This is a genomic window from Bacillus sp. FSL K6-2839 (assembly GCF_038003365.1).
In the GTDB taxonomy this organism is placed as follows: Bacteria; Bacillota; Bacilli; order Bacillales; family Bacillaceae; genus Bacillus.
The window spans coordinates 2,068,702-2,299,387 of sequence record NZ_JBBOOZ010000001.1 but is presented as its reverse complement, the minus strand read 5'-3'; the positions used below and the strand labels follow the sequence as shown (position 1 = coordinate 2,299,387).

General features: G+C 42.3%; 222 protein-coding genes, 1 tRNA gene, 1 other RNA gene, 5 pseudogenes, 2 riboswitches and 7 other annotated features (2 of these 238 running past the window's edge). Of the genes and pseudogenes, 197 read left to right on the top strand and 32 right to left on the bottom strand.

All coding sequences use genetic code 11. From position 1 onward, the window contains the following. From MHH26_RS11765 to MHH26_RS11735, 7 genes are all read left to right on the top strand, one after another. Positions 1–763, top strand: the 3' portion of a protein-coding gene (locus tag MHH26_RS11765) for an acetate kinase (RefSeq protein ID WP_034661872.1). 422 nt of this gene lie to the left of the window's left edge; 763 of the gene's 1,185 nt are visible here — the last part of the coding sequence; the start codon falls outside the window, past its left edge; the stop codon is at positions 761–763. A gap of 105 nt (positions 764–868) precedes the next feature. After that, entirely contained in the window at positions 869–1,384 is a 516-nt protein-coding gene (locus MHH26_RS11760; protein ID WP_340973524.1) for a MogA/MoaB family molybdenum cofactor biosynthesis protein, read from the top strand. Between the two features lie 173 nt (positions 1,385–1,557). After that, positions 1,558–2,769, top strand: coding sequence for an argininosuccinate synthase (locus MHH26_RS11755; RefSeq protein WP_095285567.1), 1,212 nt, complete (start codon positions 1,558–1,560; stop codon positions 2,767–2,769). After that, positions 2,766–4,139: an argininosuccinate lyase gene (gene argH / locus MHH26_RS11750; protein WP_106031185.1), complete on the top strand. Its 1,374-nt coding sequence runs from the start codon at positions 2,766–2,768 to the stop codon at positions 4,137–4,139. The genes MHH26_RS11755 and argH overlap by 4 nt, the downstream gene beginning before the upstream one ends. Before the next feature lie 177 nt (positions 4,140–4,316). Then, entirely contained in the window at positions 4,317–5,072 is a 756-nt protein-coding gene (locus MHH26_RS11745; protein WP_008343153.1) for an SDR family oxidoreductase, read from the top strand. A gap of 66 nt (positions 5,073–5,138) precedes the next feature. Beyond that, entirely contained in the window at positions 5,139–5,822 is a 684-nt protein-coding gene (locus MHH26_RS11740) for a metal-dependent hydrolase (RefSeq protein WP_060596988.1), read from the top strand. Positions 5,823–5,967: 145 nt separating this feature from the next. Then, the gene (locus MHH26_RS11735) at positions 5,968–7,290 is read left to right on the top strand and encodes a CBS domain-containing protein (RefSeq protein WP_106031188.1); all 1,323 of its coding nucleotides are present in this window, start codon (positions 5,968–5,970) and stop codon (positions 7,288–7,290) included. 67 nt (positions 7,291–7,357) lie between these two features. Here MHH26_RS11735 and MHH26_RS11730 read toward each other — a convergent pair whose 3' ends face one another. After that, the gene (locus MHH26_RS11730) at positions 7,358–7,660 is read right to left on the bottom strand and encodes a YtpI family protein (RefSeq protein WP_003216665.1); all 303 of its coding nucleotides are present in this window, start codon (positions 7,658–7,660) and stop codon (positions 7,358–7,360) included. 147 nt (positions 7,661–7,807) lie between these two features. Here MHH26_RS11730 and MHH26_RS11725 point away from each other — a divergent pair, with 147 nt between their 5' ends. Beyond that, complete coding sequence (locus MHH26_RS11725; protein ID WP_034661858.1) at positions 7,808–8,749, top strand: DHH family phosphoesterase; 942 nt, start codon at positions 7,808–7,810, stop codon at positions 8,747–8,749. 51 nt (positions 8,750–8,800) lie between these two features. Here the strand turns inward: MHH26_RS11725 and MHH26_RS11720 are convergent, their stop codons facing one another. The 3 genes from MHH26_RS11720 to MHH26_RS11710 form a co-directional block, all read right to left on the bottom strand. Further along, entirely contained in the window at positions 8,801–8,986 is a 186-nt protein-coding gene (locus MHH26_RS11720) for a hypothetical protein (RefSeq protein WP_003216400.1), read from the bottom strand. Positions 8,987–9,095: 109 nt separating this feature from the next. Continuing rightward, positions 9,096–9,599 (bottom strand): sporulation membrane protein YtrI, encoded by a 504-nt coding sequence (gene ytrI / locus MHH26_RS11715; RefSeq protein WP_034661857.1) that lies wholly within the window; start codon positions 9,597–9,599, stop codon positions 9,096–9,098. Next, positions 9,596–9,937, bottom strand: a complete 342-nt coding sequence (locus MHH26_RS11710; protein WP_034661856.1) for a YtrH family sporulation protein — start codon at positions 9,935–9,937, stop codon at positions 9,596–9,598. The genes ytrI and MHH26_RS11710 overlap by 4 nt, the downstream gene beginning before the upstream one ends. Before the next feature lie 137 nt (positions 9,938–10,074). Between MHH26_RS11710 and dnaE the strand changes: the two genes are divergently transcribed. The 7 genes from dnaE (at position 10,075) to MHH26_RS11675 (ending at position 20,507) form a co-directional block, all read left to right on the top strand. Next, positions 10,075–13,410 (top strand): DNA polymerase III subunit alpha, encoded by a 3,336-nt coding sequence (gene dnaE / locus MHH26_RS11705; RefSeq protein WP_340973520.1) that lies wholly within the window; start codon positions 10,075–10,077, stop codon positions 13,408–13,410. 141 nt (positions 13,411–13,551) lie between these two features. Beyond that, positions 13,552–14,784: an NAD(P)-dependent malic enzyme gene (locus tag MHH26_RS11700; protein ID WP_034661854.1), complete on the top strand. Its 1,233-nt coding sequence runs from the start codon at positions 13,552–13,554 to the stop codon at positions 14,782–14,784. A 304-nt stretch (positions 14,785–15,088) separates the two neighbouring features. Further along, on the top strand, positions 15,089–15,964 hold the full coding sequence (gene accD, locus MHH26_RS11695; protein ID WP_034661853.1) for an acetyl-CoA carboxylase, carboxyltransferase subunit beta: 876 nt from the start codon (positions 15,089–15,091) through the stop codon (positions 15,962–15,964). Next, the gene (gene accA, locus MHH26_RS11690; RefSeq protein WP_106031190.1) at positions 15,949–16,926 is read left to right on the top strand and encodes an acetyl-CoA carboxylase carboxyl transferase subunit alpha; all 978 of its coding nucleotides are present in this window, start codon (positions 15,949–15,951) and stop codon (positions 16,924–16,926) included. The genes accD and accA overlap by 16 nt, the downstream gene beginning before the upstream one ends. A gap of 341 nt (positions 16,927–17,267) precedes the next feature. Continuing rightward, entirely contained in the window at positions 17,268–18,227 is a 960-nt protein-coding gene (pfkA, locus tag MHH26_RS11685; protein WP_106031191.1) for a 6-phosphofructokinase, read from the top strand. A 27-nt stretch (positions 18,228–18,254) separates the two neighbouring features. Continuing rightward, positions 18,255–20,015 (top strand): pyruvate kinase, encoded by a 1,761-nt coding sequence (gene pyk / locus MHH26_RS11680; RefSeq protein ID WP_034661851.1) that lies wholly within the window; start codon positions 18,255–18,257, stop codon positions 20,013–20,015. 102 nt (positions 20,016–20,117) lie between these two features. Beyond that, positions 20,118–20,507 carry an FxsA family protein gene (locus MHH26_RS11675; protein ID WP_106042632.1) on the top strand — a complete coding sequence of 130 codons (390 nt, stop codon included), beginning with the start codon at positions 20,118–20,120 and terminating at the stop codon, positions 20,505–20,507. A 25-nt stretch (positions 20,508–20,532) separates the two neighbouring features. Here MHH26_RS11675 and ytvI read toward each other — a convergent pair whose 3' ends face one another. Next, positions 20,533–21,651, bottom strand: a complete 1,119-nt coding sequence (ytvI, locus tag MHH26_RS11670) for a sporulation integral membrane protein YtvI (RefSeq protein ID WP_106042630.1) — start codon at positions 21,649–21,651, stop codon at positions 20,533–20,535. A gap of 100 nt (positions 21,652–21,751) precedes the next feature. Between ytvI and MHH26_RS11665 the strand changes: the two genes are divergently transcribed. The 20 genes and pseudogenes from MHH26_RS11665 to MHH26_RS11570 all read left to right on the top strand — a co-directional run. Then, a complete protein-coding gene (locus MHH26_RS11665) occupies positions 21,752–22,216 on the top strand; it encodes a DUF441 domain-containing protein (RefSeq protein WP_007501699.1) in 465 nt (154 codons plus the stop codon). Positions 22,217–22,591: 375 nt separating this feature from the next. Next, positions 22,592–23,710: a citrate synthase gene (gene citZ, locus MHH26_RS11660; protein WP_034661848.1), complete on the top strand. Its 1,119-nt coding sequence runs from the start codon at positions 22,592–22,594 to the stop codon at positions 23,708–23,710. Between the two features lie 149 nt (positions 23,711–23,859). Continuing rightward, positions 23,860–25,131, top strand: coding sequence for an NADP-dependent isocitrate dehydrogenase (icd, locus tag MHH26_RS11655; RefSeq protein WP_008346060.1), 1,272 nt, complete (start codon positions 23,860–23,862; stop codon positions 25,129–25,131). A gap of 34 nt (positions 25,132–25,165) precedes the next feature. After that, positions 25,166–26,104, top strand: a complete 939-nt coding sequence (gene mdh / locus MHH26_RS11650; protein ID WP_034661844.1) for a malate dehydrogenase — start codon at positions 25,166–25,168, stop codon at positions 26,102–26,104. A 186-nt stretch (positions 26,105–26,290) separates the two neighbouring features. After that, positions 26,291–27,019 (top strand): response regulator transcription factor, encoded by a 729-nt coding sequence (locus MHH26_RS11645; protein WP_066030564.1) that lies wholly within the window; start codon positions 26,291–26,293, stop codon positions 27,017–27,019. Then, positions 27,012–28,754 (top strand): two-component system histidine kinase PnpS, encoded by a 1,743-nt coding sequence (pnpS, locus tag MHH26_RS11640; protein WP_340973516.1) that lies wholly within the window; start codon positions 27,012–27,014, stop codon positions 28,752–28,754. Before MHH26_RS11645 ends, pnpS begins: the two co-directional genes overlap by 8 nt. 254 nt (positions 28,755–29,008) lie before the next feature. Further along, the gene (gene polA / locus MHH26_RS11635) at positions 29,009–31,648 is read left to right on the top strand and encodes a DNA polymerase I (RefSeq protein ID WP_340973514.1); all 2,640 of its coding nucleotides are present in this window, start codon (positions 29,009–29,011) and stop codon (positions 31,646–31,648) included. Between the two features lie 28 nt (positions 31,649–31,676). After that, a complete protein-coding gene (mutM, locus tag MHH26_RS11630) occupies positions 31,677–32,510 on the top strand; it encodes a DNA-formamidopyrimidine glycosylase (RefSeq protein ID WP_268453050.1) in 834 nt (277 codons plus the stop codon). 174 nt (positions 32,511–32,684) lie between these two features. Further along, positions 32,685–33,317 (top strand): sporulation membrane protein YtaF, encoded by a 633-nt coding sequence (gene ytaF / locus MHH26_RS11625; protein ID WP_034661833.1) that lies wholly within the window; start codon positions 32,685–32,687, stop codon positions 33,315–33,317. Positions 33,318–33,331: 14 nt separating this feature from the next. Next, entirely contained in the window at positions 33,332–33,937 is a 606-nt protein-coding gene (gene coaE / locus MHH26_RS11620; protein ID WP_034661832.1) for a dephospho-CoA kinase, read from the top strand. A 172-nt stretch (positions 33,938–34,109) separates the two neighbouring features. Further along, complete coding sequence (locus MHH26_RS11615) at positions 34,110–35,132, top strand: glyceraldehyde-3-phosphate dehydrogenase (protein ID WP_060596977.1); 1,023 nt, start codon at positions 34,110–34,112, stop codon at positions 35,130–35,132. Positions 35,133–35,366: 234 nt separating this feature from the next. Continuing rightward, positions 35,367–35,747 (top strand): adenosylmethionine decarboxylase, encoded by a 381-nt coding sequence (speD, locus tag MHH26_RS11610; protein ID WP_003216492.1) that lies wholly within the window; start codon positions 35,367–35,369, stop codon positions 35,745–35,747. 185 nt (positions 35,748–35,932) lie between these two features. Then, entirely contained in the window at positions 35,933–36,319 is a 387-nt protein-coding gene (locus MHH26_RS11605) for a hypothetical protein (protein ID WP_034661829.1), read from the top strand. A 4-nt stretch (positions 36,320–36,323) separates the two neighbouring features. Beyond that, positions 36,324–36,782, top strand: a complete 459-nt coding sequence (gene nrdR / locus MHH26_RS11600; RefSeq protein ID WP_003216720.1) for a transcriptional regulator NrdR — start codon at positions 36,324–36,326, stop codon at positions 36,780–36,782. Positions 36,783–36,884: 102 nt separating this feature from the next. After that, entirely contained in the window at positions 36,885–38,306 is a 1,422-nt protein-coding gene (locus MHH26_RS11595; RefSeq protein WP_106031196.1) for a replication initiation and membrane attachment family protein, read from the top strand. Positions 38,307–38,323: 17 nt separating this feature from the next. Beyond that, positions 38,324–39,253, top strand: coding sequence for a primosomal protein DnaI (gene dnaI / locus MHH26_RS11590; protein WP_034662053.1), 930 nt, complete (start codon positions 38,324–38,326; stop codon positions 39,251–39,253). 33 nt (positions 39,254–39,286) lie between these two features. Then, positions 39,287–39,925 carry a TVP38/TMEM64 family protein gene (locus MHH26_RS11585; RefSeq protein WP_340973511.1) on the top strand — a complete coding sequence of 213 codons (639 nt, stop codon included), beginning with the start codon at positions 39,287–39,289 and terminating at the stop codon, positions 39,923–39,925. Between the two features lie 60 nt (positions 39,926–39,985). Further along, positions 39,986–40,855 (top strand): putative sporulation protein YtxC, encoded by an 870-nt coding sequence (ytxC, locus tag MHH26_RS11580; protein WP_034661819.1) that lies wholly within the window; start codon positions 39,986–39,988, stop codon positions 40,853–40,855. A gap of 43 nt (positions 40,856–40,898) precedes the next feature. Further along, positions 40,899–41,146 (top strand) — a binding site (T-box leader). A gap of 45 nt (positions 41,147–41,191) precedes the next feature. Further along, the gene (gene thrS / locus MHH26_RS11575) at positions 41,192–43,132 is read left to right on the top strand and encodes a threonine--tRNA ligase (protein WP_034661816.1); all 1,941 of its coding nucleotides are present in this window, start codon (positions 41,192–41,194) and stop codon (positions 43,130–43,132) included. A 121-nt stretch (positions 43,133–43,253) separates the two neighbouring features. After that, positions 43,254–43,401, top strand: a pseudogene (locus MHH26_RS11570) (methyl-accepting chemotaxis protein); the annotation flags it as partial. 56 nt (positions 43,402–43,457) lie between these two features. Here MHH26_RS11570 and MHH26_RS11565 read toward each other — a convergent pair. Beyond that, on the bottom strand, positions 43,458–44,237 hold the full coding sequence (locus tag MHH26_RS11565) for an HAD family hydrolase (RefSeq protein WP_060596971.1): 780 nt from the start codon (positions 44,235–44,237) through the stop codon (positions 43,458–43,460). Positions 44,238–44,412: 175 nt separating this feature from the next. Between MHH26_RS11565 and MHH26_RS11560 the strand changes: the two genes are divergently transcribed. From MHH26_RS11560 to MHH26_RS11525, 8 genes are all read left to right on the top strand, one after another. Further along, entirely contained in the window at positions 44,413–46,170 is a 1,758-nt protein-coding gene (locus tag MHH26_RS11560; RefSeq protein WP_060596970.1) for a sensor histidine kinase, read from the top strand. Further along, positions 46,167–46,904, top strand: coding sequence for a LytR/AlgR family response regulator transcription factor (locus MHH26_RS11555; protein WP_034661809.1), 738 nt, complete (start codon positions 46,167–46,169; stop codon positions 46,902–46,904). Before MHH26_RS11560 ends, MHH26_RS11555 begins: the two co-directional genes overlap by 4 nt. Before the next feature lie 137 nt (positions 46,905–47,041). Further along, a complete protein-coding gene (lrgA, locus tag MHH26_RS11550) occupies positions 47,042–47,485 on the top strand; it encodes an antiholin-like murein hydrolase modulator LrgA (RefSeq protein WP_060596969.1) in 444 nt (147 codons plus the stop codon). Between the two features lie 14 nt (positions 47,486–47,499). Beyond that, complete coding sequence (gene lrgB, locus MHH26_RS11545; protein ID WP_170966027.1) at positions 47,500–48,195, top strand: antiholin-like protein LrgB; 696 nt, start codon at positions 47,500–47,502, stop codon at positions 48,193–48,195. Positions 48,196–48,324: 129 nt separating this feature from the next. Beyond that, positions 48,325–48,456: a sequence feature (ribosomal protein L20 leader region), on the top strand. A gap of 71 nt (positions 48,457–48,527) precedes the next feature. Next, positions 48,528–49,043 (top strand): translation initiation factor IF-3, encoded by a 516-nt coding sequence (gene infC, locus MHH26_RS11540; RefSeq protein ID WP_024718649.1) that lies wholly within the window; start codon positions 48,528–48,530, stop codon positions 49,041–49,043. Between the two features lie 24 nt (positions 49,044–49,067). After that, on the top strand, positions 49,068–49,268 hold the full coding sequence (rpmI, locus tag MHH26_RS11535; protein ID WP_003216324.1) for a 50S ribosomal protein L35: 201 nt from the start codon (positions 49,068–49,070) through the stop codon (positions 49,266–49,268). A 31-nt stretch (positions 49,269–49,299) separates the two neighbouring features. Then, positions 49,300–49,659 (top strand): 50S ribosomal protein L20, encoded by a 360-nt coding sequence (gene rplT / locus MHH26_RS11530; protein ID WP_003216409.1) that lies wholly within the window; start codon positions 49,300–49,302, stop codon positions 49,657–49,659. A 63-nt stretch (positions 49,660–49,722) separates the two neighbouring features. Then, a complete protein-coding gene (locus MHH26_RS11525; protein WP_106036950.1) occupies positions 49,723–49,989 on the top strand; it encodes a DUF1294 domain-containing protein in 267 nt (88 codons plus the stop codon). Positions 49,990–50,006: 17 nt separating this feature from the next. On the opposite strand, the gene MHH26_RS11520 is transcribed toward MHH26_RS11525, so the two are convergent. Next, on the bottom strand, positions 50,007–50,411 hold the full coding sequence (locus MHH26_RS11520) for a hypothetical protein (protein WP_003216690.1): 405 nt from the start codon (positions 50,409–50,411) through the stop codon (positions 50,007–50,009). A gap of 181 nt (positions 50,412–50,592) precedes the next feature. On the opposite strand from MHH26_RS11520, the gene MHH26_RS11515 reads away from it, so the two are divergent. Both MHH26_RS11515 and cstA read left to right on the top strand, forming a co-directional pair. Next, positions 50,593–51,681 carry a M42 family metallopeptidase gene (locus tag MHH26_RS11515; protein ID WP_060596968.1) on the top strand — a complete coding sequence of 363 codons (1,089 nt, stop codon included), beginning with the start codon at positions 50,593–50,595 and terminating at the stop codon, positions 51,679–51,681. Between the two features lie 351 nt (positions 51,682–52,032). Continuing rightward, positions 52,033–53,829: a carbon starvation protein CstA gene (gene cstA, locus MHH26_RS11510; RefSeq protein ID WP_334750061.1), complete on the top strand. Its 1,797-nt coding sequence runs from the start codon at positions 52,033–52,035 to the stop codon at positions 53,827–53,829. A 41-nt stretch (positions 53,830–53,870) separates the two neighbouring features. Here the strand turns inward: cstA and sspI are convergent, their stop codons facing one another. Continuing rightward, positions 53,871–54,092: a small acid-soluble spore protein SspI gene (gene sspI / locus MHH26_RS11505; RefSeq protein WP_003216243.1), complete on the bottom strand. Its 222-nt coding sequence runs from the start codon at positions 54,090–54,092 to the stop codon at positions 53,871–53,873. A gap of 113 nt (positions 54,093–54,205) precedes the next feature. Here sspI and MHH26_RS11500 point away from each other — a divergent pair, with 113 nt between their 5' ends. From MHH26_RS11500 to pheT, 3 genes are all read left to right on the top strand, one after another. After that, entirely contained in the window at positions 54,206–54,949 is a 744-nt protein-coding gene (locus MHH26_RS11500) for a TrmH family RNA methyltransferase (protein WP_066030572.1), read from the top strand. A gap of 376 nt (positions 54,950–55,325) precedes the next feature. Beyond that, positions 55,326–56,360, top strand: a complete 1,035-nt coding sequence (gene pheS / locus MHH26_RS11495; RefSeq protein WP_340973510.1) for a phenylalanine--tRNA ligase subunit alpha — start codon at positions 55,326–55,328, stop codon at positions 56,358–56,360. 15 nt (positions 56,361–56,375) lie between these two features. Further along, positions 56,376–58,790, top strand: a complete 2,415-nt coding sequence (pheT, locus tag MHH26_RS11490) for a phenylalanine--tRNA ligase subunit beta (RefSeq protein WP_340973508.1) — start codon at positions 56,376–56,378, stop codon at positions 58,788–58,790. Between the two features lie 40 nt (positions 58,791–58,830). Here pheT and rnhC read toward each other — a convergent pair whose 3' ends face one another. Beyond that, complete coding sequence (rnhC, locus tag MHH26_RS11485; protein ID WP_045210067.1) at positions 58,831–59,709, bottom strand: ribonuclease HIII; 879 nt, start codon at positions 59,707–59,709, stop codon at positions 58,831–58,833. Between the two features lie 179 nt (positions 59,710–59,888). On the opposite strand from rnhC, the gene zapA reads away from it, so the two are divergent. The 15 genes from zapA (at position 59,889) to MHH26_RS11410 (ending at position 76,780) form a co-directional block, all read left to right on the top strand. After that, entirely contained in the window at positions 59,889–60,146 is a 258-nt protein-coding gene (gene zapA / locus MHH26_RS11480) for a cell division protein ZapA (RefSeq protein WP_012010831.1), read from the top strand. Between the two features lie 7 nt (positions 60,147–60,153). Further along, the gene (locus tag MHH26_RS11475; RefSeq protein ID WP_034661786.1) at positions 60,154–60,687 is read left to right on the top strand and encodes a CvpA family protein; all 534 of its coding nucleotides are present in this window, start codon (positions 60,154–60,156) and stop codon (positions 60,685–60,687) included. A 114-nt stretch (positions 60,688–60,801) separates the two neighbouring features. After that, positions 60,802–62,514, top strand: coding sequence for a DNA polymerase/3'-5' exonuclease PolX (polX, locus tag MHH26_RS11470; RefSeq protein ID WP_066030574.1), 1,713 nt, complete (start codon positions 60,802–60,804; stop codon positions 62,512–62,514). 21 nt (positions 62,515–62,535) lie between these two features. After that, positions 62,536–64,893, top strand: a complete 2,358-nt coding sequence (locus MHH26_RS11465; protein ID WP_340973820.1) for an endonuclease MutS2 — start codon at positions 62,536–62,538, stop codon at positions 64,891–64,893. 14 nt (positions 64,894–64,907) lie between these two features. Beyond that, positions 64,908–65,312, top strand: coding sequence for a DUF350 domain-containing protein (locus MHH26_RS11460; RefSeq protein ID WP_007501637.1), 405 nt, complete (start codon positions 64,908–64,910; stop codon positions 65,310–65,312). 162 nt (positions 65,313–65,474) lie between these two features. Next, positions 65,475–65,930, top strand: coding sequence for an immunity 63 family protein (locus MHH26_RS11455; protein WP_060596964.1), 456 nt, complete (start codon positions 65,475–65,477; stop codon positions 65,928–65,930). A 101-nt stretch (positions 65,931–66,031) separates the two neighbouring features. After that, the gene (locus tag MHH26_RS11450) at positions 66,032–67,753 is read left to right on the top strand and encodes an AMP-binding protein (protein WP_340973504.1); all 1,722 of its coding nucleotides are present in this window, start codon (positions 66,032–66,034) and stop codon (positions 67,751–67,753) included. Positions 67,754–67,920: 167 nt separating this feature from the next. Continuing rightward, positions 67,921–68,505: a TetR/AcrR family transcriptional regulator gene (locus tag MHH26_RS11445; protein ID WP_003216590.1), complete on the top strand. Its 585-nt coding sequence runs from the start codon at positions 67,921–67,923 to the stop codon at positions 68,503–68,505. A 26-nt stretch (positions 68,506–68,531) separates the two neighbouring features. Next, the gene (locus MHH26_RS11440) at positions 68,532–69,311 is read left to right on the top strand and encodes an enoyl-CoA hydratase (RefSeq protein WP_334750050.1); all 780 of its coding nucleotides are present in this window, start codon (positions 68,532–68,534) and stop codon (positions 69,309–69,311) included. A 31-nt stretch (positions 69,312–69,342) separates the two neighbouring features. Continuing rightward, complete coding sequence (locus MHH26_RS11435; RefSeq protein ID WP_334750048.1) at positions 69,343–70,116, top strand: electron transfer flavoprotein subunit beta/FixA family protein; 774 nt, start codon at positions 69,343–69,345, stop codon at positions 70,114–70,116. A gap of 44 nt (positions 70,117–70,160) precedes the next feature. Further along, positions 70,161–71,138: an electron transfer flavoprotein subunit alpha/FixB family protein gene (locus tag MHH26_RS11430; protein ID WP_340973502.1), complete on the top strand. Its 978-nt coding sequence runs from the start codon at positions 70,161–70,163 to the stop codon at positions 71,136–71,138. 75 nt (positions 71,139–71,213) lie between these two features. Further along, on the top strand, positions 71,214–72,692 hold the full coding sequence (locus tag MHH26_RS11425) for an alpha-N-arabinofuranosidase (RefSeq protein WP_340973500.1): 1,479 nt from the start codon (positions 71,214–71,216) through the stop codon (positions 72,690–72,692). 245 nt (positions 72,693–72,937) lie between these two features. After that, on the top strand, positions 72,938–73,252 hold the full coding sequence (gene trxA, locus MHH26_RS11420) for a thioredoxin (RefSeq protein ID WP_007501629.1): 315 nt from the start codon (positions 72,938–72,940) through the stop codon (positions 73,250–73,252). Positions 73,253–73,391: 139 nt separating this feature from the next. Continuing rightward, the gene (uvrC, locus tag MHH26_RS11415; RefSeq protein ID WP_034661768.1) at positions 73,392–75,164 is read left to right on the top strand and encodes an excinuclease ABC subunit UvrC; all 1,773 of its coding nucleotides are present in this window, start codon (positions 73,392–73,394) and stop codon (positions 75,162–75,164) included. A 63-nt stretch (positions 75,165–75,227) separates the two neighbouring features. Further along, a riboswitch (Lysine riboswitch) is annotated at positions 75,228–75,404 on the top strand. A gap of 140 nt (positions 75,405–75,544) precedes the next feature. Beyond that, a complete protein-coding gene (locus MHH26_RS11410) occupies positions 75,545–76,780 on the top strand; it encodes an aspartate kinase (RefSeq protein WP_334750037.1) in 1,236 nt (411 codons plus the stop codon). Positions 76,781–76,943: 163 nt separating this feature from the next. Here the strand turns inward: MHH26_RS11410 and MHH26_RS11405 are convergent, their stop codons facing one another. Continuing rightward, positions 76,944–77,387, bottom strand: coding sequence for a YslB family protein (locus MHH26_RS11405; protein WP_034661763.1), 444 nt, complete (start codon positions 77,385–77,387; stop codon positions 76,944–76,946). Between the two features lie 280 nt (positions 77,388–77,667). Between MHH26_RS11405 and MHH26_RS11400 the strand changes: the two genes are divergently transcribed. The 5 genes from MHH26_RS11400 to MHH26_RS11380 all read left to right on the top strand — a co-directional run bounded on the left by MHH26_RS11400 (position 77,668) and on the right by MHH26_RS11380 (position 82,221). Continuing rightward, entirely contained in the window at positions 77,668–78,276 is a 609-nt protein-coding gene (locus tag MHH26_RS11400) for a succinate dehydrogenase cytochrome b558 subunit (RefSeq protein WP_047945318.1), read from the top strand. A 37-nt stretch (positions 78,277–78,313) separates the two neighbouring features. Continuing rightward, complete coding sequence (sdhA, locus tag MHH26_RS11395) at positions 78,314–80,074, top strand: succinate dehydrogenase flavoprotein subunit (RefSeq protein WP_282068170.1); 1,761 nt, start codon at positions 78,314–78,316, stop codon at positions 80,072–80,074. 1 nt (position 80,075) lies between these two features. Further along, positions 80,076–80,840: a succinate dehydrogenase iron-sulfur subunit gene (gene sdhB, locus MHH26_RS11390; protein WP_024427169.1), complete on the top strand. Its 765-nt coding sequence runs from the start codon at positions 80,076–80,078 to the stop codon at positions 80,838–80,840. Positions 80,841–80,961: 121 nt separating this feature from the next. After that, positions 80,962–81,423 carry an acyl-CoA thioesterase gene (locus MHH26_RS11385; RefSeq protein ID WP_340973495.1) on the top strand — a complete coding sequence of 154 codons (462 nt, stop codon included), beginning with the start codon at positions 80,962–80,964 and terminating at the stop codon, positions 81,421–81,423. 78 nt (positions 81,424–81,501) lie between these two features. After that, complete coding sequence (locus MHH26_RS11380; RefSeq protein WP_340973494.1) at positions 81,502–82,221, top strand: biotin--[acetyl-CoA-carboxylase] ligase; 720 nt, start codon at positions 81,502–81,504, stop codon at positions 82,219–82,221. A 27-nt stretch (positions 82,222–82,248) separates the two neighbouring features. On the opposite strand, the gene MHH26_RS11375 is transcribed toward MHH26_RS11380, so the two are convergent. After that, the gene (locus tag MHH26_RS11375; RefSeq protein ID WP_340973492.1) at positions 82,249–83,379 is read right to left on the bottom strand and encodes a 2-methylaconitate cis-trans isomerase PrpF family protein; all 1,131 of its coding nucleotides are present in this window, start codon (positions 83,377–83,379) and stop codon (positions 82,249–82,251) included. Positions 83,380–83,515: 136 nt separating this feature from the next. On the opposite strand from MHH26_RS11375, the gene MHH26_RS11370 reads away from it, so the two are divergent. From MHH26_RS11370 to MHH26_RS11300, 15 genes are all read left to right on the top strand, one after another. Further along, positions 83,516–84,376, top strand: a complete 861-nt coding sequence (locus tag MHH26_RS11370) for a LysR family transcriptional regulator (protein WP_334750030.1) — start codon at positions 83,516–83,518, stop codon at positions 84,374–84,376. Positions 84,377–84,529: 153 nt separating this feature from the next. After that, the gene (locus MHH26_RS11365) at positions 84,530–85,846 is read left to right on the top strand and encodes a CitMHS family transporter (protein ID WP_334750029.1); all 1,317 of its coding nucleotides are present in this window, start codon (positions 84,530–84,532) and stop codon (positions 85,844–85,846) included. A gap of 205 nt (positions 85,847–86,051) precedes the next feature. Continuing rightward, positions 86,052–86,276: a spore germination transcription factor GerE gene (gene gerE, locus MHH26_RS11360; protein ID WP_003184172.1), complete on the top strand. Its 225-nt coding sequence runs from the start codon at positions 86,052–86,054 to the stop codon at positions 86,274–86,276. 149 nt (positions 86,277–86,425) lie between these two features. Further along, complete coding sequence (locus MHH26_RS11355) at positions 86,426–86,866, top strand: MarR family winged helix-turn-helix transcriptional regulator (RefSeq protein WP_003216546.1); 441 nt, start codon at positions 86,426–86,428, stop codon at positions 86,864–86,866. 7 nt (positions 86,867–86,873) lie between these two features. Then, positions 86,874–87,692, top strand: a complete 819-nt coding sequence (gene racE, locus MHH26_RS11350; protein ID WP_334749947.1) for a glutamate racemase — start codon at positions 86,874–86,876, stop codon at positions 87,690–87,692. Between the two features lie 101 nt (positions 87,693–87,793). After that, positions 87,794–88,855, top strand: coding sequence for a GerMN domain-containing protein (locus MHH26_RS11345; RefSeq protein ID WP_340973490.1), 1,062 nt, complete (start codon positions 87,794–87,796; stop codon positions 88,853–88,855). A gap of 151 nt (positions 88,856–89,006) precedes the next feature. Next, positions 89,007–89,735, top strand: coding sequence for a ribonuclease PH (gene rph / locus MHH26_RS11340; RefSeq protein ID WP_340973489.1), 729 nt, complete (start codon positions 89,007–89,009; stop codon positions 89,733–89,735). 10 nt (positions 89,736–89,745) lie between these two features. Further along, a complete protein-coding gene (locus MHH26_RS11335; protein WP_181185471.1) occupies positions 89,746–90,348 on the top strand; it encodes an XTP/dITP diphosphatase in 603 nt (200 codons plus the stop codon). A 14-nt stretch (positions 90,349–90,362) separates the two neighbouring features. After that, a complete protein-coding gene (locus MHH26_RS11330; RefSeq protein ID WP_340973488.1) occupies positions 90,363–90,887 on the top strand; it encodes a metallophosphoesterase in 525 nt (174 codons plus the stop codon). A 121-nt stretch (positions 90,888–91,008) separates the two neighbouring features. Beyond that, positions 91,009–91,082, top strand: a tRNA-Arg gene (locus tag MHH26_RS11325). Between the two features lie 220 nt (positions 91,083–91,302). Beyond that, a complete protein-coding gene (locus MHH26_RS11320) occupies positions 91,303–92,106 on the top strand; it encodes a hypothetical protein (protein ID WP_340973486.1) in 804 nt (267 codons plus the stop codon). Positions 92,107–92,182: 76 nt separating this feature from the next. After that, positions 92,183–92,287: a DUF4241 domain-containing protein gene (locus tag MHH26_RS11315; RefSeq protein ID WP_106072408.1), complete on the top strand. Its 105-nt coding sequence runs from the start codon at positions 92,183–92,185 to the stop codon at positions 92,285–92,287. A gap of 314 nt (positions 92,288–92,601) precedes the next feature. Then, complete coding sequence (gene hsdR, locus MHH26_RS11310; RefSeq protein WP_340973484.1) at positions 92,602–95,643, top strand: type I restriction-modification system endonuclease; 3,042 nt, start codon at positions 92,602–92,604, stop codon at positions 95,641–95,643. Beyond that, positions 95,607–96,980, top strand: coding sequence for a class I SAM-dependent DNA methyltransferase (locus MHH26_RS11305; RefSeq protein ID WP_340973483.1), 1,374 nt, complete (start codon positions 95,607–95,609; stop codon positions 96,978–96,980). The genes hsdR and MHH26_RS11305 overlap by 37 nt, the downstream gene beginning before the upstream one ends. Continuing rightward, a complete protein-coding gene (locus MHH26_RS11300) occupies positions 96,977–98,431 on the top strand; it encodes a restriction endonuclease subunit S (RefSeq protein WP_340973481.1) in 1,455 nt (484 codons plus the stop codon). The genes MHH26_RS11305 and MHH26_RS11300 overlap by 4 nt, the downstream gene beginning before the upstream one ends. Positions 98,432–98,640: 209 nt before the next feature. On the opposite strand, the gene MHH26_RS11295 is transcribed toward MHH26_RS11300, so the two are convergent. From MHH26_RS11295 to MHH26_RS11285, 3 genes are all read right to left on the bottom strand, one after another. Continuing rightward, positions 98,641–99,030, bottom strand: a complete 390-nt coding sequence (locus MHH26_RS11295; RefSeq protein WP_340973480.1) for an immunity 50 family protein — start codon at positions 99,028–99,030, stop codon at positions 98,641–98,643. Positions 99,031–99,322: 292 nt separating this feature from the next. After that, positions 99,323–99,760, bottom strand: coding sequence for a hypothetical protein (locus MHH26_RS11290; RefSeq protein ID WP_340973478.1), 438 nt, complete (start codon positions 99,758–99,760; stop codon positions 99,323–99,325). A gap of 16 nt (positions 99,761–99,776) precedes the next feature. Beyond that, positions 99,777–101,261: a ribonuclease YeeF family protein gene (locus MHH26_RS11285; RefSeq protein ID WP_445661636.1), complete on the bottom strand. Its 1,485-nt coding sequence runs from the start codon at positions 101,259–101,261 to the stop codon at positions 99,777–99,779. A 172-nt stretch (positions 101,262–101,433) separates the two neighbouring features. Between MHH26_RS11285 and MHH26_RS11280 the strand changes: the two are divergent. The 7 genes and pseudogenes from MHH26_RS11280 to MHH26_RS11250 form a co-directional block, all read left to right on the top strand. Further along, positions 101,434–101,589 (top strand): annotated as a pseudogene (locus MHH26_RS11280) (Kelch repeat-containing protein); the annotation flags it as partial. Between the two features lie 254 nt (positions 101,590–101,843). Continuing rightward, positions 101,844–101,993 (top strand): teichoic acid D-Ala incorporation-associated protein DltX, encoded by a 150-nt coding sequence (locus tag MHH26_RS11275; RefSeq protein WP_024427820.1) that lies wholly within the window; start codon positions 101,844–101,846, stop codon positions 101,991–101,993. A gap of 14 nt (positions 101,994–102,007) precedes the next feature. Continuing rightward, positions 102,008–103,513, top strand: coding sequence for a D-alanine--poly(phosphoribitol) ligase subunit DltA (gene dltA / locus MHH26_RS11270; protein ID WP_340973477.1), 1,506 nt, complete (start codon positions 102,008–102,010; stop codon positions 103,511–103,513). Further along, a complete protein-coding gene (dltB, locus tag MHH26_RS11265) occupies positions 103,510–104,694 on the top strand; it encodes a D-alanyl-lipoteichoic acid biosynthesis protein DltB (RefSeq protein ID WP_340973475.1) in 1,185 nt (394 codons plus the stop codon). Before dltA ends, dltB begins: the two co-directional genes overlap by 4 nt. Positions 104,695–104,715: 21 nt before the next feature. After that, complete coding sequence (gene dltC / locus MHH26_RS11260) at positions 104,716–104,952, top strand: D-alanine--poly(phosphoribitol) ligase subunit 2 (protein ID WP_024423191.1); 237 nt, start codon at positions 104,716–104,718, stop codon at positions 104,950–104,952. Then, a complete protein-coding gene (gene dltD / locus MHH26_RS11255) occupies positions 104,952–106,118 on the top strand; it encodes a D-alanyl-lipoteichoic acid biosynthesis protein DltD (RefSeq protein ID WP_106031220.1) in 1,167 nt (388 codons plus the stop codon). The genes dltC and dltD overlap by 1 nt, the downstream gene beginning before the upstream one ends. A gap of 95 nt (positions 106,119–106,213) precedes the next feature. Beyond that, positions 106,214–106,636 carry a YkvA family protein gene (locus MHH26_RS11250; protein WP_034661711.1) on the top strand — a complete coding sequence of 141 codons (423 nt, stop codon included), beginning with the start codon at positions 106,214–106,216 and terminating at the stop codon, positions 106,634–106,636. Between the two features lie 80 nt (positions 106,637–106,716). Here the strand turns inward: MHH26_RS11250 and MHH26_RS11245 are convergent, their stop codons facing one another. Further along, positions 106,717–107,760, bottom strand: a complete 1,044-nt coding sequence (locus MHH26_RS11245; protein ID WP_340973473.1) for a lactonase family protein — start codon at positions 107,758–107,760, stop codon at positions 106,717–106,719. 432 nt (positions 107,761–108,192) lie between these two features. On the opposite strand from MHH26_RS11245, the gene ilvE reads away from it, so the two are divergent. The 14 genes from ilvE to yihA all read left to right on the top strand — a co-directional run bounded on the left by ilvE (position 108,193) and on the right by yihA (position 126,538). After that, positions 108,193–109,107: a branched-chain-amino-acid transaminase gene (ilvE, locus tag MHH26_RS11240; protein WP_307500022.1), complete on the top strand. Its 915-nt coding sequence runs from the start codon at positions 108,193–108,195 to the stop codon at positions 109,105–109,107. An 8-nt stretch (positions 109,108–109,115) separates the two neighbouring features. Continuing rightward, positions 109,116–109,362: a binding site (T-box leader), on the top strand. A gap of 122 nt (positions 109,363–109,484) precedes the next feature. Next, positions 109,485–111,209, top strand: coding sequence for an acetolactate synthase large subunit (ilvB, locus tag MHH26_RS11235; RefSeq protein WP_307500021.1), 1,725 nt, complete (start codon positions 109,485–109,487; stop codon positions 111,207–111,209). Further along, positions 111,206–111,724, top strand: coding sequence for an acetolactate synthase small subunit (gene ilvN / locus MHH26_RS11230; protein WP_034661705.1), 519 nt, complete (start codon positions 111,206–111,208; stop codon positions 111,722–111,724). Before ilvB ends, ilvN begins: the two co-directional genes overlap by 4 nt. Positions 111,725–111,742: 18 nt before the next feature. Beyond that, positions 111,743–112,771, top strand: coding sequence for a ketol-acid reductoisomerase (gene ilvC, locus MHH26_RS11225; RefSeq protein ID WP_034661704.1), 1,029 nt, complete (start codon positions 111,743–111,745; stop codon positions 112,769–112,771). Then, positions 112,758–114,311, top strand: coding sequence for a 2-isopropylmalate synthase (locus MHH26_RS11220; protein WP_034661703.1), 1,554 nt, complete (start codon positions 112,758–112,760; stop codon positions 114,309–114,311). Before ilvC ends, MHH26_RS11220 begins: the two co-directional genes overlap by 14 nt. An 18-nt stretch (positions 114,312–114,329) precedes the next feature. Further along, positions 114,330–115,427, top strand: a complete 1,098-nt coding sequence (gene leuB / locus MHH26_RS11215; protein WP_106039620.1) for a 3-isopropylmalate dehydrogenase — start codon at positions 114,330–114,332, stop codon at positions 115,425–115,427. Positions 115,428–115,467: 40 nt separating this feature from the next. Continuing rightward, entirely contained in the window at positions 115,468–116,883 is a 1,416-nt protein-coding gene (gene leuC / locus MHH26_RS11210; RefSeq protein ID WP_034661700.1) for a 3-isopropylmalate dehydratase large subunit, read from the top strand. Between the two features lie 13 nt (positions 116,884–116,896). Next, a complete protein-coding gene (gene leuD / locus MHH26_RS11205) occupies positions 116,897–117,496 on the top strand; it encodes a 3-isopropylmalate dehydratase small subunit (protein WP_060596899.1) in 600 nt (199 codons plus the stop codon). 125 nt (positions 117,497–117,621) lie between these two features. Then, entirely contained in the window at positions 117,622–118,629 is a 1,008-nt protein-coding gene (gene ddcA / locus MHH26_RS11200) for a DNA damage checkpoint antagonist DdcA (protein ID WP_340973469.1), read from the top strand. Between the two features lie 239 nt (positions 118,630–118,868). Beyond that, positions 118,869–120,143 carry a trigger factor gene (gene tig, locus MHH26_RS11195; RefSeq protein WP_340973466.1) on the top strand — a complete coding sequence of 425 codons (1,275 nt, stop codon included), beginning with the start codon at positions 118,869–118,871 and terminating at the stop codon, positions 120,141–120,143. 251 nt (positions 120,144–120,394) lie between these two features. Next, positions 120,395–121,660, top strand: coding sequence for an ATP-dependent protease ATP-binding subunit ClpX (clpX, locus tag MHH26_RS11190; protein ID WP_012010785.1), 1,266 nt, complete (start codon positions 120,395–120,397; stop codon positions 121,658–121,660). 136 nt (positions 121,661–121,796) lie between these two features. Then, positions 121,797–123,458 carry an ATP-dependent protease LonB gene (gene lonB, locus MHH26_RS11185; RefSeq protein ID WP_012010784.1) on the top strand — a complete coding sequence of 554 codons (1,662 nt, stop codon included), beginning with the start codon at positions 121,797–121,799 and terminating at the stop codon, positions 123,456–123,458. Between the two features lie 171 nt (positions 123,459–123,629). Then, positions 123,630–125,954, top strand: a complete 2,325-nt coding sequence (gene lon / locus MHH26_RS11180; RefSeq protein WP_095285529.1) for an endopeptidase La — start codon at positions 123,630–123,632, stop codon at positions 125,952–125,954. Continuing rightward, the gene (gene yihA, locus MHH26_RS11175; RefSeq protein WP_034661689.1) at positions 125,951–126,538 is read left to right on the top strand and encodes a ribosome biogenesis GTP-binding protein YihA/YsxC; all 588 of its coding nucleotides are present in this window, start codon (positions 125,951–125,953) and stop codon (positions 126,536–126,538) included. The genes lon and yihA overlap by 4 nt, the downstream gene beginning before the upstream one ends. A gap of 45 nt (positions 126,539–126,583) precedes the next feature. Here the strand turns inward: yihA and MHH26_RS11170 are convergent, their stop codons facing one another. Beyond that, positions 126,584–127,069, bottom strand: coding sequence for a hypothetical protein (locus tag MHH26_RS11170; RefSeq protein WP_034661687.1), 486 nt, complete (start codon positions 127,067–127,069; stop codon positions 126,584–126,586). Positions 127,070–127,311: 242 nt separating this feature from the next. On the opposite strand from MHH26_RS11170, the gene hemA reads away from it, so the two are divergent. From hemA to ysxE, 8 genes are all read left to right on the top strand, one after another. Then, positions 127,312–128,679 (top strand): glutamyl-tRNA reductase, encoded by a 1,368-nt coding sequence (hemA, locus tag MHH26_RS11165; protein WP_012010780.1) that lies wholly within the window; start codon positions 127,312–127,314, stop codon positions 128,677–128,679. A 7-nt stretch (positions 128,680–128,686) separates the two neighbouring features. Then, positions 128,687–129,517 (top strand): cytochrome c biogenesis protein, encoded by an 831-nt coding sequence (locus MHH26_RS11160; protein WP_034661681.1) that lies wholly within the window; start codon positions 128,687–128,689, stop codon positions 129,515–129,517. Positions 129,518–129,558: 41 nt separating this feature from the next. Beyond that, positions 129,559–130,494 (top strand): hydroxymethylbilane synthase, encoded by a 936-nt coding sequence (gene hemC / locus MHH26_RS11155; RefSeq protein WP_066030588.1) that lies wholly within the window; start codon positions 129,559–129,561, stop codon positions 130,492–130,494. Continuing rightward, complete coding sequence (locus tag MHH26_RS11150; RefSeq protein WP_034661676.1) at positions 130,491–131,282, top strand: uroporphyrinogen-III synthase; 792 nt, start codon at positions 130,491–130,493, stop codon at positions 131,280–131,282. The genes hemC and MHH26_RS11150 overlap by 4 nt, the downstream gene beginning before the upstream one ends. Then, a complete protein-coding gene (hemB, locus tag MHH26_RS11145; protein ID WP_340973465.1) occupies positions 131,279–132,250 on the top strand; it encodes a porphobilinogen synthase in 972 nt (323 codons plus the stop codon). Before MHH26_RS11150 ends, hemB begins: the two co-directional genes overlap by 4 nt. A gap of 27 nt (positions 132,251–132,277) precedes the next feature. Further along, positions 132,278–133,570, top strand: coding sequence for a glutamate-1-semialdehyde 2,1-aminomutase (gene hemL / locus MHH26_RS11140; RefSeq protein WP_034661671.1), 1,293 nt, complete (start codon positions 132,278–132,280; stop codon positions 133,568–133,570). Between the two features lie 133 nt (positions 133,571–133,703). After that, a complete protein-coding gene (locus MHH26_RS11135) occupies positions 133,704–135,161 on the top strand; it encodes a LysM peptidoglycan-binding domain-containing protein (protein WP_340876336.1) in 1,458 nt (485 codons plus the stop codon). A gap of 37 nt (positions 135,162–135,198) precedes the next feature. Continuing rightward, positions 135,199–136,230: a spore coat protein YsxE gene (ysxE, locus tag MHH26_RS11130; protein ID WP_340973462.1), complete on the top strand. Its 1,032-nt coding sequence runs from the start codon at positions 135,199–135,201 to the stop codon at positions 136,228–136,230. A gap of 44 nt (positions 136,231–136,274) precedes the next feature. Here the strand turns inward: ysxE and MHH26_RS11125 are convergent, their stop codons facing one another. Beyond that, positions 136,275–136,463, bottom strand: coding sequence for a hypothetical protein (locus MHH26_RS11125; RefSeq protein ID WP_003216497.1), 189 nt, complete (start codon positions 136,461–136,463; stop codon positions 136,275–136,277). Positions 136,464–136,631: 168 nt separating this feature from the next. After that, positions 136,632–136,861: a binding site (T-box leader), on the top strand. A 59-nt stretch (positions 136,862–136,920) separates the two neighbouring features. On the opposite strand from MHH26_RS11125, the gene MHH26_RS11120 reads away from it, so the two are divergent. The 20 genes from MHH26_RS11120 (at position 136,921) to pheA (ending at position 154,975) form a co-directional block, all read left to right on the top strand. Continuing rightward, a complete protein-coding gene (locus tag MHH26_RS11120; RefSeq protein WP_340973461.1) occupies positions 136,921–139,563 on the top strand; it encodes a valine--tRNA ligase in 2,643 nt (880 codons plus the stop codon). 71 nt (positions 139,564–139,634) lie between these two features. Then, positions 139,635–140,933 carry a bifunctional folylpolyglutamate synthase/dihydrofolate synthase gene (locus MHH26_RS11115; protein ID WP_302621046.1) on the top strand — a complete coding sequence of 433 codons (1,299 nt, stop codon included), beginning with the start codon at positions 139,635–139,637 and terminating at the stop codon, positions 140,931–140,933. Between the two features lie 147 nt (positions 140,934–141,080). After that, on the top strand, positions 141,081–141,800 hold the full coding sequence (locus MHH26_RS11110; RefSeq protein ID WP_340973459.1) for a prepilin peptidase: 720 nt from the start codon (positions 141,081–141,083) through the stop codon (positions 141,798–141,800). Between the two features lie 168 nt (positions 141,801–141,968). Further along, on the top strand, positions 141,969–142,982 hold the full coding sequence (locus MHH26_RS11105; protein WP_307500012.1) for an SPOR domain-containing protein: 1,014 nt from the start codon (positions 141,969–141,971) through the stop codon (positions 142,980–142,982). Between the two features lie 177 nt (positions 142,983–143,159). Continuing rightward, positions 143,160–143,729, top strand: a complete 570-nt coding sequence (locus MHH26_RS11100) for a Maf family protein (protein WP_034661651.1) — start codon at positions 143,160–143,162, stop codon at positions 143,727–143,729. 48 nt (positions 143,730–143,777) lie between these two features. Next, positions 143,778–144,452: a RadC family protein gene (gene radC, locus MHH26_RS11095; RefSeq protein WP_340973817.1), complete on the top strand. Its 675-nt coding sequence runs from the start codon at positions 143,778–143,780 to the stop codon at positions 144,450–144,452. Positions 144,453–144,542: 90 nt separating this feature from the next. Beyond that, positions 144,543–145,562: a rod shape-determining protein gene (locus tag MHH26_RS11090; protein ID WP_012010766.1), complete on the top strand. Its 1,020-nt coding sequence runs from the start codon at positions 144,543–144,545 to the stop codon at positions 145,560–145,562. A gap of 27 nt (positions 145,563–145,589) precedes the next feature. Further along, positions 145,590–146,489 carry a rod shape-determining protein MreC gene (mreC, locus tag MHH26_RS11085; RefSeq protein ID WP_003216396.1) on the top strand — a complete coding sequence of 300 codons (900 nt, stop codon included), beginning with the start codon at positions 145,590–145,592 and terminating at the stop codon, positions 146,487–146,489. Further along, positions 146,486–147,004 (top strand): rod shape-determining protein MreD, encoded by a 519-nt coding sequence (gene mreD / locus MHH26_RS11080; RefSeq protein ID WP_034661648.1) that lies wholly within the window; start codon positions 146,486–146,488, stop codon positions 147,002–147,004. The genes mreC and mreD overlap by 4 nt, the downstream gene beginning before the upstream one ends. A gap of 54 nt (positions 147,005–147,058) precedes the next feature. After that, positions 147,059–147,742 (top strand): septum site-determining protein MinC, encoded by a 684-nt coding sequence (gene minC / locus MHH26_RS11075; protein WP_106039612.1) that lies wholly within the window; start codon positions 147,059–147,061, stop codon positions 147,740–147,742. Positions 147,743–147,744: 2 nt separating this feature from the next. Beyond that, a complete protein-coding gene (gene minD / locus MHH26_RS11070) occupies positions 147,745–148,548 on the top strand; it encodes a septum site-determining protein MinD (protein ID WP_003216504.1) in 804 nt (267 codons plus the stop codon). Between the two features lie 109 nt (positions 148,549–148,657). Beyond that, positions 148,658–149,449 carry a M23 family metallopeptidase gene (locus MHH26_RS11065; RefSeq protein ID WP_340973457.1) on the top strand — a complete coding sequence of 264 codons (792 nt, stop codon included), beginning with the start codon at positions 148,658–148,660 and terminating at the stop codon, positions 149,447–149,449. Continuing rightward, the gene (locus MHH26_RS11060) at positions 149,442–150,311 is read left to right on the top strand and encodes a M50 family metallopeptidase (protein WP_106042551.1); all 870 of its coding nucleotides are present in this window, start codon (positions 149,442–149,444) and stop codon (positions 150,309–150,311) included. The genes MHH26_RS11065 and MHH26_RS11060 overlap by 8 nt, the downstream gene beginning before the upstream one ends. Before the next feature lie 66 nt (positions 150,312–150,377). Continuing rightward, positions 150,378–150,450, top strand: a sequence feature (ribosomal protein L21 leader region). Positions 150,451–150,462: 12 nt separating this feature from the next. Then, a complete protein-coding gene (gene rplU, locus MHH26_RS11055; RefSeq protein ID WP_003216781.1) occupies positions 150,463–150,771 on the top strand; it encodes a 50S ribosomal protein L21 in 309 nt (102 codons plus the stop codon). A 14-nt stretch (positions 150,772–150,785) separates the two neighbouring features. Continuing rightward, positions 150,786–151,124, top strand: coding sequence for a ribosomal-processing cysteine protease Prp (locus MHH26_RS11050; RefSeq protein WP_340973455.1), 339 nt, complete (start codon positions 150,786–150,788; stop codon positions 151,122–151,124). A gap of 12 nt (positions 151,125–151,136) precedes the next feature. Beyond that, positions 151,137–151,421 carry a 50S ribosomal protein L27 gene (gene rpmA, locus MHH26_RS11045; protein ID WP_003216586.1) on the top strand — a complete coding sequence of 95 codons (285 nt, stop codon included), beginning with the start codon at positions 151,137–151,139 and terminating at the stop codon, positions 151,419–151,421. A gap of 256 nt (positions 151,422–151,677) precedes the next feature. Next, the gene (locus tag MHH26_RS11040; protein ID WP_034661629.1) at positions 151,678–152,271 is read left to right on the top strand and encodes a sporulation initiation phosphotransferase B; all 594 of its coding nucleotides are present in this window, start codon (positions 151,678–151,680) and stop codon (positions 152,269–152,271) included. A 21-nt stretch (positions 152,272–152,292) separates the two neighbouring features. Further along, a complete protein-coding gene (gene obgE / locus MHH26_RS11035) occupies positions 152,293–153,579 on the top strand; it encodes a GTPase ObgE (RefSeq protein ID WP_066030594.1) in 1,287 nt (428 codons plus the stop codon). A gap of 55 nt (positions 153,580–153,634) precedes the next feature. Continuing rightward, positions 153,635–154,078, top strand: coding sequence for an ACT domain-containing protein (locus MHH26_RS11030; protein ID WP_003216269.1), 444 nt, complete (start codon positions 153,635–153,637; stop codon positions 154,076–154,078). Between the two features lie 18 nt (positions 154,079–154,096). Continuing rightward, positions 154,097–154,975 (top strand): prephenate dehydratase, encoded by an 879-nt coding sequence (gene pheA / locus MHH26_RS11025; RefSeq protein WP_340973453.1) that lies wholly within the window; start codon positions 154,097–154,099, stop codon positions 154,973–154,975. A 22-nt stretch (positions 154,976–154,997) separates the two neighbouring features. On the opposite strand, the gene MHH26_RS11020 is transcribed toward pheA, so the two are convergent. Further along, positions 154,998–155,540 (bottom strand): transcription repressor NadR, encoded by a 543-nt coding sequence (locus tag MHH26_RS11020; RefSeq protein WP_307500008.1) that lies wholly within the window; start codon positions 155,538–155,540, stop codon positions 154,998–155,000. 3 nt (positions 155,541–155,543) lie between these two features. Then, positions 155,544–156,686: an IscS subfamily cysteine desulfurase gene (locus MHH26_RS11015; protein ID WP_445661635.1), complete on the bottom strand. Its 1,143-nt coding sequence runs from the start codon at positions 156,684–156,686 to the stop codon at positions 155,544–155,546. Positions 156,687–156,783: 97 nt separating this feature from the next. On the opposite strand from MHH26_RS11015, the gene nadB reads away from it, so the two are divergent. From nadB to MHH26_RS10990, 5 genes are all read left to right on the top strand, one after another. Further along, entirely contained in the window at positions 156,784–158,355 is a 1,572-nt protein-coding gene (gene nadB / locus MHH26_RS11010) for an L-aspartate oxidase (protein ID WP_340973448.1), read from the top strand. Further along, positions 158,337–159,200 carry a carboxylating nicotinate-nucleotide diphosphorylase gene (nadC, locus tag MHH26_RS11005; protein ID WP_340973446.1) on the top strand — a complete coding sequence of 288 codons (864 nt, stop codon included), beginning with the start codon at positions 158,337–158,339 and terminating at the stop codon, positions 159,198–159,200. The genes nadB and nadC overlap by 19 nt, the downstream gene beginning before the upstream one ends. Further along, positions 159,187–160,296, top strand: coding sequence for a quinolinate synthase NadA (gene nadA, locus MHH26_RS11000; RefSeq protein ID WP_340973445.1), 1,110 nt, complete (start codon positions 159,187–159,189; stop codon positions 160,294–160,296). Before nadC ends, nadA begins: the two co-directional genes overlap by 14 nt. Before the next feature lie 131 nt (positions 160,297–160,427). Continuing rightward, complete coding sequence (gene safA / locus MHH26_RS10995; RefSeq protein WP_340973443.1) at positions 160,428–161,744, top strand: SafA/ExsA family spore coat assembly protein; 1,317 nt, start codon at positions 160,428–160,430, stop codon at positions 161,742–161,744. 323 nt (positions 161,745–162,067) lie between these two features. Further along, on the top strand, positions 162,068–162,685 hold the full coding sequence (locus MHH26_RS10990; protein WP_340973442.1) for a YhcN/YlaJ family sporulation lipoprotein: 618 nt from the start codon (positions 162,068–162,070) through the stop codon (positions 162,683–162,685). A 48-nt stretch (positions 162,686–162,733) separates the two neighbouring features. Here the strand turns inward: MHH26_RS10990 and MHH26_RS10985 are convergent. Further along, positions 162,734–163,266 (bottom strand): annotated as a pseudogene (locus MHH26_RS10985) (LysE family transporter). Positions 163,267–163,506: 240 nt separating this feature from the next. Further along, a riboswitch (TPP riboswitch) is annotated at positions 163,507–163,615 on the top strand. A gap of 126 nt (positions 163,616–163,741) precedes the next feature. On the opposite strand from MHH26_RS10985, the pseudogene thiC reads away from it, so the two are divergent. Further along, positions 163,742–165,502, top strand: a pseudogene (gene thiC / locus MHH26_RS10980) (phosphomethylpyrimidine synthase ThiC). Positions 165,503–165,537: 35 nt separating this feature from the next. Here thiC and MHH26_RS10975 read toward each other — a convergent pair. Continuing rightward, positions 165,538–165,684 (bottom strand): hypothetical protein, encoded by a 147-nt coding sequence (locus tag MHH26_RS10975; protein ID WP_189313012.1) that lies wholly within the window; start codon positions 165,682–165,684, stop codon positions 165,538–165,540. A gap of 191 nt (positions 165,685–165,875) precedes the next feature. Here MHH26_RS10975 and MHH26_RS10970 point away from each other — a divergent pair, with 191 nt between their 5' ends. Next, positions 165,876–166,058, top strand: a complete 183-nt coding sequence (locus MHH26_RS10970; protein ID WP_003216799.1) for a hypothetical protein — start codon at positions 165,876–165,878, stop codon at positions 166,056–166,058. A 32-nt stretch (positions 166,059–166,090) separates the two neighbouring features. Here MHH26_RS10970 and MHH26_RS10965 read toward each other — a convergent pair whose 3' ends face one another. Continuing rightward, on the bottom strand, positions 166,091–166,735 hold the full coding sequence (locus MHH26_RS10965) for a serine/threonine protein kinase (protein ID WP_034661587.1): 645 nt from the start codon (positions 166,733–166,735) through the stop codon (positions 166,091–166,093). Between the two features lie 239 nt (positions 166,736–166,974). On the opposite strand from MHH26_RS10965, the gene MHH26_RS10960 reads away from it, so the two are divergent. The 7 genes from MHH26_RS10960 to yajC all read left to right on the top strand — a co-directional run bounded on the left by MHH26_RS10960 (position 166,975) and on the right by yajC (position 171,992). Next, positions 166,975–167,475 (top strand): intercompartmental signaling factor BofC, encoded by a 501-nt coding sequence (locus tag MHH26_RS10960; protein ID WP_170938406.1) that lies wholly within the window; start codon positions 166,975–166,977, stop codon positions 167,473–167,475. A 148-nt stretch (positions 167,476–167,623) separates the two neighbouring features. After that, positions 167,624–168,229, top strand: a complete 606-nt coding sequence (gene ruvA / locus MHH26_RS10955) for a Holliday junction branch migration protein RuvA (protein ID WP_034661580.1) — start codon at positions 167,624–167,626, stop codon at positions 168,227–168,229. A gap of 11 nt (positions 168,230–168,240) precedes the next feature. Then, positions 168,241–169,245 (top strand): Holliday junction branch migration DNA helicase RuvB, encoded by a 1,005-nt coding sequence (gene ruvB / locus MHH26_RS10950; protein ID WP_060596875.1) that lies wholly within the window; start codon positions 168,241–168,243, stop codon positions 169,243–169,245. Then, positions 169,238–169,438: a DUF2905 domain-containing protein gene (locus tag MHH26_RS10945; protein ID WP_034661574.1), complete on the top strand. Its 201-nt coding sequence runs from the start codon at positions 169,238–169,240 to the stop codon at positions 169,436–169,438. The genes ruvB and MHH26_RS10945 overlap by 8 nt, the downstream gene beginning before the upstream one ends. A gap of 34 nt (positions 169,439–169,472) precedes the next feature. Continuing rightward, a complete protein-coding gene (gene queA / locus MHH26_RS10940) occupies positions 169,473–170,501 on the top strand; it encodes a tRNA preQ1(34) S-adenosylmethionine ribosyltransferase-isomerase QueA (RefSeq protein ID WP_034661572.1) in 1,029 nt (342 codons plus the stop codon). Positions 170,502–170,532: 31 nt separating this feature from the next. Next, entirely contained in the window at positions 170,533–171,678 is a 1,146-nt protein-coding gene (gene tgt, locus MHH26_RS10935) for a tRNA guanosine(34) transglycosylase Tgt (protein ID WP_034661568.1), read from the top strand. Between the two features lie 47 nt (positions 171,679–171,725). Beyond that, positions 171,726–171,992 (top strand): preprotein translocase subunit YajC, encoded by a 267-nt coding sequence (gene yajC / locus MHH26_RS10930; RefSeq protein ID WP_003216659.1) that lies wholly within the window; start codon positions 171,726–171,728, stop codon positions 171,990–171,992. A 49-nt stretch (positions 171,993–172,041) separates the two neighbouring features. Here the strand turns inward: yajC and MHH26_RS10925 are convergent, their stop codons facing one another. Then, complete coding sequence (locus MHH26_RS10925) at positions 172,042–172,419, bottom strand: TIGR04086 family membrane protein (protein WP_034661565.1); 378 nt, start codon at positions 172,417–172,419, stop codon at positions 172,042–172,044. Between the two features lie 165 nt (positions 172,420–172,584). Between MHH26_RS10925 and MHH26_RS10920 the strand changes: the two genes are divergently transcribed. Then, positions 172,585–173,247 (top strand): DUF421 domain-containing protein, encoded by a 663-nt coding sequence (locus tag MHH26_RS10920; protein ID WP_034661562.1) that lies wholly within the window; start codon positions 172,585–172,587, stop codon positions 173,245–173,247. Between the two features lies 1 nt (position 173,248). On the opposite strand, the gene spoVB is transcribed toward MHH26_RS10920, so the two are convergent. Then, positions 173,249–174,799, bottom strand: coding sequence for a stage V sporulation protein B (gene spoVB, locus MHH26_RS10915; protein ID WP_034661559.1), 1,551 nt, complete (start codon positions 174,797–174,799; stop codon positions 173,249–173,251). Positions 174,800–174,914: 115 nt separating this feature from the next. Here spoVB and MHH26_RS10910 point away from each other — a divergent pair, with 115 nt between their 5' ends. The 8 genes from MHH26_RS10910 to dtd all read left to right on the top strand — a co-directional run bounded on the left by MHH26_RS10910 (position 174,915) and on the right by dtd (position 184,369). After that, positions 174,915–175,211, top strand: coding sequence for a post-transcriptional regulator (locus MHH26_RS10910; protein WP_340973438.1), 297 nt, complete (start codon positions 174,915–174,917; stop codon positions 175,209–175,211). Between the two features lie 41 nt (positions 175,212–175,252). Further along, a complete protein-coding gene (gene secDF / locus MHH26_RS10905) occupies positions 175,253–177,481 on the top strand; it encodes a protein translocase subunit SecDF (RefSeq protein ID WP_034661556.1) in 2,229 nt (742 codons plus the stop codon). Positions 177,482–177,668: 187 nt separating this feature from the next. After that, complete coding sequence (locus MHH26_RS10900; protein WP_106039602.1) at positions 177,669–178,157, top strand: cation:proton antiporter regulatory subunit; 489 nt, start codon at positions 177,669–177,671, stop codon at positions 178,155–178,157. Between the two features lie 101 nt (positions 178,158–178,258). After that, the gene (locus MHH26_RS10895; RefSeq protein WP_334749904.1) at positions 178,259–178,612 is read left to right on the top strand and encodes a LapA family protein; all 354 of its coding nucleotides are present in this window, start codon (positions 178,259–178,261) and stop codon (positions 178,610–178,612) included. A gap of 81 nt (positions 178,613–178,693) precedes the next feature. After that, a complete protein-coding gene (recJ, locus tag MHH26_RS10890) occupies positions 178,694–181,018 on the top strand; it encodes a single-stranded-DNA-specific exonuclease RecJ (RefSeq protein ID WP_340973436.1) in 2,325 nt (774 codons plus the stop codon). Between the two features lie 23 nt (positions 181,019–181,041). After that, positions 181,042–181,554, top strand: coding sequence for an adenine phosphoribosyltransferase (locus MHH26_RS10885; RefSeq protein ID WP_034661543.1), 513 nt, complete (start codon positions 181,042–181,044; stop codon positions 181,552–181,554). A gap of 142 nt (positions 181,555–181,696) precedes the next feature. Continuing rightward, positions 181,697–183,907, top strand: coding sequence for a RelA/SpoT family protein (locus MHH26_RS10880; protein WP_307499997.1), 2,211 nt, complete (start codon positions 181,697–181,699; stop codon positions 183,905–183,907). 18 nt (positions 183,908–183,925) lie between these two features. Next, positions 183,926–184,369, top strand: coding sequence for a D-aminoacyl-tRNA deacylase (gene dtd / locus MHH26_RS10875; RefSeq protein WP_060596866.1), 444 nt, complete (start codon positions 183,926–183,928; stop codon positions 184,367–184,369). Between the two features lie 97 nt (positions 184,370–184,466). On the opposite strand, the gene MHH26_RS10870 is transcribed toward dtd, so the two are convergent. Beyond that, complete coding sequence (locus tag MHH26_RS10870; RefSeq protein WP_370876316.1) at positions 184,467–186,023, bottom strand: SH3 domain-containing protein; 1,557 nt, start codon at positions 186,021–186,023, stop codon at positions 184,467–184,469. Between the two features lie 161 nt (positions 186,024–186,184). On the opposite strand from MHH26_RS10870, the gene MHH26_RS10865 reads away from it, so the two are divergent. From MHH26_RS10865 to MHH26_RS10845, 5 genes are all read left to right on the top strand, one after another. Further along, a complete protein-coding gene (locus MHH26_RS10865; protein ID WP_003216250.1) occupies positions 186,185–186,355 on the top strand; it encodes a YrzK family protein in 171 nt (56 codons plus the stop codon). 58 nt (positions 186,356–186,413) lie between these two features. After that, positions 186,414–186,653 (top strand) — a binding site (T-box leader). A 73-nt stretch (positions 186,654–186,726) separates the two neighbouring features. Beyond that, positions 186,727–188,001, top strand: a complete 1,275-nt coding sequence (gene hisS, locus MHH26_RS10860; protein WP_034661532.1) for a histidine--tRNA ligase — start codon at positions 186,727–186,729, stop codon at positions 187,999–188,001. Positions 188,002–188,019: 18 nt separating this feature from the next. Beyond that, on the top strand, positions 188,020–189,798 hold the full coding sequence (gene aspS / locus MHH26_RS10855; RefSeq protein WP_106037007.1) for an aspartate--tRNA ligase: 1,779 nt from the start codon (positions 188,020–188,022) through the stop codon (positions 189,796–189,798). Positions 189,799–189,875: 77 nt separating this feature from the next. Continuing rightward, a non-coding RNA gene (ssrS, locus tag MHH26_RS10850) (6S RNA) lies at positions 189,876–190,056 on the top strand. A 92-nt stretch (positions 190,057–190,148) separates the two neighbouring features. Further along, on the top strand, positions 190,149–190,913 hold the full coding sequence (locus MHH26_RS10845; RefSeq protein ID WP_044140034.1) for a tRNA threonylcarbamoyladenosine dehydratase: 765 nt from the start codon (positions 190,149–190,151) through the stop codon (positions 190,911–190,913). Between the two features lie 33 nt (positions 190,914–190,946). Here MHH26_RS10845 and MHH26_RS10840 read toward each other — a convergent pair whose 3' ends face one another. Next, positions 190,947–192,212, bottom strand: coding sequence for a replication-associated recombination protein A (locus tag MHH26_RS10840; RefSeq protein ID WP_307499995.1), 1,266 nt, complete (start codon positions 192,210–192,212; stop codon positions 190,947–190,949). A 208-nt stretch (positions 192,213–192,420) separates the two neighbouring features. Here MHH26_RS10840 and cymR point away from each other — a divergent pair, with 208 nt between their 5' ends. The 8 genes from cymR (at position 192,421) to MHH26_RS10800 (ending at position 199,283) form a co-directional block, all read left to right on the top strand. Beyond that, entirely contained in the window at positions 192,421–192,840 is a 420-nt protein-coding gene (gene cymR / locus MHH26_RS10835; RefSeq protein WP_012010726.1) for a cysteine metabolism transcriptional regulator CymR, read from the top strand. Positions 192,841–192,858: 18 nt separating this feature from the next. Beyond that, positions 192,859–194,001, top strand: a complete 1,143-nt coding sequence (locus MHH26_RS10830) for a cysteine desulfurase family protein (protein WP_307499994.1) — start codon at positions 192,859–192,861, stop codon at positions 193,999–194,001. Positions 194,002–194,096: 95 nt separating this feature from the next. Beyond that, positions 194,097–195,215 (top strand): tRNA 2-thiouridine(34) synthase MnmA, encoded by a 1,119-nt coding sequence (gene mnmA / locus MHH26_RS10825; RefSeq protein ID WP_003216305.1) that lies wholly within the window; start codon positions 194,097–194,099, stop codon positions 195,213–195,215. Positions 195,216–195,275: 60 nt separating this feature from the next. Continuing rightward, the gene (locus tag MHH26_RS10820; protein WP_307499993.1) at positions 195,276–195,929 is read left to right on the top strand and encodes a tetratricopeptide repeat protein; all 654 of its coding nucleotides are present in this window, start codon (positions 195,276–195,278) and stop codon (positions 195,927–195,929) included. A 19-nt stretch (positions 195,930–195,948) separates the two neighbouring features. Continuing rightward, complete coding sequence (gene recD2, locus MHH26_RS10815; protein WP_340973429.1) at positions 195,949–198,333, top strand: SF1B family DNA helicase RecD2; 2,385 nt, start codon at positions 195,949–195,951, stop codon at positions 198,331–198,333. 134 nt (positions 198,334–198,467) lie between these two features. Then, positions 198,468–198,926 carry a PRC-barrel domain-containing protein gene (locus tag MHH26_RS10810; protein WP_034662034.1) on the top strand — a complete coding sequence of 153 codons (459 nt, stop codon included), beginning with the start codon at positions 198,468–198,470 and terminating at the stop codon, positions 198,924–198,926. A 13-nt stretch (positions 198,927–198,939) separates the two neighbouring features. Continuing rightward, positions 198,940–199,131 (top strand): hypothetical protein, encoded by a 192-nt coding sequence (locus tag MHH26_RS10805; RefSeq protein ID WP_003216308.1) that lies wholly within the window; start codon positions 198,940–198,942, stop codon positions 199,129–199,131. A gap of 20 nt (positions 199,132–199,151) precedes the next feature. Then, entirely contained in the window at positions 199,152–199,283 is a 132-nt protein-coding gene (locus MHH26_RS10800; protein ID WP_003216198.1) for a YrzQ family protein, read from the top strand. A 35-nt stretch (positions 199,284–199,318) separates the two neighbouring features. Here MHH26_RS10800 and MHH26_RS10795 read toward each other — a convergent pair whose 3' ends face one another. From MHH26_RS10795 to MHH26_RS10780, 4 genes are all read right to left on the bottom strand, one after another. Continuing rightward, complete coding sequence (locus tag MHH26_RS10795; RefSeq protein ID WP_060596860.1) at positions 199,319–199,969, bottom strand: amino acid ABC transporter permease; 651 nt, start codon at positions 199,967–199,969, stop codon at positions 199,319–199,321. Positions 199,970–199,984: 15 nt separating this feature from the next. After that, complete coding sequence (locus tag MHH26_RS10790; RefSeq protein WP_060596859.1) at positions 199,985–200,638, bottom strand: amino acid ABC transporter permease; 654 nt, start codon at positions 200,636–200,638, stop codon at positions 199,985–199,987. Positions 200,639–200,718: 80 nt separating this feature from the next. Further along, the gene (locus MHH26_RS10785) at positions 200,719–201,528 is read right to left on the bottom strand and encodes a transporter substrate-binding domain-containing protein (protein WP_334749883.1); all 810 of its coding nucleotides are present in this window, start codon (positions 201,526–201,528) and stop codon (positions 200,719–200,721) included. Positions 201,529–201,541: 13 nt separating this feature from the next. Further along, positions 201,542–202,270 (bottom strand): amino acid ABC transporter ATP-binding protein, encoded by a 729-nt coding sequence (locus tag MHH26_RS10780; RefSeq protein ID WP_334749882.1) that lies wholly within the window; start codon positions 202,268–202,270, stop codon positions 201,542–201,544. A gap of 167 nt (positions 202,271–202,437) precedes the next feature. Between MHH26_RS10780 and MHH26_RS10775 the strand changes: the two genes are divergently transcribed. From MHH26_RS10775 to MHH26_RS10700, 16 genes are all read left to right on the top strand, one after another. Continuing rightward, positions 202,438–203,502 carry an AI-2E family transporter gene (locus MHH26_RS10775; RefSeq protein WP_060596856.1) on the top strand — a complete coding sequence of 355 codons (1,065 nt, stop codon included), beginning with the start codon at positions 202,438–202,440 and terminating at the stop codon, positions 203,500–203,502. A gap of 43 nt (positions 203,503–203,545) precedes the next feature. Continuing rightward, positions 203,546–203,754 (top strand) — a binding site (T-box leader). An 80-nt stretch (positions 203,755–203,834) separates the two neighbouring features. Next, positions 203,835–206,471, top strand: coding sequence for an alanine--tRNA ligase (alaS, locus tag MHH26_RS10770; protein ID WP_340973426.1), 2,637 nt, complete (start codon positions 203,835–203,837; stop codon positions 206,469–206,471). 89 nt (positions 206,472–206,560) lie between these two features. Then, on the top strand, positions 206,561–206,827 hold the full coding sequence (locus MHH26_RS10765; protein ID WP_024718370.1) for an IreB family regulatory phosphoprotein: 267 nt from the start codon (positions 206,561–206,563) through the stop codon (positions 206,825–206,827). 3 nt (positions 206,828–206,830) lie between these two features. After that, positions 206,831–207,247: a Holliday junction resolvase RuvX gene (gene ruvX, locus MHH26_RS10760; RefSeq protein ID WP_034661502.1), complete on the top strand. Its 417-nt coding sequence runs from the start codon at positions 206,831–206,833 to the stop codon at positions 207,245–207,247. Between the two features lie 15 nt (positions 207,248–207,262). Next, a complete protein-coding gene (locus MHH26_RS10755) occupies positions 207,263–207,547 on the top strand; it encodes a DUF1292 domain-containing protein (RefSeq protein ID WP_034321391.1) in 285 nt (94 codons plus the stop codon). A gap of 151 nt (positions 207,548–207,698) precedes the next feature. Next, positions 207,699–208,268, top strand: a complete 570-nt coding sequence (locus tag MHH26_RS10750; RefSeq protein WP_338712124.1) for a biotin transporter BioY — start codon at positions 207,699–207,701, stop codon at positions 208,266–208,268. After that, positions 208,265–209,728, top strand: a complete 1,464-nt coding sequence (locus tag MHH26_RS10745) for an acyl-CoA synthetase (RefSeq protein ID WP_340973423.1) — start codon at positions 208,265–208,267, stop codon at positions 209,726–209,728. Before MHH26_RS10750 ends, MHH26_RS10745 begins: the two co-directional genes overlap by 4 nt. Continuing rightward, on the top strand, positions 209,716–210,804 hold the full coding sequence (locus MHH26_RS10740) for an acetyl-CoA C-acyltransferase (RefSeq protein WP_340973422.1): 1,089 nt from the start codon (positions 209,716–209,718) through the stop codon (positions 210,802–210,804). Before MHH26_RS10745 ends, MHH26_RS10740 begins: the two co-directional genes overlap by 13 nt. A gap of 73 nt (positions 210,805–210,877) precedes the next feature. Continuing rightward, positions 210,878–211,960, top strand: a complete 1,083-nt coding sequence (gene mltG, locus MHH26_RS10735; protein WP_340973420.1) for an endolytic transglycosylase MltG — start codon at positions 210,878–210,880, stop codon at positions 211,958–211,960. Between the two features lie 211 nt (positions 211,961–212,171). Then, on the top strand, positions 212,172–212,837 hold the full coding sequence (locus tag MHH26_RS10730) for an O-methyltransferase (RefSeq protein WP_307499982.1): 666 nt from the start codon (positions 212,172–212,174) through the stop codon (positions 212,835–212,837). Next, positions 212,834–213,763, top strand: coding sequence for a peptidase U32 family protein (locus tag MHH26_RS10725; RefSeq protein WP_307499981.1), 930 nt, complete (start codon positions 212,834–212,836; stop codon positions 213,761–213,763). The genes MHH26_RS10730 and MHH26_RS10725 overlap by 4 nt, the downstream gene beginning before the upstream one ends. Positions 213,764–213,783: 20 nt before the next feature. Next, positions 213,784–215,052 (top strand): peptidase U32 family protein, encoded by a 1,269-nt coding sequence (locus MHH26_RS10720; protein ID WP_334749872.1) that lies wholly within the window; start codon positions 213,784–213,786, stop codon positions 215,050–215,052. Positions 215,053–215,059: 7 nt separating this feature from the next. Beyond that, on the top strand, positions 215,060–215,692 hold the full coding sequence (gene udk, locus MHH26_RS10715) for a uridine kinase (RefSeq protein ID WP_024423106.1): 633 nt from the start codon (positions 215,060–215,062) through the stop codon (positions 215,690–215,692). A 652-nt stretch (positions 215,693–216,344) separates the two neighbouring features. Next, positions 216,345–216,818: a transcription elongation factor GreA gene (gene greA / locus MHH26_RS10710; RefSeq protein WP_007501433.1), complete on the top strand. Its 474-nt coding sequence runs from the start codon at positions 216,345–216,347 to the stop codon at positions 216,816–216,818. Positions 216,819–216,868: 50 nt separating this feature from the next. Beyond that, positions 216,869–218,611: a peptidoglycan D,D-transpeptidase FtsI family protein gene (locus MHH26_RS10705; protein ID WP_340973417.1), complete on the top strand. Its 1,743-nt coding sequence runs from the start codon at positions 216,869–216,871 to the stop codon at positions 218,609–218,611. A gap of 66 nt (positions 218,612–218,677) precedes the next feature. Further along, the gene (locus MHH26_RS10700; protein ID WP_034661482.1) at positions 218,678–219,343 is read left to right on the top strand and encodes a YrrS family protein; all 666 of its coding nucleotides are present in this window, start codon (positions 218,678–218,680) and stop codon (positions 219,341–219,343) included. Between the two features lie 38 nt (positions 219,344–219,381). Here MHH26_RS10700 and MHH26_RS10695 read toward each other — a convergent pair whose 3' ends face one another. Next, entirely contained in the window at positions 219,382–219,585 is a 204-nt protein-coding gene (locus tag MHH26_RS10695) for a YrzA family protein (RefSeq protein ID WP_034620637.1), read from the bottom strand. A gap of 186 nt (positions 219,586–219,771) precedes the next feature. On the opposite strand from MHH26_RS10695, the gene MHH26_RS10690 reads away from it, so the two are divergent. From MHH26_RS10690 to MHH26_RS10660, 7 genes are all read left to right on the top strand, one after another. Continuing rightward, a complete protein-coding gene (locus MHH26_RS10690) occupies positions 219,772–220,413 on the top strand; it encodes a class I SAM-dependent DNA methyltransferase (RefSeq protein WP_106031258.1) in 642 nt (213 codons plus the stop codon). Between the two features lie 15 nt (positions 220,414–220,428). Then, the gene (gene mtnN, locus MHH26_RS10685) at positions 220,429–221,124 is read left to right on the top strand and encodes a 5'-methylthioadenosine/S-adenosylhomocysteine nucleosidase (RefSeq protein WP_034661478.1); all 696 of its coding nucleotides are present in this window, start codon (positions 220,429–220,431) and stop codon (positions 221,122–221,124) included. A 46-nt stretch (positions 221,125–221,170) separates the two neighbouring features. Beyond that, the gene (locus tag MHH26_RS10680; protein WP_340973414.1) at positions 221,171–222,094 is read left to right on the top strand and encodes a PLP-dependent cysteine synthase family protein; all 924 of its coding nucleotides are present in this window, start codon (positions 221,171–221,173) and stop codon (positions 222,092–222,094) included. A 1-nt stretch (position 222,095) separates the two neighbouring features. Continuing rightward, complete coding sequence (locus MHH26_RS10675) at positions 222,096–223,244, top strand: bifunctional cystathionine gamma-lyase/homocysteine desulfhydrase (RefSeq protein WP_106031260.1); 1,149 nt, start codon at positions 222,096–222,098, stop codon at positions 223,242–223,244. A 72-nt stretch (positions 223,245–223,316) separates the two neighbouring features. Beyond that, a complete protein-coding gene (locus MHH26_RS10670; protein WP_041815772.1) occupies positions 223,317–223,547 on the top strand; it encodes a YrhC family protein in 231 nt (76 codons plus the stop codon). 445 nt (positions 223,548–223,992) lie between these two features. Then, positions 223,993–224,127, top strand: a complete 135-nt coding sequence (locus tag MHH26_RS10665) for a YrzI family small protein (RefSeq protein WP_008342648.1) — start codon at positions 223,993–223,995, stop codon at positions 224,125–224,127. Positions 224,128–224,293: 166 nt separating this feature from the next. Then, positions 224,294–224,455 carry a hypothetical protein gene (locus tag MHH26_RS10660; protein WP_212040727.1) on the top strand — a complete coding sequence of 54 codons (162 nt, stop codon included), beginning with the start codon at positions 224,294–224,296 and terminating at the stop codon, positions 224,453–224,455. A gap of 42 nt (positions 224,456–224,497) precedes the next feature. On the opposite strand, the pseudogene MHH26_RS10655 reads toward MHH26_RS10660, so the two are convergent. Continuing rightward, positions 224,498–224,581: pseudogene (locus MHH26_RS10655) on the bottom strand (YjcZ family sporulation protein); the annotation flags it as partial. 309 nt (positions 224,582–224,890) lie between these two features. Here MHH26_RS10655 and MHH26_RS10650 point away from each other — a divergent pair. The 6 genes from MHH26_RS10650 to MHH26_RS10625 all read left to right on the top strand — a co-directional run. Further along, positions 224,891–225,493: a class I SAM-dependent methyltransferase gene (locus tag MHH26_RS10650; RefSeq protein WP_307500681.1), complete on the top strand. Its 603-nt coding sequence runs from the start codon at positions 224,891–224,893 to the stop codon at positions 225,491–225,493. A gap of 428 nt (positions 225,494–225,921) precedes the next feature. Continuing rightward, on the top strand, positions 225,922–227,136 hold the full coding sequence (fdhA, locus tag MHH26_RS10645) for a formaldehyde dehydrogenase, glutathione-independent (protein WP_340973412.1): 1,215 nt from the start codon (positions 225,922–225,924) through the stop codon (positions 227,134–227,136). 98 nt (positions 227,137–227,234) lie between these two features. Then, complete coding sequence (locus MHH26_RS10640; RefSeq protein WP_034661467.1) at positions 227,235–228,008, top strand: class I SAM-dependent methyltransferase; 774 nt, start codon at positions 227,235–227,237, stop codon at positions 228,006–228,008. A 42-nt stretch (positions 228,009–228,050) separates the two neighbouring features. Beyond that, entirely contained in the window at positions 228,051–228,800 is a 750-nt protein-coding gene (locus tag MHH26_RS10635) for an SDR family oxidoreductase (protein ID WP_307500679.1), read from the top strand. A 371-nt stretch (positions 228,801–229,171) separates the two neighbouring features. Continuing rightward, positions 229,172–230,392, top strand: a complete 1,221-nt coding sequence (locus MHH26_RS10630) for an MFS transporter (RefSeq protein ID WP_340973410.1) — start codon at positions 229,172–229,174, stop codon at positions 230,390–230,392. A 70-nt stretch (positions 230,393–230,462) separates the two neighbouring features. Further along, positions 230,463–230,686, top strand: the beginning of a protein-coding gene (locus tag MHH26_RS10625; protein ID WP_034661461.1) for a 2,3-butanediol dehydrogenase. It continues 817 nt past the right edge of the window; only the first 224 of its 1,041 coding nucleotides appear in the window; its start codon is at positions 230,463–230,465; its stop codon lies beyond the right edge, outside the window.

Genomic DNA, 230,686 nt, shown 5'->3' with positions numbered 1-230,686 from the left:
GATTGCTGTGTTCGATACAGCCTTCCACCAAACAATGCCAGAGCAGTCTTACCTATACAGCCTTCCGTACGACTACTACAAAAACTTTGGTATTCGTAAATACGGATTCCACGGGACAAGCCATAAGTTCGTAACAGAGCGTGCAGCAGAGCTATTAGGCCGTCCTCTTGAAGAGCTTCGTTTGATCTCTTGCCACCTTGGAAATGGTGCAAGTATCGCAGCAGTTGAAGGCGGAAAATCAATCGATACTTCAATGGGCTTCACACCGCTTGCAGGTGTTGCAATGGGTACACGTTCAGGTAACATTGACCCTGCCCTTATTCCATTTATTATGGAGAAAACAGGACATACAGCTGAAGAAGTACTTTCTACTTTGAATAAGAAGAGTGGTCTTTTAGGTGTGTCTGGTCTATCAAGTGACCTTCGTGATATCGAAGAAGCAACAGAAGAAGGAAACGACCGTGCAGAAGTAGCTCTTGATATTTTTGCAAGCCGTATTCATAAATATATCGGTTCTTATGCAGCGAGAATGAATGGTGTAGATGCGATCATCTTCACAGCTGGAATCGGTGAAAACAGTTCAGAAGTAAGAGCTCGTGTCCTTCGTGGTCTAGAATTCATGGGCGTTTACTGGGATCCTTCTCTTAACAACATGAGAGGCGAAGAAGCATTCATCAGCTACCCGCACTCTCCTGTAAAAGTGATCGTCATCCCAACGAACGAAGAAGTAATGATTGCAAGAGACGTTATGCGCTTAGCATAATCAAAAATGAAGAAGCTCTTTTCCAATAAGGAAAAGAGCTTTTTTCTGTTAAAAGCAGCATGCTATAATGTTGTCCAATACGAAGCAAAAGGGAGCGGTGAGAAAATGAGCGTGACAGAACATAAACGTGAGGCGAAAGAGAGGCTTTATTTAAAAGTTATTACGGTCAGTGATACAAGAACGAATGAAACAGATAAAAGCGGCCGCCTGATGATTGATTTGCTTAAAGAACAGGGACATCTCATTCTTGCATACGATATTGTAAAAGATGACATTGGAGCGATCCAAGACGCTGTGTTAGAGGGAACAAGCGAACCGAAAATAGATGCCGTCTTGTTAAACGGGGGCACAGGAATTGCCGCAAGGGATGTCACCATTGAAGCGATCACCCCGCTTTTCTCCAAGGAGCTGCCAGGCTTTGGCGAAATCTTCCGCATGCTGAGCTATACAGAAGACATTGGTTCAGCCGCTATCTTGTCCCGGGCAACGGCTGGGGTCGTCAATCAAAAAGCGGTTTTTGCCACACCAGGCTCTACTGGAGCTGTTCGTTTAGCCATGACAAAACTCATCATTCCAGAGCTTCCTCACGTCTTACGAGAGCTTGAAAAGGATCAAAAATAGCCCAAAATGACTCGGCCAAGAAAATTTGGCGGAGTTTTTTTCATAAAGGGGTTGAAAAAACAATTTTTCCTTGTTACAGTGTATACATACTAAATGCATGTTTATAAATTAAAACTTATTTTTATGCAAAAAACATTCACAGAATCAAAACAAGCGAGAGGAGCTTTTCAATCATGTCACAAAATAAAAAAGTCGTATTAGCATATTCCGGAGGTCTTGATACCTCTGTTGCAGTTAAATGGTTACAAGAGCAAGGATACGAAGTCGTTGCTTGCTGCCTGGATGTAGGTGAAGGAAAAGACTTAGCATTCGTTCAACAAAAAGCACTTCAAGTCGGAGCGGTTCAGTCTTACATGATTGACGCAAAAGAAGAGTTTGCTGAAGAATTTGCACTGACTGCATTACAAGCACACACCATGTATGAGGGAAAATATCCGCTTGTATCTGCACTATCTCGTCCACTTATTGCAAAAAAATTGGTGGAAGTCGCAGAGAAAGAAAATGCAGTAGCGGTTGCTCACGGATGTACTGGAAAAGGAAACGACCAAGTCCGTTTTGAAGTATCCATTAAAGCACTGAATCCAGACCTAGAAGTTCTTGCACCAGTACGTGAATGGAAATGGTCCCGTGATGAAGAAATCGATTATGCTCAAAAGCACGGTATTCCAATTCCGATTAACTTAGACAGCCCATATTCAATCGACCAAAACCTTTGGGGCAGAAGTAACGAGTGCGGCATTTTAGAAGATCCTTGGGCTGCACCGCCAGAAGGAGCATATGATCTAACGACTCCACTTGAAAAAACACCTGACACACCTAAGACCATCGAAATCACGTTTGAAAAAGGAAAACCAACAGCCATTGATGGTATTCAGTATTCATTATCTGATCTCATCCTTCATTTAAATGAAATCGCTGGTCAGCATGGGGTTGGCAGAATCGATCACGTTGAAAACCGTCTTGTTGGCATCAAATCTCGTGAAGTATACGAGTGCCCAGGTGCTGTCACACTTCTAAAAGCGCATAAAGAGCTTGAAGATTTAACACTAGTGAAAGAAGTCGCACACTTTAAGCCAATCATTGAACAAAAAATGGCTGAATTAATATACAACGGATTATGGTTCTCACCGCTTAAAGAAGCATTAGATGCTTTCTTACAAGAAACACAACAGAACGTAACAGGTGTTGTACGTGTGAAACTATTTAAAGGCCATGCCATTGTAGAAGGACGTAAATCACCATATTCACTTTATGATGAAAATCTAGCAACATACACAAAAGCAGATGAATTCGATCATGATGCTGCGGTAGGATTTATTAATCTTTGGGGCTTACCGACAAAAGTAAACAGCATCGTGAATAAAAAGGAGCAGGTTAAAGCATGAAAAAGCTTTGGGGAGGCCGATTTCAAAAAACACCAGAAAAATGGGTCGATGAGTTTGGCGCGTCCATTCATTTCGACAAACAATTAGTCAAAGAAGATCTGACCGGCTCCCTTGCTCATGCAAGTATGCTGAATACATGCGGTATCCTAGACGATGAGGAGGCCGCTGCCATCAAAGATGGACTGAATACGCTCATGAAAAAGGCAGAGGCAGATGAATTGGAATTCTCAGTAGATTATGAGGACATCCATTTAAACCTTGAAAAAATGCTCATTGATGAGATTGGTCCGCTTGGCGGCAAATTGCACACAGCGAGAAGCCGGAATGATCAGGTCGCAACCGATATGCATTTATATTTGAATAATCAAGTAGAGCATATCATTGAACTGATCTCTTCTTTTCAAACAGTGCTTGTGGAAAAAGCAGAACAGCACGTTGAAACGATTTTTCCAGGATATACGCACTTGCAGCGTGCACAGCCTATTTCCTTTGCTCATCATATGCTCGCCTATTTCTGGATGCTTGAGCGTGACAAAGCGCGTTTTCAAGATTCGTTGAAGCGAATTAACGTGTCTCCACTTGGATGCGGAGCGTTAGCAGGAACGACATTTCCAATTGATCGTGAATATACAGCAGAGCTGCTTGGCTTTGATCATATTTACGAAAACAGCCTTGATGGCGTGAGTGATCGGGATTTCATTTTAGAGTTTTTGTCTAATAGCAGCCTTGTGATGATGCATCTCTCACGTCTTTGTGAGGAAATCATTTTATGGTGCTCTCAAGAATTCAAATTCATTGAACTTGATGACACATATGCAACAGGCAGCAGCATGATGCCGCAAAAGAAAAACCCGGATATGGCAGAATTGATCCGCGGAAAAACGGGCCGTGTATATGGCAACCTAATGGGGCTTCTCACCATTATGAAAGGTTTGCCGCTTACGTATAACAAAGACCTGCAAGAAGACAAGGAAGGCATGTTTGATACAGTAAAAACCCTTGCTGGCAGCCTGCAAATCTTCACAGGCATGATTCAAACCATGACGGTGAACGAGGATGTCATGAAAAAGGCAACAAAAGAAGATTTCTCAAATGCGACCGAAGTGGCAGACTACCTAGCGAAAAAAGGCATGCCATTCCGTGAAGCACACGAAATCGTTGGCAAGCTTGTGTATACGTGCATTCAAAAAGGCATCTACTTAAGTGATCTTCCGTTTGAAACATTCACAGAAGCGAGCGATCTTTTTGAAGAAGACATTTACACCGTTCTTGATCCGTATGTTGCTGTTGAAAAAAGAACAAGTGCAGGTGGAACTGGATTTAAACAAATTCAGCTCGCTTTAGAAAAAGCAAAAGCCTGCCTAGCGTAACACGTCAAAAAACCATTCGTATGATGCGGGTGGTTTTTTTGCTGTCAGAAAGGAGAATCCTCTTCCTTAGAGAACAAGATAGCAGAAAGGGTTCATAAGTGCGCCAGATGCTGGTTTATAGTAAAGTAAAGATAAGAAACATGTGAACTTGCAACCTTTGCTTTAGGAGGAGATTGTGTGCGACACGCATTAATAACAGCGGGTTCTAAAGGACTTGGCAGGAAAGTAACCGAGTCTTTACTGAATATGGGGTATTCTGTGACAGTGAATTATCGAAGTGATGATGAAGCTGTCCGGCAGATGAAAGAAGAATTGCAGGAATACGAAGAAAAGCTTCAATTTGTCCAAGGAGATGTGACAAACAAAGAAGATTTAAAAAACATGGTAGAGCTGGCAGCAGAGCGATTTGGGCGGATCGATGCCTTGATTAACAATGCTGGACCTTATATTTTTGAACGTAAGAAACTAGCGGATTACTCTGAAGATGAATGGTATCAAATGATGGAAGGCAACCTATCCGCAGTGTTCCATTTGTTCCGAATGGTCATCCCCATGATGAGAAAACAAGGCTTTGGCCGCATTATCACGTATGGCTTCCAAGGAGCAGACCATGCACCAGGCTGGATGCACAGATCAGCCTTCGGAGCGGCAAAAGTGGGGCTTGCGTCATTGACGAAAACCATTGCGATTGAAGAAGCCGAAAACGGCATCACAGCCAATATGGTTTGCCCAGGCAAAATCGTTGGAGACATGAAAGAATCCACAATAGAAGAAGCACGGCAGATCAAAGACGATGAAACGCCTATTGGCAGGTCTGGTACTGGAGAGGATATAGGGCGCATCATTTCATTTTTATGCGATGACCGCTCAGACCTGATTACAGGGACCGTTATTGAAGCAACAGGTGGTCTTAACGTCATTCACAGACATTAAGTTTTTCAGCTTTTTATACAGGGAATAGATGAAATGAGATCAAATTCGAAAGGTGGATATACTCACATGAAAGCTACATATCACGGACATTCAGTCGTACACATTGAAACAAACGGATACCATATTTGGATTGATCCATTTTTAAAAGGAAATAAACACACAGATATCAAGCCGCAAGATGTCAAAGCGGATGTCATTTTACTGACACATGGGCATGGAGATCACCTCGGTGACACCATTGAAATCGCTAAAAACAATGACGCGCTCGTTGTCGCGCCAAACGAACTTGCCGTTTATTTAAGCTGGCAAGGGGTGAAAACGCACCCGCTTCATATCGGCGGCGGACGTGAGTTTGAATTTGGTAAAGTCAAGCTCACGCAAGCGTTCCATGGTTCAGCTGTCATTGATGAAGATGCAAAAACGATTACGTATACAGGCATGCCATCAGGTATTTTATTTACTGCAGAGGGCAAAACGATTTATCATGCTGGAGACACTGCGCTCTTTTCAGATATGAAGCTGATCGGTGAGCTGAATCATATTGAGCTTGCATTCCTTCCGATCGGTGATAATTTCACGATGGGGCCGGACGATGCAAGAATCGCAGCCGAATGGCTTCGGGCGAAGCAGGTCGTGCCGATTCACTACAGCACATTCCCGCCGATTGAACAGGACCCGCATGCATTTGCAGACAGCCTGCATGGCGGCGTTGGTCATGTGTTAAACAGCGGAGAATCGATTGAGATTTAATCAACATAGCAAAAAGCCGGCATTCCAATGCCGGCTTTTTTTGTTTACGTGTATCGTGCTGAAAAAGACAAATTGCTATTAAAAGCCTCCTGCCCTTATAATGAAACATAGATGAAAACGCTGAAAACAAAAAGGGTGAACGGGATTGGCGACAAAGCATGAACAAATTTTATCGTATATTGATTCATTAGATGTCGGAGAGAAAATCTCTGTCCGGCGTATTGCGAAAGAAATGAAAGTGAGTGAAGGGACCGCTTACCGGGCCATCAAGGATGCTGAAAATAAAGGATTCGTCAGTACGATTGAACGAGTTGGTACCATTCGGATTGAACAGAAGAAAAAAGAAAATATTGAAAAGCTGACATATGCAGAAGTGGTCAATGTTATTGATGGACAGGTGCTTGGAGGACGAACGGGCTTACATAAAACATTAAACAAATTTGTCATCGGTGCGATGGAGCTTGATGCGATGATGCGCTACACGGCAGCTGGAAACCTGCTGATTGTCGGAAACCGGATCAATGCACACAGACAAGCATTAGAGGCAGGAGCAGCTGTGCTGGTCACGGGCGGCTTCTCAACAGATGATGAAATCATTCAGCTCGCAGATGAGCTTGAGCTGCCGATCTTATCGACAAGCTACGATACATTTACCGTAGCAGCTCTCATAAACCGAGCCATTTATGACCAACTAATAAAAAAAGAGATTGTGCTTGTGGAAGATATTTTAACGCCGATCGAACGGACGGTGTATTTATCACCAGAGGATAAGCTTGAAAAATGGTATGAAAAGAATTATGAAACTGGCCATGGCCGTTTTCCGGTCGCAGACGACCAAATGAAAATTCACGGAATTCTCACCTCAAAGGATATCGCGGGGCATGACCGCTCTACACCGATTGAAAAGGTGATGACGAAAAATCCACTGACAGTCATTGGAAAAACCTCTGTCGCCTCTGCTGCTCAAATGATGGTATGGGAAGGCATTGAGGTGCTGCCAGTCGTAGATGATTATGCGAAACTAATTGGGATGATCAGTCGTCAGGATGTGCTGAAGGCGCTTCAAATGATTCAAAAGCAGCCGCAGGTCGGCGAAAAACTGGATGATGTTGTCTCAAGAGGGTTTAAAGATACCGATACAGATAAGCCAAAGGCAGATGCGGTGTATCAATATGAGGTCACACCCCAAATGACAAACCAGCTCGGAAACATTTCATATGGAGTGTTCACGCAAATTTTAATTGAATCCGCCAACCGCTTCTTAAAGTCTCATAAAAAAGGGGAGCTGATTGTCGAAAGTCTCTCTGTCTACTTCTTAAAACCGGTTCAAATGGAATCCACGATACAGATCAAGCCGAATATTTTAGAAGTAGGCCGCAAGTTTGGAAAGCTGGAAGTGGAGGTATATCATCAATCGAATATCGTAGGGAAAGCGATGCTGATGGTGCAGCTGATGGAGAGAGGATAATCGTAAAAGGGCGATGACGAAAATGACAAAGGGCTAAAATAAACATCATTTTAGCCCTTCTCTCTTATTATGCGTGATCTTTTTCGCCTTCCTTTAAAAAGAGCGGAAGGTAATGCTTGTAGGCTTTATATCCAGCCCACGTACTGCCGATACCGACAGCAACAAAAATAAATCCAATGACAAATGCGAGTGACGAGCGGTTTAAAAATAATTGATTCACACCGAAGAGCAGGACAAAGCAGCCAAGTGCCATACTGGATTTAGCCGACCAGAATTTCTTTTCGACTGGGCGGTTCGTACGGACATTCTTTGCTTTGTAGTATAAATAAAACATGGCAGAACAAATAATAAACACAATCAAAACAAGCATGTGCCAAGCCTCCATTGTAAGTGGTTACAACCCTATTTTAAACGTAAATAGGCTTGCTTACTAGAATAAATTGTCTATTCCTCACTTTTCCGTCAGGATAGATTATGATTTAATAATAAAAAGAGTATCGGATAAGAAGGAGTTTTTATGAAAAAAGAACTGATTAGAACCATATCATTATATGACACCATCATCATTCATAGACATGTAAGACCAGATCCTGATGCGTATGGATCGCAGTGCGGCCTTACGGAAATCTTGCGTGCCACCTATCCAGAAAAAAATATTTATGCGACAGGAACCCCGGAGCCATCCCTTTCATTTTTGTATGAACTTGATGAGGTTCCGGATGACGTGTACAAAGATGCCCTTGTCATTGTCTGTGATACAGCCAATCAAGCAAGAATTGACGATCAGCGCTATTCAATGGGCGATAAGCTGATGAAAATTGACCATCATCCAAATGAAGATCCGTATGGTGATTTGCTTTGGGTGGATACAGAGGCAAGCTCTGTGAGCGAAATGATTTATGAATTGTATTTAGAGGGGAAAGAAGAAGGATATCAGCTGAATACAAAGGCGGCTGAACTCATTTATGCCGGCATTGTAGGAGACACAGGCCGCTTCCTTTTCCCAAACACGACGAAAAAGACGCTCAAATATGCTGGAGAGCTTATTGAATATCCATTTTCATCTTCAGACCTTTTCAATCAATTGTATGAGACGGACTTGAATGTCGTGAAATTAAATGGCTATATTTTTCAACATATTTCTTTGTCAGAGAATGGGGTCGCCTCTGTTTTCATTAAGCGCGATATTTTGGAATCGTTCCAAACAACAGCGCAGCAAGCCTCACAGCTTGTTGGGACACTTGGAAATATTGCAGGGATTAAGGCATGGGTCTTTTTTGTGGAAGAAAACGATCAGATTCGTGTTAGATTCCGCTCGAAAGGCGTCGTCATTAATACCATTGCGAAAAAATATCATGGCGGCGGCCACCCGCTTGCAGCTGGTGCGTCTATTTATGATTGGGCCGTGGCAGATGAGATTTTGCGTGATTTAGAAGAAGTATGTAAATCATCATCATGAGAGAGGGGGGCTTCAAGTCCCCTCTCTCTTTTTTTGTCATGGAGAAAAGGGTTACTTGCATACAGGGATAAACCAGCAGCCGATGTCAGTTGAATCTTCATAGGCTTGGAGATTTTGATGCTTTAATTCTTTTTTAATTAAATGAGCCATCATTTCTGTCTCAGCATAAGCACACATGCCGTCTTTGATCCGGCTTGCTTTGTCTCGTGCCATTTGACGATAGCTATAAACCTCCATTGTCCTCACCTCTTTCTGTTTTAGATCTCGTTCTACTTTTAGTGTATAAAAATAATGAGGGAAAAGCGATCATTGAGGGCAGAAATTCATAAAAATTCCACATGATCATTTATTCAGCAAATGAAATGCGCACTTCAAGTGAAAGCTTCGTATAAATCGTCAGCTCTGTCACTTTGGCGCGGTATGCCTTTTCCCGAATGGTATATTCTTTGTTTTCCACCGTCCGTTTTAATAATTCCTTTGTTTTATAGACACTTTCAATATCCTTTGTAATGACCTCTGAGATATCCTCTTTGACCTGATCTTCAAATTTCAGCGTATCTGGCTCTGGGATTTTATATTGCTCACGATTGACGAGATGGACATCTACGCTTTGGATCAGCAGCCGCTGTTTATTATCCTCATTTAACTTATGCAAATCTTCCCGATAGAGTGTGATTTGTTCTTTCAGACTGTCCATATGGTGCTGCTGGCTTCTAAGCTGTGTCACCTGCTTTTCCTGAAAGGTTCCGTATGTAAAGAGGAAAATGAGCCAGCTCACAATCGCGCCAAACATCATCCCTGCAAAAAAACGCTGCCAGCCTGGACGTTTGTACAGCTCCGGCACCCTCATGATGACACATGCTCCTGTGTGAGCCACGTAATAATGAGATAACCTGTTTGTGCACCGCCCATGGCAGAGACAATTAATAAAATCTGCTTGAAAATATCACGCGTGTTCCCTTCGAAAATGCCTCTTTCAAAGCTATAAACGGCATCAAAAGTTCCACCGATAGCTGCGACAAGCGCCCAAATCTTTAAACGGTTGGCAAGACTCGTAATAATGGATAAAGGCGGCTGACCAGATAAATAAGCACCAACACCACCTATGATGGCACCGCCCAAAATGACCCCAAGAGCAATAAAATAACAGCTAATAAAATTCGGAATAAAAGCTTCCTTCACATCCATTGTGTCCACCTCACTCTATTCAATATATGGTGTGTGCGGGACAAGTATGAACGGACAGAAAAGAAAGAACATTTGTTTCTCACCGCATCGCGTTTTATAATGAAAGAATGACTTTAGACGAAAGGAGTGGATTAAGCATGTCTTATGTTCATCTTCAGGTCCACAGTGGATACAGCTTATTAAGCAGTGCGGCAAAAGTAAAGGAGCTCGTGCTGAAAGCGAAAGAACTTGGCTGCAAGGCGCTCGCTCTTACCGATGACCATGTGATGTATGGAACGGTTGAATTTTATAAGGAATGTAAAAAACATGGCATCAAGCCGGTCATCGGTTTAACAGCTTCTGTCTTCATAGATGAACAAGAGACAGAGGCTTATCCCTTGGTACTCCTTGCCAAAAACAATGAAGGCTATCAAAACTTGATCAAAATCAGCAGTGTGCTGAAATCAAAATCAAAAGCTGGACTGAAAGAAAAATGGCTGAAAAGCTATCACCGCGGGCTCATTGCCATTACGCCAGGCGCTTCTGGCTACATTGAAACGCTGCTTCAGCATGATCAGATAGAAGAAGCGCATGATGCGGCGAAACAATTGAAAGATATTTTCGGTGAGGGACATGTGTACATCGCACTTCAGCCATTTCAGCAAGACGAATCGCTTGCCGGTAAACTCAGGGACGTCTCAAAAAGTGCGGAGATTCCTCTTGTTGCGACGGGAGATGTCCACTATATCAATCGAGAAGACAAAACCGCCTATACGTGTTTAAAAGCCATTAAAGCAGGGCAGCAGCTGTCAGAGATTGAGGAAGACCGAGGAGAAAAGCATTTCAGAACCCTTGAAGAAATGAAGGAATGGTATGCGCAAGATGAGGAGCTGCTGACAAGAACGGTGGAGATCGCAGACCGCTGTGAAGTCGATTTAAATCTTGGGCAGACAAAACTCCCTTCCTATCCGACTCCTGATCAATCAACAGTAGATCAGTTTTTACGCAGAGTGTGCGCAGAAGGGATGAAGCAAAGAAAGATTGCTTCAAATGATACGTATGTGAAAAGACTTGAGTACGAACTGAGCATTATCCAAAAAATGAATTTCAGTGATTATTTTCTCATCGTGTGGGATTTTATGAAGTATGCCCATGATCAAGGCATTGTCACAGGGCCAGGACGTGGATCGGCAGCAGGGTCACTTGTTGCGTATGTATTGTTTATTACAGATGTTGATCCGCTCCGTCACGGTCTGTTGTTTGAGCGTTTCTTAAATCCTGAGCGAATCAGTATGCCAGATATTGATATTGATTTCCCCGATACGAGAAGAGATGAAATCATTTCTTATGTAAAAGACAAATACGGAGACATGCATGTGGCACAAATTGTCACGTTTGGAACACTTGCAGCAAAGGCGGCCTTAAGAGATGTTGGACGTGTGATGGGGATTGATTCAAAGGCTGCGGACCGTCTTGCAAAGCTGATTCCGTCAAAGCCAGGAACGACGCTGAAAGAAGCGGTGACTGCATCCCCTGAATTAAAAACGATGCTCCAGCAATCCGAGGAGCTTCGAAAGGTCTTTCAAACCGCTTTAAAGGTTGAAGGCTTGCCAAGACATACCTCGACACATGCAGCCGGCGTTGTGCTGAGCGAGGAGCCGCTGACAGAGGTCGTTCCAATTCAAGACGGCCATGATGGTGTGTATTTAACGCAGTATGCGATGAATTATTTAGAAGATCTCGGACTTTTAAAGATGGATTTCTTAGGACTAAGAAACTTAACCTTAATTGAATCCATTAAAAACCAGATTGAAAGACAGGAAAACGTCCACATTAACTTTAGTGACATTTCATATGAAGATCAGAAAACATTTGAATTGTTATCAGCGGGAGATACAACTGGGATTTTCCAGCTTGAATCACAAGGAATGCGTCAGGTGCTGAGACGCCTGAAGCCCTCTAGTTTAGAAGACATCGTGGCGGTCAATGCCCTCTACCGTCCAGGTCCAATGGAGAATATCCCGCTCTTTATCGACCGAAAGCACGGCAGAGTCAAGGTCTCTTATCCGCATCCTGATTTGTATGACATTTTAAAGGACACATATGGGGTCATCGTCTATCAGGAGCAAATCATGCTGATTGCGGCGAAGATGGCAGGCTTTCAGCTGGGTGAGGCAGATCTATTAAGAAGAGCAGTTTCGAAGAAGGATAAAAAGGTCCTTGATGAAGAGCGAAGCCATTTTGTTGAAGGATGCCTAAAAAAGGAGTATCCTGTTAACATTGCAAATGACGTTTATGACTTAATCGTCAAATTTGCAAACTATGGTTTTAATAGAAGCCATGCTGTTGCATATAGCATGATTGGCTTTCAGCTTGCTTACTTAAAAGCGCATTATCCGTTATATTTTATGTGCGGACTTTTAACGAGTGTGATTGGAAATGAAGACAAAGTCGCTCAATATTTCTATGAGGCAAAGGAAAAAGGGATATCTGTGTTGAAGCCTTCTATTAATAAGAGTGAATTTCCATTTACGGTTGAAAAAGGGGAGATCCGCTACAGCTTAAGAGCGATCAAAAATGTCGGAGTGTCAGCTGTAAAGGATATATACAGGGCAAGACAGGAAAAGCCGTTTGAAGATTTATTTGATTTTTGCGCAAGAGTATCAGCAAAGAGTGTCAACCGAAAAACGATTGAAGCGCTCATTTTTTCAGGGGCGATGGATGAGCTTTATCCAAATCGTGCTTCGTTATTGGCATCAATAGATATTGCATTAGACCACGTGTCATTTTTAAATCCAGATGATCAACTGGACTTTCTGGGGGATACAACCTTCTCCATTAAGCCAAAATATGCGGAGATAGAAGAACTGCCGCTTGTCGATCTCCTGCAATTTGAAAAAGAGGCACTTGGGTTATATTTATCAAATCATCCTGTACAAACGTACCGAGATCGCTTAAGAGAGAATGGTGCAGTGGAAATCATCAGACTTTCTTCCTATATAAAGCGAAAGATCTCAATGGGTGGTCTTTTGACAAAAGTGAAATCGATTCGGACAAAAAATGGACAATCGATGGCATTTGTCACATTTGGGGATGAAACGGGAGAAATGGAAGGCGTCGTCTTTCCAGAGCAATTTAGAAAGCTGTCCCCCTTACTTGAGGAGGGCGCCATGCTTTATGTTGAAGGCAGAATAGATGTCAGAAATGACAGCAGCCAAATCATCGTGCAAGAAGCCGTTCTGCTTGAAGAGATGGGCACACAAAGAAAAGAGTCTGTCTACATTCGGGTGAAAGAAGAAAGCCATACGCAGGAACTGCTAGAGCAAGTAAAGCGGGTGATCTCGATGCACAGCGGAGAAGCAGATGTCTATTTGTATTATGAGAAGCAAAAAAAGACAGTGAGACTTCCAGATGCATACAAGGTTCATGCAGATCATGCTGTGATTTTCCAGTTAAAAGAGCTGCTTGGTGAACAAAACGTTGTGATTAAATGATGACAAATCACCTGAATATGTTTTACAAATTCACCTATTGTGTTATCATTTTAAAGATTCTGTGTATTTAAAACTGCCAGTATGTGCTTATCAACTTAGCAATTCATTAAATCATTTTCCACTTGAAGGAGTGTTCATCACATGTCATTAAGAGAAGAAGCATTACATATGCACAAAGAGAATCAAGGCAAACTCGAATCAAAATCAAAAGTACAAGTGAAAAATGCAAAAGACTTGAGCTTGGCTTACTCACCTGGTGTTGCAGAACCATGTAAAGATATTTATGACGACACAAGCAAAGTGTATGATTATACAATGAAAGGCAATATGGTCGCTGTTGTCACAGACGGAAGCGCTGTTTTAGGGCTTGGTAATATTGGGGCAGAAGCATCTCTACCAGTAATGGAAGGAAAAGCTGTATTATTCAAAAGCTTCGCGGGCGTTGATGCCTTCCCAATCGCGCTTGCGACAAACGATGTAGACAAAATCGTTGAAACAGTAAAGCTTCTTGAGCCAACGTTTGGCGGTGTCAACCTTGAAGATATTGCAGCTCCAAACTGCTTCATTATCGAAGAGCGCTTGAAAAAAGAGACAAACATTCCAGTGTTCCACGATGATCAGCACGGAACAGCGATTGTCACAGTAGCAGGACTTGTAAATGCCCTGAAACTGTCTGGAAAATCAATGTCCTCCATCAAAGTGGTGGCAAACGGCGCTGGAGCAGCGGGAATTGCGATTATCAAGCTTCTATATCATTTCGGTGTACGTGATATCATCATGTGCGATACAAAAGGCGCAATTTACGAAGGCCGCCCGAACGGTATGAATACAGTGAAAAATGAAGTCGCTAAATTCACGAACCAAGACCGTAAAGAAGGTTCATTAGAAGAAGTCATTGAAGGCGCAGACGTCTTCATCGGGGTTTCAGTAGCAGGCGCTCTAACAAAAGAAATGGTTGGAAAAATGGCAAAAGATCCTGTCATCTTCGCTATGGCGAATCCAAATCCAGAAATCATGCCAGAAGATGCACATGCAGCAGGTGCAAGTGTTGTAGGAACTGGCCGTTCTGACTTCCCGAACCAAGTGAACAACGTACTGGCATTCCCAGGAATTTTCCGCGGAGCATTAGATGTACGTGCAACTCACATTAACGAAGAAATGAAAATTGCAGCCGTTGAAGCGATTGCTTCTCTTGTTTCAGATGAGAAATTGTCAGCTGAATACGTCATCCCTGAACCATTTGATGCACGTGTAGCACCAGCGGTAGCAAAAGCGGTAGCAAAAGCAGCAATGGAAACTGGCGTTGCAAGAATCAAAGTCGATCCAGAAGCAGTCGCTGAAAAAACAAGAAAATTAACGATTATCGGCGAATAATCAATTGGAAAAGTGTGCACGTTCTTTCTGAAATTGGAGGAAAGACGTGCACCATTTCCTCTCTTACGCGAAAATTTTTTCATCCGGAATGATATTTTTTTGTAGACGTTCACAATTCACATATATCAACTGCTCAGCGCCCCAAACACATACTCATTTCTCATCAATTCCCCATTGAAAAAATTGAATGAAGGATGACAGCGTTTGACAAAAAAAGTACAATAGTTTCGGTACAGTTATGACATGTCCTATAATAGTGGATGTGCGTGTAAAGAAAAAACCCTTCAAAAAGGGAGGTAGTCATTTGTCAATCAAAAATATTTTCAGTAAAAAGAAAAAATATGCATCTGTACCCTCTGAACAGGCAAGCCAAGATGTGCCTGAAGGCATCATGACCAAATGTCCGCAATGTAAAAAAATAATGCTCACCAAAGAATTAGATAAAAATTTACGTGTTTGCATGAATTGCGGCAGACATTTGCAAATGAATGCAAAGCAGCGTATTGATAGCCTTGTAGACGAAGGCACATTTGAAGAATTTAACGGGCATCTGATCTCAGAAAACCCGCTCGGATTCCCAGGCTACGAAGAAAAGCTTGAGAAAGACAGAGAAAAAACGTCTTTGAATGAAGCCATTGTCACAGGTCAAGGTGAAATTGAAGGCCAGCGTGCTGTGATCGCTGTCATGGATGCCACGTTCCGTATGGGCAGCATGGGCTCGGTTGTTGGTGAGAAGATCACACTGGCGATTGAGAAAGCAAAAGCGGACAAGGTGCCATTTATCATCTTTACTGCATCGGGCGGAGCGAGAATGCAAGAGGGGATCCTCAGTCTCATGCAGATGGCAAAAACAAGCTCAGCATTAAAACTGTTCAGCGAGGACCAAGGTTTGATTATCTCTGTGATGACGAACCCAACAACTGGCGGTGTATCAGCTAGTTTCGCGTCTCTTGGTGATTACAACTTTGCAGAACCTGGTGCTTTAATTGGGTTTGCAGGCCGTAGAATCATTGAACAAACAATCCGTGAAGACCTGCCAGAGGACTTCCAAACGGCTGAATTTTTAATGAAGCATGGACAGCTGGATGCTGTCATTCATCGTGCAGAGATGAAAGAAACACTAGGCCGAATCTTAGCATTACACAGCACAGGAGGTGAACGAGAGTGGCTGGAGAACTAGAATTTGAAAAACCTGTCATTGAACTTCGAGCGAAAATTGATGAACTGAAAAAGTTCACACAAAACTCAGAAATGGATTTAAGTGCAGAAATTGAGCGCCTTGAAACACGTCTGAGCAAGCTTGAAGCAGACATTTATACAAATTTAAAGCCGTGGGACAGAGTACAGATTGCTCGTCATGCGATGCGTCCAACAACTCTCGATTACATTCAAGAGCTGTTTGACAACTTTTTCGAATGTCATGGTGACCGTTTCTATGGTGATGATGAAGCTATTGTTGGAGGAATCGCCACGTTTAAAGGGCTTCCTGTCACAGTCATTGGCCATCAGCGCGGAAAAGACACAAAAGAAAACTTGCGCCGTAATTTCGGAATGCCTCATCCAGAAGGCTACCGTAAAGCGCTGCGCTTGATGAAACAAGCAGATAAATTTAATCGCCCGATCATTTGCTTTATTGATACAAAAGGAGCTTATCCTGGGAAAGCAGCTGAAGAACGCGGACAAAGTGAAGCAATTGCGAAAAACCTATTCGAAATGGCAGGACTTCGTGTACCGGTTGTCTGTATTGTCATCGGAGAAGGCGGAAGTGGCGGCGCACTAGGCTTAGGCGTAGGAAACCACCTATACATGCTAGAGAATTCAACGTATTCAGTGATTTCACCTGAAGGTGCAGCAGCACTGCTCTGGAAGGACTCATCACTTGCGAAAAAAGCTGCAGAGACAATGAAAATTACCGCTCCAGACCTAAAAGAATTAGATATTATAGATGATGTTATTAAAGAAGTGCAAGGTGGAGCTCACCGAGACGTGAAACAACAAGCAGCCTACATTGAAAAAACATTAAAACAGTCACTTACATCTTTGCTCAAACTAACACCTGAAGAACTAGTCGAACAAAGATATCAAAAATACAAAGCAATCGGGAAAGTATCGGTTGAAAATCAATATATTGGGGTAAACTAAATAAACGTACAGCCTTTTTGGCTGGCGTTTATTTTTTTCATCCTTTTTCATGAAAACCGCCCTCATGTAAGCGCTATTTGAAAATAATTTTCTTTTGTTTTCATAAAATTTGAAACGTCTGAAAACCTTGATATGATAAGCTTTAGAAGGATCGATCTTCCTCGTTTTTGAAAGAATTGCTTTCATGACTTTCTTAACTTTTGTTTAAAAACGGTTTATTTAATTGTATAATAAGTACGGTTTTAGAAATACGTATTGAAAACATCCGGTTTTGCTCATGATTGTTTTCAAGCAGTGGAAATGGTATGTTTAATTCATATATGGTCTCTGAGGTGAAAAAGATGAAGCGTATAGGAGTTTTAACGAGCGGTGGGGATTCCCCAGGAATGAATGCAGCTGTGCGCGCAGTTGTAAGGAAAGCGATTTACCATAATGTTGAAGTTTACGGTATTTATAATGGATATTCAGGTCTAATTAACGGTAAAATTGAGAAACTTGAAATAGGTTCAGTTGGCGATATCATTCATCGTGGAGGAACAAAACTTTACACGGCAAGATGCCCTGAATTCAAGACAATTGAAGGTCGTGAAAAAGGCATTGAGAACTTAAAAAAATTCGGTATTGAAGGACTTGTTGTGATCGGCGGAGACGGTTCATTCATGGGAGCGAAGAAATTAACTGAGCTCGGTTTTCCATGTGTAGGTGTCCCGGGTACAATCGACAACGATATCCCAGGTACTGATTTCACTATTGGCTTTGATACAGCACTGAATACAGTCATTGACGCCATTGATAAAATTCGTGATACAGCCACATCTCATGAACGTACATACGTAGTGGAAGTAATGGGAAGACATGCTGGTGATATTGCTCTTTGGTCAGGTCTTGCAGGCGGAGCCGAATCTATTTTGATTCCTGAAGCAGACTATGACATGGATGAAATTATTGCGAGGTTAAGAAGAGGGCACGAGCGCGGCAAGAAGCACAGTATCATTATCGTCGCAGAAGGCGTAGGCAGCGGTGTTGAATTTGGTAAGCGGATTGAAGAGGAGACAAGCCTTGAAACCCGTGTATCTGTCTTAGGACATATTCAGCGCGGAGGTTCTCCAAGCGCATTTGACCGAGTACTGGCAAGCCGTTTAGGAGCATACGCAGTAGAACTTCTTCTTGAAGGAAAAGGCGGACGCTGTGTGGGCATTCAAAGCAACGAACTCGTTCACCACGATATTTTAGATATCTTAGATAAAAAACATACAGTCGATCAAAATATGTACCGACTTTCACAAGAGCTCTCTATATAAAACGAGAAGACCTTAGGAGGAACAGTAATGAGAAAGACAAAAATCGTTTGTACAATCGGTCCAGCAAGTGAAACCATTGAAAAGCTGACTGAATTGATTGAAGCAGGAATGAATGTAGCCAGACTAAACTTCTCTCATGGAGATTTTGAAGAGCATGGTGCACGCATTGAAAACATTCGTAAAGCAGGTAAAACATTAGGCAAGGACATTGCGATCCTTCTTGATACAAAAGGTCCAGAGATCCGTACACGTACAGTTGAAAACGGCTCAATTGAGCTAGTCGCTGGTGCAGATCTTATCGTGAGTATGGAAGACATTGTTGGAAATACGGAAAAAATTAGTGTGACGTATGAAGATTTAATTGATGATGTAGAAGTGGGCTCAACGATTCTATTAGATGATGGTCTTATTGGTTTAGAAGTGAAAGAAATTAACATGGACCGCAAAGAAATCGTCACAAAGGTCATGAATACAGGCACGCTCAAAAACAAAAAAGGCGTAAACGTACCAGGTGTAAGTGTGAACCTGCCAGGTATTACAGAAAAGGATGCCAATGATATTCTGTTCGGAATTGAACAAGGCGTCGATTTCATCGCTGCTTCTTTTGTTAGACGAGCTTCTGATGTGCTTGAAATTCGTGAGCTTCTTGAAAAGAATAATGCGGCTGACATTCAAATCATTCCTAAGATTGAAAACCAAGAGGGTGTTGATAACATCGATGAAATCCTTGAGGTATCAGATGGTTTGATGGTTGCGCGTGGAGATCTTGGTGTAGAGATCCCGGCAGAAGAAGTACCGCTTGTTCAAAAAATGCTGATCAAAAAATGCAATCGTTTAGGCAAACCTGTCATCACAGCTACCCAAATGCTTGATAGCATGCAGCGTAATCCTCGTCCAACTCGTGCGGAAGCAAGTGACGTGGCAAATGCCATTTTTGATGGCACAGATGCGATTATGCTTTCTGGTGAAACAGCAGCAGGAACATATCCAGTGGAAGCTGTACAAACGATGCATAACATTGCATCACGTTCAGAAGATGCACTCAACTATAAAGCAATTCTTTCTCGCAGAAGCGAAGAAGTAGAAGTCAGCATTACAGATGCCATCGGTCAATCTGTTGCACATACAGCGATGAAGCTTGACGTGGCAGCGATTGTGACACCTACGGAAAGCGGTCATACAGCGAGAATGATTTCAAAATATAGACCAAAAGCACCAATCGTAGCGGTCACAGCAAACGAATCAGTAGCAAGAAAGCTGTCTCTCGTATTCGGTGTATTTGCAAAGAGCGGATCAAAAACGACGTCTACTGATGAAATGCTTGAGAATGCAGTCGAGAAGTCGATTGAAACGGGCTATGTGAGACATGGCGATTTAATCGTCATTACAGCTGGTGTGCCAGTTGGTGAAACAGGTACAACGAACTTAATGAAAGTATATGTTGTTGGTGACATTATTGCGAAAGGTCAAGGAATTGGCCGTAAATCTGCATTTGGACCGGTTGTCATTGCACAAAGCGGAAAAGAAGCAGACGAAAAAATGTACGATGGGGCGATTCTTGTCGCAAACTGTACAGACCGTGATATGATGGGTGCTTTAGAAAAAGCATCTGCCTTGATCACTGAAGAAGGCGGCTTAACAAGCCATGCAGCAGTCGTTGGACTCAGCCTTGGTATTCCAGTGATTGTTGGTCTTGACAGCGCAACAACACTGCTAAAAGAAGGCGAAGAGATCACAGTAGATCCGGCACGCGGAGCGATCTACAAAGGCCGAGCAAGCGTCCTTTAAATCATACACACGAGGGGAGTTATCTGACTCCTCTCTTTTTTTATGTTACACTAAAAAAAGTAAAACAGCTTTCGATGAAAGATACCCCATGAGGTGATATGGTTGAAAAAATATTTGCTACTATTATTGATTCTATTCCCTGCAGTGGAAATCAGTTTATTTTTAATATCAAGTAAAATCATTGGCATTTTGCCAACGATGCTGATGATCGTGCTCACAAGTGCATTAGGCGCTTATTTTGCAAGAAAGCAAGGAATCGAAGCTTTTCAAAAAGTGCAGAGAGATTTACAATATGGCAAAATGCCCGGGGTAACGATTGTCGATGGTTTTTGCATTCTGATTGGCGGTCTGCTGCTGCTCATTCCCGGCTTCTTATCGGATATCATTGGTGCGCTGCTACTCATTCCGATGACGAGAAAGCAAATCAAGCCGCTCTTTGAACGCTGGCTTAGAAACATGTCTAATCGCAATCGCTATACGATTATTCGCTAAAGAGACCTTGAGCTCAAGGTCTCTTTTACTTTTGCATGCCGTACCGAATGTATTGATAGATATCTCTAAAAACACCTGCATTACGAAATGCCTGCCACACGACAAGGGAAGCAGGACCAATGACAAGTCCAAGAAAACCAAAGCATTTTAACCCGACAAATAATGCCACAAGCGTTGCTAAAGGATTAAGCCCAATGGACTTGCTTAAGACTTTCGGCTCTGAAATTTGTCTTTGAATGAGCACGACAATATACAAAATGCCGAGCCCGATAGCGAGTGAGAGGTTTCCTGTCATAGCGGAGTAAATGATCCAAGGCAGAAAAACAGTACCGCTCCCGATATAAGGAAGTAAATCGACAAACCCAATACATAAAGCAATGACAAAGGCATGCTCGACTTTTAAGATGATCAGACCAATGACGACGAGGCCGATGGTCATAGCAACAAGCAGAAGCTGCGCCTTCATAAAACCGGTAATGGCTTTTTTGATTTCAGATAAAATGGCGCGTGTATGCTGCATCCATTTTGCGGGAAAGATACGAGAGCCATATTTTTTTAACGTAAACCAATCTTTCGTGATAAAAAAAGTCGCCAGTGCAGAAAACAAAAGGGTTGCGGCTGCATCAGGCAAAAGACCTAAAAAAGCCGGGATAAGCTCGAGCGTTTTTGAAAGAAAAGTCCCTATTTTTGCGGCAGCTTCATCGCCTAGCGCCTGGATTTGTCCTAAAATCGATTCCTTTTGACCTGCTTGAAGCGTATTAAATTGGGCGGTGACATCATGGTACAAAGGCAGAATCTTATCTGTAAAAAACCGTTCGACAATACCAATCATTTGATCAAGGTGGCCAGGCAGAACCTTTGCCAAATAAGCACTTCCTGAAATAATTTCTGCTACTAAGAGTGTGATGAAACCGGCTGCTGCCACTAAAAAGAGCAGTAGTACAATGACTACTACAAATCCTCTCGGCATTCCGGTGATCTCTTCTATTTTGCATACGGCAGGATGAATCAGGCAGGATACAATAAGTGCAATCCAAAAAGGATATAAAAAAGGAAAAGACTGATATAAAAAGACAACCGCAAATACAGCAATGCTGATCATCATCAAACTTCGCAGAAAAATGGCCATATAGGTATGATTCACACAATCCCCTCCAAAAAACAAGCATGTCCGATACTTCATTTTATTCAAAAAGATTAGTAATATGAAAAGGTCGCAATAAAAAGAAAGGAAGGGGCGGCGTATGTTTACTCAAGCAAATTTATTTTTGGTTCTTTTACTCGTTATTGCACTTATTGCAAAGAACAATTCATTAATTTTAGCGGTTTCTGTGCTGATTGCGATTAAGCTGATTGGTTTGGATCAAAAAATTTTCCCGGTTCTCCAATCAAAAGGCATCAATTGGGGTGTCACCGTCATTACAATTGCTGTGCTTGTTCCTATTGCAACAGGTGACATTGGATTTAAGCAGCTTGGAGAAGCCATGAAATCTTCTTATGCTTGGATTGCACTTGGAGCGGGTATATTAGTAGCATTAATCGCAAAAAACGGTATTGTGCTACTCGAAAATGATCCGCATATCACGGCAGCGCTTGTGTTCGGGACAATTTTGGCAGTCAGCTTATTTAAAGGTGTGGCTGTCGGTCCGCTGATCGGAGCAGGAATTGCTTATTTGGCGATGCAGGCTGTGAAATTTTTCAGCGGTTGAAAAGAGAGTGGTTCATGCCACTTTCTTTTTTATTTTTTTCTTGCGTGAGCTTTTGCAAAAAAACATAATTAAATATAATAAAAGAAGCAAAATCCCTTTATTCCATGCCTTGTATGGAAGACTGGAAAAAAATATATCAAAAAAAATTATAGTTAAACATTTAACAAATGTCTGATTATTGTTTATAATGGGAATAGGCTTAATTTTGAACTCATTGATCACACAAGAGATATGAGGCTAAAAGCGCTCTAACCGTATAGGTAAATGTAAGCATTTTCTTTTCTGAACCTGCCGTCCTATTCGGATTGGATAGCGCTTTCAAAAAGCGAGAATTCTGCAACGAAGGGGAATCTTTTTAAAAAGGGGAGATTGAACATGACAGCAACAAGAGGTCTTGAAGGTATTGTGGCAACAACTTCATCCGTAAGCTCAATTATTGATGATACTCTTACTTATGTAGGGTACAATATCGATGATTTAACTGAAAAAGCTACATTCGAAGAAATTGTCTACCTGTTATGGCACTTAAAGCTGCCGAATGAGCAAGAGCTGAGTGAGTTAAAACAGCAGCTCAATGAAAATGCTCACATTCCGCAAGAAATCATTGAGCACTTTAAATCGTATTCGCTGGACGGGGTTCATCCAATGTCTGCGATTCGTACAGCGGTATCCTTACTAGGTTTACTCGATGACGAATCAGAGATTATGGACAAAGAAGCGAATTACAGAAAAGCCATTCGTTTACAGGCGAAAATTTCTGGACTAGTCGCTACGTTTTCACGCATTCGAAAGGGACTTGAGCCTGTACAGCCAAAAGAAGAATACAGCTATGCTGCGAACTTCTTGTATATGCTAAATGGCGAAGAGCCGTCACCAGTAGAAATTGAGGCAATTGATAAGGCACTCATTCTACATGCGGATCATGAATTAAACGCATCGACATTTACAGCACGTGTATGTGTTGCTACACTATCAGATATCTACTCTGGTGTAACAGCGGCTATCGGTGCGCTGAAAGGACCACTTCATGGCGGAGCCAATGAAGGCGTAATGAAGATGCTTTCAGAAATTGGCGAAGTTGAAAACGTAGATTCCTATATTCATGGTAAGCTAGAGAAGAAAGAAAAAATTATGGGCTTTGGCCACCGCGTATACCGTCAAGGTGACCCACGTGCAAAGCATCTAAAAGAAATGAGTCAGCGTTTAACAAACCTCACTGGCGAGCCGAAATGGTATGAAATGTCTGTTCGCGCAGAGGAAATCGTGACATCAGAGAAAAATCTTCCACCAAATGTTGATTTTTATTCTGCATCTGTATATCACAGTCTTGGGATTGATCATGACTTATTTACACCAATTTTCGTGATCAGCCGATTCTCTGGATGGATTGCTCACATTCTAGAGCAGTATGACAACAACCGTCTCATCCGTCCAAGAGCTGACTACATTGGACCTGATCTTCAAACCTTTGTTCCGATCAGTGAAAGAGACTAATGTTTATAGAATAAGCGGGGGCTGATCCTCAGGAAGGCCAATCAGCCTCTATATCAACAAAAAACGAATCACGTGAAAAACTTCTTCGCTTGCAGACATCAAGCCAAGAAGTTTCAAATATTCACTACATAACCTGGGAGGTAATATCATTGTCACAAGGCGAAAAAATTACAGTTACTGGCGGCGTATTGAATGTACCAAATAATCCAATTATCCCGTTTATCGAAGGGGACGGAATCGGTCCTGACATTTGGAAAGCAGCATCAAGAGTACTTGAAGCAGCTGTAGAAAAAGCATATAAAGGTGAAAAGCAAATCACTTGGAAAGAAGTATATGCAGGTGAGAAAGCTTACAATAAAACTGGAGAATGGCTTCCTGAGCAAACACTTGAAGACATTCGTGAATACTTAATCGCGATCAAAGGACCACTGACAACACCAATCGGCGGAGGAATCCGTTCATTAAACGTGGCACTTAGACAAGAGCTTGATCTATTCACATGCTTACGTCCAGTTCGCTGGTTCCAAGGCGTACCGTCTCCTGTGAAACGTCCAGAAGACACAGATATGGTCATCTTCCGTGAGAACACAGAAGATATCTATGCTGGCATCGAGTATGCAAAAGGATCAGACGAAGTGAAGAAGTTAATTGACTTCTTGAAAAACGAATTAGGTGTAAACAAAATCCGTTTCCCAGAAACGTCAGGTATCGGAATCAAGCCAGTTTCTGAAGAAGGAACTTCTCGCCTTGTCAGAGCGGCTATCCAATATGCAATCGACCAAGGCCGTAAGTCTGTGACGCTTGTTCACAAAGGAAACATCATGAAATTTACAGAAGGTGCCTTCAAAAACTGGGGCTACGAAGTGGCTGAAAAAGAGTTTGGCGACAAGGTCTTTACATGGGCACAATATGATCGTATTGTAGAACAAGATGGAAAAGATGCGGCAAACAAAGCGCAAAGTGAAGCAGAAGCTGCTGGCAAAATTATTGTCAAAGACAGCATTGCAGATATTTTCCTTCAACAAATCCTAACTCGTCCAGCTGAGTTCGATGTTGTGGCAACAATGAACTTAAACGGAGATTACATCTCTGATGCTCTTGCAGCACAAGTTGGTGGAATTGGTATCGCACCAGGTGCGAACATCAACTACGAAACAGGACACGCTATTTTTGAAGCGACTCACGGAACAGCACCTAAATATGCTGGTCTTGATAAAGTGAATCCATCTTCTGTTCTTCTATCAGGCGTGCTTTTACTTGAGCACCTTGGCTGGCAGGAAGCAGCTGATCTAGTGATTCAATCTGTTGAAAAAACAATTGCATCAAAAGTCGTCACTTACGATTTTGCTAGATTAATGGATGGCGCAACAGAAGTGAAATGTTCTGAGTTTGCTGACGAGCTCATCAAAAACTTGTCTTGATTCTTAAACTTTAAAGTTAAAGGGGAAAAAGGAAATGGCAAACAAGCGTAAAAAAGTATCTGTCATCGGAGCAGGCTTTACTGGAGCAACTACAGCATTTCTAACGGCTCAAAAAGAATTAGCGGACGTCGTATTAGTCGATATCCCGCAGCTTGAGAACCCAACAAAAGGGAAAGCACTTGATATGCTGGAAGCAAGTCCTGTTCAAGGCTTCGATGCAAACATTACAGGAACTTCTAACTACGAAGATACAGCCGGTTCTGATGTCGTGGTCATTACGGCGGGAATTGCAAGAAAGCCGGGAATGAGCCGTGACGATCTCGTGTCAACAAATGAAAAAATCATGCGCAGTGTGACACGCGAAATCGTTAAATATTCTCCAGAAGCCATCATTGTTGTGTTAACAAACCCTGTTGATGCAATGACGTATGCAGTTTATAAAGAATCAGGATTACCAAAAGAAAAAGTCATTGGACAATCGGGCATTCTTGATACAGCACGTTTCCGTACGTTTGTTGCTCAAGAATTAAACCTATCTGTTAAAGATGTGACGGGCTTTGTACTTGGTGGACATGGCGATGACATGGTTCCTCTTGTTCGCTACTCTTATGCAGGCGGTATCCCGCTTGAAACATTGATTCCAAAAGATCGAATTGATGCAATTGTTGAAAGAACAAGAAAAGGCGGCGGCGAAATCGTGAACCTATTAGGTAACGGTAGTGCATATTATGCTCCTGCTGCTTCACTAGTCGAAATGGTTGAGGCGATCCTTAAAGATCAGCGCCGCGTCATGCCGACGATTGCTTACCTTGAAGGTGAATATGGCTACGAAGGCATTTACCTAGGTGTACCAACAATCGTAGGTGGCAACGGTCTTGAGAAGATCATCGAGCTTGAGCTGACAGAAGAAGAAAGAAGTCAGCTTGACCGTTCTGTTGAATCTGTTAAGAATGTCATGAAAGTATTGTCTTAATATGAATAAAAAAGAAGGCTTCTCTCATGAGGAGTCTTCTTTTTGTTTACAAAACAAATCTTGTCGAAATTTTAAATTGTCCTCTTGTTAAGCTTTCGTTAAAATGAAAGAGAAAGCATGACTTCTCGCTTTTCACATAAGATACAAAAAACGGATGCAGGGGAAATCACTAATTGGAGGCACAACATGAATAAAAAAATATTAGTTGTGGATGATGAAGAATCGATTGTAACACTTCTAAGCTATAACCTTGAAAGAGCGGGCTATGATGTCGTCACAGCAAGAGACGGGGAAGAAGCGCTTGAAAAAGCAGCAAGTGAACAGCCTGATCTCATTGTATTAGATTTAATGCTTCCGAAGATGGACGGCATTGAAGTGTGCAAACAACTGAGAATTCAAAAAATGATGTTCCCTATTTTAATGCTGACAGCAAAGGACGATGAATTTGATAAGGTGCTAGGCCTTGAGCTTGGAGCCGATGATTACATGACAAAGCCATTCAGTCCTAGAGAAGTGGGTGCTCGGGTAAAAGCCATCTTGAGAAGAGCACAGCAATCTCAGCCTGCCCCCACGCAAGAGGAGAAGGAAGAGATCATTGCAGACCAAATCAAAATTGGTGAACTGCGCATTTTACCAGAACACTACGAAGTCTATTTCCAGGAAGAACGTCTAGAGCTCACACCAAAAGAGTTTGAACTGCTGCTTTATTTGGCGAAGCATAAAGGACGTGTCCTCACGCGTGATTTATTGTTAAGTGCCGTTTGGAATTATGACTTTGCAGGTGACACTCGTATTGTGGATGTCCATATTAGCCACTTGCGGGACAAAATTGAAAAGAACACGAAAAAACCAACATACATTAAAACGATTCGCGGCTTAGGCTACAAATTGGAGGAGCCAAAGTCAAATGAGTAAAATTAGAACCCGTCTGTTTTCGGGACTCATTTTTCTCCTTTTTATTGTGTTTGTGGCACTTGGTCTTTTCTTGGACCACATGTTCCATGTTTTCTATGAAACCAAATTAACGGAACGAATGGAAAAGGAATCGAGCTTCCTCCTGTCTTCCATGAATGGTGACGATCTGAAGGCGAAGCAAAACAAGGAGGTCCTCCATCAGGCAAAGCAGCATTTTGATATGAATGCGTCGATTGTGGACCTGAAGGGGAATATCATACATACAACGGGTCAAGCAGAACAAAGGGCCATCATTCGAAACACGCTGAACAATGAACGTTTCCAAACAAAAGGGGTCGTCATTGACGATGAGAAGGATGCGCTGTTTCATTATGCTGTCCCGATCCTGAAACAAAACGAACCAGCGGGTTATTTATTTCTCCATGCGTCATACGAGCTTTTAAATGAAATTGACGGCCAGCTCTGGCTTGCATTAGCCTTTTGTCTTGGCTCGGCGATTATCATCATCGTTTTCTTTGGGTACCGCATGTCGATGAAATATGTGAAACCAATTGATTATGCTACAAAGGTAGCCAAACAGCTGGAACGCGGGAACTATGATACGAATAACTATGAAGAGTTGATGATTGAAACAAGTGAACTGAATACTTCCATGAAGCGTTTGGCAGGAAGTCTTCAAGAAATGACAAGTGCCGGTGAAATGCAGAGAGACCGGCTGCAAACGGTCATTGAAAATATTGGAGCGGGGATTATTTTGATTGATAAGATGGGTTATATCCACCTAGTCAATCGAACCTTCCGCAAGCAGTTTAAAGTCCAAAAGCATATTTACATGCACAAGCTGTATCACGAAGCGTTTACACATGAAGAGATTATCGAATTAATTGACGAAATTTTCATGACAGAAACGAAGGTGCGGAAGTTTTTACGTCTAGCCGTTGACATTGAACGCCGCTACTTCCAAGTGGATGGTGTACCAATTTTAAGTACAGACGATGAATGGAAAGGAATTGTCCTTGTGTTTCATGACGTGACAGAAACAAAGCAGCTGGAGCAGATGCGAAAAGACTTTGTCGCCAATGTGTCTCACGAATTAAAGACACCGATTACATCGATTAAAGGATTCTCAGAAACCCTTCTTGATGGCGCGATTGATGACAAGGAAGCACTGACAGAATTTCTTTCTATCATTTTAAAAGAGAGTGTCCGTCTAGAAACACTGATTCAAGACTTACTCGATCTTTCTAAAATTGAACAGCAGCATTTTAAGCTGAATATTCAAGAAGCCAATGCGACAGAAATCATTCAAGAGATTGAAGTGCTGTTAAAACAAAAGGCCGCAGAAAAAGGCATTCAATTACAAGTGCGTGTCCCGAAAGAACCGGTCTATGTTATGGCAGATCCGCTAAGGTTAAAGCAAATCTTCCTCAATCTCGTCAATAATGCCCTGACCTATACACCAGAGGGAGGAAGTGTTACCATCTCAGCAAGACCGCGGAAAGGTGCCTATGAATTTGATGTAGCAGATACAGGAATCGGCATGAAGAAAAGCGAGATTCCAAGAATATTTGAGAGATTTTATCGAATTGATAAAGATAGAAGCAGGAATTCAGGCGGTACAGGTCTTGGTCTTGCCATTGTCAAACACCTTGTGGAAGCGCATGAAGGAACGATTTCTGTCCACAGCAAACAAGGTAAAGGGACGACTTTTACAGTGAGTCTGAAATCGACTTAGAGAAAAAAGGAAAGTCACGTTAAAATTTACATGATCTTTACAATGAATTCATGTTTTGTTAAACATTCATTGATAGGATGAATAGGAACCCCTTCATCCAAGGAGCCAATTTTGGAAGGACGAAAACACTTGTTGTTTTCGTCCCTTTTTTATGCAGGCTCGACTATTTTCTTTTCAAAATAAACTTTGATAAAATGAAGATACAATGTGTGAAAGAGACGGCTGAGATGGCTCAGCCGATGGAGGATTAAAACATGACAGACAAAAAGAAATTAGTGTTAGTGGATGGAAACAGCCTCGCATATCGAGCCTTCTTTGCTTTGCCGCTATTATCAAATGATAAAGGCGTACATACAAATGCTATTTATGGCTTTGCGATGATCTTAATGAAGATGCTGGAGGACGAGAAGCCTACCCATATGCTCGTCGCATTTGATGCGGGAAAAACAACATTCCGCCACGAGACATTTAAAGAATATAAAGGCGGAAGACAAAAAACTCCGCCAGAGCTATCAGAACAAATGCCGTTCATCCGTGAACTATTAGATGCCTATCAGGTGAAAAGGTACGAGCTTCCTCAATATGAAGCAGATGATATTATCGGTACATTGGCTGTCGAGGCAGAAAAAGACGGCTTTGAAGTCAAAATCTTCTCAGGAGATAAGGACTTAACACAGCTCTCAACAGATCATACGACAGTGGCTATTACGAAAAAAGGCATCACAGAAGTAGAATATTACACACCTGCTCATATTGAAGAAAAATATGGCCTGCGACCAGATCAAATCATTGATATGAAAGGGCTGATGGGAGATTCCTCAGATAATATCCCAGGCGTCCCAGGTGTAGGCGAAAAAACAGCGATTAAATTGTTAAAGCAGTTTGAAACAGTTGAGAACCTGTTTGAACATATTGATGAAGTGAGCGGGAAAAAGCTAAAAGAAAAACTTGAAGAATATAAAGAACAAGCAGTCATGAGTAAAGAGCTGGCGACGATTCTTGTAGAAGCACCTATTGATGTGTCAAGCAAAGATCTCGCATACGAAGGCCCTCACATGGATCAAGTGATCTCTCTTTATAAAGAACTGGGCTTTCAAACGCTGCTAGAACGTCTAGGAGAAGCACCAGAAACAGATGAACAGGTCGAAGTAGATGCATTAGAAGTGAAAAAAATGACAGCTGCAGGGGACGACATGCTGACAGATCATGCAGCCCTTGTGGTAGAACAGCTTGGAGATAATTATCACGAAGCGGATTTGATCGGTTTTGCGATCCATAATGAAAATGGTGCGTTTTTTATCACGAAAGAAGATGCGCTTCAATCAGAAGCATTTAAAGAATGGGTACAGGATGAAACGAAGAAAAAATGGGTCTTTGATTCAAAAAGAGCAGTTGTCGCCCTGAGATGGCATGATGTCGATCTAAAAGGTGTTGATAATGATGTTCTGCTCGCTTCCTATGTCGTCAACCCGCAGAAATCATACGAAGACGTCGCAAGTGTAGCGAAGGAATATGGTCTGAATATCGCTCTTTCTGATGAAAAAGTATACGGAAAAGGAGCAAAGCAGGCGATTCCACCTGAAGATGAACTGAAAGAACATCTTGGACGAAAAGCAGCGGCGATCTCAGCCTTGCATGATTTAACACTTGAAGCATTAGAAAAAAATGATCAGCACGAACTGTATGAAGATTTAGAGCTGCCACTTGCTCTCATCTTAGGTGAAATGGAATCTCTTGGAGTAAAGGTAGATATAAAACGCCTAGAGAAAATGGGTGAAGAATTAACGAAAAAGCTCAAAGAATATGAAGAAACCATTCACCGCTTAGCAGGAGAAACGTTTAACATCAATTCTCCTAAACAGCTTGGCGTCATCCTTTTTGAAAAATTAGGTCTGCCGATTATTAAGAAGACAAAAACAGGCTACTCGACGTCTGCGGATGTGCTTGAAAAGCTTGAAGATAAGCATGAAATCATTCGATCCATTCTGCATTACAGGCAAATTGGAAAGCTGCAATCGACCTATGTGGAAGGCTTAATGAAAGTAACGCGTAAGGATACTCATAAAGTGCATACAAGATTTAATCAAGCACTCACCCAAACAGGAAGATTAAGCTCAACAGATCCGAATCTTCAAAACATCCCGATTCGTTTAGAAGAAGGACGGAAGATTCGTCAAGCATTCGTTCCTTCAAAAGAAGGCTGGCTCATGTTTGCAGCTGACTATTCACAAATCGAGCTGCGTGTACTCGCTCATATTTCACAAGATGAGAATTTGATCGAAGCATTTACGCAAGACATGGACATTCACACGAAAACAGCGATGGACGTGTTCCATGTCTCAGAAGAAGAAGTGACTTCCGCTATGAGAAGACAAGCCAAAGCGGTAAACTTCGGTATTGTATATGGAATTAGCGATTATGGACTTTCTCAAAACCTTGGGATCACAAGAAAAGAAGCAGCCGCATTTATCGAGCGCTATTTAACAAGCTTTAAAGGCGTGAAAACCTATATGGAAGAAATCGTCCAGGAAGCGAAACAAAAAGGCTACGTCACGACGCTTCTCAAACGCAGACGGTATATCCCGGATATCACAAGCCGTAATTTTAATATCAAAAGCTTTGCAGAACGAACAGCCATGAACACACCGATCCAAGGCAGTGCAGCCGATATTATTAAAAAAGCGATGATTGATATGGCGCGAAGGCTCAAAGAAGAAAACCTGCAGGCAAATCTTTTATTACAGGTGCACGATGAATTGATCTTCGAAGCGCCGAAAGAAGAAATCGCCATCCTTGAAAAGATTGTTCCTGAAGTCATGGAAAACGCACTTCAGCTTGATGTGCCGCTAAAAGTTGATTTTGCTTCAGGTCCATCTTGGTACGATGCGAAATAAATAATAGAGAGAAAAAGGAGCGAGGAGCATGCCGGAATTACCAGAAGTTGAAACCGTCCGGCGCACTCTCAAGCGGTTAGTCGAAGGAAAGACGATTGAAACGGTCGATATCAAATGGCCAAACATCATCAAACGTCCTGGGGAGCCGGAAGAGTTCGCAAGAAGAATGGTAGGAGAAACCATACAAACCATTGAAAGAAGAGGGAAGTTCCTCCTCTTTCATTTAGACCATTATGTGATGGTCTCCCATTTAAGGATGGAAGGGAAATACCGTGTACATGAAGCGCATGAGCCTTATGATAAACACGTACACGTCGTCTTTACGTTTACAGATGGTACTGAGCTTCGGTACCATGATGTGCGTAAATTTGGCACGATGCATTTATTTCAGCCGGGTGAAGAGGAAAGGGAACTCCCGCTTTCTCAGCTGGGATATGAACCATTTGATGAACAGTTCACTCCTGAGTATTTATGGGAGCAATTGAAAAAAACAACCCGTGTGGTTAAAACAGCGCTGCTTGATCAAAAGATTGTCGTAGGTCTTGGTAACATTTATGTAGATGAGGTCCTGTTTAAATCAGGTATTCATCCAGAAACGAAAGCGAATCAGCTCAGCCTGGAATCCTGCAAAGTGCTTCACAAACAGATCATTGATACGCTTCAAGTGGCGGTAGATGCGGGAGGAAGCACGATTCGTTCTTATATCAACTCACAAGGAGATATTGGAACATTTCAGCTGCAGCTTCTTGTATATGACCGGAGGGGAGAGCCTTGCCAAACATGCGGAAGCATCATTGAGAAAACAGTGGTCGGAGGGCGCGGCACGCACTTTTGTGTGACCTGCCAAAAACGTCCTCAATAAAGTTTAGCCATGAGCATGCTTCCTTTTTGCTATGCATACGATAAAAAACATTCATTTTTCAGCAAGGTGTAGACTGACACACAGCCCACCTGCTCTTCATATAGTGAAGAAGAGTCTAAGGACGCTTAGAGACTCTTGATCATCGTTGCATGAACAGAAAGGAAGAGTTCAGGTATGATTTCGATTTCGCTCCTGTTTTTAGCTATTGCAGTCAGCATCGACAGCTTTTCTGTAGGCTTTACGTATGGGCTTCGCAAAATGAGGATCCCATTTAAAGCCATCGTCATTATTGCATGCTGCTCAGGGATTGTGCTGCTCATTTCTATGCTGATTGGCAGTCTGCTGACGACATTTCTCCCTGTCTCAGTGACCGATAAACTGGGTGGAGGCATTTTAATTGCCATTGGCCTTTGGGTCCTGTATCAATTTTACAAACCAGCGAAAGAGCGTGATTTGCTTCTTCATGAAAAGACATTGCTCAATGTGGAAGTACAATCGCTTGGGCTTGTCATTCACATTTTAAGAAAGCCGACAAGTGCAGATATTGACCGATCTGGGACGATTAATGGAATGGAAGCGGTACTTCTTGGAATTGCTTTATCCATTGATGCATTTGGCGCAGGGATTGGCGCAGCGATTCTTGGCTTTTCTCCAATTGTTATGAGTATCACGGTGGCAGTGATGAGCTCACTTTTTGTGTGTATCGGGCTGCGTGCCGGTCATTACTTGGCAAATTGGCGCTGGATCAATAAACTCGCATGCTTACCAGGGCTTCTGCTCATATTAATTGGGGTTTGGAAGCTGTAAAAGGAGGAAATCAATTGACGCTTGTCATTGGATTAACAGGCGGGATTGCTAGCGGAAAAAGCACAGTCTCGCAGATGATAAAAGAGCAGGGCATTCGGGTTGTGGACGCAGATGTGATTGCAAAAGAAGCGGTCTCCAAAGGAACATCCGCCCTTCATCATATCGTTCAAACCTTTGGTGAGGGTGTCCTCCTGCCAAATGGAGAGCTGAACCGGCAGGAGCTGGGAGCCATTATTTTTTCTAATGAAGAGAAACGAAAGCAGCTGAATGCGATCGTTCATCCAGAAGTGCGAAAGGAAATGCTCAGGCAGCGAGATGAAGGGATCAACAGCCAAGAAACATTCGTTGTCCTTGATATCCCGCTTTTATTTGAAAGTCAGCTGGAAAGTCTTGTCGACCGGATCATTGTGGTGTATACAACACCGGAATTGCAGCTATCACGACTCATGAATCGAAACGACCTCAGTGAGGAAGAAGCGCTGAATCGGATTCACTCTCAGCAGCCCCTTGAAGAGAAATGTAAAAAAGCAGACCGCGTGATAGAAAACACACAAGATCTCGCTTTTATCAGAAAGCAATTGCAGAACATATTAAATGAATGGGAACATACAGATAAGTAAGAGTACATACACGTACTCTTCTTTTTTTATGCTTTATTCTTATTTCCTTTGAAAAGAACAGCCCTTTTTAGAAAATATACGTTTATATACTGGCAATTACATTCTAATGTGATATACTAATTTCATAAATAAATTTATTGAGTATAACACATAATAGAGGAGTGACCTGTTCATGAAGGTAAAAGCAGCGATCAATGGGTTTGGCAGAATTGGACGCATGGTCTTCAGAAAAGCAATGCTTGATGATCAAATTCAAATTGTAGCGGTGAACGCAAGCTATCCTGCCGAAACGCTAGCACATTTAATTAAATATGACACAAATCATGGACGTTACGAATGCGATGTGACAGCAGAAGATGACGCACTGATTGTAAATGGGAAAAGAGTGCTTTTGCTCAATGACAGAGACCCAAAGCAGCTTCCATGGGGAGAGCTTGGGATTGATATCGTCATAGAAGCAACAGGGAAATTTAATTCAAAAGAACAAGCGATGGGCCATATAGATGCCGGAGCGAAAAAGGTCGTACTCACAGCTCCAGGTAAAAATGAAGACATTACAATTGTGATGGGTGTCAATGAAGATGATCTTGATCCTGAAAAGCACGTCATTATTTCAAACGCATCTTGTACAACAAACTGTTTAGCACCAGTTGTTAAATTGTTAGATGATGAATTCGGCATCGACAACGGCTTAATGACAACGGTTCATGCGTATACAAATGATCAAAAAAATATCGACAACCCGCATAAGGATTTGCGCCGGGCAAGAGCGTGTGCCCAGTCCATCATTCCAACTACGACGGGTGCCGCTAAAGCGCTTTCTTTAGTGCTGCCGCACATGAAAGGGAAATTGCATGGACTTGCACTGCGCGTGCCAGTTTCCAATGTATCGATGGTTGATCTTGTCGTCGACTTGAAAAAAGATGTCACAGCAGAAGAAGTAAATGCAGCCTTCTCAAATGCATCAAAAACTTCTCTATCCGGTATTTTAGATTACACGGATGAGCCGCTTGTTTCTACAGACTTTAACACGAACCCTTATTCAGCTGTCGTGGATGGACTGACAACGATGGTGATGGAGGATAGAAAAGTAAAAGTTCTTGCATGGTATGACAATGAATGGGGTTATTCATGCAGAGTGGTGGATCTTGTGAAGTTTGTCGGTTCGCAGATGAAAGAGCTTTCTGCTGTTTGAAATGAAGAAGACGAACGTCCCTTTTCAAGAAATGAGAGAAAATCCCACTAAAAACACAGCTTGCAAAATGGGTCTAAACAAAGTATACTATTTTTCGTGAACTTCTTGTTCGCAGACTCATTCGGGTATACTTAAAGGGTTAGGACCTCTTTGGACTAACTTTCCCCCGTGGTATATGTCCGGTCCGGCTGCTTAGAACTTCACTCTTTCATTCTTGTTTAAGGGGGGTCCATGATGGAAACAATCGGACGTCACGTTATCTCCGAGCTATGGGGATGCGACTGTGATAAACTGAACGACATGGATTTTATTGAAAAAACGTTTGTAAATGCAGCTTTGAAATCAGGAGCTGAAGTAAGAGAGGTTGCTTTTCACAAATTTGCACCTCAAGGAGTAAGTGGAGTTGTCATTATTTCTGAATCTCATCTGACAATTCACAGCTTTCCTGAACATGGTTATGCGAGCATAGATGTTTATACTTGCGGCGACCTAGATCCGAATATCGCAGCAGATCATATCGGAGATGAATTAGGTGCCGAAACAAGAGAAAACATCGAAATTCCTCGAGGCATGGGACCTGTACAAGTGAAACAGGCACAAGCCAAAGCACTGTAAACATAAAAAAGATTGCAATGGGAGCTGGCCAAAAGCATTGAAATGCCTTTGTGTTATGCTCCTTTTTATATTTGTTTGATATACAAAATCCAACATTCCCCAACTTGTCTATACTTTTGTTCTAGGAAAACAAAGGTTTTTTTTATAAAATAAAGAAGAGGCATTATGGCAAAGGGGATACGTATATGACTTTAGGACAAAAGTTCAAACGGTTCATGTCAAACCATACAGAAACATCTGACGAGCATCCAGTGTCAGAACTGAAAAGCCATTACTACAAAACGACGAATGCACAAGTTTTTCAAGCGGTGGAAGCCATGCTTTCCCGAAACGATTCCTATCAAGTGACATCTGTTTCAGCAGAACGAGGTGAAATCAGCGCAAACATCAGAATGCCGAAAAAAGCCTTTCTCGTAGCGACTGTCATTTCAATTCGTCCTTTTGAAACAGCTGTCGATTTTAATGTGACAACAGAAACGGTCCTGCCAACAGATTTTGGTTATAGTCAGAAGGCCGTTTTGTCCCTTTATGATGAACTAGACAAACAACTTCCAAGAATAGATCGGAGCTGATGAAATGAAATGTCCCACATGTCAGCACCTTGGCACAAGGGTGCTTGATTCAAGACCAGTAGATGAAGGGAAATCCATCCGTCGTAGAAGAGAGTGCGAAAGCTGCCAATATCGCTTTACGACGTTTGAGAAATTAGAAGAATTACCGCTGATTGTGGTGAAAAAAGAAGGGATTCGAGAAGAATTCAGCCGCGAAAAGATGCTGAGAGGACTCATTAAAGCGTGTGAGAAGCGTCCTGTTGCTTTAAAGCAGCTGGAGGATGTCTGCTTTAATATTGAAAAAGAACTGCGTAATCAAGGTATGTCAGAAGTGAAAAGCGAGCTTGTAGGTGAAATGGTGATGGACGAGCTGGCAAAAATTGATGAAGTGTCTTACGTCAGGTTTGCCTCAGTTTACCGGCAGTTTAAAGATATCAACGTCTTTATTGATGAATTAAAAGATTTATTAAAGAAAGAACGCTAAAAAAGAGCTGAAGATTCTTCACGCTCTTTTTCCTGCGTAAAGCGTAAAACGCAAAAAGGGTGTACAATAGAAACAATTGCAATTCATGGGGAGGATCAGCATATGACAGAGCATTGGAAGGAAGTGCTAGCCGTCGATCCGTATGTCGTCAAAAGCGCTTCATTGCTCGGTGACATCGATAGACAGCTCATTACTCTTTTATATCAGCCGCTTATAGGCATGTCCGCTTTCAGCTTATATATGACGCTGTGGGGAGAGCTGGAACAAAATCGTATGTGGGGGAAACCCGCACCTCATCGGCAGCTCATGGTCATGCTGCAAACGAATTTAAATGATATTTTTGAGGAACGTTTAAAGCTTGAAGCGATTGGTTTACTTCGCACATATGAACAGGAAACGGAAGAAGGTAGACTGTTTACATATGAGCTTGTGCCGCCGCTAAGACCAGATGAGTTTTTCCAGGATGGTATGCTGAATGTCCTGCTGTACCATCGTGTAGAGAAAGCAAAATATATGCAGCTTCGTGATTATTTTTCTTATCCAGGTGTTCCTGCAGAGGCAAAGAACATCTCGCGGTCGTTTGAAGAAGTCTTTCACGTATTGCAGCCAGGTGAACGCAGGATGACAGAAGAAATCAATCGGGCGTCATCACTTGATCAGGGCTATGAATATGTGACCGTTGGATCGAGTCAGCCGGCTCCGCTTTCAGACGAATCCTTTGATTTCGATCTATTGTTAGCGGGCATGTCTGATATGATGATTCCAAGAAAGGCTTTGACAAAGCAGGTGAAAGAAACCATTAAGAAGTTAGCCGTTGTATACGGCATCACCCCGCTTCAAATGCAAAATATTGTAGCAGGCGCCTGCGGTTCGGATCAAATGATCTCAACAGAAGAGCTGAGAAAAGCCGCAAGAGACTGGTACCAAATCGAATACAGAGGCGAGCAGCCAAAACTCATTGATCAAAAACAGCCTAGACACCTGCGTCAAGATGCTTCAAAAGCGCTAGCAGATACGCCAGATGCCAAATTGATTGAAAAGCTCGATCATATTTCGCCTAGGGAGCTGCTAAAAGATATGGCAGACGGCATTGAGCCAACGTATGCCGACTTAAGAATTGTCGAAGATATTATGCTCGAGCAGCAGCTAGAGCCAGGTGTCATGAACGTTTTGATCTACTATACATTACTGAAAACAGATATGAAGCTGTCGAAAACATATATGCAAAAAATCGCCGCTCATTGGGTGAGAAAGAAAATTAAAACCGTAGCGGCAGCCATGAAAATTGCCAAAGAAGAGAACAAGCAAATGACAGAGTGGGCGCAGCAGAAAAAGCAGCGCAGCACATATGGATCAGGGAAAGTTGTCCGAGAAGAGAAGCTTCCTGACTGGATGAAAGAAACTGAAACGAAAGAACAGCCGGCAAAAGAACAAACAGACAGTCTGTCGACAGAAGACCTCGAACGAGAAAAAGAAAAACTGTTAGATCAGTTTAAAAATATGAAAAAGTACAATGCACATTAAGGTGAGGTGAGATGGGGATGAAACCGATCGGTCGTTCATTTGAACAGTTAAAAGGACGAGTAGATTTTCGTGTGAGATACAATCAGATTAAAGAGAGTGTGTTATCTGATGAAGATGTAAGAGCCTTTTTACAGGAGCATCAAGAAGAAATACACGAAGACATGATCAATCGTAGTTTGAACCGGCTTTTTGAATATGTGCAGCAGTCGAAGGGTTGTTCATATTGCTTAGATGAAGAGAACGTCAATGCGATTTTAGACGGGTATCACCCGAAGCTTGTGATCAAAGGTCAGAGTATTGATATTGAATATTCCCCCTGCCCAGTCAAGCTGCGGCTCGATAGACAGAAAAAACAGCAAGAGCTTATGAAAAGCATGTACATTCCGCAAAATGTTCTTCAAGCGACGTTCACTGATCTGAACGTTGTGGGAAGACAGGAAGTCATTCAAAAAGTAGGTCAATTCCTGCAAAGCTATGATGAGACGGGCAAAGGGAAGGGCTTATATTTACACGGAAAGTTTGGAGTAGGAAAAACGTATATTCTGGCAGCCATTGCGCAGCAGCTAGCGGAGAAGGAATACCCATCTCTCCTTGTGTACGTGCCTGAATTTGTGAGAGAGTTAAAAAATTCGTTAGCCGATCATACACTGGAAGCAAAGCTGAACATGGTCAAATCCACCCCTATTTTAATGCTTGATGATATTGGGGCAGAGTCGATGACAAGCTGGGTTCGAGATGAACTGCTCGGAACGATCTTACAATACCGTATGGCAGAGCAGCTGCCGACTTTCTTCTCTTCTAATTTCTCACCAAGTGAACTGAAGCATCACTTTACGTACTCACAGCGCGGGGAAAAAGAAGAGGTCAAAGCCGCTCGTTTAATGGAACGGATTCTTTATTTAGCAGAGGCAGTCTTGCTCGAAGGAGAAAACCGCCGTCATTTATAAAAGCGTCTATCACGTGAAGGAGGAGCAAATGAAATGAACAAAAGAAAATGGCTGCTTTTTCTCGTGATTGCAGGTCTCGTTGCTTTGCTGTGGTGGCTGAACAAACAGCACCTTCAGCTGGCGCCGAAAGATGTGAAGAATTGGGTGCTTCAATTTGGGCTGCTGGCTCCCTTTGTTTTTCTGTTCTTATCTCTTTTTCGCCCGTTTGTTCTCGTCCCACTTACGGTCTTTTCGCTGGCAGCAGGTTTAGCATTCGGCAGTGTTCTTGGGACGATTTATGCCCTCGTTGGTGCTACCGCCGGAGCAACAGGCTCCTTCCTGCTTGCCACAACCTTTCGTGCAAAAAAGAAAGGCAGAGAATCAAGCAGCCGGAAGCTGAGAGCGGTGACATCCCGCATTCAGGAGCATGGGTTTCTTTATATTTTGTTATTGCGTATTGCCCCGATCCATTTTGACTTTGTCAGCTATGCGGCAGCAGTTTCACGTGCGAATTATCGTGCATTCACGGCAGCTACTTTTTTAGGCTTAATACCGGGTACAGTTGCATTAAATGTCCTTGGCTCAAGCTTTGTCAGCGGCAATTATGCCGCCTTAGTGATCGTTTGTTTGATTTATCTGATCTTTATCTCCGTTCCGCTCATTTTAAAAAGAAAGATGCCTGATTTATTTTAGGCGTCTATTTTTTATGTTTTCCCCATATATATGTAACAGATGTCGTTAGGGGGGACAAACATGCTTGAAATAATCTTTGAAGATGAATATGATACCGCCGCTTTTTTACATCTTGCTGAACACTTGGACAGTCGGCATCACATGTCAATTCAACAAGGGAAAGACCGGCTTCTCATAGAGGCGAAGGAATCAGAAGAAGGACTTGAGCCCATTGTGCGGCCATTACTGGTTCACTTTTTTTTGGAATGCAAAGAAAATGAGCGCATGCGCAGCATCCTTGAAAACACCTATTTATTTAAAGATCCTGAAGAGCAGCACCAAATTCTTTCAATCGCCCACAGTATTATGAACGGGGATTTAGATGATATTCCCGGCATTCATCAAGAACCGTCAAGAGAAGCCCTGTTAACAAAGGAGCTTGAGACCATTTCTTTACAGCAAGGTATTTTTTCAATTGGTTCATTTATGACTTTTAGACTGTCAGAGTATGACAGGAGGCTGAAGAACTATGTTGAAGTCTCCATTGAAGAATACAAAATGGAACAAGAATATCAAAACTTCATTCAATCGCTTCGAGACTATGTGATGGCAAGAGAACCGAAGCTCGAAAAAGTACATGTTGTGCATCAGGACCGCCTGATGATTTGGGAATTTCGGTACGCTTCTGAGCGTGATCAAAAACAATACATAGACAGACAGTTTGTAAGAGAGCATCCAATGTATATTGATTCGCAGCTGATTGCACCACTCGTATCCATAGCGCCCCAAAAGATTGACCTGTTTACAAATGATACAGGTCACTCGATGGTACAGACCATTCAAAATATTTTTCAAGAAAGGGTCGAGGTATTCCCGGCTCATTCATTTCAAGAACAGAATGTTCAATTTGTCCATGACCATTTGGAACAGAAAAGTGAAAAGCTTTCTTGATTTTCACGAAAAAACGTTTTATAATACGGTGTAACTTCATACAGAGACCGTATTGATAAGGACATGAACAAATGAACACCCGCTTAAAGAGAGGGAAGCCGCGGCTGAAAGCTTCCTAGCAGAGGACCATTTGCTTTACCACCTTTGAACATCAGCTGTGAACTTTTTAGTAATGGCTGACGGGAATTCCCGTTATCGAACCACAAGCCGTGTTTGCTTATGAAAACGTAAGCTGCAAATACGGGAAAAAGGGTGGAACCACGATTCCGTTTATTCAACCTCGTCCCTTTCCAGGGGGCGGGGTTTTTATATTGCCAAAAAAAGGAGTGACCAGAGATGTCAGAACAAATTCAACTTACATTTCCAGATGGAGCAGTCAAGGAGTTTGACAAAACAGCTACAACAGAAGACATCGCGGCATCAATTAGCCCGGGCCTAAAGAAAAAAGCGCTTGCCGGTAAATTGAACGGCAAAGAAATAGATCTGCGTACGCCGCTATTAGAAAGTGGAACAATCGAGATCATCACAGATAAAAGTGAAGAAGCACTCGACATTATGCGCCACAGCACAGCACATTTGCTAGCACAGGCGATCAAACGTCTTTATGGAAAAGAGCATCATGTCCAGTTTGGCGTAGGTCCTGTGATCGAAAATGGTTTCTACTATGATGTCGACATCGATGTTGCCATCACACCTGAAGACTTACCTAAGATTGAAAAAGAAATGAAAAAAATCATTAACAGCAATTTGCCAATTGAGCGAATTGAAGTAACAAGAGAAGAAGCGAAAAAACGCTTTGAAGCGATTGGTGATCAATTGAAGCTTGAGCTGTTAGAGGCGATTCCAGAAGGTGAAGCCGTGACGATTTATGAGCAGGGTGAATTCTTTGACCTCTGCCGCGGCATTCACTTGCCATCAACAGGGAAAATCAAAGAGTTTAAGCTGTTAAGCCTTGCAGGTGCATACTGGAGAGGTGACAGCAACAATCAAATGCTTCAGCGTATTTACGGTACAGCTTTCTTCAGCAAAGAAGATTTAAATGAGCACTTACGCCTGCTTGAAGAAGCGAAAGAACGCGATCACCGTAAACTAGGAAAAGAGCTGAAACTGTTTGCGAACTCTCAAAAGGTAGGTCAAGGTCTACCGCTTTGGCTGCCAAAAGGCGCAACGATCCGCCGTGTTATTGAGCGTTACATTGTCGATAAAGAAGTACGTCTTGGTTATGAGCATGTGTATACACCAGTTCTTGCGAATGTCGAATTGTATAAAACTTCAGGGCACTGGGCGCATTATCAAGAAGACATGTTCCCAGTGATGGAAATGGATAACGAAGATCTTGTTCTTCGTCCTATGAACTGTCCGCACCATATGATGATTTACAAAAACGAGCCGCATAGCTATCGTGAATTGCCAATTCGTATTGCAGAGCTTGGTACAATGCACCGCTATGAAATGTCAGGTGCTTTATCCGGCCTTCAGCGTGTTCGCGGGATGACATTAAACGATGCACATATCTTTGTTCGTCCAGATCAAATCAAAGAAGAGTTCATTCGTACAGTTCGCTTAATTGAAGAAGTGTATCAAGACTTTGGCTTGAATGACTACACATTCCGCTTATCTTACCGTGATCCAGAAGATACTGAGAAGTATTTCGACGATGATGCGATGTGGAATAAAGCGCAATCGATGCTAAAGGATGCAATGGACGAGCTTGGTCATGATTATTATGAAGCAGAAGGAGAAGCGGCATTTTATGGTCCGAAGCTTGATGTACAGGTCAAGACAGCTCTTGGAAAAGAAGAGACATTGTCTACTGTACAGCTTGACTTCTTACTACCAGAGCGTTTCGATCTCACCTATATCGGAGAAGATGGCAAGCATCATCGTCCGGTCGTGATTCATAGAGGTGTTGTCTCTACAATGGAGCGCTTTGTTGCCTTCTTAATTGAAGAATACAAAGGAGCCCTTCCAACATGGTTGGCACCTGTACAATTCCAAGTCATCCCGGTTTCACCGTCTGTCCATTTAGACTATGCGAAAAAAGTACAAGAACGTTTGCAGCTTGAAGGCCTTCGTGTAGAGCTTGACAGCCGTGATGAAAAGATTGGATACAAAATTAGAGAAGCGCAAATGCAAAAGATCCCGTACATGCTAGTCGTCGGAGATCAAGAAGCAGAAAATGGCGCTGTCAATGTAAGAAAATACGGAGAGCAAGATTCAGAAACAATGGATCTTGAAGCCTTTGTGAAACATGCAGTAGCAGAAGCGAAAAAATAATACTTCCAATGAAGCAGTCAGTGATCTTTCTCTTGAGATCATTGGCTTTTTCTTTTTGAAAAAAATTCTCCACTGGTGATCCAGTTTCTTGAATGATACGTTTGGAAAGTACGAAAGTATGGTCAGCAGCGGAACGAGCCGGGCCAAGACAACCGTGTTTACAAATCGCGATCTTGTAAAGCAGGCAAGCGAGGAATTTATGAATGTAGTTAGGAGAAGCAGCCCGCAGCTTAGACAAGCAAGCGCAAAGTCTAGCCGCCATTGTGTAGTTTGAAAACACAAAAACACCCAAACTCGTCAGGAGAAGGGTGTTTTCTCTTTTGTTCTATTTTAATATATCAAACAATTCATGTAAGTCTTTGATTTCGTAATCTGGCGTTACATCTGTTTCATTCTTTTTGCCATGTCGATTGATCCAAACGGTTTGAATCCCAGCGCGAGATGCCCCAAGAATATCTGTTTTTGGATTGTCTCCAACCATGATCACATCGTCTTTTGTTAGATTTAACAGCTGAAGGCAGTGCTCAAAGATGCCAGGGTCAGGTTTGCCTTTCCCGTAATCTCCTGAAATCACAATTTCATTAAAATAAGGTGCAAGCTCAGGAACACCTGCCAGTTTTTCCTTTTGAAGACTAGGATCTCCGTTTGTTAAAAGGAGCAATTCATAGCTGCCTTTCAGGCGGTCTAAAACAGGATACGTTTCTTCATAGACAAATGGACGTTTTCTCCGCTCTGCTGCAAAGAAATCAGCCAAATATTGTCCAAATGCCTCATCGTCAATTCCTGCTTCTTTTAAGCCATTTGTCCAAGCGTTCTTGCGATACTCTGGTGCAAGGGCATTCAGCTTTTGAAAGCCTTCGCTAATCGGTTCACTAAAATTTGACCACAGTCCTTCGAAAGGATTAATTCCGATCATGACAGTATAATCATATGTTTCATAGGAAGAGTACAGCTTTCTTGCTTCTTCACGTACAATCTGTTCAAATGTTGCTGGATTCAGTCCATATTTCTTTTCCGCTTCGCGGCATGTTTCCTGAAAAGTTGTGTGAATGCTTTTTTCATCCCAAAGCAAAGTATCATCTAAATCGAAAAATACGGCTTTCATGATCTTCTCCCTTGTTATGTATGTGTTACCTTCAATTGCAAGTGACGGCTCATGTTCATTTTACAATAGAAGATGAGGGCAATAAAGAAAAGATTTGAGAGATCTTGGATCATTGACCGCACATGATAGAATAGAAAGACAGTAGATATAACATACATCAATTGAGGTGGCCGGTTTGCTTCATTTAATTATTATGATGATCGAGCGTGTGGGGATCATCGTTATTTTAGGGTTTGTGCTTGCCCATGTGAAGGGCTTTCGCAATCTATTGCTTCATAATGAAGGGTTTCGAAAAAAGGCAGTCCTTGTCTTTATTTTTGCTTCTTTTAGTATTATCAGCAATTACACAGGAATTGAAATCCAGCAGCAGATGGTCATGAATCATGAGTTTTCCTATCATCTTGGCTCATCAAGCTCGATCGCCAATACGAGAATCATGGGGATCGAAATGGGCGGATTGATAGGAGGGCCGTTTGTTGGCATTGGTGCAGGGCTTCTAGCTGGGCTTCATCGCTATTCATTAGGAGGGAGCACGGCACTCAGCTGTGCGATTTCTTCGATTTTAGCCGGTGTGATTGCAGGCTATGTCGGCAGCAGGTTTAAACGGAAGAATCGAATGGTGACACCTCGCCAAGCCGCACTTTTTGGTGTGGCAATGGAATCCTTGCAGATGATCATTATCCTTCTATTTGCAAAGCCATTTGCTGATGCTTGGGGGCTTGTGAGTATTATTGCCCTGCCGATGATTTTTGTGAATGGAATTGGCAGCTTTATCTTTTTATCGATTTTACAGTCAGTCATTCGGCAAGAAGAGCAGGCAAAGGCGATGCAGACACACCGCGTATTTTCGATCGCCGATCAAACGCTGCCTTTTTTCCGCCAAGGGTTAAATGAACAGTCATGTAAAAGTGTGGCGGAGATCATTCATCGATTAACAGAAACAGATGCGGTCTCCTTAACCGATACAGAAAAGATTTTAGCGCATGTCGGTGATGGGACGGATCATCATATTCCATCGAAAAGCCTAATTACAGGGCTGTCGAAACAAGTATTGATGAGCGGCAAAATTATGAAGGCGCATTCGAAAGACGAAATCAATTGTTCAGTCACTCATTGCCCGCTTCAAGCAGCGATTGTGCTGCCCCTCACCTCCAATGGTCAAACGATCGGAACATTAAAAATGTATTTCAATTCTCCGGTCGGATTAAGCAGGGTGGAAGAGGAGCTTGCAGAAGGCTTGGCGATGCTGTTCTCCACACAGCTTGAACTTGGAGAGGCAGAAACCCAAAGCCGCCTGCTAAAAGATGCAGAGATCAAAGCGCTTCAAGCGCAAGTGAATCCGCACTTTTTATTTAACGCCATTAATACCATCTCTGTTTTGTGCAGAACGAATGTAGAGATGGCAAGGAAGCTGCTGCTGCAGCTGAGTATTTATTTCCGGTCTAATTTGCAAGGCGCCCGCCAGCTGCTGATTCCGCTGCATAAAGAAATTCAGCATGTAGAGGCATATTTGTCGCTTGAACAAGCGAGGTTTCCAAATAAATACCATGTGGCCTTTCAAATTGAAAAGGAGCTGGAGCAGGTGATGATTCCTCCATTTGTGCTTCAGGTGCTTGTTGAAAACGCAGTGAGACACGCTTTTCCTAAACATCAAACGAGTTGTGAAGTCGTCGTTTCTGCTTTGATGAAAGATGGGCATGTTTATATGAAAGTGACTGATAATGGACAGGGAATCGAGAATGACAAGATGGCTCAGTTATTAAAAGCGCCTGTTGAATCCAAAGAAGGAACAGGTACGGCTCTTTTTAATTTAGATCAGCGGTTAAGAGGGATTTTTGGCAGACAAGCCGCTTTATCCATTCATAGCGGCCAAGGCACTGACATCTCATTTCGCATTCCAATGGACTATGTAAAAAAGGATGATTTTCGTTGATAAACGTATTAATCGTAGATGATGAAGTGTTAGCAAGAGACGAATTAAAATACTTATTACGCAGAACGAAAGAGGATGTTCAAATAGAGGAAGCAGAAAATATAGAATCAGCTTTTGACCGGATGGTGGATCATAAGCCGGACCTGCTCTTTTTAGACATTGATTTATCTGGTGAGAATGGATTTGATATTGCCAAAAGGCTCAACCGGATGTCTGATCCGCCAGCGATTGTATTTGCGACAGCCTTTGATCAATACGCGCTGAAGGCGTTTGAGGTAAGTGCGCTTGATTACTTAACGAAACCATTTGATGAAGAGCGGCTTTTGCAAACGATCCAAAAGTTTAAAAAGTGGAAATCTGTTGAGACGCAAGAGCACCAGCTGTCAGATGAGAAAATACCCCATCAGCAAAAATTAGCCATCTCAGTCGATGACTCAATTGTCATCCTGCAAGTTGAAGAGATCATGTATGTAGGGCTCAGTGAGGGGAAAAAGGTCGTGAAAACAAAGGATCACATGTATGAGGTCACAGAACCGCTTGTGGTCATTGAAAAGAAACTGCCTGAGGCTTACTTTATGAGGGTTCATCGAAGCTATATCGTGAACACCTCTCATATGAAAGAAGTACAGCCGTGGTTTAATTCGACGTATAATCTGCATATGACAGACGGGTCGATCATTCCTGTCAGCCGCACTTACGCCAAAGAACTAAAGAAGTCGCTCCTGCTAGAGTAGGACGGCTTTTTTTGTTTGTATTTCAATACTCGTTTTCTGCATTTCATTCATTGAATCCGGCGAGTTTGGTTGTAAACGCTTCATTCATTTATTTCATGCCGTATACTGAGGGCAGTCGAAGAAAGAGGTGAAGGGGCATGAGTGCCACTAAAGTATATGGATTTCTATCTCAAGCATTTATCTTTGCAACCGTAATGTTCGTTTCTAATCTCATTTCAATGTATTTACCAATTCCGATGCCTGCATCTGTGATTGGTCTGGTTCTATTATTTGTTTTGCTGACAACGAAAATCGTCAAACTGGAGCAGGTGGAGCAATTAGGTACATCATTGACAGGGCTCATTAGCTTTCTATTTGTTCCCTCTGGTATCTCGGTTATTCAATCACTAGGTGTCATGCAAGAAGTAGGTGTGCAAGTCGTCGGTGTCATTATCATTGCAACGATTATGTTACTAGCAGCGACAGGGCTATTCTCGCAGCTTCTCATGCAATTATCAGAAAAGCCACAGAAACATAAAGAGACAAAGGAGAGCAAATCGACTCCTTCTCATTCTAATAAACCAGCTTCAAGTACGCATTAAAGGAGGAAAGCAAGATGGGTACAAGTACGATGAGTCCTTATTTTGGTATAGTCGTCTCATTAGTCGCCTTTGGAATCGGTACATTCTTATTTAAAAAATCAAAAGGCTTCTTCTTATTCACACCACTTTTTGTGGCCATGGTGTTAGGCATTTTATTTTTAAAAATTGGCGGTTTTTCCTATGCAGATTATAATGAGGGCGGCAAGATTATCAAGTTTTTCTTAGAGCCTGCGACCATTGCTTTCGCTATTCCGCTTTATAAACAGCGTGCATTACTTAAAAAATATTGGTGGCAGATTTTATCCGCTATTTTTGTAGGATCACTTTGTTCCATTACAATTGTGTATGTCGTAGCAAAAGGAATTCATCTTGATGCGGCTGTAATGAAAAGTATGCTCCCACAGGCAGCGACGACAGCAATTGCTCTTCCGATTGCAAAGGATATTGGCGGAATTGCAGATATCACAGCCTTTGCGGTCATATTTAATGCAGTCATCGTGTATGCACTAGGTGCTTTCTTCTTAAAATGGTTTCGAATTAAAAATCCAGTGGCAAAAGGGCTTGCACTCGGTACATCAGGACATGCACTTGGCGTCTCTGTTGGGATTGAGATGGGTGAAGTGGAAGCAGCCATGGCAAGTATCGCCGTTGTGGTCGTAGGAGTTGTGACCGTCATTGTCATCCCAATCTTTATGCAATTCATTCTTTGATGGTGCCATTGTTTTGAAAAAGCCTTGCCCAATTCGTTTAATCATGCTAAAATGAAAAAGTTGTTTCAAGAGTTCGGTTACTTGACGGACAAATGAAAATTGTGTAGAATAATTAACGAATTGAATAGATATCACAAGCAGAAGCACCCGCTTCTCACCTGATTGACACGTGTTTGTAGTTGACAGGTTGACCGTACATTTATTTTTTCATGCAAATGTTCGCAGTGTGGGTGTTTTATATGCCCACACTTTTTGTTTGCCTGTAAAACATACAACGAAATGGTCAAAATGAATTGTGAACTCAATTCAAAATCTCATGGAGGTGGCTCACTATTAGCAAAGATCAATTAGTTAATGAAGGTATTCGTGCGCGTGAAGTTCGTTTGATCGGACAAAATGGCGATCAGCTGGGGATTAAAACCCGCCAGGAAGCTCTGGAAATTGCTACGAAAGCCAATCTTGACCTTGTGTTAGTTGCTGCAAATGCAAAACCACCTGTTTGCCGAATCATGGACTACGGTAAGTTCCGATTCGAACAGCAGAAGAAGGAAAAAGAGGCACGTAAGAATCAAAAAATCATTAGCTTAAAAGAAGTTCGGTTGAGCCCGACAATCGATGAACATGATTTTAACACGAAGCTCCGTAATGCAATCAAATTCCTTGAAAAGGGCGATAAAGTAAAAGCTTCTATCCGCTTTAAAGGCCGTGCGATTACGCATAAAGAAATCGGACAGCGCGTGTTAGACCGTTTCTCTGAAGCTTGCGCTGAAGTAGCAACAGTAGAAACAAAACCTAAGATGGACGGACGCAGCATGTTCCTCATGCTTGCACCAAAAGTCGAAAAGTAAAGTAACAGAGGGAGGAAACATCCAATGCCAAAAATGAAAACTCACCGCGGATCTGCTAAACGTTTCAAAAAAACAGGTTCTGGTAAACTTAAACGTTCTCATGCGTACACAAGTCACTTGTTCGCTAACAAATCTACAAAGCAAAAACGTAAATTGCGTAAGAGCGCAATCGTAAGTGCTGGAGATTTCAAACGTATCAAACAACAACTTGCAAACATCAAGTAATTTGGAATAGGAATCATAGGAGGGAATTACAATGCCAAGAGTAAAAGGCGGAACTGTGTCGCGTCAGCGTCGTAAAAAGGTTCTTAAATTAGCAAAAGGTTATTTCGGTTCAAAACATAGATTATACAAAGTAGCAAACCAACAGGTGATGAAATCTGGAAACTACGCTTTCCGTGACCGTCGTCAGAAAAAACGTGACTTCCGTAAACTATGGATCACTCGTATCAATGCTGCAGCTCGTATGAACGGTCTTTCTTACAGCCGTTTAATGCATGGCCTAAAGCTTTCTGGTATCGAAGTAAACCGCAAAATGCTTGCTGACCTTGCTGTGAATGACCTAAGTGCATTCAATCAGCTTGCTGATGCTGCAAAAGCACAACTAGACAAGTAAGTCATATAAAAGATCATTCCGTCGAGGGGTGATCTTTTTTGCTCATCATGTGAGGTGAAATGAATGAATATCGCGATGATTCTACTGCTGATCTTGGTAAATGGCTATGGTTTTTTTCTCATGGGAGAGGACAAGCGCCGGGCAAAAGCGCATAAATGGAGAATTTCAGAGGCGCACTTATGGAGTGCTGCCGTGCTTTTTGGGGCTGCTGGATCGTATCTAGGGATGCAGTATTTCCGTCATAAAACAAAGCATCCTGCCTTTCAAATGGGCATGCCTGTGTTAATCATGGTGCAGTTGATCATATTAGGATATATCCAGTTCATCTGAAAAAGGAGCAGACGCCATCAAGACGGCGTGTCTGCTCCTTTTTTTTGTTTGATTTTTTTAATGGGCTGATCCCAATCAATTTTTGTTTGAGGATAACGTTCGATAATGTTTTCCTCCAATTTTTCAAAGTCTTCTAATGTAAATTCACTTAGCTTCTCGGGTGACTCCGTCCAAACGTAAATGGAGTGGACAAACAGAGGATGATCCTTAGAAGGAACATGCTTCTCCCCTTCAAACAAGACTCCTTTATAGACGAAATTAAAATTTTTGCGCGCATTTTGCTGTTCGTCCATAAAATAAAAGCCTTCTTTTAATTGTGCTTGTTTCAGCTTTCTTCTCGGATTTGAGAAGAATTTTACCGCCATGTAGAAGATGTAGACAAGCAGTGCAACAAGAGCAAGTCTAATGAGGATTACAAACATGACAGGATGCACCTCCAATATACCGTTATCTGATGTACTACGAATGAAAAGCCCAAAAGGTTTCAACTTTTTTTAAAAAAATATTTCGTTAAACGAAAAAATATTCATAAAAAGATCGTATTGAACGAAAGAGGTTTTGTATAATAAGAATGCACCATGAAGATAAAGGAGGATAAATGGAATGACAAAGCTAGATCAAACATTAACTATGCTGAAAGACCTAACGGATGCAAAAGGGATTCCAGGAAATGAACGTGATGTCAAAAAAGTCATGCAGACATACATAGAATCATATGCAGATGAAGTCTCTAGTGACCGCCTTGGCAGCTTAATCGCTAAGAAGGAAGGAAACGCAAACGGACCTAAAATTATGCTCGCTGGTCACTTAGATGAAGTAGGATTCATGGTGACAAAAATTGATGACAAAGGCTACATTCGCTTCCAAACAGTCGGCGGCTGGTGGTCACAGGTCATGCTCGCGCAGCGTGTCACCATTGTAACGAAAAAGGGAGACATTACAGGTGTGATTGGCTCAAAGCCGCCGCACGTCTTGTCACCTGAAGCTCGAAAAAAATCGATTGAGATTACAGATATGTTTATTGATATTGGTGCATCAAGCAAAGAACAGGTAATGGAGTGGGGCGTTCTGCCTGGAGATCAAATCGTTCCTTATTTTGAATTTACAGTGATGAATGATGAAAAAATGCTCCTTGCAAAGGCATGGGACAACCGTATCGGCTGTGCAGTAGCGATTGATGTCATGAAGAACTTACACAATGCTCAGCATGAGAATATTGCTTACAGTGTTGCAACTGTACAAGAGGAGGTTGGCCTGCGTGGTGCCAAAACAGCAGCGGCTACGATCCAGCCTGATATTGGATTTGCCATTGATGTTGGTGTAGCAGGAGACACGCCAGGCATCACTGAAAAAGAAGCAACAAGCAAGCTTGGCAAAGGACCAACGATTGTTGTATTTGATGCTTCGATGGTATCCCATAAAGGGCTTCGGGATTTTGTTGTCCAAACAGCGGATGAATTGAACATCCCTTATCAATATGACTCAATGCCTGGCGGTGGGACAGATGCTGGCGGGATCCATTTAACAGGTCATGGCGTGCCATCACTATCTATCGGGATACCAAGCAGATATATTCATACCCATGCAGCGATGATTCACCGAGATGATTATGAAAATGCAGTGAAGCTTTTAACAGAAGTGATCAAAAGACTTGATCAAAAAACGGTTGAGCAGATCACGTACGGTTCTTAATAGGTAAGCCTTTCCTCAGTATAGGGGAAAGGCTTTTTTATTCCTTTGAATTTCCCAGGAAATGAACGTTGTTTTTTGATTACGGTCAAAAGAACTGTTTTTAACAGAAGAAGAAAAAATATTCTAGTGAATAAGGCACATGTGATCTGGCTTTTATTTTTGTAAGATGAAAGCAATAAAAAGGACAGAGCCTAAAGAACGCCCTGTCAAAAGAGAGTTTATGGAAGTAGGTGAAGCTATCTTAAGAATAAATATATTATTCCTATTTGTCAACTTGGTTTTAAAAGAAAGAAAAATCAATCAATTTATGTTATATTTGTAACAAATTGTTTGTGCGAAGGGGATGGTTAAATGAATGCGGTTACAATTGTCATAGGATCTATGTGTATTTTAGCGATTGCCTATCGTCTTTATGGCACATTTATGATGGTCAAGGTATTAAAGGTGACAGACGATCATCCTACACCGGCTCACACATTAGAGGACGGGAAAGATTATGTGCCAACCAATAAATGGGTCACATTTGGGCATCACTTTGCTGCGATTGCAGCTGCCGGTCCGTTAGTGGGTCCGATTTTAGCCGCACAATTTGGGTATTTACCGGGTCTCCTTTGGCTGTTAATTGGCGCAGTGATTGGCGGAGCTGTACATGATCTTGTCGTCTTATTTGCGTCGATGCGAAAAAAGGGGAAATCATTATCAGAGGTAGCAAAGGAAGAGCTAGGACCTGTAGCAGGATTTTGTACAGGGCTTGCGATGCTGTTTATCATTACGATCACAATGGCAGGACTGTCTATGGTTGTGCTTCATGCATTAGAACGTAACCCTTGGGGGACATTTGCAGTCGGAATCACGATTCCAATTGCGATGGGGGTTGGTCTTTATTATAAAAAGACAGGCAATTTAAAACTGGCCACAACTGCGGGATTTATTTTGCTGATGGTTGGTGTATTCCTTGGACCGAATATTCAAGGAACGGCACTTGGTGATCTTTTAACACTTGATACAAAAACGCTTGCTCTTGCCCTGCCGATCTATGCTTTTTTTGCTGCGGCATTGCCGGTTTGGCTGCTGCTCGCACCGAGGGACTATTTAAGCAGCTTTATGAAAATAGGTGTTTTTATCGCACTGATTGCCGGAATCTTTGTCGTCAATCCAACGATTCAATTCCCAGCCTTAACAGAGTTTGTGAATGGAGGAGGCCCGGTTTTAGCTGGTCCTGTCTGGCCTTTTATTTCGATTACCATTGCTTGCGGGGCCATTTCTGGTTTCCACGCATTTGTTGGGTCAGGGACAACGCCTAAGATGCTTGACCGCTGGAGCGATATGAAGCCTGTCGCGTTTGGCGCAATGCTAGTAGAATGCCTAGTTGGCATTATGGCGTTAATTGCCGCTACGGCTCTTCATCCAGGAGATTATTTTGCGATTAACAGTACGCCAGAAGTGTTCCGAACGCTCGGGATGAGTGTTGAGAATCTTCCGCAGCTGAGTAAGGAAATTGGCCTTGATTTAGAAGGAAGAACGGGTGGAGCTGTGACATTAGCTGTAGGGATGGCGTATATCTTTACGGGAATTCCGTTCTTTAGTCATTTGGCGTCTTATTTTTTCCAATTCGTCATTATGTTTGAAGCTGTCTTTATTTTAACCGCTATTGATGCTGGAACGCGTGTGGCGCGTTATTTGATTCAAGATTTCTTTGGCGAAGCATATAAACCGCTTAAACGAAATGACTGGGTACCTGGGTCGGTATTTGCAAGTGCGCTTGCGTGTTTTATGTGGGGATACTTGCTTTACTCTGGAGACATCGGGTCCATTTGGGCGCTGTTTGGGGTTTCGAATCAGTTAATGGCATCAGTCGGATTAATCATCGGGGCAACCGTTGTATTAAAAATTGCAGATAAAAGGCGATATATGCTGACTTGTTTAATTCCACTTGCCTACTTATATGTGACAGTGAATTATGCGGGCTATTGGATGGTAGCAAATGTATACCTTAATCCTGAGGCATCAGGTTACAGCGTGCTGAATGCGGTGCTGTCAATTATCATGCTGATCTTAGGATTTGTGATCATTGTGTTTGCAATTAAAAAATGGGTCGAAATTTGGCGTGATCCAGCACTTCGGATGGAAACACCGATCACTGGCTAAATGAAAAAGCCGGTTTGCTGTGATAAGCAAACCGGCTTCTTTTATTGCTGCTGATGAGGCTTTAAGCCTTGCTCTAGTGTCTCGAGGATCTCGTTCTTCTCGTTTTCTGATGCTTCTTGCCATAGCACCTCGAACAACACGCCAAGGCCTGGCAGCATTTTTTCCTCGCCGCTTTGAATGGCATCTAAAATCGTATGTTCAAGCTGCTCTTGATTATGGCCAGTGATATTTTGAATGACTGCGCCTCTTAAATTAAAATCCATTGCCCACACTCCTTTTTTGATGGTAATAGCCCTATTCTGTCTCAAAGACAGGTTTATTATGTAGTGTGCATGAGATATAATAAATTCATGATATTTAAAGGAGTTAAAATCGCTTGAAATATATAGAATCAGCTAAAAACACAAACATCAAACAGTGGAAAAAGCTCCATACGAAAAAAGAACGTACGAAAACGGGGCTGTTTCTCGTTGAGGGAATACACTTAGTCGAAGAAGCATTGAAGAGCGGAGTTGTGAAAGAATTAATGGTCACATCGCCTGATAAGCTTCCTTCTCATATCGATCCTGACATTGAACTTTATGAACTGAGCGAAGAAGCCTTTTCTGCCATGACCGAAACGGAAACGCCTCAGCACATCGCGGCGGTTTGTACAGTTCCTGTATTTGAAGAAAAGAAGTATGAACGACTTCTTCTGTTAGATGCAGTGCAGGACCCAGGAAATCTAGGCACACTCATTCGGACAGCAGATGCCGCTGGTCTTGATGCTGTAATCTTAGGTGATGGAACAGTCGATGCGTTTAACGGAAAAACGCTCCGTTCAGCACAAGGATCGCATTTCCACCTGCCAATTTTAAAGCAAACCCTTCAGCAGGCAATACAAGCATGTAAGGAGCAAGGCATACCTGTATACGGAAGCGCCTTGAAAAATGCGAAAGCGTATAGAAGCGTAACGGCAGAAGGTCCTTTTGCATTAATTGTTGGCAATGAAGGAGCAGGGATTGACCAAGAGATTCTGCAAATGACAGACCAGAATTTATATGTGCCGATGTATGGTCAGGCAGAATCATTAAATGTGGCTGTTGCAGCGGCAGTTCTCGTCTATCATTTGCGTGGATAGTGTTGCAACATGCGCTTATTTTCACTATAATGAAAATAATATTTTAAAAACCATGATAGAGGAAGATTGTTTCAAGAAGCGGCCTTAAAGGGAGAATGCATCGTAGACTGAAAGTGCATTTAAGGAATGCTGAAACAGGAATTCACCTCTGGAGTTGTCACCGGGACCGCAAGCTTTGCGTAAAGGTGAACCGGATTCGTTTGATTCCGTTATGTCAATGAAGCTTATTCGCACATGCATTTGTGCTCAACAAGGGTGGTACCGCGACCACAACTCGTCCCTTCTTTTTTAGAGGGACGGGTTTTTTTATTGTCTTCAAACGATCAAACAGCCGTTTATCCAGGCGGTTTTGTATATCAAAAGGAGGATTACACTCATGCAAGAAACGTTAAAACAGCTTGAAACAGAGGCGATAGCGAAGGTTGAAGCAGCTAGCTCGCTCAAAGAAGTTAATGACATTCGTGTTCAATATTTAGGGAAAAAAGGCCCGATCACAGAGGTGCTTCGTGGAATGGGCAAGCTCTCCGCAGAAGAAAGACCGAAAATGGGCACACTCGCAAACGAAGTAAGAGAGCAGATTGCAAATGCTATTGCTGAAAAAAATGAGCAGCTGGAAAAAGAAGAAGTGAAGAAGAAACTTGCGTCTCAAACGATCGATGTTACATTGCCAGCAAGTCCAATCAAAATGGGGGCAAGACATCCATTAACAATTGTTGTGGAAGATATTGAAGATTTATTTATTGGTATGGGCTATACCGTTGAGGAAGGTCCTGAGGTAGAAACGGATTATTATAACTTTGAAGCGCTGAATCTTCCAAAGGAGCATCCAGCACGTGATATGCAGGACAGCTTCTATATTACCGAGGATACACTGATGAGAACACAAACGTCACCAGTTCAAGCACGTACACTCGAAAAATATAAAGGACAAGGTCCTGTGAAGATCATCTGCCCTGGGAAAGTATATAGACGAGACAGTGATGACGCAACTCATTCACATCAATTCATGCAGATTGAAGGGCTTGTTGTCGATCACAATATTAGCATGAGTGATCTAAAAGGTACGCTTGAGACAGTGGCAAGAAAAATGTTTGGTGAAGATCGTGAAATTAGACTCCGTCCAAGCTTTTTCCCATTCACAGAACCATCTGTCGAAGTTGATGTGTCTTGCTTTAAATGCGGTGGGAAGGGCTGTTCTGTATGTAAAGGAACAGGCTGGATTGAGATTTTAGGAGCAGGGATGGTTCATCCAAATGTCCTGAAAATGAGCGGATTTGATCCAGAAACTTACCAAGGCTTTGCTTTTGGAATGGGTGTTGAACGTATTGCGATGCTAAAATACGGCATTGATGATATTCGCCATTTCTACACAAATGATATTAGATTCACAAAGCAATTCAAGCAGGACTAAGAGGAGGAAATCAACATGTTTGTTTCATATAAATGGTTAGAAGACTATGTCGATTTAGAAGGCATTCAGCCGGATGAATTAGCAGAAAAGATCACAAGAAGCGGAATTGAAGTGGAAGCCGTTGAATATAAAGGAGAAGGCATCAAAGGGGTTGTCGTTGGACATGTCATTGAGCGTGAACAGCACCCAAATGCGGATAAATTAAACAAATGTCTTGTTGATATCGGCGAAGACGCTGCAGTGCAAATTATTTGCGGGGCTCCGAATGTGGATAAAGGACAATATGTGGCCGTCGCAACGGTTGGCGCAGTCCTTCCAGGGAACTTTAAAATTAAAAAAGCAAAGCTGCGTGGCGAAGAGTCTCATGGTATGATTTGTTCTCTGCAAGAATTAGGCGTAGAAAGCAAACTCGTACCAAAGGAATATGCAGAAGGCATTTTTGTTTTCCCAAATGACGTCAAACCCGGAGATGATGCTCTTCAGGCACTTCAATTAGACGATGCGGTACTTGAGCTTGGTTTAACACCAAACCGTGCGGATGCCCTGAACATGCTCGGTGTAGCCTATGAGGTTGCAGCCATTTTAGGGAGAGACATCAAACTTCCTGATACAGCACATGACACCTCTTTAGAAAAAGCAGCAGACTATATCTCTGTGAAAATTGAGGATCAAGAAGCAAATCCACTTTATGCAGCGAAGATCATTAAAAATGTAAAGGTTGGACCAGCACCGCTTTGGATTCAAACAAGATTGATGAATGCAGGCATTCGACCAATTAACAACGTCGTCGATATTACAAACTTTGTACTGCTTGAATACGGTCAGCCGCTTCATGCATTTGATTATGACCGCTTTGGTTCAAAGCAGGTGGTCGTACGTAAAGCATCTGATAGCGAAATCATTCAAACACTGGATGAACAAGAACGTACATTGTCATCAAAGCATCTAGTGATCACTAACGGGACGAAAGCGCACGCTGTAGCAGGCGTCATGGGCGGTCTTGAATCTGAGGTGCGTGATGAGACGACAACGATTCTTTTAGAAGCGGCATATTTCAACGGTCAAACGGTCCGTCAAGCATCTAGAGACTTAGGGCTTCGCAGTGAATCAAGCACACGATTTGAAAAAGGACTTGATCCGCAGCGTACAAAACCTGCAGCCGAAAGAGCAGCGCAATTGATCAGTCTCTATGCAGGTGGTGAAGTGCTAAGCGGGACTGTGGAGGAAAACCACCTTGAAGCAAGTATGAATGTCATCCACGTAACAACTGAGCGTGTGAATAAGGTGCTTGGCATGAGCATTTCAAAAGAAGATATGATGCAAATTTTCAACAAACTTGGTTTTACAGTGGGCGAATCAAATGACGTTCTTGTCGTAACGGTTCCTTCTCGTAGAATGGATATCACGATTGAAGAAGACCTCATTGAAGAAGTTGCCAGATTATACGGCTATGATAATATTCCGTCTACACTGCCTGCGACAGCTGGTACAGTTGGCGGTCTCACGCCGTACCAAGTGAAGCGCAGGAAGGTCAGACGTTTCTTAGAAGGCGCAGGTCTTTCTCAAGCGATCACGTATTCATTGACAAATCAGCATAAGTCTACAGCTTTTGCACTGAATCCAGCTTATAAAACGAGACTTTCCCTGCCAATGAGTGAAGAACGAAGTGTGCTCAGACAAAGTCTACTGCCAAACTTACTTGATTCTGTTGCATATAACTTGGCAAGACAAGCTGATTCCTTTGGTTTTTATGAAACGGGTTCTGTGTTCTTAGCAGAAGCTGAAGGAGAAAAACCAGTGGAAAAAGAGCATGTCGCTGGTGCGCTGACAGGCTTATGGCATAAAAATCTTTGGCAGGGCGAGAAAAAAGCCGTCGATTTTTATGTAGCGAAAGGAATTGCAGAAGGTCTATTTGAAAAGCTTGGTGTATCAGACCAAATCACATATGTTCAAGCAGAGCGTGAGGGTCTTCACCCAGGTCGTACAGCAGATGTTCATTTAAATGGAAAAGTCATTGGGTTTGTTGCTGCACTGCATCCAGTCATTGAAAAGGAATTAGATTTAAAAGAAACATATGTCTTCGAGTTTGATTTAACAGATGTGATGACGTCTGAATCGAAGGATATGAAATATACAGCGATTCCGAGATTCCCTGCTGTGACAAGAGATATTGCACTTGTTGTAGATCAGCATATCTCAAGCGGACAGCTGGAGCGGGTCATCTATGAGGCAGGCGGGGATTTATTGACAGACCTATCCGTCTTTGATGTGTATGAGGGTGAACATATGGAAGAAGGCAAAAAATCCGTTGCATTCTCTCTCCAATATTTAAATCCGGAGCAAACATTGACAGAGGAAGAAGTGACGGCTGTTCATACAAAAGTATTGAAAGCATTAGAAGATACGTATCAAGCCGTCTTGCGCGGTTAAAGAAAAAAAGAGCTATGGCCTTATGGGCCTTAGCTCTTTTTTATAACCATTTTTTCGCTTTTTGTGTGTTGGCAAAATGCAGCTTTGTAAATTGACGTAAAGCATCTTCGCCGTGCAGCTTGATGAGCTTCGCTGCCGCCTTGTCCACATGAGGACCGGCTCCTTTTGGAATGTCAAAGCCTGCTGCTTTTGACAACTTATCCATTTCAATTAAAAAGGCGTACCTTGCAATAATGGAAGCCGCAGCAACTGACAAATGAATGCCTTCTGCTTTTGTGCTAAAGTACGTCCGCTCCCGAATGATTTTTTTCCCTGCAAGATGCTTGAAATAAATGCCCGGTTCTGCAAATTGGTCAATCAAAATGGCTTCGGGCTGCTTCCCGTCTAATTTCTCCAGCACAGAGGTAATGACTTGGTTATGAAGGAGCGCCTTCATTTTTCCTTGACTCATGCCCTTTTCCTGCATCGCATTGTACTTTTCATTTCGGAGCACGAGAAGGCTGAACGGAATGGTTTTGATGAGATCTTTGGCAATATTGATAATCTGCGGGTCCTTTAGACCTTTTGAGTCTTTTACGCCAAGCTCTTTCATGAGAGCAAGCTGGCTGGCATCAACATAGGCGGCACAGACCGTCATCGGTCCAAAATAATCACCTGTTCCTACTTCATCTGAACCGATGACGGACATAGAAGCAATTCCTGACGGCGGACTGTATTTTGTGACAGCAGGTGCTTTTTGACTTTTCGTATCAGCTGCTTTTAAATGGCTGAATTGACTGGCTTCAGCTTCTGCCTTTTGTCCTTGAAACAGCACTTTTCCAGATCGATAGGCTGTAATCGTACAGCCAGGAACCTTTGCTTGAAAAAGGGCGCCTGGTGGTAAAGTATCAGTTAAGTGATGCGCATACGCGCTCTTCATCTTTTTAAGGTCTTCTGATGTTGCTTTTAAGACGGATTGGGGCACAGTGGATAACTCCTTTTTACCTTGATATCATTGATTTCTAAAGTGTACCATAACAGGGAAGGGCTCGTCTTTCCATTCAATGTCTAAACATGTTATGATAGAGACTAGGATTCTCGTGGAATGGAGGAGAAACGTTGTCTGACGGCGGTAAAACGAAAACAACAGTTGAGATTTACGGACAGTCCTATACGATCATCGGTCAAGAAACGAAGATGCATATGCGACACGTTGCTTCAATTGTTGATGATAAAATGAGAGAAATAAATGAAAAAAATCCATACCTTGATATAAACAAATTAGCTGTACTGACAGCAGTCAATGTCGTCCACGACTACTTGAAATTAAAAGAGCAATACGAAAAACTAGAGATTCAGCTTAAAGAAAAGGAATGAAATTACCGTGATCGATATCATCATTTTGTTTTTGCTTCTTATGGGAACGCTTGTCGGTCTAAAACGTGGGTTTATTCTTCAATTGATTAAATTGATCAGCTTTGTTGTTTCTATCTTAGTGGCTTCCATGTTTTATCAGTCACTTGCACCACAGCTTACGTGGATTCCAGCGCCTAATTTTAGCGGCGGTCAAGCGCAGCTCGCTTTCTTTAGTGGGAATCTAGAAACAGCTTATTATAATACCATTGCGTTTATCATTCTGTTTATCTTGACCAAAATCCTGCTCGCCATCATTGGCGGATTGCTCACAACCATTGCAAGTATACCTGTGATTAAGCAGGTCAACAAACTGCTTGGCGGTGTTTTAGGATTTCTTGAAACCTATCTATTTGTGTTTATTCTCTTGTTTGTCGCTGCATTACTTCCAGTCGATGCACTGCAAACAATGATGAGCAAATCCATATTAGCAGATGTGATCGTAGGCAATACCCCTTATCTGTCCAGTCTTGTCAAAGACTTATGGACGACGTATGGAGTTTAAAAACTTCTCCTTTCTTGGAGAAGTTTTTTCTCATTCCATGACAGAAAGTTGTAGGATGAAGGAAAAGTTTGTATATTTATAAAGGAAGATGCCAAAGCGGCTGGAGGATGAGAGATGAATAAAAAAGATATTATCAAACTTCTTGAAACAATTGCAGTATATATGGAGCTGAAAGGAGATAATCCTTTTAAGATTTCTGCCTTTCGTAAAGCAGCAGCGGCACTGGAACAAGATGACCGCAGCCTTTCTCAAATAGATGATCTATTAGCATTACCCGGCATTGGTAAAGGAACCTTTGCTGTGATCACTGAGTATATCGAAAAAGGACAATCAGAAACACTGGAACAATTAAAAAAGGAAGTGCCTGAAGGACTTGTCCCGCTCTTAAAATTACCAGGACTTGGCGGGAAGAAGATCGCTAAGCTTTACCAAGAGCTTGGCGTCCACGATGCACAGTCGCTAAGAGAAGCATGCGAAGCGGAAAAGGTACAAGCACTTGCTGGCTTTGGCAAAAAAACAGAAGAAAAGATTCTCGCGGCTCTTGAGGAAGCGGGAAAGCAGCCGGAACGACTGCCAATTGGCTTTGCATTAGATGTGGCAGAGCGGATTGATCATGCGCTTGAAGAGACGAAAGGTATCATCCGTTTTTCAAGAGCTGGCAGTTTAAGACGTGCACGTGAAACCGTGAAAGATTTAGATTATATCATTGCGACAGATGATCCTGAGCAAGTCAGAGAGCAGCTCGTTGCACTTGATGATGTGAAAGATGTCATCGCAAGCGGTGATACGAAGGTATCTGTCATTCTTGCCCTTGATTTTGAGATCAGTGTGGACTTCCGGCTTGTGACATCAGACCAATTCGCGACTACGCTGCACCATTTCACTGGCTCAAAAGATCACAATATTCGAATGCGTCAGCTTGCGAAGGAACGCGGAGAGCGCATTAGCGAATATGGTGTGGAAACGATTGAAACTGGAGAAGTGAAAACGTTTGAAGACGAGAGCGCTTTTTATGCGCATTTTCAACTTCCGCTCATTCCGCCAGAAATTCGTGAAACCGGAGCGGAGATTGATACGTATAAAGAAAGTATGCAGTTTGTAGAACTGAAAGATATCAAAGGCGACCTTCATATGCACTCGACATGGAGTGACGGAGCATTCTCTATTCGTGAAATGGCGGAAGCATGTATCGCAAAAGGCTATGAATATATGGCTATTACAGACCACTCGCAATATTTAAAAGTAGCCAACGGTTTAACAAAAGAACGTTTGCGACTGCAAGCTAAAGAAATTGACAAGCTTAATCAGGAATTCGAGCATTTTCACATTTTCAAAGGGGTCGAAATGGATATCCTGCCGGATGGATCGTTAGATTATGATGATGACTTTTTAAAAGACATGGATTTTGTCATTGCGTCTATTCATTCTAGCTTCTCTCAGCCGGAGGAAGTCATTATGGAACGCCTAGAAAATGCCTTGCGAAATCAGCATGTCGATTTAATTGCACATCCAACAGGCCGTTTGATCGGCAGACGGGATGGCTATGCCTTAAATATAGATCAGCTCATAGAGCTTGCGAAGAAAACGGGCACTGCACTTGAGCTCAACAGTAATCCGTCAAGACTTGATTTGAAAACAGAGCATTTAATGAAAGCAAATGAAGCGGGTGTGAACATCATGATCAATACAGATGCGCACAACATCGCCATGCTGGAACATATGGAAGTCGGTGTAACAGCTGCAAGAAAAGGCTGGACACCAAAAGCAAATGTCGTGAATACTTTTACTCTAAACGAGATCAAAAAGTTTTTAACGCGTGACAGGTAGTCGTTAGGAGGCTGGACCATGCTGCAACAAAAAGTGTTAGCATCATTAGAATTTCATAAAGTAAAAGAAAAAGTGATGTCCTATACCGCATCCACATTAGGAAAAGAAAGAGCGCAGGATTTAACACCTCTGACGGATATAGAAACCATTCAGCATTTGCTGGAAGAGGTAGCAGAAGCACAAGATGTGATTCGCTTAAAGGGGTCTGCGCCATTTGGCGGGTTAACGGATATTAGACGCGCAGTTAAACGGGCAGAAATCGGCAGTACATTAAGCCCATCTGAGCTGATGGAAATCGCAGGACTATTATATGCGGTGAAAAATATGAAGCACTTTCTCACGTCCATGTATGAAGATGGAGTAGACATACCGTGCCTTCATACATATGCTGAGACGCTGATATTACTGCCTGAAATCAGAAAAGAAATCGAAAGCTGTATTGGTGATAATGGAGAAGTGCTTGATCATGCAACCCCTGCACTTCGTTCATTGCGCATTCAATTACGCTCACTAGAATCAAAGGTTCGTGATAAATTAGAATCGATGATTCGTTCACAATCGGCTTCGAAAATGCTGTCAGACACAATTGTCACCATTCGTAATGATCGGTTTGTTATTCCGGTGAAACAAGAGTACCGCTCGAATTACGGCGGAATTGTTCATGACCAATCATCATCTGGGGCAACACTTTTTATTGAGCCGCAAGTGGTCGTGGATGTAAATAACACCTTGCAGCAAACCCGTTTAAAAGAGAAGCAAGAGGTTGAAAAGATCCTCCAAATGCTGACAGAGAGCGTGTCAGAGCACATTGGGGAACTGCTTCACAATGTAAAGGAGCTGCAGACGCTAGATTTTATTTTTGCTAAAGCTAAATATGCAAAGGCAGAAAAAGCCACAAAGCCTGCTGTGAATGATCAAGGAGAGATCTATTTAAAACGAGCAAGACATCCTCTATTGCCTCGGGATCAAGTTGTCGCAAATGATATTGAGCTCGGCAAAGATTTTTCAACGATCGTGATCACTGGACCAAATACAGGGGGGAAGACAGTTACCTTAAAAACGCTGGGTCTTCTGACGCTGATGACACAGGCGGGCCTCCATATTCCAGTTGAAGAAGGCTCTGAAGTGGCTGTGTTCGACCAAGTCTTTGCTGATATTGGAGACGAACAGTCCATTGAACAAAGCTTGAGTACGTTCTCATCTCATATGGTCAATATTGTAGATATCTTAAAGCATTTGACATCTAACTCACTCGTGTTATTTGATGAATTAGGGGCAGGAACAGACCCAGCTGAAGGTGCGGCACTTGCGATGAGCATTTTAGATGAAGTGCATCAAACTAATGCACGCGTCATCGCAACGACTCATTATCCCGAGCTGAAGGCATATGGGTATAACCGGGAAGGCGTCACGAATGCAAGCGTGGAGTTTGACATTGAAACTTTATCACCAACGTACCGCCTGCTCATCGGTGTGCCTGGACGAAGTAACGCATTTGAAATTTCCAAACGTCTTGGTTTGCCTGACCACCTCATAGACCGGGCAAAAGCAGATATGCATGCAGAGCATAATGAAGTAGACCAAATGATTGCGTCATTAGAAGATAGCAAGAAACAAGCAGAAGAAGAACTGCATGAGACAGAAGTCTATAGAAAAGAAGCAGAAAAGCTTCATAAAGAATTGCAAAGACAAATTCTTGAATGGAATGAGCAAAAGGACAAACTGCTCGAAGAAGCTGAACATAAAGCGAAAGAGAAAATTGAACAAGCATCAAAAGAAGCAGAAGATATCATTCAAGAGCTCCGTTCGATAAAAAGTGAACACCGCTCATTCAAAGAGCATGAACTTATCGATGCGCGAAAGCGTCTTGAAGAAGCTGTTCCTGAGTTTGACAGGAAAAAGAAGCCAGAGCCAGCGAAAAAAGCAGTAAGACAGCTGAAGTCAGGCGACGAAGTCAAAGTGCTCACCTTCGGGCAAAAAGGAACGCTGCTTGAACAAACAGGTGACAAAGAATGGAGTGTCCAAATGGGCATTCTGAAAATGAAGGTAAAAGAAAAAGACATGGAATTTATCAAATCAGCACCTGAATTTAAGCAAGAAAAAGCCATTACGGCAGTAAAAGGGAAAGATTATCATGTCTCCCTTGAACTCGATTTAAGAGGCGAGCGTTATGAAAATGCCTTAAGCAGAGTCGAAAAATATTTAGATGATGCTGTATTAGCTGGTTATCCGCGCGTGTCGATTATTCACGGAAAAGGAACTGGCGCCCTCAGAAAAGGGGTTCAGGAATTACTGAAACAGCACCGAAGTGTGAAAAATGCTCGTTTTGGCGAACAAGGTGAGGGAGGATCAGGCGTCACCATCGTCGAATTAAAGTAAAAAGGAGAAAACGCATGAAAGCCTTTTGGGAAAATGAACTTGTGGAAATTGCCGCCTATTATAGCGTGGCCGTCCTGTGTCTCGTCTTATTTCTAACCATTTTTGAACTCGTCACCTCCTATAAGAACTGGGAAGAGATCCAGCGGGGGAACTTAGCTGTTGCCATGGCAACAGGCGGGAAAATCTTTGGGATTGCAAATGTGTTTCAGCATTCAATCGCTCAGCACAATTCCCTTCTTCAAATGGTTGGATGGGGCGTATACGGCTTTGTGATGCTGCTTGTCAGCTATTTCATTTTTGAATTTTTAACACCGCGATTTAAAGTAGACAAAGAGATTGAAAATGATAATAGAGCGGTCGGGTTTATTTCACTCATCATTTCAGTTGGGCTGTCTTACGTAGTAGCAGCCGGCATTTAAGGAGACGACATGGAAAAGCTAGCAAAAGTATTAATCGTAGTTGCCTGCACTTTTGCGGTCATTGGTGCCGTTTATCTGTTCCTGTGAAATGAAAAAAACAACGTTAGAAAGCTGTCAGGGAACCCCTTGGCAGCTTTTATCTCATCAAAGGCGGCGAATGACATGAAGCACATTCTGCAAAAAGACGAACTGATCAAGCGTATTGATACATGTCTTCAAATGACATCCCTTCCAAGAGACATATATGAACCGTATATTGCACGTCCATTTCAAACGTCAGGATTTTTTGATGATTTGAGTCCCTATATTCAGATCGATTCAAGTGGTTATATCCTCATTCAATATGAACGAGGGATGAAAATGCTGCATAAAAGAACAAAAGTGGCGGATGAAGTCATTTACTGGATTTTAGAAGACATCATTTTTCTCACGGTTTACATTGACATGATGAGGAAGCATCAAGTCGACAACATCCAGACGCATTTACCGAATGACCCTAGTATCCATCAACAGATCGTGGAAAGAGTCAACGAGTCATTTCGTGCAATCGGCGGTTTATATGAACAGTGGCATCATGAAGGAAAAAGAGCCTCTATAGAAACACCGGCGAAAAAGTAAACGTGTGCAATTGAACCAAGCTCTATTAGAAAAAAGCAAACTGTCCTAAGGAAAAGTTTGCTATAATAAAATAGTACGAAAGTTCAGGAAGGAGGGTTTTTATGCAGTCAGATAAACGTTGGCTTCTGCATTACCCGAATCAAATTCCCCACGAACTCACCATCCCAAATGAAACATTACAATCTTACTTATTCAGCTCCGCAGAGGCTGCACCTGAGCATACAGCCATTCATTTTCTAGGAAAGAACATCACCTATGAACAGCTGCAAAAAGACGTATTGAAACTAGCCAGTCATCTGATGAAAATTGGCGTAAAAAAAGGCGACAGAGTAGCGATCATGCTGCCGAACTGCCCTCAATCGGTCATTTCTTATTATGCTGTTTTAATAGCAGGCGGCATCGTTGTTCAAACAAACCCGCTTTATACGGAGAAAGAACTGGAATATCAAATGGAGGACAGCGGCGCCAAAGTGCTGATCACGCTAGATCTGTTGTATCCAAAGGCTTATAAAATGAAAGCGCTGACAAGTGTGGAACACTTAATCATTACCAAACTACAAGATTATTTACCATTCCCGAAAAACATACTGTTTCCTATTGTGCAAAGAAGAAAAAATAAAATGGTCATCCAAGTGGAGAAAAATGACACCATTCATCACTTCTCGCAGATCACGAAAGAATCGGCAGGTGAACAGCAAATTCCCGCACTTGCCTTTGAGCCGAAAGAGGATGTCGCTGTTTTGCAATATACAGGCGGAACGACCGGTTTACCAAAAGGGGTCATGCTCACACATGAAAATATTTTAGCGAATACTGAAATGTGCGCTTCCTGGATGTACAAAACGACCAGGGGGAAAGAACGCATCCTTGGCATCATTCCGTTTTTTCATGTATACGGAATGACGACCGTCTTAAACCTTGCTGTCAAAGAAGGGCATCAATTGATTCTTCTTCCACGCTTTGATGTCGCAGATACCCTCAAAACGATTGAAAAACAGAAACCGACGCTATTTCCAGGCGCACCAACAATGTATATCGCCTTGCTGCATCATCCGAACATTGAAAAGTATGACCTGTTGTCCATCACTGCATGTCTAAGCGGCTCAGCGGCACTTCCTGTAGAAGTCAAACAAAGCTTTGAAAAATTAACAGGAGGACGCTTAGTGGAAGGGTATGGTCTTTCAGAAACCTCACCTGTTACTCATGCTAACTTTTTATGGGGAGCGAACAAAACAGGCAGCATTGGATGTCCGTGGCCTAATACAGATGCCGGTATTTATTGCGAGGAAACTGGAGGCCTCAAAGAACCATATGAGCATGGAGAAATCATCGTCAAAGGGCCGCAGATCATGAAGGGATACTGGAATCAGCCAGACGAGACAGCGGCTGTATTACGAGATGGCTGGTTTTTCACCGGAGATATTGGGTATATGGATGAGGACGGTTTTTTCTATATCGTCGACCGGAAAAAAGATGTCATCATTGCGAGCGGATATAATATTTACCCAAGAGAGGTCGAAGAAGCCCTTTATGAGCATGAGCTTGTACAAGAAGTCGTCGTCGCAGGTATTCCAGATCCGTACAGAGGAGAAACAGTGAAAGCATTTGTTGTGCCGAAAAAGGGTGCCTACTTAACAGAGGATGAACTTGATCGCTTTGTCAGGACGAGAATTGCCTCATTTAAAGTACCGCGCGTGTATGAATTTAAAGAATCACTGCCTAAAACAGCCGTCGGGAAGATTTTGCGCAGAGTATTAATTGAAGAAGAAAAAAGAAAGCACGCTTCTTCATCTGAAACGCCTGCCGATCAATCTAAGACATAACGGTCTGCATCATCCGGTCCATCGGCCGGATGATTTGAATGATGACCGTCTGCTCTGGTATGCTAAAGGTGGAAAAAAAGAAGAAGATGACTTGACAAATCACCCGTTTCTTTTTAACATAAAGTTATGAATGAATGCTCATTCAATTTAGAAAGGGACGAAGCACATTGAAGCAGAAAAGACCGAAGTACATGCAAATTATTGATGCAGCAGTTGTGGTGATTGCAGAGAATGGCTATCATCAATCACAAGTTTCAAAGATTGCGAAACAAGCAGGGGTAGCAGACGGAACCATTTATCTTTATTTCAAAAATAAAGAGGATATTTTAATCTCATTATTCAAAGAAAAAATGGGACAATTCATCGAACGGATGGAAACAGATATTCAAAAGAAACCGTCTGCCAAAGAAAAGCTTCTACTGCTGATTGAGGAGCATTTTCGTATGCTTGCGCAAAATCATCATTTGGCTCTTGTGACACAGCTTGAACTTAGGCAGTCAAACCTTGAGCTGCGGCAAAAAATCAATGAGGTGCTGAAAGGGTATTTAAATATGCTCGAGTCGATTTTAGCAGAAGGAAAGAAAACAGGAGAATTCAGACAAAATCTAGATGTCCGCTTAGCGAGACAAATGGTATTTGGGACGATTGATGAAACCGCGACAACATGGGTCATGAATGATCAAAAGTATGATCTTCCTGCACTCGCAGAAAACGTACGTGATCTACTCTTAAACGGAATTCATCAATCTTAAAGACAATGTGAAAAAGGATGATTGACATGGAAAAGATACTTAGCTTACATCATGAAAGGCAAACAGCGCTCATCACGATTCAGCATCCACCAGCAAACGCCTTATCTTCTCAGCTTCTCACCGAGCTTAATGACATGTTTGATCAGCTCGAACAGAATGAAGAAGTAAGAGCCATTGTGATCCACGGGGAAGGAAGATTTTTCTCAGCAGGTGCTGATATTAAGGAATTTACGACGTTACAGGAAGAGTCTGACTATTCAAGCCTTGCAGACAGAGGGCAGCAGGTCTTTGAACGGATTGAGCAATGTCCAAAACCAGTCATTGCCTCGATTCACGGAGCTGCATTAGGCGGGGGCCTTGAGCTTGCAATGTCTTGTGATATCCGAATCGCAACAAAAGATGCGAAGCTTGGACTGCCGGAACTAAACCTCGGCATCATTCCAGGATTCGGCGGCACGCAGCGCCTGCCGCGCTATGTTGGTTCGGCTAAAGCTCTGGAAATGATGGGTACAGCTGAACCGATTACAGGTGAAGAAGCATTCGCTTGCGGACTTGTTTCAAAGCTGGCAGAAACAGAGGAAGAGGCGCTTGAAGAAGCCAAAACACTTGCGGCAAAATTTGCAGCGAAAAGCCCAAAATCACTCGAGTATGTGCTGGATTTATTGAACGCAACAAAATTGTATTCATATGATGGCGGAATGAAGCTGGAAGCCAAAAAGTTCGGTGAAATTTTCCAATCGAATGACGCCAAAGAAGGTATCCAAGCCTTTATCGAAAAGCGCAAACCGAACTTTAAAGGGGAATAAGGGATTAGAACGACACAAGGGGGAGAAATGGATGAATATATTTGTTTTGATGAAGCGTACGTTTGACACGGAAGAGAAGATTTCCATTCAGTCTGGTGCAATTCAAGAAGATGGAGCAGAGTTCATTATTAATCCTTATGACGAGTACGCCATAGAAGAAGCCATCCAGCTTCGTGACGAGCACGGGGGAGAAGTGACCGTTGTGACAGTTGGCAGTGAGGACGCGGAGAAGCAGCTGAGAACAGCGCTCGCTATGGGCTGCGATCAAGCCGTTTTATTAAATGTGGAAGACGACTTAGAAGAGTGGGATCAATATTCAGCTTCTACGATTCTTTACCACTATTTAAAAGACAAAGAGGCTTCCTTAATCTTAGCAGGGAATGTGGCAATTGACGGGGGCTCTGGACAGGTTGCCCCGCGTCTTGCTGAATTACTTGGTTTTTCATATGTCACAACGATTACAAGTATTCAAATTGACGGCGGCTCTGCTTCGATTGAACGAGATGCAGAAGGTGATGTGGAAGTGATTTCTGCCGAGCTCCCGCTTGTCGTCACTGCCCAGCAAGGTCTCAATGAGCCTCGCTATCCATCATTACCAGGCATTATGAAGGCAAAGAAAAAGCCTTTAGAAGAATTGGAACTGGATGATTTAGATCTGAGTGAAGACGATGTGCCATATAAAATCAAAACAATTGAACGTTTCTTACCGGAGAAAAAAGAGGGTGGCAAGGTGCTCAGCGGTGAGCTTCAGGATCAAGTCAAAGAACTGACAGATCTACTAAGAAACGAAGCAAAGGTCATCTAACTATCTACTTTACGATATCACGAGAACAAGGGGGAACTTGAAAGATGAGTAAAAAAGTTGTTGTACTTGGAGAAAGTCGTGACGGTAAATTAAGAAATGTGACATTTGAAGCCATTGCTGCCGCTCATCAAGTGGCAGATGGCGGTGAGGTCATTGGCGTGTTAATAGGGGATGACGTCAAAGACCAAGCGGATGAACTGCTTTACTATGGAGCGGATCATGTCATGATTGTGGAGCATCCGCACCTTTCATACTATACGTCAGATGGTTTTGCGCAGGCGCTTCAAGCGATATTAGATCAGATTGACCCAGATGCCGTACTCTTTGGCCATACGTCTATCGGAAAAGACTTGTCGCCGAAAATAGCTGCACGCTTGCAGACTGGCCTAATTTCAGATGCGATTGATGTAAGCGTTACCGGAGAACACCTCGTTTTCACTAGACCGATTTACTCTGGTAAAGCCTTCGAAAAAGTGATTTCAACAGATCGTCTGCTTTTGGCGACCATACGGCCAAACAACGTGGCACCTCTTGAGCGGGATGCCTCACGAAGCGGAGAAATTACACCGGTTTCTGTCGATATTCAGAACCTGCGAACGATTGTGAAGGAAGTCATTAAAAAAACGTCAGAAGGTGTAGATTTATCTGAAGCAAAGGTCATCGTCGCCGGGGGACGCGGGGTCAAGAGCAAGGAAGGGTTTGAACCACTGAATGAACTCGCCGAAACGCTGGGCGCAGCAGTCGGTGCCTCGCGTGGCGCCTGTGATGCAGACTACTGTGATTATGCCCTGCAAATTGGGCAAACAGGCAAGGTCGTCACACCTGATCTCTATATTGCGTGCGGGATATCAGGGGCGATTCAGCATTTAGCCGGAATGTCTAACAGTAAAGTCATTGTTGCGATTAACAAAGACCCAGAAGCCGAGATCTTCAAAATTGCCGATTATGGAATCGTCGGTGATTTGTTTGAAGTGGTACCGCTTTTGAATGAAGAGTTAAAAAAGATGAATATCCACTCGTAACGCTCATACACTCAGAATGCCTAGGTATTCTGGGTTTTTTTGTATGTAATCAATAAACAAAGGAGCGGTTGACAAGTGAAGGGGACAGTAAAAGTCAATGACGTGATCGGACGTATTTCTAAACACATCTATGGACACTTTCAAGAGCATTTAGGAAGAGGGATTTATGACGGGATTTGGGTAGGAAAAGATTCAGCGATTGATCATGTTGAGGGGATTCGTACGGATGTGCTAAAGGCCCTTCAAGCATTACATATTCCGGTGCTTAGGTGGCCAGGCGGCTGCTTCGCAGACGAGTATCATTGGGCAAATGGTGTAGGTGATCTCAGTGAACGAAAGCCGATGGTGAACACTCATTGGGGCGGCACGGTTGAATCCAATGCATTTGGTACGCATGAATTTATGAAGCTGTGTGAGCTGCTTGAATGTGAGCCTTATATTTGCGGGAATGTGGGAAGCGGGTCTGTTCAAGAATTAGCAGAATGGGTCGAGTATATTACATTTCCAAAGGGAACACCTATGTCTGATTGGCGTATTCAAAATGGAAAACAAGAACCTTGGAAGCTGACCTATGTTGGTGTAGGCAATGAAAGCTGGGGCTGCGGCGGGAATATGACGCCTGAATACTATGCAGATTTATATAAACGTTATCAAACGTATGTGAGAGAGTTTGCGGGTCAGACGATATACAAAATCGCGTGCGGCGCAAATTCAAATGACGTGAATTGGACAAAAGTATTAATGGAGCGGGCCGCACCTTGGATGGATGGACTCAGTTTGCATTACTACACTGTACCTGGTACGTGGGAGAAAAAAGGGTCAGCGACTGAATTTGATGAGGATGAATGGTTTATCACGTTGAAAAAAGCCTATGAGATGGAACGGCTTGTCGTGGATCATGGAGAGATCATGGATCGTTATGACCCAGACAAGCGAATCGGGATGATTATTGATGAATGGGGAACATGGTATGATCCAGAGCCAGGGACAAATCCTGGGTTTTTGTATCAGCAAAACACACTAAGAGACGCCCTTGTTTGTGCTCTGCATTTTCATATATTTCATCGTCATTGCCAGAGGATTCATATGGCGAATATTGCCCAGACGGTCAATGTTCTGCAAGCAATGGTGTTAACGGAAGACGAAAAGATGCTCCTGACGCCTACGTATCATGTGTTTCACATGTTTCAAGTGCATCAAGAGGAAGAAGCACTTGAAGTGGAGTTCGTGTCAACGCCTTATGAACGCAGAGGAGAAAAAATACCTCAGGTTAGTGTGTCAGCTTCGCGTTCGTCAGATAAGATGCATATTAGCTTCTGTCACCTGAATCCGCATGAACAAAACGAAGTATCCCTTGCCATTGAAGGTTTGGATGCTCAAACGAAAGTCACGGGCCGCGTGCTGACAGCGGACCGCATGAATGCGCACAACACATTTGACGATCCTCATGCTGTCCAGCCAGCAGAGTTTCAGCAATTTGCTGTAAAACCCGGTGAATTGACCATAGATCTGCCGCCAATGTCGGTGGTGATGATCACGGTCGAACTGGCTTGATCGCATATTTAGATGTTTGATGAGAAGGATGTTGGGGCATCATACATTGTAAATGAAGCGGAAAGGGAGTTATTTATATGCTTAGAACGATTCTCATGATTATCGGTGCAATTGTTGTCATTGGTGCGATTGTACGGTTTGTTTTTTAATTCATTTCATAAAAAATGATTCGTAAGCATTTCATTCGCAAGTCACATTGGTAGATGCTATACTAAAAAGCATAATTTACATTGGAGGAATGAATAATGGCAATCGTAAAAGCGACTGACGCAACATTTTCACAAGAAACTGCAGAAGGTGTTGTTCTTGCGGACTTTTGGGCACCATGGTGCGGACCATGTAAAATGATTGCTCCAGTTCTTGAAGAACTTGATCAAGAAATGGGCGACAAAATGAAAATTGTAAAAATTGATGTAGACGATAACCAAGAAACTGCTGGTAAATACGGCGTGATGAGTATCCCAACACTTCTTGTTTTAAAAGACGGTGAAGTGGTAGAAACATCTGTTGGTTTCAAACCAAAAGAAGCACTTGCTGAACTTGTCAACAAACATCTATAAACCTGTCTATGCCCGAGCGGCATACTCAATGAAGCGGTTCTCGTAAAGACGAGAGCCGCTTTTCTTTCAACATGGTATAAAACAAATGTTCGTGATACACTAGAAGGAGTGAAAGAGGAAAACAAGGACGGATGAAAATATGAACAAACTGATCAAAGAAAAGCTATCGGTCTTGCCAGATCAACCAGGCTGCTACTTAATGAAAGATCGACAAAATACAGTCATTTATGTGGGAAAGGCAAAGGTCTTAAAAAATAGAGTGCGCTCTTATTTCACGGGATCTCATGACGCCAAAACGCAGCGGCTTGTCAGTGAAATTGAGGACTTTGAATACATTGTCACCTCTTCTAATATCGAGGCACTCATTTTAGAGCTGAACTTAATCAAAAAATACGACCCAAAATACAACGTCATGCTTAAGGATGACAAAACGTATCCTTTTATTAAAATTACGAATGAACGGCATCCTAAGCTGATCGTCACCCGCAATGTGAAAAAGGACAAAGGGAAATATTTCGGACCATACCCGAACGTACAAGCAGCCAGAGAAACGAAGAAGCTGCTCGACCGTTTATATCCACTGAGAAAATGTGCAACCCTTCCTGATCGCGTCTGTCTATATTATCATCTTGGACAATGTCTCGCGCCGTGTGTGTATGACATTTCTGAAGAAACGAATAAGCAGCTCGTGGACGAAATCACAAGGTTTCTAAACGGAGGGCATCAGCAAATCAAAAAAGAACTAAACGAAAAGATGCAGGAAGCCGCCGAACAATTAGAGTTTGAACGGGCAAAAGAACTGAGAGACCAAATCGCTTACATCGACTCAACGATGGAAAAGCAGAAAATGACGATGAGCGATTTATCAGATCGAGATGTCTTTGCATATGCCTATGACAAGGGCTGGATGTGTGTCCAGGTTTTCTTCATCAGGCAGGGGAAATTGATTGAACGCGATGTCAGCCTATTTCCTATGTATCAAGACCCTGAGGAAGAGTTCCTCACGTTTATGGGGCAATTTTATGCAAAGAACAATCACTTTCTGCCGAAGGAAATTTTGGTGCCAGACAGCGTAGATCAAGAGATGATTGAACAATTGCTCGAGACGAACGTTCATCAGCCGAAAAAAGGAAAGAAAAAGGATTTGCTTTTACTTGCCCATCAAAATGCCAAAATCGCCTTAAAAGAAAAATTTTCACTCATTGAGCGTGATGAAGAGCGGTCCATTGGTGCGGTGAAGCAGCTTGGGGATGCACTAAATATTTATATGCCGTACCGGATTGAAGCATTTGATAACTCGAATATTCAAGGTGCAGACCCGGTTTCTGCCATGGTCGTCTTTCAGGACGGGAAGCCGTATAAAAAGGAATACCGAAAATACAAAATTAAAACCGTCACAGGGCCAGATGATTATGCATCTATGCGTGAAGTCATTAGAAGGCGATATACTCGCGTGTTAAAGGATGAGCTGCCGCTGCCAGATTTAATTTTAATTGACGGAGGAAAGGGACAGATCAATGCAGCGATAGATGTGCTTGAAAATGAATTGAATCTGTCTGTCCCAGTGGCAGGTCTTGTGAAAGATGAAAAACACAGAACTTCGAATCTCATGATGGGAGATACACTTGAAATTGTTGCGCTGGAGCGGAATAGCCAGGCCTTCTATTTATTGCAGCGCATTCAAGATGAAGTGCACCGGTTCGCTATTAGCTTTCACCGGCAGCTGCGCGGAAAAAATGCATTTCAATCTATTTTAGACGATGTACCAGGTATCGGAGAAAAGCGTAAAAAACAGCTTCTTAAACATTTTGGCTCTGTGAAAAAGATGAAAGAAGCCTCTATCCAAGACTTTCAGGAGGCTGGCATCCCGAAACAGACGGCCGAACTTTTAATGGAAGCATTAAAAAAATAGATTGTACTTTTTCCAAAAGTCTGTTAAGATTGTGACTAAATTTAATAAATGAACGTGTTGTTTGTTGAAGATAGAGGTGCGAACTTCAAGAGTAAGCTTCAGAGATCGATGGGATCTAGGAAGAGGGCTGAAAGGGGAGCGTCGCCGAAGTGAATAAAATCCACTCATTTTATTCGCTGGCTGTACATTGAAGAAATGTAGGGCTGTCAAGAATATATTTCTTGGAGGGCTATCTCATTGTTTGCATCGTTTAATGATGATTTTAAAGCAATGGGAGATCTGTTCTCTCATTGCTTTTTTATTTGCAGTGAGCAGGCAGTCTCCAAAGCCGCTTCTTGCCTCTTCTCTCACACGTGATCTTTTGAAAAAGGGTGGTAGACATGGGACTAATTGTACAAAAATTTGGCGGAACGTCCGTTGGATCAACAGAAAAAATTCGCAATGCCGCAGAGAGAGTCATCGCTGAACGCGAGGCCGGACATGATGTGGTTGTGGTTGTGTCGGCAATGGGCAAATCTACGGATGTTCTAGTAGACCTAGCGAAAGAACTCACAGATCATCCAAGCAAAAGAGAAATGGATATGCTGCTCGCAACTGGAGAGCAAGTGACCATTTCCTTATTAACGATGGCGCTGCAAGCAAAAGGCTATGATGCCATTTCCTTTACAGGCTGGCAGGCTGGTATGAAAACAGAGCAAGTACATGGTAACGCAAGAATCGTGGATATTGATGAATCAAGAATAAAAGAGGAATTAAGTGCAGGGAAAGTCGTTGTTGTAGCTGGCTTCCAAGGAATTGCAGATGACTTACATATCACAACACTTGGACGCGGTGGATCAGATACGACGGCTGTGGCACTTGCTGCCGCATTAAAGGCTGATAAATGTGATATTTACACAGATGTACCAGGAGTGTTTACGACAGATCCGCGTTATGTACCATCCGCGCGGAAACTTGCAGGTATTTCATACGATGAGATGCTCGAACTGGCTAATTTAGGAGCTGGCGTCTTGCATCCGAGAGCTGTTGAATTTGCAAAAAATTATCAAGTCTCACTAGAAGTCCGTTCTAGTATTGAAAATGAATCGGGTACGTTAATTGAGGAGGAATCATCCATGGAACAAAATTTAGTCGTCAGAGGCATTGCATTTGAGGATCAGATTACACGCGTGACGGTGTGCGGTCTTTCAAGCGGTCTCACCACATTGTCGACCATCTTTACGACGCTTGCGAAGCAAAATATCAATGTCGATATCATCATTCAGTCCGTCACAAGCACCAATCAGACGTCCATCTCTTTCTCTGTGAAAACGGATGATTTGTCCAAAACAGTTGAAGTATTAGAAGAGTATAAAGGAGCGCTTGGTTACGAACAGATCGAGACAGAAAGTAAATTAGCCAAAGTATCTATCGTTGGATCTGGTATGGTCTCAAATCCAGGCGTAGCCGCTGAAATGTTCGCTGTGTTAGCGGAAAAAGACATACAAGTGAAAATGGTCAGTACGTCTGAAATCAAAGTCTCAACAGTGGTTGGCCGAGATGATATGGTCAAAGCAGTTGAAGCGCTGCATGATGCGTTTGATTTATCAAAGGTGAGTGCAGCTGCTCACTCTTAAAAAGGCAGGGAGGTGTATCTCATGAAAGAGTGCACCTCTTTTTTAATGGAAAGCGCCGCATACCAGAAAGGAAAACGTGCGTAAACCCATTCACTAAGTATGCTATGATAGAAGAAGACTACAAAAAGGCGTGACCTGAAGTCTGCGCCTTTCATAAAGAGTGTTAGCTAGGGTCTCTTAAATCCCATTTAACGGTTAAAATGACTTTATCAGCACGCTTTTTCACTTGTTCATAAGATTCAGCCACGTGCTCGTTGAGAAGCTGAATTTGTTCAGCAATAAAACCCGCTTCCATCTGAAAGCATGGCTCCTTTTGATAGGTGATTCGATTTGATACAAGTGGACCTTCGAGCTCAAACTCAATTTCCTGTTTTTTCGAATGGACCATCGTGAGCGTTCCCCATCCGGCATCATGGAAAAATTCGGGGATCTTCTCCCATGACTCTTGAGGAAATTTACGAGCAAGCAGTTTACCCGCAAAATACATCATAGATGAATGATCCTGACCAAGAATATCAGGCAGCAGAACTTCGCGTATCAGCTCGTAGGCAAATCCATTGACTTCAATTTCTTTTAGCTGTTCTAAGTTAGATTCGAATTTATTCATTGTACGGCTCCCCTCTTTCAACAATTTATTATAGCTTATGTAAGCATATGATGACAGAGTTTTCCCTGAAGTCTAAGAAATTCTTATTGTAGTAAAACGAATTTTGATTTAAAACTTTTAAATTTCGGAAAATTTTAATTTATGTACGCGGTTTCTTGACGCTTTTTTGACATAGGAGTAAAATGAAATTGTCAATAAATTTGAATAAAGTGCTTACAATTGAAAGAAGCGGGGGTAAGACAATTTTCAGCAATTGCACTTTTTACTAGGGGGTAAAGTAATGTCGGGGAACAAAGAATTTTTTTATCGGAGATTGCATTCTTTGCTTGGCGTCATTCCGGTCGGTCTATTTTTAGTACAGCACTTAGTGATTAACCACTTTGCGACGAATGGGCCAGAGGCGTTTAACAAAGCTGCACACTTTATGGAACAGCTTCCATTCAGATATGCACTTGAGCTGTTCGTGATTTTCTTACCACTGATCTATCATGCTGTTTATGGGGTGTACATAGCCTTTACGGCACAAAACAACACGTCTCGCTTCAGTTACTTAAGAAACTGGTTGTTCAGACTGCAAAGGATTTCAGGTATCATCACATTAATTTTTGTCACTTGGCACGTATGGGAAACACGAATTCAAGCTCAGCTTGGAGCTGAAGTGAACTATGACATGATGGCGAATATTTTAAGCTCTCCATTTATGCTAGGCTTCTATATTGTCGGCGTTTTATCTACTATTTTCCACTTTGCTAATGGCTTGTGGTCATTTGCTGTCAGCTGGGGAATTACTGTTTCACCACGCTCACAAAGAATCTCCACATATGTGACATTAGGTATATTTATAGCGCTTTCATATGTAGGGCTAAGAGCAATTTTCGCTTTTGTTTAAGAGGAAATAGATTAGTAGAAGAGGGAGAGGGGCTACAATGAGTAATTCTAGCATCATCGTTGTCGGAGGCGGCTTAGCTGGTCTCATGGCAACTATTAAAGCAGCAGAAGCGGGAACAGCTGTTAAACTATTTTCAATCGTACCTGTGAAACGTTCGCATTCTGTATGTGCACAGGGCGGAATCAACGGAGCGGTCAATACAAAAGGTGAAGGGGATTCACCTTATGAGCATTTTGATGACACGGTGTATGGCGGAGATTTCTTAGCGAACCAGCCGCCAGTAAAGGCAATGTGTGAAGCAGCGCCGTCCATTATCCACTTACTTGATCGGATGGGTGTCATGTTTAACAGAACACCAGAGGGATTACTGGACTTCCGCCGCTTCGGGGGAACACAGCACCACCGTACAGCATTTGCTGGAGCTACAACAGGTCAGCAGCTATTATATGCACTAGATGAGCAGGTTCGCCGCTATGAAGTAGCAGGGCTTGTCACGAAATATGAAGGCTGGGAATTCCTTGGCGCTGTGTTAGATGACGAGGAAGTATGCCGAGGCATTGTCGCGCAGAACTTGACGACAATGGAAATTGAATCCTTCCGTTCAGATGCAGTGATCATGGCAACTGGTGGTCCTGGAATTGTGTTCGGCAAATCAACGAACTCCATGATTAACACTGGATCTGCTGCATCCATCGTCTATCAGCAAGGTGCTCATTACGCAAATGGAGAATTCATTCAAATTCACCCAACAGCGATCCCTGGAGATGACAAGCTTCGTCTCATGAGTGAATCGGCTCGTGGTGAAGGCGGACGTGTTTGGACATATAAAGACGGGAAGCCTTGGTACTTCCTTGAAGAGAAATACCCAGCATACGGGAACCTTGTACCGCGTGATATCGCAACGCGTGAAATCTTCGACGTATGTGTCGAACAAAAGCTTGGCATCAACGGAGAGAACATGGTATACCTCGATCTTTCTCATAAAGATCCAAAAGAACTTGATATTAAACTTGGCGGAATCATTGAAATCTATGAAAAGTTCATGGGTGATGACCCGCGTAAGCTCCCAATGAAAATTTTCCCTGCTGTTCATTATTCAATGGGCGGATTATGGGTTGATTATGATCAAATGACGAATATCAAAGGTCTATTTGCTGCCGGAGAATGTGATTACTCTATGCACGGCGGAAACAGACTTGGTGCAAACTCACTGCTTTCTGCGATTTACGGCGGGATGGTCGCTGGACCAAATGCGGTCAAGTACATTAGCGGCCTTGAAAAATCTGCGGAAGACCTATCTTCTGCAACATTTGACAGCGCTGTGAAGAAAGAGCAGGAGAAATGGGACAACATCCTCAGCATGGACGGAACAGAAAATGCGTACGTGCTTCATAAAGAGCTTGGAGAATGGATGACGGATAACGTCACAGTGGTTCGTTACAATGACAAACTCTTAAAAACAGATCAGAAGATCGAAGAATTAATGGAGCGCTACAAGCAGATTAACATCAACGATACAGCATCATGGAGCAACCAAGGCGCTGCCTTCACACGTCAGCTTGACAACATGCTTCAGCTGGCAAGAGTCATTACGATTGGGGCATACAACCGGAATGAAAGCCGAGGCGCACACTACAAACCGGAATTCCCAGAGAGAAACGATGAAGAATTCCTAAAAACAACGATGGCTACGTTCAAAGGAAAAAATCAAAAGCCTGCATTCCACTATGAGGACGTCGATGTATCGTTAATTGCACCTCGTAAACGAGATTACTCGAAGAAAAAGGTGGAGAAATAAGATGAGTGAAAAAAACACGATTCATTTCATTATCACACGTCAAGATACAGCAGATGGAAAGTCTTATGATGAGGAATTCGAAATCCCTTACCGTCCAAATATGAACGTCATTTCCGCACTCATGGAAATTAGACGGAACCCGGTCAATAAACAAGGGGAAAAAACAACGGCGATCAACTGGGATATGAACTGTCTTGAAGAGGTGTGTGGAGCTTGTTCTATGGTCATTAATGGAAAACCACGCCAGTCATGTACAGCACTCATCGATCAGTTAGATCAGCCGATTCGTCTTCAGCCGATGAAGACATTCCCGGTTGTGAGAGACTTGCAGGTTGATAGAAGCCGGATGTTCAATTCCTTGAAAAAGGTGAAAGCATGGGTACCGATCGATGGCACATATGATCTCGGTCCTGGACCAAGAATGCCTGAGAAAAAACGTCAATGGGCGTATGAGCTTTCTAAATGTATGACATGTGGTGTCTGCCTTGAAGCTTGTCCAAACGTGAATGATAAGTCTTCCTTTATGGGCCCTGCACCGCTTTCACAAGTCCGTTTATTTAACGCACATCCGACAGGTGCGATGAATAAGTCTGACCGTCTAGAAGAAATTATGGGGGACGGCGGTCTTGCGAACTGCGGGAACTCCCAAAACTGTGTGCAGGCTTGTCCGAAAGGAATCCCGCTGACAACGTCAATTGCAGCACTTAACCGAGATACAACTTTACAAGCATTCCGTAACTTCTTCGGAAGCGATCACGCAGAATAACATTACATTCAGTCCTCTTTGCCAATCATGATGAGTGTTTAAGGGGCTGGATGCAACATATAAACAAACGCCTCTTCCAATACGGGAGAGGCGTTTTGTTTCCAAATAAGGAGATGATCAAGTGAGACTGCCGTCATATATTGAAGAACCGTTTGAAGAGTGGAGGGCATCCTTTCGATTTTATGTCGAAACCACCGTTCGTTTTTCAGAAACGGATATGTTTGGCCATATGAACAATGTCACCCCTTTTGTGTATTTCGAAGAGGCACGAATTGCCTTTTTTCAAAAGACGGGAATTGTTGATAAACGAATGAAACGTGAGAGAGAGACCATGACAGTCGTTGCAAACCTGCAATGTGATTACATCAAGCAGGTAGAGATTGGGGAGAGGCTTCGTGTGTATGTCAAGCCGGAAAAGGTCGGATCAAGCTCACTCATCCTTCATTATTTAGGAGAAAATGAGCAGCAGGAACCTTGCTTTACAGGCTCAGTCACCATGGTGCAAATTAGTAAAGACACAGGCGCATCTGTCCCGTTTACAGAGGAAGAAAAAGAGACGTTTCAGGCGCAGCGAAATGAGTAACATGCTGGCTCATCAACATGCACGCTTCATTTTGTTATAATAAAAGCATCATATCAAGAAGAAACAAGAGGAGAACACATGAAGATTTTTCAATATGACACCATTGATAGTACAAATAATGAAGCGAAAAGGCTCATGCAGCAAGGAGAAAAGCCCTCATTTGCTGTCTATGCACGCCAGCAGACAGCAGGAAGAGGCAGACTCGGCAGGCCGTGGGAAACACCTTTAGGGAATGTGGCGGTAACCATGACAGTCTTACCGCCAGCAGAACTCTCCACCCAGTCAACGATCGCCCCGCTGACAGCACTAGCAATCTATGATGTTCTGAAACCACTCATGAGAGCAGAGGATCAGCTGGCGATCAAATGGCCTAATGATATTCTCATTAATGAAGCAAAGGTATCCGGCACATTAATTGAAGCAGACCGCAGTTCCATTTATATCGGTGTTGGCATCAATGTAGAGACAAAGCCGGAGCATGTCCCGTACAAAACCATTTGCTTATCAGAGCTGACAGAGGTGAAAGCCGATCAGCTAGTGAAAGAACTGGCAACGGCTTTTGAAAAATACCATTCACGCTGGCAGAATGAAGGGTTTGAAGGACTCACTGCCCTCTATAACAAACGGTTATATCGTCTCAACAAGCCCCTTCGCATTTCGTTAGATCGTGAAAAACAAACTTGGGAAGAAGGCATTTGCTGCGGGGTCAACCGCTACGGTCATCTCCAGTTAAAAGATGAGAAAGGGCAGATAAAAGCTCATTCTGCCGGAGATATTGATGCCCCGCTTCAACATTAAAAAAAGCAGACGATGTTCTCGTCTGCTTTAGGCTTCTCTTTTAATATGAGGCTGCACGATATAGTCTTGTTTTGTAAAGACAACCCCGTCTAGAATTTCTCTCGCGGTTCGAATGACTTTGACTCTATTTTGAGACACGTCAATGTCCGTTTGCATAATCCCAGCAGGATGCCCAATTCGAAGCGTATCATGTTGTCCATGATAAAGCTGTGCAGGAAGCGTTTGTTCCATAAAACAGCTGGCTGATACGCAGACAGAGCCGGTAATGGCAAGTGCTTGGTGCGGTCTTTGCATTGATAGCATACGAACGATGATGTCCATATCGGCTGTTCTTCTCAAGATTCCATTTGTATCTACATAATCAGCAGGCTCGCTAATGAGCGCAAGCTTTGGAACGGCTGGAGACTGTAATGTCGCCATGTCTTTTGGCGCAAAGTGACACATTTCAGCAGCGATGGAACGAATCTCTTCTAAATCATCCAGTAATTCGTCTGTAAACTCCTCAGGCAATTCAGTTCCTTTTAATTGAATATCTTTGGCACGAATAAAGGCAATTGGATTTGCAATGTCAACGATCGAGATGGGAATCTCACCAAACTTTGTTTGAATCGTATCAATTTTGTTTCCAGTCGGAAAAGTTTTACCTGTGACTGCGCCTTCAGGATTTTCAAAAGATAAATAAATGGGAGAACCTGTCCCTTTTACTCCTGGAATTTCTGCCTGTCCTTCAAATTTCACTTCTCCATTTTCGACTTCGACCTCTGCTGTAATCACTTTATTTGTGTTGGTATTGAGGATACGTACAGTCGTAATGGGCTCAACCGCTTGAACAAGTCCTTTAATGATGGCATATGGCCCAACGGCTGATGAGATGTTCCCGCAGTTTCCTTTAAAGTCGACATATCTCTCATTGATGCTGACTTGTGCAAACGTATAGTTCACATCCACATCTGGGCGTGTGGCTTTATCAATAATGGCTACTTTGCTTGTTAAAGAATTACCGCCGCCGATTCCATCGACCTGCAGCCGGTCAGGGCTGCCCATAATGTCTAATAGAAATGCCTCGAGCTCATCGTGTTCAAATGGTGCATTGTTTGCTTGAATGAATACCCCTTTGCTTGTACCGCCTCGCATGATTGTGATTGGAACTTTTCTCATTACTCTCACCCTCAATTTTTTAATGAACTGTTTATCTAATCAAAATGGTAAAGTATAATAAGAAATAAGTTAAATACATTATTTTGAGAATAATCAATAAAAATATTTTATAATTAGTAAAAAAGGAGGGCATATAATGGATGAAAAAGATTGGCGGTTTCTAAAGGTGCTCTATGAAGAAAAGAACATCACAAAAGCGGCAGAAAAATTATTTGTCTCTCAGCCTGCCTTAAGCTATCGATTGAAACAGCTTGAAGAGGAGTTTGATATGAAGCTTTTCTTTAAAAGAAAACGAGGAATTGAATTTACGTCAGAGGGCGAGTACTTGGCTAAATACGCAAATGACATGCTCAAACAGCTCCAGCAAACGAAAGATGGCATGCTCAATATGCAAAAAAAGGTCAAAGGAACAATTCGGTTAGGGGTCTCAAGTAACTTTGCCCAGTATAAACTGCCAGAAATTTTAAAAGAATTTTCTAAGCAGTATCCACATGTTCAATTTATGGTGAATACAGGATGGAGCACGAAAGTCATGGACTTATTAGGCACATCAAGTGTCCATTTAGGGATTTTAAGAGGGGATTACGACTGGAATGGAGAGCGGTTTTTGCTCGATAAAGAGCGGCTTTGTATCATTTCAAAATCAGAAATCCAGCTGAAAGACCTCCCAAAGCTGCCGCTCATTGACTATCATACAGATAGTTCATTAAAACGATTGATTAACAGATGGTGGCAGGAAACGTTCACCATGCCTCCACTTGTGACGATGGAGACAGACCGTCAGGATACATCAAAAGAGATGGTCAAGCATGGTTTAGGTTATGCCATTGTCCCAGAAATTTGCCTCAGACCAAGTGATGAGTTATTTGTAAAAGGTCTTTCGTATAAAGATGGACAGCCTGTTTTAAGAGATACATGGCTTATGTACCAGCCAGACTCCCTTCATTTATCTGTTGTGGAAGCGTTCATTGAGTTTTTAAGAAGTCAGCAAGGTTAATTATAAAAGAAATTTATTGAATATACGAAAAAATCGATATTTTCATTATAAAAAAAGCTATTATATCCTTGAAATAGAAAGCGCTAACATGTAGGTTGCAAGTGCAAAGGGGCGCTTGCAGATCATGTGAAGAAGAGGATGGAGGGATATGAAGTGCTAGCTATTTTAGGGATCTTGATGGTCTTGACATTTACATTTCTTATTATGACGAAACGTATGCATCCGGTGGTGGCTTTAACCGTTGTACCTATCGTATTTGCATTGATCGGTGGCTTTAACAAAGGATTAGGGGATATGATGCTTGATGGACTGAAAACTGTTGCACCATCAGCTGCTTTATTGTTATTTGCCATTTTATTCTTTGGTGTCATGCTGGATGCTGGATTATTTGATCCTCTGATTAAACTCATTTTACGTATTGTAAAAGGTGATCCTGTCAAAATTGCGTTTGGGGTAGCGATTTTGTCTATGCTTGTTGCTTTAGATGGTGATGGAACAACAACTTACATGATTACCGTATCAGCTATGCTGCCACTTTTCTTAAGAATTGGGATGAACCCGTTAATTTTAGGAACAGTTTCATTATTATCATTAGGAATTATGAGCGGAATGACGCCATGGGGCGGTCCAGCTACTCGTGCAATTGCTGCGCTTGGCTTGGATGCAGGCGAATTTTTCATTCCATTACTCCCAACGATGGTTGGAGGCGGTCTTTTTATACTTTTTACTGCTTATGTACTTGGGAAAAAAGAAAGAAAACGGATTGGGATCGCAGAGATTCAGCACAAAGAAGAGGTGTCCATTTCTCCTGAATTGGCTGCGTCAATTGAGGATGGCGTAGAAGACATGAAGAGACCAAACCTCATTTGGATCAACTTTTTCCTCACAATTGCTGTCATGGCAACACTAGTCCTAGATATTATACCAATACCTGTACTCTTCTTAATTGGATTTGTCATCGCTCTCATGATCAACTATCCAAAGGTTGAAGATCAGCGCGAAAGAATCTTATCGCATGCAGGAAACGCATTAACGGTCATCACACTTGTATTTGCAGCAGGGATTTTCACAGGGATCTTTTCGGGAACAAAAATGGTTGAGTCCATTGCCAATTTGGTGATTTACATGATTCCGGATTCTTACAGTTCATTTTTTCCGCTCATTGTGGCTTTAACGAGTATGCCATTTACATTTGTTCTTTCTAATGATGCTTATTATTTCGGGGTGCTGCCAATCTTGGCAGAAGCAGGTGCAGCTTACGGAATTGATCCGGTGGAAATTGCGCGCGCTTCTATCATAGGACAGCCTGTTCACCTGCTGAGCCCTCTTGTGGCTTCAACGCTGCTTCTTGTCAGTATGCTGAACAAAGATATTGGCGATTTGCAAAAATACGCATTGCTGTGGACCGTGTTAACTGCCCTTTTTACAACGCTTATTGCTTTGTTAACAGGAGCCATTTCTATCTTTTAAATACGTGTATGAAAAGGACGATGTCTCGGGTAGGAGACTCGTCCTTTTTTGTGCGGATAAAAGCGCACAAATTGGACGCTTTTATGCGGGAATTCTCGATTTTAACGTCACCTACCTCGGGCACCCGGCATATGATATCTCGACTATACAGAATCCCATTCTATAGAGACTAGAGCTCTCACCTTAGCAAGGAGGGTTACAATACTTGAAGGAGAAAGAGTTTCAATCCAAGCCGCTATTAACCAAAAGAGAAAGAGAAGTATTCGAATTGCTCGTCCAAGATAAAACAACTAAAGAAATTGCAAGCGAGCTTTTTATTAGCGAAAAGACTGTTCGAAATCATATTTCGAATGCCATGCAAAAGCTAGGAGTCAAAGGTCGTTCACAGGCCGTCGTCGAGCTTCTGCGTATGGGTGAGCTAGAGCTCTAAAGTCAGCCGGTTTTCCTTCCGCACCAGGGAGGAACCGGTTATTTCTATATGGTTTCCATGAGTCTCTTCTTGCATTTTCTCTGAAAAACGAGGAAAATAGGAATGTACGTTTTAATCAAAGTGAGATGCTATAGTGAGGTATCAATGAAATGGAAACGAATGAGTTCGACCATGTAGCAGAGATTGAAAAATCATTGCGCCATATTGCTGCAATTATTAAGCAAAAAGGCAGAGAAATCCTGAATCAATATACGATTACACCTCCTCAATTTGTAGGTCTTCAGTGGCTTTATGAATTCGGAGATATGACAATAGGTGAGCTATCACAAAAGATGTATTTGGCTTGCAGTACAACCACCGACTTAATTGATCGAATGGAGAAAAGTGAACTTGTTGAACGAGTAAAAGATCCTTCTGACCGCCGCGTGGTTCGCATTCATTTATTACCTGAAGGCGAGCGGATCATTCAAGAAGTGATTGTCAAACGCCAAGAATACGTCAGTGAACTTCTAGGGGCTTTCTCAGAAGAAGAAGCCATCGTTTTCAACCAATCCTTAACGAAACTACAGCAGCAAATGAAAAGAAAATGAGGCGATTTTGTTGGATCAACCAATCGGCGTGATTGATTCCGGCGTCGGCGGTTTAACCGTTGCAAAGGAAATCATGAGACAACTGCCAAAAGAAAAAATCATTTACGTAGGCGATACAAAACGGTGCCCGTATGGCCCGCGGAAAGAAGAAGAGGTTCTTCAATATACTTGGGAAATGGCACACTACTTATTAAGACATCATCATATTAAAATGCTCGTCATCGCATGCAACACAGCGACGGCAATTGCCCTTGATGAAATCAAAGCAACGCTTGATATCCCGGTCATTGGCGTGATTCAGCCCGGCGCCCGTACAGCCATCAAGGTGACAAACAATCAGCAGATTGGTGTCATTGGCACAGCCAATACGATCAAAAGCGAGGCATACAAAGAAGCACTGTTATCCCTAAAAGCAGGACTAGCGGTTCAAAGCCTGGCATGTCCGCTGCTTGTCCCATTTGTGGAAAGCGGTACATTTTTAGATCAGACAGCAGATGAAGTCGTGAAAGATTCCCTTGAACCAATGAAAGAAACAGGAATTGATACGCTCATTCTTGGCTGCACACACTATCCGATTTTAAAAGAGCCGATTCAGCGCTTTATGGGCAGTGATGTGAGCATTATTTCATCAGGGGATGAGACAGCTAGAGAAGCCAGTACGATTCTTTCGTATAAAGGGCTGTTAAACACTTCTCAAGAAGCACCTGTTCATACATTTTATACAACAGGGCAGCCGCAAAATTTTGAAAACATCGCTCGTGACTGGTTTGGCTACCTCCCAGGGAAGGTCGAAACCGTATCACTTGAACACGTCTATCAGCAATAACCCGCTTCTTCTTGAGGTGGGTTATTTTTTTATGAAAAGGGTCTAATCCACATGAGGAGCTCGTATACATAGTAGTACAAACTACTAGAGGAGGGTGAAGTATGCTGAAAAAAGGATCTACAGCAGCTGTGACGTGTATCGCGTCAGCCATGCTTTTGTCAGGATGCGGATTGTTTCAAACAGACCAAGCGAAAACAGAGATTGACCCGCCACAAAACGTCACATATGTGAAAGAAAATAAAGAAGATAAACAAACAGCCAAAGAAGGAAAAGAAGAGAAGAAGGCAGATACAGTCATGAGAGAATTATATTTAATTGATAAAAACGGGTATGTCGTCTCTCAATCCATTCCGCTGCCGAAAAACGAAGGAAGTGCCAAACAAACCCTTGAATATCTCGTGGACGGGGGACCGATTTCTAACCTCTTGCCAAATGGATTCCGAGCTGTTTTGCCGGCCGACACGAGCGTATCTGTCGACATTAAAGACGGAACGGCCGTTGTGGATTTTTCAAATGAATTCAAAAACTATAAAAAAGAAGACGAACAGCGAATCCTGCAATCTGTCACTTGGACGTTAACGCAGTTTGATTCTGTCGCCAAAGTCAAATTGAAAATGAATGGTCATGAACTAAAAGAAATGCCTGTGAACGGTACACCGATCTCCGATGATTTAAGCAGAGAAGACGGTATAAATATTCAGCACGAGGCTGCCGCTGATATGACATCGACAAAGCCAGTGACGGTTTACTACTTAGCTGAATCTGATGAACAGACGTACTATGTTCCTGTGACCAAAAGGGCGCCAAAAGATGAGGGTGATCAAATTACAGCAGCCATTGATGAGCTCGTCTCTGGACCAAGCAAAAAAAGCCATTTGCTCACAGACTTTGATCAAGATGTAAAGCTGAATGATATCCCGAAAGTAAAAGACGGACATGTGACACTTGATTTCAACGAATCCATTTTCGGCAGCGCAGATGAAAAGAAAAAGGTGATTTCACAAAAAGTTCTTGATAGCATTGTGCTCACATTAACAGAGCTGCCGGACGTCAAAAGCGTATCCGTTAAGGTAAATGGCAAGGCTGAACTTGTGAACGAAAAAGGAACAGAGCTGACAAAGCCGGTTTCAAGACCAGAACAAGTGAATACAGGTAGTTTTTAACGGCACACATTGATATAATGGAGAAAAAGAGGCATGCATATTCGCTGCCTCTTTTTTATTCCAAGCGATTAGAACGAGCCGAGGTTGTCAAAGTTAGTAGGAGAACCCCGCTGGCACCCGCGTGGAATGTATATTGTAACGGAGGTAAATCATGAGATTAGATGAAAGACACTATGACGAATTAAGAAAAATTGAAATAGAGGCAGGCTACATTACGCATCCAGAAGGCTCTGTCTTAATCTCAGCGGGCAATACGAAGGTGATTTGTAACGCATCCATCGAAGACCGTGTACCTCCTTTTTTAAGAGGAGAAGGAAAAGGCTGGATTACAGCAGAATATAGCATGCTTCCAAGAGCAACCGCACAAAGAACGATGAGAGAATCATCTAAAGGAAAAGTCACAGGACGTACAATGGAGATTCAGCGCTTAATTGGACGAGCACTCCGCGCAGTCGTTGACTTAGAAAAGCTTGGCGAACGCACGATTTGGATTGACTGTGATGTCATTCAAGCAGACGGCGGCACACGCACAGCATCTATTACCGGTGCTTTTGTCGCCATGACACTTGCGATTCAAAAGCTTCGAGCAGAAGGAGTCATCAAACAAAACCCGATCACTGATTATTTAGCGGCGATATCCGTCGGAATTGATTCTCAGCAGGGTCTTCTGTTAGATTTAAATTATGAAGAAGATTCTTCAGCTGAAGTGGATATGAATGTCATCATGACAGGCGCTGGACGCTTTGTTGAACTTCAAGGGACAGGCGAAGAAGCGACATTCTCAAGAGAACAGCTAAACGGACTGCTTGATTTAGCCGAAAAGGGCATCAAAGAATTAATCGAAAAGCAAAAAGCGGTTACAGGAGAAGTCATCGAATAAAAAGAAGGGTTTGATCAGGATGAAAACAGCCATCATTGCAACGCACAATGCGGGCAAAGCGAAAGAATTCAAAGCCATTCTTGAGCCAAAAGGATTCACGGTCAAAACACTAGCAGACATCGGATTTACTGAAGAGATTGAAGAAACAGGACAAACCTTCGAAGAAAATGCCATCATCAAAGCCGAGGCGATTCAAGCCAAAGCAGGTGAAATGGTCATTGCAGACGATTCCGGTTTGTCGATTGACTATCTTGGCGGAAAACCTGGCGTATATTCAGCGAGATACGCTGGTGAGCATAAAAACGATGCTGAGAATGTGGAAAAAGTGCTGAGCGAACTTCAAGGCATTGAAAAAGAAGACCGCACAGCCAGATTCAGATGTGCCCTGGCTGTCAGCATACCGGGCAAAGAAACAAAGACGGTAGAAGGATCAGTAGAAGGCTTCATCGCAGAGGAACCAATCGGCGAAAACGGCTTCGGATACGACCCCATTTTCATCGTCAAAGACAAAGACCAGACGATGGCCGAGTTATCACCAGAGGAGAAAAACAAGATCAGCCATCGAGCGGTCGCGCTTCAAAAGCTTTCATCACTGCTAGACGCAAATGAATAAGGGGGAATGAAGCCATGAAGATACTCATCATGAGTGACAGTCATGGACTCACAGACGAACTTCAAACCATTGCCAAACGGCACGCGGCTGAAGTCGACATGATGATTCACTGCGGAGATTCAGAACTCGAAACGAACCACCCAGCACTCGAAGGATACAAAGTCGTCAAAGGAAATTGTGACTTTATGGGCGATTTTGAAGAAGAGCTCCTGCTCCCACTTGATGGAGGCGGAAAACTATTTCTCACTCACGGACATCTGCATGGCATCAAACAATCCTTGCTTCAAGTCTACTACCGTGCAGAAGAGCTAAGCGCTGACATTATCTGCTTTGGCCACTCGCACATCCCAGGCAGTGAGCTGCTAAGTGGAAAACTGCTTATTAACCCAGGCAGCGTGCACCTGCCAAGAGTGCGCAAAGAGCGCAGCTATGCTATACTGACACTAGATGGAAGCGAAGCGAACGTACAGTTTTTCACAGACGAAGGTCAAGCCATACAAGACCTCGAAAACACTGTCACATTGGAAGGTATTTCATAAGGGTGCAGCATTTGCCCCTTATGAAAAAACTTTTCGAAAAACCGTTGACTTTAAAGAACAATAGTAATATAATAAATCTTGTCGGTGAGGTACTCACCAACAGAACACTACATAACAACATGTCCCAGTAGCTCAGCTGGATAGAGCAACGCCCTTCTAAGGCGTCGGTCGGGAGTTCGAATCTCTCCTGGGACGTTAAAACTGTTAAAAGCCAGAAACGTTGTTTTATCAACGTTTCTGGCTTTTTTGCTAGTATTTATTAAATATTGCTCTGATCTTTCCTATGAATATAATTAAAATATTGATTTAGAGAGTTTTTAAAGATTTGTTTTATCCCTAGGATAGTCATTCTTATATTAAATTAGATGAAACTTTTATTTGTTTTTTTCGTAATAGAAATAGAGGTGATGACATTTTGATTGATATAGATGATATGTTATTTGAACTTAAACAAGAAGTGAGAAAAGTGAATACAATGAAATACTTATTAATAGATTCTTCTTTTTTAAATGAAGTGAAAGAAGAATCGGAAGTGAAGGCGCAAAAAAAGAACAAAATTTTTGTGGAATGTATATTAAAAATAGTCTCATGTTTAATTGTATTTATATTATTTATTTTCCTCTTAAATAAATTTTCACATGGAAAAGTATTCTTAATTGCAGTTGTGATTGTTTTCTTGCTACTATTATTTATAGCTATATACTGTATAATAAAAGGTTTAACTTATTTTTCTGAATTGTCAGGCTTTAAGACTTTTGATGAGTTAAGAAAAAATGTTATTTATGAAGCTTTTAACGAAAAACTAAATAAACATAATTTTTCAACAACTCAAATTGAAAAATATATATTGCCTCAACTAAAAGAAATAAATAAAGATAGAAGAGAAGCTTCTATAACAACATTTTTGAAAATTTCTATTCCTTCTATTCTAGTTTCGATGATCGCGAGTTGGTTTACTCTTATTATAAATACTGCTGTTGAAGAACCATCTCTAAAAGAAGAAGAGTTTAATCAAGTTCTAGGTTTATGGTTGATACACGGGATTCAAGTAATGGTTGTCGGAGCTTTTTTGTATACTGGTATACATTATGCCCAAAAAATTTTAAGTTCGAACAAAAACTATAAATTATTAGAAAAACTTTTTTATAGCTATCTTTTAGAGAAAAACTTGAATGCTTCAGTAAATAAAAAAGCAAAAAAGTCTAAGAAGAGAAAATAAACAAAAAATATTTGCAACTAATCAATAAAATGTTATTAACCAAGAGCACAGAAATAATAAGCTATTTTAAGATGCTATGTTTACAACAGGCTACGGTGACGGAATGTACCCAAGCTTTTGGGGGCTAGATCAAAACGGAGAACCTGCTTGCCTTGTGACAGACTTTCTTATAGTGGACTGATGAGAAACCCATGAAACCATGGGTTTTTATTGTTCTCTGATTATAGAGTATTAGTAGAGAGATCTAGTGAAAGTAGATAAAGTTTTGAAGACTTACGATAAGAGATCGTTTTTTCTCTCGGCAAATGTTGCTGGCTATTTGAAACAATATTGTTCTTGCCGATAAAAAGATTAAAAGCACAAAAAGAATGATATGAAATTTGTTGAACAAACGTCAATTAACTTAACTTTGTCAGTTGTGGATTAAGTCTACCTAATTTTTGTATAAATATAGTATAATAAACATATAAAACCTTTTAAGAAACGGTGATAACGATGAATAGCAATTTTTCATTTTTTCAAGGAAAGTGGTCAGTACTTTCCAATTTAGGAGAAACAGCTGAGAAAAATGTATATCATGACCCTCATACAACAGTAATGAAACTACGGTTATTTGCCGAAACATTAACAAAATTTATTCTAGCCGCTGAAAATATTAAGGAAGCATATGGGACAAAACAAGTAGAGCGTATCAATATATTACGTCGAGAAGGAATACTTGAACCAGAATTAATAGATATCGTTGAAACGCTTCGTCGCAAAGGGAATGTGGCTATGCATGAAGCGGGTTATCAAAAAACAGAAGAAGCAAAATCTTTATTGCATTTGGCTTTTCGTTTGTCGACTTGGTTTATGGAGGTATACGGTGATTGGAATTTTCAAGCTCCAGAGTACATAGAGCCAAAAAAACAAACAGGAATAGATACACGACAGCTTCAACAAGAGTATGAAGTGAAAGTGAGGCAGCTTGAAGAGGAATTAGAGGCAATTCGCCATCAAGCTGAATTAGAGCAAGCAGATGAGAAAATGAAACGTAGAAAAGCGTCCAAAAACTTTATGCGTAGGCAGCAGCTGACTGAAGATGAAACACGTATCATCATTGATCAGAAGTTACGTGCTGCTGGATGGGAAGTAGACACGAATTTACTAAACTATAAAAAAAACAGGACGCTACCAGAGAAAAACAAACATATGGCCATTGCTGAGTGGAAGGTCGATGGTGGCTGGGTTGACTATGCATTGTTTGTTGGACTCAAGCTTGTTGGTTTCATTGAAGCAAAAGCAGAAAAGAAAACGATTCCTGGGGCATTAGATAGTCAAACAAAAGTGTACGCGAAAAATGTCGTGCAAGTAGAAGATGAACAAATTACACCAACAACTGGTGATTACCAAGTCCCATTTTTATATGCAACAAATGGCCGACCTTATTTAAGACAGCTCCAAGAGGAATCGGGTATTTGGTTCTGGGATTCACGCAAACCATTTGAACATGCACGTCCGCTTGAAGGATGGCATTCACCTGAAGATTTAAAGCTGCTTCTTAGCCAAGATGATAAGGATGCGGATAAGCGTCTAGAAGAAGAGGATATAACTAAGTTTGGTTTGCGTCACTATCAGCAGGATGCGGTTCTGGCTGCAGAAAAGTCGTTAAAAGAAGGAAACAGAAGAATGCTTATTGCAATGGCCACAGGAACTGGGAAAACTCGAACTGCTATTGCGCTTATGTATCGCTTAATTAAGTCTAAAAAGTGTCGCCGCATTCTTTTTCTTGTCGATCGTAATTCACTCGGTAAACAAACAGAGGATTCACTGAAAGATACGAAAATTGAAGGTTACTCGTTTGCTGATATATATGATGTGAAGTCATTAGGCGATCTCACACCGGAAGTTGAAACGAAGGTGCAGATTGCAACCGTGCAGGGAATGGTTCGCAGACTTTTTTATAACGATAGCGAAAAGCTTCCAAGCGTCGGGCAATATGATTTCATTATTGTAGATGAGGCGCACCGAGGCTATACAAGTGATAGAGAAATGACAGAGGAAGAATTAGAATTCCGTGATCAGAATGATTATATTAGTCAATATCGGCGCGTTATCGATTATTTTGATGCGGCATGTTTAGGACTTACCGCAACACCTGCTCTACATACAACAGACATTTTCGGTATGCCAATTTTCAAATATTCATATAGCGAAGCAGTGTTGGATGGATATCTAGTGGACCATGAGCCTCCATATTTGTTTAAAACAGAACTTTCACAAGTGGGCATCACCTTTGAAAAAGATGAGGAAGTAGAAGTATATGATGTTGATAAAGGGGAGATTCAACTAGAGAAAGTAGAAGATACTGTGCACTTTGAAGTGGAGCAGTTTAATAAAAAAGTCATTACAGAACCATTTAACCGCGCAGTTCTAAATAAATTAGTTGACTATATTGACCCTGCAGGTAAAGAAAAAACGCTCATCTTTGCAGCTACTGATCAACACGCAGATCTTGTTGTTCGTTTATTAAAAGAAGGCTTTAAAGAACGTGGCGATGAAATTGAAGATGATGCCATAATGAAAATTACTGGATATATCTACAAGCCATTAGATGCCATTACACGGTTTAAAAATGAGCGACTGCCTAATGTCGTTGTTACAGTTGATTTACTCACAACAGGTATTGACGTGCCACCGATCACAAATTTGGTGTTTTTAAGAAGAATACAGTCTCGTATTCTCTATGATCAAATGCTTGGTCGTGCGACTCGTCTTTGCCCAGAGATTGGGAAAACACACTTTAACATCTACGATGCTGTTGGTATATATGACAAGTTGCAACATTATACAGAAATGAAACCAGTTGTGAAGAAACAAAACTTTCGTATTGGTGAGTTGTATGATTCTCTTGTTAATGCGACGACTGATGAGGAAGCTTCGTTTTATCGTGATCAATTAGTAGCAAAAATCCAGCGTCGCAAACAAAGATTTGACGAAGAAGGCATGGGGAAGTTTGAAGAATTATCGAATGGAAAACATGTGGATGAATGGGTGAAAGAAATTCAAACATACTCACCGCAAGAAGCCACACAACATAATATTCTATTTGAATACATGGAAACGTACCAAGTAACACGTGAAAAACGTTATATATCTGATAAGGAAGATGAAGTAACAGACGTCATTCGTGGGTATGGTGAAGGGAACAAGCGACCAGAAGATTATCTGGATGGTTTTGTTCGATTTATCCAAGAAAATATCAATGAAATTCCCGCTTTGCATCTGATCTGTACACGACCAAAAGATCTAACAAGACAAGACTTACGAGAACTTATGACGATTTTAGAAACAAAAGGCTTTAAGCAATCTCATTTACAAACCGCTTGGAAACAGACAAAAAATGAGGACGTTGCAGCAGATATTATTAGTTTTATTCGCCAAGCTGCATTAGGTGAAGCACTCGTTGACCATGAATCACGTATTAAGCAGGCAATGCACAAAGTGTATTCACTGCATGATTGGACGCCAAGGCAAAAGAATATGTCACGGAGTTAACCTATATTTTATTTTTAAAAATGATGAAAGAACAGCAAACAGAAAGTGTAATACCCGAAGGATATAGATGGGATGATTTACTAGAAAAAGAAGGGGTAGAACTCAAATCATTTTATCAACATCTTTTAATTAAGCTAGGTAATAGCGAGAATGCTCAATTGCGTCAGATTTACACTGATGCTGCTACAAGTATTACAGAACCCAAGAACTTAGAGAAAATTCTGAAGACCATTGATGGCCTTGATTGGTACAACGCAAAAGAAGAAGGTTTAGGTAATTTATATGAAGGCTTGTTAGAAAAAAACGCAAGCGAAACAAAATCAGGTGCTGGTCAATACTTTACACCGCGTGTATTAATTGATGTAATGGTGCAGCTGATTGACCCTAAACCTGGAGAAAGATGCAATGACCCTGCAGCTGGTACATTTGGTTTTATGATTGCAGCAGACCAGTATTTGAAAAATAAGACAGATAACTATTATGATTTAGATCCACAACTGGGCGTTTTCCAAAAGAAAGAAGCGTTTACTGGAATGGAACTCGTCACAGGGACTCATCGTCTTGCTCTAATGAATGCATTACTTCATGATATCGAAGGGCGACTGGAACAAGGGGATTCGTTATCTAATAATGGAAAGTGGATGAAAAACTTTGATGTCATTTTAACCAATCCACCATTTGGGACGAAAAAAGGTGGAGAGAGTGTCTCCCGTGATGACCTGACGTTTGCAACTTCCAATAAACAGCTTAATTTTCTACAGTTAATTTATAACGCTTTAAAAGACGATGGTCATGCACGCGCAGCAGTTGTATTACCTGATAATGTCTTGTTTGAAAGCGGGGTTGGTGCACAGATTCGACGTGATTTAATGAATAAATGCAATCTGCATACAATCTTACGCTTACCAACGGGGATTTTCTATGCGCAAGGTGTGAAAACAAACGTCTTATTTTTCACAAGAGGAACAACAGACCAAGATAATACAAAGGATGTTTGGGTATATGATCTCCGCACCAATATGACGTCATTCGGAAAACGGAATCAGTTAACAATGGCAAACTTTGAACACTTCATGAAAGCATATGTAGCAGAAGACCGCTCAAAAGTAGAGGATGAACGTTGGAATGTGTTCACAAGAGAGGACATTGCAAAAAAAGGGGATAGTTTAGATATCGGATTGATTGCAGATGAATCATTTTCTTCCTATGACAACTTACCAGATCCAATTGAATCAGCAGAAGAAGCAATTGCAAAACTTCAGCAGGCTATGGGGTTATTAAATGAAGTGGTTGAGGAGTTGCGTGCTGTTGAAGAGGATGAGGTGGTCAAACAGTGAGTAATAGAAAGAAGACTGTTGATGAATTGTTGGAAGAAGCTAAATTATCAGTAGAAGAACAACCTTATGAAGTGCCGCAAAATTGGTTATGGATTACATTTGGAACAGTAGCAAAATTATTTAATGGATACGCATTTAAAAGTTCGGATTATCAAGAAGAGGGGATTCCTATAATTAGGATATCGGACATTTCAGGAGAAAATACTTCTAGTAAGAATGCTGTACGAGTTCCACCCCACCTTTACAATGAAAAGTTTTTAATTAAAAAAGGTGATTTGTTAATAGCTATGTCTGGTGCCACAACTGGTAAAACGGGTGTGTATAACTCTGAAGAACTGGCTTTACAAAATCAACGTGTTGGAAAAATTAAAGAGATTAGTCATAAAGTTTTGTATTCTTTATTCATGAAATACTTTGTTTTTTATAACTCTAAACAGATTTTGAAAAGGGCGTATGGTGGAGCACAGCCTAATATTAGTGGTTCTTTAATTGAACAATTAAATATTGCTCTTCCTCCTTTGAAAGAACAAAAACGAATTGCTGACAAAGTAGAGCGGCTTATAAGTAAAATGGAAGAAGCAAAGCAGTTGATTGAGGAAGCGAAGGAAACGTTTGAACTTCGTCGAGCGGCTATTTTGGATAAGGCATTTCGTGGGGAGTTGACGAAGAAGTGGAGAGAACAAAACCCTAATGTTGAAAGTGGTTTTTTATTGCAGAAGAAAATCATTAGTGAACTAAAAGATAAAAGTATTGAAGTTATAAATGAAAAAGAAATTCCCGCTACTTGGAAAGTGGTTAAAATGGGAGAAGTAGTACAAGTGAATCCTAAAAAGAAAAAACTAGAGGATGTTCCTGAGGAACAAATTTGTACATTTATACCTATGCCAGCAGTGAGTGATAAAACTGGAGAAATTGAAGAGCCTGAAGAAAGAGAATACTCAAAAGTAAAAAAGGGGTATACATTTTTTGAGGAAAATGATGTTTTATTTGCTAAGATTACCCCTTGTATGGAGAATGGTAAAGCTGCAATTGCTAAAAATCTAAAAAATGGATTTGGTTTTGGTTCTACAGAATTCCATGTACTAAGAACTTCAGAATGTATAAATGAAACATACATTCATTATTTTGTTCGTTCAAAGAAATTCAGACTAGAGGCTAAAAGAAAAATGACAGGAGCAGTTGGACAACAAAGAGTTCCAAAAGAGTTCTTAATCAATTATCCTTTACCATTACCCCCAAAAGAAGAACAAGATGTTATCGTAAGAACTTTATCTGAAATTTTCTCTAAAGATCATTTTGTGGAACAAAGTCTACACATTGAAAGCAAACTAGAATTAATAAAACAATCGATTCTCTCTAAAGCTTTTCGAGGTGAACTAGGTACAAATAATCCAAGTGAGGAAAATTCTATCGAATTATTAAAAGCTATTTTACAAGAGCAAGTGAAATAGTATTAAGATCGTACTTAGCATCCAACTTTGTTGGATGCTTTTTCAATGTAACAACTTTACATCAATCAATTTTTAAAATTTATATGAATGATTATCAGTTTAGAAAGATTAGTAATATGGTATTCAGTATAATTATGGCATACGATCGAAAGTATTTCTAACAATAGAAAATGTGCTGTATATGAAATGCTCTTGAAGCACCATCTCCTCTAAGAGCCAATTAGTCCCGGCGAAATTTGTTCAATTCTTGCCCAATCAAATATGGTTTCAATTTGCATTTGATTCTTACAGTTTATTTTTAATAACCCTTGATCCTCTGTTGTGCTAATCTCAAAATAATCAATTATATTATTATTTCCTAAGTGATTAATTTTTAAATCCGTTACACCAATGAATGATAATTCAACGTAGACAACATCAAAATTCCCCCAACGTTTAGGTTTATTCTTCACGGAGTCTTTTGTCATTAGTCTTATAAATAGGGTAGGACCATCTCTGTTTAAATCAACATTCATGATCTCTGCATTTTTAAATTGTGGGATCTCCCCAAAAATTTGAGTCATCGCTTGTAGGTTCATAAATTTTTCTTCTCTAATCATTTGGAAACTCCTCGTTTGGGTTATTTATTGTTTCTTCTTTCAAAATAATAACGGTCTTCTACACCTTCAACTTTACCAATACGGGTATTGTTTTTAGTCAAATTTTAAATGTATACGTTATTTTTACTTTCACAATTCGTAAAATTTTATATTTAAAATAAATTTGTATAGAAAAAGATGAGCTAATATTTACTGAAAGCTCATCTTATCCTTTTATTTCTATATTAACTATATGGGGCTACATTTCCTCACACTGATTTTGTAAAAGTTTTTTATATTTCTTAATGAGAGCCTAAAGTTCATCTTTCTCTATAACATCTACTTCAATAATTTCATAATTTTTTTGTACCGGTGCACCTCCAAATGTTTGAAGTATTTTGCAAATAACTTTAAATAAACTCATTTCAACGGAGGTGCCTTTTCCTTTGAATCTCTGCTCATCGCTAGTAGAAACCTCAACCTTATAGCTTAACCCATCATATGATAGGTGAAATTCACAATCCATCTCTTCTAACCAAGTAAATAAATCCGTCATTGACGGAATCCATATTCCTTCTTTAAATACTTCTTCCTTACATAATAGAGTTGTTGATGGAACAATTCTTCCGCCAATCGCCCAAGTGGCATCTTTGTATTCGTAAATATCTTGTGGGTACACTTCATCAGCATACTCAGGCCTTTTAAATCCTAACTTAAATAGTTTTTCAGCTTCAGTTTTTGTTAAAGACATGTATAATCACCTTTTGTTATTTTATTTTGATGACAGTTCCGGTTGAACTTTTATGTTTATTGATCATGTAATTTCCATATTTATCACTATCAGCAATCCAATGAAGTTCTTTTCCACCTTTTGCTTCCTTGAATACTTTAAAAGCGGAATTTCCATGACCAGTTGTATCTTTAGCCCACCACAAACCTGTTTTTGGATCTCGGTAAGCACTAACTGTATCGCCGTTAAATTTGTATTTTATTGTTTTATCTGCTGTAGTTTTAATATCCCATAATGTTGTGGTATTCTTTGTAGATTTACCAGTATTTTTAATTCCTATCTTCCCATGAAACCCTTTTACCCCAAACGGCAAAAGCATCCCCAACGCCGCATTCATACTCGCTTCCTGCTGTTCTTTTGAGACCTTATTTCCAAACATATCTCTACCAGTAATTGCTTCGCTTAAGCCGTTGGTCGCGGTGAGTCCATATAAGCCTTTTTGAGAAGTTTTCAACGCATCAAAAGACTTTTGTGATATCTTGTAAATGTCGACTGCTCTGACTGCAGCGGACGTGGCTTGAGTCGTTTTATAGACGGCTTTTCCGCCTTTGAAAATACGTCCTGCCCAGCCGACAATCGGGATATAACCCGCCGCTGCCATGCCGCCTGCTGCGACTCGCTGTCCTGCGGTAAGTTCTTCGCCTGTGATCGGGTCAACGCCTGTTGCGGCGCGTTTTGCATCGTTCACGCCTGTCAGTTCATTCACAATATTTCCGCCATAATCGAGTGCTTTTTCATACCAAGGACGGTTGGCGAGTGCATCTTGTTCCTTTGCGATTTCTCTAGCTTCTTCTTGTTCTTTTTTGATTTTGAGATATTCAGAAGTCTGCTTTTCAATATCGCTTTTTGCCTTGTAGATTTCGCTATTTTGATACTCTTTCTTGTCAAAATTCATTGGAGAAACCGCTTTTCCATCATTTGTGGCATTCATCATTTCTGCGTACAATGCCATTGTAGCCTGTTGCTCCGTCTTTGACAAAGCGTATTCATCTTTTAGATTTTGATCGAGTTCTCTTAAATCTTTTACTGTCTTTTTTCGTTCATCTTCTGCATCTTCAATTTTGTCATCAAAGGTTTGGCTATCAAATACCTCTAGTGAAATGAGGTCATCGATGTCTTGAAATATGGTTTTGAGTGCCTTTTTTTGATCTTTTACGATGCTTTTAGCATTTTTTATACCCATATGGACGGCATTCTCTAAAAAGTGTTCTTCTACGAAGGTATCGCCGCCAAAGCTCGTATCATCAAGTGTACCGGATACACTTTCATGAAATGCTTTTTGCTTATCAATGAAGCTGATAAACATGTCCACATTTCCAGCTAACTCTTTATAAAAGCTTTTAATGTTATCGGCACCTTCTCCAGTAAAATCATCACCGAGATTTGCCACACCTTGAAGTGCCTTTTTTAAATCAACCATTTGTTCGTGGAGTACCTGATAGTGTTTTGCTCTTGTATCCATGGCACTTGTTAGTGCTTTTGCATCAAGTATTTTGCCCAGAAAGGTTCACTCCCTTCTCAAATAAGTATATTTATTTTAACAATATAAAAAAATGTAATGAATAGGAAAAAAGTAGTGAGTGCTAAAGCTCTAAATACTAGATTGGTCAACACACTGCTGAAGTAATTTGACCTTTCCATCTTGGTACAAAAAACGTGATGCCGGAGAAGGACCAGGGTTTTATGAAATTGATGAGCATGACAACAACAAAGGTCCCTTTGAAAGTAAAAAGGATTATGTTGTGTTCAAAAACATTCTCATGGTCGAAGTCAATAAATATAAGAAGTAATTGAAATCAAAGCCATCTAGGCAAACTAGGTGGCTTTTGCGTTTATTCGACAGCTTTCAACAATTTTAAGGCAAATTTAAGCTTGAATTTCATTTCAAATACATTAAATCTTTGTTACAATAAGACAGCTTTGCCTAAAGACACGTTTATCGATTCGACATCTTTTTTTCATGATTTCTTAAAATTTTTATGTTTTGGTATGAAACTCTTTGAATGATTCATGCGTCTCTATAAGTGTCAAAAGAAAAGAGGTTATCAATATGCTATTCAAAAAGCTATCAGAAAATAAGTCTGTAAAATGGATAGGATATACAAGCTTTTACTTACTTATTTTGCTATTATTGTTCTTTATTTACGGATTCCATACAGCAAATACGGGATCATTCATTTACAACGATTTTTAATTGGAGATTAGACTATGAAACTATTACACACGATTCATGAATATCAACAAACGAAACCGACACAGCCAGCATTTGTTTCTCAACATGCTTCGATCACATATGATGAGCTTTGGCATTTATCAGACCAAATGGCTGGTGCGATCGATTCTGTCGCAAATGGCAGTGCACCTGTCATTGTATACGGTCATATGGAGCCAGAGATGCTGATTTCTTTCTTAGGCAGTGTGAAATCAGGCAGACCTTATATTCCGGTCGACATCTCAATACCTGCCGAGCGTATCGTCTCAATTATTGAAAGCTCAAAAGCCAGCCTGTTGATTTGTGCAAACGAGCAGAATGTATTAGATGTAGAAGAACATATTGAGGTGAAAAGTGCGGCATCGCTTTTAGCACTTGAAAAAGAAGCGCCGCCATCCTCGCAGTGGGTTCAACATGATGATGTCTTTTACATCATTTATACGTCTGGCAGTACCGGAAAACCGAAAGGCGTTCAGGTAACAGCCAATAATTTAGAAAGCTTTACAGAGTGGATGTGCCGAGACTTCCCAATTGGTGAGGGGCGCACATTCTTAAATCAAGCACCGTTTTCTTTTGACTTATCAGTGATGGATTTGTATCCAGCGCTTCAATCAGGCGGTACTCTGTACTGTTTAGTGAAAGATCTAGTGAATAAGCCGAAGGATATGTTTGCAGCACTTGGTCAATCTGACGTTGAAGTGTGGACATCAACACCTTCCTTTGTGCAAATGTGCTTAATGGATCCTTCCTTTACAGGGGAGCTTTTACCAGAGCTGAAAGTCTTCTTGTTCTGCGGAGAGGCACTTCCTGTATCTGTAGCAAGTGCGCTCCTTGAGCGTTTTCCAAAGGCGCAGGTCTTTAATACGTATGGTCCGACTGAAGCAACTGTTGCGATCACATCGATTGAAGTCACGCAGGCGATTCTTGATCAGCACGATTCTTTACCAGTCGGCTACGCCAAACCGGATACAGATATCGTCATTTTAGATGAAGAAGGCAAGACCCTTCCTGATGGTGAAAAAGGGGAAATTGTCATCGTAGGGCCAAGCGTCACGAGAGGCTACTTAGGTGAACAAGCCTTAACAGATAAAGTGTTCTTTGAATACGAAGGACGCCCTGCTTACCGTACAGGTGATGCAGGTGTGGCGCAGGATGGTTTGATTACGTGCCACGGCCGTCTGGACTATCAAATTAAGCTGCATGGATACCGAATGGAGCTTGAAGAAATTGAATATCATGTAAGCGAGACAACCTATGTCAATGCTTGTGTGATTGTGCCGTTCCAGCCAAACGGTCATGTGGAGTACTTAATTGCAGCCATTGTTCCAGCAGCGCATTCTTTTGAAAAAGAATATCAGCTGACAAGTGCAATTAAGAAAGAAATGGCGGATTCACTGCCTGCGTACATGATTCCAAGAAAGTTTGTCTATCTTGAGCAGCTGTACATGACACCAAACGGGAAGGTTGATCGTAAAAGAATCGCGAAAGAGGTTCTTCTATGATTCCGTTTAGTTCATTCTTTTTCTTCATTCTAATTGGTGTTCTTCTTTTGCCGACGATCATTCTTGGTCTTCGCGGCAAAAGAATGCAGGGCTACAACATGTTTGCAACGGTTGTGGCGCTCGCGCTTATTTTCTCAAAGGATGCACATGGCGCATTGCTGCTCTTCTTGTTTACAGTGTGGCAAATCTTGATCATCCGCTTGTACCTTTCGTACCGGCTGAAGGCGAATCAAGCGTCTGTCTTCTATATGGCAGTGGTGGCATCTATTTTGCCGCTTGTGCTATCGAAGGTTTTACCGTTCTTTTTAACTCATCAGCCGCATCAACCGCCGCCAATGAACTGGCTGAGCTTTTTAGGAATCTCGTACCTAACATTTAAAGGTGTCCAGTTAATTATCGAGGCAAGAGACGGCTTGATTAAGAAGAAAATTCCGATTCATCGTTTGGTCTATTTCATTGTCTTTTTCCCGACGATTTCATCAGGTCCGATTGATCGTTACCGCCGGTTTGAAAAGGATATGGATACGCCGCCTGAAAAGGAAGCGTACAGTGATCTTCTATACGCCGGTATTCATAAAATTTTTATCGGCTTCTTATATAAGTTCATTATTGGTTATCTGATTCACACGTATATTCTCATGAATATTCATCACATTAGCAGCAGTCACTTTGTTCAACAGTTAACGTATATGTATGCGTACAGTATGTATTTGTTCTTTGACTTTGCTGGTTATACAGCATTTGCTGTTGGTGTGAGTTATATCATGGGCATTAAATCACCAGAAAACTTTAACAAACCGTTTATCAGCCGGAACATTAAAGACTTCTGGAATCGCTGGCACATGTCCCTCTCCTTCTGGTTCAGAGACTACGTGTTTATGAGATTTGTGTTCTTTATGACAAAAAAGAAGTGGATCAAGAACCGTATGGCTGTATCAAATATTGGGTACTTTGTCCTCTTTCTATTGATGGGTGCTTGGCATGGTCTAGCACTTCAATATATTATTTACGGACTATATCACGCAGTTGTGATGTCCGGTTACAATTTATTTGAGAAATGGAATAAAAAGCACAAGTGGTGGCCGGATAATAAGGTCACAATGGTTGTGTCGATCATAATTACATTCCATGTGATTTGTTTCGGATTTTATATTTTTTCAGGAAAACCATTTCATCATTAATCATTAAGGGAGTAGAAAATTATGGAATTTAAAAATCAAGTATACGGTATTATTGCAGAGGTTTGCCAGGACGACGTTGTGAAAGAAAATCCAGAGATTGCAATTTTTGAAGAAGGTCTTCTAGATTCATTTGGTACAGTAGAACTGCTTATGGCAATTGAAAGTCAACTTGGAATTACTGTTCCGATTACAGAGTTCGATCGTGATGTGTGGGATACACCGAATCACATTGCTGAGCAGCTGGCAGAGATGAAGTAATGAAAAAGCGTTTTTTTGGGCCGCTTATTTTAGCGGCTGTTCTATTCATTGGTGTTCTTCTTGTACCAAATGCATGGCTCTCACATCTGATCCCAAAAGACAAATTACAAAAGTCAGCCACAGAATTAGATCCAGGGATGTTCCAGGGGCTTTATTTACAAGATGAAATGCTGAAAGATCCAACTTATTTGCCGATCTATGGATCTTCTGAACTATCACGTTTTGATCCATATCACCCTTCGAATTTCTTTCATGAGAATCCTCAAGGGTTTACACCTTATCTTATTGGAAAAGGTGGGTCACAATCATTAATTCATGCGATGAACTTCGCAGCGCATATGGATAAATTAAAAGGGAAGAAGCTTGTGTTTATCGTGTCCCCGCAGTGGTTTGTGAAATGGGGATCTGACGAGAATCACTTTGCACCGAACTATTCAGCGCTTCAAGCGCTTAATCTCGCTTATAATAAAGAAATTGATCCAGCTGTGAAAAAAGAGCTGATCAAGAGAATCATGACGTTTAAAGCTGTAAAGAACGACATGGTCATCACAGAACTTTTTAAAGCAGAGCTTTCTGGGAACAAATTCGCTTATGGCGCGATTTCTCCAATTGCAAAAATGTATTATGGCATGCTTCAAAAGAAAGACATGTACTATACAATTGGATCGGGGAAAGAGCGTAAGCTTCATCCGTCTCCTTCTGTCAAAGGAAAAACATGGACTGAGCTTGAAAAAGAAGCAAGTGTCTTAGGTGCGGAAAAAGCAGGGAACAACCCGTTTTATATTAATCAAAAACTATTTGACCGCAAGCTGAAACCGATCATGAAAAAGATGAAAGATTCTCGTGAAGACCACTCCTATGCGGAATCACCAGAATACAAAGATTTTCAAATCATGTTGGATATTTTAAAACAGGCAGGGGCGAAGCCTTTGTTTGTGACGATTCCTGTCAATGGAAAATGGTATGATTATACCGGTTTCCCGAAAGAGGGGCGTACAGAGTATTATGAGAAAATCAATCGTCAAATTCGAGATAACGGGTATGAAGTCGCAGATTTGACTAAACATGAATACGATCCTTACTTCTTTAAAGATACAATTCATGTGTCTTATAAAGGATGGGTCTACATCGATAAGGCGATCGAAAAGTTTTACAAAGAGCAGTAGAATGCAGCAGCTTTCTGCTGCTTTTTGTTTGTCGAATCGGCGGATATCTTGTATAACGAAGGGAAAAGGGCTATGCTGTAGATGGAGGCGATATGATGAACCGTTCTGAGAAAAAAGAACTATTAAAGCGTTCGAAGAAGCATTTTAATGATCATGCCTTTTGGGAAAAGTTAAAAAAGACGGCACAAAAAGCTGGTGTCTCTCTTGTCTATGCTGTGCTATTACTTTACTATACATTGCAAAAACCCGAAGTGCCTGTCAAAGCAAAAACCCTTATTATTGGGGCACTCGGATACTTTATCCTTCCTATTGACCTCATCCCTGATACATTGATTGGTGTCGGCTACACAGATGATTTAGGAGCGATCACATTTGCTCTGCTCCAAGTAGCGATGTACATTGATGATGATGTGAAAGGAAAAGCGAAGGACAGGCTGTCAAAATGGTTCGGTGAAAAAACCGATACGTCTCTTATTGATCAAAAGCTTGAAGATGGCGGGATGCCGTCTGCACGCTGAAAAGAAGACAAAGGGCTAAAAAAAGTTCATTTTAGCCCTTTGTCAACAAGCTGAAGCCTCCAAAACGGAGGCTTTTTTCTTTATCCTAAAAATTTCACGCAAACTGGATGAGGAACGGCGATGTCTGATTGTAAGACAGTGAGTCGTCCTGTTTCTTTGTCGCGTTTGTATAACACTAGGTTGCTAGATTCTTGGTTTGAACCGACGAGGAATTCTTCAGTTGGATCAAGTACAAAGTCTCTAGGCCAGTTTCCTTCAGATGAAGCAATCTCGACAAGACTTAATTGGCCGTCGGCGTCTGCTTTAAAAATCGCAATGCTGTCATGTCCGCGATTTCCTGCATAAACAAATTGGCCGTCTGAAGACACGTGAATGGCACTGCCTTGATTGTTCTCTGTAAAGTCGCTTGGAATGGTTGCGATCGTTTGGATCTCTTCGAAATGACCATCTTCAAAGTAACGAAGCACAATCACCTCTGAGCTTAGCTCTGTCATCACATATGCCACAGGTTTCGTTGGATGGAATGTGATATGGCGAGGACCGGTGCCTGGTTTTGTTTCAAATGTATGAGCGAGCTCGAGTTTGCCGCCCTCTTTCTTATACGTATAAATGCCATCTGTCCCAAGGTCAACAGCCACTGCAATTTGTTCATCTGGTGTCAGACCCATAAAGTGAGTGTGCGGTTTTTCCTGACGGTCTTCGTTTGGTCCAGTTCCTTCATGCTGCGCCTGTGACAGCGTGCGGATGACTGAGCCATTTTCAGCATCGATTTCATACATCTCTGCTGTTCCTTTATGATAGTTTGCTGTAAAAGCTGTTTTTGTTTGACTGTCCACGCTGACGTGGCAAGGAGAAGCGCCATCGGCAAGCTCTTGGTTGATGAAACGAAGTGTGCCGGTTTCTGCATCAATTTGATATGCAGCCACGCCGCCCTGTGATCCTTCTTTCACAACAGAATACACAAATTTTTGAGAATCTGAGACGGTTAAATATGTAGGATTTTCAAGTTCAGCAGCTACTTTTACTTGTTCGATCTGCTGCTTGTCCGTATTTAATGTAAAAGTATAAATGCCTTTACTGTCTCCCTTTGTATACGTTCCGATATAACCTCTGATGTTAGCCATGTATTGCCCTCCTTCTATAAGATGCTCTCATTCTATCATAAATTCATAGGAAAACGCTTTAGAAAGGCATGCCGAAAGAAAATCAAAAGCGTTGAAATCTACCAGTATTCATTAAAAACTATGTGAAAAAATATGACAAACGTTTTCTCAAAAGAAAAGCGTTCAGGTAAAGTAAATAAATTGAAGAAAAAATACAAAAAATTTTAAGTTTTTTCATTCCTTGTCTAGCAAAGGTGTAAGCGTATACATTTAATTTTGATTAGTCTAAATTGTCTAATAATTTTAAAAATGCTGTTGACACTGTATGGAAAGCGGCGTAAGATGGGTTCAACAAAAGCTAAACAAACACGCAGAGCAAGCGTGAGAGGCTTCAATAAAAAGTGTCTGAAAATTCAACTACTTTTTGTTTGAAAGAGAGGGTGCTCACTGAAAATGGAAGACCAAAAGGAACAGTGGATCTTTTTAAACGATGAACTCGTGAAAAAAGAGGATGCAAAAATTTCAGTTTATGATCATGGCTTCTTATATGGTGACGGTGTGTTCGAAGGGATACGCGTGTATAACGGAAATATCTTTCGAATGAAAGAACATTTAGACCGCCTGTATGATTCCGCCAGATCCATTATGCTGAACATTCCATATTCACTTGAGGAACTCACGGAAAAAATGATTCATACAGTTGAAAGGAACGGCCTAAAGGATGCCTATATTCGTCTTGTTGTCTCAAGAGGAGCTGGTGATCTTGGTTTAGATCCAAACAACTGCGGGAGAGCCAACACAGTGATCATTGTAGAGCCGCTGTCCATCTTTCCAAAGCACCTATATGAAACGGGTATTGATATTGTAACAGTACCGACGAGACGAAATCGTCCCGATGTACTGAGCCCAAAAGTGAAATCATTAAATTATTTGAATAACATCCTTGTCCGAATCGAAGCCCATATGGCCGGTGTGAGTGAAGCGCTGATGCTGAACGATCAAGGGTACGTGGCAGAAGGTTCTGCAGACAATGTGTTTATTTATAAAAAAGGTAAGCTTTATACACCGCCAGGTTATATCGGCGCTCTTGAAGGCATCACAAGAAATGCCATCATGGAGATTGCAGAAGACTTAGGCTACGAAGTGAAAGAAGAACCATTCACAAGGCACGATGTGTATACAGCAGAAGAAGTTTTTCTGACAGGAACCGCAGCCGAAGTGATCGCTGTTGTAAAGGTTGACGGCCGTACAATCGGTGAAGGGAAACCTGGGGTCCACACAAACAAACTTCTTGAACAATTCCGCAAGCGAGTGGTTGAAGAAGGAGAAAAAGTCGTATTTACAGATGAAAACATTCACGCAAGCTAAATAGATATCGATAAACGTTGAAGAGGACTAGTAGCTTTAGAGTCAGTATCTACAGAGAGCCGGTGGTAGCTGGAAACCGGTGTTACTTTCTAAAGTGAACTCACCTCTGAGTGTCTGCTTGAAATGATAGTAGGGCAGACCGAGTGACATTGCTCACTCGTTACCAAAATGGATGAAAGATGTCCATGAGACGGCAGCAGATTTTGCCGTGAACAAGGGTGGTACCGCGAAAAACAAAGCTTTTTCGCCCCTTTGACCTAGTGAAAAGTAGTGTCATTGTGGGGTGAGAAGGCTTTTTTATATGGTCTAAAATCTCGATCTTGAATAGAAAAGGGTGAAAAGACTTGACTGAAGCAAGACAAAGAGGAGGAAATCAAATGGGGACAAATGTACAAGTGGAGACGGAAACATCTAAAGCACCACAAACGATGAACGGTGCACTCATGTTAATTGAAGCACTCAAAAGAGAAAAAGTAGAAGTCATTTTCGGATATCCAGGCGGAGCGGTTTTACCGATCTACGATAAAATTTATGATTCTGGTTTATTTCATGTCCTGCCAAGGCATGAGCAGGGAGCGATTCACGCAGCAGAAGGATACGCAAGAGTATCTGGCAAACCGGGTGTTGTCATTGCAACATCAGGACCTGGAGCGACAAACCTTGTCACAGGAATTGCAGATGCAATGATTGATTCACTTCCTCTTGTTGTCTTCACAGGACAGGTGGCAACCTCAGTCATTGGATCGGATGCTTTCCAGGAAGCAGATGTGCTCGGCATCACAATGCCAATCACAAAGCACAGCTACCAAGTAAGAAATCCAGAGGAATTACCGGGTGTCATTAAAGAGGCGTTCCACATCGCAACAACAGGCAGACCTGGTCCAGTCTTGATTGATATTCCAAAAGATGTGGCAGGCATTGAAGGAACGTTTGAATATGATCAGCCAATTGATTTACCTGGTTATCAGCCAAAAGTCGAGCCGAACTATTTGCAAATTCGCAAATTAGTAGAAGCTGTAAGCAGAGCGAAGAAACCAGTCATTCTAGCAGGAGCTGGCGTTCTTCATGGCAAAGCATCTGAAGAATTAAGGCAGTATGTAGAGCAGCAGCAAATCCCAGTCGCTCATACACTGCTTGGACTTGGCGGCTTCCCAGCAAAGCATCCTCTTTTCCTAGGGATGGCTGGTATGCATGGCACATATGCGGCGAACATGGCTCTTCACCAATGTGATCTACTCATTTCAATCGGTGCAAGATTCGATGACAGGGTAACAGGCAACCTCAATCACTTTGCGAAACATGCGAAGGTAGCACATATTGATATCGACCCAGCAGAAATTGGCAAGAACATTCATACCCATATCCCGGTTGTTGGAGACAGTAAACTAGTTCTTGAAGAGCTGATCAAGCAAGACGGGAAGCAAGGAGAATCAAATGAATGGAAAAACCAATTAGATCAGTGGAAGGCAGAATATCCACTCTGGTACGTTGAAAACGATGCAGAGGGCTTTAAGCCTCAAAAGCTGATTGAATACATTCATCAATTCACAAAAGGTGAAGCCATTGTGGCAACTGATGTCGGACAGCATCAAATGTGGGCAGCGCAGTTCTACCCATTTGAAAATGCAGATAAGTGGGTCACATCTGGCGGCCTTGGTACGATGGGCTTCGGTTTACCGGCAGCCATTGGCGCTCAGCTGGCTGATCAAGAGGCAACGGTTGTGGCGATCTTAGGAGACGGAGGTTTCCAAATGACCTTGCAAGAACTTGCCGTTATCCGTGAGCTGAACCTTCCAGTGAAAGTGATTGTTCTGAATAATCACAGCCTTGGAATGGTAAGACAATGGCAAGAAATTTTCTACGAAGAACGCTACTCATATTCTAAATTTTCAGAGCAGCCAGACTTCGTTAAATTATCTGAAGCTTATGGCATTAAAGGAATCAGAATCTCATCAGACGAAGAGGCGAAAGAAAAGCTTGAAGAAGCGTTAACCTCTAGAGAGCCTGTTTTCATCGATGTCAATGTAGCGAGAGATGAAAAAGTATTCCCGATGGTCGCACCGGGGAAAGGACTTCATGAGATGGTGGGGGTGAAACCTTGAAAAGAATTATTGTGTTGACTGTATTAAATCGATCAGGCGTACTGAACCGAATCACTGGCCTTTTTACCAAAAGACACTACAACATTGAAAGCATTACGGTCGGCCATTCTGAGATTCAAGATGTATCACGCATCACGTTCGTCGTCCATGTAGACCAAGAGAAAGACATCGAACAGCTGACAAAACAGCTGAACAAGCAAATTGATGTTCTCAAAGTAACAGACATTACAAACCAATCAATCGTTCAGCGAGAGCTGGCTTTGATAAAAGTCGTTTCTGCACCGGCATCTAGAATGGAGATCACAGGGGTCATTGAACCGTTTAGAGCTTCTATTGTAGATGTAAGCAGAGAGAGTGTCGTCATTCAGGTGACAGGTGAGTCTTCAAAAATTGAAGCACTCATTGAATTACTTAAGCCATACGGCATTAAAGAAGTCGCCAGAACTGGCACCACGGCCTTTGCGAGAGATAATCAGCAAAAGCCGCAATCAAATAAAACAATTTCAATTGTCTAAACAAAAGGAGAGAGTCAAATGGTAAAAGTATATTATAACGGTGATATTCAAGAAAACGTATTAAATGGTCAAAAGGTTGCTATCATTGGGTATGGATCACAAGGTCATGCACATGCATTGAACTTAAAAGAAAGCGGCGTAGATGTGATCGTCGGCGTGAGAAAAGGCGGATCTTATACAAAAGCACAAGAAGACGGCCATCAAGTATTCACAGTAAAAGAAGCGGCAGCACAAGCAGATGTCGTCATGGTACTACTACCAGATGAGCAGCAAAAGAAAGTATATGACGAAGAAATCAAAGATCAATTAGAAGCAGGCAACTCACTTGTTTTCGCACACGGATTCAACGTTCACTTCCATCAAATTGTTCCTCCAAGTGACGTAGATGTGTATCTTGTGGCTCCAAAAGGTCCAGGACATCTTGTGAGAAGAACATATGAACAAGGCGCTGGTGTACCTGCCCTATTTGCTATCTATCAAGATGTTTCTGGCCAAGCGAAAGACAAAGCACTTGCTTATGCAAAAGCAATCGGCGGAGCAAGAGCAGGCGTCCTTGAAACAACATTTAAAGAAGAAACGGAAACGGATCTATTCGGTGAGCAAGCGGTCCTTTGCGGGGGTCTTACTTCACTAGTGAAAGCAGGTTTCGAAACGTTAACAGAAGCTGGTTATCAGCCAGAGCTTGCATACTTCGAGTGTCTGCATGAACTGAAATTAATTGTTGACCTAATGTATGAAGAAGGGTTAGAAGGCATGAGATATTCAATCTCTGATACAGCACAATGGGGTGACTTCGTATCAGGACCACGCGTTGTGGATGCAAACGTAAAAGAATCTATGAAAGCCGTCTTGACTGATATCCAAAACGGAACATTTGCAAAAGAATGGATTGTTGAAAACCAAGTGAATCGTCCACGTTTCAATGCGATCAATGCAAATGAAAATGAGCACCAAATTGAAATCGTCGGAAGAAAGCTTCGTGAAATGATGCCTTTCGTCAAACAAGGAAAGAAAAAGGAAGCGGTGAGCGTCGGTGCGGAAAATTAATTTTTTTGACACAACACTTCGAGATGGAGAGCAATCACCAGGAGTGAACTTAAATGCACAAGAAAAGCTAATCATTGCAAAGCAGCTTGAGCGCCTTGGGGTTAATATCATTGAAGCGGGTTTTCCCGCTTCATCCCGAGGGGATTTCTTAGGCGTACAAGAAATTGCTAGAACGATCAAAAACTGTTCAGTTGCTGGTCTTGCACGATGTGTGAAAGGTGACATCGATGCTGCATGGGAAGCGTTAAAAGATGGAGTGGAACCAAGAATTCATATCTTTATCGCTACTTCTGATATTCATCTGAAGCATAAACTAAAGAAAACACGTGAAGAAGTCGTAGAACAGGCTGTCTCAATGGTGAAATACGCGAAAGAACGTTTTCCGGTTGTCCAGTGGTCCGCAGAAGATGCGTGTCGTACAGATCTAGCTTTCTTAGCAGAAATTGTAGAGAAGGTCATTGACGCTGGGGCAAGTGTCATTAACTTGCCAGATACAGTTGGATACTTAGCGCCAAAAGAGTACGGCAATATCTTTAAATATATGAAGGAACACGTTCCAAATATCGACCGCGTCAACTTGTCTGCTCACTGTCATGATGACCTGGGAATGGCTGTAGCAAACTCACTTGCTGCCATTGAAAATGGAGCAAATCAAATTGAAACAGCTGTCAACGGAATTGGAGAACGTGCAGGGAATGCCGCTTTAGAAGAAATTGCAGTCGCTCTTCATATTCGAAAAGACTTCTACCAGGTCGAATCAACGATTCAATTGAATGAAATTAAGCGTACAAGTGATGTAGTGAGCAAATACTCAGGAATGATTGTACCGCGCAATAAAGCAGTCGTTGGCAACAACGCTTTTGCACATGAATCAGGTATTCACCAAGATGGTTTCCTCAAAGAAAAAACAACCTATGAAATCATATCTCCAGAGCTTGTCGGTGTGACAACAGATGTACTTGTCCTTGGGAAACACTCCGGAAGACATGCATTTAAAGACCGTATGAAAACGCTAGGCTTTAAACTAACAGAAGAAGAAATCAATAAGTTCTTCGAAACCTTCAAGAACTTGACGGAGAAGAAAAAAGAAATCACTGATGATGATTTGATCTCTATTATATTAGAAGAAAAAGTAGCAGACCGAAAAATTGGCTACGAATTTGAAAGTCTTCAAGTGCACTATGGGACAGAACAAATGCCAACAGCAACGGTCTCTCTGAAAAATCAAGAAACGCAGGAAGTCATTCAAGAAGCAGCTACAGGCGCAGGCAGTGTAGAAGCTGTGTACAACACGCTGGAGCGCTGTATGGAGGAAAGAATTCATTTGCTAGACTACCGTATTCAATCGAATGGAAAAGGCAGAGATGCACTAGCGGAAGTATATGTCACTGTTTCAATAGAAGGAAAAGAAACAGCTGGACGCGGTGTGGCGCAAGATGTGCTGGAAGCATCGGCGAAAGCCTACGTCAATGCAGTAAACAGGCATTTAATCTTTAAATCAAATCTCATTGAAATTGAGAAACATCACGCGATTTCATAGGAAAGGAGGTAGGTTCTCATGAAAAAGAAAATTGCACTTTTGCCCGGCGATGGAATCGGACCGGAAGTTGTGACATCAGCGGTCGCTGTCCTCAAAGAGACAGCGGCTCAATTTCAACACGAATTCGAATTCGAAACGGCGCTCATTGGCGGTATCGCAATAGATGAAAAAAACAATCCGCTCCCAAAAGAAACGGTTGATGTATGCAAGAGCGCTGATGCGATTTTATTAGGAGCAGTCGGCGGACCAAAATGGGATCAAAACCCGCCAGAGCTTCGTCCGGAAAAAGGCTTGCTCGCTATTCGTAAACAACTGGACTTATTTGCAAACATCCGTCCTGTCAAAGTGTTCGATAGCTTAAGCGAGGCGTCACCGTTAAAACAGGATCACATTAGCGGAGTCGATTTTGTCATCGTCCGTGAATTAACAGGCGGTCTCTATTTTGGTGAACCAAGCGAGCGTTACACGGATGAAGAAGGAAAAGAAGCTGCGGTTGATACGCTTCTTTATACAAAGCAAGAGATTGTCCGTGTATTAAAAGAAGCATTCGACATGGCCTTAACGAGACGGAAAAAAGTAACGTCTGTGGATAAAGCGAATGTTCTTGCTTCTAGTAAACTATGGCGGGATGCGGTAGAAGAAGTGGCTTCTCAATATCCAGACGTCGAATATGAGCACATGCTCGTTGATAATGCCGCCATGCAGCTGATTTATAAGCCTGCTCAATTTGATGTCATTGTGACAGAGAATATGTTTGGTGACATTTTAAGTGACGAGGCTTCAATGATTACTGGGTCACTCGGTATGCTGCCATCTGCCAGTCTATCAAGTACTGGCCTCCATTTATATGAGCCGATTCATGGTTCAGCACCCGATATTGCGGGGCAAAACGTCGCAAACCCTCTAGCAACCATTTTGTCGGCAGCTAGCTTGCTTAGAACATCTTTTGCGTTAGAAGAAGAAGCGGCTGCAATAGAAGAAGCTGTGGAAGCTGTTCTTGCCTCTGGCAAACGAACAAAGGACTTATCGGCAAAAGAGGGAACGTATCAAACAACTGAAGAAATCACTCATGCAGTTGTAGACGCACTCAAGCAGCGCGTGAAAACAATTGTATAAATAGAATCTTGTGGAATTAGGTAGAGGGAGGAAAAGGGTTATGCCTCGAACAATCATCGAAAAAATATGGGATCAGCACGTTGTCAAAAGCGGCGAGGGGAAACCAGACCTTTTATATATTGATCTGCACTTGGTGCATGAAGTGACATCACCTCAAGCATTTGAAGGATTAAGACAAAAAGGGCGCAAGGTGAGAAGACCTCAAAACACGTTTGCGACCATGGATCACAACATCCCGACTGTGAATCGATTTGTGATCAAAGATGAGATTGCTAAAAAACAAGTGAGTGCTCTAGAGCGCAACTGTGCTGAATTTGGCGTCCGTCTAGCTGACCTTCACAGTGTAGACCAAGGGATCGTCCATGTTGTTGGACCGGAGCTTGGGTTGACACTTCCAGGGAAAACAATCGTTTGCGGAGATAGTCATACATCAACTCATGGCGCGTTTGGCGCACTTGCTTTTGGAATCGGTACAAGTGAGGTTGAACATGTACTTTCCACACAAACGCTTTGGCAGCAGCGTCCGAAAACATTAGAAATTAGAGTAGACGGAAAGCTGCAAAAAGGGGTAACGGCCAAAGATGTCATTTTAGCAGTCATTGGTGCGCATGGCGTGAAGTTTGGATCAGGTTATGTGATTGAATACACTGGGGAAGTATTCAGAAACATGACGATGGATGAACGCATGACGGTTTGTAATATGTCGATTGAAGCAGGCGCAAGAGCAGGATTGATTGCACCTGATGAAGTCACCTTTGAATATTGCCGCGGCCGCAAATATGCACCGCAGGGAGAAGACTTCGAAGCAGCGATTAAAGAATGGGAAGAACTTAAAACAGATCCAGGTGCAACCTATGATAAAACGATTGTTTTAGATGGGAATGAGATTTCACCAATGGTCACATGGGGAATTAACCCAGGAATGGTACTGCCTGTAGATGCGTCGATCCCAGGACCTGAGGATTTTGCACAAGAGGATGATCAAAAAGAAGCGATTCGTGCGTACGAATACATGGGTGTTCATCCGCATCAGCGTATTGAAGATATTACGATTGAGCATGTGTTTATCGGCTCATGTACAAACTCAAGAATGACTGATTTACGCCAAGCAGCTTCTATGATAGAAGGACAAAAGGTAGCTGATCATGTCAGAGCGATTGTCGTGCCTGGCTCTCAAAGCGTCAAATTGCAAGCAGAAGAAGAAGGTCTTCATGAAATCTTCCTTGAAGCAGGATTTGAATGGAGAGAATCTGGCTGCAGTATGTGTCTTAGCATGAATAACGATGTGGTACCAGAAGGCGAACGCTGCGCATCCACATCAAACCGTAACTTTGAGGGACGTCAAGGAAAAGGTGCGAGAACGCATCTTGTCAGCCCGGCAATGGCTGCAATGGCTGCAATACATGGCCGATTTGTCGATGTCAGGAAGTTTAATCAAGAGAAAACAGTCGTGTAAGGAGTTGTCATAGATGGAGCCTTTAGTCACACACAAAGGGAAAGCCGCTGTGCTTAACCGTATCAACGTAGATACAGATCAAATTATTCCGAAGCAATTTTTGAAAAGAATTGAACGAACAGGATATGGCCGGTTTGCCTTTTTCGACTGGCGGTATTTAGCCGATGGCAGCCCAAATCCTGATTTCGAGCTGAATCAGCCGATTTATGAAGGAGCATCCATTTTGATCGCAGGAGAAAACTTTGGCTGCGGATCATCAAGGGAACATGCCCCTTGGGCACTTGATGATTATGGTTTCAAAATTGTCATCGCACCATCATTCGCAGATATTTTTCACCAAAACTGCTTTAAAAATGGGATGCTTCCGATTCGTCTTGATTATGATGTGTGGAAAACATTCGCTGCGTCATATGAGAACAAAGGGTATGAGATGACGGTTGATCTGGAAAAACAGCAAATAGAAGATCATGAAGGGAATATCACTCCTTTTGATGTGGATCCTCACTGGAGAGAAATGCTCCTGAATGGCTATGATGAGATCTCATTAACTTTACTACTAGAAGATGACATTCAAGCATTTGAAGATAAGCGCAGCAGCTGGCTGCGTGCGTAAACAACAAGAAGCCGTCCGCCCGAGGTGTGACGGCTTCTTTTTTGCATGAAAACCTCTCGTTACTTGTGTTTACTAACCTTCGTTGGTAAACTGATAAAAAATATGCGCCCGAAAGGAACGTAAGCATGAAACATGACAAGAAGAAAGATAATGTCATTTTGTTTCCTGGTCTGAAAGAAAGACTGATTGAAAAAGGAATGGCAGCATTAAAAGATAAACAGTATCAAGAGGCGCTTCACTTGTTTTCAGAAGCAAAATCTTATGATGACGATGAAGAATCCGAGATTCACCTCGGCATGGCGATTTGTTTTCTGGAGCTGGGCGAGCTGCAGGATGCAAAGCGTGTTTGTGAAAAGATGTTGCATGAGGGATATGGTCATTACTTCACCGTGCTTCAAGTGTATATGACGATCTTAATTCAGCTGAAAGAATATGAAGAAGTGAAGCAGACAATTGAGGCAGTACTTGAGGAAAATCACCTTCCAGCAGAAAGCGCGGAGCATTTTTACAAGCTGCTCGAATTTAGCAGAAAAATGATCGAATCACCTGAAAAGATTTTAGATGAAGATGAGGATGGCGCCGGTGAAATCAATATAGATGATATGCTCGAGCGGCCAGAAGAGCAGGTGCAGTTCATCCATTCGCTGAAAGACCGGAACCTCACACCACACATGGGTCTATTAAATACGATCCTACAAAAGCCTGATGGAAACCCTTTGGTCAAATCATTAATCCTGCAGCTTCTGTCAGATCATGATGTGGCAAAGCCGGTTCATGTGACGAAATTCGGTGATTCTTTAACGCTTGTTCCTTCTGAGGCTGTTAAGCCAGAGCAGATGCCGCTGCTTCAGCAAGTCCTTCGTAAGCTCGATGACACACTCGGCAATGAGAACCCAACCCTTTACCAAGGCGTGGAAGAGTTATGGCGCCGGCACTTATTTGTGCTTTATCCATTTCTTCCTAAATACACAGATCCGAATCTTTGGGCAGCAGCACTTCATAAAGTCGGCTATGAAATGCACGGGATTGAGATTGACCTCGAAGAATTGCATCTATTGTATGAATTTAATGAACGAGAGCTGAGAGAAGCTTGCACAATGCTGAAAGATATTGAAGAAATTTCTTATTTGTAATTTGTCGATTTAGTTGAAAGACGGACTTGTTATGTTATAATATAATGGTTGTATTTGTGCATATATCGTGCAGTTGTAGATTCCAACGGTTGAAAGACGATATGTATAATCAAGTCAAATGTTGTATACATAATACCGCTTCTTGAGCGGCGTGCGTGGTTTTTGATTGGACGAAGTCTTTATGATGCTTTAGAATGTAACAACGCACAATCTGAATAGATTTTTGGAGGGAAACACACATGTCAGTAAAATGGGAAAAACAAGAAGGTAACGAAGGCGTCCTAACTGTAGAAGTTGATGCTGAAACATTTAACAAAGCACTTGATGATGCGTTTAAGAAGGTTGTCAAGCAAGTATCGATCCCTGGATTCCGTAAAGGGAAAGTACCACGTGGTCTTTTCGAACAGCGTTTTGGTGTAGAATCTCTTTATCAAGATGCATTAGATATTCTTCTTCCAGTTGAATATCCAAAAGCAATCGATGAAGCTGGTATCGAGCCAGTTGACCGCCCTGAAATCGATGTTGAGAAAATCGAAAAAGGCGAAAGCTTAATCTTCACTGCAAAAGTAACAGTGAAGCCTGAAGTGAAACTTGGTGACTACAAAGGTCTTAACGTAGAAAAAGACGACGCAACTGTCACTGATGAAGATGTACTAGAAGAGTTAAAAGGCATGCAAAACCGTCAAGCTGAGCTTGTTGTCAAAGAAGAAGGCGCAATCGAAAACGGCGATACAGTTGTTCTTGATTTCGAAGGATTCGTTGATGGAGAAGCATTCGAAGGCGGAAAAGCTGAGAACTACTCTCTTGAAGTAGGTTCAGGTTCATTCATCCCTGGTTTCGAAGAGCAGTTAGTTGGTCTTGAAGCAGGCGCTGAAAAAGACGTAGAAGTCACTTTCCCAGAAGAATATCATGCTGAAGACCTTGCAGGTAAACCAGCTGTATTCAAAGTGAAAATTCACGAAATCAAAGCAAAAGAACTTCCAGCACTTGACGATGAGTTCGCGAAAGATGTTGATGAAGAAGTAGAAACTCTTGCTGAACTAACTGAAAAAACAAAGAAACGTCTTGAAGAAGCGAAAGAAAACGAAGCAGAAGGTAAACTTCGTGAAGAGCTAGTGGAGAAAGCTTCTGAAAATGCGGAAGTTGACATCCCACAAGCGATGGTTGACACAGAGCTAGACCGTATGATGAAAGAATTCGAACAACGCCTTCAAATGCAAGGAATGAACCTTGAGCTTTACTTCCAATTCTCAGGACAAGATGAAAATGCGCTGAAAGAGCAAATGAAAGAAGATGCTGCTAAACGCGTGAAATCTAACCTAACACTTGAAGCAATTGCTGCTGCAGAAAACTTACAAGTGTCTGATGAAGAAGTAGAAGAAGAACTTTCAAAAATGGCTGAAGCATACAACATGCCAATTGAAAATATCAAACAAGCGATCGGATCTACTGACGCAATGAAAGAAGATCTAAAAGTTCGCAAAGCAATTGATTTTCTTGTAGAAAACCGTTAATATGGTGCATAATAATAAAACAGGGCGCGAGTGACTCGTGCCTTGTTTTGTACAATTTTTGACTTATCATCGCTTCTTTTGGAAACGATAGTGTAAGTCGCATCTTTCTGTTATACATATCTCAATGTGCAGTGTTAGAAACACATCATTACCGTCTTTTAGGAAAGTATGGTAAAATGCATACATACTGGACCCAGAAAGGTAGCTGACTGTTAGCTACAGGCAAGTGAAGAAGAATAAGGGGTGAAAGAATGTTTAAATTCAACGAGGAAAAAGGTCAATTAAAATGCTCGTTTTGCGGAAAAACGCAAGATCAAGTGCGTAAACTGGTCGCAGGACCTGGCGTATATATATGTGATGAATGTATCGAGCTTTGCACGGAAATAGTTGAAGAAGAGCTCGGCACTGAGGAAGAAGTTGAATTCAAGGATGTTCCGAAGCCTCATGAAATTCGGGAGATTCTTGATGAATATGTCATCGGACAAGAAAATGCGAAGAAATCCTTAGCTGTAGCGGTGTATAACCACTACAAACGGATCAATTCCAACAGCAAGATTGATGATGTTGAGCTTTCGAAAAGTAATATCTCTATGATTGGGCCAACAGGAAGCGGTAAAACTTTACTTGCTCAAACGCTTGCTCGTATTTTAAATGTGCCATTTGCGATTGCAGATGCAACATCTTTAACTGAAGCAGGTTATGTTGGTGAAGACGTAGAGAATATTTTACTAAAGCTGATCCAAGCAGCCGATTACGATGTAGAAAAAGCGGAAAAAGGCATTATCTACATCGATGAAATCGATAAAGTAGCAAGAAAATCAGAAAACCCTTCTATCACTCGTGATGTATCTGGGGAAGGTGTTCAGCAAGCACTATTGAAAATTCTTGAAGGAACTGTCGCTAGTGTACCGCCTCAAGGTGGACGTAAGCATCCTCATCAAGAATTCATTCAAATCGATACAACAAATATTCTCTTTATTTGTGGTGGAGCCTTTGACGGCATTGAGCAAATCATCAAACGCCGCTTAGGTCAAAAAGTCATTGGATTCGGTGCGGAAAATAAAATCGAAGATCTTGAAAAAGAAGTCCTTCTATCAAAAGTACTCCCAGAAGACTTGCTTCGCTTCGGTTTAATCCCGGAATTCATCGGCCGTCTACCGGTTATTGCAAGCCTAGAGCCGTTAGATGAAAAAGCACTTGTAGAGATCTTGACGAAGCCTAAGAATGCGCTCGTTAAGCAGTATACAAAAATGCTTGAGCTTGATGATGTAGAGCTTGAGTTTGAAGAAGATGCTCTTAGCGAAATTGCGAAAAAAGCAATTGAGCGTAAAACAGGAGCTCGTGGTCTACGTTCAATCATTGAAGGCATCATGCTTGATGTGATGTTTGATCTTCCATCACGTGATGATATTGAAAAATGTGTGATCACTGGTGCAACGGTTGCTGATGGCGAGTCGCCGCGTCTTGTGTTAAAGGACGGCACAGTCGTCAATAAAGATACGAAAACATCTGCATAAGAGTAGTCTCACTCCTGAATCTTTTTGATTCAGGAGTTTTTTATTTATCGTGGAAGTTGTGTTTATTCCGTCCAGCTCTAGGAAATACTAGCAGACAGAAACCAATACATACGATAGATGAAGGAGGGAGCACCGATTGAGCTGGACAGGAATCGTATTATTCATACAGCTGTTCTTTGGTATCGTCATCGGGCTGTACTTTTGGAACTTACTGCGAAATCAGCGCACACAAAAGGTGACGATAGACAAAGAGTCAAAGAAAGAAATGGAAGCACTCAGAAAGATGCGGTCAATCAAGCTGAGTGAACCTTTATCAGAGAGAGTCCGGCCAAAGGGGTTTCAAGATATTGTAGGGCAGGAAGACGGCATTCGTGCACTAAAAGCGGCACTATGCGGGCCGAACCCTCAGCATGTCATCGTCTACGGACCACCGGGAGTCGGTAAAACAGCCGCTGCCCGTCTTGTGATGGAAGAAGCGAAGCGTCACGCTGATTCTCCGTTTAAAAAAGATGCGGTCTTTGTAGAGCTCGATGCAACAACCGCGAGATTCGATGAACGAGGCATCGCAGACCCGCTCATTGGTTCCGTGCATGACCCGATTTACCAAGGGGCTGGAGCAATGGGACAGGCAGGCATTCCGCAGCCAAAACAAGGAGCCGTCACACATGCTCATGGCGGGGTTCTGTTTATCGATGAAATTGGCGAGCTGCATCCGATCCAAATGAACAAAATGCTCAAAGTGCTTGAAGATCGGAAAGTCTTTTTAGACAGTGCCTACTACAGTGAAGAAAATACCCAAATCCCCAATCACATTCATGATATTTTCCAAAATGGGCTTCCGGCTGATTTTCGATTGATTGGTGCCACGACAAGAACGCCTGACGAAATTCCACCAGCGATCCGGTCAAGGTGTCTCGAAATTTTCTTTAAGGATCTTGACCAGCATGAACTGAAAATCGTCGCTGCCAAGGCTGTCCAAAAAATTCAAAAGGAATTAAGTGATGAAGGGCTGAACCTTTTAACATCCTATGTGAAAAATGGACGTGAAGCGGTCAACATGGTGCAGATTGCCGCTGGTATGGCTGTCACGGAAAACCGAAAAGACATCACGATCGAAGATGTAGAATGGGTCATTCATTCAAGCCAGCTGACACCAAGATATGAACAAAAAGTACCAGAAAAGCCAAAAGTGGGGGTAGTCAATGGCCTGGCCGTTTATGGACCAAACAGCGGTGCCCTGCTTGAGATTGAAGTGAATATCTGTAAGGCGCTTGAAAAAGGCAGTATCAACATTACAGGCATTGCAGAAGAAGAAAGCATTGGCAATCAGTCGAAATCCATTAGACGAAAAAGTATGGCCAAAGGGTCAGTTGAAAATGTATTAACGGTGCTTCGAAATTTAGGCATTCGGACAAATGAATATGACATCCATATTAATTTTCCAGGCGGTGCCCCTATTGATGGACCGTCTGCTGGGATTGCCATGGCGACCGCGATCTTCTCAGCCATACATCAAATCCCGATCGATCATCTAACAGCCATGACGGGTGAAATCGGATTGCAGGGTCAGGTGAAGCCGATCGGCGGTGTGATACCGAAGATTAAGGCAGCGAAACAAGCTGGTGCCACAACTGTCATTATTCCTTATGACAACCAGCAGTCGATCTTAAAAGAGATTGAAGGGGTCACCATTGTGCCTGTGAAGCACTTCCAAGAAGTGCTGGATCAGTGTTTGGTCAACCCGCCAGACGAGAAGAAAGATGGACTAGAAGACGAAATGAAAAGAAAATCTGTTTAATCCCCATCACATATGGGGATTTTTTAGTGAAATAGATCTTTTTTTCTTTTTCATGATAAAAAGAAAGGGTATACTACGGTAAGATCAACATTTCTCAAGTCTTTTACATTGTACAAGACTGAAACAGGTATATTATAATGATTCATACTAGTGACGGAGGTGTCAATCAACATGGCAGATGAAATCAAAAAGAATGTTCCGCTCCTTCCATTGCGAGGTTTACTTGTTTATCCAACAATGGTCTTGCATTTGGACGTTGGACGCGAGAAGTCTGTTCAAGCATTAGAACAGGCGATGATGAACGATCATATGATTTTTCTAGCAACACAGCGGGAAATTTCAATAGATGAACCAGGTGAAGAGGAAATTTTCAAAGTCGGCACCTACACAAAAATTAAACAAATGCTGAAGCTGCCAAATGGAACGATTCGTGTACTCGTTGAAGGCTTAAATCGAGCGCAGATCGAATCATACGTAGAGCTGGAGGACTATACGTCCGTCGACATAAAAGAATTGGCAGAAGAAGAATTAAAGGACGCAGAAGCAGAAGCACTCATGCGCACATTGTTAGATCACTTTGATCAATACATAAAAATTTCAAAAAAAATCTCAGCTGAAACATATGCAACAGTGACGGATATTGAGGAACCAGGGAGAATGGCAGATATCGTCGCTTCTCACCTGCCGCTCAAATTAAAGGACAAACAAGAAGTACTGGAAACAGTGGATGTCAAAAAACGGCTGAATCGGGTCATCAGCTTAATACACAATGAAAAAGAAGTACTGGAGATTGAAAAGAAAATCGGGCAGCGCGTGAAACGTTCAATGGAACGTACGCAAAAAGAATATTATTTGCGTGAACAAATGAAAGCCATTCAAAAGGAGCTTGGAGACAAGGAAGGGAAAACTGGCGAAGTCAGTTCTTTAATGTCTAAAATCGAAGAGTCGAGCATGCCGGATTCTGTTCGTGAAACAGCGCTCAAAGAATTGAACCGTTATGAAAAAATTCCTTCAAGCTCTGCTGAGAGCTCTGTGATTCGAAATTATATTGATTGGCTGATCAATCTTCCATGGGGCATCTATACAGAAGATCGTCTAGATTTAAAGCTTGCAAGTGAAATTTTAGATGATGAGCATCACGGGCTGGAAAAGGTCAAAGAACGGGTGCTTGAATATCTTGCTGTACAGAAGCTGACCAATTCATTAAAAGGACCGATTCTTTGCTTAGCAGGGCCTCCTGGGGTAGGGAAAACGTCACTTGCCAAATCTATTGCCAAATCACTTGACCGAAAGTTTATCCGTATCTCCCTTGGCGGTGTGCGTGATGAGTCTGAAATTCGTGGACATAGAAGAACGTATGTAGGTGCGATGCCTGGCCGTATCATTCGCGGGATGAGCAAGGCAGGAACGATGAATCCGGTGTTCCTTTTAGATGAAATCGATAAGATGTCCTCTGATTTTAGAGGCGATCCATCTTCTGCGATGCTCGAAGTCTTAGACCCAGAGCAAAATCATAACTTTAGCGATCACTATATTGAAGAAACATTTGATTTGTCTCAGGTGTTATTTATTGCCACTGCCAACAATTTAGCAACCATTCCAGGTCCACTTCGTGATAGAATGGAGATTATCACGATTGCAGGGTATACAGAGGTTGAAAAAGCAGAAATTGTGAAAGATCACCTTCTGCCGAAGCAGCTAAAGGAGCACGGATTAAAGAAAGGGAACTTGCAGCTTCGTGAAGCAGCGATTTATGATACGATTCGCTATTACACAAGAGAAGCGGGTGTTCGTGGATTAGAGCGTCAGCTTGCGGCAATATGCCGTAAAGCGGCAAGAGCGATTGTGGCTGAAGACCGCAAACGCATCACGGTGACGGAAAAGAACTTATCTGAATTTCTCGGAAAAAGACTTTACCGTTATGGCCAGGCTGAAACGACAGACCAAGTGGGGGTTGTCACAGGACTTGCGTATACCACTGTTGGCGGAGACACCTTGTCGATTGAGGTATCACTTTCTCCCGGTAAAGGCAAGCTCTTGTTAACAGGTAAGCTTGGTGATGTCATGAGAGAATCTGCACAGGCGGCATTCAGTTATATTCGTTCGAAAGCAGATGAACTGAACATTGATCCTAATTTTAATGAAAAGCATGATATTCATATCCATGTTCCAGAGGGTGCGGTTCCAAAGGACGGGCCATCAGCTGGTATCACCATTGCGACGGCTCTTGTATCAGCACTCACAGGACGACCTGTGTCAAAAGAGGTTGGTATGACAGGAGAGATTACGTTAAGAGGAAGAGTGCTTCCAATTGGCGGACTAAAAGAAAAAGCATTAGGCGCACATCGCGCAGGACTGAAAACCATTATTCTTCCAAAGGACAACGAGAAGGATATTGATGATATTCCTGAAAGTGTGAGAGAAGGACTAACCTTTATTCCGGTCTCACATTTAGATGAGGTGCTTGAGAAAGCGTTGGTAGGAGAGGGAAGATGAAAGTAACAAAATCAGATATCGTCATTAGTGCGGTAAAACCAGAGCAGTATCCGAGCGGGGGACTGCCTGAAATCGCTCTTGCTGGACGATCAAATGTTGGGAAGTCCTCGTTCATCAACTCATTGATTAATCGTAAAAATTTAGCGCGTACGTCTTCTAAACCAGGTAAGACTCAAACGCTTAATTTCTACATCATCAATGATATGCTCCATTTTGTGGACGTTCCAGGCTACGGCTTTGCTAAAGTATCAAAGACAGAGCGCGAAGCCTGGGGTAGAATGATCGAAACGTATATTACAATGCGTGAAGAATTAAAAGCAGTCGTCCAAATTGTGGACCTGCGTCATAAGCCATCAGTAGATGATGTGAACATGTATGAATTCCTGAAATATTACGGAGTTCCCGTAATCGTCATCGCAACAAAGGCGGACAAAATTCCAAAAGGCAAATGGGAAAAACATGCGAAAGTCGTCAAACAGACACTCGACATTGACCCATCAGATGAACTAGTCCTGTTCTCTTCTGAAACGAAAAAGGGAAAAGACGAAGCCTGGAATGCCATCCTTGCGAAGATTAACAGCTAAAAGAAAAGGCATCTGTCATGGACAGATGCCTTTTTATTGTATAAGTTATTTCCTTTTTAAAAATAATAAGAGGAGACTGACAGCAATCAGTACATAAGGCCAGTACAATTCAAAACCGGAAGTAGGGATCGAAAGGGAACTTAGCTGTTTTGTAATTTGCTGAAAGAAATAAAGGAACAGACCGAGTGCAATGAGAACAACACTTTCAATACGATATTCTTTTTTCTGAGATGATTTCACAAAGAGTGCAAGTCCAACGATGAATACGATCATCGTAAATGTGTCTGGCCAGTGGTCTAATTTTGGCTGAAGAATAAAGTGTAGCGAAAGGCCCGTCATAAGCATACCGATAAACACATGAGCGCTTTCTTGCTCCTTCTTTCCTTGATATAAGAAAGCAAGGCCAAAAAGCAGTATGAGTGTATACCATTTCTCTTGATCCTTCCAAATGTCAAATTGACCTCCTGAGAGAATGGCATATAGCGCTACAGCCAGCAAAGTGAGCGGCAGCAAAATGGATTTCTTCTTCAAAGATGTCACCTTCTTTTAAGCAGATCATTTGTCCGCACGCGCCAAATCTGGTAAATTGCTTGAAGTGATGATATGGCATAATTAGTGTCGAACATTTTTCTACTATATCACAACATTTTTGAAATCTGTTCACAATTTTCATCCAGTTAAAAATGAATATATGTTATAATCATTATAAATAATAAATTCTATATTGTAATTATTATAAATTAGACAGGGCGTTGGGGGTGCAAGCTGAAGTTATGCATATTCTTGTTGTGGGTTTAGATTATAAAACAGCCCCTGTTGAGATACGGGAACAGCTGAGCTTTGAACCGAGTGAGCTCGGAACAGCGATGTCCAAGCTTAAAGAAGAAAAAAGCATTCTAGAGAATATCGTCATCTCAACATGTAATCGAACAGAGATCTACGCAGTGGTAGATCAGCTTCATACTGGACGGTTTTATATAAAAAGATTTTTAGCCGATTGGTTCGGTTTAGAAAAAGAAGATGTCTCTCCTTATTTGAAGTTCTATGAAAATGATGGAGCGGTTGAGCATTTATTCCGTGTGGCCTGTGGACTTGATTCCATGGTGATTGGCGAAACACAAATACTTGGTCAAGTGCGCTCTAGCTTTAAAGTTGCTCAAGAGGAGAAGACCATTGGTACCGTTTTCAATTATTTATTCAAACAGGCGGTCACCGTTGCAAAACGCTCGCATGCGGAAACAGACATTGCGTCTAATGCCGTGTCTGTCAGCTATGCAGCTGTCGAGCTTGCAAAAAAAATCTTTGGACGTCTTTCTGATAAACATGTCCTGATTCTTGGTGCGGGTAAAATGGGCGAACTAGCGGCTCAAAACCTTCAAGGTCAAGGGATTGGTCAAGTAACGGTCATCAATCGAACGTATGAGAAAGCAAAAGAATTAGCGGGTCGTTTTTCAGGAGAGCCTAAAAGCTTAAACCAATTGGAAAAAACATTATCCGAAGCGGACATTTTAATTAGCTCCACTGGTGCGAAACAATTTGTCATTACAAAGGAAATGGTCGAAAGTGCGAATAAAAAGCGGAAGGGCAGACCTCTATTTATGGTGGATATTGCTGTGCCCCGTGATTTAGATCCAGCCATTTCTGAAGTAGAAGGTGCTTTTTTGTATGACATTGATGACCTTGAGGGCATCGTGGCAGCCAACTTAAAAGAACGCCGTGCGGTGGCTGAGCAGGTTGAGCTCCTCATTGAAGCAGAAATTGTGGAATTTAAGCAATGGCTGAATACGCTTGGTGTGGTTCCTGTCATTTCTGCACTTAGAGAAAAGGCGTTGACGATTCAAGCGGATACGATGCAGAGTATTGAACGAAAGCTTCCGAACCTCACACACCGTGAAATGAAGCTATTAAATAAACATACGAAAAGCATTATTAATCAAATGCTGAAAGATCCTATCTTAAAGGCAAAAGAAATTGCCGCGGAGCCGAATGCAGAGGAAAAACTTTTACTCTTCAAAGAAATCTTTGATTTACAGGTTGAAGATGAAGAGCAAAAGGTGGAGCCTGTACAGGTGGAGCAAGGGTCATTTCAGCTGTTCAAACCAAATATGGCACAAGGCTTTGCTACAGTTGCCAGTGAGTGATTAAGCGATGATGGAATCCATTGTAGCGAGACTAGGCGAAGCGACGACCTTGATCTATGCACTAAGTGTCTTGTTCTATTTCATAGATTTTCTTCAACACAACCGGAAGGCTGGAAAAATGGCTTTCTGGTTGCTTTCTATTGTCTGGCTGCTGCAAACAGTCTACATGTTCTATATTATGATGGAAACAGACCGATTCCCTGTGTTGAATGTAGCAGAGGGTTTATATTTTTATACGTGGGTGCTTGTGACACTTTCACTTGTTCTCACAAAAGTATTGCGTGTTGAATTTATTGTCTTTTTTACAAATGTCATCGGTTTTTCCATGATGGCGATTCACACCTTTACACCATCTGATCTCCACTCTGCAGAACTAACGGGGAAGCTGACGAGTGAATTGCTTGTGATTCATATTACGATGGCGATTTTATCATACGGTGCCTTTTCACTTTCATTTGCTTTCTCCCTTCTCTATCTCTTTCAATATCGTTTGCTGAAAAAGAAAAAATGGGGAAAATGGCTTCTGAGAATTGAAGATTTATCGAAGCTTGATCATATGGCGTACGTATTAAACATTATTGGTGTGCCAATGCTCTTGCTTAGTTTGATTCTTGGCATCATTTGGGCATATATTTCGTATGATACGTTGTACTGGACAGATGCAAAGGTGCTTGGTTCGTTTATTATGCTGTTTTTATACGGCTTTTACTTATATATCAGATTGGTGAGAAATATGCAGGGCAAAATCGTGGCACTGTGGAATGTCGGTTCATTCATTGTGCTGATGATCAATTATTTTCTGCTTGGTAGCTTATCAACCTTTCATTGGTTTCAATAAATAATGATGAGTCTTAAGGGCATTGTCGGGAGGAAGACGTATTGCGTACAATTAAAGTAGGTTCTAGAAGAAGTAAGCTTGCAATTACACAAACAAAATGGGTTATTCAAAAGCTGTCTGAACTAAACCCTTCTTATTCTTTTGAAATAAAAGAGATTGTGACAAAGGGTGATCAAATTTTAGATGTGACCTTATCAAAGGTTGGCGGAAAAGGACTGTTTGTCAAAGAAATTGAACAGGCGATGCTGAATCATGACATCGATATGGCGGTTCACAGTATGAAGGATATGCCGGCTGCTCTTCCTGAAGGTTTAGTCATTGGCTGTATTCCTGAGCGTGAAGATGTAAGGGACGCTCTTATTTCGAAGGATCATCTGCGTCTTCATGAACTGCCGAAGGGTGCTATTGTGGGAACAAGCAGCTTACGGCGCAGTGCCCAGCTTCTTCAGGAAAGACCAGATCTTGAAATTAAATGGATTCGAGGAAACATTGATACAAGATTGGAAAAGCTGAAAAATGAAGAATATGATGCCATTATTCTAGCGGCTGCCGGTCTGTCCAGAATGGGATGGAGCAAAGAGGTTGTGTCGGAATTTTTATCTCCTGAGACTTGCCTGCCCGCCGTTGGCCAAGGCGCTTTGTCGATAGAGTGCCGCGGGGATGATGAAGAGCTATTGCAGCTCCTCGCTCAATTTACGAATGAATATACGAAGAAAACGGTTCTCGCTGAAAGAGCCTTCCTCAAACAAATGGATGGCAGCTGTCAGGTGCCGATCGCTGGCTATGCAACGATGAATGAGCGTGATGAAATTGAACTGACGGGTCTTGTGGCATCTGCTGACGGACACACGATTATTCGAGAAACTGTATCAGGCACTGACCCTGAGGCAATTGGGACAGCATGTGCGAAGCAGATGGCTGATAAGGGAGCAAAGGATTTAATCGACAAGGTGAAAAAGGATCTGTCCTCCCAATGACCATAGGCAAATCGCTTCACGGACAGACGGTGCTTGTCACTCGAAATGAACGTCAAGCGGGTGTGTTTCAGCAAAAGATTGAAGAGCTGAACGGCCATGCTGTTTTAACCTCTCTTATTAGGTTTGAGCCTACGCTCACAAAAGAAAAAGCGCAGGCCTTTTTAAAGGACTTAGAAAATAGCCAATGGCTTGTTTTCACGAGTGTGAATGGTGCGTCTTTTTTTCTGAGCTACATAAAGGACCATCATTTACATAAGAGTTTATCGCATTTGAAAGTGGCTGCTGTAGGTGAGAAAACCTCTGCCTATCTTGAGCAGCACGGCTTGAAGGTGGATGTGGTACCAGAACGATTCATAGCGGAAGAGCTCGCAGATGCGTTACTTGACCATGTGCGTCCAGGAGAGCGTGTGTTTGTAGCAAAAGGACACCTGTCTCGAGATGTCGTGAAGAAAACCCTCATTCCGCTTGGCATAGAAGTAAAGGAATGGATTTTATATGAAACCGTCAAGGATGAGGAAGGTATTGCCGCTCTCAAAACGGCGATGACGAAGCAATCATTTGATTTTATTACATTTACGAGCTCATCCACTGTCCATTCATTTATGCATGCCATGGAGGCAGATGCAGCGAAGCTGGCTGCTTCTGGCACCTGTTTTGTGACGATCGGTCCTCTGACAAAAGAGGCACTGCTTCAATACGGGATTTCTTCTGAAACCCCAGATACTTATACGATAGACGGAATGCTTGAATTAATGTGCCGTTTATCTGAAAGGAAGTTGAACCAATGATGAAATTTAACAGACACCGCAGACTGCGGACAAGCGCAGGAATGAGAGAATTAGTCAGAGAAACCTTTTTAAGACCATCTGATTTCATTTATCCGATCTTTTTTGTAGAGGGAGAAAATGTCCGAAAAGAAGTCCCTTCAATGCCGGGTGTTTATCACATTTCAGTTGACCTTGTAAAAGAAGAAGTCCAAGAACTTGTCGACCTAGGCATCAAATCAATTATTGTATTTGGTGTTCCAGATCATAAAGACCATGTGGGCAGTGAGGCGTATCACGACCATGGCATTGTTCAAAGAGCGACGCTTGAGATCAAAAAGCATTTCCCAGAACTTGTGGTCATTGCAGACACTTGCTTATGCCAATATACAGATCATGGACATTGCGGCATCGTTGAAGATGGTGAAATTTTAAATGATGAATCTCTTCAGCTTTTAGCGAAAACAGCTGTTAGCCAAGCGCGCGCAGGTGCAGATATCATTGCTCCTTCCAATATGATGGATGGATTTGTTGTGGCCATTCGTGAGGCACTTGATGAAGCTGGCTTTATTCATGTACCTGTCATGTCATATGCTGTGAAATATGCAAGTGCTTTTTACGGCCCGTTTCGTGACGCGGCGCATAGCACACCGCAGTTTGGAGATCGTAAAACATACCAAATGGACCCTGCAAACCGTTTAGAGGCACTCAGAGAAGCACAGTCTGATGTAGAAGAGGGGGCTGATTTCCTCATTGTCAAACCATCCCTTTCTTATTTAGATATTATGCGTGATGTCAAAAATGAATTTACACTCCCTGTTGTTGCTTACAATGTGAGCGGAGAATATGCAATGGTCAAAGCCGCTGTTCAAAATGGCTGGATTTCTGAAAAAGAGCTTGTTCTTGAAATGCTGACAAGCATGAAACGTGCAGGAGCAGAGCTCATCATTACGTATCATGCAAAAGATGCAGCCAAATGGCTCTCAGAATAAAGAACGGATAGACAGGAGGACGTTGAAATGGGACGTAGCTATGAAAAATCAAAGCAAGCATTTGAAGAAGCGCAGCATTTAATGCCTGGTGGTGTCAACAGCCCTGTGCGTGCATTTAAATCAGTTAACACAGACCCGATTTTTATGGAACGAGGCAAAGGCGCCAAGATATATGATATTGATGGAAATGAATACATCGATTATGTCTTATCATGGGGACCGCTAATTTTAGGGCATACGAATGACCGTGTGGTTGAAAGTATTCAACGAGTTGCGGAACAGGGGACAAGCTTTGGTGCTTCCACGTTAGTTGAAAATGAATTAGCTAAGCTTGTATCAGAGCGAGTTCCTTCCATCGAAGTCATTCGTATGGTCAGCTCTGGTACAGAGGCGACCATGAGTGCACTTCGTCTAGCTCGCGGCTTTACAGGCAGAAATAAAATTGTGAAATTTGAAGGCTGCTATCATGGCCACGGCGATTCTTTGCTCATTAAAGCGGGTTCAGGTGTCGCAACGCTAGGGCTTCCAGATAGCCCAGGTGTACCTGAAGGGACTGCAAGCAACACGATCACAGTGCCGTACAATGATTTAGAGAGCATTCAAGTTGCTTTTCAGGAGTTTGGAGACGATATTGCAGGTGTCATTGTCGAGCCGGTTGCAGGAAATATGGGGGTTGTTCCTCCGCAAGAAGGTTTCTTACAAGGGCTGAGAGACATCACGGAGCAATACGGAGCTTTACTCATTTTTGATGAGGTCATGACTGGCTTCCGTGTGGATTATCACTGCGCGCAAGGCTATTTTGGCATCACACCTGATCTGACGTGCCTTGGTAAAGTGATCGGAGGCGGTCTCCCGGTCGGTGCTTATGGCGGAAGAGCGGATATCATGAGACAAATTGCACCAAGCGGTCCAATTTATCAAGCAGGAACGTTATCTGGTAACCCTCTTGCGATGACAGCAGGCTTAGAAACCTTAAAACAGCTGACACCTGAGTCTTATGAAGAGTTTAGACGAAAAGGAGACCGGCTGGAAGAAGGCATTTCAAAAGCGGCGAAAGTACACGGAATTCCATTAACGTTTAACCGTGCGGGTTCGATGATTGGATTCTTCTTTACAAATGAAGAAGTGGTCAATTATGACAAAGCAAAAACCGCTGATCTCGCTTTATTCGCTGAATTTTACAAGGAAATGGCGGATCGCGGCATCTTCCTTCCTCCTTCTCAATTCGAAGGACTGTTCCTGTCAACAGCTCATACAGATGAAGACATCGAATATACGATTGAGACAGTGGAAAAGGTATTTCAAAAACTGCGTCGATAAACGAAAGCCGGTATGGGGACATATCGGCTTTTTTGTGTTGCTGAAAACCAATCATATTTTCACTGCCTCTCACATACATCTGTATTGACATCTAATTTTATTTTGAAGGATTAGATGAAAGGAGGACACCGACTTGTCTCAAAACAATCGATTACAGTTTTCGGTAGAAGAATCCATTTATTTCAAAAGCGGACAGGAAGTCAGTGAGCTGCTGTCAATTTCTCTCGATCCTGACATTCTCGTTCAAGAAGTGAATGATTATGTTTCGATTAGAGGTTCACTTGAGCTAACAGGAGAATACAACATAAATCAAGAGGAGCTATTGGGTGAATTGAGTTCCTATGCATCATACAGGGAAGCTGATGAGGTGAAGGTAAGAGAAGACGGAACGGCGGAGCTTCTGCATCAATTCCCGGTCGATATCACCATCCCTAAGAACAAAATCAGTCATTTAAATGATGTGTTTGTGTTTATTGATGCGTTTGATTACCAGCTGACAGAAAATCGTTTGCTCACCATTCAAGCTGATCTGGCGATTGAGGGTCTATTAGACGAGAAAATGCCTCAAGCGCCTGTAGTGGAGCCGTATGAATTTGTCCATCGTCCTCAAGAAGAATATGGCGATGTGACCTACGATTATCAGCTGCAGCCAGAGCATGAGGAACAAGAAGAGCTGCAAGGCAATGAACGTGAGGTCTATGAGGAACAGGCTGTATTACAGCATGATACACACGCCGAGCAAGAAGAACAGGAAGAAGAACGGGAAGAAGAAATTGAGATAGAGCTGGTGAGTAGGGAAGAAGAGGGAGAAACCGAAGAACTGGAAGAATCGGAAGAACTGGAGGAAACGGAGAGCCAAGAATATGAGGAACAGGCTGTATTACAGCATGACACACGCGCCGAGAAAGAAGAACAGCAAGAAGAACAGGAAGAAGAAATTGAGATAGAGCTGGTGAGTAGGGAAGAAGAGGGAGAAACCGAAGAACCGGAAGAATCGGAAGAACTGGAGGAAACGGAGAGCCAAGAAGAAGTGGCGCTTGGTTATCGCTCCTTACCTGAAGCTCAGGTGCAAGAACCACCATTTTTTGAACCGCCTAAGCTCTTAGAAGAAGAGAAGCGGGAAGATACGTTCTTTGAGGTGGAAGTGAGAAAAGATCCGGAAGCAGCCGAAGAGCTGGAAGAAACGGTTCAGCCGTATCCAATATTTGAATCACCCACTTACCACGTAGAAGAGGAGCAAGAGGAACAGGAACAGGATGATACGAACCAGCTCGGACGGTTATATGAACGAGAAGCACCAAAAGTATATGAGTCAGCTCAAGAAGAAGAGGAGCCTGAATATGACGAGAGAGAAACGTCTGGCAGTGAGAACTCTCTTTATTTAACAAAGCTATTTGCTAAGCAGGAGGAGGAAGATTTTTCTCGCATGAAAATATGTATAGTTCAGCAAGAAGATACGGTCGATCTTATTTGTGAGCGATATCAGTTGAATGTGCAGCAGCTCCTTCGCACAAACTCATTATCGGTTGATGCGGAGCTTGAAGAAGGGCAGATTCTTTATATTCCTGAATATCAAAAAAGCAATGCATAACAAGCGATGACCGACCGAGAAAATGTGGTGAGTGAACGTGGATGAAATCCAGTCTATCCTATACGAATACGGGCTTGAGGCGGAATACATTGAACCTGTCAGTCCTGCTGTCGTCAAAGTATATACAAAGCAGGGCGTATTTGCCCTAAAGCGAGTAAAAGCCAATCGACATATGCAGTTTACAGAGCAAATGCTTGAACTAGAATCAAAGGGCTATCGCTCTTTTGTGCCGATTTATCGGACGAAGAGCGGTTCTTTTTTCTCAAGTCATCGAGAAAGCCAGTACGCATACTATCTCATGCCGTGGCTGACGAATGAAAAGAGAGAAGAGCAGGATGATAAACATGAATATTTATTTCAAGAGATTGCAAGACTTCATAAGCGGACTGAAGTGATGATGGATATCACAGAGCAAGAGATAGAAGCGCACTACACACAAATTAAGACCAAATGGGAAACAGAGAAAGACATGTATGAACGATTCATAGAGCGGGCAGAGCAGACTTGGTATATGTCGCCATTTGAACTGGCTGCTGCGATGTATTTTTCAGAGGCGATGTCTGCCAGCGAATTTGCGCTTGAACGATTAGAAGATTGGCATGATGAAATGAAAGATCAAGAGACAACACGTGTTGTGTTAAATCATGGGCAGCTGTCGATTCATCACTTTTTGTATAATGATGTGGGCACAGGACATTTCACCAATTTTGAGCGGTCTAAAAAAGCCGCCCCCATTTATGACCTTCTGACCTTTTATTTTCGGACATTCAAAACCTATCCCACGTCTTGTCCTGAATGCACTTCCTTGTTTTATACGTACCAAAAAGGAAATCCTCTTCGGGAGGAAGAGCTGCATTTGTTTCTTAGTTACCTTGCTTATCCGCAAGGTCTGTTTGATACAGTAAAAGCCTATGAAGCAGGCGGACAGGATGAAATGGAAAGCTGTCAGCGGCTGTTAAGAGCGTATTGGCAGATGAAAAATTCAGAGCCGATCGTCATGAAGATTCATGAGATTGAGCAGGCTAGACGGCTTGAAGAAGAACAAAGTGCCTCGTCATCAGCGGAATGACGAGGTTATTTTGTGTTCATATTGGCGGGTACATAAGCGCGAGTTTAAAACCAATCAAGGTGAAAGGCGCAGGCGAGAAAAATCAGAATACCTAGGATGAGGACGTCAAATGTCGTGGGGAAAATGATCGTACGAAATCCTTGAAATATCGCAATCGGGAGAACGACTTGGGAGGCCACTGCCCGAATTTGTCTCAGCCAGGGGGGAAGTGTGTAAGGATTGATCTTCTTCAAATCAAACGCCCTCCTTCTTCATTTTGTTATTATCATATGGGTAATAGGGCAAAGGGTGCCTGCTCAATTTGTATAAAGAAGAAGAAAAGCGGAAAAGATGATTGACGAAAACAAAAGGCATTTAGTAATATAAATAAAAGATGAGTATGTGCTGATGAACGTGATATATCGTAAGCGTGGATCAGGAAGAGTACGAGCAAGACCCTAAAGAGAGGGGGACCATGAGCTGAAAGGTTTCCTAGGATGTACTTGTTTGGAAGGTCGCCTGTGAGCTTAATTTCTTGAATGAACAAGTAGAGAAATTCGGGAGAACCCCGTTATCCTTTAGAGTGTATGGGACACGTCTATGTGTTCCATGAAAAAAGGTGGTACCGCGAAAAAGCTTTTTCGTCCTTTTATAAGGATGGAAAGGCTTTTTTTATGTTTCATCAGCCGAAAAAATGTGGAGGTTACACAAATGGGAACAAATAATCAAGAAATGCCAACAAAGTACGATCCAAATGCGATTGAAAAAGACCGCTATACGTACTGGCTTGAAGGGAAATTCTTCGAAGCACAAAATGACAAAACGAAAGATCCATATACAGTCGTCATTCCTCCACCAAACGTGACAGGAAAACTGCACCTTGGGCATGCATGGGATTCTACACTTCAAGACATCGTAACACGTATGAAACGGATGCAGGGCTATGACGTTCTATGGCTTCCAGGAATGGACCATGCTGGTATTGCTACTCAAGCAAAGGTAGAGGCAAAGCTTCGCGAAGAAGGCGTGAGCCGTTATGACCTTGGCCGGGAGAAATTTGTGGAAGAAACGTGGAAATGGAAAGAAGAATATGCGGACTTTATTCGCAGCCAGTGGGCGAAAATGGGACTTGGTCTTGATTATTCACGTGAACGTTTTACATTAGATGAAGGTCTGAATAAAGCGGTACGCCAAGTGTTTGTCCAATTGTATGAAAAAGGACTTATCTATCGCGGAGAGTACATCATTAACTGGGATCCAGCGACGAAAACGGCACTTTCTGATATTGAAGTCATTTATAAAGATGTTCAAGGTGCGTTTTATCACTTGAGATACCCGCTTTCAGATGGCACGGGTTCAATTGAAATTGCGACGACAAGACCTGAAACCATGCTTGGGGATACAGCCGTTGCCGTGCACCCTGATGACGAACGCTATCAGCATTTGATTGGAAAAACAGTGGTCTTACCAATTACAGGCCGAGAGATTCCAATCGTTGGTGATGACTATGTCGATATGGAGTTTGGTTCAGGAGCTGTGAAAATTACACCTGCCCATGACCCGAATGACTTTGAGCTTGGAAACCGCCATGAGCTAGAGCGTATTCTTGTCATGAATGAAGATGGCACAATGAATGCAAATGCATTGCAATACAAAGGAATAGACCGCTTCGAATGCCGTAAACAGCTTGTGAAAGATTTACAAGAAGAGGGTATTTTGTTCAAAATTGAGGACCACATGCATTCAGTTGGTCATAGTGAGCGAAGCGGAGCTGTCGTTGAGCCTTATTTATCTACTCAATGGTTTGTAAAAATGCAGCCGCTGGCAGACGAAGCCATCAACCTTCAAAATGGGGACGACCAAGTTCAATTTGTTCCAGACCGCTTTGAAAAGACGTATTTACACTGGATGGAAAATATCCGTGACTGGTGTATTTCTCGTCAGCTATGGTGGGGACACCGCATTCCGGCTTGGTATCATAAAGAAACGAAAGAAGTATATGTTGGACTGGAAGCGCCAGAAGATCTGGAGAACTGGGAACAGGATAACGATGTGCTTGATACATGGTTTAGTTCAGCGCTTTGGCCTTTCTCTACAATGGGCTGGCCGGATGCAGACAGTGAAGACTTCAAGCGCTACTATCCAACAAACCTGCTGGTCACAGGCTATGACATCATTTTCTTCTGGGTCTCTCGCATGATCTTCCAAGGCCTTGAATTTACAGGGGAAAAACCGTTCAAAGACGTTCTGATTCATGGGCTTATCCGCGACGAACAAGGACGTAAAATGAGTAAGTCGCTCGGCAACGGAATTGATCCAATGGAGGTCATTGATCAATACGGTGCAGATTCATTAAGATATTTCTTAGCGACTGGAAGCTCACCAGGTCAGGATCTTCGCTTTAGCTTTGAAAAGGTTGAATCCACTTGGAACTTTGCGAACAAAATTTGGAACGCATCGCGTTTTGCTTTAATGAACATGGATGGCTTAACGTATGATGAACTTGATTTGACTGGAGAAAAATCAGTCGCTGACCAATGGATTTTAACCCGCTTAAATGAAACGATTGAAAGTGTCACACAGCTAGCTGACAAGTATGAATTCGGTGAAGTGGGCAGACATTTATACAACTTCATTTGGGATGATTTCTGTGATTGGTACATTGAGATGGCGAAGCTTCCACTTTATGGTGAAGATGAAGCAGCGAAAAAAACGACTCGTTCGATCCTTGCGTACGTATTAGATCAAACGATGAGACTTCTTCATCCGTTTATGCCGTTCTTAACAGAAGAAATCTGGCAGCATCTTCCGCATGAAGGTGAGTCCATTACTGTAGCAGCTTGGCCTGAGGTGAAGCCGGAGCTTTCAAATGATCAAGCTTCTGCTGACATGAAACTGCTTGTTGAACTCATTCGCTCTGTTCGTAACATTCGCAGTGAAGTAAACACACCAATGAGCAAACAAGTCGAACTTTACATCAAAGCATCCACATCTGATGTACAAGAACGTTTAGAGAAGAATCGTTCATATATTGAGCGCTTCACGAACCCAAGTGTTCTTGAAATTGGCACAGAGGTCCCAGCTAGTGATAAAGCGATGACGGCTGTTATTTCTGGAGCAGAGCTCATTCTGCCGCTTGAAGGCTTAATTAACTTAGATGAGGAAATTGCTCGTCTGCAAAAAGAGCTTGATAAGCTGACAAAAGAAGTAGAACGCGTCCAGAAAAAGCTTGGCAACGAAGGCTTTATGAAAAAAGCGCCTGAAAGTGTCGTAGAAGAAGAGCGTGCGAAAGAACGTGATTATGTCGCAAAACGCGAAGCTGTTCAAAAGCGGATTGAAGAGCTGAAAGCATAAGGTTGAAAAGACGGCTCCTAACAAAATGGAGTCGTCTTTTTTGAAAATTTCGTATGAAATGAGAGATGACATTGTTTACAACCTATCATGAAGCCATTGAGTGGATTCACAGTAGACTGGCCTTTGGTGTAAAACCGGGTCTTGAAAGAATGAAGTGGCTGATGAACAGACTAGGCCATCCGGAACAACGCATAAAAGCGGTGCATGTTGCAGGGACAAATGGAAAAGGTTCAACCATTGCGTTTACTCGTTCCGTTTTACAGGCTGCAGGCTATTCGGTCGGAACCTTCACCTCTCCGTTTATTTTAACGTTCAATGAACGAATCAGCGTGAACGGAGCACCTATACAGGATGAAGAATGGCTGAGTTTGGTGAATAAGATCAAGCCTTTTGTTGATGAATTAGATCAAACAGAGCTTGGCGCAGCAACAGAATTTGAAATCATTACCGCATGTGCATTTGCTTATTTTGCCGATGTGCACCAAGTAGACTTTGTCCTATTAGAGACAGGGCTTGGCGGAAGACTTGATTCAACAAATGTTGCCGTACCTATCTTAACAGCGATTACGTCGATTGGTCATGATCATATGGCAATTTTAGGTGACACACTTGAACAGATTGCATCTGAAAAAGCGGGCATTATCAAAGAGAATATTCCGATGATCACTGCTGTTCATCAACCGGAAGCACTTGCGGTCATTCAAAACATCGCAAAAGAAAAGAATGCGGAATGCATCTCATTACAGCATACTTGTACCTTCGGTGAGCAGCAGCCAACAGAAACAGGCGAACGGTTTACGTTACACACATCAAAAAGGCAGTATCCGCAGCTTGAAACAGGATTAATTGGAACGCATCAACGGCAAAATGCTTCCCTTGCTGTTCTACTCATTGAATGGCTGGAGCAAGAAGGCTATATCAGCGTGACAGAAGAGCAGATGTATGAAGGCATTCGGCAGGCAGTGTGGGCTGGAAGATTTGAAAAGGTCAAAGATCATCCACCAGTTTATTTAGACGGCGCTCATAATGAAGAAGGAATCGACCGTTTAATTGAAACCGTACAAGCCCATTTTTCTAGTAAACAAGTGCATGTCTGTTTTAGTGCTTTAAAAGATAAGCCGTACAAGCAAATGATTCAAAAGCTTGAAGCTGTTAGTTCATCTATTCATTTTGTTTCGTTTGACTTTCCAAGAGCGGAATCAGCGGAAAAGCTTTATGCGTGCAGTCAGTTAGAGGCAAAATCGTATGATGATGACCCTCGTGCAGTGCTTGAATGGATTCAGAAAAAGAGTGATGATCCTTTAGCGGTGATCCTTGTGACAGGCTCTCTTTATTTTATTTCAGATATACGAAATCGTATGATCGGGTAACGAAAAGACGCAAATGGCTTTGGTGCCTCCTGCGTCTTTTTCTTTTTATATGTAGTAAAGGGGGAAAATCATATTTTCACTAGATGCTTTAGTGGATAGGGTCATGGTAAAATCCGGTCTATCTTATTCCCGGAAGGAGCACCATATATGATTGAGATTTTTCTGTTTATTGCAGGCATCACGATGGGGTCGTTCTTTCATCTCGTTGGCGAAAGGCTGCCGGTGAAGCGGTCCATTCTCTTCCCTCGCTCTCACTGCACAGTCTGTAAACAGCCGCTTTCTCTATACGAGATGATCCCGATAGTTTCGTATGCTTTCTTGAGGGGGGCCTGTAAACATTGCGGCACTCGGTTGTCTAGGTTATATCCAATGGTTGAGCTGCTGTCAGGCGGTCTTTTTTTGTTCATTTATAGAATCGCTGGTTTTTCGTTTGAAGGTCTTTTCCTTGTGATTCTTTGTAGTTTATTCGTGATTGCTGTCGTGAGTGATCTTCTCTATATGAGGGTGCCGAACGAGCTGTTTCTCTTCTTTTTCCCTCTTTTCGTCATATACCGCACGCTGGAACCGCTCCTTATTTGGTGGGAAGGAGCGGCTTCTCTGATTTTTTGCATTCTTTTGTTTTCTAGTCTAGATTATTTTAAGCCAAATAGCGTGGGCGGAGCTGATATGAAGCTGTTCAGTTTGCTTGCGTTTTGCTTTGGATTCAAGCCGTTCCTTCTCATGCTTTTTCTCTCATGTATCGCTGGAATGGTCTATGCGAAGGTCTTTTCCTTTCAATTAGACGAGCCATTCCCCTTTGTTCCTGCGATCGCTTTTTCTTTTTGGCTGTATCTCTTTGGTGCTCCTGTCTTGTTTCTATTTGTCTAGTCGAAGGGATGAAAAAATTGGCGAACACTTTTTTGCCCTGCCGACAAAAGTCTTGTTCTTTTTTTTTACTGCTATGTTAAAGTGTGAAACAGAAAGAAGGACGGGTTAAATTCGCGCTGATTCATTGGACAGAAAGGTCTTTCTTACAAACATGTCAGAAAGCGGGGAATGACAGTGAAAAAGAGGCAGGCAAAAAAACAAGGGCTCAAGGTCAATATTAATGGCAAGGAAGAAATGCTGCATGAAGATGATCATCAGCCGCCAAAAAAGCAGGAAGATCAAGTGACGTTTTCGAATTGGGAGGAAAAGAGGCAGTCGGAACAGGAGACAGCGGCTTCTCAGGAAGATTCGTCTAAACCGAAAGAAGAAGATTTCCAGTGGGATGATGCAGCTGATCATATTTATCATTCTGATCCAAAGGTCGTCACGCCTTATCAAAAGAAAAAAGGCTCCTTTGATCAGAAGTTTGGTAAAAACCGCGGTCCCTTCAAGAGAGTAATGACAACGATTGTGTTTGCGGTGGTTCTTGGGACAGGCCTTGGGGTGTTTGCGCTTAGTTTAAGTCAAGATGGTACACCAAGTCCATCAGGTGGAGATATCAGTGTCTCAGCATCTGGAAACCAATCGTCGATGAAAGCCGGCGGGGATGCGCCGAAAGCAGGTACTACAGATGAATCAAAAGAGAACAACGATGAAAAAAGTGCCTCTGGCAGTTTGTCAACCTTTGTTGTACAGGCTGGGAAATTTTCCTCTGAAAAAGGAGCAGATGACTTAGTTGGAAGCTTAAAAGATGCAGGATATGCGGGGAAAAAGGTCTCAATGGATGATGGATATTATGTCATTGCTGGGCTTGCGACAGAGCAGGGAATGACAAGCGCTGTAGGGAAGAAGCTGATCGATCAGCACTTTGAGGCGTGGGGAGGAAAGGAGCTCTCATTTCAAGTACCGGATGAGCTGACTAGTTTAATAGAAAAGGCATCTGTATTATCCTCTAAAGTGATTGCCGGCGATGAAGTGGATCAAAAGGAAGTCACGCAGCTGGTTTCTGAGCTTGAAAGTGCCAAAACAGCGGACGCATCGGCTAAAAGCAGTTTGCTAAAAGCTGTGCAGCTATTAAATGACCCAACTGCTGAAAACGGCTGGAAATCTCAGCAGGCACTGCTTGATCAATTAAATACGTAAAATCATTTTTTAAGAAACGAAACTAGTCAAAAAATGACTAGTTTTTTTCTTTTACATCCAACATAATGATGAAGGTACATGAAAAATGAATTTTCGTAGATTGTCGGTAAGATGTACATTTGCTAGGATGAATGGGTATCTTACTTCTTAGGCTAAACCCTGAAAGGATGAACAAACATGAACCAATTGATTCTCGCATCTCAATCACCTAGAAGAAAAGAATTGCTTGATCTAGCAGGGTTTTCTTATGACATTCAAGCAAGTCATTTAAAAGAAGAAATAAATCGAAACCTTTCTCCTGCTGAGAACGTCCAATGGTTGGCAGAACAAAAAGCAAATGATATTCAAAGATTAAATCCTAAAGCTGTGATCATTGGTGCAGATACAATTGTTGCAATTGACGGCAAATGTCTTGGGAAACCAAAAGATAAGAAAGAAGCGGCTTTCATGCTTCAATTATTATCAGGAAAGACACATCAAGTCTTGACGGGTGTCACGGTTCAGTCAGAGAATAGAAAAGAAACATTTTATGAACAGACAGAAGTGACATTTTGGACGCTGACTCAAAATGAAATAGACCGCTATATCAATACGGGCGAGCCCCTTGATAAAGCGGGAAGCTATGGCATTCAAGGGAAAGGCGCACTGTTTGTTCAAAAAATAGATGGTGATTATTTTTCCGTTGTAGGTCTACCTATTGCGAAAACAGTCAGAGTGCTTGAAACCTTTGGAATCACCCCTTTTTGAAGACAGGAAGGAATTCTAAAAGGAGTGGTCATCCTGAACGATTTCCCTATGCTGCTAAAGCATTTCCCTCATGATGAAAAACCGAGAGAACGATTTATCAAATACGGGCCCAGCAGTTTGTCAAATCATGAACTTGTTGCGATCCTTCTAAGAACAGGCACAAAAAAAGAATCAGTTCTCCAAATTTCCGCAAGACTTCTGCAAACATTTGGCGGTCTTCGCTCTGTAAAAGAAGCCTCAATTGAAGAAATGTCGAAGATCCGAGGAGTTGGAAAGGCGAAGGCGATTTCTCTTTTAGCTGCTTTAGAACTCGGCACTAGATTACACCATCAAACGACGGATAACCGCTATGTGATCCGCACACCAGAAGACGGAGCGAACTTTGTGATGGAAGATATGAGATTTTTGACACAGGAAAATTTCGTTTGTCTTTATCTCAATACCAAAAATCAAGTTATTCATAAACATACCGTGTTTATTGGAAGCCTGAATTCATCGATCGTTCACCCGCGTGAAATTTTCAAAGAGGCCTTTAAACGTTCGGCGGCTTCATTTATATGTGTGCACAACCATCCATCTGGAGATCCGACGCCCAGCAGGGAAGATATTGAAGTTACACAGCGACTTTTTGAATGTGGAAAGCTGATTGGAATACAGCTGCTTGATCATCTTGTCATAGGTGATCAAAAATTTGTGAGTTTGAAGGAAAAAGGGTATTTGTAACACTTTTTTTTTCAATGTTTTACGATATAATAGAGTTTATGAGTTTTTCCCTAAAGGGAATTTTGGTTTAAGAAAGGAAGATACATACATATGTTTGGAATTGGTACAAAAGACCTTGGAATAGATCTTGGAACAGCGAATACGCTTGTTTTTATTAAAGGAAAAGGCATTGTTGTAAGAGAACCTTCGGTCGTAGCTTTGGAAACTGATACGAAGTCTATAGTGGCGGTCGGAAATGACGCTAGAAACATGATTGGCCGTACACCTGGTAATGTTGTGGCACTACGCCCGATGAAAGACGGAGTCATTGCAGATTACGAGACGACAGCAACAATGATGAAATATTACATTAATCAAGCATTAAAAGGCAAAGGGCTTTTTGCTCGCAAACCTTACGTGATGGTATGTGTACCATCTGGTATTACAGCTGTAGAAGAGCGTGCAGTCATTGATGCGACAAGACAAGCTGGAGCACGTGACGCATACCCTATCGAAGAGCCATTTGCTGCGGCAATCGGTGCTAACCTGCCTGTATGGGAGCCAACAGGAAGTATGGTTGTAGACATTGGCGGCGGTACAACAGAGGTAGCTATTATTTCTCTTGGCGGCATTGTGACCTCACAGTCGATCCGCGTGGCAGGAGATGAAATGGATGATGCGATCAGCAGCTACATCCGTAAAACGTATAACCTGATGATCGGTGATCGTACGTCAGAAGCCATTAAAATGGAAATCGGTTCTGCACAGCCTGATGTACATGATGAGATGGATATTCGCGGCCGTGACCTTTTAACTGGTCTGCCAAAAACGATCTCTATTACGGCAGATGAGATTGCAAAAGCGCTTCGCGATACGGTGGAAACAATTGTCGATGCGGTGAAAATGACACTTGAAAAAACCCCGCCTGAGCTGGCAGCAGATATTATGGACCGTGGAATCGTTTTAACTGGCGGCGGTGCATTGCTTCGTAATCTTGACAAAGTCATTAGTGATGAAACGAAGATGCCAGTCATTATTGCTGAAGACCCGCTTGACTGTGTGGCGATCGGAACAGGAAAAGCACTAGAGCATATTCATTTGTTCAAAGGAAAATCTAAAGATAATCGATAATCGGGCGTAAATAAAGAGGTGTAAGACATGCCGCAGTTTTTTATGAATAAAAGATTAATGTTGCTCCTTGTCTGTGTCATCGTACTGGTGGCCATGATTGGTTTTTCAGTGAAAAGCGGCAGAGGTGCTTCATGGCCGGAAAAATTAGTGGGGGATACGACAGGCTTTTTTCAAGGTGTCTTTCATAAACCATCACAATTTATTGCCGGTATTTATGGGAACGTACAAGATTTAAAGAACACATATGATGAAAACGAGCGTCTTCGAAAAAAACTTGATGGACAAACTCAATATGAGGCGAAACTTCAAGAGCTAGAAGATGAGAACAAAAAGCTTCGCAAGCAGCTCGGATATGTGAACTCTATTCGTGATTATACGCCAATTCTATCAACGGTTATCGCGAGAAACCCGTCCCTTTGGGATAGCTTTGTGATGATTGATAAAGGGAAAAAACAAGGCGTTGACAAAGATATGGCGGTCACAAATGAGAGTGGTGCGTTAATTGGGAAAATTGAAAGTGATAAGCTCAACAATTTTACTTCAACTGTAAGGTTGCTAAGCTCTACGGACCAAAATAATAGAATTTCAACGAAAATTTTTGCGAAAAAGGGCAAAGAAGAACTCAACGGAATTATTAACGGTTATGACAGTAAGAAAAAAATGCTGACAATGAATATTCTGAAATCTGATGCAGATGGAGATGTCAAAAAAGGAGATCTTGTTGAAACATCTGGAGCAGGGGGCGTATTCCCGCAAGGCTTGACGATTGGTAAGGTGAGTGAAATCGAACCAGATCATTACGGCCTGACAAAAATTATTTATGTAGAACCAGCGGCTGAACTCAACAATTTAGACCGCGTGATTGTGGTGAATCGCAGCTCAAGTACGGCAGATGCATCTGAATTGACGAAGGAGGAAGGCTCGTGAGACGTGTCCTTCTTGCTTTCGTCATGTTGTTTATCTTCGTATTTGACAGTATTTTTGTCGATCTAGTGAAGCTCCCATTTGTTTCAGACAATCAAATTTTAGCTCCTCATTTCATCTTACTCGCACTTGTATTTATGACTGCTTTTGTGAATCAAAAATATGGTGTGATTTTCGGTTTTATCTTTGGACTTTTATATGATATTTCGTATACAGGCATACTTGGTGTTCATATGTTTGGCTTTGGAGCGCTCTGCTATTTGCTAGCGAAAGCCTTTAAAGTTCTGCAAACGAATATGCTAGTGGTCGTCTTTCTGTCGATTATTGCTGTTTCCGTGATGGAGTTTTATGTATACGGCGTTCAAGCGACAATTCAACCAGGAATTATGCCGTTTAATACGTATGTCATCGAACGCTTTATTCCAACGATTCTTTTAAATACTGCTGCGTCTCTCATACTTGTTGTGCCGCTTAGGCTCTTTTTCATCAATATGAAACAAGGACTGATCGACGAATAAAAGCAGGAGTTTGTCCAATTACGGCGAAATGAGTATGTTGTTGAGGTGAGCATCTTGAAAACTCAAAAACAGCAATATGTGACGATAAAAGGTACAAAAAACGGATTAACATTACAGTTAAATGATGACTGTTCGTTTGATGACCTTCTTTCTGGCTTGCGAGAGGTTCTTTTACTTGAGCAATATACAGATGGTAGAGAAGGGCATAAGGTCAATGTGCATATTAAGCTTGGTTTTCGGTATTTAACAGAGGATCAGGAAATGCGTTTGACTGAAGCGGTCTCTGAAAATGAACATCTCGTCATTCACTCCATTGAAAGTGACGTCATGTCAACTGAAGAGGCGAGACGATTAAAAGCAGAGGCCGAAATTACCTCTGTAGCCAAAATTGTGCGCTCTGGACAGGTGCTGTATGTCGAAGGAGATCTCTTATTAATAGGAGATGTCAATCCTGGCGGAACGATTCGTGCAGGGGGAAATATTTTTGTGCTCGGCTCTTTAAAAGGCGTGGCACATGCTGGATGTAATGGGAATAAACAAGCTGTCATTGCGGCATCTCGTATGATTCCAACACAGCTTCGCATCGCACAAGTGTTTAACCGTGCACCAGATCAAAAAGAAGATGGAAACGAAATGGAATGTGCTTATTTAGATATAGATGGCAACATGATCATTGAACGCCTGCAGCAATTGGCTCATATAAGACCTAATCTGACAAGGCTTGAGGGAGGAATGTGAAATTGGGCGAGGCTATTGTGATTACCTCAGGAAAAGGCGGCGTTGGCAAAACAACAACATCTGCAAACTTAGGCACAGCACTAGCAATTCAAGGGAAAAAAGTGTGTCTAGTGGATACCGATATTGGCCTTCGGAATCTAGATGTCGTGATGGGGCTTGAGAACCGCATTATTTATGATCTAGTCGATGTAGTAGAAGGAAGATGTAAAATTCACCAAGCGCTTGTAAAAGATAAGCGTTTCGAGGATCTTTTGTATCTTTTACCCGCTGCTCAAACAAGCGATAAAACGGCTGTAGAGCCGGAGCAGATCAAAGAATTAATTCAATCATTGAAACAAGACTTTGATTATGTCGTCATTGATTGCCCTGCTGGAATTGAGCAAGGCTTTAAAAATGCTGTATCTGGTGCAGATAAGGCAATTGTCGTGACGACGCCTGAGATCTCAGCTGTGAGAGATGCTGACCGTATCATCGGCTTGTTAGAACAAGAAGATATCGAACCACCTCGTTTGATTGTCAACCGTATTCGTACACACATGGCGAAAAGTGGCGATTCAATGGATGTGGATGAAGTTGTACATCACTTATCGATTGATCTTCTTGGCATTGTCGCAGATGATGATGACGTGATTAAGGCTTCAAACAATGGTGAACCGATTGTCATGGATGCTAAAAACAAAGTATCGATTGCGTATCGCAATATCGCCCGCCGTGTACTAGGCGAATCTGTTCCGCTTCAATCATTTGAAGATGAAAACAAAGGAATGTTTGCGAAGCTGAAAGCATTTTTTGGTGTAAGAGCATAAGCATTCAAGTAAGATGAGACCGATTCGATGAGAATCGGTCTTTTTGTTGCATATCAGATGAGGTCGTCACATAAAATGTACAAACTGTTTGTATGTAAAGGGTGATCTCATGAAAAGAGTGGACGAGTACCGAAAGAAAATTGCGCAGCGCCGCAAAACGAAGCAGCCAGCTGCTCCACCTAAGAAGACGACTTTCAAGAAAAAAGAAGATATCCCTCCATGGGTCATGCTGACAGAGGAAGAAAAGCATTCAGAGTCGTCTTCCTTTGAGTCGTCGTCTCATCAGCCGAAGAAATATCGGCATCCGTTATTTAACCCCAATACCTTTGTGCTGAAATGTTTATTATCTGCGTCCCTTGTGTTGATTGCAGCCATTTCATTTAAAGGTCAGGCAGGGCCGTTTCAGCAGCTGAAGCCGATCATTACGCAGACCTTTGAGCAAGATTTTCAATTTGCTGCTGCCAATCACTGGTTTGAGAAAACAGTTGGAAACCCCCTTGCCTTTTTAACCGACAAAAAGGCAGACCAAAAAGATGTACAAGCGAACCAAGAACTGGCTGTACCTGCTTCTGGAAAAGTGCAGGAATCCTTTACGCAAAATGGAGCAGGTGTCAAAGTCGAAACATCGGCTGAAGCCATTGACAGTATGAAAGAAGGCTATGTGGTAGAGGTAAAAAAGAAAAGTGACACAGGGCTTACAGTGGTCGTGCAGCATGCGGATAACAGCTATAGCTGGTACGGTCAGTTAAAGGAAGCCGATGTGGCCTTATACGATTTTGTCGATAAGGGTGAGAAAATTGGCCAGATCTCACTTGATGATCAAGGAAAGGGCACATATTACTTTGCCATTAAGCAAAATGAACAGTTTATCGATCCTATTCAGGTGATGACCTTTGAATAGATGGCTGGTCATGCTGACGAAAATTCACATTCATCCGCTGCTGTGGATTGTGATGGCGTTTGCGATTCTCTCTGGTCAAATCAAGCCGCTGCTTTGTCTGCTCATCATCGTCTTTGTCCATGAGCTTGGACATGCAGCGGCTGCTTGCTATTATCATTGGCGCATTCGGCGGATTTTTTTACTGCCATTTGGCGGAGCGGTAGAAGTAGAAGAGCATGGGAACCGTCCGCTAAAGGAAGAGTTGGCAGTCATTTTATGCGGGCCGCTCCAGCATGTACCGCTCCAGCTTATGGCATGGCTTTTCATGGAAACTTCTCTTATTTCGCACGACATTTTTACGATGTTCACTTTTTATAATATGGCGATTTTTCTTGTGAATCTTTTGCCTATTTGGCCGCTTGATGGCGGGAAATTATTCTTTTTGCTCTTATCAGCATATTACCCTTTCCAACGTGCACATGCCCTTGCCATAAAAGGCTCACTTGTCTTTTTCGTTCTATTGACTGCAGGGTTGCTTTTGTTTGCGCCTCTGCAATTCAATGGCTGGGTGCTGCTCACTTTTTTAGCCTATTCACTCGTAATGGAGCACCGGCAGCGGCATTACGTCAGGGTCCGCTTTTTACTAGAACGCTATTACGGTAAAAAAGAGCAAAAGGTAGAAAAGCTTATTCCGCTGAGAGCGAGCGCTGAGGAAAAAGTATATGAAGTAATGGCGCGATTCCAAAGAGGCTGTAAGCATCCGATTATTATTGAAAGAGATGGCGTGAAAATGAGCCAGCTTGACGAAAATGAACTGCTCCATGCGTATTTTTCAGATCGAAGAACCACCTCCTCAATGGAAGAGCTCCTTTTGCCGTACTAGTGATGAAAATACGTTGACATTCTGCGTCTAATTTGATATATTTTTTAATGTTATGGATATGTAGCACCCGTGCTACAACCGCGCGAAGCAGGTGTAAAGAGCCTAAGGCCCCCTGTATTCGGCGAGTCTGAGTTTATTAGGAGGTGCAGAGATGTACGCAATTATCGAAACTGGTGGTAAACAAGTAAAAGTTGAAGAAGGTCAAACTGTTTATGTTGAAAAACTAGCTGCTGAAGCAGGTGAAACAGTAACTTTTGAAAACGTATTGTTTGTCGGCGGAGACACTGTCAAAGTGGGTAACCCTTCAGTTGCTGGAGCAACAGTAACGGCTAAAGTTGAAAAACAAGGTCGCGGTAAGAAAATTACTGTGTTCAAGTACAAACCGAAGAAAAACAACCACAAGAAACAAGGTCATCGTCAACCTTACACTAAAGTTGTTATCGAAAAAATCAACGCTTAAGGCGTGTGAGTGATATGATCAAAGCAACCATTACTCGGTCGGCAGCAGATGAAAGCATTACGTCTTTTCAGATGACTGGACATGCCGAGTTTGCTGAAAAAGGTCAGGATCTCGTTTGTGCAGGTGTATCTGCTGTTGTTTTCGGCTCAGTCAATTCAATTATTGCACTGACAGGAATGGATCCACTGCTCGATATTGGTGAAGAAGGCGGCTATTTCTCTTTTGAATTGCCAGCTGATACAGATTCAGTATCCTTTGAAAAAGCCCAGCTGCTTTTAGAAGGCATGGTCGTTTCCTTAGAGACAATCGAACGAGATTATCACGATTATGTGAGAATATCTACAAAAAAATAGGAGGTGAACTTCATGCTTAGATTAGATCTTCAATTTTTCGCATCTAAAAAAGGGGTAGGTTCTACAAAGAACGGACGTGACTCTGAGTCTAAACGTTTAGGCGCTAAACGTGCTGATGGTCAATTCGTAACTGGTGGTTCTATCCTTTATCGTCAACGTGGAACGAAAATCTATCCAGGTGAAAACGTTGGACGCGGAGGCGACGACACTCTTTTCGCTAAAATCGACGGAACGGTTAAATTCGAACGTTTCGGTCGTGACCGTAAAAAAGTGAGCGTATATCCTGCGGCACAATAATTGCTAAAAACTCCGGTCATTGACTGGAGTTTTTTTCACTTTTTACAAGTAGTATCGAAGATGATAAAAGAAGATGCACTCCATAAATATCAAAGAACGTTTGCTGACTTTGCCTCATTTTCTCCTATAGATCAGAAAAAACAACCTTTCCTCACATAACTAGTGTTTTTCTATGCTGTCTTCTCTGTTATAATTCAGGGAGACATAGTGATGATAAGACTCCTAAAAGAGAGACCAAACGATTGGGAGTGCGATAATGGAAGAGATACCAAGTAAACAAAACGAAAAATTAACTCACGTTGCATTAACAAATGAATTGATCTATCTGCTCAGTCGTTCAAGACACGACTGGATGAATAAATTGCAGCTGATCAAGGGCAACTTGACATTAGAAAAATATGACCGGGTGTTTGAAATTATAGAAGAAATGGTCATTGAAGCACAGCATGAATCCAAACTCTCAAATTTAAAAATTCCCCAATTGGCCTATTACTTTCTAACATTTAATTGGGAGTCGCATTTTATCACCCTAGAATATGAAGTGCTTGGTGAAACCCGAGACTTATCAGCATATGAATCGCAGCTGCTAACGGTATCACAGGAGTTGTTTTCGATATTCGATCAATCAGTTTGCCAAAAAACTGAAAATCATTTAACGGTCACGTTCCAAACAGATCAAGAAGAGAATGATGTGGTCTTATATTTTGATTTCAAAGGAAAATTAACAAGTTTGGATGCGTTAAATGCGTTTCATGACGCAAACTATCCATGTATGAGTGTAGCTCAATTTCATGTGACAAGTCATGAGTCCATGATTGAGCTTTGTTTGAGGCAAGAACGAGATATGTGATGCAGAGAAACGGAGGAAGTTATGTTTGTAGATCAGGTTAAAGTGTATGTTAAAGGCGGTGACGGCGGAAACGGTATGGTGGCGTTCCGTCGTGAAAAATATGTGCCAAAAGGCGGACCAGCTGGCGGCGACGGCGGAAATGGTGCAGATGTTGTATTTGAAGTAGACGAAGGACTCAGAACGTTGATGGACTTTCGTTATAAGCGCCATTTTAAGGCGGATCGCGGCGAGCATGGAATGAGTAAAAACCAGCATGGCCGAAATGCGGAAGAAATGATTGTCAAAGTTCCGCCCGGTACGGTCGTGACAGATGCAGAGACGGAACAAGTACTCGCTGACTTAACAGAGCATGGACAGCGGGCAGTCATTGCAAAAGGCGGACGAGGCGGACGTGGAAATTCACGTTTCGCAACACCGGCAAACCCTGCACCGCAGCTTTCTGAAAACGGTGAGCCGGGAAAAGAACGTGACGTCATCTTAGAACTAAAAGTACTTGCAGATGTTGGACTTGTTGGTTTCCCAAGTGTCGGGAAGTCGACACTGCTTTCAATTGTCTCTTCTGCGAAACCGAAAATTGCGGATTATCATTTCACAACGCTTGTGCCGAACCTAGGAGTTGTCGAAACAGATGATAACCGAAGCTTCGTCATGGCGGATCTGCCAGGACTGATCGAAGGAGCGCACGAAGGTGTTGGCTTAGGTCATCAATTTTTACGCCACATTGAGCGGACACGGGTTATTGTCCATGTCATTGATATGTCAGCACTTGAAGGACGTGACCCGTACGAAGATTATGTGACGATTAATGAAGAGCTTGAGCAATACAATATGAGATTGACTGAGCGTCCACAAATCATTGTAGCGAATAAAATGGACATGCCAGATGCAGCTGACAATCTAGCGGCATTTAAAGAAAAATTAACGGATGACTATAAAGTGTTCCCAATTAGTGCGATCACAAGAGAAGGGCTTCGTGAGCTTTTATTTGAAATCGCCAATCAGCTTGAAACAACACCGGAATTCCCGCTCTATAATGAAGAGGAACTGTCTGATAACCGCGTGATGTACAGGTTTGATGAGGGAGATGCACCATTTGAAATCACAAGAGATCCTGACGGTACGTTTGTCATAACGGGTAAAGCACTTGAGCGACTGTTTAAGATGACAGATTTCTCAAGAGATGAGTCCGTGAAACGATTCTCTAGACAACTGCGCGGAATGGGTGTCGATGATGCCTTGCGTGAGCGTGGTGCAAAAGACGGCGACATCATTCGTCTGCTTGAATTTGAATTTGAATTTATTGATTGATCAAAAGGAGGGTCCAGTCCATGGGCTCTCCCGTTTTTAAAAGGGGAGAAAACAGGTGAAAGAAGAAACGTTCTATTTAGTAAGAGAGGATGTCCTTCCAGATGCGATGCGAAAAACGCTTGAAGTCAAAAAGCTTCTCGATCGCAAAAAAGCGGATTCAGTTGCCGATGCTGTTCAACAAGCGGATTTAAGCCGCAGTGCTTTTTATAAATACAGAGATGCTGTTTTTCCATTTTATACGATGGTGAAAGAGCAGATCATCACATTGTTTTTCCACCTTGAGGATCGGTCTGGGGCTCTGTCAAGGCTGCTTCAAATTGTGGCGGACTCTGGCTGTAATGTGTTATCCATTCACCAAACGATTCCGCTGCAGGGAAGAGCGAATGTCACCCTATCCATTAGCACGGCTGGTATGGCAGATGATATCAATACAGTCATGAATCAATTAAGAAAACTTGAATTTGTCGAAAAAGTTGAAATTCTAGGTTCTGGGGCGTAAAAGGAGAGATCATAGCAGATGAAGCAATTAACTGTAGGTTATTTTGGACCAGAGGCAACATTTACTCATTTGGCCGTATGCTCTTGCTTTCCAGCAGATGCAGTGCAGCGTGCCTATGCAACGATTCCGCAATGTATGGATGCTGTGTCAAAAGGCGAAGTCGATTTGGCGGTCGTTCCACTTGAAAATGCACTCGAAGGATCTGTGAACTTAACGATTGATTATTTAATTCATGAAGAAGCGCTGTCCATTGTTGGTGAAATGACAGCACCGATTCGGCAGCATTTGCTTGTCCACCCATCAAGAGCGGAAAGCTGGGAGACATTAGATGTGATCCAATCACATCCGCACGCGATTGCCCAATGCCATCAATTTCTGAAAAAACAGTACCCAGATATTCCGCACCGTCCGGTAGAATCAACAGGCTATGCAGCCAAATATATCAGTGAGCATCCGGATGAGGCTGCTGGGGCCATTGCCAATGAAATTGCCGCGCAAACATATGGTTTAACGATTGCAAAAAAAGACATTCATGATTATCCGCACAATCATACACGCTTTGTTATTTTACATAAAGATTCTAAGGCGTCGTTCCCAATGAATGCTGGGTTCTCATCGAAGCCAAAAACGACCATTGTGGTCAGTCTGCCAAAGGATGACCAATCAGGTGCATTGCATCGCGTGTTATCTGCTTTTTCTTGGCGGAATCTCAACTTGTCAAAAATTGAATCTCGTCCGACAAAAACGGGTCTTGGACACTATTTATTTATAATAGATATTGAAAAAGAAATGGATGATGTCCTTGTCCCTGGCGCGATTCAGGAATTAGAAGCGATTGGCTGTGAGGTCAAACTGCTCGGCAGCTACCAAACATATGAACTAACGAATGAAAAATAGTGTCCCTTGCAGGACACTTTTTTTAGTCTTTAATTAAAAAACCAGCGTCATCGAGTGCTTGAATGGCTTGGTCAAGCTGCTTTTGACTGTAAGAAGTGAGTGTATGTAAATGCACGCCGTCTGTTAGTTCTGACAAGTAGGAGGCGCCCGTGTTAGAAATGTGATGGACGAAATCAGCTACTTGCTTGCGAGTGCTGACGCGAATAGAGGCCGTTAGTTCACCGTAAACGGGGTGCTCTATGATCACATCTTTCACCGTCACACCAAAGTCTACAATCAAGGTTAGTTCCTCTTCTGTACGAACAGGATTATGCTTGCAGGCGATGATTTGTTCAATTTCTCTTTCTGGCGCATGCTGCGGTGCCATATATACATAGCCTTGACTTGTAGCAATAATGGGTTCGTTTTTTGCTTTCAATAGTGACATATCTTGTACAATGACTTGTCGAGAGACAGCCGCCTTTTTAGCCAAAAAGCTTCCGGTGAGCGGTGAATCTGTTTCTTTCAGCCACTCTAAAATGGCGTTTCTTCTCTCTTCGCCAATGAGTTTCCTCTCTTGCTCCACGTCTTATGCTCCTTTCTTCTCCTTTTGCAATTGTGCAAATGTATGCAAAAGCTGATCGATGTCCTCTTTTGATGACTTCGATCCAAATGATAGTCGAATGAATTGAAGGGCATCACGATCTGATACGTGCAATGCCTTCACAGCCGGGGAAGGATGATGATAACCAGAAGCACATGCGCTTCCAGTCGATATACAAACCCCATGCCGGTTACATGCTAACATTACATATTGTCCTTCAAACCCTTCAAAAAAACAACCAATAATATGAGGCAGCATGCGGCGATTGCCATTGTTTTGAAGTGTACGAACAGGAAGCTGTCTCATTTTCAGCTGCTGAAGAAAATAATCACGAAGCTGCTCATTCTGTCGTTGCTGCTCATCTAGCTTAAGCATCAATTGTTCACTCGCAGCAGCAAAAGCACCGATGCATGGAACGTTCACTGTTCCAAGGCGGAAGCCACCTTCCTGAACTGCACCTGAATATAAAGGCTTCCAAGGAACATGAGCGCTCATATAGACAGCACCAGCTCCTTTAGGTGCATACACTTTATGGCTAGAGATGGACACGGCATCAATCCCAAGCTCCTTGATGGACACACGAATCTTTCCGAATGTTTGCACGGCATCTGTATGAAAAAGAATATGCCTTTCTTTTAAAAGGGGCGCTAATTCAGCGAGCGGCTGGATAATCCCTGTTTCTGAATTAGCATGCTGAATAGATACTAGTCCTGTTTCAGGCAATAATGCTTCTTTGAGAATGTCCTGAGTGATGATCCCATCTTGATTCGGTTCAATGATTGTGACCTTCACGCCAAGACGCTCTAAGCTACTAACCGCGTGATGAACAGAAGGGTGCTCTACAGAAGTTGTGATGACATGCTGCCTGTGTGCTGGCAGACCATTTGCGATCGATTGAATCGCCAGAAGATTGGATTCTGTTCCGCCGCTTGTAAAGTAGATGCCGTCTGGTTCGCCCTCAAGAATGGCAGCGAATGATTGTCTGCTGTAAGTCAGTATGTCATTTGCTCTTCCACCTGCATCATGAAGACTGCTTGCATTCCCGTAGCAATCTTGACTTAGCTGCTGAAAAACATGCAGTGCTTCCTCTGAAACAGGTGTAGAAGCTGCGTAATCTAAATAAACCAATCCATCCATCTCCTATGAGAAAATTTTTTCTTGTATTTATTGTAGTGTTGTGTAATGATATGTGTCAAGACAGGTGTAAATGACAGGAGGGGCGAAGGTGTCATCAATCAAAAAAGTCATTGTGGTGGGATCAGGCATTGCAGCGCTTTCCTTTGCAAAAACCATTTCAGAAAGCTGCCAAGTTATCATGATGACAAAAAAACAATTTTCCTCTAGTAATTCCATGCTTGCACAAGGAGGAATCGCTGCTGCTTTTTCAGCACAGGATTCAGTTCATCAGCATGTACAAGACACATTAGCTGCCGGCTGTGATCACAATGATGAGAGGGCGGTACAAGAGATCGTAAGTCTTGGAAAGCAATTGGTGGAGCAGCTCGTAAAAGAAGGCTGTCCATTTGATCAAACGGAGACGGGCGAGCCGCAATTAGGTAAAGAGGGGGCACATACGACTCATCGCATTTTGCATGCAGGAGGAGACCAAACAGGCAAAACACTCGTGCAGTATTTAAAAAGTCAGCTTGGCTCACATATTCATTTATACGAATATCACCATGTCATTGATCTATTGGTCTATGAAGGAACCTGCATGGGTGTGGTGTGGAAAGACGAGAAAGGACACGTCCATACCATGACCGCAGATGCAGTTGTTTTATCCACGGGCGGCTGCGGCTCCCTATATGAAACAAACACAAATGACCCTTCTGTAACAGGAGACGGACTGATGATGGCCTATCGAGCCGGGGCACAATTAGCAGATCTTGAATTTGTTCAATTCCACCCCACCCTCTTGACGATCGCTGGAAAAGCAGTCGGTCTCGTTTCAGAGGCAGTCCGGGGAGAGGGAGCCTATTTAGAAGATGAAACAGGCAGGAGGATGATGAAAGGCATTCACCCACAAACTGATTTAGCGCCTAGAGATGTGGTCGCTAGAGCTATTTTTCATGAGCAGCAATTAGGTCATGATCTGTATCTCAATATCCGCGAGATTCCACATTTTTCAGCTCGTTTTCCAGCAATTAATGCGATGTGTCAGCGGGCAGGTGTCGATATGGCAAGCGGCAGGCTCCCAGTTTCCCCTGGTATGCATTTTTTAATGGGCGGAATCTGCGTGAATGAATATGGAGAAACCACTGTTCCATCTCTTTTTGCTATCGGAGAAGCGGCCTGTACAGGATTACACGGAGCGAACCGATTAGCGAGTAATTCTCTCTTGGAAGGTATCGTTTTAGGAAACAAAGCGGCACGGAGAATTGAACAGGTACCTAAACAGAAAAAAACAGTCCCATCTTTTTCTATTCAAGAAGTATGGTCCGTCCCAGCGATTTCAGAGGATCAGTTGAGACAATGGATGATGACATATGCCGCAATTGTAAGAGACGAAAAAGGGCTAAAGACCTTGCTTCAAGTATTACAGCAAGTCCCTTATCAGCAAACGAATGTGAAGAATATCACAAGTGAACAGATCGAATTAAGCAATCAATGGGCATTAGCGATTTGCCTTGTGAAGTCTGCATTACTTCGTACAGAAAGCAGAGGCGGCCATTTTCGAATGGATTATCCAAATCGGAATGATGCTTTGTGGCGGGGCATGCAGATTGTCCATGAAAAAGGCCACATTCATATGATGAAAAATGAAAGGATCGGTGCCAAATGGAACGTTTACAGTTAAAACAAATGATGACTCATTTTTTCACAGAAGATATTGGCTTTGGAGATGTATCAGCTGATGCCATTTTTGGAGAAAAGAAAGGAACAGCATACATCATCGCAAAACAATCGGGTGTATTGGCAGGTTCTCAAGTCATTGACATAGGGTACCGCCTGCTGAATGAACAGATTCAAGCTGAATTGTTTTTTAAGGAAGGTGATTGGATTCATTCAGGCGCTGTGCTGGCGAAAATAAAGGGGCCGGTCAGCGACTTATTAAAAGGAGAAAGGGTCATTTTGAATGTCTTGCAGCGCATGACAGGTATCGCCACATTAACACATGAAGCGGTGCAGCGATTAGCGGATCCGTCGATTACGATTTGTGATACGAGAAAAACGACTCCCGGCTTGCGCATGTTAGAGAAATACGCTGTGAAGACAGGAGGCGGAAAGAATCATCGCTTCGGCTTATCAGATGGAGTGATGATTAAAGATAATCATATTGCCGCATGCGGCTCTATTCGTGAAGCTGTAGATAAAGCAAGAGCATATGCCGGTCATATGGTGAAAATTGAAGTAGAAATTGAATCAGAAACGCAGCTAATGGAAGCCATTGATGCAAAAGCCGATGTCATCATGTTTGACAACTGCTCTCCGGACGAAGTAAAACGTTTTAAACAAATGACGCCGGAGACAATTCTGACGGAGGCTTCAGGAGGCATCACGTTAGAGACATTGCCAAGTTACAGGGGGACAGGTGTCGACCTTATTTCACTTGGTTTTTTGACACATTCTGCTCCAGCATTTGATTTTAGTATGAATATGGAATTCAGTCATAAAGGGGGAACAACTCATGTCACTGCTTGATGTACTCGCAAATCAACATGCAGCCATGATGCCAGAAGAATATAAGCACCGCTCTGTTAATGAGATGAAGCAGCGTGTGTTAGACATTAAACGGGCCTTTGGATCAAAGCTTTTTATACCGGGGCATCATTATCAAAAGGATGAAGTCATCCAATTTGCAGATGCAACAGGAGATTCATTGCAGCTCGCACAAATAGCCGCGGACAATCAGGAGGCTGAGTACATTGTGTTTTGCGGTGTTCACTTCATGGCTGAAACGGCAGATATGCTGTCAAATAAGAATCAAAAGGTCCTATTGCCAGATATGAGAGCAGGCTGTTCAATGGCTGATATGGCGAACATGAAGCAAACGGATAGAGCATGGGGGCAGCTCACTGATCTGTTTGGGGATACGATCCTGCCGCTCACGTATGTTAACTCAACAGCGGATATTAAAGCATTTGTCGGCAAGCATGGCGGGGCGACTGTTACATCGTCAAACGCTAAAAAAGTGCTGGAGTGGGCGCTCACACAAAAAGAGCGGATTCTGTTTCTCCCTGATCAGCATTTAGGGCGTAATACGGCATTCGATTTAGGCATTTCACTAGAAGAAATGGCTGTCTGGGATCAAATAGAAGAAAAGCTCATCACCGATCAGCCGCTTTCCCGCATCAAGATGATTTTATGGAAAGGCCATTGCTCTGTCCATGAGAAATTTACGGTGCGGAATATAGAAGAAACGAGAAAAAGAGACCGTGACATTCAAATCCTTGTCCATCCAGAATGCACGCATGAAGTCGTCAGGGCTTCTGATCTTGCCGGTTCAACGAAATTTATTATTGATACGATTAAGGAAGCGCCAGCAGGAAGCAAGTGGGCGATTGGAACAGAGATGAATTTAGTCAAGCGGATAATAGATCAGCATCCAGATAAACAAATTGAATCCCTCAATCCGGATATGTGTCCATGTTTGACCATGAATCGGATCGATCTTCCTCATTTGTTATGGTCACTAGAAAGCATTGAGAAAGGTGATCCGGTCGGTTTGATTCAGGTCAATGAAGACATTACCAAAGAGGCTTTACTTGCACTGAATAAAATGCTCGCCATTAAATAATAAATCAGCCCCTCCTATCAGAAAACAAGTTTTTATCATATCGGCTTGTAAATAGGCATAAATTTATGGTGAAACATATTGTACTTCTGACATAACCGTTACGTTCACGTTTTGCATAGGAGGGGAAAACGTTGAAAATTCATATTGTGCAAAAAGGAGACTCCCTTTGGAAAATTTCAAAGAAATACGGAGTCGACTTTCAAGAATTGAAAAAACTAAATTCACAACTCAGTAACCCAGATTTGATCATGCCGGGTATGAAGATCAAGATTCCATCTAGTGGTGTTCCTGTAAAAACAGATCATCACAAAGCAAAAGAAATGCCAAAGCCGAAAGAACATCCGTATGTGAAAGAAAAGCCAAAAGATGTCGTGCAAGTGCAAGATACGAAGCCGAAAGAAAAGCCAAATGAACCGGTACCTTATGTACCGCCAGTGCCAAAGATCGAGCATCCAGTTTTTCCACAAGTCGATGTGAACTATTATCAGACCAATCTCTACCAGCCATTCACGCCTCCTCCCAAAAAAGAACATCATGAGAAAAAAGATTACGTTCATGAAAAGAAAGATCATGTTCATGACAAAAAGGATCACAAAGATCATGTTCATCATGAAAATAAGGACTATAAAGATAACAAAGAACATTTTTATGATGAAAATAAGGACCATAAAGATAATAAGGAACATTTTCATCATGAAAATAAGGACCATAAAAATAACAAGGACCATTTTTATGATGAAAATAAAGGCCATCTAAAAGATGAAGTGGCAAAGGGGTATGATCCGTTTATTCATATTCCGCATCAAAAGGAGGAGGGAAAAGATATGGAGCAAAGCAATTACCCAAACCTTCCTAATTTCCCGCAAATGCCGAATGTTGGAGGCGCAGCGGTAGGAGGAATGGCTGAGAATAAAGAGCATCATCACCATCACCAGCATCATGACTCATATGATCCTTATTATGGTTTTGGTCATGGACATTACATGCCGGCAATGTATCCATACCCGCAACAAATGGTGCCAGCATCGCCAATTTTACCAGGTTCAGGTCTTTGTTATCCTGTCCAGCCATATTATCACCATCACATGATGCCATATCCATACCCAGCTCAGCCGTATTATCCTGCGTATCAAGCGCCAGCTTATTACGGGGAACATTATGAACATCATGCACATCATGCAAACGATGGGCATCACTGGCACCACCATATGCACCCAAATGACAATGCGAACGTGAATCAAGGCTTTTATCCAAACGTTTCAAATGAAGCTTATGGCAAGGAAGACTGCGGATGTGATGATGGCATGAAGCAGCATCAGCCGTGGCCAGGACATTATCCGAATCCTGTTCCTTATGGCCAAATGGGGGGGTATCCAGCTCAGCCTTATATGCAGCCATATCCAGGTCAATCTGTTTTTGCAAGGCCAGAAGAAGACGAAGAAGAGTAATGACAGAAGGAACGATCTCAATCGTTCCTTTCAGCGTGTAGACAAACCCTCGCATTCGTTGTCAGGGCTGTGCTCCGGTGCTCACGAATGTCAAATTCGCTCCGCTCCGGTGCTCGCCCTTCCTAGACTGCAAAGGTTTTCTATCACGCTGAAAAAGAGACAAAGGGCTAAAATAAAGATCATTTTAACAATCTGGAAGGAACGATCTCAATCGTTCCTTTTTTTGTTTATAACTGACAGCTTGATTTTTCCCCAAACTGTACATGCTAAAACAGAGCCTGTTTCGCGCTCATGAGATTGAATTTGTACAGGGGGTTTTTCGTTTGAGACAAAAATGGCAAAAAACGATCGCATTAGTGCTTCTTCCTATTGGGTTAACGGCATGTGGTACAAATGATAATGCAGGTGTAGATACACGTCATAATCAATCAGGTCAGCCAGTCGGATATCATTCGAATAACCGTGCGGCTGACAATAATCAAGATCATCAAGGGCCAGTTTCTGAACTCATGGAGGGGATGAACGGTGGGAACACAACGAATGTTGATTATCGCACCCGTCCTCAAGCCGATGATCGAATGCCTCTCGCAGGTGGAGATGGACGCTACAGTCATGGAGATATGAACTATCATAACCAAATGTCGTTCTCTGGCTACGATAAACAAGAGAACGTCCAGCGTTCAAGAAAAATTGCCAACCGGGTCAATAAAATGAACCACGTTGCAGACTCACAGGTGATGGTGACAGATGAAAATGTGTATATTGCCATTAAATCAGATGGACGTCTGACGACAGAGGGCGTATCACAAGTTGAAGAAGCAGCGACTCGTTATGCAGATGGAAGAGCTGTCCAAGTCATTAAAGACGAGGGTGCTTTCACACGCTTTAGAGATATGAGAAGAACACAATTTGAAACAGGCCAAACAGGCATGACTCGATAGGTTGGAGAATAAGAAAGGCTAAAGTTCCTCAAGAACTTTAGCCTTTTCTTAAAAATAACCCTTGATGCCTGTATAAAATTCGTAAAAGAAATAACAGCCAAATCCAAGTAATAAAATACCAGCAATAATGAAGGTCCCTTTGATCATCGTTCGATTCATCACTTTTCTTGTTAAGGATACAAGGGGGAGAAGACCGATGTCATGAAGGAGAATCCCTGCCAAAATACCGCCTGAAGCCAGCATAAATTCAGATGAATCTGTTTTTGTATATGCATCTGCCAGTACAGCACCGAATACAGAAACCCAGAACACAAGGTTTCCAGGGGATACCGCGACAAGCAAGCCGTTTCTGTACGTTTTTGCGAATGATTTATTGACTTTTTCGCCAGCTAAATGGATGTCTTGATCCGCCGATCAGCCAGAGCGGGATTTGGACAAATGGCAGTGATAAAAACTGAGCAAATTCAGCATCCATCAAAGAATCCGTTTTTTAATCCCTGTTTTGTCATTTCAACCGTGATCGCTCCAACTGGCAGAGCAATTGACAATCCTACGACGATAAATGCGAGAAATATTTGCAATCGACTAGAACTTCCTTTGGAAAAGTTTGTATAAAAATTCTCAGTTTAGATTAACTATACATATTAGGAGAAAAGGATCAATGATTATTTCATATTTTATCGAAATGATTAGGAGAGATGATGTATATAAAGGTGCATATCAAGCTTGCTGTATCTCTTTTGTAGTGGAAAGGAACTATTTTCCTAAAACTTCTTTTTTTCATGGCATCTCTATGCTACACTGTTGTGGAAATCAATAAATAATGTGACTAGGGGTGCCCGCAGTTGGGCTGAGAGAGAAGTGTATGCTTCTTAACCCTTTGGACCTGATCTGGCTCGTACCAGCGTGGGGAAGTTGAAGATGATACATGGGTCATATGGATGACATTCATGTTTATTTCTGTCGACGAAACCAGGTTCTGTTCATAGAGCCTGGTTTTTTGCTGGTGCTGATTCCATCCTGTCCGGTGACAAGAAGAGAAGGAGAGAACAGCAAATGAAAGAAAAGAAAAATACCCCAACAACTCAATCCTTATTATCAAGCTTTGACGGCAGCCGAAAGGTGTATGAGAAAGGATCAAGACCTGACATTTTAGTGCCAAAAAGGGAGATTGCTCTCTCAAAAACTGTGACACAGGCGGGGAACATTCAAAATGAACCGATTCGTGTGTACGATACGAGTGGACCGTACACCGATGAGAGAGCCCATATTGATGTCACTAAGGGATTAAAACGCCTTAGGGCAGCATGGATCGAAGAAAGAGGGGATACAGAAAGCTATGAAGGGCGCCATGTGAAACCAGAAGATAACGGATATCGTTCTAAGGAAAAAGAGTCCTTTCATCATGTTCATACTGATTTTCATCATGAGCCGCTCCGCGCAAAACAAGGTGCCTGTGTGACGCAAATGCATTATGCAAAAAAAGGTATTGTGACGCCTGAAATGGAGTTTATCGCGTTAAGAGAAGAGCTAAGCCCTGAGTTTGTGAGAGAGGAAGTAGCCAGCGGAAGAGCAGTCATTCCAGCGAATATTAACCATCCTGAAAGTGAACCGATGATTATTGGAAGGCATTTTCACGTCAAAATCAATGCGAATATTGGCAATTCAGCTGTGACATCATCCATTGATGAAGAGGTAGAAAAGATGACATGGGCGATCAGATGGGGTGCAGACACCATGATGGACCTGTCTACAGGAAAGGACATTCATACAACGAGAGAATGGATCATACGGAATTGCCCAGTCCCAGTAGGAACCGTTCCCATTTATCAGGCGCTTGAAAAAGTAAATGGAGTGGCAGAAGATTTGACGTGGGACGTGTACAGAGACACATTAATTGAACAAGCAGAGCAAGGAGTAGACTACTTTACGATTCATGCGGGCGTGAGGTTAAGGTATATTCCGCTGACAGTCGATCGGGTGACCGGAATTGTTTCAAGAGGCGGTGCCATTATGGCAAGGTGGTGTCTTGCCCATCATCAAGAGAATTTCCTCTATACCCACTTCGAAGACATTTGTGAGATTATGAAAACGTATGATATTGCTTTTTCACTTGGAGACGGTCTGAGACCAGGCTCGATTGCTGATGCCAATGATGAGGCGCAGTTTGCAGAGCTTGAAACGTTAGGTGAATTGACAGAGACCGCTTGGAAACATGATGTACAGGTGATGATTGAAGGGCCTGGACATGTTCCGATGGATAAAATCAAAGAGAATGTGGACAAGCAAATGGAGATTTGCAAAGAGGCACCATTTTATACGTTAGGGCCTCTTACAACAGATATTGCCCCGGGATATGATCACATTACATCCGCCATCGGTGCGGCCATGATCGGCTGGTATGGAACAGCGATGCTATGCTATGTGACGCCAAAAGAGCATTTAGGTCTGCCGAACAAAGAAGATGTGAGAGAAGGTGTGATTGCCTATAAAATTGCCGCACATGCCGCTGATCTAGCAAAAGGACATCCTGCTGCTCAAAAGCGCGATGATGCTTTATCGAAAGCGAGGTTTGAATTTAGGTGGCGTGACCAATTCCACCTGTCACTTGATCCAGAAAGAGCTATGGCGTTCCATGATGAAACATTGCCTGCGGAAGGCGCTAAGACTGCCCATTTTTGCTCGATGTGCGGACCGAAGTTTTGCAGTATGAAAATTTCCCATGATATTCGCAATTAATCAGAAGAAGTGAAAAGAGAGATGGAGAAGAAGGCGAAGGAGTTTATCAGCCAAGGAAGTCAAATTTATTCATCCTAAAAAAGAACCTCGCACGTATGTTGTGCGGGGTTTTATCAGATGGCGGAAAAGGCTTTTCTTAAGAGGTGGAAAAATGCTTTTAATGCAAGTACCATCATGTCCAAACTCGGAATGAGGGCATCTGTTAAATGAAAAAAGACGGTTTGTCTTTCGGGAGATGTTCGTTTCTTTTTCCGTTTCATGAAGAGAGCCTCCTTTTTAAATAATATACTTCTTTGCAAAGCAGAGGGATAGAGATGTTGTTTGAATTTAAACAAAATTTAAACTTCTTGTGTTTGAAAGGAAAGAAGGAGGGGAAACGAGTTGAATAGAGAATGAATGAAAAGAGCCGATCTATTTGGCCAGCTAACAAGAAAGAGTGGAAGGTGATCTTATGATGAAAGTATTTAAGGTAACATTTCATATGAACAATGGGGAAGTGCTTGATTTCGAGCTGAAACGCCCAGCTACCTATGATGTGTATAAGAAAATTGAAGAAGCCAATCATTGGTTTAAGCTGAATAATGAAATCATTAACTTATTAAATGTGAATAGCATCCACGTAGAAACAGATTAAAACAGAAAGCCGCTCGGAGAGAGCGGCTTTCATTATGCAGAAAAATCATTTCGATTATTAAGCTGACCGCGGGACAGCCAGTTCTTTTTATACAAATAAGCAATCACTTCAAGCCATAGACGCGGTGCTTTTTTAGGGAAAAAAGGTTTTTGATAATAAGCGTAAGCGGCTTTTAAATCATTCCATTGATGGCATGCTTTTGTTTGTGTGAAACGGGCTACGTCGATGACCCTGACCTGGCCTTCCTTTGTTAAGATCAGATTCCGCAGATGGATATCAGAAGGATTCAATCCTTTCTCGCGTGCTTCTTCTAGCGCATCATCGACTTGTTCAATCATTTGTTTTTTAATAGGAATCCCCTTTGTGAGGCATTCATAGAATGTGTAGCCTTTAATATATTCCATTAAAATATACTGATCCCCAGATTCATAAATCTCAGGGTAGTAAGACGAACCAGAAAGTTTTTCATAAATGGCGGCTTCTTTGCGGGCAATATGTTGATAAGAAGGGAAAAAGACTTTTAGTGCCATTTTCTTGCCGTCTTTTTTGTATGAAAAGACATAGGCACTTCTTCCTTTGCCGCACAGTTCAAGCTCTGCCGGTTTAAAGGCAAGCTTATGAAGACGTTTATCTTCATGATACTGAATCGATTCGGCTAATCTTTTAACATCTGACATTGACTTCACCTTCTTTGGTTTCAGTTTATGCGGCTGAAAAACGAATGATGAAAAAACCGAGTCATTCGATAAAGCAATGGATTGTATAAAACATACCATTTACGAATGAAGGATACAACGAAAGACTCTTCCCATACATTCATGTCATCGATTTGGTTAATGTTTAGAAAAATGGGTCAAACTACATATGTCATGCATCGATCTCATGTTCTAAAGAGGTGTAAATAGTGAAAGTGAAGATGAAATGTTTCGTTACAGGACTTATCATGACAAGTGTGCTTTTTTTCGCTGTGGATATGGAAGGAAAAGAACACTTGCAAAAGCAGTCAAACTCTATCACCGTGCAGCTTGAAAAAGTCTATCTAGACGGAGATGTGAGTATTGAAAGACACCGGGCATCATTAGAAGACAAAGACACATTCTGGGCACAGTATAAAGGCTGGACGCTAGTAGAACAGAGAGAGGATTTTGCGCTTTTTAGAAAGCAAATTGATGATATCTCTCCATTAAGTAAAGCAAATGGATATATCGGGTTATCAGAGGACGGTGTGATTTCTACGTTTCATGGAAGGCCTGACGGCTGGGCGGAGCCTATTCATCTCTTTTTTCAAATTGATACGTCCCGTTTAGAAAGTCATGTGGAGGAGCAGCTTGAGCAAGGCATTCCTTTTCGAACAAAGGATGAATTTGAGCATGTGCTTGAAGTCATGAAGCCTTACCGAAATGAAATATCGTTTTAAAGCGTGTAACAGCTTGCTGGTGTGAAGGCCGCAAGCTGTTTTTCGTGGTTTCATCGTAAAAATGCATTGAGCGAACGTATGTTAACTTTTATTGCGGTTTTCTTCTCGATTTATGTTACAATGAAGAACAGTCAAAGAGGTGAAAACGGTGATAGAGTTTGTAAAAGGGACCATTGATTATGTGTGCCCGCAATATGTTGTCATTGAAAACGGCGGAGTGGGATATCAAGTCTATACCCCAAACCCGTTTATCTATCAAGTAAACAAACAAGAAACGATTTATACGTATCATTACATAAAGGAAGACGCTTTTTCGTTATATGGATTTCAAACGCGAGAAGAAAAAGCGCTGTTCACAAAACTGTTAAATGTCACGGGGATTGGGCCGAAGGGGGCTCTAGCGATTCTTGCTTCTGGTGATCCTGGCGCTGTCATTTCAGCGATAGAACGTGAAGATGAAGCGTTCCTGATTAAGTTCCCTGGTGTTGGCAAAAAGACAGCTCGCCAAATCATTCTCGATCTAAAAGGAAAGCTAGCCGATGTCGTACCGGAAATGATTGGCAACCTATTTAATCACGAGGACCATATTCAGGTCGAAACGCAGCAAACGGCATTAGACGAAGCGCTTGAAGCCTTACATGTTCTTGGATACGGTGATCGTGAAATTAAAAAGGTTCTTCCATTATTAAAAGAAGAAAAGAATCTCACAACCGATCAATATGTGAAAAAAGCTTTACAAAAAATGTTGAAATAGGGTGATGTCTCATGGATGAACGACTCGTCTCAACTGAAGCAGACAACCATGAATCAGCCATTGAGCAAAGTCTGCGGCCACAGACACTTAGCCAATATATCGGTCAGCAAAAAGTAAAAGATAACCTCAGTGTGTTTATTGAAGCTGCCCGCATGAGGCAGGAAACACTCGATCACGTCCTTTTATATGGACCGCCTGGACTCGGGAAAACAACGCTTGCGTCGATTATCGCCAATGAAATGAATGTTCAGCTGCGTACAACATCTGGACCAGCGATTGAACGTCCTGGCGATTTGGCGGCAATCTTAACTTCTCTTGAGCCAGGTGATGTGTTGTTTATAGATGAAATTCATCGCTTGCAGCGCTCAATTGAGGAAGTGCTTTATCCGGCAATGGAGGATTTTTGTTTAGATATCGTCATTGGCAAAGGAGATACAGCGCGCTCTGTACGGCTTGATTTACCGCCATTTACACTTGTAGGTGCCACGACTCGTGTAGGGCTTTTAACAGCACCGCTTCGTGACAGGTTTGGGGTACATGCAAGATTGGAATACTATGAGCAAAGAGATTTGGCTCACATTGTGGCAAGAACAGCCGAGCTGTTTGAGATTGGGATCGATCTTCGCTCAGCCGAAGAGATCGCAAGACGTTCCCGGGGCACGCCAAGAGTTGCCAATCGTCTGCTCAGAAGAGTAAGAGATTTTGCGCAGGTGCTTGGGAATCATGCGATTACCGAGGACATTGCGGAAGATGCCCTTGAGCGCCTTCAAGTCGACAGGCTTGGCCTGGATCATATAGATCATAAGCTGCTTTTAAGTATGATCGAAAAATTTAGAGGCGGTCCTGTTGGGCTTGATACAATCTCAGCGACAATTGGAGAAGAATCACATACGATTGAAGATGTGTACGAACCGTATTTACTGCAAATTGGTTTCCTGCAAAGAACACCAAGAGGACGGGTCGTCACAAGAGAAGCGTATGAACATTTTCAAATGGAGGTTCCGATTCGTGACTGAATTCCCTAAAATATTGATGATTTTAGGTGGTGTCCTTTTTGCCGCAGGATTAGTATTTCAATTAGTTGGTAAGCTTCCAGGTGATATTTTTGTGAAAAAAGGAAATGTGACGTTCTTTTTTCCTGTGATAACATGCATTGCCATTAGCATTGTGCTAACCATATTACTTAATATCTTTGGACGGATGAAATAACGTTAACTAGTTAACTACAGAATAGGTGAAGGAAATGAAGCTAGAACTATTTGATTTTGATTTACCAGAAAGATTGATTGCACAAGTGCCGCTTGAAAAACGAGATGCATCAAGACTGATGGTCTTAAACAAACAAACGGGTGCGATGACACATGATACATTCTCACAAATCACCGATTATTTTCAAACGGGTGATTGTCTCGTTTTAAACAATACACGCGTTCTGCCTGCACGTTTGTTTGGAATGAAAGAGGATACAGGTGCAAAAGTTGAACTTCTTCTATTAAAACAAGAGGAGGGAGACAACTGGGAAACACTTGTAAAACCAGCCAAACGGGTGAAAAAAGGAACGGTTATCACATTTGGTGATGGACGGCTTCAAGCGGTATGTACAGAAGAGATGGAACATGGCGGAAGAAAAGTTAAGTTTCAGTATACAGGCATTTTTTATGAAGTACTTGAATCCCTCGGTGAGATGCCGCTGCCTCCTTATATTAAAGAGCAGCTTGACGATCGTGAACGCTATCAAACGGTGTATTCAAAAGAGGTTGGCTCCGCTGCTGCTCCAACTGCTGGTCTTCACTTTACAAACGAGCTGCTGGATGCGCTGAAAGCAAAAGGTGTGCATATAGCTTTCATTACACTGCACGTGGGGCTTGGTACTTTTCGACCGGTCAGTGCAGAACGTATTGAAGAACACGAAATGCACGCAGAGTTTTACGAAATGAATGAAGAAACAGCTGAAGAGCTCAATCGCGTTCGCAAGGAAGGCGGACGGATTATTTCAGTTGGGACAACGTCAACGAGAACGCTCGAAACCATTGCAAGTGCGCATGACGGCGAATTCAAAGCGTCAAGCGGCTGGACGTCAATCTTTATTTACCCAGGCTATACATTCAAGGCCATTGATGGCATGATCACGAATTTCCATCTGCCAAAATCCTCGTTAATCATGCTTGTCAGCGCATTAGCTGGACGAGAGCATGTACTAAAAGCGTACAATGAGGCTGTAAAAGAGGAATACCGATTCTTCAGCTTTGGCGATGCCATGCTGATTCAATAACATCATACAACAAAGACAGGAGGGCTCATTTTTGTCGCAATTACCGATACGTTATGAGTTCATTAAAACATGCAAACAAACAGGTGCACGACTAGGACGCGTTCATACACCGCACGGCTCCTTTGAAACACCTGTATTTATGCCGGTAGGTACACTGGCTACAGTCAAAACGATGGCACCTGAAGAACTAAAGGCAATGGATGCAGGCATCATCTTAAGCAATACGTACCACCTATGGCTCCGTCCGGGTCATGACATTGTGAAAGAAGCAGGCGGGCTGCACAAATTTATGAACTGGGATCGAGCGATTCTGACCGATTCAGGCGGATTCCAAGTATTCTCTTTGAGTGAATTTAGAAAAATTGAAGAAGAAGGCGTCCACTTCCGTAATCACTTAAACGGAGACAAGCTGTTCCTTTCTCCTGAAAAGGCCATGGACATCCAAAATGCGCTTGGCTCTGATATTATGATGGCATTTGATGAATGTCCGCCATATCCAGCAGAGTACGACTACATGAAACGTTCTGTGGAGCGGACAAGCAGATGGGCAGAGCGCTGTCTAGAAGCGCACCAGCGTCCAGAGGATCAAGGGCTGTTTGGAATTGTCCAAGGCGGAGAATACGAAGAGCTTCGTAAACAAAGTGCAAAAGATCTGGTTTCACTTGATTTCCCAGGCTACGCCATCGGAGGCTTATCTGTTGGTGAACCAAAAGATGTGATGAACCGTGTACTGGAGTTCACAACGCCATTGTTACCGGCAGACAAGCCAAGGTACTTAATGGGTGTCGGCTCACCAGATTCCTTAATTGACGGTGCCATTCGCGGTGTAGATATGTTTGACTGCGTGCTGCCAACGCGAATTGCAAGAAACGGCACCTTGATGACGAGCGAAGGACGTCTTGTTGTGAAAAATGCAAAATATGAGCGTGATTTCAGACCAATCGATGAAAATTGTGACTGCTACACATGTAAAAACTACACACGCGCCTATATTAGACATTTAATCCGAACAAATGAAACGTTCGGAATTCGATTAACAACTTATCATAATCTTCATTTTCTGTTAAAATTAATGGAGCAAGTGAGAGAAGCTATCCGTGAGGATCGTTTAGGTGATTTTAAAGAAGAGTTTTTTGAGCGTTATGGCTTTAACAAACCGAATGCGAAAAACTTTTAACGCATAAACGAAAGGCTTTATAATGCTTTAGAAAGGGGTGAAATAGAATGGATGGTGGTATGGGTTCAATCATTATGATTGTTGTCATGTTTGCTGTGCTTTACTTCTTGTTAATCCGTCCACAGCAAAAGCAACAAAAAGCTGTGCGTCAGATGCAGCAATCTTTATCAAAAGGCGATAAAATCGTCACAATCGGTGGTTTACACGGTGAAATCGACTACATTGATGAATCAAAAGTGGTCATCAAAACTAGCGAGAACAACCGTTTAACTTTCGATCGACGTGCTATTAGAGAATTAGCTGACAAAGGTTAATCCTCCGATACATAGCCATAAAAAAAGAGCGATATGATCCGCTCTTTTTTTATTTGCCTCGAAGATTGACGCCAATCATTCCGCCCAGCATACAAATCCCTAGAAATGCCCCATGATAGATAAACTGCTCTGGTGAAAAGGTTTCTCCAAACCCTAAATATTGAAATAAGAATACAGTGAGAGAAAAGATCATAGAAGTGATCGCGCCAATGAGCCAGCCGCGCTCCTTTGCTTTTCCTCCAGAAATGATCCCTCCTAATAAAAGTGCCACAAAGGACAAAATCATAATCATCCATTTAAACGATGATTCCTGCATACTTGTGAAGGTAAGCATGAGCGATACAAGTAAGCTTGTGACAATCATCACGATAAAAATGGCCATTAAGCCGGATAAAATCCCTTTTCCGATTTGTTTCGTTTCCTGCATGTGATTCGTCTCCTCTCCAATTGACCGAAGCTTGTCTTTTACTAAAATGTATTCACCGTGAAGAAAAAATAGACATGTTTCTCACGATAAAAACAGAGGCTTTCTTTTCTACATAAATAAAGTGTTTTGACACAAGCTATGGTGGAGAAGGAGGGTTTACATCACATGCAGGACATCTTGATTATCTCCATGAGAACAATCATTTTATATTTTCTTGTTTGGTTTATTTTTCGGTTAATGGGCAAGAGAGAAATTGGCGAATTGAGTATTTTAGATCTTGTCATTTTTATGATGATCGCAGAAATTGCAGTTCTCGCCATAGAAGAAGTCGAAGATCACATGTTACATACGGTATGGCCGATCCTGCTGTTAACCTTCATTCAAATCACACTCGCCTACCTCTCATTGAAATTCCAAGGTGTCCGGCGCTTTCTAGACGGCAAACCGACCCTGCTCATCATCAATGGGAAAATCGACGAGGGTGCGATGAGAAAACAGCGATACAATTTTGATGACCTGCTTATTCAATTAAGAGAAAACAACATCGATAGCATTCAGGACGTCTCTTACGCCATTTTAGAGCCATCCGGAAAGCTTGCGGTCGTTGAAAAAGAAAACAAGCACACACACGGAGCGCTTGAGCTGCCACTTATTGCAGATGGTGTTGTACAGCACGATCATCTGAAGCAAATTAATCAAAATGAACAGTGGCTGAAAGATGAGCTTGCCAAAAGGGGCTATCATGAAATTGATCAGATTTCCTACTGCAGCTTTAATCAAAAGACATTTTATATTGATTTGAAAGATGAAGTGATCAAGAAGAGATGAGCTAAAGCAGTTTCCCAATGAATGGGATGCGGCGAAGCTCTTCACGCTTCACTAGCCCTAGACAGATTAATAGAATGACATATAGCATACACGTAACAAAGATCAGCATCACAAGCTCAATAGGGGCAGAAAAGAGCCCGTTTACTTGAGACTTCAGCCAAAGGCTGACAGCCCCGGTGCCGATGATCACAAGAACGCATATCCCATATTCCTTCATTGGTAAATGAATAGGCAGTACTTTACCGACAGTTGCCGCATGAAGCAGCGTGACAAGGACGATGCCGATTAATATCGCGAGTGCTGCCCCCATAATGCCAAAGCCCGGCTGTGAAGCAAGGACAAAAATCATCCCTGTTTTCACAACAGCACCTATCAGACTATTCGTCATCGCCGCACCAGCTAAATTGAGTGCTTGCAGGACAGCTTGAAGCGGCCCTTGAAAATAATATAATAGAAAAAATGGGGCCATGAATTTCACATAGATAGCCGCATGCGATGAACCATACATAAAGAGCGTTAAATCTTCTGCATAAACGAAAAGAATAATACAGGAAATGCCTCCGCTGAGTAGACAAAGACGCATCGCCTGCTTCAGCCGGTATTCGACCGTTTTGCGTTTGTTCTGCTCCATTCCTTCACTGATCGCCGGGACCAATGCAGTGGATAGAGAGTACGTAATAAAGCTAGGCAGTGTCAAAAGGGTCAGCGCAAGACCAGTCAACTCCCCATACTGCCTTGTCGCTTCTACAGCCGCATATCCAGCAATAGCAAGACTTTGCGCGACAACTATCGGCTCTAAAAACCACGAAATATTCCCGATGAAACGGCTGCCTGTTGTTGGCAGGGCAATACTCATCAGCTGCTTAAACGTGTCCTTACCGTCATGAATCGCCTTAAAAAATCGTTTTCGAATACGAATGGTCTTTTTATAACGAAAGGCAATCAGTAAATATGCAAGTGAAATCATCTCTCCAATGACAGATGAAATCATCGCACCAGCTGCCGCGTATTCAATCCCATAAGGAAGGAAAGCTGTTGTACATACTGCCACTAGAGAAATTCTTGCGACCTGTTCCAGTACTTGAGATATGGCAAGCGGGCTCATTTGCTGTCTGCCTTGAAAATATCCTCTCAGCACACTGGAAATGGCGATGACTGGGACAACGGGAGTAATGGCAAGCAGTGGATAGACCGTTCTAGGATCTGTCAGCATATTTTCTGCCATGATGGGTGCAAACCATAAAAAGAGCGGCGTGAATATCAGGCTGAGTGTCCCTGTTATCGCAAGGGACATGACTAGAATACGTTTAGTTTTCTGTTTGTCACCCCGGGCTTCTGCTTCTGCGACAAGCTTGCTAATAGCGACAGGCAGTCCAAATTGTGTCAGCGTCACAGCGAGAAAAAAGGTAGGGGCAGCCATCATATAAAGCCCGACTCCTTCTTCGCCAATGAACCTTGCAATCACAATCCGATTGACAAAACCCAATATTCTCGTGATAAAACCTGCTAAAATTAAAATAATCGTGCCCTTTAAAAACGTTTGCTTCGTCAAATCAAAGATCACCTGCCTTCTCAAACGACATAGAATCATATACAATAAGATATGCGTGTATATCGTCCAAGCATGACAAGTCTCTCGATAAAAACTGAAAAGGGGGAGCATCCCATTGACACAACATCCGGTTGCAATTTACAAAGACCATTTAAAGCCTTTTCTGTTCAGTAAGCTTGAAGAATTCATCGTTTTGGGCTATAAAGATGTAGATTTAGAGGAATTATGGTCATACTTAGAGAATAAGAAGTGGAAGAAAAAACAAGAGTATCCGATTCATGAAATGGTTGCAGATATTTTATCTGTGAAAATTGGCGAATTTATGAACTATGCAACCGTTCAGTCGTTTAAAACGTCTGCTTTTTTGGACAGTGAAGATGGCAAGAATATGCTAGATGAACTGTTGAAATAAGCCATCTTAATGGATTCAGGTGTTTAAGGAGGAAATACATAATGAAAAAAGGGCGCATTCTTGCGTTTTTCTTAGTGGTTCTGTTAATCGGAACTGGCGTAGGCTTACTAACAAAGCCTGTTGCGAAAGATATGACGCTAGGGCTGGATTTGCAGGGTGGATTTGAAGTCCTGTATGATGTACATCCAGTGAAAAAAGAGGACAAGATTACAAATAGTGTCCTCGTCAGTACAGTGGAGGCTTTAAACCGAAGAGCCAATGTGCTAGGTGTAAGTGAGCCGAACATCTCGATTGAAGGCAACAATCGTATCCGCGTGCAACTTGCGGGGGTAAAAGATCAAAACAGAGCTAGGGAGATTCTTTCCACTGAAGCACAGCTATCCTTCAGAGATACGAATGATAAAGAACTCCTAAACGGGGCTGACTTGGTCGAAAACAGTGCAAAACAAACATTCAGTCAAACGAATGAGCCAATTGTGACGGTTAAACTAAAGGATGCGAAAAAATTTGGTGACGTCACAAGAAAAGTAGCGGCGATGGCGCCGAATAACCAGCTTGTCATTTGGCTTGATTACCACAAAGGAGATTCCTTCAAAAAAGAAGTCTCAAAATCAAACCACAAGTATGTCTCTGCGCCGAATGTGAACCAAGAAATTAACAGCAGTGACGTGCAAATTGAAGGGAAATTTACTGTCCAAGAGGCAAAGGACCTTGCAAGTATTTTAAATGCTGGGGCATTGCCAGTGAAATTAACAGAAAAATATTCAACATCTGTGAGTGCACAGTTTGGTGAACAAGCACTAAACGAAACGGTGTTCGCAGGAATTGTAGGAATCGCATTTATCTTCTTATTCATGCTGCTTTATTACCGATTACCTGGTCTTATTGCTGTCATCACACTTTCAGCTTATATTTACATTACGCTTCAAGTGTTTGACTGGATGGGTGCAGTCATGACTCTGCCTGGAATTGCGGCACTGATTCTAGGGGTAGGGATGGCTGTTGATGCCAACATTATTACTTATGAGCGGATCAAAGAAGAACTCAAGCTCGGCAAATCTGTCCGTTCTGCTTTTAGATCAGGGAACCGCCGATCATTTGCGACCATCTTTGATGCAAACTTAACAAGTATCATTGCCGGCGGCGTGCTGTTCTTCTTCGGGACAAGCTCTGTAAAAGGATTTGCAACGATGCTCATCCTCTCGATTTTAACAAGCTTTATCACAGCTGTCTTCCTATCAAGATTCCTTCTTGGTCTTCTTGTTGAAAGCCGCTATCTTGACCGGAGAAAAAGCTGGTTTGGTGTTCGTCAAAAAGACATTATGAACATTCACGAAACAACAGAAAATACCGAGCCGAAAACGCCATTTGATAAGTGGGATTTCGTCAGCAAACGTAAAGGATTTATGATTTTCTCAGCTACTATCACCATTGCGGGAATCATCGTTCTTTCCATCTTCAAGCTGAATGCCGGAATTGACTTTACAAGTGGAACTAGAATTGATATCCAAAGTGATCACAAGCTGTCAACTGAACAAATCGAGCAAGACTTTAAAAAACTGGACCTTGAGACAGACAGTGTCGTGTTATCGGGTCAAAAAGAAAATCAGGCAGCAGCGAGATTTGTCGGTGTGCCGAACAAAGAAAAGATTGCTGAAGTGAAAGATTACTTTAAAGATAAATACGGAACGGAGCCGAACGTAAGTACAGTGTCTCCGACTGTTGGAAAAGAACTTGCCCGAAATGCATTATATGCTGTCATCATTGCTTCAATCGGGATCATTTTATATGTATCCATTCGTTTTGAATATAAAATGGCAATTGCAGCGATTATCTCACTACTATATGATGCGTTCTTTATCGTGGCCTTCTTTAGTATTACGCGTTTAGAGGTGGACGTCACCTTCATTGCGGCGATTCTCACAGTCATCGGATATTCGATCAACGACACGATCGTCACCTTTGACAGGGTTCGTGAACAAATGAAGAAACGCAAACCAAAAACCATTGAAGATCTTTCGTACATTGTGAACTTGAGTTTACAGCAAACCTTTACGCGATCTGTCAACACGGTATTAACCGTACTTGTCGTTGTGATCGCACTGCTTATCTTTGGATCAGCATCTATTACAAACTTCTCCATCGCCTTACTTGTCGGTCTGTTAACAGGGGTGTACTCATCTCTATATATCGCAGCGCAAATTTGGCTCATGTGGAAAGGCCGTGAGATGAAAAAACCGGCGAAGATTGATACTGAGCAAGATATTTAATGTAGCGAGACTGCCTAATTGGCAGTCTTTTTCTGTAGTTTCTCCGGATCAGCAGTCGATTCGAAAAAAACATTTCGGGTTTCATTGATCTTGAAATGGTCTTTTGCTATAATGACATACGTTTAGATCAGTATAGAAAGCAAGTGTCCGTTTGAGGCATTTGGCTTTATTCATTGGAGGGGCTGTTATGAAGGTTCGGGAAACTGAACTGCCAGGTATCGGTCACAAAGCCGAAATGATCACAAGAAATAATGAGAAGCTTGCCATCATTACACACGATGACGGCAGAAGAGAAATGTATCATTTTCAAGAGGACGACCATGAAGAATCTATTTCTGGTATTTTGCTAAACGATGAAGAAGCAAGACAAATTGCAGCTATTTTAGGCGGCATGGTATATAAGCCGAAAGCGCTTGAAACTGTAGAGGTAGCCATTGATGAACTGATGATTGAATGGTTTAAGATTGAAAAGAATGCACCAGCTGTTCAGCAGACAATCGGAGACCTCAATGTCCGCCAAAACTATCAAGTAACAGTCATCGCTATCGTGAGAAAATCACATGAGAAGATTTTAAATCCAGGACCTGATACGGTCATTGAAGAAGGGGATACCCTTGTTATTTCTGGAGAAAGACAAGAAATAAAGAACCTCATTAAAGAAAAACTCAGCAGCTAATCATGCCCATGCTGATAGATTTTCTTCCGCTCTTTTCTTTCTGTGTTTAAAAAGGACAAGGAAAAGGGAAGAATAAAAGAAAAAGCTTGGGGGATATGTAGATGAACAAACAACAATGGACCATCATACTCGCATTTATTTTCGTATTAATTGTCTCAGTATTTGCCGTGATCAATGTGCGGCCAGTGCAAGTTGACTACTTATTTGGAACGGCTGAATGGCCGCTGATTCTTGTCATTATTGGTTCTGTGCTAATGGGCGGACTCATTGTGGCTTTTGCAGGGATTTTCCAAATTGTGAAACTAAAACGTGAACTAAGGGCTTTAAAAGCTGAGCGTGCAGCCGCACCTGCACCTGCTGCTTCGAATAAAAAGATCGACAAAGACGTTCAAAAGAAACCGAATGTGACGCCTTTAAAAGAACAGCCAGCATCATTTGACCGGAAGGAAAAATAATCTTCCAGCACAATTTCATAAAATAAAAATTGAAACCCCTCAGGCCACTCTAGTATAATAGTGTGGTTGAGGGGTGAATTTATGTTATTATCCAAAATGCGCTGGGAATATGAACATCCAAGCGAAGAAAAAGTGAAATCACTCTCTGAAAATCTGAATATTTCAGCGCTGACTGCATCGCTTCTTGTAAAAAGAGGACTCGAAGAAGTAGAAGAAGCGAGGTCTTTTTTATTTGATCAAAAAGCCGAATTTCATGATCCATTTCTATTAAAAGGAATGAAAGAAGCAGTAGAGCGCATCAACAAAGCGATCGAAGAGCAGGAATCGATTGTGATCTTCGGAGACTATGATGCGGATGGTGTGACAAGTACGTCTGTGCTTTTACATACATTAAAAGAGCGATCTGCGAAAGTAGACTTTTATATTCCAGATCGATTTAAAGAAGGCTACGGGCCTAATGAACAGGCTTTCCGATATATCAAAGAGCAAGGCGCATCGCTTGTCATCACGGTCGATACAGGCATTGCAGCTGTAAATGAAGCACGTATTGCAAAAGAAATAGGGTTAGACCTGATCATTACAGATCACCATGAACCAAGTGAGGAGCTGCCTGAGGCATTTGCGATTGTCCATCCTAAGCAGCCGGGCTGTGAGTATCCCTTTAAAGAACTTGCCGGTGTAGGCGTAGCGTTTAAAGTGGCGCATGCACTCCTTGGAAAGCTGCCAGCTCAGCTGTTAGATCTTGCGGCAATTGGGACAATAGCGGATCTTGTGCCGCTTCATGATGAGAATAGATGGCTCGCCAAAAAAGGGCTTGTGCAGCTTAGGCAGTCGAATAGACCGGGGCTGAAAGCGTTATTGAAAGAAGCGGGAGCTACTCTTGAAGAAGCAAATGAAGAAACGGTCGGCTTTCAAATTGCGCCAAGGCTGAATGCTGTAGGGCGAATTGAACAGGCAGATCCAGCTGTTCATCTTCTCATGACAGAGGATAAGGATGAAGCAGAAGAGCTCGCTCGTTTTGTACAAGAACTCAATAAAGAACGTCAAAAAATTGTGAGTACAATCACAGAAGAAGCCATTCAAATGGTTGAAGAGACAGGTGATGACCAGTCTGCGATCGTTGTAGCGAAAGCTGGCTGGAATCCGGGTGTTGTCGGAATTGTTGCTTCTAAATTGACGGATAGATTTTCTCGTCCGGCGATTGTGCTTGGAATAGATGAAGAGACGCAAATGGCAAAAGGATCAGCGCGGAGTATTCCTGGCTTCGATCTATTTTCCCATTTAAGCAAATGCCGTGACATTCTGCCGCATTTCGGCGGGCACCCGATGGCTGCGGGTATGACACTTCGAGCGGATGATGTTCCTTTACTAAGAGAAAGATTAAATCAATATGCGAATGAAACGTTGACAGAAGAAGATTTTATTCCGATTCAGCGGGTCGATGCCGTATGCAAGGTAGACGAATTGACGGTTGAAGCGATTGAAGAAGTGGGGATGCTGTCACCATTTGGCATGCAGAATCCAAAGCCGTTCATCATGATTGAAGATGCGAGGCTTGAAGAGATTCGAACGATTGGGGCAAATCAGAATCATATTAAAATGTCTCTGAAAGACGAAGACAAGCTGCTTGACTGTGTCGGTTTTCATCAAGGTCAATTAAAAGAAGAAATTGTCACAGGTAGCCGCATTTCCGTAATTGGTGAAATGTCCATCAATGAATGGAATAACCGGAAGAAACCTCAGCTTATGCTAAAAGATGCCCGAGTAGATGAATGGCAGCTGTTTGATTTGCGCGGCAAAAAGGATTGGGAAAAGACAATCTCCACGCTTGATCCAGAAAAATATGTGGTGGTCTGTTTTGACGAAGAAACAAAACAGGAAGTCAATATCCCAATTTATCATGTCCATGCAGAAAATGTTTCAACGTTCGATGTAGAGGGCAAGTATATCGTCTTTGCGGATGTTCCTGCAGATGAGCATTTGCTAAGGCAGCTTTTAGAAAACCAAAAGCCAGCTAGAGTTTATACGGTTTTTCAAAGAAAAGAAGATCATTTTATGTCTTCTTTCCCTAGCCGTGATCAATTCAAATGGTTTTATGGATTCTTGTTAAAACGAGGAAGTTTCCCCCTCAAAGAACAAGGAATGGAGCTTGCCAAACATAGAGGCTGGACAAAAGATACAATCATTTTTATGACAAAGGTGTTTTTTGAACTCGATTTTGTTAAAATAGAGAATGGTGTGCTGTCAATAGTACGTGATGCCCCTAAAAAAGATTTAACGGCATCAGCATCCTATACAGCAAAACAACGATTGATGGAACTCGATCAAACACTAACATATTCCTCAGCCAAAGAGCTGAAGGAATGGCTGAATAGCATGATGAGCGAAGTCTCACCTGTGCTTTGACGTACGAGGAGGAAAAGGAAAAGATGGATTTAAAACAATATGTGACAGTTGTACCTGACTACCCAAAGGAAGGTGTACAATTTAAAGATATTACAACGTTAATGGATAAAGGCGAAGTGTACCGTTATGCAACGGATCAAATCGTTGAATACGCAAAGGAAAGAGACATTGATCTCATTGTTGGACCTGAAGCGCGTGGATTCATTATTGGCTGCCCTGTAGCATACGCACTAGGTGTAGGTTTTGCACCAGTTCGTAAAGAAGGAAAGCTTCCTCGTGAAGTCGTTAAAGTCGATTACGGCTTAGAATATGGTAAAGATGTATTAACGATTCATAAAGATGCGATTCGTCCTGGTCAGCGTGTCCTGATTACAGATGACTTACTTGCGACTGGTGGAACAATTGAAGCATCCATCAAGCTTGTAGAGGAATTAGGCGGCGTTGTGGCAGGAATTGCATTCTTGATTGAGTTGACGTATCTGGACGGCAGAAAGAAGCTTGACGGTTACGACATCTTGACGTTAATGCAATACTAATGGAGTTTTACGCAAAAAGCACTCGGTAAGAAGGGTGCTTTTTTCCTATCAAAAATCTTTTAGCGGACTTCTTCTCTTTACATCTATCGAATTTTTCTTGATAATAAACTACAATACAGTTTTCATTTAAAAAGGTGATTCCATGGCGAACGAACAAGTTTTAACGGCGCAGCAGGTCATTGACAAGGCAAGAGAATACCTGTCCGCTGAACATATTCAATTTATAGAGCAAGCATATGAATATGCTGAAAATGCACACAAGGAGCAATACCGGAAATCTGGTGAGCCTTATATTATCCATCCAATTCAAGTGGCGGGGATTCTTGTTGACCTTGAAATGGACCCATCGACCATTGCAGGCGGTTTCCTGCACGATGTTGTCGAGGATACGGATGTGACATTACAGGATTTAAAAGAGCATTTTAACGAAGAAGTTGCGATGCTTGTTGATGGTGTGACAAAGCTCGGGAAGATTAAATATAAATCACAAGAAGAACAGCAGGCCGAAAACCATCGAAAAATGTTTGTGGCAATGGCGCAGGATATACGCGTCATCTTAATTAAACTGGCAGACCGTCTGCACAATATGAGAACGCTCAAACACCTTCCTCAGGAGAAGCAGCGAAGAATTTCAAATGAAACACTTGAAATCTTTGCACCGCTTGCGCACAGATTAGGGATTTCAAAGATTAAGTGGGAGCTTGAAGATACAGCGCTCCGTTACTTAAATCCGCAGCAATATTACCGGATCGTGAATCTCATGAAGCGCAAACGAGCGGAACGTGAGGAATACTTGGACGAGGTTGTTAATGAAGTGAAAGACCGTGTGTCAGAGGTGAACATCAAGGCTGAATTTTCCGGCAGACCAAAGCATATTTATAGTATTTATCGCAAAATGGTCCTGCAAAATAAGCAGTTTAATGAAATTTATGATCTGCTGGCCGTTCGTATTTTGGTTGACAGCATTAAAGACTGCTATGCCGTGCTCGGGATTATCCATACATGCTGGAAGCCGATGCCAGGCAGGTTTAAGGATTATATTGCGATGCCAAAGCCGAACATGTACCAATCCCTTCATACAACAGTGATTGGGCCAAAAGGTGACCCGCTTGAAGTTCAGATCCGTACAGTGGAAATGCACGAAATTGCAGAGTACGGAATTGCAGCGCACTGGGCATACAAAGAAGGAAAAGAGTCAGCAGAATCAACGGAGGAAGCTGTCTTCCAGAAGAAGCTCTCTTGGTTTAGAGAAATCCTTGAATTCCAAAATGAATCGACAGATGCAGAAGAATTTATGGAATCATTAAAGATCGATCTCTTCTCTGATATGGTGTTTGTGTTTACACCAAAAGGAGATGTCATTGAACTGCCGTCGGGTTCCGTTCCGATTGACTTCTCTTACCGGATTCACTCGGAAATTGGGAATAAAACGATTGGTGCTAAAGTCAACGGAAAGATGGTCACGCTCGATCATAAATTGAAAACAGGTGACATTATTGAAATTCTGACATCTAAGCACAGCTATGGACCAAGTCAGGATTGGGTCAAACTTGCCCAAACCTCCCAAGCGAAGCACAAGATCAGACAGTTTTTCAAAAAACAGCGCCGTGAAGAAAATGTCGAAAAAGGCCGAGAACTCGTGGAGAAAGAAATCAAAAACCTTGAGTTTGATGTCAAAGACATTCTGACAGATGAAAACCTGCAAAAAGTGGCTGACAAATTTAATTTTTCAAACGAAGAGGACATGTATGCAGCGGTTGGTTATAACGGAATTACTGCACTTCAAGTCGCCAATCGTTTAACAGAAAAAGAAAGAAAACAAAGAGATCAAGAAGAACAAGAGAAAACTGTTCAAGAAGTGACAGTAGAGTCAAAGACGTATCATGGGAAAAAACGAGAAGCAGGCGTAAGAGTCAAAGGGATAGATAACCTGCTTGTCCGCTTATCTAAGTGCTGTAATCCTGTTCCAGGTGATAGCATTGTTGGTTTTATTACGAAAGGCAGGGGCGTATCTGTTCACCGTGATGACTGTCCGAACGTGAAGACAGGAGAAGCGCAGGAACGGTTAATCCCGGTAGAGTGGGAGCATGAACAGCCTGCTCGAAACCGTAAAGAATACAATGTGGAAATTGAAATATTAGGATATGATAGACGCGGCTTACTCAATGAGGTGCTTCAAGCAGTCAATGAAACCAAAACGAACATCTCTTCAGTTTCTGGGAAGTCTGACCGTAACAAAGTGGCGACGATCCATATGGCGATCTTTATCCAAAACATTAACCATTTGCACAAAGTAGTAGAGCGCATTAAACAAATCAAAGACATTTACTCTGTTCGCCGATTCATGAATTAGAAAGGAAGTATATCGTCTATGAGGCTTGTAGTGCAGCGTGTGACAAGTGCATCTGTGAAGGTAGAAGAAGAGATCACAGGTGCCATCAATGAAGGGTATATGGTGCTCGTTGGTGTCACACATGAAGATACAGAAGAAGATGTGCTTTATTTAGCAGAAAAGCTTGCACATTTACGTATTTTTGAAGATGAAAACGGGAAAATGAATCATTCGTTATTGGATGTAAAAGGAAGCGTCCTGTCTGTGTCTCAATTTACCCTTTATGGTGATACGAGAAAGGGCAGACGACCGAATTTTATGAAAGCAGCCAAGCCAGATGCCGCGAACTCCCTTTACGAATGTTTCAATAAAGCCCTTAGAGAAAAAGGCATTCATGTAGAAACTGGCCGCTTTGGCGCGATGATGGATGTGTCATTGACCAATTCAGGGCCCGTCACCATCTGGATGGATAGCAAAGAATAGATTCGCTTTAGACTGTAGATAAACTCATGCAGGAGTTTGTTTAGAGTCTTTTTCTTTTGCGATCAAACAAAAAAGAGGCGCAGAGGCCTCTTTCTTTTTAACGGAAATATTGTTTTAATCCTTCCGTCATTCCTTCTGTGACTCGTTCTTGGTAAGAAGCGCTATAAATGATCGCTTCCTCCTGAGGATTGCTTAAATAGCCGAGTTCATATAAAAGAGAAGGGCGTTTGTTCTCTCTTAAAACAAAATAATCTCCGAATTTGACACCCTTATCAGGGATTTGAGAGCGTTTAGCGACTTCTGTATGGACATTTGTCGCTAATTGCTGGTCTTTTGCTGCTTGATAATAATACGCTGTACTTCCTCTGACACTTGGGTCCATAAAACTATCATAATGAAGACTAATAAATGCATCTGCATTTCTGTAATGAGATGTCGCGACCCTCGATTGAAGGCTGATAAAAGTATCATCACTTCTTGTTAAATAGACATTTGCACCAGAAGCCCTTAATTTGCCTGCAAGTAAATTGGCGGTTTTGATGGTAATGTTCTTTTCAAATGCACCATCTGCGCCAATCGTGCCGCTGTCTTTTCCGCCATGACCAGGATCAAGAACAATCGTTTTTCCTTTTAAAGACCCAGTTCCAGACGATGAATCCTGCTGTGGTCTTGGTGCTTCGCTGCTATTTTTATTCGTTTGAACGACCCAGCTTGCCACATAACCAGTTCCGCCGTTTGATAGTGTCACCTCGTACCAGTCACCTTGCGTGCGAACAATTTGATAGGCAGCGCCTTTTGTGGCTCTTTCTGCAATCCCAGCAGAGGTAGAAGCGCTTTTTCGGATGTTGGTGCCATCGTAGACAATGTACGCTTTCTTTTGGGAAGACGAAGAAGATGAATTCTGTTCACCCGCCGAACTCGCTCCATTGCTTGTGACGATGTAATAGCTTGCAGCCCATCCTTTTACGCCTTTTGCCTCAATTTCATACCAGCCGTTCTGCTCGCGCAAAATGGTGATCTGTGTGTTGCGGGCAAGTGAAGCGACGACTTGTGCATTCGGTGCCGCCGATTGCCTTACATTCAAGCTCGATACGCCAACTGTGCCTGTCTGTTTAGAGCTAGAGGACTCGCCAGAGCTTGATTGAGAAGCTTTTTTGCCGCCTGAAACATAATCAGAGTGAACCCAGCCTACTGCTTGTTTATACGAAATTTTTGTCCATTCGCCGCTTGTTTTCAGCTTTTTAGCGGAAGCGCCTTGCGGGAAAGTTCCGATGACTTGATAGGAAGTTCCAGGGCCTGTCCGTATGCGAAGATCCGAGGCTGTCGATGTAATGGAACTGCTGCCTGATGCGCTCTGATTTTGCGCCTTTGGCTTAGCAGACTTTTTGCTGCCAGATGATGTGGTAATCAGCCATGAGACGACCCAGCCTTTTTGACCGTTCGACAATTGGATCTGCACCCATTCTCCTTGTTTAGTGAGAATGGGATAGCTTTCTCCGCGCTTCACAACAGCTGCGATTCCATAGCTTAAACCAGGGCCCGTTCTCACATTGATTTCATCTGTTGCGACCACAGCTTGATCTGTTTGTGCTGTAGCATGTGTCATAGGCAAAGTACTTGCGATGAGAACAAAACAGGTAAGAAGCATCAACATTTGATTGTGTTTTTTTAGATTCAAAACGGTGTTTTCCCCTCCCTTGTAAAACCGATGAATGTAAATTCGTTATGTAATGGACTAATTCCTTGCAGTTTCCCTAATAAAAATGAATCAATCTGTTTATACTAAATAAAAACGTGATAAAAGGATGTACAAACATGAGATTAAGCAGAAAATTAGGACGAGTGCAATATAATGGACACCGTGATATCGACCGCTGGCAGCACGACGAAATGGATCAACCAGGCTTCCTTGAAGAAACCGCATCTGAATACGGATGTACGTCAAAAGAAGAGCTGGAAAAGAAAAAGAGGCACGGCAAGGGTTGACAGAGTGGCAGCACCGACCTTATTATAATATAAATCAACACACTTGAAAATTTAAAATGTGGAACTGATGATAGAGAATAGTAGGGTAAATTGCGTGAGCAGAGAGGAATCGCCTTAGGCTGAAAGCGAATCCGCATGGCATTTATCACGAAAGAACACTCTGTAGGTTTCCTGCTGAACGCTCTAAAAATGAGTCAATAGGCGGAGAACGTGAATCTGCGTTAAGGATTTGAGCGGGAACATGGCTGGATCATGTTCCAACTAGGGTGGCACCACGGGTATAACTCTCGTCCCTACTATACACATAGTAGAGGCGGGGGTTTTTTATATGTCCACATAAAAAATGAATGATGGTCGTAGGAGGACGAAAAATGAGTTTTAATATTCCAAGAGGCACACAGGATATTTTACCTGGAGAGTCAGAACGCTGGCAGTATGTTGAACAAATTGCAAGAGATACATGTGCAGCCTTTCAATACAAAGAAATCCGTACACCGATTTTTGAGCATACAGAGCTGTTTGCACGGGGAGTAGGCGAATCAACCGATATCGTTCAAAAAGAGATGTATACATTTGAAGATAAAAAGGGACGCAGCATCACCCTTCGTCCAGAGGGAACGGCTTCAACTGTACGTTCTTATGTTGAAAATAAATTATTTGCACAGCCCGCGCAGCCAACAAAGCTGTATTACATTGGACCGATGTTCCGCTATGAACGTCCGCAAACAGGGAGATATCGTCAATTTTATCAATTTGGGATTGAAGCGATCGGTTCAAAGGATCCTGCCATTGATGCAGAAGTCATTTCACTTGCGATGAGTGTTTATGAGAAAGCAGGCCTTTCTAACTTAAAGCTCGTCATTAACAGCCTTGGTGACAAAGAGAGCCGTGCAGACTACCGCAAAGCACTTGTCGAGCACTTTGAGCCAAGAATTGATGAATTCTGTCATGACTGTCAAACCCGTTTACATCAAAATCCGCTGCGAATTCTTGATTGTAAAAAGGATCGTGACCACGAATTGATGGCAACGGCTCCATCCATTCAAGATTACTTAAATGAAGAATCACGGACTTATTTTGAAAAGGTCAAACAATACTTAACAGATATAGGCATTGAATATGTCGTCGATCCGAACTTAGTGCGCGGTCTTGATTACTACAATCACACGGCATTTGAGATCATGAGTAATGCTGAAGGCTTTGGCGCGATTACCACATTAGCCGGCGGAGGCCGTTATGATGGACTTGTTGAAGGAATTGGCGGTCCTGAATCACCAGGAATCGGTTTTGCTATGAGTATTGAGCGTTTCCTAGCAGCAATCGATGCTGAAGGGATTGATCTTCCACTGCAAGATGGCATTGATCTATACATTGCTGCACTCGGTGATGAAGCGAAGGATTACTCTGTTTCATTATTAAATCGTCTGAGAAAAGAAGGCATTTCAAGTGAAATGGACTATACAGGGAAGAAATTAAAAGGGCAATTTAAAGCGGCTGATCGATTAAAAGCCAAGTTTATTGCAGTCCTTGGTGAAGATGAGCTGGCGCAGCGCATTGTGAATGTAAAAGATACGACAACGGGTGAACAAATTGAAGTGAAGCTTGATGAGCTGATTCAAATGATGAAGGCCCACAAGAAGGCGTAAAGAAGGAGTGGAATGTTTGTGTTTGGTAGAACTTTTTATTGTGGAGAAGTAACAGAAGACCAAATCGGTCAAACCGTTGTATTAAAAGGATGGGTTCAAAAAAGACGTGACCTTGGCGGATTAATCTTTATTGATCTGCGCGACCGTACAGGGATTGTACAAGCTGTCTTCAATCCAGACCTATCAAAAGAGGCGCTTGAGACAGCAGAATCGATTCGTAATGAATATGTCCTTGATATTAAAGGAACGGTTGTCGCAAGAGAAGACGCAACGATCAACCCAAATTTAAAAACAGGGAAAATTGAAATTCAAGTCGAAACGGTCAGCGTGTTAAATGAAGCGAAGACCCCTCCTTTTGTGATTTCAGATCAAGCAGACGAGGTATCAGAAGATGTGCGCTTAAAATACCGTTACTTAGACCTTCGCCGTCCTGCTATGTTTGAAACGATGAAAATGCGACATGAAGTCACAAAAGCATTCCGCCATTTCTTAGATGATAACGGCTTTCTAGATATTGAAACACCGATTTTAACAAAAAGTACGCCAGAGGGAGCACGTGACTATCTTGTTCCAAGCCGTGTACATGAGGGAGAATTCTATGCCTTGCCTCAGTCTCCGCAATTATTTAAACAATTGCTGATGGTCTCAGGGATGGATCGTTACTATCAAATTGCCCGCTGCTTTAGAGATGAAGACTTGCGTGCGGACCGTCAGCCGGAATTCACACAAGTCGATATTGAAATGTCCTTTATGAGTCAAGAGGACATTATGACGCTTGCCGAAGAGATGATGGCAAAGGTGATGAAAGATGTCAAAGGCGTAGACCTGACATTGCCATTACCCCGTATGACATATGATGAAGCGATGAATTCTTATGGATCTGATAAGCCAGATACACGTTTTGAGATGAAGCTTGTCAACATTTCAGATACGGTAAAAGATTCCGATTTCAAAGTCTTTAGCGGAGCTGTGAAAAATGGTGGAGCTGTGAAAGCCATCAATGTAAAAGGTGCTGCAGCGAACTACTCAAGAAAAGACATTGATGCCCTTGGTGCATTTGCAGCGAACTACGGTGCAAAAGGTCTAGCTTGGCTAAAAGCAGAAGGGGCAGAATTAAAAGGACCGATTGCTAAATTCTTTGATGAAGCAAAGCAGGCAGAATTAAAGGAGCAGCTGCAAGTCGAAGAAGGTGACCTGTTACTTTTTGTTGCAGATAAGACGTCTGTTGTCCATGATGCACTTGGTGCCCTTCGCCTAAAACTCGGCAAAGAGCTTGAACTCATTGATGAGTCTCTATTCAACTTCTTATGGGTTGTTGATTGGCCGCTGCTTGAAAAAGATGAAGAAGAAGGCCGCTTCTATGCTGCCCATCATCCTTTCACAATGCCAGTACGCGACGATCTTGAATTAATTGAGACAAGCCCAGAAGACATGAAGGCACAGGCTTACGATCTTGTACTGAATGGCTATGAGCTTGGCGGAGGTTCGATTCGTATTTTCGAAAAGGATATTCAAGAAAAAATGTTTAGCTTACTTGGGTTTTCAAAAGAAGAGGCATATGAACAATTCGGCTTCCTTCTAGATGCTTTTGAGCATGGAGTTCCTCCGCATGGCGGAATCGCGCTTGGTCTTGACCGCTTAGTGATGCTGCTTGCCGGCCGCTCTAACCTAAGAGATACCATTGCGTTCCCGAAAACGGCAAGTGCGAGCTGTGTGCTTACAGATGCTCCTGGCACTGTAAGCGAAGCGCAGCTTGATGAGCTAAGTTTAGCCATTAAAACAAAAGTAAAACAGTAAAATAGACGCATGGTTATGGGCATGTAAACGCTTGAAAAAGCGGCATGCCTATGATATGCTTTCTTCAATCAATAAATAAAGTCCTGATACGTACGGTGGTTACCTAGTTTTGACCGAACATTTTTTTATACGGGAGCTTGCCTTTCCTTTCTGCATAAATGCCTCTTTAGAGGACTTATAAAGTCAGGAAGAAAGCACCCACCTGCATGGTGCGGGGTTCAAAACGAAGGAAAAGCTGGCGGCGTTGTCGGGACTTTTTTGTGTTTTTTTCTTTTTCAGAAGGATGACGAAGAAGTTTGAATATGATATGATTCTTTCGATTCATTTTAAATAAAGGTGGAGTGAGGCACTTGTTACATCAGTTTTCAAGAAACGAGCTTGCTATAGGCAAGGAAGGCTTAGATATATTAAAAAACAGTACAGTTGCAGTGCTTGGTGTGGGCGGCGTTGGCTCATTTGCAGTTGAGGCACTCGCTCGTTCAGGCGTTGGCCGTATTGTTCTTGTTGATAAAGATGATATTGATATTACAAATGTGAACCGTCAGCTTCCAGCGTTGCTTTCAACAGTTGGTCAGCCAAAGGTTGACTTAATGCAGGCGAGAATCGCTGATATTAATCCGGAATGTGAAGTAGTTGCACTAAAGATGTTTTATACAGAGGAAACATATGAGCAATTTTTTGAGTATCCGCTTGATTATGTCATCGATGCGTCAGATACGATTCACTATAAAATTCATTTAATGAAAGAGTGCCTGAAACGCAATGTGAACATCATTTCGAGTATGGGTGCTGCAAACAAAACAGATCCGACCCGCTTCAAAATTGATGATATTTCAAAAACACATACCGACCCAATTGCAAAAGTCGTGAGAACGCGTCTGCGCAAAGAAGGGATTCGTAAAGGAATTGAAGTCATTTTCTCTGATGAAAGTCCGATTGTGATTCGCGAAGATGTCAGAAAAGAAGTTGGAAATGATGAAGCGAAGATTCGAAAGGCACAAATGCCGCCATCATCCAATGCGTTCGTCCCGTCTGTTGCAGGGCTGATCATGGGTGGTCATGTCATTATGCAGCTCTTAAAAGATATTCCAATTACACGTGTGAAGGATAAATAAACAGCCCACCTGCTAACATGCAGGGGGCTTTTTTTATTTTTGGCGTTTTAAATTCTCATATACCTGTTTCAGTGCGCCTTCAAATTTGCCTGTTTGCTTCGGTTCATAGTATTGCTTGTTTTTCAGCGGATCAGGTAAGTATTGCTGCTTCACCCAGCCGTTTTCATAATCGTGTGGGTATAAGTAATCGACACCTCTGCCGAGTGCTGTAGCTCCTTTGTAGTGAGCATCCTTTAAATGAACAGGGATTTCACCAATTTTCCCTGATCGAATGTCACTGAGCGCCGCATCAACCGCCTTATATGCTGAGTTGGACTTAGGAGAAAGACACAGTTCAATGACTGCGTTAGCCAGCGGAATGCGTGCTTCCGGGAAGCCGACTCTTTCTGCTGTTTGAACAGCGCTTAACACACGAGGACCGGCCTGCGGACTAGCTAAACCAATATCCTCGTAAGCCATCACGAGTAATCTCCTTGAAATGCTTTCAAGGTCTCCTGCTTCAATCAGTCTGGCAAGGTAATGCAGCGCCGCATCTGCGTCAGATCCTCTAATGGATTTTTGAAAAGCCGAGAGGACATCATAATGAGCATCACCATTCTTATCATGTGAGAAGCTCTTTTTTTGTAAACATTCTTCTGCTGCGGCAAGAGTGATCATAATATGCCCAGCCTCATCTGCTTTTGTCGATAAGACAGCTAATTCTAACGCATTTAAAGCAGAGCGTACGTCTCCACCGCATCCATTGGCAAAATGATTCATCGCTTCATCGTCCACTGTCACCTCATAACCGCCAAGCCCGCGATGTTCATCCTGTAACGCTCTTGTTAACGCAGCTTTGATTTGCTCTGTTTCAAGCGGTTTTAGCTCAAATATTTGTGTCCGGCTTCGGATGGCAGGGTTGATCGCATGATAGGGGTTAGCCGTCGTTGCGCCAATTAAAATGATCATGCCATTTTCTAAATAAGGAAGAAGGAAATCCTGCTTTCCTTTATCAAGCCTGTGAACCTCGTCTAAAATAAGGATGACCTGGCCGCTCATTTTCGCTTCAGCGGCGACAGCTTCCATATCCTTTTTGTTATGAATGACTGCATTCAATGTCCGAAACGCAATGCTTGTGCTTCCAGCGATCGCGGTCGCAATCGATGTTTTGCCGATGCCCGGCGGTCCGTATAAAATCATCGAGGATAAATGTTTTGCCTCGACCATTCGTCTAATAATTTGACCTTCTCCAACGAGATGCTCCTGCCCAATGATGTCTTCAATATGACTTGGGCGCATCCGGTACGCTAAAGGTTTCATGATTATCTCTCCTAAAGCAATGTCTTGTTTGTATAGAGTACCGAAATTTCTTCAAATAGAAAAGGGATGCGTCCTCCTAAAGCGCTCAGAACCGGCAAATGAAAGTTGGCTGAAAGTATGATATAATTGCTTTTGGTCTATATATCAGCGTATATGAAATCAGAAAAATAATTGATGACATAGAATAGAAAACGCAGAGGTGTTTAACTTGAAAATTTCAACTAAAGGCAGATATGGTCTGACGATCATGATCGAATTAGCCAAAAAACATGGCGAAGGCCCCACATCATTAAAATCAATCGCTCAAAACAATAATTTGTCTGAGCATTATTTAGAGCAGCTTGTCTCACCACTTCGTAATGCCCGTCTTGTGAAAAGTATTCGCGGTGCATATGGCGGCTATGTTCTTGCACATGAACCAAACGAAATCACAGCCGGTGATATTATTCGTGTATTAGAAGGACCGATTAGTCCTGTCGAAGTCATCGAAAACGAAGAACCAGCAAAGCGTGAACTTTGGATTCGGATTCGTGATGCAGTAAAAGACGTACTAGACAATACAACTCTTGAAGACTTGGCAAGCTACACAGATGACGGAAATCAAGACGCGTATATGTTCTATATTTAGATCAGAGGTGTACCGGAAATGGAACGAATCTATTTAGATCATGCGGCCACAACGCCAATGGATCAGCGTATTGTGGACAAGATGATGCCTTACTTTACAGAGATATTTGGCAATCCCTCTAGTATTCATTCATATGGGCGCGAGGCAAGAAAGTGGCTCGATGAAGCAAGAGAAGTGATTGCAGGAGAATTACACTGTAAACCACAGGAGATCATCCTCACAAGCGGAGGAACAGAGGCGGACAACCTGGCGATTACAGGTGTGGCCATGGCAAGACAGCATAAAGGAAAACATATCATCACATCAAAAACAGAACATCATGCGGTGCTGCACACATGTGAACGCCTAGAGAAGCTAGGATTTGACGTGACATATTTAGATGTGGATGAAACTGGATTGATTCATCTTGAACAACTAAAACAAGCACTGAGAGATGATACGATTCTAGTGACCATCATGTACGGCAATAATGAAACAGGTGTGATTCAGCCAATCAAAGACATTGGCGAACTTTTATACAACCACACTGCTCATTTTCATACAGACGCCGTGCAGGCGTTTGGAACAATGCCTATTGATGTAGCAGACCTTCATATTGATCTCTTATCTGCTTCTGGCCATAAGCTAAATGGTCCAATGGGAACAGGCTTTTTATATGTAAACGAAGGCGTGAAACTTTCTCCGCAAATATTCGGAGGAGAACAAGAAAGAAAACGCCGTGCTGGCACTGAAAATGTGGCAGGGATCGTTGGACTTGCAGAAGCTGTTCAATTAACGAAGCAAAATAGAAGAGAAAAAGCCATGCATTATGGTAAGCTCAAAGAAATCATGCTGCAAGTATTCGAAGAGGAATCACTCAATTTCTCTGTCAATGGGCACCCGAAAGAGACATTGCCTCACATTTTAAATGTTCATTTCCCGGGCGTTTCCATCGAATCGTTACTTGTGAATTTAGATATGGAAGGAATTGCTGTTTCAAGTGGATCTGCATGTACGGCTGGATCCGTCCTTCCTTCGCACGTGTTAAGCGCCATGTATGGCGAAGAAGCAGACAAGCTGACGTCCTCAGTCAGAATAAGCTTCGGTCTTGGGAATGAAGAGGATCATGTGAAGCAGGCGGCGCGCAAGATAGCAGCTGTTGTCAAACGCTTAGCCAAATAAATGCTCCTCTTTTGTTCGTGTGTGAAAAATGAAACAGCCAAGCACCTGAAGAACGAAACGCACATGCTGTTTCATTGAAAATGGAGTTGATGAAGATGACAAAAAGACCAGAAGACACAAGAGTTGTGGTCGGTATGTCCGGAGGAGTCGATTCATCAGTTGCTGCTCTTATGCTAAAGGAGCAAGGCTATGATGTAATCGGCATATTTATGAAAAACTGGGATGACACAGATGAAAATGGTGTATGTACAGCAACGGAGGACTATGAGGATGTCATCCGCGTGTGTAACCAAATTGGAATCCCTTATTATGCGGTGAATTTCGAGAAGCAATATTGGGACAAAGTGTTTCAATATTTCCTTGATGAATATAAAGCGGGCAGAACGCCAAATCCAGATGTCATGTGTAACAAAGAAATTAAGTTCAAAGCGTTCCTCGAGCATGCATTGTCACTCGGTGCGGATTATTTAGCAACAGGCCACTATGCGCGCGTCGACAGAACTGGCGATGAAGTCAAAATGCTAAGAGGTCTTGATGCCAACAAAGACCAAACGTATTTCTTAAATCAGCTGACTCAGGAACAGCTTGATAAAGTCATGTTCCCAATCGGAGATTTAGAGAAGAAAAGGGTTCGTGAATTGGCAAAAGAAGCAGAGCTCGCAACAGCAACGAAAAAAGATTCAACGGGTATTTGCTTTATTGGGGAAAGAAACTTTAAAACATTCCTCAGTCAATATTTGCCTGCACAGCCTGGCGTGATGCAGACAATGGACGGAGAAGTCAAAGGTGAACATGATGGACTGATGTATTACACGATCGGTCAACGCCAAGGTCTTGGCATTGGCGGCAGCGGTGATCCTTGGTTTGTCGTTGGAAAAGACTTGGAACAAAATATCTTGTTTGTCGAACAAGGTTTCCACAATCCACTTTTATATTCTGAAAGCATTTCAGCCGTCAATATCAGCTGGACTCGTCCTCATATTGTCGGCGAAAATGGTGAATTAACATGCACAGCCAAATTCAGATACCGTCAAGAAGATCACCATGTGAAGGTCAAAATGACAGGTGAGCAAGAAGCGATGGTCATCTTTGATGAACCCGTTCGTGCTGTGACTCCAGGACAAGCGGTTGTCTTTTATGATGGCGACGAATGTCTTGGCGGCGGAACAATTGACGATGTTTTCAAGGACGGTCAAAAGCTGTCGTATGTGTAACATGTTTTCAAAACCTCAACGTCGCTGTTGAGGTTTTTTAATGAAAGGATGAGAGAGCGAATGAACTATAACGAAATCGGCATAAAAGCCTTAAATCAAGGCAACATCGAAAAAGCAGCTGAAGCTTTTACGAAAGCCATTGAAGAAAGCCCAAAAGACCCGGTTCCATATATTAACTTTGCGAACTTGCTTTCAAGTATCAATGAATTTGAACGTGCGTTAAACTTCTTTCAAAAAGCCATTGAACTTGATCACGCCGCAGCTGCAGCCTATTACGGGGCAGGAAATGTATACACATTAAAAGAAGACTTTATGAAAGCAAAAGACTATTTTGAACAAGCACTACAAGCTGGCATGGAAAATAGTGATTTATTTTATATGCTGGGGCAGACGCTCATCAAATTAGAGCAGCCGAAGCTTGCGATGCCCTATCTTCAGCGTGCCATCGAACTGAATGAAGAAGATAATGAAGCAAGATTCCAATTTGGCATGTGCTTAGCCAATGAACAATTGCTGGAAGAAGCGGTGACAACCTTTACCGAGGTGGTCGCGCGTGATCCGCAGCATGCAGATGCCTTTTATAATTTAGGGGTTGCGTATGCATACTTAGAGAAAAAAGACGAAGCACTTGAGATGCTAGGAAAAGCCATTGACGTGCAGCCTGACCATATGCTGGCACTACATGCGCAAAAGCTGATTCAAGAGGCAGAATAGACGGAAGGAGGGAAGACCTGTGCAGGAACATCCAGATCAAATGAAGCTTGAGGACGAACCGTTTTTAAAGGGGACAATTCAAGCCGTTATTTTCCATAATGAAAGTAATTTATACTCGGTGTTAAAGGTGAAAGTCATTGAAACATCGGAAAACTTAGAGGAAAAAACAGCATCTGTCACAGGCTACTTCCCAGCACTTCATGAGGAAGAAACTTACACCTTCTATGGCAAAGTCACAAGCCATCCGAAATTTGGTGAACAGTTTCAGGCCACTCATTTTCAAAAGGAAGTACCGACAACGAAGCAAGGAATCATTCATTATCTCTCAAGTGATTTATTTGAGGGGATAGGGAAAAAGACGGCGGAAGAAATTGTGGGGCAGCTTGGCAATCAGACGCTTCATAAAATTATGCGTGACCCAGCTGTTTTGTATGATGTTCCGCGCTTATCAAAAAAGAAGGCAGATAAGCTGGCCGCAGCGCTCCAGGAACATCAAGGATTGGAACAAATCATGATCAGCCTGAATCAATATGGCTTTGGTCCTCAGCTCAGCATGAAGATATACCAAGTGTACGAGAGTGAAACGCTGCAAAAGATTGAGGAAAACCCGTATCAGCTCGTCAAGGATGTTGAAGGGATCGGATTTATTAAGGCGGATGAGCTTGGCGCTAGAACCGGCATCTCAGGCAATGACCCAGAGCGAATCCGTGCAGCCCTGCTTTATACAGTTGAAACAGCCAGTCTTCAGGATGGTCATACGTACATACAAACGAAAGATTTGATCGTTGAAACCCGCAAGCTGCTCAATCAGACAGGCAATGAGTACAAAGTGACGGAAATGGATGTCGCCAATCAGATCATTGCACTTGGCGAAGGAAAAGAGATGATCATTGAAGATGAGCGCTGCTATCATCCGTCCTTATTTTATGCGGAGCAAAGTGTCGCCAAACGGATACAAAAGATCGTCTCCCAAACGGAATATGCAGATCAATTCCCTGAATCGGAATTCCTGCTCGCACTTGGCGAGCTTGAGGAACGGCTGGGCGTCCAGTATGCGCCGACACAAAAGGAAGCGATTCAAAAGGCACTCATGTCCCCGATGCTGCTTTTAACAGGCGGACCTGGGACTGGGAAGACAACGGTCATTAAAGGGATTGTTGAGCTTTACAGCGATCTTCACGGTGTATCTCTTGATCCGAGTGATTACAAAAAAGATGAATCCTTTCCATTTGTGCTTGCGGCGCCAACTGGACGAGCAGCTAAACGGATGACAGAATCAACAGGGCTTCCAGCTGTAACCATTCACCGTTTGCTCGGCTGGAACGGATCAGAGGGCTTTTCGCATGATGAGGAACAGCCGATTGAAGGAAAGCTTGTCATCATTGATGAATCAAGTATGCTGGATATTTGGCTTGCGAATCACTTGTTTAAAGCGATTCCTGATCATATCCAAGTGATCATGGTAGGAGATGAACATCAGCTTCCATCTGTCGGACCAGGCCAAGTGTTAAGGGATTTACTTGCCTCACAAGCCGTACCAGCTGTTACACTGACAGATATTTACCGGCAGGCAGACGGCTCCAGCATTGTTGAACTTGCACATGATATGAAAAATGGCGTACTGCCAAAAGATATTACCGCACGTTCAAAGGATCGATCTTTCATAAAATGCTCAGCTGATCAAATGAAAGAAGTGATTGAGAAAGTCGTCAGCAATGCTGCTCAAAAAGGCTATTCAGCAAAAGACATTCAAGTGCTTGCGCCAATGTATAAAGGGAAAGCAGGCATTAATGAGCTCAATAAAATGCTGCAGCACATTTTGAATCCTAAAAAACCAAAGGGCAGAGAAATCCCGTTTGGTGATGTGGTGTACCGGACCGGTGATAAAGTGCTTCAGCTTGTGAATCAGCCGGAAAATAATATTTTTAACGGTGATATCGGCGAAATTGTCTCGATTTTTTATGCGAAAGAAAACACGGAAAAAGAAGACATGGCTGTGATCTCCTTTGATGGGAATGAAATCACCTTTACAAAAAAGGATTTTCATCAATTTACACATGCCTATTGCTGCTCCATCCACAAATCACAAGGCAGTGAATTTCCAATCGTTGTGCTGCCAGTCGTGAGAAGCTACTACAGAATGCTGCGGCGAAATCTGCTGTACACAGCCATTACACGAAGTAAAAAGTTTTTAATCCTGTGCGGCGAGGAATCAGCGCTGGAGTGGGGCGTGAAAAACAATGAGGATTCGCTCAGACAAACGTCCTTAACGATGCGGCTGATGCAAACTGATGAAGTTATGGATGCGGAGCTTGCAGCGCTCCAAAAAGAACTTCCGTTTAGCGTACATGACGCAAATATTGGCATGGAGGGAATCACTCCATTTGATTTTATGCATGAATAAAAGGCTTCCATACGGGAGCCTTTTTAGCGTGAAAAGAAATCCTCATATTCCGTTCATGGAAGCCATTTCTTCGTATGAGTATCGAAGCAAACGCACACGATAAGACTGTTCCGCAAAAGGTGGTTGAGCACATTTTGAGAACATGTCGAGAGCTTGAAGGAATGTCAATCTATACAGGTGAGCTGTCTCATTCACTTGGTTCCATTAAAGATATTTGCTTATTAGCCGGAGGCAGCTGCGGAGGATATGTGTTAGATGGGAAAAAGAAAGACTGTGCACTCATTCCATTCTCTGCTGGTGATCAGCTGACAGACAAAGGCTTATATGTGAGCTGCCAGGAGGGAGTAGGCATGGATTCCTCTGCCCCATCCTTCTTATTTTCGAAATTGAAAAAGAAAATGATGCAGTCGCCTGAGGGTGAAAATTTAGGCATTTTGGAAGATGTATACTTTTGCACAAATTCGGGCACAATCGTAGCATATGAACTCTCGGACGGCTTCTTTACAGAGCTATCAGGGATTCGAAAACAGCTGCAGGCTGCCGGAACCTTGATCAACGTTCAAAAGGAAGCACTTGTTCTAAACCGAACGTAAAGAGGTGCTGATTATGCTCATTTGCCCAAATTGCAAATGTAAAGACATCGGAAAAATTGGGGTCAATCAATATTATTGCTGGGGCTGTTTTATTGAATTGACGCTGTCAAAAGGCAAAATATCTACACACCAAGTGGAAGAAGACGGGACACTAAGCAGCTTAGATGATCTGTTTAGTGATGATGAACGTTCAATTCAACTATAAGTGTTAAGGGGGAATTTCGAATGGGCAAAATGACTTCTTCACTATTAACGCTTGGTGCAGGTGCACTCGCATATCACTTTGCAAGTCGATATGATATGCCATCAAAGCGGGATATGAAAAAGCTAAGAAAACGTGTTATGAGAATGATGTAAACAAAAAGGCATCCGCCAAAAGCGGATGTCCTTTTTTATGCCTGCCTGTATTCTAATCGGCGTGCAAGTAGTGATAAGCTGAAATTGACGACAAAATACATCATCGCCGCTAATAGGAAGATGGGCAGTAAGTAAGATTGGCTCTGACCGTTTAATATTTGAGCGTGATGCAATAGTTCTGGAAGTGCAATGACAACAGCAAGCGACGTATCTTTTAAAAGAGAGATGAATTGACTGACAATTGGCGGCACCATTCGGCGTAAAGCCTGCGGCATAATAATCATTTTTAACGTTTGAATATAGGTTAAACCAGAAGACCTGGCTGCTTCGATCTGCCCCTTATCAATTGACTTTAAACCGCTTCGAATAATTTCTGACAGCATCGCTGATTCAAATACGGTTAAAGCTGCAATAGCCGAGGCTGTAATGCTCAGCTTAATGCCGATTTCGGGCAGTGCAAAATACGTAAAAAAGATGATCAATAAGAGCGGCAGGTTTCGAATGGTTTCTACGACGACTGCAAGTATCTTTGATAAAACCGGAATTTGAGCGAACCGCAATGTGCCAATGACTAATCCAATGAGAAAGCTCAAAATGATGGAGATAAAAGCCACTTTTAAGGTGACAGCAAATCCTTCAAGTAAAAAGGCGAGATGATCAGGCTGGTAGGCACCTATAAAATCCATGGTGTTTCCTCCTTTCTAGTGGCTTCTTGCTAATCTTTTTTCTAAATAACCAACGCCTATACTGAGCGGAATCGTTAATAGCAGATAGAACATGGCAACAAAGATGTAGACATCAAATGTCACAAATGTTCTAGAAGCGATGAGGTCTCCTTGATACATGAGATCAAACCCTGCAATGACACCTAAAATAGAGGAGTTTTTGACAAGGTTAATAAATTGATTCCCAAGAGGGGGAATGACAATTTTAATCGCCTGCGGCAGAATGATATACCGCATCGTCCCGCCATAGGATAGACCTGAAGCGCGGGCGGCTTCCATTTGTCCAAGCGGTACAGCTTGTATCCCTGCGCGAATGGCTTCAGCAATAAAGGCAGAAGTATAAATGGCAAGGGCAATGGTGCCAGCGGTGAAGCCATCTGCTACAATACCTAGCACGGGTAAACCAAAGAAGAAAACGAATGTAATCAATAATAACGGAATATTCCGAATAAATTCCACATAAGCCGTTCCTAACCAGTTGAGCGGCCTGAGTGGCGCAATTCTCATAATGGCAATGAGTGTACCGATCAAAAAGCTTCCAATCAAAGCAATGACACTTGCACCAATGGTATATTTAAAGCCTTCTACATAAAGATTGAAGTTTTCAGTGAGAATGGAAAACCGCAGCAATCAGTTCACTTCCTTCCTGATCAACAGGGGAGCCAATGAGCGGCTCACCCTAAGATAATAGGTCTTAACAAGTCAAACGGTTATTCTTTGATCCATTTTTGATGAATCTTGTCATACTCTCCATTGTCTTTTAAGGTTTTTAGGGCTTTATTGATCGCAGTTGTTAATTCCTGATCCCCTTTCTTTACAGCAATGCCATAAGGCTCATCTGTAAAGGTGCCGCCGACGACTTCGTAATTTGAATCCTCATCTGCCATACCAAATAAGATCGCATTATCAGTTGTCAGCACTTGCCCTTGGTTTGATTTTAAAGCTGTAAAAGCTTCCTGATAGTTCTCAAATTCTAATACAGACGCTTCAGGTGCTTTTTCGCGGATATTTTGAGAAGAAGTAGATCCTTTCACTGCAAGCACTTTCGTCCCTTTTTTAAGATCATCAATCGATTGAATGTCGCTTCCTTTTTTCACAAGCAGTGATTGTCCTGCTTCAAAGTAAACATCTGAGAAATTGACTTCTTTTTTACGCTCTTCGGTAATCGTCATGGTTGCGACGATCGCGTGAATATCTCCTTTTTGCAGTAAAGGGATTCTCGTTTTCGATGTCACTTCTTTGAATTCTGCTTTTTCTTCATCACCGAGCATTTCCTTTGCGATGGCTTTTGCTATATCGATATCAAATCCTTCGATATCTCCGCTGCTAGGATTTTTTAGACCGAAGAGACGTGTATCATTCTTGACCCCGAATATGATTTTTTTGTCTTTCTGAATGGCTTCTAAAGAGCTTCCTTGCTTTGCATTCGTCGAGCCTTTTTCAGCAGAGCCGCAAGCAGCTAAAGCGGCAATACAGCAAGTCATAAAGAGTAGTAGGCCAAAGCGTTTCATTTTTTTCATCAAATCTTTCCCCCTAGTGATTTAAAATACGGCTTAAAAAGAGCTGAGCGCGTTTCTCACGCGGTTTCTCATAAAATGCAGCCGGTGTTGACTCTTCAAGAACTCTGCCTTCATCAATAAAGACAATGCGGTCGGCCACTTCCCTGGCAAACCCCATCTCATGTGTGACGACAACCATGGTCATTCCTTCTCGGGCGAGCTGCTTCATCACATCTAGTACCTCTCCAATCATCTCTGGGTCGAGTGCCGATGTCGGTTCGTCGAACAGCATGACCTCTGGCTTCATCGCAAGCCCTCTTGCAATGGCAACACGCTGCTGCTGTCCGCCTGAGAGTCTTGAAGGGTAGGAATCGGCCTTATCAGGAATGCCGACTTTATTTAAATAAAATTCGGCTGTTTCCCTCGCTTCTTCCTTGCTCACCTTTTTCACCTTCATTGGCGCAAGCATAATGTTTTCAAGCACCGTTTTATGAGGATAGAGATGAAAATGCTGAAACACCATCCCGATATTTTGCCTGACAAGATTAATGTTGGTCTTCGGATGCTGAACAGGCACTTGGTTGACGAGTACCTTTCCCTCATCAATGCTTTCAAGACGATTGATGCATCTGAGCATCGTGCTTTTACCTGATCCTGAAGGACCGATGATCACGACCACCTCACCTTTTTGAATATGTAGGTTAATGTCCTTAAGTACATGGAACTGGCCATAATGCTTGTTGACTTCTTCGAATCTGATCATAAAAAACCTCCTCTTGTACATGATGGAATATTCAGTGGAGATATTTTAGTGACTTTTGATGGAGCTGTATGTTTCATGTGTATTCATTTTTAACAAAGTTAGGACAAATTTTATTTACATGGATAATTGCAGAAGAAGGTTAAACAATAAGAAAAGAGGTGAAAAAGGTGAAGAAACGTCCGATCCAATTTCTGATATATGCTGCAGGGGTCCTGCTTGTCCTTGCATCCTTGCTCATTTTACTGCAGCTCGACGAGTTATGGATGCCTATTTTTTTGTTGTTAAAGGCGGTTCTGATTCCGCTTCTCATTGCCATTTTTATTTCTTATCTGCTTTATCCGATAGTGGAAAGATTGCACGCGGGGGGCTTACCAAGGACTGTTAGTCTCTTATTGATTTATGTACTGTTTTTTGGCGGGATTGGGCTTGCGGTTTATAAAGGGGCACCGGTCATGATCAAGCAGTTAAATGAGCTGTCAGAACAAATTCCTGTGCTTGCCGAAACGTATAATGGCGCCTTATCTCATATTCATCGTCATACTAGCCATTGGCCCGACGGACTTCACGACCGGCTGGACCGTTTGATTGTCCAATCGGAGACTTATGCAGCTAACGGCGCAGAGCGGATGATTCTTAGCTGTAAAGTATTACTTGATTACGCATTAGTTGCAGCGCTCATTCCTTTTCTTGTTTTTTATATGGTGAAGGACATGAATACGATGAAGCGGGCTGCATGGTATTTAACGCCGCCCTCATTTCGGAAGAGGGGACATGCGTTTGTGAAGGCAGTTGATGAATCGCTTGGTAATTATATTAGAGGGCAGCTGCTTGTCTGTTCCTTAATCGGCGGTGCAGCAGCCATTGTGCTCTGGCTGTTTCATATCCCGTATCCGCTTGTCCTAGGTATGCTGATTGGCGCAACGAATGTCATTCCGTATTTTGGACCGATTATTGGCGCGATTCCCGCTGTCTTTATCGCGTTTACCATCTCGGTCAAATCGGTTATTATTGTGCTGATCACAGTAGCAGTGCTGCAATTTTTAGAAAGCAACGTCCTCAGCCCGATCATCGTAGGGAGAAGCCTTCATATGCATCCTGTCGTCATTATGCTTGTCTTGCTAGCAGGAGGAGAGTTATTTGGCTTAATTGGGATGATTTTAGCGGTACCTACAGCTGCTATAATCAGGGTGATCATTGTGCAATATATCCTCATGAGACGAAGCGTTCATTGACAAGAGGAGCCGAGTTGTCTATAATAATTTCGATTCATACATACTGAATTCAATGACGGACCCGAGTACGTTAAAAAGCTGTTGCAGAGAGAGGCTTTATTTTGCTGAGAAAAGCCTTATCAGACCTTTAACGGAAGCTAGTCCCGAGTGCAGATAAACACTGCCGCTCTCTTCCGGCGTTATCGGATGTGAAGGTGATAGACGAATAGGTCTATAATCAGGGTGGTACCGCGAGAGCATCTCGTCCCTGTGTAAGTCGTTTTGTGCTTGCATAGGGCGGGATGTTTTTTCGTTTGTGTGGAGATTGATGAATGATAAGGGAGGATTTTTGAATGAAAACTTTAACTTCAGCTCAAGTACGCCAAATGTTTTTAGACTTTTTTAAAGAAAAAGGACATGCTGTAGAACCGAGTGCGTCACTCGTACCGCATGATGATCCGACACTTTTGTGGATCAACAGCGGCGTGGCAACATTAAAGAAATACTTTGATGGCCGCGTCGTACCTGACAATCCGCGTATTTGCAACGCGCAAAAATCGATTCGTACAAATGATATTGAAAATGTAGGAAAGACAGCACGCCATCATACGTTCTTTGAAATGCTCGGCAACTTCTCTATTGGTGATTATTTTAAAGAAGAAGCGATTGAATGGGCGTGGGAATTCCTCACAAGTGACGAGTGGATTGGCTTTGATCCGAATTTGTTATCTGTAACTGTCCATCCAGAGGACGATGAGGCGTATGTTCTATGGAGAGATAAAATCGGTGTTCCTGAAGAACGTATTATTCGTCTTGAAGGAAACTTCTGGGATATTGGCGAGGGCCCAAGTGGACCGAATACGGAAATTTTCTATGACCGCGGCGAATCATACGGTGACGACATGAACGATCCAGAATTATATCCTGGCGGAGAAAATGAGCGTTATCTAGAAGTGTGGAACCTAGTGTTCTCTGAATTTAACCATAATCCAGATGGGTCATACACGCCGCTGCCGAAGAAAAACATTGATACAGGGATGGGTCTTGAACGAATGGTATCTGTCATTCAAAACGTGCCAACGAACTTTGATACAGATCTATTCATGCCAATTATTCGTGCTGTTGAAACCATCTCTGGAGAAAGCTATGGCGAGACAAAGGAAAAGGATACAGCATTTAAAGTAATTGCTGACCATATCCGGACGGTTGCCTTTGCTGTAAGTGATGGAGCGCTTCCTTCCAATGAAGGCCGAGGGTATGTGTTAAGACGTTTACTTCGCCGTGCAGTGCGTTATGCAAAAACCATTCACATTCACCGCCCGTTTATGTATGACCTAGTCCCAGTGGTTGCGGAAATCATGAAGGATTTCTACCCAGATGTACAAGCAAAAGAAGAATTTATTGCGAAAGTCATCAAAAATGAAGAAGAACGTTTCCATGAAACACTGAACGAAGGGTTAGCTATTTTGTCAGAAGTCATCAAAAAAGAAAGAGACAAAGGCAACACGCAGATTTCAGGTGAAGATGTCTTTAAACTGTATGACACGTATGGATTCCCTGTCGAGCTGACAGAAGAATACGCAGAAGATGAGAACATGACAGTGGATCGAGAAGGCTTCCAGGCTGAGATGGAGAAGCAGCGTGAACGAGCAAGAAATGCGAGACAAGATGTCGGCAGTATGCAGGTTCAAGGCGGCGCTCTAGGAGATATTAAAGTAGAAAGCACATTCGTTGGCTACGAAAATCTAACGGCAGATGCCCATATTGTCGAATTGCTTCAAAATGGTGAAATTGTCACAGAAGCACATGAAGGCGATACGGTACAAATCTTGTTAGATGAAACACCTTTCTATGCGGAAAGCGGCGGACAAGTGGCTGATAAAGGGACATTAAAAAGCGCTGAAGTCATCATCGACATTAAAGATGTGAAAAAGGCGCCAAACGGTCAGCATGTCCATGAGGGAGTGGTTGTAAGCGGTACAGCCAAAAAAGGACTTGAAGTCACTGCAGAAGTGGAATCAGCTCTTCGAAAAGGCATTGTGAAAAACCATACAGCGACACATCTTTTGCATCAGGCGCTAAAAGATGTATTGGGCAGCCACGTGAACCAAGCGGGATCATTGGTGAATGAAAACAGACTTCGCTTTGACTTCTCTCACTTTGGACAAGTGACAAAAGAAGAATTGTCTCAGATTGAAAAAATCGTGAACGAAAAAATCTGGGAAGGCATCTCTGTTGCGATTGACCTGAAGCCGATTGCTGAAGCAAAAGAAATGGGTGCAATGGCGCTCTTTGGCGAGAAGTATGGCGATATTGTCCGCGTGGTCCAGGTAGGCGATTACAGCATCGAGCTATGCGGCGGCTGTCACGTGCAAAACACGGCGGAAATAGGGTTGTTTAAAATTGCGTCTGAATCGGGTATTGGTGCTGGAACACGCCGGATTGAGGCTGTGACTGGTAAAGGTGCATACGAAGAATTAAATGACCAGCTGGCCATTTTAGAACAGGCAGCGAGTGAGCTGAAGTCAAATACGAAAGACGTACCAAAACGTATCGCCGCATTGCAGGCAGATTTAAAAGAGGCTCAAAGAGAAAACGAATCTCTTCTTGCAAAATTAAGCCAGGCTGAAGCAGGCTCTATTTTAGAGAAAGTGACAGAAATCGGCGGAGTGAAAGTGTTAACTGAAAAAGTAAACGCGAAAGACATGAACCATTTAAGAACAATGGTTGATGACTTAAAAGCCAAATTAGGATCAGCTGTCATTGTGCTCGGAGCCGTTCAAAACGGAAAAGTAAACATTTCAGCAGGAGTAACAAAAGACGTCATCGAAAAAGGTCTGCATGCAGGGAAACTTGTGAAGCAGGCAGCTGAAATCTGCGGCGGAGGCGGAGGCGGACGTCCAGACATGGCACAAGCAGGCGGTAAACAACCGGAAAAGCTAGAAGAAGCACTGGCAACTGTCGAAGAATCTGTCAAATCCGTTTTATAATCAGGCGATGTAGTGTAGAATAATGGTATTAGATGAGCGGTTAGAAAAAAGCTTGCTAGTAGAATGTTGGAAGAGAGGTGCAAGAAGCAGTGAGTTCATTTGATAAGACAATGAAGTTTAACTTCTCTGATGATTCAGCTGAAACCAATGTGAATGAAGTGCTCATTACAGTATATGACGCACTCCAAGAAAAAGGATACAACCCGATCAATCAAATTGTCGGATACTTGCTGTCAGGCGACCCTGCTTATATTCCAAGACATCAGGATGCACGCAACCTAATTCGTAAACTAGAACGAGACGAATTAATTGAGGAATTGGTTAAATCGTACTTAGAGACACATAAAGAGGCGTAAAACATGAGAATTTTAGGCTTGGATTTAGGCACGAAAACCCTTGGTGTTGCGATCAGTGATGAAATGGGATGGACAGCGCAAGGGATAGAAACAATTAAAATTGATGAAGCAGGCGGAGACTTCGGTCTCAGCCGCCTGTCTGAGATCGTCGCGCAATACGGAACGGATAAAATCGTACTTGGCTTTCCAAAAAATATGAACGGTACGGTCGGTCCTAGAGGCGAAGCCAGCCAATTATTTGCGAAAGTGTTAGAAAACACGTACAATGTTCCTGTTGTGCTTTGGGACGAGCGTCTGTCGACAATGGCAGCGGAAAAAATGCTCATCTCTGCAGATGTGAGCAGACAAAAGCGTAAAAAAGTCATTGATAAAATGGCGGCTGTTATGATCCTGCAAGGGTATTTAGACAGCTTAAATTAAAATGAGGTGAATCAAATGGAACACGGAGAAAAGCAAATTACAATCGTTGATGATAATGGAAATGAACAGCTTTGCGAAGTACTATTTACTTTTGAAAGCGACCATTTTAACAAATCATATGTTCTTTACTACCCAATTTCTGAGCAAGACAATGAAGAAATTGAAATTCATGCATCAAGCTTCACGCCGAACGAAGACGGTGAAGATGGCGAGCTAGAGCCTATTGAAACGGATGAAGAGTGGGACATGATTGAAGAAACGTTAAATACGTTCTTAGATCAAGAAGAAGACGAAGAATAGAACGAATAAAAGGCTTGTGAACGGATCTTGGTGATCTTTCTTCACAGGTCTTTTTTTACGATCAATATGTTAACTTTATTTTATTTTATGTTGACATAATGAACTGTACCTTTTACTCTAATTTTTATAACGAATTGAGTGAGGGGCATGAATGTTGAAAATTCAAGATATGATGCAAATGGCGTTAATGACAGCGGTTATCGGAATGTTAGGGTTGATCCCGCCGATTTTACTTACGTTTACACCTGTACCAATCACATTGCAAACGGCAGGTCTTTTGCTTGCTGGGGGGCTGTTAAAGCCAAAACAGGCACTGATCAGTTTACTTCTGTTCCTCTTGGTTGTGGCAGCAGGCGCACCTCTTTTGTCTGGTGGGAGAGGCGGAATAGGGGTCTTTTTTGGACCAAGCGGAGGTTTTTTATTAGCTTATCCAGTGGCTGCCCTTATGATCAGTTTGTGGCTGAACCGTCTGAAAAAAGTAACCGCTCTGCGTCTTTTTATGATCTATGCGGTATGCAGTATCGGGATTTTATATCTATGCGGTATTCCTTTTCAAGCCATGATGATGGATATAAAGGTCACTCAGGCAGCTCTTCTTAGTCTGATTTATATTCCAGGTGATCTCATCAAAGCGGGCATGTGTGCCGTTCTCACGGTGAAAATCATTGAGGCCATGTCATATCGAAAAAGGGATGTGCATAAAGGGAGGCGTGCGGTTTGAACAGAATAACGGATAGCTATGCATTACATGCAGAAATGAACCCAGATCATATCGCCATCATTGATGGAAAAGAAAGGATCACTTATCAAGATTGGTATGAACGTGTCCAGACATCGGCACAATGGCTGCAACGAACGGCTTATGAGCAAAAAAGAGTCGCTTTTTTATTATCAAATGATGCTTCTTTCTTGCAAATATTTGCTGGCGCTGCTTGTGCAGGGTGGACAGCTATCCCGCTTGATCCGAGATGGGGCCATGAGGAATGTGTAGAAAAGCTCTTGGTAAGTGAGGCAGCTCTCGTCATTATAGAGGATCGATATATGAAAAGATTTGAAAAACACAGCGTAGACATGCCGGTTTTTTCTTTATCTGAATGGAAGGAAAGAATGAGCCTGATCACACAAGGTCCATATAACAAAAGCGACAGCGAGAACGACCCTGTCTTTTATATGGGATTTACGTCAGGATCAACGGGTTCACCTAAAGCCTTTATCAGGCGTCAGCAGTCATGGATCGAAAGCTTTCGAACGACAGCCGATACATTTGGAATCACTCATCAAGATCATGTTCTTATAGCAGGCACACTCTTATCCTCCCACTTTTTATATGGTGCCATCAGTACCCTATACTTTGGCGGCACAGTGACACTTTTAGAAAAATTTACGCCAGTGAAAGCGAAGAAAGCTTTAGAGACAGGAGACATCACTGTGATGTATACTGTCCCGACAATGACAGAATCGTTGCTGGAAATCGATGCTTTTAAGGGTGACAACCCGCTTCTTGTCATATCATCCGGAGCAGAGTGGGGCATCTCATCAAAAAAACAACTTGTCACCAACTATCCGCATGTCACTTTTTTTGATTTTTACGGCACATCAGAGTTAAGCTTTGTTTCCTACTTATCATCAAATGACTTTCTGCAAAAACCTTCTTCTGTCGGACGACCCTTTTCTTCCATTCAAGTCGAAGTGAGGCGGACCGATCAATCTGTCTGCCAGCCAAATGAGACAGGAAGAATTTATGTGAAGAGCCCAATGTCTTTTTCAGGCTACTTACATAAGGTGAAACCGCCGGAGGAGTGGCTGACAGTTTATGATATGGGCTGGATGGATGAAGACGGCTATTTGTATATGAGCGGCCGTGAGAATGGCATGATCGTCTATGGGGGGCTGAATATTTTTCCGGAGGAAATTGAACGCGTGCTAAATGAACAGCCCGAGGTGAAGCGGTCGATTGTGGTTGGCGTTCCTGACCCATATTGGGGTGAAATTCCTGTTGCCATTATTGAAGAAGGACAGCAGACAAAGACGGTTCGGCAAGCTGTCAAAGGAAAATTGGCTGCCTACAAGATGCCTAAAAAATGGCTTGTCATTGATCAAATGATTGAAACATCTGGGGGGAAAATAGCACGTGCCAGCATGAAAAAGTGGGCGGAGGAGCAGTTGTCATGCAAGCAGTAATCGTACAAGCAAAACGGACACCCTTCGGTGATAAAAACGGGATGCTGAAGGATTATCGTCCAGAGCAATTAGCCGCGCCCCTTATTCAGCATTTGTCTCAAGGGATGACGCCGGACGACGTCATATTAGGCAATGTTGTAGGAGGCGGCGGAAATATGGCCCGTCTGTCCTCATTAGAAGCAGGGCTTTCTTTGCACGTTCCTGGTATGACGATTGATAGGCAGTGTGCCTCTGGTCTTGAAGCAATCCGAACAGCTTGCGTCATGGTTCAATCAGGGGAAGGCTCAATGTATATCGCTGGCGGGACTGAGAGTATTTCCAGATCACCAATGAAAGAAAGAGCCCGCTTTTCACCTGAATGGATAGGAGATCCGGCTATGGGCGAAGCAGCAGAGCTGACCGCCTCGACATTTTCTGTGACAAGAAAAGAACAAGATGATTATGCGCAATTAAGCTGGGAAAGAAGTATAGACGCAATCAAACGTGGTACATATTCAGAGGAAATTGTTTCGATTAGCGGACTGAGCATTGATGAAGCGGCCGCTAAAATAAGACCGATGGAGAAGCTGATACAGCGGGCAAAGCCTGTATTTTCACCGGGAAAAGGAACTGTGACTGCCGCCAATAGCTGCAAAGAAGCAGACGGGGCAGCAGCGGTCGTTGTGATGGAAAGAGCGTTAGCGGAGGCGAATGATTTTCAGCCGATGCTGCGATATGCCGGAAGTGCTGTGACGGCGATGCATCCACATTTTCCAGCTGCTGCACCGATTGATGCGATCAAGAAACTTCTAAATCAAGAGAAAATCAAGGCAGAGGATGTCGCACTGTTTGAAATCAATGAAGCCTTTGCTCTGAAAATAGCGCTAATTGCTCGTACGCTTGGTATTCCTTATGACCGGATCAATAAAAGAGGCGGTGCACTATGTCTTGGTCATCCATACAGCGCATCGGGAGCTGCTATGATGGTGAGACTATTTTACGAAGCACGCGCTTTACCAAATGGAAGCTATGTCATGGCTGCTATTGGAAGCGGTGGCGGCGTTGGTTTAGCCGTATTATGTCAAGTTCTGTCATGAAATGCATGAGCAAGTAATTGCCGAACTCCGTCGAATCATGTACTATAAAAGCTAGATGTGAGGAGGGCCATGCATGTTTTCAGAACAAAAGAAACGACCATTTTTTAAAAGAAAAATGGGGATCGTCCTGTTATCTGTTCTTGCTGTCATCATCATTGCAGCATTATCAGGCTTTTTATATGTTAAATCAGCACTTGGACCGGTCGATCAAAAAAGCAAACAAACGATTAATATTCATATTCCAAATGGGACATCTGTCCGTGAGATTGCGGGCATTTTAAAAGAAAATGGGCTCATTTCGAATGACACGATTTTCACTTATTATGCAAAATACAAAAATGCGTCCGGATTTAAAGCAGGATATTTTCATTTAAAACAAACGATGGACGCAGACAAGCTGATTCAAAAGCTGACATCTGGAGGGACAGACTACGCCTTTCAGCTTGTGATTCCAGAAGGAAAACAGCTGTCTGATATTGCGGCGGTTATTGCAAACCAGACGCATTTTTCAGCCAAGGAAGTGGAAGCAAAGCTTGATGATCCTGCGTTTATTCAAACGTTAATGAAAAAATATCCGAAAACGGTGACATCACAGGTAAAAGGCAAACAGGTGAAACATCCGTTAGAAGGTTATTTATTCCCTGCGACGTATCCATTTTATCGCGAGGATGAATCACTCGAAACGATCATTGAAACAATGATTAAACAAACAGATCAATACGTGAAAACGTATGAAAAAGACATGAAAAAGACAAACATGTCCATACATGATGTGTTAACGATGGCATCACTGATTGAAATGGAAGCGACGGAAAAGATGGATCGAGCGAAAATCTCTAGTGTATTTTATAACCGGTTGAAAAAGGACATGCCGCTTCAAACCGACCCAACCGTTCTTTATGCACTGGGTGAGCATAAATCCCGCGTTTATTACAAAGACCTTAAGGTGAAATCTCCTTATAATACGTATAATAACAAGGGGCTGCCGCCTGGACCTATTGCAAATGCTGGTGAATCTTCCTGGAAAGCCGCACTGCATCCAAAGAAAACGGATTATGTGTACTTCCTTGCGAAGAAAAATGGAGAAGTCGTCTTTACGAAAACGTTAAATGAGCACAACAAAGCGAAAGCAAAATACATCACAGGCAGTAATTAATGTACATGTGAATCGAAAAAGACTGTAGACAATACAAGATTGCCTGCAGTTTTTTTCGTTGGAATATCCATTTTATAGGTTCGCAATTACCACTTCTTTGTGGTAAAATATATCGGGTTGTTTTTACTTAGATGAACGAAAGATTGACGAGAAAGAGAGCTGCAATAGGCAGGACTCTTCTTTTTCAGGTCATGAAGGAGCTAGACAAATAATGACTATCGAAGATGATCAAATCAATGATTATATTGAACATTTAATTCACCCAAGTCCTGATGCAATCGCTCAATTAGAGGTATACGCAAAAGAGCACCATGTGCCAATTATGGAAAAGGTGAGCATCGAACTTTTACTGCAGCTGCTGTCGATGAAAAAGCCGAAGAAAATTCTTGAGGTTGGGACAGCGATTGGCTACTCCGCCATTCGAATGGCGACAGCTCTGCCAGATGCTGAGATTTATACGATTGAGCGAAATGCAAAACGCTATGAAGAGGCGACACGGAACATTGAGGAATTAAAGTTAAAAGAAAGAATACACGTGTTCTTTGGTGATGCCATGGAATCGGCTAAAACGGTCCAAACGATGGCGCCCTATGACGTGATCTTTATTGATGCCGCAAAAGGGCAGTACAAACGTTTTTTTGAGCTGTTTGAACCGATGCTTGCTCATGACGGAATGATTATTACAGACAACGTATTATTCAAAGGCTTAGTGGCAACGAATTATGAAGATGAAATTGAAGATAAACGAAAAAAACAATTAATTGGAAAAATTGATCGATACAATCAATGGCTCATGTCAAACCCTGATTTCCAAACGTGTATTATTCCAGTTGGAGACGGGATCGCCATTAGTACAAAAAGAGGTGACCAATCATGAAAAAACCAGAATTGCTTGTGACGCCAAGCAAGGTGTCAGACGTACTGCCATTAATCGAGGCGGGAGCTGATGCATTCTTCATAGGCGAACAAACATACGGTATTCGTCTTGCAGGCGAGTTTTCAAGAGAAGATGTGAAACAGACGGTTGAGCTTGCACATGCGCATCACAAAAAAGTGTATGTGGCGATGAACGCGATTTTTCATAATGACCGTGTGCAGCTGCTTGGAGATTATTTAACCTTTCTCGATGCATTAAACATAGATGGCGTCGTCTTTGGAGACCCGGCCGTGATTATGGCGGCGAAGGAAACAGGAGTAAGCCTGAATCTTCACTGGAGTACAGAAACGACTGGGACAAACTATTACACTTGTAACTACTGGGGCAGAAAAGGCGCAACGCGTGCTGTTCTTGCCAAAGAACTGAACATGGACAGTGTAATCGACATCAAAGAAAATGCTGAGGTGGAAATCGAAATTCAAGTCCATGGCATGACATGTATGTTTCAATCGAAACGTACGCTCATTGGCAACTACTTTGAATACCAAGGCAAACAAATGGACGTTGAAGGCAGAAATATGGAGGAAGGACTATTCCTTCATGACCAGGAACGTCAAAACAAATACCCTATTTTCGAGGATGCAAACGGCACACATATTATGAGTCCTAATGATGTGTGTATGATTGACGAATTAGAAGAATTTGTTGACGCAGGCATTGACTCATTTAAAATTGACGGAATTTTAAAGTCACTTTCTTATATGACAGAGGTGACGTCACTATATAGAAAAGCAATTGATTTATTAGTGGCTGACAAAGACGCCTATGAAGATCAGAAAGAGGACTGGGTGAAGCGGATTGAAGAGATTCAGCCTTTCAACCGTTCAATCGATACAGGGTTCTTCTTTAAAGAAACGGTTTATTAATATAAGAGGAGGCAGAGGAAATGGCACTATTGAAAGATGGTATTTCTGAAATGATTGATGGAAAACGTGTCATTACAAAAAAACCAGAACTGCTTGCACCAGCAGGAAACTTGGAAAAGCTGAAAATTGCAGTACATTACGGAGCAGATGCTGTCTTTATTGGCGGAAAAGAATTTGGACTTCGCTCAAATGCCGATAACTTTTCAATTGAAGAAATGGCTGAAGGCGTCGCATTTGCAAACAAATACGGTGCACGAATTTATGTGACAACGAATATCTTTGCCCACAACGAAAACATGGACGGACTTGAGGAATACCTTCAAGGGATTGAAGGCGCTGGAGTAGCGGGCATTATTGTGGCTGACCCGCTGATCATTGAAACGTGTAAACGTGTCGCACCGAAGCTTGAAGTCCATTTAAGCACACAGCAATCTCTTTCGAATTGGAAAGCTGTTCAGTTTTGGAAGGAAGAAGGTCTTGAGCGTGTGGTGCTTGCTCGCGAGACAAGTGCGCAGGAAATTAGAGAAATGAAAGAAAAGGTCGATATTGAAATTGAAACGTTCATTCACGGTGCAATGTGTATTGCTTACTCTGGCCGCTGCGTGCTCAGTAACCACATGACGGCAAGAGATTCTAACCGCGGAGGCTGCTGCCAGTCCTGCCGCTGGGATTATGATCTTTATAAACTAGAAGGTTCTGAGGAAGCGCCATTGTTTGGAGAGGAAGACGCACCATTTGCGATGAGTCCAAAAGACTTAAAGCTTGTCGAATCCATTCCTCAAATGATCGAAATGGGAATTGACAGCTTGAAAATCGAAGGGCGAATGAAATCAATTCATTATGTGGCAACTGTCGTGAGTGTATATCGCAAAGTCATTGACGCCTATTGTGCTGACCCGGACAATTTTGTCATTCAGCAGGAATGGTTAGATGAACTAGATAAATGCGCAAACCGTGACACAGCGCCAGCCTTTTTCGAAGGTGTACCAGGAACGGATGAACAAATGTTTGGCATTCATGGAAAGAAAACGACATTTGATTTCGCAGGTCTCGTTCTTCATTATGATGAAAAAGAACAAATCGTCACATTGCAGCAGCGCAACTTCTTTAAAGCTGGCGATGAAGTCGAATTTTTCGGACCAGAAATTGAGAATTTCACATGCAAAATTGAGACGATTTGGGATGAAAAAGGAAATGAACTAGATGCCGCTCGTCATCCGCTGCAAATCGTAAAATTCAAGCTCGATCAAAAAGTATACCCTAGCAACATGATGAGAAAGGGGAAATAACAGGCACATGAGGAGTAAACCAGTTGTCATTGGAATTGCTGGCGGCTCGGGTTCAGGTAAAACGAGCGTCACCAATTCGATCTATGAAAAATTTAAAGGACATTCCATCCTCATGCTTCAGCAAGATTTATATTACAAAAATCAAAGTCATATGCCATTTGAAGAGCGCTTGCTTACGAATTATGATCATCCGCTTGCATTCGACAATGACCTGATGTTTGAGCATTTGGAACAGCTCCTAAGGTACGAATCCATTGAAAAACCAATATATGATTTCAAGCTAAACACACGTTCAGAAGAGACTGTCCATGTTGAACCAAAGGATGTCATCATCGTTGAAGGCATCTTTGCACTAGAAGATGAACGTCTAAGAGACTTAATGGATATTAAACTGTATGTCGATACAGATGCAGACCTTCGCATCATTCGCCGCATTTTACGCGATACAAAAGAAAGAGGCCGTTCAATCGATTCTGTGATTGAACAGTATGTATCTGTTGTCAGACCAATGCATAATCAATTCATTGAACCGACAAAGCGATACGCCGATATCATCATCCCAGAAGGCGGCCAAAACCATGTGGCGATTGACCTAATGGTAACAAAAATTCAAACGATTCTTCAAAACCGAGCAGAGTAAATGGTGGAGAAGAAAAAGACCTTTACATTGTAAAGGTCTTTTCAACATCATGATAAAGAGAATAAATACCAATATATCACTTGTTTCTATAAGTAGAAGCTGCTTAAATATTTTTAGAAGGAACACCTTGAATGAAAGATTTGGTATGATAGGAAAACAATGATGTGAAATAGATGTAGAAAAATGCCGTTTTCAAGCTGAATATTGAAGTTGTTTCGATTTTGTAATAGTATATTAAAAAAACGACAAACAAATCATCACAAATTTTCAAACAATTCTTGATCAAAAAGCAATTTTGTAATAATATAGCATAGACATATCGTACACTGACCATATTATGTATTGGAAGATGGAGAATGGATAAGCTATTCTTCTACATATGATCGAAATGGCGAACGAGGTACAGGAGCTTCCTGTGCCTTTCCACAGTTTGTGCGATGAAGATAGATCATCTTTAGACCACAGAGAGTGGTTCTGTCTGAAAAAAGGCATAATAGTTGCATCTAAAAGGGACGCCATGTAAGATGGACTTTTACAAATATGGGACAGAAGGAATGAGGGCCTGAAGAAGTCCTCATTCTTGTATATTTCAGTCGTCACTCACGTGCAGAAAGTTTGTATGATGAGGATTAATAGAAGGAGTGAATGATTCATGGCACAAGAGAAAGTATTTCCAATGACAGAAGAAGGAAAACGTAAATTAGAAGAAGAGCTTGAATATTTGAAAACGGTTAAACGTAAAGAGGTTGTAGAGCGTATTAAAATTGCTAGAAGCTTTGGAGACCTCTCTGAGAACTCGGAATATGATTCTGCTAAAGAAGAGCAAGCGTTTGTAGAAGGCCGTATCACAACGCTTGATAATATGATTCGCAATGCCAAAATTATCGAAGATGAAGGAAACTCAAATATTGTCTCACTTGGTAAAACAGTCACTTTCGTTGAATTACCAGACGGAGAAGAAGAGTCTTACACAATCGTTGGAAGTGCAGAAGCTGATCCGTTCGAAGGAAAGATTTCAAACGATTCACCAATCGCAAAAAGTCTGTTAGGCAAACAAGTAGACGACAAAGTAACCGTTCAAACACCTGGCGGAGAAATGTTCGTCCAAATTGTAAAAATTTCATAATCACGTTTATACGATAAACACCTCGTCCACAATAGGGACGAGGTGTTTTTATGCGCAAAAAACGTAGAATTCAATGGACAGGTGCTATCATTTTTATGCTGCTGCTCGGTCTTCTCATGAGACTGGCAGAAATTCAACTGTTTTTCACAGAATCTTTTTCAAAGCTTGATATCAATTTAATACAAGAAAGTGTCAAACAGCGTACAGAAGAAGTGGTCATTTCAGATGGTCGCGGTGAATTTTTAGATCGAAACGGCGAAGCGCTTCTCACAAAAGAACAGCCCGCGGTTATCTTATTTCCTTTTCTGCAATATGATCTTCCTCATTTAAAACAAACCGCTTCTATTCTTGAGATGGAAGAAGATGAACTCAAAAAACAGCTGACAGAAACCAAAAAACCTCTGATTCTCAAAGATGACATCACGAAAAAAAAGTTGAAAGACATCAATGATATGAAATATTCAGGTGTTTACGGCGTATATATGAAAGAGAAGGACAAAAAAAGACTTGCCCTCCACACATTAGGCTTCACGAGTGAAAATCCAGAATTGCTCAGAAAGCGTTATCCTGACAAAAAAGAGCTTTCCATCCGTACAGAAATCGGTACTTTTGGGCTAGAAAGTACCTTTGACGAATTTCTATTACCCGAGCAAGACACAAAATTGTTATATCATGTGGACGGAAGGGGAAACCCTTTGTTTGGAATGGACGTCAAATATACAGCAGAGGCTCATTCATTTTATCCTCTTCAGGTTCAAACAACAATTGATGAAAACATGCAAGCTGAAATGGAGAAAGTTCTGAAAGAACAAGGCGTCGAAAAAGGCGGGGCCGTTCTGCTCGACATTGAAAGCAGCAGCGTGCTGGCGATGGCGAGTACGCCAAATGTCACAAGCAAAAACCGGCATGAGGCAAGAAATTATATGCTGACTGCCATGGCACCAGGCTCTGTCTTTAAAACCGCTGTACTTGCCGCAGCAATCGAAAAAAACCTCGACCAGCCACAAACGATGTATGACTGTCGAAAGAATTTATATGGAGAGCCAGAAGGAACGCAGGAAGTGCTGAATCTGACTGAGAGCTTTTCGCAGAGCTGTAATTATACCTTTGCGACACTTGCTGGCAATCTTATCCAAACAGATGATCAAATCATCGAAAAGACGGCTGCAAAGCTTGGACTCATTGATCGAGCTGGCTGGGAAGGGGATGTCTATCATAAGCAGCATTTCAAACAGTTTGATCGTGAAGAAACCGGCAGTGTGTGGGGAGATAAAAGAGACAAGCATGTCAAAAAAGCCATTGCCCAAACCGCAATAGGACAAAAAAATGTCAAAACGACTCCTTTGCAAATCGCCAATATGATGGCATCGATTGCGAGAGGCGGAGAACGAAAAGAAGTGAAAATCGCTGAAAAAGTGCTGTATCAAAACGGAACAACGATGCTAACCTTTCAAAACAAACGACCGGAAGGAGACAGTATTGACCGCTATACAGCTCAAAAGCTGCAAAAGTACTTAAGGCAGGTGGTGACGTCTGACAAAGGAACAGGAAGAAGGTTTCAAGATCTTCCATTTGATGTAGCGGGGAAATCAGGCACTGCCCAAACCGGCAGTAAAGATAAAAAGGGGAATCCGCTTTATCATAAGTGGTTTGCTGGGTACTTTCCGGTGGGAAAACCAAAATATGCTCTTGTCGTTGTTCACCTTGATGAGGCAAGTGGCCGGGCTAAGACAAATGATGCGTTTTATGATATTGTAAAAAAGGTCAATGAAATTGAAAAGAAACAGACATAGAACATCCCTTCATGTCATGTTAGAATAGTAACGACTTAGGGAACGAGGCAAAGGAGTGCAGAGATTTTGAGTAGAAATTCTCGATTTGAACATCGTGATAAGCGCAGAAAGGCGAATATGGTGCTTAACATATTAATTGGTATCGTTGTGGTGCTTATTTTGGTTGTCGCATCGAGTTTGTTAATTTTTAATAAACCGAAAGATACAGATGTAGCGAAAGAACCATCAAAAACGGCGCCTGCAACAAGTGAAAATAAACAAAACTCAGAAGAAGATGTGAAAGATCAAAAGAAAGACACATCCGATGATTCAGATGCAAAAAAAGAGGACTCATCTGATCAAGACGACGATACGAAGAAGACAGATGATGAAGAAGAGCCTAATAAAGATGCGTTAAAAGACGCCAAAGAAACAGACGGCGGCAAAACGAGTGACGTAGACAAAACATATGAAAGCGATGACTGGGAGCCTGTAGGAACAGAGCAATCCGGTTCACATACAGCAACCTATGATTCTAACTCAAAAGACTGGAAAGAAATGATTAAAGCCATGTCCTACGCGACGGGAATTTCAGAAGATCAAATGACGGTTCTTTGGTTAGGAAATAACGGAGGCCCTCAAGATGCAAAGGGAACCATCCGTGACAAATCATCAGGTGAACGCTACCGCGTGGAAATCACATGGGTAGATGAAAAAGGCTGGAAACCTGTAAAGGTTGAAAAATTAAAATAAACATGAAAAAAAGATAGCAGCCATGCTATCTTTTTTATTTAGATATTCGCCTTAAAATGAACAACCGCTGTATACAAAATCCGGTCATCAATTACAGTCGTTTGATGACTGACAGAATGAACAGTCAGCAAGATTGCCTGATTATGTTCAATTTGTTTTTGGATCTTTTGTTCAAGTTCTTTTAAAGACGATGCTTCAAAGAATTCAATTTTATCCTTTAGAAAATCCAACTGAAAATCCATTTGATTCACTCCTCCATACTCTCCATTCATCTTAATCTCTCTCCTCTAAAAGGGCAAATATTTTTCTACCCCTCCCAGTATTTTTTAGTAGGAAAGAAACAGAAGATGTGGTAGGATAAGAACTGTTCGACGAATTAAAGCATACTATACGCATAGGAATAAATAGATAAAGTGGAGGGAAAGAAAATGGGACGTGAGTTTCTTTCTTTATTTGATCATTGGGCTGAGTCTTATGACGACACGGTAAGTGGTCATGACGAGCAGTATGAAGAAGTGTTTCGCCGGTATCCGGCCATTTTAAAAGAGATTGTAGAACGTTCAGGTCAATATGTCCTTGAGTTTGGAAGCGGCACGGGTAATCTAACAGTGGCACTGCTTGCAGCTGATAAGAACGTGTTTGGTGTTGAACCATCAGACGCCATGAAGAAAGCGGCTCTTCAAAAGGGAGTACCCGATGTGTTTCATGATGGGGATTTTTTATCATTTCCAGCGCCGCCATTTGAGCCGGATACGATTGTCAGTTCATATGCTTTCCACCATTTAACGGACGAAGAAAAAAAACAAGCCATTCACACCTATAGCAACATCCTTCACTCAGATGGTAAAATAGTCTTTGCTGATACAATGTTTCAAAATCAAGCAGCACATCAAGCGGAAATCGACAAAGCGAAAGCCGCAGGATTCGATCAGCTTGCTGAGGATTTAGAAACGGAATATTATCCATCCATTGATGTGCTAAAGCAAATCTTTGAAGAAGAAGGTTTTAGCACGTCCTTTCATCAAATGAATGATTTTGTTTGGATCGTAGAAGCGAAGAAAAGGGAATGAAAGGATGTTTTTGATTTGAAAATCGCAGTCATAGGTGCAATGGAAGAAGAAGTGACAATATTAAGAGATCAACTAAAGAATGCTACACAAGAAAACATCGCTGGGTGTGAATTCACAACAGGTGTTTATGAAGATAAAGAAGTGATTTTATTAAAATCAGGGATTGGAAAAGTAAATGCAGCGGTCAGCACAACACTTCTGCTTGACCGCTTTCAGCCGGATTATGTGATCAATACAGGATCTGCTGGCGGTTTCCATCACACATTAAATGTAGGGGATATTGTCATATCTACTGATGTTCGACATCATGATGTGGATGTGACAATCTTTGATTACGAATACGGACAAGTACCAGGGTTGCCAGCTGCTTTCGCTGCAGACGAAAAGCTTGTGAAGCTGGCAGAGGAATCGGCTTTAGAGATCGATCATATTCAAGTGGCAAAAGGAACAATTGCAACAGGAGATTCGTTTATGAATGATCCGGATCGTGTAGCGTTTGTGAGAGAGAAGTTTCCAGAACTATATGCGGTGGAAATGGAAGCCGCAGCTGTTGCACAAGTTTGCCAGCTCTTTGGAACGCCATTTGTTGTCGTTCGAGCGCTATCTGATATTGCAGGGAAAGAATCCAATGTCTCCTTTGATCAATTTCTTGAGCAAGCAGCGATTCACTCAACTGACCTTGTCTTGCGTATGATAAAGCAAACTCAATAAAAGAAGGGGGTTCCCCCTTCTTTTCCATACAAAGGAAGGGAATCATATGGCTGTCATAAAGGATATTACAGAATTAATTGGCCGCACACCGCTTTTAAAGCTGTCAGGGATTGGCATCCCAGATGGTGTAGAGGTGTATGCAAAGCTTGAAATGATGAATCCGGGTGGAAGTATTAAAGATCGTTTAGGTGATATGCTCATAAGAGAAGCATTGGCATCAGGCAAATTGCGTTCAGGCGGAACCATCATTGAAGCAACTGCTGGAAACACAGGAATTGGTCTTGCCCTCAGTGCAAGAAAGCATCAATTGCGGACCATTTTTTGCGTACCAGAACATTTTAGTCAAGAAAAACAACAACTAATGAAGGCGCTCGGTGCAGAGATTATTCATACACCAAGAAAAGAGGGCATGAAGGGTGCGATTGATCGAGCTCTTGAATTAGAGGCAAGCCTTGACAATGCCTATTGCGTTTTACAATTTAAAAACCAAGTAAATCCATTGACTTACTATAAAACGCTTGGCCCAGAGTTATGGTCCGACCTACAAGGAAACATCGATGTATTCGTAGCAGGAGCGGGATCTGGAGGAACTTTTCAAGGGTGTGCTGCCTATTTAAAAGAGCAGCATCCGGCGTTAAAAACAATTGTTGTCGAACCTGAAGGATCGATTTTAAATGGAGGAGATCCGGGCCCGCATAGAACGGAAGGAATCGGCCTTGAATTTATCCCAGATTATATGGAATCTGCTTTATTCGATGAGATTTACACGGTCAGTGATGATGTTGCTTTCCAAATGGTGAAAGAAGCTGCTGAAAAAGAAGGCGTTCTCATTGGAAGCTCTTCAGGTGCCGCATTATATGCCGCTTTAGAGGAAGCAAAGAAGGCAGCACCTGGGACAGTCATTGTCACCATTTTTCCTGACAGCAGTGAACGGTATTTAAGTAAAGGAATTTATGAGGGAGGAAAATAGAATGAAACCAAAAACAATGATGATACACAGCGGAACAACTGGTGATGAAAAAACGGGCGCTGTGTCTGTTCCGATATACCAAGTGAGCACTTATAAGCAGCCGAAAGCAGGCGAACATACAGGGTATGAATATTCTAGAACAGCGAATCCAACAAGAACGGCACTTGAAACCGTCATTCGTGATCTTGAAGGGGGAGCAAACGGCTACGCATTCGGTTCAGGGATGGCTGCCATTACGGCAGTCATGATGCTGTTTAACAGCGGAGATCATATTGTCCTGACAGATGACGTGTACGGCGGAACCTACCGCGTCATTACAAAGGTACTAAACCGTATTGGCATTCATGCGACCTTTGTGGATACAAGTGATCCTGAAGCGGTGAAAAAAGCAATTTTACCCGAAACAAAAGCGGTTTACATTGAATCACCAACCAATCCTTTACTGAAAATGACTGATCTCAAAGCGATCGGCCAATTGACAAAAGAAGCCAACATCTTAATGATTGTTGATAATACATTTTTTACACCTTATTTCCAAAAACCGATTGAATATGGGGCGGACATTGTCCTCCATAGTGCCACTAAATATTTAGGCGGCCACAGTGATGTCGTAGGCGGGCTTGTTGTAACAGCGACGAAAGAGCTTGGAGAAGAACTTCATTTTGTTCAAAATTCTACTGGTGGAATTCTTGGACCGCAGGATTCATGGCTTCTCATGAGAGGGATCAAAACGCTTGGACTAAGAATGGAAGCACATCAACAAAATGCGCAGAAAATTGCTGAGTTTTTAGAACAACATCCAGCGGTCACACGTGTTTATTACCCAGGTCTCGGTGCTCACCCTGGACATGAACTTGCGAAAACGCAAGCATCAGGCTTCGGCGGAATGATCTCTTTTGATATTGGAAAAGAAGAACATGTCGATGTGTTTTTAAGCCAGCTTAAGCTGTTTACAATCGCAGAAAGCCTTGGAGCGGTTGAAAGCTTAATCTCTGTTCCTGCTCGAATGACTCATGCGTCCATTCCGAAAGACCGCCGGAAGGAGCTTGGCATCACTGATGGTTTAATTCGTATATCCGTTGGGATTGAAGATGTGGATGATTTACTGAATGATATGAAGCAAGGACTAAACGCACTAGTGAATGGATAGATTTACATGCCACTACCTTTCTTTTACTATGTTAAGCTATCAATAGACATGTTAAACAGGAAGGTGATTCAAGTGAAGAAAAAGTGGAGTGGTTTAGTGACAGATTACAAGCAGTACGCTTTTATTTTGCTTGCTGTCAGCACCTTTTTATATATTGGTACGATCATACCAAACCAGCACATCGAAGCATCTCCAAAAATGCTGATGATGGGAATTGATTGTGTTTTCTTATTAGCAGCTTTTCTTTGTGTCAGACGCGCGATCTTTTTTCAAAAGAAACTGCAAGAACTAGATGAAGATTAATTCGAAAAGTCTCCTCATATACGTGAGGGGGCTTTTTTGATTGTATTGGACAAACGGACAAGAATAACTGTAGAAATTTAGTCAAAAACACAAAAATCATCTATATTACTAAAAACAGGTTTACAAAATGGTGCTTGCTGGATATACTTACAAAGTAATTAAAAACGTAAAGGAGGCTGAAGAATATGTTATTCGTATCTACTTGTGATCAATTCAACCAACAATTTCATCATGTCATCAGCCTGTGGAAGAGCTCGTGTCCTTCCTTTACCTTATACGGTGCACGCTTCAAAACTGTTTAAGTAAACGAGGATTTCACGCATCATCCATTGCAGGTTGGAAGACATTGTCTTTTGATCTGCATTTTTGTGTGCCCGCAGGTCAACTGATAAAGAAGATCTGCGGGCTATTTCGCATGCTGCGAACTGAAGGGAGGTGAGCGTATATGACAATCCATTTATTCTTTATTACATTGACGATTCAGCGTAAATACAAAGACATTGAGACCGTTCTTTATGAACAACAAGTCGAAACATTTTATGAAGAAATGAAGCAGAAACAACTAAAGTATATGAACTAAAACAGGAAAAGAAAAATTGGAAAAGGAGGAGATTGACATGTTTATGATGCTTGCAATGCTTGATTGTTATACTAGGGAGAAGGACCAGGTTTAGACACGCTCCACATTGATCACCTGCACATATGATATCCGTAAAAGGAGATTGTGAGGTGATCAATGAATGTCGATGTCACCATATATGAGGTTTCCGTCAGTGGGGCACGGGTATACGTCCATTCCGCATTCCTTAAAGCACGGGTACGGCAATCCATACCGGATGCAAAGAGAGCAACAAGAAATGCTTAGACGCTATATGTACAATTACAATTATCCAACTTATTGGTATTAAAGAAAAGGAGCAGGAAACAATACGTTTCCTGCTCCTTTTACATTAGTAAATCCAGCTTGCACCGATGATGATCAACAAAATGAACAGTACAACAAGCAATGCGAATCCGCCTGCAAAACCGCCACCGTAACCACCGCAGTCTCCAGAATAACCGCCACCAAAGCCCATAATCTAGCACCACCTTTATCTAATCAAGATACATTCATAAAATATGCAGCTCATGCAGAAAACGAAATCAATCTGAGCACAATTAATGAAAACGCCTATTCAGATCAAAATTTTTTAAAGTTCTGCGAAACATTTTCTGAAAAGGTGCCGTCTAATCAATGACAACTAATTAGGACTAGGTCTTAAACTTTGTTAGGCGAGAGCCGATATGAAAAGTAAGAAAATTCGTAAATAGTCTTATTTACTGGTGCAAAGCAGGTGTTAACATTGATTCAAAGCTGGATTGGAAAACAAATGAGGGAACCAAAAGGCTTGTTCTCAAAATGGGTTGCCCGCTATATGGAAAAAAATCATCATAATATCAATGAATGGACGATTCAACTCTTAAATATACAAGAAAACGACCGAATTTTAGAAATCGGAACTGGAAGAGGCATGACATTATCGAAGGTAGCAGAAAAACTTGATCGCGGTAAAGTATGTGGAGTGGATGCCTCTCGTCATATGATCAAATATGCAAAAAGAAAACATAAGAAGCTTGTAGAACAGGATAAAGCCGTCGTGACTCTTGGTAAAGCTGAGCATTTACCTTTTGAAGACAGATCATTCAATAAATTATTTACGGTACAGACCATCTATTACTTGAAGGATATTGAGCAGGTCATGAAGGAAGTGTACCGCGTCCTTCAAGTGGATGGAGAAGTATTCTTATCTTTCCAACAGCAGGAACTGATGAAGGAACAAAAACGGTCACAATCTTTTTCATCGTATAGTGAACAAGAGATCAGCCGCCTATTTTCAGCGTATCACTTTAGAGAAGTTTCGGTTTATCACTATGATACATACATCTGTATCAAAGCGTTAAAATGATGAAAATATTTCCCAGGTAATGAACAAGCATTCAAAAAGAGGCTCTTCGTCAAAGGAGCCTCTTTGCTTACAATTGTACCCGTGATTGATGGGACGCAAAGTTAAAAAAGACTCTTCATCAGAAGAGTCTTTTCAATGTTATGTAGGCGCCAGCCAGGTGTGTAAGGAATGATAGTATATATAAGGAATTTGTTTGTCGATTAAGGATACCTGTCTGGCTTATTTCTTATATCGACACCATTCTTCAAAAGTTTAGCTTTTTTTTCAATATTTTCTTTTTTATTTGACTGGAAGATACATTTTTCTCCCCCTGATAGACATTCTTCGCTTTTTTTTCATCCATTGTGCCATTTGAAGCAGGGAATTGCTTCATAAATAGAGAAAATTGTAGAGACTTCATTTTTAAACAAAAAGGGAGGAATGAAAACATGTCGGGAAACAAAGGTGTCGTTTATAAAGGAGCAGGAAATGTAGCAGTTGAGGATATTGGATACCCTGATTTGATTTTAAGAGATGGCCCGGGTGTACCGAAAGCCAATGTGGGGCGCAAATGTGAGCATGGCGTCATTTTAAAAGTAGTGACGACGAATATTTGCGGAAGTGACCAGCACATGGTGAGAGGTCGTACTACTGCGCCTGAAGGACTAGTCCTTGGTCATGAAATTACAGGTGAAGTCGTTGAGGTTGGACGAGATGTGGAGTTTATTCAAAAAGGAGACCTCGTGTCCGTTCCATTTAATATTGCTTGTGGACGCTGCGTCATGTGCAAGGAACAAAAAACTCATGTGTGCTTAAATGTAAACCCGGACCGTCCAGGCTCTGCCTATGGATACGTCGATATGGGCGGATGGGTTGGCGGTCAATCCGAGTACGTCATGGTCCCATATGCAGATTTTCAGCTGCTCAAATTTCCAGACAAAGATCAAGCGATGGAGAAAATACTTGATCTGACGATGCTTTCCGATATTTTCCCGACAGGTTTTCACGGTGCTTATACGGCTGGAGTAAAGCCTGGTTCGACTGTATATATTGCTGGTGCCGGGCCAGTAGGTCTTGCCGCAGCACATTCCGCTCAGCTCCTTGGCGCCTCTGCGGTCATTGTCGGTGATTTGAATGAACAAAGGCTGGAGCAGGCCAGAAGCTTTGGCTGTGAGACGATCAATTTAAGAATACATGATCGAATCGGCGAACAAATCACGAATATCTTAGGAGAGCCAGAAGTTGACTGTGCCGTCGATTGTGTCGGCTTTGAAGCGTCAGGTCATGGAGATCAAGGAGAAGCACCTGCAACCGTTTTAAATACAATTATGGATATTACCAAAGTTGGCGGTAAACTCGGAATCCCAGGACTTTACGTCACAGAAGACCCAGGTGCCGTGGATGCTGATGCAAAAGTTGGTTCTCTGAAAGTGCGAATTGGACTTGGCTGGGCAAAAGCCCATACCTTTGTGACAGGTCAAACCCCTGTCATGCAATATCACCGCAGTCTAATGAAATCCATTTTAAGCGGACGAGCACAAATCGCCAAAGCAGTGAATGCAACCGTCATTAACCTTGATCAAGCTCCTCAAGGATACAGCGACTTTGATTCGGGTGTGGCGAAGAAATTTGTGATTGACCCGCACGGAATGCTTTCTCGATAATTTTTAACATGGAAGGGGCCGCTCAATAAAATGGGACGGCTCTTTATTGTGGAAAATCACATAGAATATACAAATCCATTTCAAAGGGGAGGAATCAGATGAATTCAGATCAGGCTAAAAGAAGAGTTGTAGAACAATTTGGGAGAAATGCAGAAAAGTATGTGACGAGTCAAACTCATGCAAAGGGAGCAGACCTAGATCTAATTGTTGAATGGGCAGCTCCAGAAAAAAGCTGGATCGTACTCGATATAGCAACAGGTGGCGGGCATACCGCAAAAGCACTGGCTCCATATGTGAATCAAGTGTTTGCGACAGATTTAACGAAAGAGATGCTTTCTAATACATCACTTCATTTAAAAGCGTATCCACAAATTTTTTATGTAGTAGCGGATGCAGAAAGCCTTCCTTTTTTAGATGGAACATTTGATATGGTCACATGCCGAATTGCAGCACACCATTTCCCGCACCCTGAACAGTTCGCCAAAGAGGCGTCTCGCGTATTAAAATCAAATGGTCTGTTTTTCTTTATTGATAATGTTTCGCCAAATGATGAAGAGCTTGCACTATTTATCAATCAGCTAGAACGATTGAGAGACCCAAGTCATGTGTCCTGTCTATCTACAGAACAATGGAGGAAATTGTTTTTAGAAGAGGGAATAAAAGAAGTAAGATCAATGGAACGAAAAAAACGTTATCCTTTTCAAGAATGGGTCAAGCGCACAACGAAAACTTTAAAGGAAGAAGAGATTGTTACAGAATACTTGTTAGATGCTAACGAGAAAATAAAGCAATATTATAGATTAAAAATGACAGAGGAAAAAATAGAATCAATAGAGGTGGATGACTGGATCGCTCTTTTCAGGAAAGGATAAAAGTATTTCATTCATACCAGTTAGAAAGGAATCAATCATATGCTGAATTTTAAAGGAAAAACCGTTATCATCACAGGCGCAGCCAATGGAATTGGTGAATCGATCGCCTGGGGCTATGCAAAAGAAGGAGCGCGAGTGGTGCTTGCAGATATAGATGAAGAGAAGGGTAAGCGCTTGGAGGAAGAGCTAAAAAAAGAATCCTTAGAAGCTTATTTTAAAAAAACGGATGTGACACAAGAGAAGGATATTCAACACTTAATGTCGTTTGCGGCGGAGCGCTGTAAAACGATTGATATCCTCATTAATAATGCTGGTGTCATGTGCACAGTATCGCCTTATGAATTAACGGTCGATGAGTGGGATCGTGTGTTACATACGAACCTAAGAGGGACTTTTCTATGTGCAAGAGAAGCAGCACGTTATATAAAAGAGAATCCAAAAGGCGGTTCTATTGTGAACATTTCATCCACCCGCGCGACCATGTCAGAGCCTCATACGGAAGCATATGCTGCATCAAAAGGCGGAATATCAGCACTGACTCATGCCTTGGCTGCTTCTTTTAGCCCGGATCACATCACGGTGAATAGCATTTCCCCTGGATGGATTGAAACGAAGGATGAGGTGAATCTTCGAGAGGTCGACCACAAGCAGCATCTTTCCAATCGAGTCGGGGCGCCAAAGGATATTGTGAAGGCTTGCTTTTATTTAACAGATGAAGACAATCAATTTGTGACGGGTACAGATTTAGTCGTTGATGGCGGCATGACCAGAAAGATGATCTATGCTGATTAACTTGAAAAAAACATTGACGCTTTGATCGAGGCGCAGTACAATATGTAACAATTCAGCTGAAGATCGTGATGAAATAAAGACACAGCGCAAATAGAGAAGAGTACATCATAGCTGTCCCGCACAGAGAACTCCGTTAAGCTGAGAAGGAGCTGGGAAGCATGATGGAACCAAGCCTCTTAGCTCTGCACCGGATTCCTTCGGATGGTGGTGCAGCGAAATTCTCCCGTTACAGAGATGGGTTCATGATGACCTGCTAAGGTTCATCTGGCAACAGATGAATAAACTGAGGTGGCAACGCGGAGTAAATCCCGTCCTCAAGACAGAAATGTCTTGAGGGCGGGATTTTTTTATGACAAATAGGGGGAACAGCTATGAAAAAACATTGGCGGGATATGAGTTTGCTGCTTGGAGCCATCGGAATTGCGAACATAGGAGAATGGATTTATATGATTGCTCTCCATCTGCTCATTTTTCAAGAAACGGGCTCTGTGCTGGCTGTAACAGCCGTCTATATGCTGAGACCGGCTGCAGCTCTTTTGACAAACAGCTGGTCTGGCAGTTTGGTTGACAGGCTGAATCAGCGGAATGTGATGATCAGCTTAGATATCACCCGGGCTATCCTGATCGCATGTGTACCCTTTGCGTTATTTTCAGGACACCTGCTGATCCTGTATGTGATGGTGTTTCTCATTCAAATGGCACAAGCGATGTTTCATCCAGCTTCGATGGTATATATGACAGGATTGATCCCGGCGGATAATCGAAAACGGTTTAATGCCATTCGCTCATTATTACAATCGGGTGGATTTTTACTTGGACCCGCAGCAGCAGGTCTGCTTTTTTTAATCGGTACACCTGTTTTTTCAATTTATATAAATGCGATCTGCTTGTTGATATCTGCTCTGTTAACGATGTGTTTACCGAATTTGCTAAAACAAGATGCTGGCCAAAATGGCTTTTCCCTTTCAATGTTAAAAGAGGATGCGAAGCTTGTTCTTCGGTTTAGTTTGACATCACGCCAGATTATGGCGGTGTATTTATTGTTTAGTGCCGCCATCACGGTGCTTCCTACTGCCATTGACTCTCTTGAAACAGCCTTTGCAAAAGAAGTGCTGCTGCTGACTGATACAGAATATGGTCTTCTTGTCAGTATAGCTGGGGCAGGCATCATCACAGGCGCAGGTCTCAATTCGGTGATTGTGGAGAGGCTGCCTGTTTCGATCATGCTTGGGATTGGCAGTTTGTTTGTTGCATGTGGCTATCTCATTTATGCTTTTTCCAGCACATTGTTTGTAGCCGCTGTTGGTTTTTTTATACTAGCATTCTTTTTAGCATTTGCGAACACAGGTTTTATGACTTTCTATCAAACGAATATCCCGGTAGAGGTCATGGGGAGGGTAGCCAGTTTTTATGCTTTGGTTGAAGCCATTCTGACGATAATGATGACAGGGGTCTCTGGTGGACTTGCACATGTTTTATCAATCCGAACCTCCGTTGTCATCGGGTGTGTATGTATGCTTCTTGTCTGTTTATTGCTATGTTTTGTCATCTTTCGTCCATTGAATGTCAAAAAAATAGTGCATCCTACTTAGAAAATTAAAAAAATTATGTTATGATTATTTAAGTAAGTTAATCAAATTGATGAGAAAAGGAGTCTTACACATGAAAGCACTACGCTGGCACGATCAAAAGGACATTCGACTAGAGGAAATTGACGAACCAACAGTTGCTCCAGGAAAAGTGAAACTAAAAGTAAAATGGTGCGGCATTTGTGGTAGTGATTTACATGAATATTTAGGAGGACCGATTTTCATTCCAGTGAATGAACCTCATCCACTTACAAAAGAAAAAGCACCCGTTACGCTGGGACACGAGTTCTCTGGTGA

Coding starts and splice junctions, on each gene's coding strand:
- speD (WP_003216492.1), top strand. CDS start 35,367: ATGGAAACAATCGGACGTCACGTTATCTCCGAGCTATGGGGATGCGAC.
- MHH26_RS11460 (WP_007501637.1), top strand. CDS start 64,908: ATGAAAGCCTTTTGGGAAAATGAACTTGTGGAAATTGCCGCCTATTAT.
- MHH26_RS10885 (WP_034661543.1), top strand. CDS start 181,042: ATGGATTTAAAACAATATGTGACAGTTGTACCTGACTACCCAAAGGAA.
- fdhA (WP_340973412.1), top strand. CDS start 225,922: ATGTCGGGAAACAAAGGTGTCGTTTATAAAGGAGCAGGAAATGTAGCA.
- MHH26_RS10895 (WP_334749904.1), top strand. CDS start 178,259: ATGAACAAACAACAATGGACCATCATACTCGCATTTATTTTCGTATTA.
- MHH26_RS10970 (WP_003216799.1), top strand. CDS start 165,876: ATGATGAAAGTATTTAAGGTAACATTTCATATGAACAATGGGGAAGTG.
- ilvB (WP_307500021.1), top strand. CDS start 109,485: ATGGGGACAAATGTACAAGTGGAGACGGAAACATCTAAAGCACCACAA.
- MHH26_RS11725 (WP_034661858.1), top strand. CDS start 7,808: ATGAAAAAAGAACTGATTAGAACCATATCATTATATGACACCATCATC.
- MHH26_RS11405 (WP_034661763.1), bottom strand. CDS start 77,387: ATGAATAAATTCGAATCTAACTTAGAACAGCTAAAAGAAATTGAAGTC.
- ruvX (WP_034661502.1), top strand. CDS start 206,831: ATGAGAATTTTAGGCTTGGATTTAGGCACGAAAACCCTTGGTGTTGCG.
- ddcA (WP_340973469.1), top strand. CDS start 117,622: ATGAAACATGACAAGAAGAAAGATAATGTCATTTTGTTTCCTGGTCTG.
- MHH26_RS11585 (WP_340973511.1), top strand. CDS start 39,287: ATGAACAAAAGAAAATGGCTGCTTTTTCTCGTGATTGCAGGTCTCGTT.
- nadC (WP_340973446.1), top strand. CDS start 158,337: ATGGAACGTTTACAGTTAAAACAAATGATGACTCATTTTTTCACAGAA.
- MHH26_RS10830 (WP_307499994.1), top strand. CDS start 192,859: ATGGAACGAATCTATTTAGATCATGCGGCCACAACGCCAATGGATCAG.
- MHH26_RS10805 (WP_003216308.1), top strand. CDS start 198,940: ATGCTCATTTGCCCAAATTGCAAATGTAAAGACATCGGAAAAATTGGG.
- mltG (WP_340973420.1), top strand. CDS start 210,878: ATGTTTTCAGAACAAAAGAAACGACCATTTTTTAAAAGAAAAATGGGG.
- MHH26_RS11110 (WP_340973459.1), top strand. CDS start 141,081: ATGATTGAGATTTTTCTGTTTATTGCAGGCATCACGATGGGGTCGTTC.
- ytaF (WP_034661833.1), top strand. CDS start 32,685: ATGATTTCGATTTCGCTCCTGTTTTTAGCTATTGCAGTCAGCATCGAC.
- dnaE (WP_340973520.1), top strand. CDS start 10,075: ATGTCTTATGTTCATCTTCAGGTCCACAGTGGATACAGCTTATTAAGC.
- dtd (WP_060596866.1), top strand. CDS start 183,926: ATGAGGCTTGTAGTGCAGCGTGTGACAAGTGCATCTGTGAAGGTAGAA.
- MHH26_RS10870 (WP_370876316.1), bottom strand. CDS start 186,023: ATGTTGATGCTTCTTACCTGTTTTGTTCTCATCGCAAGTACTTTGCCT.
- MHH26_RS11440 (WP_334750050.1), top strand. CDS start 68,532: ATGGAAAAGATACTTAGCTTACATCATGAAAGGCAAACAGCGCTCATC.
- cstA (WP_334750061.1), top strand. CDS start 52,033: ATGAATGCGGTTACAATTGTCATAGGATCTATGTGTATTTTAGCGATT.
- MHH26_RS11665 (WP_007501699.1), top strand. CDS start 21,752: ATGTTTACTCAAGCAAATTTATTTTTGGTTCTTTTACTCGTTATTGCA.
- dltD (WP_106031220.1), top strand. CDS start 104,952: ATGAAAAAGCGTTTTTTTGGGCCGCTTATTTTAGCGGCTGTTCTATTC.
- pnpS (WP_340973516.1), top strand. CDS start 27,012: ATGAGTAAAATTAGAACCCGTCTGTTTTCGGGACTCATTTTTCTCCTT.
- MHH26_RS11105 (WP_307500012.1), top strand. CDS start 141,969: ATGACAGTGAAAAAGAGGCAGGCAAAAAAACAAGGGCTCAAGGTCAAT.
- clpX (WP_012010785.1), top strand. CDS start 120,395: ATGTTTAAATTCAACGAGGAAAAAGGTCAATTAAAATGCTCGTTTTGC.
- MHH26_RS11250 (WP_034661711.1), top strand. CDS start 106,214: ATGAACCGTTCTGAGAAAAAAGAACTATTAAAGCGTTCGAAGAAGCAT.
- MHH26_RS11380 (WP_340973494.1), top strand. CDS start 81,502: ATGAAGATTTTTCAATATGACACCATTGATAGTACAAATAATGAAGCG.
- MHH26_RS11730 (WP_003216665.1), bottom strand. CDS start 7,660: ATGCTTGTTTTGATTGTGTTTATTATTTGTTCTGCCATGTTTTATTTA.
- dltB (WP_340973475.1), top strand. CDS start 103,510: ATGATTCCGTTTAGTTCATTCTTTTTCTTCATTCTAATTGGTGTTCTT.
- MHH26_RS11295 (WP_340973480.1), bottom strand. CDS start 99,030: ATGATTAGAGAAGAAAAATTTATGAACCTACAAGCGATGACTCAAATT.
- nrdR (WP_003216720.1), top strand. CDS start 36,324: ATGAAATGTCCCACATGTCAGCACCTTGGCACAAGGGTGCTTGATTCA.
- mutM (WP_268453050.1), top strand. CDS start 31,677: ATGCCGGAATTACCAGAAGTTGAAACCGTCCGGCGCACTCTCAAGCGG.
- hisS (WP_034661532.1), top strand. CDS start 186,727: ATGAGTTTTAATATTCCAAGAGGCACACAGGATATTTTACCTGGAGAG.
- MHH26_RS11065 (WP_340973457.1), top strand. CDS start 148,658: ATGAAAAGAGTGGACGAGTACCGAAAGAAAATTGCGCAGCGCCGCAAA.
- MHH26_RS10705 (WP_340973417.1), top strand. CDS start 216,869: ATGCGCAAAAAACGTAGAATTCAATGGACAGGTGCTATCATTTTTATG.
- MHH26_RS10900 (WP_106039602.1), top strand. CDS start 177,669: ATGAAGGTTCGGGAAACTGAACTGCCAGGTATCGGTCACAAAGCCGAA.
- trxA (WP_007501629.1), top strand. CDS start 72,938: ATGGCAATCGTAAAAGCGACTGACGCAACATTTTCACAAGAAACTGCA.
- MHH26_RS11120 (WP_340973461.1), top strand. CDS start 136,921: ATGGGAACAAATAATCAAGAAATGCCAACAAAGTACGATCCAAATGCG.
- MHH26_RS10730 (WP_307499982.1), top strand. CDS start 212,172: ATGACTATCGAAGATGATCAAATCAATGATTATATTGAACATTTAATT.
- sdhB (WP_024427169.1), top strand. CDS start 80,076: ATGAGTGAAAAAAACACGATTCATTTCATTATCACACGTCAAGATACA.
- MHH26_RS11245 (WP_340973473.1), bottom strand. CDS start 107,760: ATGGCTAACATCAGAGGTTATATCGGAACGTATACAAAGGGAGACAGT.
- rph (WP_340973489.1), top strand. CDS start 89,007: ATGAGATTAGATGAAAGACACTATGACGAATTAAGAAAAATTGAAATA.
- obgE (WP_066030594.1), top strand. CDS start 152,293: ATGTTTGTAGATCAGGTTAAAGTGTATGTTAAAGGCGGTGACGGCGGA.
- MHH26_RS10665 (WP_008342648.1), top strand. CDS start 223,993: ATGACAATCCATTTATTCTTTATTACATTGACGATTCAGCGTAAATAC.
- MHH26_RS10795 (WP_060596860.1), bottom strand. CDS start 199,969: ATGGATTTTATAGGTGCCTACCAGCCTGATCATCTCGCCTTTTTACTT.
- leuC (WP_034661700.1), top strand. CDS start 115,468: ATGCCTCGAACAATCATCGAAAAAATATGGGATCAGCACGTTGTCAAA.
- udk (WP_024423106.1), top strand. CDS start 215,060: ATGAGGAGTAAACCAGTTGTCATTGGAATTGCTGGCGGCTCGGGTTCA.
- rnhC (WP_045210067.1), bottom strand. CDS start 59,709: ATGAAGAGCGCGTATGCGCATCACTTAACTGATACTTTACCACCAGGC.
- MHH26_RS11160 (WP_034661681.1), top strand. CDS start 128,687: ATGATGGAATCCATTGTAGCGAGACTAGGCGAAGCGACGACCTTGATC.
- lon (WP_095285529.1), top strand. CDS start 123,630: ATGGCAGATGAAATCAAAAAGAATGTTCCGCTCCTTCCATTGCGAGGT.
- yihA (WP_034661689.1), top strand. CDS start 125,951: ATGAAAGTAACAAAATCAGATATCGTCATTAGTGCGGTAAAACCAGAG.
- MHH26_RS10720 (WP_334749872.1), top strand. CDS start 213,784: ATGGCACTATTGAAAGATGGTATTTCTGAAATGATTGATGGAAAACGT.
- MHH26_RS11435 (WP_334750048.1), top strand. CDS start 69,343: ATGAATATATTTGTTTTGATGAAGCGTACGTTTGACACGGAAGAGAAG.
- MHH26_RS11760 (WP_340973524.1), top strand. CDS start 869: ATGAGCGTGACAGAACATAAACGTGAGGCGAAAGAGAGGCTTTATTTA.
- sdhA (WP_282068170.1), top strand. CDS start 78,314: ATGAGTAATTCTAGCATCATCGTTGTCGGAGGCGGCTTAGCTGGTCTC.
- ytxC (WP_034661819.1), top strand. CDS start 39,986: ATGCTTGAAATAATCTTTGAAGATGAATATGATACCGCCGCTTTTTTA.
- MHH26_RS10755 (WP_034321391.1), top strand. CDS start 207,263: ATGGAACACGGAGAAAAGCAAATTACAATCGTTGATGATAATGGAAAT.
- thrS (WP_034661816.1), top strand. CDS start 41,192: ATGTCAGAACAAATTCAACTTACATTTCCAGATGGAGCAGTCAAGGAG.
- MHH26_RS11605 (WP_034661829.1), top strand. CDS start 35,933: ATGACTTTAGGACAAAAGTTCAAACGGTTCATGTCAAACCATACAGAA.
- MHH26_RS10975 (WP_189313012.1), bottom strand. CDS start 165,684: ATGAAACGGAAAAAGAAACGAACATCTCCCGAAAGACAAACCGTCTTT.
- MHH26_RS10780 (WP_334749882.1), bottom strand. CDS start 202,270: ATGATCAGATTCGAAGAAGTCAACAAGCATTATGGCCAGTTCCATGTA.
- greA (WP_007501433.1), top strand. CDS start 216,345: ATGGCACAAGAGAAAGTATTTCCAATGACAGAAGAAGGAAAACGTAAA.
- MHH26_RS11645 (WP_066030564.1), top strand. CDS start 26,291: ATGAATAAAAAAATATTAGTTGTGGATGATGAAGAATCGATTGTAACA.
- rpmI (WP_003216324.1), top strand. CDS start 49,068: ATGCCAAAAATGAAAACTCACCGCGGATCTGCTAAACGTTTCAAAAAA.
- queA (WP_034661572.1), top strand. CDS start 169,473: ATGAAGCTAGAACTATTTGATTTTGATTTACCAGAAAGATTGATTGCA.
- nadA (WP_340973445.1), top strand. CDS start 159,187: ATGTCACTGCTTGATGTACTCGCAAATCAACATGCAGCCATGATGCCA.
- dltA (WP_340973477.1), top strand. CDS start 102,008: ATGAAACTATTACACACGATTCATGAATATCAACAAACGAAACCGACA.
- yajC (WP_003216659.1), top strand. CDS start 171,726: ATGGATGGTGGTATGGGTTCAATCATTATGATTGTTGTCATGTTTGCT.
- MHH26_RS10660 (WP_212040727.1), top strand. CDS start 224,294: ATGTCACCATATATGAGGTTTCCGTCAGTGGGGCACGGGTATACGTCC.
- MHH26_RS10785 (WP_334749883.1), bottom strand. CDS start 201,528: ATGAAAAAAATGAAACGCTTTGGCCTACTACTCTTTATGACTTGCTGT.
- ilvC (WP_034661704.1), top strand. CDS start 111,743: ATGGTAAAAGTATATTATAACGGTGATATTCAAGAAAACGTATTAAAT.
- MHH26_RS11355 (WP_003216546.1), top strand. CDS start 86,426: ATGGAAACGAATGAGTTCGACCATGTAGCAGAGATTGAAAAATCATTG.
- polA (WP_340973514.1), top strand. CDS start 29,009: ATGACAGACAAAAAGAAATTAGTGTTAGTGGATGGAAACAGCCTCGCA.
- mdh (WP_034661844.1), top strand. CDS start 25,166: ATGGCAAACAAGCGTAAAAAAGTATCTGTCATCGGAGCAGGCTTTACT.
- MHH26_RS11755 (WP_095285567.1), top strand. CDS start 1,558: ATGTCACAAAATAAAAAAGTCGTATTAGCATATTCCGGAGGTCTTGAT.
- MHH26_RS10750 (WP_338712124.1), top strand. CDS start 207,699: ATGTTGAAAATTCAAGATATGATGCAAATGGCGTTAATGACAGCGGTT.
- MHH26_RS11375 (WP_340973492.1), bottom strand. CDS start 83,379: ATGAGAAAAGTTCCAATCACAATCATGCGAGGCGGTACAAGCAAAGGG.
- pheA (WP_340973453.1), top strand. CDS start 154,097: ATGAAGCAATTAACTGTAGGTTATTTTGGACCAGAGGCAACATTTACT.
- pfkA (WP_106031191.1), top strand. CDS start 17,268: ATGAAGCGTATAGGAGTTTTAACGAGCGGTGGGGATTCCCCAGGAATG.
- MHH26_RS11150 (WP_034661676.1), top strand. CDS start 130,491: ATGACCATAGGCAAATCGCTTCACGGACAGACGGTGCTTGTCACTCGA.
- MHH26_RS11525 (WP_106036950.1), top strand. CDS start 49,723: ATGAATATCGCGATGATTCTACTGCTGATCTTGGTAAATGGCTATGGT.
- MHH26_RS11520 (WP_003216690.1), bottom strand. CDS start 50,411: ATGTTTGTAATCCTCATTAGACTTGCTCTTGTTGCACTGCTTGTCTAC.
- MHH26_RS10960 (WP_170938406.1), top strand. CDS start 166,975: ATGAAATGTTTCGTTACAGGACTTATCATGACAAGTGTGCTTTTTTTC.
- MHH26_RS10865 (WP_003216250.1), top strand. CDS start 186,185: ATGAGATTAAGCAGAAAATTAGGACGAGTGCAATATAATGGACACCGT.
- MHH26_RS10690 (WP_106031258.1), top strand. CDS start 219,772: ATGGGACGTGAGTTTCTTTCTTTATTTGATCATTGGGCTGAGTCTTAT.
- recJ (WP_340973436.1), top strand. CDS start 178,694: ATGTTATTATCCAAAATGCGCTGGGAATATGAACATCCAAGCGAAGAA.
- MHH26_RS11315 (WP_106072408.1), top strand. CDS start 92,183: ATGTTTACAACAGGCTACGGTGACGGAATGTACCCAAGCTTTTGGGGG.
- dltC (WP_024423191.1), top strand. CDS start 104,716: ATGGAATTTAAAAATCAAGTATACGGTATTATTGCAGAGGTTTGCCAG.
- MHH26_RS11455 (WP_060596964.1), top strand. CDS start 65,475: ATGAAGCACATTCTGCAAAAAGACGAACTGATCAAGCGTATTGATACA.
- MHH26_RS11710 (WP_034661856.1), bottom strand. CDS start 9,937: ATGGATGTGAAGGAAGCTTTTATTCCGAATTTTATTAGCTGTTATTTT.
- secDF (WP_034661556.1), top strand. CDS start 175,253: ATGAAAAAAGGGCGCATTCTTGCGTTTTTCTTAGTGGTTCTGTTAATC.
- polX (WP_066030574.1), top strand. CDS start 60,802: ATGAATAAAAAAGATATTATCAAACTTCTTGAAACAATTGCAGTATAT.
- MHH26_RS10820 (WP_307499993.1), top strand. CDS start 195,276: ATGAACTATAACGAAATCGGCATAAAAGCCTTAAATCAAGGCAACATC.
- radC (WP_340973817.1), top strand. CDS start 143,778: ATGCTGCTAAAGCATTTCCCTCATGATGAAAAACCGAGAGAACGATTT.
- MHH26_RS10800 (WP_003216198.1), top strand. CDS start 199,152: ATGGGCAAAATGACTTCTTCACTATTAACGCTTGGTGCAGGTGCACTC.
- MHH26_RS10695 (WP_034620637.1), bottom strand. CDS start 219,585: ATGGATTTTCAGTTGGATTTTCTAAAGGATAAAATTGAATTCTTTGAA.
- MHH26_RS11615 (WP_060596977.1), top strand. CDS start 34,110: ATGAAGGTAAAAGCAGCGATCAATGGGTTTGGCAGAATTGGACGCATG.
- MHH26_RS11050 (WP_340973455.1), top strand. CDS start 150,786: ATGATCAAAGCAACCATTACTCGGTCGGCAGCAGATGAAAGCATTACG.
- hsdR (WP_340973484.1), top strand. CDS start 92,602: ATGAATAGCAATTTTTCATTTTTTCAAGGAAAGTGGTCAGTACTTTCC.
- hemL (WP_034661671.1), top strand. CDS start 132,278: ATGGGACGTAGCTATGAAAAATCAAAGCAAGCATTTGAAGAAGCGCAG.
- MHH26_RS11720 (WP_003216400.1), bottom strand. CDS start 8,986: ATGGAGGTTTATAGCTATCGTCAAATGGCACGAGACAAAGCAAGCCGG.
- lrgB (WP_170966027.1), top strand. CDS start 47,500: ATGGGTACAAGTACGATGAGTCCTTATTTTGGTATAGTCGTCTCATTA.
- MHH26_RS11400 (WP_047945318.1), top strand. CDS start 77,668: ATGTCGGGGAACAAAGAATTTTTTTATCGGAGATTGCATTCTTTGCTT.
- lrgA (WP_060596969.1), top strand. CDS start 47,042: ATGAGTGCCACTAAAGTATATGGATTTCTATCTCAAGCATTTATCTTT.
- MHH26_RS10675 (WP_106031260.1), top strand. CDS start 222,096: ATGAAACCAAAAACAATGATGATACACAGCGGAACAACTGGTGATGAA.
- MHH26_RS10640 (WP_034661467.1), top strand. CDS start 227,235: ATGAATTCAGATCAGGCTAAAAGAAGAGTTGTAGAACAATTTGGGAGA.
- hemA (WP_012010780.1), top strand. CDS start 127,312: ATGCATATTCTTGTTGTGGGTTTAGATTATAAAACAGCCCCTGTTGAG.
- ruvB (WP_060596875.1), top strand. CDS start 168,241: ATGGATGAACGACTCGTCTCAACTGAAGCAGACAACCATGAATCAGCC.
- mnmA (WP_003216305.1), top strand. CDS start 194,097: ATGACAAAAAGACCAGAAGACACAAGAGTTGTGGTCGGTATGTCCGGA.
- MHH26_RS11330 (WP_340973488.1), top strand. CDS start 90,363: ATGAAGATACTCATCATGAGTGACAGTCATGGACTCACAGACGAACTT.
- MHH26_RS11100 (WP_034661651.1), top strand. CDS start 143,160: ATGAACCAATTGATTCTCGCATCTCAATCACCTAGAAGAAAAGAATTG.
- rplU (WP_003216781.1), top strand. CDS start 150,463: ATGTACGCAATTATCGAAACTGGTGGTAAACAAGTAAAAGTTGAAGAA.
- ytrI (WP_034661857.1), bottom strand. CDS start 9,599: ATGAGGGTGCCGGAGCTGTACAAACGTCCAGGCTGGCAGCGTTTTTTT.
- alaS (WP_340973426.1), top strand. CDS start 203,835: ATGAAAACTTTAACTTCAGCTCAAGTACGCCAAATGTTTTTAGACTTT.
- MHH26_RS11450 (WP_340973504.1), top strand. CDS start 66,032: ATGCAGTCAGATAAACGTTGGCTTCTGCATTACCCGAATCAAATTCCC.
- MHH26_RS10965 (WP_034661587.1), bottom strand. CDS start 166,735: ATGTCAGATGTTAAAAGATTAGCCGAATCGATTCAGTATCATGAAGAT.
- leuB (WP_106039620.1), top strand. CDS start 114,330: ATGAAAAAGAAAATTGCACTTTTGCCCGGCGATGGAATCGGACCGGAA.
- MHH26_RS11090 (WP_012010766.1), top strand. CDS start 144,543: ATGTTTGGAATTGGTACAAAAGACCTTGGAATAGATCTTGGAACAGCG.
- hemB (WP_340973465.1), top strand. CDS start 131,279: ATGATGAAATTTAACAGACACCGCAGACTGCGGACAAGCGCAGGAATG.
- tig (WP_340973466.1), top strand. CDS start 118,869: ATGTCAGTAAAATGGGAAAAACAAGAAGGTAACGAAGGCGTCCTAACT.
- ilvE (WP_307500022.1), top strand. CDS start 108,193: ATGGAAGACCAAAAGGAACAGTGGATCTTTTTAAACGATGAACTCGTG.
- MHH26_RS10725 (WP_307499981.1), top strand. CDS start 212,834: ATGAAAAAACCAGAATTGCTTGTGACGCCAAGCAAGGTGTCAGACGTA.
- uvrC (WP_034661768.1), top strand. CDS start 73,392: ATGAACAAACTGATCAAAGAAAAGCTATCGGTCTTGCCAGATCAACCA.
- MHH26_RS11410 (WP_334750037.1), top strand. CDS start 75,545: ATGGGACTAATTGTACAAAAATTTGGCGGAACGTCCGTTGGATCAACA.
- MHH26_RS11740 (WP_060596988.1), top strand. CDS start 5,139: ATGAAAGCTACATATCACGGACATTCAGTCGTACACATTGAAACAAAC.
- pheS (WP_340973510.1), top strand. CDS start 55,326: ATGCAAGAAACGTTAAAACAGCTTGAAACAGAGGCGATAGCGAAGGTT.
- MHH26_RS10925 (WP_034661565.1), bottom strand. CDS start 172,419: ATGCAGGAAACGAAACAAATCGGAAAAGGGATTTTATCCGGCTTAATG.
- MHH26_RS11515 (WP_060596968.1), top strand. CDS start 50,593: ATGACAAAGCTAGATCAAACATTAACTATGCTGAAAGACCTAACGGAT.
- argH (WP_106031185.1), top strand. CDS start 2,766: ATGAAAAAGCTTTGGGGAGGCCGATTTCAAAAAACACCAGAAAAATGG.
- sspI (WP_003216243.1), bottom strand. CDS start 54,092: ATGGATTTTAATTTAAGAGGCGCAGTCATTCAAAATATCACTGGCCAT.
- pheT (WP_340973508.1), top strand. CDS start 56,376: ATGTTTGTTTCATATAAATGGTTAGAAGACTATGTCGATTTAGAAGGC.
- MHH26_RS11285 (WP_445661636.1), bottom strand. CDS start 101,261: ATGGATACAAGAGCAAAACACTATCAGGTACTCCACGAACAAATGGTT.
- MHH26_RS10680 (WP_340973414.1), top strand. CDS start 221,171: ATGGCTGTCATAAAGGATATTACAGAATTAATTGGCCGCACACCGCTT.
- MHH26_RS10630 (WP_340973410.1), top strand. CDS start 229,172: ATGAAAAAACATTGGCGGGATATGAGTTTGCTGCTTGGAGCCATCGGA.
- dnaI (WP_034662053.1), top strand. CDS start 38,324: ATGAAACCGATCGGTCGTTCATTTGAACAGTTAAAAGGACGAGTAGAT.
- MHH26_RS11370 (WP_334750030.1), top strand. CDS start 83,516: ATGGATGAAAAAGATTGGCGGTTTCTAAAGGTGCTCTATGAAGAAAAG.
- MHH26_RS10920 (WP_034661562.1), top strand. CDS start 172,585: ATGCAGGACATCTTGATTATCTCCATGAGAACAATCATTTTATATTTT.
- MHH26_RS11345 (WP_340973490.1), top strand. CDS start 87,794: ATGCTGAAAAAAGGATCTACAGCAGCTGTGACGTGTATCGCGTCAGCC.
- MHH26_RS10740 (WP_340973422.1), top strand. CDS start 209,716: ATGCAAGCAGTAATCGTACAAGCAAAACGGACACCCTTCGGTGATAAA.
- MHH26_RS10880 (WP_307499997.1), top strand. CDS start 181,697: ATGGCGAACGAACAAGTTTTAACGGCGCAGCAGGTCATTGACAAGGCA.
- MHH26_RS10840 (WP_307499995.1), bottom strand. CDS start 192,212: ATGAAACCTTTAGCGTACCGGATGCGCCCAAGTCATATTGAAGACATC.
- leuD (WP_060596899.1), top strand. CDS start 116,897: ATGGAGCCTTTAGTCACACACAAAGGGAAAGCCGCTGTGCTTAACCGT.
- MHH26_RS11595 (WP_106031196.1), top strand. CDS start 36,885: ATGACAGAGCATTGGAAGGAAGTGCTAGCCGTCGATCCGTATGTCGTC.
- pyk (WP_034661851.1), top strand. CDS start 18,255: ATGAGAAAGACAAAAATCGTTTGTACAATCGGTCCAGCAAGTGAAACC.
- MHH26_RS11565 (WP_060596971.1), bottom strand. CDS start 44,237: ATGAAAGCCGTATTTTTCGATTTAGATGATACTTTGCTTTGGGATGAA.
- rpmA (WP_003216586.1), top strand. CDS start 151,137: ATGCTTAGATTAGATCTTCAATTTTTCGCATCTAAAAAAGGGGTAGGT.
- MHH26_RS11040 (WP_034661629.1), top strand. CDS start 151,678: ATGGAAGAGATACCAAGTAAACAAAACGAAAAATTAACTCACGTTGCA.
- MHH26_RS11430 (WP_340973502.1), top strand. CDS start 70,161: ATGAGTAAAAAAGTTGTTGTACTTGGAGAAAGTCGTGACGGTAAATTA.
- MHH26_RS11700 (WP_034661854.1), top strand. CDS start 13,552: ATGTCATTAAGAGAAGAAGCATTACATATGCACAAAGAGAATCAAGGC.
- rplT (WP_003216409.1), top strand. CDS start 49,300: ATGCCAAGAGTAAAAGGCGGAACTGTGTCGCGTCAGCGTCGTAAAAAG.
- MHH26_RS11290 (WP_340973478.1), bottom strand. CDS start 99,760: ATGTCTTTAACAAAAACTGAAGCTGAAAAACTATTTAAGTTAGGATTT.
- citZ (WP_034661848.1), top strand. CDS start 22,592: ATGACAGCAACAAGAGGTCTTGAAGGTATTGTGGCAACAACTTCATCC.
- mreC (WP_003216396.1), top strand. CDS start 145,590: ATGCCGCAGTTTTTTATGAATAAAAGATTAATGTTGCTCCTTGTCTGT.